Consider the following 161992-nt stretch of genomic DNA (forward strand, 5'->3'; position numbering starts at 1 on the left):
GACCGAACAGTTTGATGCCAAAGCGTTCCTGAAAACCGTCACCAGCCAGCCCGGCGTTTATCGTATGTACGATGCCGCCGGGACGGTTATCTATGTCGGTAAAGCCAAGGATCTGAAAAAGCGGCTTTCCAGCTACTTCCGCAGCAACCTCGCGTCGCGTAAAACTGAAGCGCTGGTGGCGCTTATTCAGCAGATTGATGTGACGGTGACGCATACTGAAACCGAAGCGTTGTTGCTTGAGCATAACTACATCAAGCTGTACCAGCCGCGCTACAACGTGCTGTTACGCGATGATAAGTCTTACCCCTTTATCTTTCTTAGCGGTGATACCCACCCGCGCCTGGCGATGCATCGTGGGGCTAAGCATGCCAAAGGCGAATACTTCGGTCCATTCCCTAACGGCTATGCCGTGCGTGAAACGTTGGCACTGCTGCAGAAAATTTTCCCAATTCGTCAGTGCGAAAACAGTGTCTACCGCAACCGCTCGCGCCCTTGTCTGCAATATCAGATTGGCCGCTGTCTCGGTCCCTGCGTCGCCGGTCTGGTGAGCGAAGACGAGTACGCGCAGCAGGTTGACTACGTCCGCTTGTTCTTGTCCGGCAAAGATGATCAGGTGTTAACGCAATTGATCGCCCGGATGGAAAAGGCCAGTCAGAATCTGGAATTTGAAGAGGCCGCGCGTATTCGCGACCAAATTCAGGCCGTCCGTCGTGTCACCGAAAAACAGTTTGTTTCCAACACCGGGGATGACCTTGACGTTATCGGCGTGGCGTTTGATGCCGGGATGGCCTGCGTGCATGTTTTGTTTATCCGTCAGGGAAAAGTGCTGGGTAGCCGCAGCTATTTTCCTAAAGTACCGGGGGGAACGGAACTGGGCGAAGTGGTCGAGACCTTTGTCGGACAGTTTTATTTACAGGGCAGCCAGATGCGCACTTTGCCCGGTGAGATCCTGCTCGATTTTAATCTGAGCGATAAAACGCTGCTGGCCGATTCGTTGTCTGAGCTCGCTGGGCGGCGGATTAACGTCCAGACGAAGCCGCGTGGCGATCGCGCGCGCTACCTGAAGTTGGCGCGTACCAATGCTGCAACGGCGCTGACCACCAAACTGTCTCAGCAGTCCACCATTACACAACGTTTGACGGCGCTGGCATCGGTGCTGAAGCTACCGGCGGTTAAACGCATGGAGTGCTTCGACATCAGCCATACCATGGGCGAGCAGACGGTAGCCTCCTGCGTGGTTTTCGATGCTAATGGACCACTACGTGCTGAATACCGCCGCTATAATATTACCGGCATTACCCCCGGCGATGATTATGCAGCGATGAATCAGGTGCTGCGCCGCCGTTATGGCAAGGCGATTGAAGCAAGTAAGATCCCGGATGTTATTTTGATCGACGGTGGCAAAGGTCAACTGGGGCAGGCGAAAGCGGTATTTGCTGAATTGGATGTGCCCTGGGATAAAAGCCATCCGCTCCTGCTTGGCGTGGCAAAAGGGGCGGATCGTAAAGCTGGCCTGGAAACGTTGTTCTTTGAACCGGAAGGTGAGGGGTTCAGCTTGCCGCCAGATTCGCCTGCGCTGCACGTGATTCAACATATTCGCGATGAATCACACGATCACGCTATCAGCGGACACCGTAAAAAACGGGCGAAGGTGAAAAGCACCAGTACCCTGGAAACCATTGAGGGCGTTGGACCAAAACGTCGACAGATGCTGCTAAAGTACATGGGCGGTTTGCAAGGGCTTCGTAACGCAAGTGTCGAAGAAATTGCAAAAGTGCCGGGTATTTCGCAAGGTCTGGCAGAAAAGATCTTCTACTCGTTGAAACATTAGGCCCTCTGTAGCAACATAGGGGTAATTTCACTGACAACAGATAGTTATCCGTCATATGCAATTTAATATCCCTACATTGCTCACGCTGTTTCGCGTCATTCTGATCCCATTCTTTGTATTGGCGTTTTATCTGCCATTTACCTGGGCTCCCTTTGTTAGTGCGCTGATCTTCTGTATCGCGGCGGTTACCGACTGGTTTGACGGATTTCTGGCACGCCGCTGGAACCAAAGTACGCGTTTTGGTGCCTTCCTCGATCCGGTCGCCGATAAAGTGCTGGTGGCTATCGCCATGGTGCTGGTAGCGGAGCACTACCACAGCTGGTGGGTAACATTACCTGCTGCGACGATGATCGCCCGTGAAATTATCATTTCAGCACTGCGCGAATGGATGGCCGAGCTGGGGAAACGCAACAGCGTAGCCGTGTCATGGATCGGTAAAGTCAAAACCGCCTCACAAATGGCGGCTCTGGCGTGGTTACTGTGGCGGCCAAATATCTGGGTTGAATACGCCGGGATCGCGCTTTTCTTCGTTGCTGCGATACTGACATTGTGGTCAATGTTCCAGTATTTGAGAGCTGCACGTGGAGATTTGCTTGATCAGTGATCGTTTCGACGCAAATTTCAGCAAACGATCGAAAGTGGTGAAAAATATCGTTGACTCAGTGCGTCAGGTAAGTAGAATGCAACGCATCGAACGGCAGCACAGATTGCCAGACGATAGTAAAATCAAGTGATTAACAAAGTTACTTGGTGATGCGGGAATAGCTCAGTTGGTAGAGCACGACCTTGCCAAGGTCGGGGTCGCGAGTTCGAGTCTCGTTTCCCGCTCCAAATTTAAAACATCGGCAATATGCGGGTGTTGGCTGAAAAGCCTGAAGATTTCGGCGCGTTAGCAAAGCGGTTATGTAGCGGATTGCAAATCCGTCTAGTCCGGTTCGACTCCGGAACGCGCCTCCAATTTCTTCCCGAGCCCGGATGGTGAAATCGGTAGACACAAGGGATTTAAAATCCCTCGGCTGTAAGGCTGTGTGGGTTCAAGTCCCACTCCGGGCACCATGGGAAAGAAAAGAATAATCAAAGCAATAAGCAGTGTCGTGAAACCACCTACGGGTGGTTTTTTTGTTTTTGTAATTTGCTTTGATCATTGCGTAGTCATTCAGATTCCTCATACAGAGAGGGCATTACTGCCTCACCGCAAACGTAACAACAAAATGCTCTTTTGCTTTCAGAACGAGAAAAGGGAATTGGAAATCAAAGTCGGGAAATTTGCCGCCACCACACTGTATGTAAAGATATGGCAGCGGTTGACTGGCGAATGTTTGAAGTGTGAGTCTTGAATGACTGCCACTCGCGGCGGGTTGTACTTACCCAGTATGATGAATCAGAGATGTTTAATCTGACACCAGCCAGAACTCAGCCTCTTCAAACATTTCCTGAACGGTTCGGCTTATCTGTTCTTTCTCGTGCTTACTGGCATCTGTGTTGATCCCCGGTAGTGTCATCATCGGTTTAACTCGAACATCCGCATCCGGGAAGAGTCGGTGAACCCTCTTACTCAACTCACCTAAAATAATCTCCTTTGCACCCGGTAAACCCTCAAAATTTCTTTTGTCATAAACGAGTTCCACAAACATTGCACACTGCCTTTCTGGTGGATGAATATACAGTGTTTATACTGTGTTTTTATCCACTATTCAAGAGGGCGTTAACGTGGGCATCCCTTCAGTTGCGACTGATATGTGCAATGGTCGCTGAAGTCCGGATTGAGCGATGACGGGCTCACCCGAATCCATACCTGACCAACCTGAAGAACGGCAATGTGTGATGACCGCTCCGTGAAAGAGTACGAGAAAGACCGTTTTCAATATTGCTCAATGAGGGGGATATCCTTATATTTGATTGAGTTGTATTGTTTTAACCCCTTATTCTACTGACATCGAGCAACGCTTGATTCATTAAAATATTCTGAGTAAACGGTATGAAGAAACCAAGCGACCATAAAAATGATCGCCTTCCGAAGCCAAGAACGAACTTTTCTGATCCCGATGTGAGAAAACGTGTCGTTGAAGGGTTGAATGATTCTGCAGCAAACGATTTTATTGCCCTTATTAATTGGCTGAGAATGGGTAAAAACGTAGGCGAGGCCATCCCTTTGGCGAAATGTCACAGCCTTCGTAATACGATTTCCAGGCTTGAAGCCCTAAAATGTGGTGTAAAAACCGATTGGAAAGACGTGCTCAAACTGATGGAGCGTACAATACAAAATAGCCACCAAGTTAAAGAGATTGCGTCTGATCCATCGCAAATTTCCACTGGAATTATCAAAAATATGCATGAGATAAGCCAGAGTATAGCATCAGGGAGCGCAACGCCTGAAATGCTGGCAAGGCTTCATAAAATGCATCAGATCACCTCCAGTCTGAAAGGAAGTGAAGATCTGACAAACAGTATTAACATGCTAATAGAAAGCACGCAGGATGCTTTGCGTGGCTATACGAGTCAAAAAGCAAAACCTAAGGTCAGGAAACCCATTAAGCAAAATTATGCCCAACGTGAAGATATGATACTCCGCAGCGAGTGTGAGCCTTTAATTGGCTTGAATGACATTTTCATGATAGCAAATCGCCTTATTTCTATGTCAACTCGATTGGGTTGCTCTCCTGTGACCTTGGCAAAACGAGTAGATGCTTTGAAAGGTGTAATTAACCCTGAAATTATGCCCGAATTGCTCGATCTCCTTCAGCAGGATGTCGAGTTGATGGCCCAGACTGTTCCGCTCCAGGTCAAAGATGATAATAGCCGTAGTGATGGTGGAAAACTTGTTGGATTGACGGGGATAGTCGAAGGCGGATCTTCTATAGGTGTTGAAGCTCAGCGAATAATCACAGCAGAGCTTAAAAGGCTTCCCCCGCTGACCAATGCTCAGCGAATATCTTTTGACACAGCGCGTGCAAGCTTGGCCTTAGAATGTGACACATTCAAGGTTATTGAAGAGATCAGGCGTATTGCAGCTTGCTTTAAATGGAGGCCGTTGGCTGTTGCTGCCTATGTTGCACACAAATCTCTTGGAATCAGGGCTGATATTGCTGGAGACGTGATTACCCTACTAGCGCAAGATGAGGCACTTTTAGAAAGTGCTAAATGCCCGTACTCATCCGGCCAACCGCAATCCAGTTGAGGTAGCGCTTGCGACATGCTTTACGTTCTCCGTTTGGTATCAGTAAAACCTCGCCTTGGTGTTCGGCTTGTGTGGATTCAAGTCCCATTCTAATTGAATAATTAAATCAATAAGCCGTGTCGTGAAACCACCTACGGGTGGTTTTGTTGTGCCTGTAATTTGTTGACCCGCATCGGCTCTTTTCTAAGGGCAAGGTTTCAATAGGCATCTACCTGCGAATCGGTGCACCCATCATAAATCCTCCGCGGGCCGGGTTATTACTGAACCCATCTCGGGCGGGATTGTAACTCTGGTTCTGAAAACGGTTAAACATAATGGGATCGCCAATGCCATCCTGAATCGCAAAAGACCGATGGATTTTGTTGTGGGACCTGAGCGTGAAACCGAAATCCTCCGTTCCTCCAACGATGATGACGCTGTTGCCGGTAGACAGCGCCGCACTTAATTCACGCTCTCTTGCGGCCTGGTCCTGTAAGGTGCTGGCAATAGCACAGAATGACGTCATCAACAGTACGGTGAAGGCTAAGTATGAACGTACCCGTGGCCGTTTCATGATGAATACCTGATAAAAATGTGGCTATTCAAGTATAGCGTTTGGCAGCGTTGGTACCCGACGTAGGTATGATTAATTTTACCGCTGTGTCTGTGAAAATAATGATTATCCAGCCAGTCAGCACCGCTGAATTCCCCCCTATAATGAAAGCAGGTAACAGGTGATAGCTCCTGTTTGCAGACCCTACTGATGCAGGAGACGATCATGAGAGGCTTACTCTCTTTGACGATGATGTCTGCAACGTTACTCGTTTTTAGCGCGATAGCGTATCCAGTAGCAGTGAGCGTTGCTGTGGAGTCTGTGCCGTCGCAAGACCCCATCAGTCGTTATCAACAAAGGTTTGATCAAATACAATCCTATCAGGTTGTTATGCGTTCCTCGTCCACGACAGAGGCGAGCAAAATTATTCGCTATAGCTATAAAAAACCCGGCTATGTACGAATGGACTTCACCCAACCGCATGCTGGTGCGGTACTGACCTATAACCCCGATAGTGGGAAGGTGACGTTGTGGCCATTTGGGCTAGGAACGTTGCCTGTTTTGACGCTGTCGCCCACTAATTCACTGATTCAGGATGAGCGCGGTCATCGTGTGGACCGGTCTGACATCGGCGTTTTGCTGGGGAATATTCGCCGTCTGCAGCGTGAGGGAACCACCACCACCCTTGGCGTGGAGAATCTATCCGGGCGCTTGGTCACCTATGTCTCGGTGGTGGGGCCGAAGGCAATGGTTGTTGATGGTGTTCATCGCTATGACCTTTGGTTAGATAACTATTATGGGCTGCCTGCCAAAGTGATGAGCTACACGCTGGAGGGAAAACTGCTGGAAACGGTGCTTATGGACTCACAGATCGTTAACGTCCGTTTTCCTGCCAATTTCTTCACGCCTTGAAGGAGCCAGCGTAATGGCCGAATATCAGTTTTCTACCGTCTGGCGGGTTGAGGCGTCACTGCAGGAGGTCTGGGAGGTGTTCTCGCATCCGGACCAGTGGCCAGAGTGGTGGGTAAGTCTGGAGCGAGTCACCGAAATTAAGAAAGGTGATGGGCTGGGTATCGGCGCGTTGCACCGTTATACCTGGAAAGGGGCGCTGCCGTATCGTTTAACCTTTGATATTAATGTACTGAATATTCAGCCGTGTTCTCTGCTCGAAGGAGAAGCCTGCGGTGAGGTTGAAGGTCGTGGAGTATGGTCTTTTGTCGAATTAGGTAAGGAGACACTCGTCAGATACGACTGGAACATTCGCACCACGCTTCGCTGGATGAACTATCTTGCCCCGCTGGCAGCCCCCGTATTTCGCTGGAATCACGATACGGTTATGCGCGAGGGCGCAAGAGGACTTGCCCGCAAATTAGGCGCTCCTGTGTATATGTTTTAATTTAATGGCGAGCCAGGTAAAGGGACTCGCATATTTTATGCATTCTTTGCCTTTTTTCTTATTGCGCCTGTACTCTTGTGGTCGAAAGTGGCTTAATCGGTTCTCTTTTCATTCACAGTTAACAGGTCTGTTATTGATGAATAATCCCCATCGACTCGCCTTTTTACGTCAGCGTCTGTCTGCTGTGATGATCGCCTACGCTCGCCGTGGCTCAACTCTCATAATATGGACAGACAGCAATGCAACGTCGCCAGTTTCTTAAAAATAGCGTACTCCTTTCTGCCGCCGGATTCGTCGGCCCTTCGATAGTTAGCCAGACAGTACAAGCCGCAGAGCCGTTAGCAGCGCCGGTGGCGCGTCGACGTTTTGTGTTATCACAAACCTATCAGCTCAATCCACCTCAGGGATCGCGTGGCGTGGTGAAACTGTGGATACCGCTGCCGGTAGACACCGCGTTTCAGCAGATGACGAACCTTGTCTTTACCGGCAACTATAAGCAGGCGTACGTCACCACTAATAACACCTACGGCGCCAAAACGCTGTTTGCCAGTTGGCCCGATTCGCAGGGTGAGTTGCTGATAAAGGTCGATATTGAGATTGAAACGACCGACTGGGAACCGCTGAAACATGACGCGCTAAAAACCTGGCAAGCGCCGGCGCAGATTATTTACCCGCTGGATGTCAAACCGTATCTGCTGCCGACCGCGCATACGCCCATCGATGGCCTGGTTCAGGAAACCGCGCGTAAAATTACCGGGACGGAGCAGGACCCACTGAAAAAAGCACGCCTTATTTATGAGTGGGTGAGTCGCTATATGGAGCGTGATAATGACGTGATTGGCTGCGGGACAGGCGATGTCGCAGAGATCCTGAAAAGCGGCAAGCTTAAGGGAAAATGTACCGACATGAGTTCCGTTTTTGTGGCACTGGCTCGGGCTAGCGGCATTCCTGCGCGTGAACTGTTTGGCATCCGCCTGGGGAAAGCCACTAAGCTGGAACGCTATTCGAAAAGCGCGTTTGGCAAAGCCGACAGCGCAGGGGTTGCCGATGTTAGTGGTGGACAGCACTGTCGTGCTGAGTTCTACCTGGCCGGCTACGGCTGGTTGCCGTGCGACCCGGCAGACGTGACCAAAATGCGTTTGGCAGAGAAAAAAAACCATCAGGATGCCGATGTCCAGGCCGTCAACGCTTACCTGTTTGGTAACTGGGAAATGAACTGGGTGGGTTTCAACTACGGACGCGATTTTGAACTGTATCCGGCAACCGAGCAGGGTGCGATGAACAACTTTGGTTACCCTTATGCTGAAGTGGACGGCGATCCGATCAATTTCTATGACCCTAAAGCGTTCTCTTACCGCTATGTCGCAACAGAACAACGCTAAGGGGGCGGGATTAACCCTGCTGACGGCCGCTGCGGCGGCTGTCACCGCCGGTCTGTGCTGCGTCGGGCCGCTGTTATATCTGCTGTTTGGTATTTCCGCGGCGGGCTTTGCGGTATTCACCCAGGCTGAATTTTTACGTATCCCCCTGATGGTGCTGACGTTAGGGTTATTATTACGCGTCTTCTGGCGACTCTATTTTTCTAAACGGCTGTGGTGCACCGGGCGGTTAACCTTGACGCAGATGCGCGTTCTATACTGGTTCGCCGTGGCGCTGATTTTGCCGGTGTTATTCTACCCCACGCTGGTGGCCTGGTTTTATGAGGTGTTTGAATGAAAAAAGTAATGCTGCTGGGATGGTTATTACTGCCGTTATGGGTACAGGCCGCCAATCAAAAAGTGGTGCTGGATATCCAAAATATGACCTGCTCGCTGTGCGTTATTTCGGTGAACCAGGCGCTGCGCGAAACCGACGGCGTGATCAAAGCCAAATCTTCGCTTAAGACTCGACAGGCCGAAGCCATCGTGCCCCACGGTTTTTCTACTGATACGCTGCTGAACGCGGTGGCGAAAACTGGATACACGGCCACGCTAAACCGTATTGAGCAACAGTAAGCCGTTTATGCCTATTGGTATCAGTTATTCTGCCAGCCATGTAAGATACTCACAGGCAAGAATTATTGACTAAGGAAAAGCGTTATGAAAACGGGACCGTTAAACGAGAGCGAGCTGGAATGGCTGGATGATGTACTGACCAAGTACAATACCGATAAGGCGATTCTGGATGTCTCAGAGCTGGACGGCTTGCTGACGGCAGTGCTCAGTTCACCTTTTGAAATTGAGCCAGAGCAGTGGCTGGTCGCGATATGGGGCGGCGCGCAGTATGTCCCTCGCTGGTCATCCGAAAAAGAAATGGCGCGTTTTATGAACCTGGCGTTTCAGCACATGGCGGATACCGCCGATCGTCTGGATGAATTCCCGGAGCAGTTTGAACCGTTGTTTGGCCTGCGCGAAATTGAAGGCCATGAGCTGACGATTGTGGAAGAGTGGTGCTTTGGCTATATGCGCGGTGTGGCGTTGTCTGACTGGTCCACATTACCGGATTCGTTAAAACCCGCGCTTGAGGCGATTGCGCTGCACGGGACGGAAGAAAACTTCGAGGTGGTGGAAAAACTGACCCCAGAGGCGTTTGAAGAGAGCGTTGAGGCTATCCGTCTGGCGGCGCTGGATCTACACGCGTATTGGATGGCGCACCCGCAGGAAGCCCCGGCGAAGGTACCGGTTAAAGTCGATGCCAAGGTAGGACGTAACGATCCGTGCCCGTGCGGCAGCGGTAAAAAATATAAGCAGTGCTGTCTGCACTAAGACAATGGGGGCATTAAGCCCCCTTTTTTTTAACCCACTTCTGGCAGCAGTCCTGCTGCAATTGAAAACTGCACCGCTATCACCACAATCCCGCAAATAAACACCAGTGCCAGTGCCGGAGCGCCGCCGGCAACGCGATACGTCGCCTGAGGATTGTGTTTTCTGCTCTGCCAGACCAGCATCGACGGGATCAGCAGCGCCAGCACCGCGAGGGCCACGCCTGCGTATCCCAGTGCCATGACAAACCCGCGCGGGTAGAAGAGGGCGAAGGCCAACGGCGGCAGGAATGTCACTATGCCGGTCTGCAGTCTTCCGGCTGCAGTATTACGGCGCTGGAAGAGGTCAGCCAGATAATCAAATAAGCCCAGCGCCACACCCAGGAAGGAGGTCGCCAGTGCGAGGTCGGCAAACAGATGCACTGCCAGCTCAACGTGCGGTGAGGCCACCACTTCACGTAACGCCTGTAATAAACCGTTTAAGCCCGCATGATCGGCGAGCAGCCCCATAAAGGTTGATGAGTTGATACTGCCGAGTGTGGCCAACTGCCAGAAAATATAGGCGACCAGCGGGATGGCGCTACCGGTAATAAACACCCAGCGTAATTTACGGATATTGCCGTTCATATAGCTGACAATGCTGGGAACGCTGCCGTGAAAACCGAATGAAGTGAAGATAACCGGAATGGCAGAAAGCGCCAGACCCTGCTGCAGCGGTAGCGTGAGGAGATTGACTTTATGGACGTGCGGCATCAGCAACGCCAGCATAACGACCAGAAAAATAATTTTGGCGCTGAACAGCAGGCGGTTGAACAGATCAACCAATGAAGTGCCTACACATACCACCCCCCCGGCAACAAAGGTGAACAGTAATACGCCCATCGTTGGGGATATGCTGGTGCCGGTCCAATCACTGATGCTCGAGGCCAAAAGTTCACCCGCACCGCTGATGTACGCCGCTGTGAGCGCATACATCAAAAACATCATGCTAAAGCCGGTGATCCACTGTCCGTAGCGACCGAGATAGCGTTTTGCCAGCGTGCCGAGTCCGGTGTCTGCCGGGACATGCTGATACACTTCGAGCAGCAACAGCGCGGTGTAGCACATCAGTGCCCATAGACCAACTAACAACACCAGCGTGACGCTAAATCCCACGCCCGCCGCAGCCAATGGCATCGCCAGCATACCGGCGCCAATCGTGGTTCCCGCCACGATAAAAACACTACCCAGAGTTCTATTCTTCACGCTTTCCTCTGTCCCAGAGATAGTCAACAGTTGTATCTGCGGCGCAGAGTAAAGCATAACGCTATTTTCGTCAAATGACCGTTACAATACGTGTATAATTATATTTACACTTGGTGGGTGGTTAAGATGTATTCCAGATGACATTTTTCTGCGTTAGCGCAAAGCAGCATAAAGCCGTTCACATTAGGCTATGGGCTTTATTGAGGAGAATGTATGGAATCTATTCACGGCCACGAAGTACTCAACATGATGATTGAGTCTGGCGAACAGTATTCAAATGCCAGCCTTGAAGCGGCGATTACAGCACGTTTTGGCGAGCAGGCACGTTTTCATACCTGTTCTGCTGAGGGCATGACGGCAGCTGAGCTGGTGGCGTTCTTAGCAGCGAAGGGGAAGTTTATTGCCAGAGACGACGGCTTCTCTACGCACGAAAGTAAGATCTGCCGCCATTAATATTCCTGGCTAACGGTAGTATAGCGCCACCGTTAGCCAACAGAATTAATTCTGTGTATCAAGCGTGGCCAGTTCTCTGTCGATGAAATAAAGACCTTCACCGCTTTTGCCTGCCAGCGTTAATTTATCAATAACCGATTTAAATAATTTCTCTTCTTCGTGCTGCTCGGCAACATACCATTGCAGGAAATTAAAGGTCGGATAATCCTGATGGGTCATTGCCGCATGCGCCAGTTCATTAATTTTCTGGGTGATCAGCTGTTCGTGTTCATAGGTAACGCGGAACAGTTCATCCAGTGACGCGTATTCAGCAAACGGTGATGGCACGGTATTAATGCACGGCAAGCTGCCGGTGTCGGTCAGGTAGTCAAACAGACGCTGCATATGCGTCATCTCTTCCTGTGCATGGCGACGCAGGAACGCGGCGGCGCCTTCAAAGCTGTGATAGCTGCACCACGCACTCATCTGTTGGTAGAGCAGAGATGAATATAATTCAAGATTCATTTGCTCATTCAGTTGGTCGATCATTTCTGTTTTCAGCATGGTTCTGCTCCACGAACGGTAATTATATATTGATGTGGCATCACTATAATTTGTTATTTATTTATTTGCAAAAGGTAAAATAATAATTTTAATTATTAAAAATGCGAATGGGAATAAAACGCATTAACGATATTAGATCGTAAAAATAAACCCGGCGTAATAAAAGACCAGCAGCAATATGCTGGTCTGCATATTAGTAATTAAAAGAGGGGGATTGTGGGACGGCGACGCCGTGGCACTGCCAGGCGAGCGTGATGGTGGTATTCATGCACAAGGAACCGGCATAAACGCTGCAGGTGGCAACCGGTTGGCCAAACGCCACCGCGCTGGCGTATCCCATCCGCTGACATTCCTTTGTCGCCGTACCCTGGGCAACATAATCGTCGGTACGAGCCGTCTGCAGCATGGCCTGGTTGTAAGTCAAGCGCACTACACCGGTGATAGGGCTGGCTTCGCTGACCTGTGCCTGTTTAGTGATAGTGCATCCCGTCAGCACGAGCGGCAATAGGGTTAGGATTAGGGTCTTCATGATATCGCTCTGAAAGTTCGGTGATAGGCTATCCTTGCATACACTGCGGCCTGACAATGGCCTGAATAACTTAACGATCACCTGCAAGTAATCACAACGGCGTCTTCGGCATGAGGCAAATCGGTTGTTTCAAAGGAAAAATGTGAGCACATCATTACTTTTTAAAACTAAATTTCATTAAATTTGAAAGTGAGTTTGCAAAATAGTAATGTGGCCTGAATGTTATGACTCATGGCGGAACCCCCGCGACGTATTCAGGAGAAGACACAATGAAAATTGCATTGATGATGGAAAACAGCCAGGCAAGCAAAAACGCGATCATTCATAACGAGCTTAAAGCCGTTGCTGATGAGAAAGGTTTCCCGGTGTTTAACGTTGGTATGAGCGATGAAAATGACCATCATCTGACCTATATTCATCTTGGTATTATGGCCAGCATTCTGCTCAATTCTAAAGCTGTCGATTTTGTCGTCACCGGTTGCGGTACGGGTCAGGGCGCCATGATGTCGCTGAATATCCATCCGGGCGTCGTGTGCGGCTATTGCCTCGACCCGGCAGATGCGTTCCTGTTCGCACAAATCAACAACGGTAATGCGCTCTCTCTGGCGTTTGCGAAAGGTTTCGGTTGGGGCGCCGAGCTGAACGTACGCTATATGTTCGAAAAAGCCTTCACGGGGCGTAACGGCGAGGGTTATCCGCCGGAGCGTAAAGAGCCACAGGTGCGTAACGCCGGTATTCTGAATCAGGTTAAAGCGGCGGTCGTCAAAGAAAACTATCTTGATACTCTGCGCGCTATCGATCCCGAATTGGTGAAAACGGCTGTATCCGGCCCGCGTTTCCAGCAGTGCTTCTTTGAAAACTGCCAGGACAAAGCGATTGAAGCGTTTGTCCGTGAAATCATTGGCTAAATGTTGTTGGCCCGGCGGCGCACGCTGTCCGGGCTTATCGGTTCTTGTTTGACACCGCACAGCCTGCGTCGCGAGTGAGTCGCAACGTATCCACCATGCCGATCAGGCAAATAATAGCAGTTACCACAAAGGCCAGACGGAAGCTAATGCCGGGCACATGGCTCAGCGCCAGCCACTTGCTGACTTCATCACCCATTCTGATGCCAATTGCCGCCAGCGAAATCCCTAACCCTACCGCTAATTGCGTGGCCGTGCTGAACAGCGTATTGGCGTAGCTCATCTGCGAAGCGGGAACATCAGCGAAGGCCAGCGTGCTGACACCGGTAAACTGGATCGAGCGGAACACGCCGCCCAGATACAGCACCAGTAAAATCACCCACACTGGCGTTTGCGGGGTAATCAACGCGCAGGCCAGTAGCGCCAGTACGTTCAGCGTACCGTTAATCAACAGCAGCTTTTTAAAGCCCAGCCAGCGAATCAACGGCGTGGTCGCAGGTTTGATCGTCAGATTGCCGACAAACACCGCCAGCACTAATGAGCCGGCATGAAAGGCGTTCATGCCAAAGCCGACCTGAAACATCAACGGCAGCAAAAAGGGTACCGCGCTGATAGACGCACGAAACAGCGACCCGCCGTACATCGTGACGCGAAACGTCGGGACCTGCAGGGCATCGAGACGAATCATCGGCCAGGCAGCATGGCGAAAATGGCGCAAAGCGAACAGAAAGGTGACGACCCCAAGCGTAAGTAGGCCAGCAGTTAGCCAGCCTTGAGGCTGTTGTGCGCCCAATAACTCCATGGCATACACCAGACTAACCATGGCAACCGAGGTGGCAATAAAGCCGGGGATGTCGAAGGGGCGGCGTTCATCATCATGGATATCGGGGATGAAGCGTAACGCCAGGGCTATCGCCAGTAATCCCAACGGGACATTAATAAAGAAGATCCAGCGCCAGTTGGCATAGCTAGTGATAAACCCGCCGAGCGGGGGACCGATGATAGGGGCGACTAATGCCGGCCAGGTCAGGGTGGCAATGGCAGTGATTAACTGGTGCTTTGGCGTGGTGCGCAGCACCGCGAGGCGACCAACCGGCACCATCAGTGCACCGCCCACTCCCTGTAGGATACGCATCGCTACAAAGCTTTCGAGGCTGGTGGATAACCCGCACAGCACTGAGGCGAGGGTAAAGATGGCCAGCGCCAGACTAAACACCTTACGCGCGCCGAAGCGGTCGGCAATCCAGCCGCTGGCAGGGATCAGAATCGCCAGGGTGATCAGATAAGCGCTGATGCCAATGTTGAGATCGACCGCCTCAACGCCAAAGCTTTTTGCCATATCGGGTAGGGCGGTGGCGATGACCGTGCCATCGATAAACTCCATAAAAAAAGCCCCGGCAACGAGCAAGGCCGCCGGGGAGAGGCCACGTTTATTCTCAACCGCTACATCGTTACTCATGTTGTGCTTGCCATCTCAAATGAAATTCACGGGTTCTTTTTATTTTCAGTGCAGCTGTACTCTCCGCACTGCTATCGTTTCGCACGCTGAATGGGTACTATGACAACCTTTCTATAAGGAGCTCATTATGTCCCAAACACTGAATGCCGATCAGGAACTGCTCTCGGACGTTGTTGCCTGCCAGCTGGTTATTAAGCAAATTCTGGATGTTATTGATGTCATTGCCCCGGTCGAAGTGCGGGAAAAAATGTCCAGCCAACTGAAAAGCATCGATTTTTCCAGTCATCCCGCAGGTGGCGATCCGGTTACGATGCGCGCTATTCAAAAAGCCGTTGCGTTGATCGAACTGAAGTTCACGCCGCAAAGTGAGTCTCACTAAAATAAACCGTTGTTTCAGGTTTTAGAAAGGTTTTTTTGCGCCTCTTGGATACAGAGGCGCAGACAGGGTAGTGCCGAGTATCAGTGATGCTGGTGGTTAACGACGTTTAGCAGATGCTTATCCGTTTGCGCCATACACAGTCCGGCGCGTTTGGCGCTACGAACCTCATCAAGAATCGTTTGCAACAGCACACCATCCTGCTGCTGCTCTTTTTCCAGATCGTGAAGAAAATCAACGGTTGGCGCATCGTTCAATGCTTCTGCTTCATTTGTTAAGCGTGACAGTGTGTTGGCTCGCTGTTGATATTCATCCAGCGTTTTTTGAAATAAGTCTTCAAGAGATGTCAACTCATCGCCTGGCACGTCGATGGCTTTGACAATGGGGTTGGCACCCGCGCTTTTCATAAAATTAAACACGCGCATCATTTGCGTGACGTTGCTCTGTGCCTGCGTACGCAGAAACGTTGCGGTGCCGGTCAGACTGTGCTCGTAGCACCATTCACTAAGGTGAAGGTAGAGGTTTGAAGCATAAAACTCAAGATTCATTTGGGTGTTGAGTTTGTGAACAATTCCAACTGCAGCCATATCAATATCCTTATTTCCAGAAAGGAAAATGTACGTTACTCACGTCAGTACAACGGGCTGCCGTTGCACTTTACATCTACGTACACGTAATACTGTTAGCAGAATAAATCCGTTCTGCCGGTCCTTTATATGATCACTGAGGCAATTCTATGCCGATCGAAAATAAGCATAGCGCCTGCTCACGCATAAGAAAATCCTTAAATCTTCGTATTTATGTTTTTTTACATATTGTTATAAGAATATTCTTGCTCTTAATATTTTGATGTATAGCGGGAGTGAATGTAACGAACTGATTTTAAAGTTGTTAAAGTTAAATAAAGATAATGAAATGGCGTTTCATATCACAAAATTAAATTTTCCGACAAGGTATCCTCGGTGCGAGTTCTCAATATTTGACGTTTTTTTTGCGCCTGATCAATTTTACTGAATTGCATTAATCAAATGACATTAATAATTCGACATTTATGGTTTGATTGATGTGGATAAATCGAGGAGTTAAGTATGAAAAAGGTCGCGGTGCTGCTGGCACCCGGTTTTGAAGAGGCTGAAGCCATTGTCACCATCGATATTCTTCGCCGTCTGCATATTGACGTTGAGACGCTGGCCTGCGCCGAGTCCCGTGCGGTAGTGAGCTATCACGATATTCCGATGGTCACTGACAGCACCCTGGCTACCCGCCTGGAGACGATGTATGACGCCGTCGTGTTACCCGGTGGGCCGCAGGGCAGCGTGAATCTTGCCGCCAGCGATGCGGTTGTCCAGTTTATTGCACGTCATGATGCCGCCGGAAAACTGATTTGTCCGGTGTGCTCGGCCGCCGCCCGGGTTCTGGGAGGCAACGGCCTGCTGAAGGGCCGTCGCTACGTGTGCTCAGGGGATTTGTGGCAAAACGTCACGGAGGGTGAATACATCGACGCGCCGGTAGTCGAAGATGGCAATCTGATCAGCGGCAAAGGCTTAGGTCATATTTTTGATTTTGCTTTTGCCGTTTCTGCTCGTCTGCTGGAAGATGATGCCCCAGTTCGCGACCATGCCGAACATATTTATTACCCCTGGTAATCATTGCGTTCCCGAATGTGTGCATTCGGGAACAAGGATTCACTGACTGATGTTATGGATTAATCTGCTGCGCCTCATTTTCCCCACCAAAAAAACCGCGTTTTTTTATGTCATTTCCCACTGAATTTATGTACGCAATTACTGTAATTCTGTGGTGTGATGCCGCTCTCTTATGGAGAATCAATTTCCCGCTACAACTACTCTCAGCACTGGCATTGATCTTATCAATAAAAGGTAATGCCTTGTTTTACGTCCGAATTACAAAAAATCGTCTGATTTTACCCTACATAAAAGAACGTTAAAGCTGGAGTTAACCATGCACAAATTCACTAAAGCGCTGGCGGCCATCGGTTTGGCTGCCGTTATGTCACAATCCGCTATCGCTGAATCCATGAAGCTCGGTTTCCTGGTCAAGCAGCCGGAAGAACCCTGGTTCCAGACTGAATGGAAATTTGCGGATAAAGCCGGTAAAGACCTTGGTTTTGAAGTGATTAAGATTGCCGTCCCGGATGGTGAGAAAACCCTGAATGCCATCGACAGCCTTGCGGCAAGTGGCGCGAAAGGCTTTGTTATTTGTACGCCGGATCCCAAGCTCGGGCCTGCGATTATGGCAAAGGCGCGTGGCTATGACATGAAAGTGATCGCCGTCGATGACCAGTTTGCCAACGCCAAAGGTAAGCCGATGGACACCGTGCCGCTGGTGATGATGGCGGCCACTAAAATTGGTGAGCGTCAGGGCGAGGAATTGTACAAAGAAATGCAAAAACGCGGCTGGGATGTGAAATCTTCTGCCGTGATGGCGATAACCGCCAACGAACTTGATACCGCGCGTCGTCGTACGTCCGGTTCAATGGACGCGCTCAAAGCGGCCGGCTTCCCGGAAAAACAGATCTATCAGGTTCCGACCAAATCTAACGATATCCCCGGCGCATTCGACGCCGCGAACTCCATGCTGGTTCAGCATCCTGAAGTTAAACACTGGTTGATTGTCGGCATGAATGACAACACCGTGCTGGGTGGCGTGCGTGCGACCGAAGGGCAGGGCTTTAAAGCACCAAACGTGATTGGTATCGGCATCAACGGCGTCGATGCGATTAGCGAACTGTCTAAAGGTGAAGCGACCGGCTTCTACGGCTCACTGCTGCCAAGCCCGGACGTACACGGCTATAAATCCAGTGAAATGCTTTACAACTGGGTGACCAAAGGGGCAGAGCCGCCGGCATTTACTGAAGTGACCGATGTGGTGCTGATCACCCGCGATAACTTCAAAGAAGAGCTGGCGAAAAAAGGGTTAGGCGGCAAGTAATACGTCATGCCGGATAAGACAAAATGTCTCTTATCCGGCCAACACATTACGCCCTCAGTAGGCCGGATAAGGCAACGCCGCTATCCGGCAACAGATTAGATTCACGGAGACGTTATGCAACAGTCTACCCCGTATCTCTCATTTCGCGGCATTGGCAAAACCTTCCCTGGCGTTAAGGCGCTGACGGATATTAGCTTTGACTGCTATGCCGGTCAGGTGCATGCACTGATGGGTGAAAATGGCGCCGGGAAATCAACATTATTAAAAATTCTCAGCGGTAACTATGCGCCAACGACGGGTTCTTTGGTGATCCGCGGCGAGGAGGTTTCGTTTGCGGACACCACCACCGCGCTGAACGCCGGTGTCGCCATTATTTACCAGGAACTGCATCTGGTGCCGGAAATGACCGTCGCCGAGAATATTTACTTAGGCCAACTGCCCCACAAGGGTGGGATTGTGAACCGCTCGCTGCTGAACTACGAAGCCGGTTTACAGCTAAAACATTTGGGGATGGATATCGATCCGGCCACGCCGTTGAAATATCTCTCCATTGGCCAGTGGCAAATGGTGGAAATTGCCAAAGCGCTGGCGCGTAACGCCAAAATCATCGCATTTGACGAGCCGACCAGCTCGCTTTCCGCCAGAGAGATAGAGAATCTGTTCCGCGTTATTCGCGAACTGCGCAACGAAGGGCGCATCATTCTGTATGTCTCGCACCGTATGGAAGAGATCTTCGCCCTCAGCGATGCGATTACCGTGTTTAAAGATGGGCAGTACGTTAAGACATTTACCGATATGCAGCAGGTCGATCACGAGGCGCTGGTGCAGGCTATGGTGGGGCGTGACCTCGGCGATATCTACGGCTGGAAATCTCGACCGTATGGCACAGAACGCCTGCGCTTGCATGAGGTTAAAGCGCCAGGCGTGCGTACGCCGATCAGTTTATCGGTGCGCAGTGGTGAAATCGTTGGGCTGTTTGGTCTGGTCGGGGCCGGGCGTAGCGAACTGATGAAAGGGCTGTTTGGCGGAACACGAATCACCGAAGGTCAGGTGTTTATTGATGAAAAGCCGATTGATATCCGTAAACCCAGCCACGCGATTGAGGCCGGCATGATGCTGTGCCCGGAAGACCGCAAAGCCGAAGGAATTATTCCGGTCCATTCGGTTCGTAACAACATCAATATTAGCGCCCGGCGTAAACATGTTCTGGGCGGATGCCTGATTAACAACGGTTGGGAAGAGACTAACGCTGACCACCATATCCGCTCACTCAATATTAAAACGCCGGGAGCAGAGCAGCTGATCATGAACCTCTCTGGTGGTAACCAGCAGAAGGCGATTCTCGGCCGCTGGTTATCGGAAGATATGAAGGTGATTTTGCTCGATGAACCGACGCGCGGCATCGATGTGGGCGCGAAGCATGAAATTTATAACGTTATTTATGCCCTGGCGGCGCGCGGTGTTGCCGTGCTGTTTGCCTCCAGTGACTTGCCGGAAGTTCTTGGCGTCGCCGACCGTATTGTGGTGATGAGAGAAGGTGAAATTGCCGGTGTGTTGCTCCACGAACAGGCGGATGAGCGTCAGGCGTTGAGCCTTGCTATGCCTAAAGTCAGCCAGGCTGTAGCCTGAATAAGGAGAGTATGATGTCTTCCGTTTCTACATCGGGTTCTGGCGCAACCAAATCAGCGCTTAATCTTGGCAGAATTTGGGATCAGTACGGGATGCTGGTGGTGTTCGCCGTGCTGTTTCTGGTGTGCGCCCTCTTTGTGCCGAACTTTGCCTCCTTTATTAATATGAAGGGGCTGGGCCTGGCGGTTTCCATGTCGGGAATGGTCGCGTGTGGGATGCTGTTTTGCCTGGCCTCCGGCGACTTTGACCTCTCCGTTGCGTCTGTAATTGCCTGTGCCGGGGTTACCACCGCGGTGGTCATCAACATGACCGAAAGTCTGTGGATAGGCGTCGCCGCCGGGTTGCTGCTGGGGGTTCTTTGCGGCCTGGTGAACGGCTTCGTGATTGCCCGTTTAAAAATAAACGCGCTGATTACCACGCTAGCGACCATGCAGATTGTGCGCGGTCTGGCCTACATTATCTCTGACGGTAAAGCGGTTGGAATCGAAGATGAGCGCTTCTTCGCCCTCGGCTATGCGAACTGGCTGGGTCTGCCTGCGCCTATTTGGTTAACCGTTGGATGCTTCATTATTTTTGGCTTACTGCTGAATAAAACCACCTTTGGGCGTAACACGCTGGCTATTGGCGGTAATGAAGAAGCGGCGCGTCTGGCAGGTGTTCCGGTAGTCCGTACGAAGATTATTATCTTCATTCTTTCCGGCCTGGTATCGGCCGTTGCGGGGATTATCCTGGCATCGCGTATGACCAGCGGTCAGCCAATGACGTCTATTGGCTATGAATTGATAGTGATTTCAGCTTGCGTGCTGGGGGGCGTTTCGCTGAAAGGTGGCATCGGAAAAATCTCATATGTGGTAGCCGGGGTGCTGATCCTCGGGACGGTTGAAAACGCGATGAACCTGCTGAACATTTCTCCGTTTGCCCAGTACGTTGTCCGTGGCCTAATCCTGCTGGCGGCGGTGATCTTCGACCGCTACAAGCAAAAAGCGAAGCGTACTATTTGATGATTTAACGGCCAACTTTTTAGTTTAGCTTCTCCCAATCGCCAGCCGCTATACCGGCTGGCGATTGTTTTTGCAAATGGCGAGCCTGGTCACACTGTCTATACTTATACCCGTCATACCTCAAGCTGCATAAAGATAAGGAGGAGCACCGGGTGACAGTATCGCGAACCGTACCCCCTGAACTATCCGCAAACTGTGCTTATTTTTTTGATCTCGACGGAACATTAGCTGAGATAAAACCGCATCCCGATCAGGTCACCGTCCCGCAGACGATCCTGCAATTACTACATCGCCTGGCGACGCACAATGCGGGAGCACTGGCATTGATTTCAGGGCGCTCAATGACTGAGCTTGACGCACTCACTCATCCCATTCGTTTTCCGCTTGCCGGCGTGCACGGGGCTGAGCGCCGCGACATCAAGGGTCACACCCACATTGTCCGTCTTCCTCAGGACGTCGAACACGACATTAGCGTGCTATTGCATGCTGCACTGGCGAACATGCCCGGTACGACGTTAGAAACAAAAGGCATGGCGTTTGCTTTGCATTATCGACAGGCCCCACAGCATGAGGCGGCGCTGCTGGCGCTGGCTGAACGCATCACGCGCCGATGGCCCCAGCTCGCCCTGCAGCCCGGAAAATGTGTGGTTGAGATAAAACCAAAGGGGACGAACAAAGGGGAAGCGATTGCTGCATTTATGCAGGAAGCCCCTTTTGCCGGGCGCACCCCTGTTTTTGTTGGTGATGATTTAACCGATGAGGCGGGTTTCGCTGTGGTAAACCGCGCTGACGGCATTTCCGTGAAGGTGGGGAGCGGCGCGACCCAGGCGATGTGGCGTCTGGCGGGCGTAACAGATGTCTGGCGCTGGCTGGAGCAGATCAACTGTCCGCAGCAAGACCAAAAAGCAACGAATGACAGGAGAGATGGCCATGAGTCGTTTAGTCGTAGTCTCTAATCGAATTGCCTCACCGGATGACAAAGGCAGTGCTGGCGGCCTGGCGGTCGGTGTGCTGGGGGCATTGAAAACGGCGGGGGGGCTGTGGTTTGGCTGGAGCGGTGAGACGGGTAATGAAGACCAACCACTAAAAAAAGTCACCCGCGGCAATATCACCTGGGCATCGTTTAATCTGAGTGAGCAGGATTACGAAGAGTATTACTGCCAGTTTTCGAATGCCGTTTTATGGCCTGCTTTCCACTATCGCCTGGATCTGGTGCAATTTCAGCGCCCGGCTTGGGAAGGCTATCAGCGGGTCAATACATTATTGGCTGAGAAACTGCGGCCCTTACTGAATGAAGACGACATCATCTGGGTTCATGATTATCATTTATTACCGTTTGCCAGCGAGCTGCGGAAACGCGGCGTGAACAATCGTATCGGTTTTTTCCTGCATATTCCGTTCCCGACGCCGGAGATATTCAACGCATTGCCCCCGCATGATGTACTGCTTGAGCAACTGTGCGATTTTGACTTACTGGGGTTCCAGACCGAAAACGACCGTCAGGCGTTTCTTGATGCGCTAAGTGCACAAACCCGAGTCACCTCGCGGGGCGACAATCATCATCAGGCATGGAAAAAGGCGTTCCGTACCCAGGTTTATCCTATCGGCATTGAACCCGATGAAATTGCCCGCCAGGCGGCGGGGCCATTGCCGCCGAAAATGGCGCAGCTCAAGGCCGAGCTAAAAAATGTGCAGAATATCTTTTCGGTTGAGCGACTGGACTATTCCAAAGGCTTGCCGGAGCGTTTTCAGGCCTACGAGGCCCTTTTGGAGCATTACCCTCAGCACCACGGTAAAATTCGCTATACCCAAATCGCGCCGACGTCGCGTGAAGAAGTGCAGGCCTATCAGGATATTCGCCACCAGTTGGAGACTGAAGCCGGGCGCATCAATGGCAAGTATGGGCAGCTGGGCTGGACGCCGCTTTATTATCTGAATCAGTATTTTGATCGTAAATTGCTGATGAAAATTTTCCGCTACTCGGATGTTGGGTTAGTGACGCCACTGCGCGATGGCATGAATCTGGTCGCTAAGGAGTTTGTGGCAGCGCAAGATCCCGCCAATCCTGGCGTGCTGGTGCTCTCACAATTTGCCGGGGCAGCACATGAACTGACCTCGGCGTTGATCGTTAATCCCTATGACAGAGATGATGTTGCGGGTGCATTAAACCGCGCGCTAACCATGCCGCTTGCTGAGCGTATTTCCCGCCACGCTGAGATGCTGGACATTATCGTTAAAAACGATATCGACAACTGGCAGGCTCACTTTATCCGCGATTTAAAAAAGATCACGCCACGTCATGCTGAAAGCCAACCGCATGACACCGTAGCTGACTTTCCTAAATTGGCCTGACGACGAGGATACGGTCATTAATCGCCTGCCAGCGGCACCAACAGCACATCGACCTGGCTGGCGCTGACCACGCTTTTCGCCGAGCAGGATGCTCGCGAAAAGAAGCTGTGATTATGGTTGCCATAAATGACGAGATCGACGGCGTGTTTGCGACAGATATCCAGTATATGTTCGTTGAGTGCCCCATAGGTAATAAAGGTATGCTCAATGGGGTACTGCGCCTGCTGGGTGAGTTTATCGATAAAATTCAGCGTCTCTTCTTGCATTACCTCACGCAGGTCTTCCAGCATGGGGGCCGCAAACTGGTTATACAGTTCGGGATCGGAGACCAGGGTGACCAGGCTAATGCGCGCATTGACAGGGCGCGCAATAGAAACGGCTTTTGCTAACAACTGGTGACTTTCGGGGGTGGCGGCAACAGCGACAAGAATGTGCATGTAGCTCATAACTCGCTCCTTAAATACAAGAATTATGAGAGGACTTTTAGCGTTACTCTCGCTTCTTTCATACTGCAATTTTTCATACTGTAATAGTGTGAATGTCATCATGATTATTCATTAATTATTCTTATAAATAGAATAATCAGATCACAAAAGCTGAAAATCTGTTCAATCAATTTAAGTGAAATTCTCGGCTAATGAAAACAATATGTTAATAAAAAACAAACATAAATTAACATTTTGCATATCGTTACCTGACGGTATTAGTTAATGAGGTTAAATATTTAACTCATTGTTTATAAAGATATAAAGTGAGGAAGCAGTTTATTGTAAATCTGTGATCTCGCTCGTTATTTCGCGCGGTGATATTAACTGTCGTAAACAAAAGACTATTCGCTTTTATTGCAAGAATATTCGGGTGTACGGAATCGATAGAGTGAGTTATTGGCTATAAAATAACCAAAATAAAAGCTGTGCTGATGGATTTATGTTAAACGTTTAGCTGGTTTATGTGATCTGCGTCACATATTCTTTAAATTCGCAGCAGGGTTCCGTTGTATGTGTAACTGGCGGCGGGTAGAGTTGCGTCGAATTAGGAAAAATCTTAGGCATTTGTAAGAATTGATGTGAGCTTGTAAGGAACGCGGCCTTCTTAAAAAGGGATGTTTACACAACGCGTAAGCCGTAACGCTGCTATGTATTTGACCTTTTGCTTTTTTTTTACCGGGCCTTCCCGGCGACATCACGGGGTGCGGTTACGCCGCATAAAAATAATGTTGGTTATTATGGATGCAAATAATGCATACATCCGAGTTGCTCAAACACATTTATGACATAAATTTGTCATATTTATTGCTTGCACAGCGTCTAATCGTTCAGGACAAGGCTTCCGCGATGTTTCGCCTTGGTATCAGCGAAGATATGGCGGACACATTGGGAACCTTAACCCTTCCTCAAATGGTCAAATTGGCGGAAACAAACCAACTGGTCTGCCATTTCCGTTTCGACGATCATCAAACAGTTACTCGCCTGACGCAAGACTCTCGTGTCGACGATCTTCAGCAAATTCACACAGGTATCATGCTTTCAACGCGTCTGTTAAGCGACATCAATGATGCGGCGCGTAAGAAAAGGGCGTGATGATGAGCGAAAAAAGCATCGTTCAGGAAGCACGTGATATCCAGTTAGCCATGGAATTAATCACACTGGGCGCCCGTTTGCAAATGCTGGAAAGCGAAACGCAACTCAGCCGTGGCCGCCTTATCAAGCTGTATAAAGAATTACGCGGTAGCCCTCCGCCGAAAGGGATGCTTCCTTTTTCTACCGATTGGTTTATGACGTGGGAGCAAAATATCCATGCTTCTATGTTCTGCAACGCATGGCAATTTTTGCTCAAAACGGGCCTGTGTAGCGGTGTCGATGCCGTCATTAAAGCGTATCGCCTGTATCTTGAGCAGTGCCCACAGCCAGCTGAAGGGCCGTTGTTGGCGTTAACCCGCGCATGGACACTGGTCCGTTTTGTTGACAGCGGGTTGCTGGAACTGTCTACCTGCAACTGCTGCGGCGGTAATTTTATTACTCACGCGCACCAACCCGTGGGCAGCTTTGCCTGCAGTTTATGCCAGCCGCCATCACGTGCCGTAAAAAGACGTAAACTTTCCCAGAATGCTGCCGATATTATTCCACAACTGCTGGATGAACAGATCGAACAAGCTGTTTAACTGATACGGTGTGGATAGACACTCCAGCAGCGGTAAGCCATTACCGCTGCTTTTTTTTGTCCCGACCTTTGAGTTAACTGCTCGACTGCGCATCCTGTCATAGTCAATTGCGAAAGGATGATATCGTGCTGATCTTAATAGGTTACCTGGTTGTTATTGGTACAGTTTTCGGCGGCTATATGATGACCGGCGGACACCTTGGGGCACTCTATCAACCGGCTGAGCTGGTGATCATTGGTGGCGCGGGTATCGGGGCATTCATTGTCGGTAATAACGGCAAAGCCATTAAGGGGACGATGAAAGCGATCCCGTTGCTCTTTCGTCGCTCAAAATACACCAAAGCCATGTATATGGATCTGCTGGCGCTGTTGTATCGCCTGATGGCCAAGTCGCGTCAGCAGGGTATGTTCTCGCTTGAGCGCGACATCGAAAACCCCAAAGAAAGTGAAATTTTTGCCAGCTACCCGCGCATTATCGCGGATGCCGTAATGCTTGATTTTATTGTCGATTATTTGCGTCTGATTATCAGCGGCAATATGAATACGTTTGAAATTGAAGCGTTGATGGACGAAGAAATTGAAACGCATGAAAGTGAGTCGGAAGTCCCAGCTAACAGCCTGGCGATGGTCGGCGACTCATTACCGGCTTTCGGTATCGTCGCGGCGGTGATGGGGGTAGTACATGCGCTGGCCTCGGCCGACCGTCCGGCGGCTGAACTGGGGGCGCTTATCGCACATGCTATGGTGGGGACCTTCCTCGGGATTTTACTGGCCTATGGTTTTATTTCACCGCTCGCCAGCGTGTTGCGTCAGAAAAGTGCCGAAACGACCAAAATGATGCAGTGCGTGAAGATCACGCTGCTGTCCAACCTGAACGGCTACGCTCCACCGATTGCCGTCGAATTTGGTCGTAAGACACTGTATTCCAGCGAACGTCCGTCGTTTATCGAACTGGAAGAACATGTTCGTGCGGTGAGAAATCCAACGGCACAGCAGACGACTGAGGAAGCATGAAAAATCAGGCCCATCCCATTATCGTCGTCAAGCGACGAAAACATAAAGGTCACGGTGGTGGGGCGCATGGTTCATGGAAAATTGCCTACGCCGACTTTATGACTGCGATGATGGCGTTCTTTCTGGTGATGTGGCTCATTTCCATCTCCAGTCCGAAAGAACTGATCCAGATTGCCGAATACTTCCGTACGCCTCTGGCCACCGCGGTAACCGGTGGAAATCGTATTTCAAACAGCCAAAGCCCGATACCTGGTGGGGGGGATGATTACACCCAACAGCAAGGGGAAGTGAACCGGCAGCCGAATATTGATGAGCTGAGAAAGCGCATGGAACAAAGCCGCCTGAGCAAATTACGTGGCGACCTGGACCAGCTTATTGAGTCCGATCCGAAGCTACGCGCGCTGCGCCCGCATTTGAAAATCGACCTGGTGCAGGAAGGGCTGCGTATTCAGATTATTGATAGTCAGAACCGCCCGATGTTTAAGACCGGCAGTGCCGAGGTTGAACCTTACATGCGCGATATCCTGCGGGCGATTGCGCCGGTTTTGAATGGTATCCCCAACCGCGTTAGTTTGTCCGGTCATACGGATGATTTTCCATACGCCAACGGTGAGAAAGGCTACAGCAACTGGGAACTGTCTGCTGATCGCGCAAACGCCTCACGCCGTGAACTGGTCAGTGGTGGTCTGGACACGGGGAAAGTATTACGGGTGGTAGGTATGGCCGCCACGATGCGTCTGAGCGATCGCGGTCCTGAGGACGCCATCAACCGCCGTATAAGTCTGCTGGTGCTGAATAAGCAGGCGGAAGAGGCCATTTTGCATGAAAACGCTGAAAGCCAGAATGAGCCGGTAAGTGTCTTACAACCGCCAGCGGTCGTTCCGCCGGCAAGCGTTCCCACATCGCCACCAGCCAATCCGAGGTGATAGCGTGAGCATGGATATTAGCGATTTTTATCAGACCTTTTTTGATGAAGCTGACGAACTGTTGGCTGACATGGAGCAGCACCTGCTTGATTTGGTCCCTGAATCTCCGGATTCCGAACAACTGAATGCCATTTTTCGTGCGGCGCACTCGATTAAAGGCGGGGCGGGCACCTTCGGCTTTACTATTTTGCAGGAAACGACCCATTTAATGGAGAACCTGCTGGATGAAGCGCGGCGTGGCGAGATGCAGCTCAATGCCGACATTATCAACCTGTTTTTGGAAACAAAAGATATTATGCAAGAACAGCTCGACGCCTATAAAAGCTCAGAAGAGCCGGATGCCGCCAGCTTTGAGTATATTTGTCATGCGCTACGACAGTTAGCGCTCGAAGCAAAAGGTGAAACCGCACCCGCGGTCGTCAACACTGCAAAATTGAGTGTTGTTGACGGCACGGCGATACAGGAAGAGACGATGGCGCAGGAAACTGTTGCTGCTGAAGAGGTTAAAAAACGGATCGTTCTGTCACGTCTGAAAGCTGGAGAAGTGGATTTACTGGAAGAAGAGTTGGGGAACCTGGCGACCTTAACGGATGTGGTCAAAAGCAGCGATACGCTGTCGGCTACGATTGACGGTGACCTCGCGGAAGATGACATCATCGCGGTACTTTGTTTTGTTATCGAAGCCGACCAGATTGAGTTTACTCCCGTTGTGGCTGCCCCCGTTGAGTCGGTGACCGTGATGGATGAATCGCTGCCGGTTGCCGTTGTTCCGGTGGTTAAAGCCGCCGTCAGCGAACCGCCGCAGGGGCGCGTTGAGCGTGAAAAACCCGCGCGTGCCAGTGAATCTACCAGCATCCGCGTGGCGGTTGAGAAGGTCGATCAGTTGATTAACCTGGTCGGCGAACTGGTGATCACGCAGTCGATGCTGGCCCAGCGTTCGAATGAACTGGATCCGGTAAACCATGGCGATCTCATCACCAGCATGGGTCAGTTACAACGTAACGCCCGTGATTTGCAAGAATCGGTGATGTCGATTCGTATGATGCCAATGGAGTATGTCTTCAGCCGCTTCCCGCGTCTGGTTCGTGACCTGGCGGGCAAGTTGGGCAAGCAGGTTGAGCTGACGCAAATTGGTAGCTCCACCGAACTCGATAAGAGCCTGATTGAACGCATTATCGATCCGCTGACCCACCTGGTGCGTAACAGCCTGGACCACGGTATCGAATTGCCGGAAAAACGCCTTGAATCCGGGAAAAATCCAGTCGGTAACCTGACGCTGTCTGCTGAACACCAGGGCGGGAACATCTGCATCGAAGTCACCGATGATGGCGCGGGCCTCAACCGTGAGCGCATCCTGGCCAAAGCCATCTCACAGGGCATGCCGATCCATGAAAACATGAGCGATGACGAAGTCGGCATGCTGATTTTCGCGCCGGGATTCTCGACCGCCGAGCAGGTGACGGATGTCTCTGGTCGCGGTGTCGGGATGGATGTGGTGAAGCGTAACATTCAGGAAATGGGCGGGCATGTTGAGATCCAGTCGAAGCAGGGCCAGGGCACAACCATCCGAATTTTGCTGCCGCTGACGCTGGCGATTCTGGACGGCATGTCCGTGCGCGTGGCGGATGAGGTGTTTATTCTGCCACTGAATGCGGTGATGGAATCGCTGCAACCCCGTGAAGAAGATCTGCACCCGCTGGCCGGGGGAGAACGCGTGCTTGAAGTGCGTGGTGAATATTTGCCGCTGGTTGAATTGTGGAAAGTCTTCGAGGTTGACGGCGCAAAAACCGAAGCAACTCAGGGCATCGTGGTGATTTTACAAAGTGCGGGACGTCGCTATGCGCTGCTGGTCGATCAGCTTATTGGCCAACACCAGGTGGTGGTGAAAAACCTGGAAAGCAATTACCGCAAAGTGCCAGGCATTTCTGCCGCAACAATCCTTGGCGACGGTAGCGTCGCGCTGATTGTCGATGTCTCTGCATTGCAGGGGTTAAACCGCGAACAACGTGTGGCGATCACCGCCGCCTGATTGATTGAGTGAGAAAGGGAATAATATGACCGGTATGAGTAATGTAACTAAACTGGCCGGCGAACCGTCAGGTCAGGAATTCCTCGTGTTTACGCTAGGGGATGAAGAGTACGGTATCGATATTCTGAAAGTGCAGGAAATTCGTGGTTATGATCAGGTCACGCGTATCGCTAATACACCGTCTTTTATTAAAGGGGTGACCAACCTGCGCGGTGTGATTGTGCCTATCGTTGACCTGCGCGTGAAGTTCAGCCAGAGCGACGTTGACTATAACGAGAACACCGTGGTGATTGTGCTGAATCTGGGTCAACGCGTGGTGGGGATCGTGGTGGATGGTGTGTCGGATGTGTTGTCGCTGACGACCGATCAGATTCGTCCGGCACCAGAATTTGCGGTTACGCTGTCAACGGAATACCTGACGGGGCTGGGCGCACTGGGCGATCGGATGCTGATTTTGGTTAATATCGAGAAGTTGCTGAACAGCGATGAAATGGCATTGCTGGATATTGCTGCAAGTCACGTCGCCTAACCGCCTCCGGCCTACAACGATCGTCGTTGTAGGCCGGATATGCATATCGCCATCCGGCTCCCTCAACCGCTACGCTTCCTGCTCAACCAGTTCAGGTTCTTCTTCCAGTAACCCTTCATTCCGCGCAAGCATTGCGGTGGCAATCCCGTTGCCTAACACGTTAATCGCCGAGCGCCCCATATCGAGGAAGTGGTCGATACCCATCAGTAACAGAATGCCTGCAACCGGAATATTAAAACTGGGAATTGTTGCTGCCAGCACCACCAGCGCCGAACGCGGCACGCCGGCAATCCCTTTTGAGGCTAACATCAGCGTTAGCATCAGCACGGTGATTTCGGCGAAAGAAAGGTGAATATTATAGGCCTGCGCAATAAACATTGATGCAAAGGAGCAGTACACCATTGAGCCGACCAGGTTAAACGAGTAACCGATGGGTAGCACAAACGACACGATGTTGCGTGAGCAGCCAAATTTCGTCAGTTGCTCGAGCGTTTTGGGATACGCGGCTTCAGAGCTACTGGTGGTGAAGGCCACCAGCACTGGATCTTTCAGCATGCTGACCAGACGAAATACCTCTTTTTTCAACACCACGTAGCCGACCGCGAGCAGCACCAGGCAGGTCAGCACAATCGCCAGGTAATAGCCGCCGATGAATGAGGCATAGTTGAGCAGAATTCCCAGTCCCTGGGTGGCGATGACGGAGGAGATAGCGGCAAAAATTGCCAGCGGAGCCACGTACATTACATACCCGGTTACCTTCAACATAATGTGGGAAACCACATCCAGTGCGGCAACCAGCGGTGCGTTAAATTTCTCACCGAGTGAGGCCCCGCCAATACCGAAGAACATCGAGAACACCACGATTTGCAGGATCTCATTATTGGCCATGGCTTCGGCAATGCTGGTCGGGATCGTGTGAGTGAGAAAACCTTTCAGGCTCATGCCGCTAACGGCGAGGCCTGTATCGGTAGCTTCCAGTGGAATGGCCAGGTTCAGCCCGCTCCCCGGTTGTTCAAGGGAGACGACAAAAAGGCCCACCAAAATAGACAGCACGGAGGAACTGATAAACCAGAGCATGGCTTTGCCCCCGACGCGACCAATGGTGGATGTCTCTCCCAGTCGCATAATGCCGACGGTTAGCGTACTGAAGACTAACGGCGCAATGACCATTTTAATGAGCCGCAAGAAAATGTCGGTGAGCAGCGTAATATTATCAGCCCAGGCGGTTACTACGCCCGGTGAGGCCCAGGAGTGGATCACCGCGCCTGACAGGATGCCCGCCAGCATAAAGACCACGATGAACAACGTGAGTTTGTTTGCATTTGCCACTAAAAATCCCTCTGTGATGATGTAATAGTTATTCCCCTGCTACACATTTTTTGTACTTATTAAGTGGTAGCAAAGCATTCATCATATAAATCAAAGTCAGGATCGGTACAACTTTTTTTAATTTTTTATCCATTTTGTTGTGGTGTTTGAGCATCTGCGTTTTCACGCCTCTTTTTCCTGCAGGATTTCCTTTTTGCAAACGTAAAGTTATTCGGGCGGGTGCCGATAATGTTGATAACTCGTTTTCAGGAAGGTGCCTTATGTTTAACCGTATCCGCGTTGTCACAATGCTGATGATGGTGCTGGGGGTTTTCGCACTGCTACAGCTTGTTTCCGGTGGTCTGTTGTTTTCCTCATTGCAGCAGAATCAGCAAAGTTTTGTTATTTCTAACGATTTACGTCAGCAGCAAAGTGAACTCACCTCAACATGGGACTTAATGCTGCAAACGCGCATTAACCTGAGCCGATCCTCTGCGCGCATGATGATGGATGCTTCTAACCAACAGAGCAGTGCGAAGAACGATCTGTTGAAGAATGCGAAAGGTACGTTGGCGCAGGCAGAAGCACATTACACAAAATTCAAAAGCATCACGCCATTACCGGAGATGGCAGAAGCCAGTGGTAACGTTGATGAGAAATATCAGCAGTATCACGCAGCGTTAACGGAGCTGGTGCAGTTTCTCGAAACCGGCAACATGGATGCGTACTTCGCACAGCCGACCCAGGGCATGCAAAATGCCCTGGGTGAGGCGCTCGGGAAATATGCCAGCGTCAGTGAAAAACTCTATCTGCAGGCGTTTGATGAAAGCGCGCGGGATTACCAGTTTGCCCAATGGCAGCTCGGCGTTCTGGCCGTGGTGCTGGTGCTGATCCTGGTGGTGGTGTGGTACGGCATCCGTCATACCTTGCTTAACCCTCTGGCCCGCGTTATTGCCCATATTCGCGAAATAGCCAGTGGCAACTTAACCACGTCATTGACCGTTAGCGGGCGCAATGAAATTGGTGAGTTGGCCAGCACGGTTGATCATATGCAGCGATCGCTTATTGAAACGGTGACCCTGGTGCGGGAAGGTTCCGATGCGATCTATTCCGGCACCAGCGAAATTGCCAGCGGTAATACCGACCTTTCGTCGCGCACCGAGCAGCAGGCTTCTGCGTTGGAAGAGACGGCGGCCAGCATGGAACAACTAACGGCGACGGTGAAGCAAAATGCGGACAACGCCCGTCAGGCTTCGCAACTGGCGAAAAGCGCTTCCGATACCGCACAGCATGGCGGCAAGGTAGTCGATGGCGTGGTAAACACCATGCACGAAATCGCGGATAGCTCGAAGAAAATTGCTGACATCATCAGCGTAATCGACGGCATTGCCTTCCAGACCAATATTCTTGCGCTGAACGCGGCGGTTGAGGCCGCACGCGCCGGTGAACAGGGCCGTGGTTTCGCCGTGGTGGCGGGAGAAGTGCGTAATCTGGCAAGCCGCAGCGCGCAGGCGGCGAAAGAGATCAAAGCCCTGATCGAAGACTCCGTTTCTCGGGTCGATACCGGCTCGGTATTGGTAGAGAGTGCCGGGGAAACCATGAATGACATCGTCAATGCGGTAACCCGTGTCACCGACATCATGGGAGAAATCGCCTCAGCGTCTGACGAACAAAGCCGTGGTATCGACCAGGTTGCGCTCGCCGTGTCCGAGATGGACCGTGTGACGCAGCAGAACGCCTCGCTGGTGCAGGAGTCGGCTGCTGCTGCTGCCGCACTCGAAGAACAGGCCAGCCGTCTGACCCAGTCGGTATCGGCTTTCCGCCTGGCTGCACGCCCACTGTCGGCTAAATCTCGCGATGTACGGCCATCTTCAACAGCGGCCCCTGCGTCATATCCGCGCCAGCAAAGTACTGAACCCGACAGCAATTGGGAAACATTTTAACCGGGAGCTAACACCGGATAGTAAGTCGAGCAGGCAGAGACTCTTTCTGCCTGCATCGTGTTTTTAAGCATGAAGAGCAAACCGTAACACAACACGAATTGGCGCAGCGCAGGCTGTGCCCGTTGTATCCTGAATGTGATTGAGAAGGCGCTATGACATCATCTCTGCCCTCCGGGCAAACGTCATTATTGTTACAGATGACACAGCGCCTCGCGCTGTCTGACGCGCATTTTCGTCGGATATGTCAATTAATCTACCAGCGCGCGGGTATCGTGCTGGCCGACCACAAGCGGGACATGGTGTATAACCGCCTGGTGCGTCGCTTGCGTACCCTGGAGTTGGACGACTTTGGTCGCTATCTCAGCATGCTGGAAGCCAACCAGAACAGCGCTGAGTGGCAGGCGTTTATCAACTCCCTGACCACCAACCTGACCGCTTTTTTCCGCGAAGGACATCATTTTCCGGTGCTGACTGACCACGCGCGTCGACGCAGCGGCGAATACCGTGTCTGGAGCGCCGCGGCCTCTACCGGTGAAGAACCCTACAGTATCGCGATCACGCTGGCAGATACGTTGGGTATGGCACCTGGACGCTGGCGCGTTTTTGCCAGCGATATTGATACCGAAGTGCTGGAAAAAGCCAGAAACGGCATTTACCGCCTCGATGAACTGAAAACGTTGTCGCCACAACAGTTACAGCGTTATTTCATGCGTGGTACCGGACCGCATGAAGGACTGGTGCGTGTGCGTCAGGAACTGGCGAGCCATGTTGAATTCTCCAGCGTGAATTTACTGGATAAAAAATACAACGTGCCCGGCCCGTTCGACGCCATATTTTGTCGTAACGTCATGATCTATTTTGATAAAACGACGCAGCAGGACATTTTGCACCGTTTTGTTCCACTCCTGAAGCCGGATGGGCTGTTGTTTGCCGGTCACTCAGAAAACTTTAGCAACCTCGTGCGCGAGTTTAGCCTGCGCGGACAAACGGTGTATGCGCATGCGCCGGGTAAGGATAAATCATGAGTAAAATCAGGGTTTTGTCGGTCGACGATTCCGCATTGATGCGTCAAATCATGACTGAAATTATTAACAGCCACAGCGATATGGAGATGGTCGCGACGGCACCCGATCCGCTGGTTGCGCGGGATTTGATCAAAAAATTTAATCCTGATGTCCTGACGCTGGATGTGGAAATGCCACGCATGGACGGCCTCGATTTTCTTGAGAAGTTGATGCGTTTACGTCCGATGCCGGTGGTGATGGTCTCTTCTCTGACCGGAAAAGGCTCTGAAGTCACGCTGCGGGCGCTGGAGTTGGGGGCGATTGATTTCGTCACCAAACCGCAACTGGGGATCCGCGAAGGGATGCTGGCCTACAGCGAGATGATTGCCGAGAAAGTGCGTACGGCATCCCGCGCGCGTCTGGCGGCGCATAAACCAATTGCCGCGCCGAAGACGCTGAAAGCGGTGCCGTTACTCAGTTCTGAAAAACTGATCGCTATTGGCGCGTCGACCGGGGGAACGGAGGCGATACGCCATGTGCTACAGCCGCTACCGCTTTCCAGTCCGGCGGTCATCATCACCCAACATATGCCTCCAGGTTTTACTCGCTCATTTGCCGAGCGCCTGAACAAACTGTGTCAGATCAGCGTGAAAGAGGCGGAAGACGGCGAACGTGTATTGCCGGGACATGCGTATATCGCCCCTGGTGACAAACATATGGAGTTGGCTCGCAGCGGGGCTAACTATGTGATCAAAATTCATGATGGGCCGCCGGTTAACCGGCATCGGCCTTCTGTGGATGTGCTGTTTCATTCGGTGGCAAAACAGGCGGGGCGCAACGCCGTGGGCGTGATCCTCACGGGCATGGGCAACGATGGTGCCGCCGGAATGTTAGCGATGCACCAGGCAGGCGCCTGGACCATTGCGCAAAACGAAGCAAGTTGTGTGGTGTTCGGCATGCCGCGCGAGGCCATCAATATGGGTGGTGTGAGCGAAGTGGTCGATCTTAGCCAGGTAAGCCAGCAGATGCTGGCGAAAATCAGTGCCGGACAGGCAATACGTATTTAATGAGGAGCAGTATTTTATGGCGGATAAAGAGCTGAGATTTCTGGTTGTGGATGACTTTTCCACCATGCGTCGCATCGTGCGCAACCTGTTAAAGGAGCTGGGATTCAACAATGTTGAAGAAGCCGAAGACGGTGTGGATGCCCTGAATAAGCTGCAGGCAGGGGGGTTTGGTTTTGTCATTTCTGACTGGAACATGCCAAACATGGACGGACTGGAATTGCTGAAAACCATTCGTGCCGACGGCGGTATGTCTTCTCTGCCGGTGCTGATGGTGACCGCGGAGGCGAAGAAAGAGAACATTATTGCCGCCGCGCAAGCCGGTGCCAGTGGTTACGTGGTGAAGCCTTTCACGGCGGCGACGTTGGAAGAGAAACTCAATAAAATCTTTGAGAAACTGGGCATGTGAGGGTGTGATGATGATGATGCAACCACAAATTAAACCTGTTGATGAACATTCAGCAGGGGATATCATCGCGCGCATCGGTAGTCTGACCCGAATGCTGCGCGACAGCCTGCGTGAACTGGGGCTGGATCAGGCCATTGCTGAAGCGGCGGAAGCGATCCCGGATGCGCGCGATCGTCTGGATTACGTTGTGCAGATGACCGCACAGGCAGCAGAGCGTGCGCTGAACAGCGTAGAAGCCTCGCAGCCACACCAGGACGCAATGGAAAAAGGGGCCAAAACCCTGAGTAAACGCTGGGACGAATGGTTCGAGAATCCGATTGAACTGTCTGATGCCCGTGAACTGGTGACCGACACCCGTCAGTTCCTCGGTGATGTCCCTGGACACACCAGTTTTACCAATGCTCAGCTGCTCGACATTATGATGGCGCAGGATTTCCAGGACCTTACCGGCCAGGTTATCAAGCGCATGATGGACGTTATTCAGGAAATTGAGCGCCAGCTGTTAATGGTGCTGCTGGAGAACATCCCTGAGCAGGGCGCCCGTCCAAAACGTGAAAACGAAAGTTTGCTGAACGGCCCGCAGGTTGACACCTCGAAAGCCGGCGTTGTGGCAAGTCAGGATCAGGTTGACGACCTGCTGGACAGTCTCGGGTTCTGATTCGTGCAGACCGGATGTAGGGGCAACCGCTTCTCTTCCGGTCTGCATACTCTCTACCGTCTGTAGGGGTTAACGTCATAAACCCCGTCTTTTTTACCGCTTACTCTCGCCATTGCTGTGTCGCTGTTCTGGCATCATTCTCGCCTGTGTCTCTATCCAGGGTCTGATGCGTGGCAGAAGAAAGCGACGACGACAAAACAGAAGCCCCCACACCCCACCGACTTGAAAAAGCGCGGGAAGATGGGCAGATCCCCCGTTCCAAAGAGCTGACCTCACTGCTTATTTTGCTGGTGGGCGTGTGCATTATCTGGATCGGCGGGGAGTCGCTGGCCCGCAGATTGGCGGGTATGCTGTCGGCCGGGCTACGTTTTGACCACAGTATGGTCAACGACCCTAATCTGATCCTCAGCCAAATCATTCTGCTGATTAAAGACGCCATGATTGCGCTGTTACCGCTGATTACTGGCGTGGTGCTGGTGGCATTGATCTCGCCGGTGATGTTGGGCGGTTTGATCTTCAGCGGTAAATCGCTGCAACCCAAATTTTCGAAGCTGAATCCGCTGCCGGGTATCAAGCGCATGTTTTCTGCGCAAACCGGTGCTGAACTGCTGAAAGCCATCCTGAAATCTACGCTGGTTGGCAGCGTGGCTGGATTCTATCTCTGGCACACGTGGCCGGAGATGATGCGGTTGATGGCCGAATCGCCGATTACCGCAATGGGCAACGCCCTTGATTTAGTTGGCATGTGTGCGCTGCTGGTGGTGCTCGGGGTGATCCCGATGGTGGGGTTTGACGTTTTTTTCCAAATTTACAGCCATGTGAAAAAGCTGCGCATGTCACGCCAGGATATTCGCGATGAATATAAACAAAGCGAAGGTGACCCGCACGTTAAAGGCAAAATTCGCCAGATGCAGCGTGCGGTAGCGCAGCGACGCATGATGGCGGATGTGCCGAAAGCCGACGTCATTGTGACTAACCCCACACACTATTCGGTCGCCTTGCAATATGACGAAAACAAAATGAGTGCGCCACGCGTCGTCGCCAAAGGGGCGGGGCTGGTCGCGTTGCGTATTCGCGAAATTGGCGCGGAACATCGAGTCCCAACCTTAGAAGCACCACCGCTGGCCCGTGCGTTATATCGCCATGCTGAGATTGGTCAGCAAATACCCGGCCAGCTGTATGCTGCCGTCGCAGAAGTGCTGGCGTGGGTATGGCAATTAAAACGCTGGCGTCTGGCGGGCGGCAAGCCGCCACCGCAACCTGGAAACCTTCCGGTGCCTGAAGCACTGGATTTTATGAACGAGAAGAATACTGATGGCTAATCTGGTCGCGATGCTGCGCCTGCCCGGCAACCTGAAATCCACACAATGGCAGATTCTTGCCGGGCCGATCCTCATCCTGCTTATCTTGTCGATGATGGTGCTGCCGCTGCCAGCGTTCATCCTTGATTTACTGTTTACCTTTAATATTGCGTTGTCGATCATGGTGTTGCTGGTGGCGATGTTCACCCAGCGCACGCTCGAATTCGCTGCCTTCCCGACCATTTTGCTGTTCACCACATTATTACGCCTGGCGCTGAACGTTGCCTCGACGCGTATTATTTTGATGGAAGGGCATACCGGTTCGGCGGCGGCGGGGAAGGTGGTTGAAGCGTTTGGTCACTTCCTGGTGGGCGGTAACTTTGCCATCGGTATCGTGGTTTTTGTCATTCTTGTCATTATCAACTTTATGGTTATCACCAAAGGTGCCGGTCGTATTGCCGAAGTTGGCGCACGCTTTGTGCTGGACGGTATGCCCGGTAAACAGATGGCGATTGACGCCGATCTCAATGCCGGACTGATTGGGGAAGATGAAGCCAAAAAACGTCGTTCAGAAGTGACCCAGGAAGCTGATTTTTACGGCTCTATGGACGGTGCGAGTAAATTCGTTCGCGGGGACGCCGTTGCCGGTATTCTGATCATGGTGATTAACGTGGTCGGCGGCCTGCTGGTAGGCGTATTACAACACGGTATGAGTATGGGCAGTGCGGCTGAAAGCTACACCTTGCTGACCATCGGTGACGGTCTGGTCGCCCAAATCCCGGCGCTGGTTATCTCCACCGCGGCGGGCGTTATCGTGACGCGCGTCAGTACCGATCAGGATGTCGGCGAACAGATGGTCACCCAGCTGTTCAGTAACCCCAGCGTGATGGTGCTCAGTGCGGCGGTGCTCGGTTTACTGGGCCTGGTACCAGGCATGCCAAACCTGGTATTTCTGATGTTTACCGCAGCGCTATTGGGTTTGGCCTGGTGGTTGCGCGGTCGCGAGACAAAAGCCCCTGCGGAACCTCAGTCGATCAAAATGCCGGAAAATAATGCGGTGGTGGAAGCGACCTGGAACGATGTCCAACTGGAAGACTCGCTGGGAATGGAAGTGGGGTATCGCCTGATCCCAATGGTGGATTTTCAGCAAGATGGCGAGTTGCTGGGACGAATTCGCAGTATTCGTAAGAAATTTGCCCAGGATATGGGCTTCCTGCCGCCGGTGGTGCACATCCGCGACAATATGGATCTGCAGCCTGCGCGCTATCGCATCCTGATGAAAGGGGTAGAAATTGGCAGCGGGGATGCCTATCCGGGACGCTGGCTGGCCATCAACCCTGGTACGGCAGCGGGATCGCTGCCGGGTGAGAAAACGGTTGATCCGGCTTTTGGTCTGGACGCTATCTGGATTGAAAGTGCGCTAAAAGAACAGGCGCAAATCCAGGGCTTCACGGTGGTGGAAGCCAGTACCGTCGTCGCCACGCATCTGAATCACCTGATTGGCCAGTTTGCCGCCGAACTGTTTGGACGTCAGGAGGCGCAACAATTGCTGGACCGCGTGTCGCAGGAAATGCCGAAACTGACTGAGGATCTGGTGCCTGGCGTGGTGACGCTGACCACGCTACATAAAGTGTTGCAGAATTTATTGGATGAAAAAGTGCCGATTCGCGATATGCGCACCATCCTCGAAACGCTGGCTGAGCATGCGCCGCTGCAAAACGATCCGCATGAACTCACTGCCGTGGTCCGCGTGGCGTTGGGAAGGGCGATTACCCAGCAATGGTTCCCGGGGAACGACGAAGTTCAGGTTATTGGCCTGGATACGCCGCTTGAGCGCTTGCTGCTGCAGGCCTTACAAGGGGGCGGCGGCCTGGAGCCGGGGCTGGCAGACCGGCTGTTGGCGCAAACTCAGGAAGCGTTATCGCGCCAGGAAATGTTGGGCGCGCCGCCGGTGCTGTTGGTTAATCATGCATTGAGGCCTCTGCTGGCGCGTTTTTTACGCCGCAGCATACCGCAGCTGGTGGTGTTGTCGAACATGGAGCTTTCCGATAACCGCCATATCCGCATGACCGCGACCATCGGAGGTAAATAATGCGTAAGTTTCTGTGGCTGTTATTGTTTCCTCTGGCAGTGCAGGCCGCCGGAGAAGGCGCCTGGCAGGCTAGTGGCATGGGCATTACGTTAAATCACCGCGGGCAGTCTGCCTCGTCTGCGCCTTTGGTTCCCGGCCAGCCCGTCTCGGGGTTGATGACGCTGGTAGCCTGGCGCTATGAGCTGAATAGCCCTACGCCTGCGGGGCTGCGGGTACGTTTATGTTCGCAGTCGCGCTGCGTTGAGCTGGACGGGCAAAGCGGCACCACTCACGGATTTAATAACGTACCTGCCGTGGAGCCGATGCATTTTGTCTGGGAGGTGCCCGGCGGCGGTCGCCTGATCCCGGCCTTACAGGTGCAAAGTAATCAGGTCATCGTCAACTACCGTTAATTCTCTCTTCTTCATCGCAGCTGGCAGATGAAACTGCTGGCTGTCTCGCACTTTTTGACCCGCTACTTTGATTTAAAAGAAACGCTGTTTTATAAAATAGGTGACTTACGTTGCCGGACTCTTTGTGCTGTTGCCATTTCGCGATTATCCCTGGCAGAAATAAAAAGGTTTCCCTTGCGGTTAACTTTTACTGTGGCCGTGTAAGGACGTCCTGCGTCGAAGTGAGGATTGCGGGGCCTCCCAATAATGTGCAGGGGTAACGGCAATGAGAACACGTAAAATTGGGTTGGTTAATTATTTTGCCTATGGGGCAGGTGACTTTTTAGGCGCAGGGACCACGGCGCTGACCGCCGCATGGTTGCTCTATTTCTACACCACTTTTTGTGGCCTGACGCCTATTGAGGCGACGTTTATTTTTGCAACGGCCAGGGTGCTGGATGCGGTGGTTAGCCCATTAATGGGCTTTTTAACGGATAATTTTGGATCGACCTGGCTTGGTAAACGCTTTGGCCGACGTAAGTTTTTTATTCTGCTGGGGATTCCCTGTGTCTTTAGCTACTCCCTGATGTGGGTCGGCGACATGGGATTCTGGTACTACCTGCTGACCTACCTGGTGTTTGATGTGGTTTACACCATGATTCTGGTGCCCTATGAAACGCTGGTACCGGAAATGACCGATGATTTTAAACAGAAAACCAAGTTTTCTGGCGCGCGTATTTCTATGGCCCAGATGTCAGCCATACTGGCCTCGTTCTTACCTGGCGTACTGTTGACGCTGTTTGGTAAACACAATCCTGTTTCATTTTTCTATGCCAGCCTGGTGTTTTCGGTGCTGTGCGCGCTGATGCTGACCTTTGTGTGGTTTTTTACCTGGGAACGCCCGCGTGAAGAATGGACCGAAGCGGCACTTCGCGCTGAAGAAGAGAAGAAAAGCCTGACCTTTCGTCAGAGCATGAGTCGTCTTTTCACTGAGCTAAGTTCGACGCTGCGCATCCGCATTTTCCGTCAACATTTGGGCATGTATCTTGGTGGTTATATCGCGCAGGACGTGTTCAACGCGGTCTTTACCTACTATGTGGTGTTTGTGTTGATGCAGGAAGCCTCTATGGCGTCGAACCTGCTGGGCACCATGGCTATCTTCCAGTTTATTGCGGTTATCGCCATGATCCCGCTGTGCATTCGCTTTGGACCGGCCCCGTCTTACCGGATGGTGGTGGTGCTGTTTGGCCTGAGTTCTCTCTCTTATGCGGTGTTGTATTACGCCGGGCTGAGTGATGTGTACGCCTTATTGCTGCTGGTTTCCGCCGTTGCGGGCCTGGGACGTGGTGGCATCAATTATGTTCCGTGGAATACCTACACCTATATCGCCGATGTCGACGAGGTGATCACCGGTCAGCGTCGGGAAGGGATCTTTGCCGGCATCATGACTTTAACGCGCAAAGCCTCGCAGGCGGGGGCCGTCATGCTGGTCGGCATTGTTATGCAGTTATCGGGTTTTGTCTCCGGGCAGAGTGAACAACCTGCTGCGGTTAGCCATACCATTCTGTTCATTCTGAGTTGCGGTACGTTGATTGTACTGGCGTTGGGATTCCTGGTGTCTCTGCGTTTCAAACTGAATCTGCAAACACATAGTACCTTGCGTGAAGAGACTGCAAAAATGCGTGAGTCCGGGCGCCCCGTGCCAGAAGGGCTTACCCCTGAAGGACGTGCAACGGTAGAGATGCTGTCAGGCATGCCGTATGAATCACTTTGGGGTAACAACAATATTGGTTACCTGAATCGTAATAAACCTGCTGCGCCATCACTGCAACATGGCTCAGCATTGAATTCGACATTGCACAGAGGTTAAGTAAATGATTGTTTATCCGGTTAAACACAGCCCGTTGTTACGTCAGCCTGAACATTTTATTGCCAGAGATGAGTTAAAAACGCTTATCAAGAAGGTGACGCATAATCTGGTCAATATTCATGATGAGAGCGGTGAGTTCTTGCTGCGACTGGACGACGGACGCGTTATTGACACCAAAGGGTGGGCTGGATGGGAGTGGACGCACGGCGTCGGCCTGTACGGGATGTACCAGTATTACCAGCAAACCGGTGATGAAACGATGCGCGATATCATCGATGGCTGGTTTGCCGACCGCTTTGCAGAAGGCGCGACGACTAAAAACGTCAATACCATGGCGCCGTTTCTGACGCTGGCGTATCGCTATGAAGAAACGCGCAATCCGGCGTATCTGCCGTGGCTTGATTCCTGGGCTGAGTGGGCGATGCACGACATGCCGCGTACCGATTTTGGTGGTATGCAGCACATCACGCTGGCGGAAGAGAATCATCAGCAGATGTGGGACGATACGTTGATGATGACGGTGTTACCGCTGGCGAAGATTGGCAAACTGCTCAACCGCCCCGAGTACGTTGAAGAGGCGACGTATCAGTTCCTGTTACATGTGCAAAACCTGATGGATAAAGAAACCGGTCTGTGGTTCCACGGCTGGAGCTATGAGGGAAATCATAACTTTGCCAACGCCCGCTGGGCGCGCGGTAACAGCTGGCTAACTATTGTTATTCCGGAGTTCCTCGAACTGGTCGATTTACCGGAGAATAATGCCGTTCGTCGCTATCTGGTACAGGTATTGAATGCGCAAATTGCGGCCCTGGCGAAGTGTCAGGATGAGAGTGGTCTGTGGCACACGTTGCTGGACGATCCGCATTCTTACCTTGAAGCGTCAGCCACCGCCGGATTTGCTTATGGGATTTTGAAAGCGGTGCGTAAGCGTTATGTCGGGCAGGAATATGCGGCGGTAGCAGAACTCGCCATCAAAGGCATTGTGCAGCATATCTCACCAGAAGGGGAGCTGCTGCAAACCTCATTTGGTACCGGAATGGGGCACAATCTCGAGTTCTATCGCAACATTCCGCTGACCTCCATGCCTTACGGCCAGGCGATGGCGATGCTGTGTCTCACCGAATACTTGCGTAAGTATTTTTAATATCGGTGTCCGACGGCGCTGTCGCTGTCGGCGCTGTTTGTTGAGTTACCTCTGTTTGTGCGGCGTTGTCCTGCGGCACAAACAGATGATCCATAATTTGTCGCATAACCGGCGCGGCGGTAATGCCGTCGCTGCCGCCGTTTTCCAGAATCAACGCCACGGCGACTTTCGGGTTTTTGTAGGGTGCAAATGCGGTGTAGAACACGTGGTCACGCAGGCGGATGGGGATCATCTTCGCATTGTAAGTCTGGTTTTCTTTCAGGCTGAAAACCTGTGAGGTTCCGCTTTTCGCCGCAATTCCGTAAGGTGCAGTATGGAAAAATTTATAACCTGTCCCGTTCGGCGCATTGGCCATGCCAAACATCGCCTCGCGTACCAGTCCCCAATAGGGCGAGGAGGGAGAGGCAATCTGTGACGGTACCGTGGCGGCATGATAAGGCGTAACAGATTTACCACTCTCTTCAGCCTGCAACAGGTGAGGGGCAATCACTTTCCCATTGTTAATCAGTGCCACCATTGCTTTCACCATCTGGATTGGCGTGGCAATCCAGTATCCCTGACCGATACCAACCGAAATGGTGTCTCCCTGATACCAGGCTTTTTTATGCACCCGTTGTTTCCAGTCGCGGCTCGGTAACAGCCCGTTGTACTCTTCATCAAGATCAATGCCGGTGGGTTTACCGTAACCAAACTGGCTAAGCATGCTGTTGATTCGGTCAATGCCCATCATATACGCCACCTGATAGAAGAACGTATCAGCGGACTCTTCAATTGCTTTGGTCACGTCCAACATGCCATGACCGGTTTTTTTCCAGTCGCGATAATGTCGCTCAGTGCCGGGCAATGTCCATGTTGGCGCGCCAAAGAAGCTGGTCTGCGGGGTGATAACGCCATTGAGCAATGCTGACATCGCCATGTACGGCTTGACCGTGGAGGCGGGAGGGTACAAACCTTGCGTGACGCGGTTAATCAACGGCAGGTCTTTATCCTGCAGCAGCGTGTTGTAGTCCTGGTAGCTGATACCTTTGACGAACGGATTCGGATCATAGCTGGGGTTAGAGACCATCGCCAGCACCGAGCCATCGTGCGGATCTTCAACCAGTACTGCGGCGCGCTGACCGACCAGCAGGCTCTCTATATATTCCTGTAAGTGTAAATCCAGCGTCAGGTGGATGTCCTTTCCGGCAACAGGCGGTACATCTTTTATCAGGCGTACGATGCGTCCGTGGTTATCGACTTCGACTTCTTGATAACCCGTTTTGCCGTGCAGATCGTTTTCGTAATAGTGTTCGATCCCCTGCTTGCCAATGTTGTGATCGGCGGCGTAGTTTTCTGCCAGCCCCTTTTTATCCAACGCTTTCAGGTCGCTGTCATTGATTTTAGAGACATAGCCGAGCACATGCGCCAACTCTGCGCCATACGGATATTGGCGATCTTCATAGCTATTGATGGTGACGCCGCTGAAATGAAACTGATTAACCGAGAAACGGGCGATCTCCACGTCGGTCAGCGCATTTTTGAGCACCACCGGGCGATAGCGACTACTGGATTTCAGATCGTGGCGAAACTGGTCAATCTCATCAGGGGTCAGGTCAACAATAGGCGTTAGCTGCTTTAGCAAGGCATCCATATCGTTGATTTTATAAGGAGTGACAGAAATATCGTACCAGGTGACGTTGCGCACCAGCGGGATACCGTTGCGATCGTAAATGATGCCGCGCGTTGGGGCAACCGGCAGCATTTTGATGTCATTGGCATTTGAGCGGGTGGTGTAATACTGATGCTCGCGAATTTGTAAGTTGTAGAGGTTATAAATCAGGATGCCAAAACAGATGACCACCAGGCCAAAGGCCACTATTACCCGTCGCTGAAAGAGTTTCTCTTCCGCCTCAAAATCTCTGAATGTCATGGACCCACACCTGATTAATTCGCCGCCTAATGATACGGAGGTGTAAATGGGATAACAGGTAAAAGATGTTCCATCCCTCTACGGAAATGTGTCATTCCTTGTGAGTTGTAACAAATTACAGTGAACGTAGCCGTTTCTCGTAGGCCTGATGGCGCTTCGCTTATCAGACCTACGAGGGCGGTCATTCGGGAAAATAAAAAAGCCCGCGACATAGCGCGGGCTTTCACATCACTCGTGGTGATTACATACGTTCTACGGTTTCGATACCCAGCGTATCCAGACCCAGCTTCAGCGTTTTCGCCGTCAACTGTGCCAGCTTCAGGCGGCTGTTACGAATCTCTTCGCTCTCGGCGCTGAGGATTGGGCAATGTTCGTAGAAACCAGAGAACAAACCGGCAAGATCGTACAGATAGGCGCACATCACGTGCGGTGTACCTTCACGTGCAACGACGGTGAGCGTTTCTTCAAACTGCAGCAGACGCGCCGCCAGTTGGGCTTCACGATCTTCACTGATGATGACCTTCGCGCTGGCCAGCGCACTTTCGTCGATATCTGCCTTACGGAACACGGACAGTACGCGGGTGTAGGCATACTGCATGTACGGTGCGGTATTGCCTTCGAAGGCCAGCATATTATCCCAGTCGAAGATGTAATCCGTGGTACGGTTTTTCGACAGATCTGCATACTTCACGGCGCCGATACCGACCGCATTCGCCAGTTTTTCCAGCTCGTCGGCAGGCATGTCCGGGTTCTTCTCTGCCACCAGACGACGTGCACGCTCCAGCGCTTCATCTAACAGATCGGCCAGTTTAACCGTGCCACCCGCGCGGGTCTTGAACGGTTTACCGTCTTTGCCGAGCATCATGCCGAACATGTGGTGTTCCAGCGGTACGGAATCCGGCACGTAACCGGCTTTACGCACGATGGTCCATGCCTGCATTAAATGCTGATGCTGGCGGGAGTCGATGTAATACAGCACGCGATCGGCATGCAGTGTTTCGTAACGGTACTTGGCGCAGGCGATATCAGTGGTAGTGTACAGATAACCACCATCTTTCTTCTGGATGATAACGCCCATCGGTTCGCCTTCCTTGTTTTTATACTCATCAAGGAATACGACAGTCGCGCCTTCGCTTTCAACGGCCAGGCCTTTGGCTTTGAGATCCGCAACAATGCCTGGCAGCATCGGGTTGTACAGGCTTTCACCCATCACGTCGTCGCGGGTCAGCGTCACGTTCAGACGATCGTAGGTTAACTGGTTCTGCGACATGGTAATGTCGACCAGTTTGCGCCACATTTCGCGGAAGTAAGCATCACCACCCTGCAACTTCACCACGTAGCTACGTGCGCGCTCGGCGAATTCTTCATCTTCGTCGTAATGTTTTTTCGCGTCACGATAGAAACCTTCAAGGTCAGCCAGCGCCATTTCACCCGCGTTTTCCTGCTGCTGCTTTTCCAGCCACGCGATGAGCATACCGAACTGGGTTCCCCAGTCGCCAACGTGGTTTGCGCGGATGACTTTATGGCCGAGAAACTCCAGCGTACGGACAGCCGCATCACCGATGATGGTGGAACGCAGGTGGCCTACGTGCATCTCTTTCGCCACGTTTGGCGCAGAGTAGTCAACAACAACGGTTTGCTTTTCTGGCTGTGCAACGCCCAGACGATCGGAGGCCAGCGCCTGCTGCACGTGCTGCGCCAGGAATGCTGGATCGAGGAAAATATTGATAAAGCCCGGGCCCGCAATTTCAACCTTGCTGGCAATCCCGTTGAGATCCAGATGAGTCAGCACCTGCTCTGCCAGTTGTCGCGGCGCCATACCCAGTTTTTTAGCGACTGCCATCATGCCGTTGGCCTGATAGTCGCCGAACTGTACTTTTGCTGACTGACGAACCTGAGGTTCGCAATCTGCAGGCGCACCTGCAGCAATCATGGCCTGACGGACTTTTTCTGAGAGAAGAGCCTGAATATTCACCGGAATACCTTACATTTATGAAGCGCTTTACTATACACCGCGCCAGATTAAGAATTTAGGCCGGGAGTATACTGCAAATGCCCGTTGCCGTCAGCATTGTGCGTGCCGCGCGCGGCCTAAAATAGACGCAGGGCAATGACGCATAATCATTCATTTTTTCCCTGAAAAAATCAGCGGTTGGATGGTACTGCGCAACAGAGTAAATTAGCGACTTTGAACATGGATATGAGCTTTCAATATGGCGAACTGGCAAACCGTTGCAGAACTGCATGATATTTCCGCAGATTTAGGGCATTTCACTCAGGCGTTAACTGAACTTTCCACCCGTCTGGGTTTGAATATTGCTCCGCTTGAAGCCGATCACATCTCTCTGCGCTGTCATCAAAACACCACCGCAGAGCGCTGGCGTCACGGGTTTGAACAGTGCGGCCAGCTGTTGTCGGAAAATATCATCAATGGCAGACCGATTTGCCTGTTCAAACTGGATGAGCCGGTGTGCGTGGCGCACTGGCAGTTTTCTATTGTGGAGTTGCCGTGGCCGGGTGAAAAACGCTACCCACATGAGGGTTGGGAGCATATTGAGATTGTTCTGCCGGGCGAGCCGGAAACGTTGAATGCGCGAGCGCTGGCGTTACTTTCTGATGAAGGATTGAGTCAGCCGGGTATCTTTGTGAAAACCAGTTCACCACAAGGCGAGCGTGAGCGGTTACTGAACCCGACGCTGGCGGTCAGCGACGGCAGCGTGACTATCAAGTTTCATCCATGGTCAATTGAAACGATTGTGGCAAGCGAGCAACAGGAGTAACCATGGCACTGCTGGAAATCTGCTGTTACAGCATGGAGTGTGCGCTGACGGCACAAAAAAATGGCGCGGATCGTATTGAACTGTGTTCGGCACCCAAAGAAGGGGGCTTAACCCCATCACTGGGTGTATTACGTACCGTTCGTCAGCATATTGATATTCCCGTCTATCCGATTATCCGCCCGCGCGGCGGGGATTTTTGCTATACCGACGGTGAATTCGCCGCCATGCTGGATGATATCGCCATGGTCAGAGATCTCGGATTCTCCGGGCTGGTAACCGGGTTATTAGATGTTGATGGCAACGTCGATATGTCGCGCATGGAAAAAATTATGCGGACAGCCGGTACGCTAAATGTCACGTTTCATCGGGCCTTTGATATGTGTGCCAACCCCTTAAATGCGCTGAAAAGTTTATCTGATTTGGGTGTCGCCCGAGTGCTGACTTCCGGGCAAAAATCAGATGCTGCGCAAGGTTTAACAAAAATAATGGAACTTATTGCACTGCCCGGTGCTCCAATCATTATGGCCGGAGCGGGGGTTCGCGCTGCGAATTTGTCTCTATTCCTCGACGCCGGTGTGCAGGAAGTCCACAGTTCTGCCGGAGTATGGCTGGCTTCTCCCATGCGTTATCGCAATGCGGGGTTGTCGATGTCTTCGGATGCGCAAGCGGATGAATATTCCCGCTATGCGGTAGACGGGGCGGCGGTTGCTGAAATGAAAGCGATTATTGCGCACCATCGGGCCAGCTGATTTTTACCGTTGCATCATGTCGCCCAATATGATGCTTGCTCGTACCAGGCCCCTGCAATTACAGGGGCCTTTTTTTATCCTTTTATGCCTGATGGCGGCGATGCCTTATCAGGCCTACGGGAGTTGTAGGCCCGGTAAGCGTAGCGCCACCGGGCAATCCATCACGGCTTACGCGCAATCAAGACCGCGCGCAGCGGGGCAGGGTACCCTTCTACCGTTTTACTGCTGTCGTTCGGGTCGAGGAAATCAGCCAGCGATTCGGTAATCATCCACTCGGTACGGCGCTGTTCTTCGGTAGTGGTCACACACACGTCGGCAATGCGGACATCAACAAAACCGCACTTCTCCAGCCAGTTTTTCAACGCCAGAGCAGACGGAATAAAGTAGACGTTGCGCATTTGTGCGTAGCGGTCACCCGGCACCAGCACGGTATTTTCGTCCCCTTCAACCACCAGCGTTTCCAGTACCAGTTCACCGTCTTGTACCAGTTGATCTTTCAACTGCCAGAGATGTTCCAGCGGAGAACGACGGTGATAGAGCACGCCCATTGAGAAAACGGTATCAAACGCGTTCAACGCCGGAAGCTGTTCAATACCCAGCGGCAGCAGATGCGCGCGCTGGTCGTTGCCCAGCAGTTTTCGCACCGCTTCGAACTGACACAGGAATAACTGGGTCGGATCAATCCCAACGGCCAGGTGCGCGCCTGCACCGATCATGCGCCACATGTGATACCCGCTGCCGCAGCCGACATCCAGGATCGTCCGTCCGGTCAGGTCGGATAAATGCGGCAGAACGCGATCCCATTTCCAGTCAGAACGCCATTCGGTGTCGATATTGACGCCATACAGTGAGTATGGCCCTTTACGCCACGGCATCAAATTGCGCATTAATGTATCAATGCGTTTAAGCTGACCGTCGCTGAGCGGCTCTTCGCTTTCAGCGGTGACACTGTGCAGCAAGTCCAGACGGTGCGGTGTCAGTTCGGGCAAAAACTCTACCGCGTTCGACCACTGCTTAAACAGGCCATGCTGATCGCGCTGCCAGCTCGCAATTTGCGCCGGGAGCGTTTCCAGCCAATGAGAAAGATGATTTTTGGCAATCAGCTGATAAAAGTTACCAAAGTCGATCATGCCGCAACCTCAGCTTTTAGTGCCACCAGAGAACCAAAGTTAAAGCACTGGAACCACAGTTCGCTGTGTTCAAAACCAGCCTGATGCAGGCGCGCTTTATGGGTTTCGACCGAGTCGGTCAGCATGACGTTTTCCAGCATGCTGCGCTTTTGGCTGATTTCCAGTTCGCTGTAGCCATTTGCCCGCTTGAAATCGTGGTGCATGTTGAACAACAGCTCACCCACTTTTGCATCTTCGAAACTGAATTTCTCCGACAGCACCAGCGCGCCGCCAGGATTCAGCCCCTGATAAATCTTATCCAACAATGCCTGGCGCTCCGCTGGCTCAAGGAATTGCAGGGTAAAATTCAGCACCACCATTGAGGCGTTTTCAATAGTAATGTTGCGAATATCCCCTTCGACAACTTCGACCGGAATAGGGGCTTTATAGGCGTCAATATGACGGCGGCAGCGTTCAACCATGGCCGGGGAGTTGTCGACGGCAATAATTTTACAATTGTCATGCTGAATACTGCGACGCACCGAGAGCGTCGCGGCGCCCAATGAACAGCCCAGATCGTAGACCTGCGTGTTGGGTTGCACGAAACGTTCGGCCAGCATACCAATCATCGAAATGATGTTGGAGTAGCCGGGAACGGAGCGCTGGATCATATCCGGGAAGACTTCAGCTACCCGTTCATCAAAGGTCCAGTCACCCAGACTGGCGATAGGCGCAGAAAAAAGCGTGTCGCGGTGAGACATAACGTAAAAATCCGGGAAAAATAAAGTGGCGTATTGTGCGCTAATGCAGGGAGAAAACCAACTCCCAGGGCATATACCAGAGATTCGCCAGCACCATTAGCACCAGCGAGCACCAGGTGGCGCTCATGCCGGAACGACGCCAGCGGAACAGACGGTGGTGGAATCCGTAATAATGCATCAGCCGACCAGCAATTAACATCAGCCCGCAAATATGCACCATCCACGTTTCCGCGCCGTTCATTTCCATAAATAACAGCAACACTAATGCGACGGGGATATATTCCACCGCATTACCGTGAATGCGAATCGCACTTTGTAGTTCGCTAAAACCGCCGTCGCCATAAGCCACGCGATACTGCATACGCAGGCGGACAACGTCAAAGGAGAACTTAATCAACAATAACGCACCCAGTACGGCATATAGCGCGCTTACCATACAAACTCCCTTTTAAAATGGCTGCTGGCATTGACTATGATAGGTGGCATTTTCAGAAAAGAGAAGATTGCTGTGGAATAGACGGTGCTGATCCGATCTCTGGCAGAGCGCTGCGTAAATCTGCCCATAGCGTATCTACAAGCTCCGGGGCCTGCGCGATGTCTGGCGTATGTAAAAACAGATAGGGTGTGGTGGTCTGCTTCCAGAGAGACAGTTTGGCCAGCCATACGTTAAATAACGTTCGGTTTTGCTCCATATTATCGCTGCCGATAAAGCGCACCATGGGATTGTTCGCGGTAACCACTGCATGGACCGGAACTTTCGGTTTTTTGCGCTGCGCATCGCGAATCGCTTCACTGTGAGGAACCGCGGCGTGTACCGGCCGACTATCTAAAATTACCCGATTGACCCCTCGCTCGTGTAAGCCACGATTGAACCATTTCTCGTCTTCACCTTTGGTAAAAAATTCAGGATGGCGAACTTCCACCCCGTAGGTAAACGATGCGGGTAACGCATCGAGAAACGCCCACAGAGCAGGGAGATCGCGAGGAGAAAAGGTGGCGGGTAGCTGCAACCAATATTGCCCGATTCGCGCTTCCAGCGGTGACATGCGGGTGAAAAATTCTTGCACCAAATCATCACAGTTTCGCAATGCAGCTTGATGCGAAATGGTCGCCGGAAACTTAAAGCAGAAGCGAAAGTCATCGGTAGTCTGCGCCTGCCAGCGCGTAACAATCTCGGCTTTTGGCAGCGCGTAGAGTGTGGTATTGCCCTCAACACAGTTAAAGTAGCGGGCATACTCTTCAAGGCTGGTGATCCCCAGGCGCACCCACTTCGGATGCGACCACTGCGGCAGGCCGATATAGATCATAACGCTTGCAGGATCTCGTCCACGCTGCGCACGCGTGCAATGCGCGGGAAGATATGCGTCATGCTGCCCTGATGCTGATCGGCACTGGCTGCGCTACAGGCATTTTCGGCAATCACCAGGTTAAAACCCAGTTCCCAGGCATTACGCGCCGTTGACTCAACGCCGATGTTGGTGGAGATCCCGCATAACACGATAGTGTCAACGCCCCGGCGGCGCAGTTGGAGTTCGAGGTCGGTGCCGTAAAAGGCACCCCACTGGCGTTTGATCACTTCGATGTCACTGGCGTTTTTGCCCAGCGCTGTCGGATAGTCCCACCAGTTTGCAGGGAGTGCTTTAGCCGGTGCCTGGGCATCTACCGGCTGTTTCAGGGCTTCTGCGTAGTCGTCAGACCAGCCAACGCGAACCATCACTACCGGTGAACCGTGAGCTCGGAATTGTGCCGCAAGGCGTGCGGCGTGGGTTACCACGTCGCTTGCCGAATGGGGGCCGCCGGCGAAGGGTAAGATCCCTTCCTGTAGATCAATAACGACAAGGGCGGTGGTTTTAGCGTTCAGTTCCAGCATGGTGACTCCAGTCAAAAAAGAATTCCGTTACACCTTAATCGCGATTGTGTGTGAAAGGGGCGACAATTTTTGTTATTTTTTGTGAGATTACGCAATACCCGCGTAGGAAACACGCGTACAGTCAGTACCGGACTTATCGTGCGGCAGAATTTCCAGTATAATAGCCGCCTTTTTTCATTCAGTTGTGACATTCAGCTAAAGCTGCGACTTCGTCATCTGCAAGGCAGGTGACAATCCGCCTGCGGCAAAGTTAAGGGATATCTCATGCGTACAGAATATTGCGGACAGCTACGTCTGTCCCACGAGGGGCAGCAGGTGACTCTGTGTGGTTGGGTCAACCGTCGTCGTGATCTTGGTAGCCTGATCTTCATCGATATGCGCGACCGCGAAGGTATCGTGCAGGTATTTTTCGATCCGGACCGTGCGGACGCGTTAAAGCTGGCCTCCGAACTGCGTAATGAGTTCTGCATCCAGGTTACGGGCACCGTGCGTGCGCGTGACGCGAAAAACGTCAACGCCGATATGGCGACCGGCGAAATTGAAGTACTGGCGTCCGATCTGACCATCATCAACCGTTCAGACTCGCTGCCGCTGGACTCTAACCACGTTAACACCGAAGAAGCACGTCTGAAGTATCGCTATCTGGATCTGCGTCGTCCGGAAATGGCGCAGCGTCTGAAAACCCGTGCCAAAATCACCAGCCTGGTGCGTCGTTTTATGGACGATCACGGCTTCCTCGACATCGAAACGCCGATGCTGACCAAAGCGACTCCGGAAGGCGCACGTGACTATCTGGTGCCTTCCCGCGTCCATAAAGGCAAATTCTACGCCCTGCCGCAGTCTCCACAGCTGTTCAAGCAGCTGCTGATGATGTCTGGCTTTGATCGTTACTATCAGATCGTAAAATGCTTCCGTGACGAAGACTTACGTGCTGACCGTCAACCTGAATTTACCCAGATCGATGTTGAGACCTCCTTCATGACCGCACCGCAGGTGCGCGAAGTGATGGAAGCGTTAGTGCGTAATCTGTGGCTGGAAGTAAAAGGTGTGGATCTGGGTGATTTCCCGATCATGACCTTTGCGGAAGCCGAACGTCGCTACGGCTCTGATAAACCGGACCTGCGTAACCCGATGGAGCTGGTTGACGTTGCTGACCTGCTGAAGTCCGTTGATTTCGCCGTCTTCTCCGGCCCGGCTAACGATGCCAAAGGTCGCGTGGCTGCGCTGCGTGTACCGGGTGGAGCAAGCTTAAGCCGTAAGCAGATCGACGATTACGGTAATTTCATCAAGATCTACGGCGCGAAAGGCCTAGCTTACATTAAGGTCACCGAACGTGCGAAAGGTCTGGAAGGGGTAACCAGCCCAGTTGCTAAGTTCCTGAATGCCGATATCGTTGACGCGATTCTTGAGCGCACCGGCGCACAAGATGGCGACATGATTTTCTTCGGCGCAGACAACAAGAAAGTGGTTGCTGACTCAATGGGCGCACTGCGTCTGAAACTGGGTAAAGATCTGAGCCTGACCGACGAAACCAAATGGGCGCCGCTGTGGGTTATCGACTTCCCAATGTTTGAAGACGACGGTGAAGGTGGCCTGACCGCGATGCACCATCCGTTTACCGCGCCGAAAGACATGACGGCCGCTGAGCTGAAAGCCGCGCCGGAAGAGGCCGTTGCCAATGCGTACGATATGGTCATCAACGGTTACGAAGTGGGCGGCGGTTCCGTGCGTATCCATAACGGCGACATGCAGCAAACCGTGTTTGGTATTCTGGGTATCAACGAGCAAGAACAGCGTGAGAAGTTCGGCTTCCTGCTGGACGCGCTGAAATACGGTACTCCGCCGCACGCGGGCCTGGCGTTTGGTCTGGATCGTCTGACCATGCTGCTGACCGGTACCGATAACATTCGTGACGTTATTGCCTTCCCGAAAACCACGGCTGCCGCGTGCCTGATGACCGAAGCGCCAAGTTTTGCCAACGACGCTGCCCTGGCGGAACTGAGCATTCAGGTTGTGAAGAAGGCCGAGAATAACTGATATGACATACAAACAGCCTGTCTCGGTGTTAGTCGTGATTTATGCAAAGGACACCGGAAGAGTGCTGATGTTACAGCGACGCGACGATCCTGATTTCTGGCAGTCGGTCACCGGCAGCCTTGAAGAGGGTGAAACCGCGTCGCAAGCCGCCATGCGCGAAGTAAAGGAAGAGGTCACCATTGACGTTGCCCGCGAGCAACTGACCTTAATTGACTGTCAGCGCACGGTGGAGTTCGAGATTTTTAGCCATTTACGACATCGCTACGCACCGGGAATCGAACGGAATACGGAATCCTGGTTTTGCCTGGCACTCCCCTCGGAACGAGAGATCGTGTTCACTGAACATCTGACCTATCGTTGGGTTGATGCGGCGGAAGCTGCACAGTTAACCAAATCGTGGAGTAACCGGCAGGCGATTGAAGAATTTGTAATTAACGTCGCCTGAGAAGGCGCGCTTTTTGGAGATATTATTTATGGCAGGTCATAGTAAATGGGCCAACACCAGACACCGTAAAGCAGCGCAGGATTCCAAGCGCGGCAAGATCTTCACCAAAATCATTCGCGAGCTGGTTACGGCCGCTAAGCTTGGTGGTGGCGATCCGGACGCGAACCCGCGTCTGCGTGCGGCTGTCGATAAAGCGCTGTCCAACAACATGACGCGTGACACCCTGAACCGTGCCATCGCGCGCGGTGTGGGCGGTGACGAAGACGCAAACATGGAAACCATCATTTATGAAGGTTACGGTCCTGGCGGGACAGCGGTCATGATTGAATGCCTGTCTGACAACCGTAACCGTACTGTTGCGGAAGTGCGCCATGCGTTCACTAAAACCGGTGGTAACCTGGGCACTGACGGTTCAGTTGCGTACCTGTTTAGCAAAAAAGGCGTTATCTCCTTTGAGCAAGGCGACGAAGACACCATCATGGAAGCCGCGTTGGAAGCCGGTGCTGAAGACGTTGTGACCTATGATGACGGTGCGATTGACGTCTACACCGCATGGGAAGAGATGGGTAAAGTGCGTGATGCACTGGAAGCCGCTGGTCTGAAAGCGGACAGCGCTGAAGTTACGATGATCCCGTCCACCAAAGCGGACATGGATGCAGAAACAGCACCGAAGCTGATGCGTCTGATCGATATGCTGGAAGACTGCGATGACGTGCAGGAAGTTTACCACAACGGCGAAATCTCCGATGAGGTTGCTGCTACGTTAGAATGACGTGGTTGAGCGGTAAAATAACAGGAGATGCGTGATGTCCATTATTCTCGGCATTGACCCGGGCTCGCGCATCACCGGCTATGGCGTGATCCGCCAGGTCGGTCGACAGTTGACCTATCTGGGCAGTGGATGTATTCGTACCAAAGTAGATGATTTACCGTCGCGCCTGAAGCTAATTTATGCCGGCGTGTCGGAAATCATTACCCAGTTTCAGCCAGACTACTTTGCCATTGAGCAAGTATTTATGGCAAAAAACGCCGATTCGGCGCTTAAGCTGGGGCAGGCGCGCGGCGTGGCGATTGTTGCTGCCGTAAACCAGGACCTTCCGGTGTTTGAATATGCGGCACGTCAGGTGAAGCAAACCGTCGTCGGGATAGGCAGTGCGGAGAAAAGTCAGGTGCAGCACATGGTGCGCACATTGCTAAAACTCCCGGCAAATCCCCAGGCCGATGCCGCGGATGCGTTGGCCATCGCCATTACCCACTGCCACGTCAGTCAGAACGCCATGCAAATGAGCGATACCCGGCTGAATTTAGCGCGTGGTCGACTACGTTAATGACAAATGAGGCTGGATATCTATCCAGCCTTTTTTTATGATAGCGCATTACCTTTTTAGCCCTTAACGCAGGAGCGTCACGTGATAGGCAGACTCAGAGGCATCATTCTCGAAAAACAACCCCCGTTGGTTCTTCTGGAAACGGGTGGCGTAGGCTATGAAGTGCATATGCCGATGACCTGTTTTTACGAGCTGCCGGAAGCCGGGCAGGAAGCGATTGTTTTCACCCATTTTGTGGTGCGTGAAGATGCGCAGCTGCTGTACGGGTTTAACAACAAGCAGGAACGCACGCTGTTTAAAGAGCTGATTAAAACCAACGGCGTTGGACCGAAGCTGGCGCTTGCGATCCTCTCCGGCATGTCGGCGCAGCAGTTCGTTAACGCGGTTGAACGCGAAGAGCTCGGGGCGCTGGTGAAACTGCCGGGTATCGGTAAGAAAACCGCTGAACGCCTGATTGTTGAAATGAAAGACCGCTTTAAAGGCTTACATGGCGATCTGTTCACACCGGCGGCGGATCTGGTGCTGACGTCACCTGCGGGTCCGGTAACGGATGACGCCGAACAGGAAGCGGTTGCTGCGCTGGTGGCGCTGGGCTATAAACCACAGGAAGCCAGCCGCATGGTGAGCAAAATAGCCCGCCCTGATGCCAGCAGTGAAACCCTGATTCGTGAAGCGCTCCGCGCTGCATTGTGAGGTAAAGGATGATTGAAGCAGACCGCCTGATTTCAGCTGCCAGCACGATACCTGAAGACATTGTGGATCGTGCGATCCGCCCCAAGTTGCTCGATGAGTATATCGGTCAGCCTCAGGTCCGTTCGCAAATGGAGATTTTTATCCAGGCGGCGAAGTTGCGCGGTGATGCCCTCGACCACCTGCTGATCTTTGGTCCTCCGGGTCTTGGAAAAACCACGCTTGCCAATATTGTCGCCAATGAAATGGGCGTAAACCTGCGTACCACCTCCGGCCCGGTGCTGGAAAAAGCGGGCGATTTGGCGGCAATGCTGACGAACCTCGAGCCGCACGACGTGCTGTTTATCGATGAGATCCATCGCTTATCGCCGGTCGTGGAAGAGGTATTGTATCCGGCGATGGAAGACTATCAGCTGGATATCATGATCGGCGAAGGGCCTGCTGCACGCTCGATCAAGATTGACCTGCCGCCGTTTACGCTGATTGGCGCGACAACCCGTGCCGGGTCGTTAACCTCTCCGCTGCGTGACCGTTTTGGTATCGTGCAGCGACTGGAGTTTTATCAGGTTGCCGATCTTCAGCATATTGTAGGGCGCAGTGCGCGTTATATGGGGCTGGAGATGAGCGAGGAGGGCGCGCTGGAAGTTGCTCGCCGCGCGCGCGGAACGCCGCGTATTGCCAACCGTCTGCTGCGTCGCGTGCGTGACTTCGCCGAGGTGAAGCATGATGGCACCATCTCGGCAGACATTGCCGCCCAGGCGCTGGATATGCTCAATGTGGACGCTGAAGGGTTCGATTACATGGACCGTAAGCTGTTGCTGGCGGTGATCGATAAATTCTTCGGTGGGCCGGTGGGGCTGGATAACCTGGCCGCCGCTATTGGTGAAGAGCGTGAAACGATTGAGGACGTGCTGGAGCCATATTTGATCCAGCAGGGCTTCCTGCAGCGTACGCCGCGCGGACGTATGGCGACGGTGCGCGCCTGGAACCATTTCGGTATTACGCCGCCGCAAATGCCTTAAGTTTTTTATGCCGGATGGCAGCTTGCCTAATCCAGCCTGCCTGTGAACGTAGGCCTGATACGCGAAGCGCCATCAGGCAACACACTCTTAGCTCGCTTGCTTTTTCATCATGCTGAAAATAAACATCAGCGCGGCACACAGCACCACGGAGGGCCCTGCTGGCGTATCATAGAACGCTGAGAACGTCAGGCCGCCCGTCACCGCTATCATCCCCACGCCCACGGCAACACCGGCCATCTGCTCAGGCGTACGCGCAAAACGGCGTGCGGTGGCAGCAGGAATAATCAGCAGCGACGTAATAATGAGCGCGCCGACAAACTTCATCGCCACACCAATTGTTAACGCAGTGACCAGCATCAGCAGCAGCTTCACGCGTTGCAGCTTCACGCCATCGACAAAGGCGAGATCCGGGCTGATGGTCATTGACAGCAGGTTGCGCCATTGCCAGAAGAGAATGGCTAGCACAATGACAACACCAATGGCGATGGAGATCAGATCTTCCGGCGTCACGGCAAGCAGGTCACCGAACAGATAGGCCATCAAATCCACACGGATATTCGACATCAGGCTGACGACCACCAGGCCCAGTGACAGAGCGCTGTGCGCCATAATGCCGAGCAAGGTGTCTATGGCGAGGTGAGGGCGCTTCTCCAGCCACACCAGACCCGCTGCCAGCATCAGAGTGACTGCGATAACCGCATAGAACGGGTTTACATCTAACAGCAGACCAAAGGCCACACCCAGCAGTGACGCGTGCGCCAGCGTGTCGCCAAAATAAGACATCCGACGCCAGACCACAAACGATCCCAGCGGGCCAGCGGCGCAGGCCAGCATGATCCCGGCTAACCAACCGGGTAATAACAATTCAATCATGAGTGACCATTTCCCCGGCGTAATACGATACGACCCTGTAAATCATGGCGATGATTATGATTGTGACGGTAAATTCCGAGTTGCTCGGCACCGCGTTGCCCGAACATAGAGATAAATTCCGGGTGCATAGAGACCACTTCCGGCGTGCCGGAGCAGCAAATATGGTGGTTGAGGCACAGCACTTCGTCGGTCTTCGCCATCACCAGATGCAAATCATGCGAGACCATCAGTACGGCGCAATCGAGTTCACGGCGAAGCTGGTCGATAAGGTCATACAATGCGACCTGACCATTGACATCCACACCCTGAGTGGGTTCATCCAGCACCAGCAGCTGTGGTTTATTCAGCAATGCGCGAGCCAGCAGGACGCGCTGCGTTTCCCCGCCGGACAGTTTTTGCATCGGCGCATCCATCAGATGTCCGGCCTGAACGCGCTTGAGCGCCGGGAGAATATCGTCCTTCTTTGTATCCGGACGTAAGCGCAAAAAGCGGCTGACCGTCAGGGGCAGCGTGGTATCGAGATACAGTTTTTGCGGGACATAGCCAATCCGCAGCTGTCCGTTACGCTTGATAACGCCTGCATCTGCTGCTACCAGCCCGAGGACAACGCGCACCAGCGTAGACTTCCCGGCACCGTTCGGACCAAGAAGCGTTAAAATTTTGCCGGGCCGTAGTTCAAGCGAAACGTCAGAAAGGACGCGGCGTTGACCATAAGAGACCGAGACATTTTCCAGTGAAACCAAAGTCGTCATATCAATTTTAGTCTTGCAGAAGTTATAGAATGTTATAATATCACATTTCTTACATTCATTACGATGATTGGTCGCATTATGTTACATAAAAATACGCTTCTTTTCGCAGCATTATCCGCTGCTCTTTGGGGGAGTGCAACACAGGCAGCAAATGCCGCCGTCGTTGCCTCGCTTAAGCCGTTAGGGTTTATCGCTTCAGCGATTGCTGATGGGGTTACGGATACCGAGGTTCTCCTGCCTGATGGCGCATCCGAACATGATTACTCATTGCGTCCGTCAGACGTAAAACGCTTACAGGGCGCGGACTTAGTTGTTTGGATTGGCCCCGAAATGGAAGCGTTTATGGAAAAATCTGTCAAGAATATTCCTAACGCGAAACAGGTAACGATTGCGCAACTCAATGACGTGAAGCCGTTGCTCATGAAAGGGGGCGACGATGATGATGACGATCATGGACACAATGACGCCCACGGTGAAAAAAGTGACGAACATCACCATCATGGCGACTACAACATGCATCTTTGGCTTTCCCCAGAGATAGCGCGGGCCTCAGCGGTTGCAATCCATGAAAAATTAGTGGAACTTATGCCGCAAAGTCGAGCCAAACTTGACGCCAACCTGAAGGATTTTGAGGCACAATTAGCCGCAACCGATAAGCAGGTAGGTAACGAGCTCGCACCGCTCAAGGGGAAAGGGTATTTCGTTTTTCATGACGCCTACGGCTACTACGAAAAACATTACGGACTAACACCGCTTGGTCACTTTACCGTGAACCCTGAGATTCAACCTGGTGCGCAGCGTTTACATGAAATAAGAACACAGTTGGTTGAGCAAAAAGCAACCTGCGTTTTTGCTGAGCCACAGTTCAGGCCAGCGGTCGTTGAAGCCGTTGCGAGAGGGACATCCGTTCGAATGGGAACGTTGGATCCCCTCGGAACAAACATCAAACTGGGTAAAACAAGCTATTCTGCGTTTCTGAACCAATTAGCCAACCAGTATGCGAGCTGCCTGAAAGGAGATTAATGAGGAAGTGAATACGTGCAACAGATAGCCCGCTCTGTCGCTCTGGCATTTAATAATCTGCCCCGACCCCATCGCGTTATGCTGGGGTCGCTGACCGTTCTTACATTGGCCGTCGCCGTTTGGCGGCCTTACGTTTACCATCCCGATGCTGCACCGATTGTCAAAACCATCGAACTTGAAAAAAGCGAGATTCGTTCTCTGTTGCCTGAGGCCAGTGAACCTATCGATCAGGCTGCTCAGGAAGATGAAGCGATTCCTCAGGATGAACTGGATGACAAAACCTCCGGTGAGGTGGGCGTTCACGAATATGTTGTCTCGACCGGTGATACGCTGAGCAGCATCCTGAACCAGTATGGTATCGATATGGGCGATATCAGCCAGCTTGCCGCCTCGGACAAAGAGTTGCGTAACCTGAAGATTGGCCAACAGCTTTCCTGGACGCTGACCTCTGACGGAGATTTGCAGCGCCTGACCTGGGAAGTTTCTCGCCGTGAAACCCGCACGTACGATCGTACTGCGACGGGCTTCAAAATGAGCAGTGAAATGCAGCAGGGCGACTGGGTTAACAGCCGTATCAAGGGCACCGTCGGCGGCAGTTTCGTCGCCAGCGCCAAAGAGGCCGGGCTGACCAGTTCTGAAATCAGTGCGGTGATTAAGGCTATGCAGTGGCAGATGGACTTCCGCAAACTGAAAAAAGGCGATGAATTCTCGGTGCTGATGTCTCGCGAGATGTTGGACGGCAAGCGTGAGCAAAGCCAACTGCTGGGCGTTCGTTTGCGCTCTGAAGGTAAAGACTATTATGCGATTCGTGCCGAAGACGGTAAGTTCTATGACCGTAACGGTACCGGGTTGGCGAAAGGGTTTATGCGTTTCCCGACAGCGAAACAGTTCCGCATCTCGTCTAACTTTAATCCGCGTCGCCTGAATCCGGTAACCGGACGTGTGGCACCGCACAAAGGCGTCGACTTCGCGATGCCGCAGGGTACGCCGGTACTGTCGGTAGGTGATGGTGAAGTCGTTGTTGCGAAGCGCAGCGGCGCTGCAGGCTACTATGTCGCGGTGCGTCATGGTCGTACCTACACCACCCGCTACATGCACCTGCGTAAACTGTTAGTCAAACCAGGACAAAAAGTAAAACGCGGCGATCGTATTGCGCTGTCAGGTAACACCGGGCGTTCAACTGGACCACACTTGCATTATGAAGTCTGGGTTAACCAGCAGGCCGTGAACCCGTTAACGGCGAAGCTGCCGCGTACAGAAGGGCTGACCGGCTCGGATCGTACCGAGTACCTGGCGCAGGTGAAAGAGGTTCTGCCTCAGTTGCGCTTCGATTAATCAGCATACTGACAAAGCCGGTACGCGATGCGTGCCGGCTTTTTTATTTTGTACGGAGCACGACGCGCCGCTACACTATCAACAGATTTATTTTTCGCGGTACCAGACACTGGAAGAGCATGGAAACGAAAAAAAAGAATATTGAATATATCCCTGAATTTCATAAATCATTCCGCCATCCGCGCTACTGGGGTGCCTGGCTGGGTGTGGCGGCGATAGCAGGGATTGCGTTAACGCCTGCATCGTTTCGCGATCCTGTGCTGGCGAAGCTGGGACGTCTTGCCGGAAGGTTGGGGAAAAGTTCGCGCCGCAGAGCGCTGATTAATTTATCCCTGTGTTTTCCAGAGCGCAGTGAAGCCGAGCGCGAAGCCATCGTCGATGAGATGTTTGCAACGGCTCCGCAGGCGATGGTGATGATGGCAGAGCTTGCCCTGCGTGGCCCGGAGAAAATCCAAAACCGGGTTGACTGGCAAGGTCTGGAGATCATAGAAGAGATGCGCCGCAACGAGGAAAAGGTCATTTTTCTCGTCCCGCACGGTTGGGGTGTCGACATTCCAGCCATGCTGATGGCCTCGCAGGGCCAGAAAATGGCCGCGATGTTCCATAACCAGGGTAATCCTGTTTTTGATTACGTCTGGAACACGGTACGCCGTCGTTTTGGTGGCCGTTTGCATGCGCGTAATGATGGCATCAAACCCTTTATTCAGTCCGTGCGTCAGGGCTATTGGGGATACTATTTGCCGGATCAGGATCATGGTCCCGAGCACAGCGAATTTGTTGATTTTTTTGCCACCTACAAAGCAACATTGCCGGCGATTGGTCGCCTGATGAAGGTTTGCCATGCGCGGGTTGTGCCGCTGTTCCCGGTGTATGACGGAAAAACACATCGCCTGACGATTCAGGTCCGCCCGCCGATGGATGACATCCTGACCGCAGATGACCACACCATTGCCAGACGCATGAATGAAGAGGTGGAGATTTTTGTCGCGCCGCACCTCGAGCAGTACACCTGGATTTTAAAACTGCTGAAAACCCGCAAACCCGGTGAGATTGAGCCGTATAAACGTAAAGATCTCTACCCGAAGAAATAAAAAGAAGAAATAAAAAAAGCCTCTCACTTGAGAGGCTTTCTGTATCAGGTACCACCTGTAGGCCTGATGATCAAAGCAACATCAGGCATTGAGCGAGGTTATTATTCTACGGTCAGAATACGCGTGGTGTTGGTGGAGCCAATGGTGCTCATGACGTCGCCCTGGGTGACAATCACCAGATCGCCAGAAACCAGATAGCCTTTATCACGCAGCAGGTTCACCGCTTCGCTGGCGGCAACCACACCGTCGGTTTCGCTGTCAAAGTGAACCGGAGTAACGCCGCGGTACAGGGAGGTCAGGTTCAGCGTACGCTCATGACGCGACATGGCGAAAATCGGCAGGCCGGAGCTGATACGGGACGTCATCAGCGCGGTACGACCGGATTCTGTCATCGCGATGATGGCGGTGACCCCTTTCAGGTGGTTCGCTGCATACATTGCGGACATGGCAATCGCTTCTTCAACGTTATCAAACTGCACGTCGAGGCGGTGTTTGGAGACATTAATGCTCGGGATTTTTTCCGCGCCCAGGCAGACACGCGCCATGGCGGCAACGGTTTCAGCCGGATACTGGCCTGCGGCGGTTTCTGCTGACAGCATAACGGCGTCGGTGCCGTCGAGTACGGCGTTCGCCACGTCCATCACTTCTGCACGGGTCGGCATCGGGTTGGTGATCATCGACTCCATCATCTGCGTGGCGGTAATGACCGCACGGTTCAGCTGACGCGCACGACGGATCAGGGCTTTCTGAATACCGACCAGCTCCGGATCGCCAATTTCAACGCCCAGGTCGCCACGAGCAACCATCACGACGTCAGAGGCCAGGATGATGTCATCCATTGCATTCTGGTCGCACACGGCTTCTGCACGCTCCACCTTGGCAACAATTTTCGCATCGCAGCCTGCATCGCGCGCCAGACGGCGGGCATAGTTCAGATCTTCGCCGCAGCGCGGGAAGGAGACGGCCAGATAGTCAACGCTGATTTGCGCCGCGGTGATGATGTCAGCTTTGTCTTTTTCGGTCAGTGCTTCTGCAGAGAGACCGCCGCCCAGTTTGTTGATGCCTTTGTTATTGGAAAGCGGGCCACCGACGGTCACTTCGGTGAAGACCTTCATGCCCTGAACTTCCAGTACTTTGAGCTGTACGCGACCGTCATCTAGCAGCAGGATGTCGCCCGGCACTACGTCAGCAGGTAGGCCTTTATAATCAATACCGACTTTTTCATTATCGCCTTCGCCTTTACCCAGGTTGGCATCTAACAGGAACTTGTCGCCAATATTGAGGAATACTTTGCCTTCTTTGAAGGTTGATACGCGGATTTTAGGTCCCTGTAGGTCACCCAAAATAGCGACATGACGTCCCAGTTTGGCGGCAATTTCACGGACTTTATCCGCCCGCAGTTTGTGATCTTCTGGAGAGCCGTGCGAAAAGTTCATACGTACAACGTTTGCGCCCGCGGCGATAATTTTTTCAAGGTTGTTATCGCGGTCAGTTGCTGGGCCTAACGTGGTAACGATTTTGGTTCTGCGAAGCCTTCTGGACATGTAATACTCCGTTGACTGAAACAACTAGGTGTTGCGTGTGAACATTGATCCGGCCGTTCTGAAACATAACGGTAGAAATGAACGACCCGGATGATAAAAGGGTAGAACATCGTTATTGCTTTTAGCGGTCATCACTCTTGATGAGTAATTCTTTATCAAAACGCGATTCCTTGAGCGCTTCCTTGACACGCTTCAAGTTATCTCTAAATTTTGCACCACGGCGCAAAGTAAATCCCGTAGCCAGCACATCTATCACGGTCAGTTGAGCAAGTCGAGAGACCATAGGCATATAAATGTCAGTATCTTCCGGTACATCCAGGGTAATTGCCAGCGTGGCTTCACGCGCCAGCGGCGTTCCGGGGGAAGTAAGGGCGATCACCATGGCATCGTTTTCCCGCGCCAGCTGCGCCAGTTCAACCAGACTCTTTGTTCTGCCGGTATGTGAAATAAGGACAATGACGTCGTCATCGCTACAATTCATACAGCTCATACGTTGCAGTACAATATCGTCGGAATAGATAACCGGTACGTTAAAGCGGAAAAATTTATTCATGGCGTCGTGCGCCACGGCAGCGGACGAACCCAGACCGAAAAAGGCGATTTTCTTTGCTTGGGTTAATAAATCTACCGCCCGATTGACCGCCGCGTTATCCAGCGACTGACGGACGTGGTCCAGGCTTGCCATGGCAGATTCGAAGATTTTCCCGGTGTAGGACTCGACGCTATCATCCTCATCGACATTACGATTAACATACGGGGTACCATTAGCCAGACTTTGTGCCAAATGCAGTTTAAAATCAGGGAAGCCTCGTGTGTCCATGCTGCGACAGAAGCGATTCACGGTCGGCTCACTGACGTTGGCTTCCAGAGCCAGCGTGGCAATACTTGAATGGATAGCCCTGTCAGGTGAGGTCAGAATAACATCGGCGACCTTACGTTCTGACTTGCTCAGATGTTCCAGTTTTAACTGGATTTTTTCCAGCATATTCATGATGTGAGTAGACTCATCGGCCATGGGCAAAAACGATTTCAGCGATATGGGGAAATCGAGCGGTAACTCTGGTAGATATTACCCCTGTGAACCCACATTCGGGGCAAAATGGACAGAAAAGTTGTTGTTTTTTTTCAATACATGATCGGAGTCGGGTTTTCTTACGTCTTCATGGTCACGTAAAAAAGCGACTTTTTTATCCATTTTGCGGCGGTAAACGTCAATAACGCCGCTGTTCACAGTAACAGCACGGCTGGATAAGCGTTTACGGTTCACGGAATCACGTAAAAGCAGTACAGTGCACTGTAATAAAATTACATTCAGTGTCGGGCATGAATACCCGACACTCAACTGAGGAGAATGACATGGCGGTAACGCAAACAGCCCAGGCATGTGACCTGGTCATTTTCGGCGCGAAGGGCGACCTTGCACGTCGAAAATTGCTGCCTTCCCTGTATCAGCTGGAAAAAGCCGGCCAGATTAACCCGGACACCCGCATTATTGGAGTTGGCCGCGCTGACTGGGACAAAGCAGCCTATACCAAGGTTGTACGCGAAGCGCTCGAAACTTTCATGAAAGAAAAAATCGATGAAAGTTTGTGGGAAACCCTCAGTGGTCGTCTGGAGTTTTGTAACCTGGACGTCAATGATACCGCTGCCTTTAGCCGTCTGGGCGACATGCTGGATCAAAAAGCACGTACCACGATTAACTACTTTGCCATGCCGCCAAGCACGTTTGGCGCGATCTGCAAAGGCTTAGGGGAAGCGAAATTGAACGCTAAACCGGCGCGCGTGGTGATGGAAAAGCCGCTGGGAACGTCGCTGGCAACTTCCCGCGAAATTAACGACCAGGTCGGTCAATATTTTGAAGAATGTCAGGTTTACCGTATTGACCACTATCTGGGCAAAGAAACGGTACTAAACCTGCTGGCACTGCGCTTTGCCAACTCCCTGTTTGTGAACAACTGGGATAACCGCACCATCGATCACGTCGAAATTACCGTGGCGGAAGAGGTGGGTATCGAAGGCCGTTGGGGTTATTTTGACCAGGCCGGTCAGATGCGCGACATGATCCAGAACCACCTGCTGCAGATTCTGTGCATGATCGCCATGTCGCCGCCGTCTGATCTGAGCGCCGACAGCATCCGTGATGAGAAAGTGAAGGTCCTGAAATCACTGCGCCGTATCGATCGTACGAACGTGCGTGAAAAAACGGTGCGTGGTCAGTACACCACCGGTTTTGCGCAAGGTAAAAAAGTACCGGGGTACCTGGAAGAAGAGGGTGCGAACAAGAGCAGCAACACCGAAACCTTTGTCGCTATCCGTGTGGATATCGACAACTGGCGCTGGGCGGGCGTGCCGTTTTACCTGCGTACCGGTAAGCGTCTGCCGACCAAGTGCTCTGAAGTGGTGGTGTACTTCAAAACGCCTGAACTTAACCTGTTTAAAGAATCCTGGCAGGATCTGCCGCAGAACAAGCTGACCATCCGTTTGCAGCCGGACGAAGGTGTCGATATCCAGGTGCTTAACAAAGTGCCGGGTCTGGACCACAAGCATAATCTGCAGATAACCAAGCTGGATCTGAGCTATTCCGAAACCTTCAATCAAACGCACCTGGCAGATGCCTACGAGCGCTTGCTGTTGGAAACTATGCGCGGCATTCAGGCGCTGTTCGTGCGCCGTGATGAAGTCGAAGAAGCATGGAAGTGGGTGGACTCCATCACCGAAGCCTGGGCGATGGACAACGACGCACCGAAGCCGTATCAGGCTGGGACCTGGGGACCGGTTGCCTCGGTGGCCATGATCACCCGTGACGGTCGTTCCTGGAACGAATTCGAGTAAAATTCCATCTAGCCATTAGGTGTTATTTTACCGGTAACATGATCTAACACAGATTGTAGAATAATTTTTGCACTTTTAAGCCTCGCGTGGATTCACCCGCGGGGCTTTTTTTATTACACTGCCTGAAACGATTTTGCCCCTGAGCTACGGCCAGCAAGCTATTCAGCATGGTGTTACCTTGCTGAAACGCATTGTTAATCCTGATGCTCTGACAGATAAATTTTAGGAGCCTCTATGAATCCGAATTTGTTACGCGTAACACAACGCATCGTTGAACGTTCTCAAAAGACGCGTTCTGCCTACCTCGCCCGTATCGAACAGGCCAAGACGAACACCGTTCATCGTTCGCAGCTGGCGTGCGGGAATCTGGCCCACGGTTTTGCCGCCTGTCAGCCAGAAGATAAAGCATCTCTGAAAAGCATGCTGCGTAACAATATCGCGATCATTACCTCCTATAACGACATGCTTTCTGCGCATCAGCCGTATGAGCATTATCCGGATATCATTCGCAAAGCCTTGCATGCAGCCAATGCGGTAGGCCAGGTTGCGGGTGGCGTGCCGGCGATGTGTGATGGCGTCACTCAGGGACAGGACGGGATGGAGCTTTCCCTGCTGAGCCGCGAAGTGATTGCAATGTCGGCGGCTATTGGCTTGTCTCACAACATGTTCGATGGCGCGCTGTTCCTCGGCGTGTGTGACAAAATTGTCCCGGGGCTGGTGATGGCGGCGCTGTCGTTTGGTCATCTGCCGTCCATCTTTATCCCTTCAGGCCCGATGGCGAGTGGTCTGGCGAACAAAGAAAAAGTCCGTATCCGCCAGCTCTATGCCGAAGGCAAAGTTGACCGTATGGCGCTTCTGGAATCCGAAGCCGCGTCTTATCACGCGCCGGGAACCTGTACTTTCTACGGTACAGCAAACACCAACCAGATGGTGGTGGAGTTTATGGGCATGCAGTTGCCGGGCTCCTCTTTCGTGCATCCTGATGCCCCCCTGCGTGAAGCGCTGACCGCGGCGGCGGCGCGTCAGGTCACACGCCTGACCGGTAACGGCAACGAGTGGATGCCTATCGGTAAAATGATTGATGAAAAAGTGGTGGTGAACGGTATTGTGGCCCTGCTGGCGACCGGGGGGTCCACCAACCATACGATGCACCTGGTGGCGATGGCGCGCGCGGCAGGCATTCTCATCAACTGGGATGACTTCTCCGATCTGTCCGATATCGTGCCGCTGATGGCGCGTCTGTACCCTAACGGTCCGGCCGATATTAACCACTTCCAGGCCGCGGGCGGTGTACCGGTGTTGATGCGTGAGCTGCTCAATGCGGGTCTGCTGCATGAAGATGTCAACACCGTCGCGGGCTTTGGCTTGTCGCGTTATACCCAGGAACCGTGGCTAAACAACGGCGAACTGGACTGGCGAGAAGGGGCTGAGAAGTCGCTGGATAGCAGCGTGATTGCTACCTTTGACCAGCCGTTCTCGCATCATGGCGGCACCAAAGTGCTGAGCGGCAACCTGGGGCGCGCGGTGATGAAAACGTCCGCGGTACCGGTTGAAAACCAGATCATTGAAGCCCCGGCAATTGTCTTTGAGAGTCAGCATGATGTGTTACCGGCCTTTGATGCGGGCCTGCTTGACCGTGACTGCGTGGTGGTCGTTCGCCATCAGGGGCCAAAAGCGAACGGTATGCCAGAATTACATAAACTCATGCCGCCTCTTGGTGTATTATTGGACCGTTGTTTCAAAATTGCGTTAGTTACCGATGGACGACTTTCAGGTGCTTCAGGTAAAGTGCCTTCAGCAATCCATGTAACACCGGAAGCTTATGATGGCGGGCTACTGGCAAAAGTACGCGATGGCGACATCATTCGAGTGAATGGACAGACAGGTGAATTGACGCTGCTGGTCGATGAAGAGGAACTTGCCTCTCGTCAGCCCCACATTCCTGACCTCAGCGCATCGCGGTTAGGAACAGGGCGTGAGATGTTCAGTGCGTTGCGCGAAAAGCTGTCCGGTGCGGAGCAGGGCGCAACCTGTATCGATTTTTAAGACTCATTTTGTAATCAGGCGAGAGAAGAAACTCTGATGAAAAACTGGAAGACAAGTGCAGAAGCAATCCTGACCACTGGCCCGGTTGTACCGGTTATCGTGGTGAATAAACTGGAACACGCGGTGCCGATGGCAAAAGCGCTGGTTGCAGGGGGTGTTCGTGTTCTGGAAGTGACCTTACGTACCGCATGTGCGATGGACGCCATTCGTGCTATCGCCAAAGAAGTGCCGGATGCGATCGTCGGTGCAGGTACCGTACTGAACCCGCAGCAGCTCGCGGAAGTGACGGAAGCTGGTGCGCAGTTTGCTATTAGCCCAGGACTGACCGAGCCTCTGCTGAAAGCGGCAACCGAAGGGACGATTCCTCTGATCCCAGGCATCAGCACCGTTTCTGAACTGATGCTGGGCATGGATTACGGCTTGAAAGAATTCAAATTCTTCCCGGCTGAAGCGAACGGCGGGACAAAAGCGCTGCAGGCGATTGCGGGTCCGTTCTCCCAGGTGCGTTTCTGCCCAACCGGCGGTATTTCTCCGGCCAACTACCGTGACTATCTGGCGCTGAAAAGCGTACTGTGTATCGGCGGCTCCTGGCTGGTTCCGGCGGATGCGCTGGAAGCGGGTGACTACGATCGCATTACCAAACTGGCTCGCGAAGCGGTAGAAGGCGCGAAGCAGTAAATCGTTAAATGCCCGATGGTGCGACTGGAACGCACCATCGGGTTTGTTCACGCCGGAAAATCCCCCTGCTGGCGCGCGACCAGCGTCAGGATTGAGTACAGCGCCACCGCTTGCTGATGCTGATTGAAAATCTCCACTGACCATTCCACTACGCCTGTGGCCTTCTCTTCAGCGCTGCGCTGGCGTTTCACCGTTTTACGTTTGCAGGTCAGGCGTACCTGGATAGTATCGCCCGGTTTTACCGGCTCGATAAAGCGCAGGTTTTCCATGCCGTAGTTGGCGATAACCGGGCCGACGCCCGCGTCAACAAACAGCCCGGCGGCGGCAGAAATCAGGAAGTAACCGTGCACCACGCGCTCGCCAAAAATCGATTCTGCGGCGGCAATTTTGTCCATGTGAGCGTAGAAGTGATCGCCGCTCAGGCAGGCAAAGTTGACGATATCCGCTTCGGTCAGCGTGCGGCGCGGGGTCAGCAGGCTGTCGCCCGGCTGGATCTCTTCAAAATATTTGCGGAACGGGTGGACGCGGTCTTCCGCCACCTGCGCGCCGCGCACCCATTGCTGGCCGATGGCGGCAAGCATCGTCGGGCTGCCCTGAATCGCGGTGCGCTGCATGTAGTGTTTTACCGCCCGCAGGCCGCCGAGTTCTTCGCCGCCACCCGCGCGTCCCGGGCCGCCGTGTACCAGCTGCGGCAGAGGGGAACCGTGGCCGGTAGATTCGACGGAAGATTCTTCGTTCAGCACCTGAATACGACCGTGGGCGCGGGCAGCACCGAGAATAAACGCACGCGCCAGTGCGCCATCTGCCGTCACTAACGTTCCCGCCAGGCTACCTTCACCGGCGCGCGCCAGCTGCATCGCGTGCTCGCTATTCTGATACGGCATCAGCGTCGCCACCGGGCCAAATGCTTCAATCGCGTGAACCGCCGCCACTTCATCCGGCTGCGCGCAGAACAGCAGCGTCGGTGGGAAGAATGCCCCGGCAGCGTTGAGATCGGCTTTGCCACCCAGCAGCACGTCACATCCGGCTTCCAGCAGGCGGTTGACGTTATCCTGCACGTCCTGACGCTGTTCGCTATTGACCAGCGCGCCCATCTTCACACCTTCCTGCGCCGGGTCGCCGACCACCACTTTTTGCAGACGGGCAATCAACGCCTCGCTCACCGCTTTCACCTGCGCCTGCGGCACGATAATCCGGCGAATAGCGGTACATTTTTGCCCGGCTTTGGTGGTCATCTCGCGCACCACTTCACGGATAAACAGCGCAAATTCCGGCTGTTCCGGCGTCACATCGTCACCCAGCACGCAGCAGTTCAGCGAGTCCGCTTCCATGGTGAAGGGAATAGATTTCGCCACCAGATTCGGATGCACGCGCAGCTGTTGCCCGGTTTTTGCTGAGCCGGTAAAAGTCACCACGTCCTGATGATCAAGCTGGTCGAGCAGGTCGCCCGCGCCGCCGCAAATCAGGCTGATCGCGCCGTCCGGCACCAGCCCGCTATCGACAATCGCTTTGACCATCGCCTGGGTTAACTGCGCGGTGGCGGTGGCTGGTTTGATGATCGCGGGCATCCCGGCAAGCCAGGTGGGGGCCAGCTTTTCTAACATGCCCCAGCAGGGGAAGTTAAAGGCGTTGATATGCACCGCCACGCCGGATTTGGAGGTCAGCACGTGACGCGCGGCAAAGCCACCTTGTTTGGACAGCGGGATCAGCTCATCTTCCGGCCACAGGGTATCGTCCGGCAGTTCACGGCTGCCCAGTCCGGCATAGGTGAAGAGGGTGCCGATACCGCCTTCAATATCCACCCAGCTATCCGCACGCGTCGCGCCGGTCTCGGCGGAGATGGCATAGAAATCGGCTTTCAGCTCCAGCAGATGTTTCGCCACCGCTTTTAACATTGCGCTGCGTTCAATAAAGGTCATCGCCTGTAACGCTTTACCGCCGTGCTCGATGGCGAAGCGGCGCGCCTGCGCCATATCCAGCCCCTCGCTTGTGACTTCCCACAGCGCTTCGCCGCTGATGGCGTGATGAATGGTGCGGGTGCGGCCCCGGCCGGTCTGCCAGGCACCGGATAAATAGCTGGCTAACTGCTGCATGGTTATTCTCCAGATGTGTTACGCAATCTCGCTATAAATAGTTATTTTCTGAATCATAAAATGCAAGCCTGATTTTAATAATTTGTTAACAATGCGATCGAGGACACTATCCATGATAGTGATGCAAGCCTGTTTATAAACGGATTACTAAAACCCTTTGCGGTACTCATCACAAAATGCACAAACAAAATTTGTGGTTTTATTTAACTAAGATGTAACTTTTATAAAACAAAGTGATTCGCAAATATTAATTTATTGAATTTATCGGAATCATAAGGTGATGACGTGACAGAAGAACATAGCTTTGACCAGCGCATCGCGCAGGATACCGCCATCGAACCACAGGACTGGATGCCGGATGCCTACCGCAAAACGCTGATTCGCCAGATTGGTCAGCATGCGCATTCGGAAATTGTTGGCATGCTGCCGGAAGGTAACTGGGTAACTCGCGCCCCAACGCTTCGCCGCAAAGCGATTCTGCTGGCGAAAGTGCAGGATGAAGCCGGACATGGCCTGTACCTCTACAGCGCCGCCGAAACCCTCGGCTGCGCCCGTGAAGATCTGTATCAGAAGATGCTCGACGGGCAGATGAAGTACTCCTCTATTTTTAACTATCCAACCCTGACCTGGGCCGATATCGGCGTCATCGGCTGGCTGGTTGATGGCGCGGCGATCGTCAATCAGGTGGCTTTGTGTCGCACCTCCTACGGCCCGTATGCCAGGGCGATGGTCAAAATCTGCAAAGAAGAGAGCTTCCACCAGCGTCAGGGTTTTGAAGCCTGCATGGCGCTTGCCGCGGGCAGCGAAGAACAGCGTCAAATGTTGCAAGACGCCATCAACCGCTTCTGGTGGCCAGCGCTGATGATGTTCGGCCCGAGCGATGACAATTCGCCGAACAGCGCCCGCAGCATGGCGTGGAAAATCAAACTGCATTCCAACGACGAACTGCGTCAGCGCTTTGTCGACAACACCGTGCCGCAGGTGGAAATCCTCGGCATGCAGGTGCCGGACGCTGACCTGCAACTCGACGCAGCCACCGGTCACTATCGCTACGGCGAAATTGACTGGCAGGAACTTAACGAAGTCATCAACGGGCGTGGCATCTGTAACCACGAACGTCTGGGCGCAAAACGTAAAGCCTGGGAAGAGGGGGCATGGGTGCGCGAAGCCGCGCTGGCGCATGCCGAAAAACAGCAGGCCCGCAGCGCCGCCTAAGGAGAAAAAAGATGAGCAAAACATACTGGCCGTTATACGAAGTGTTTGTCCGCAGCAAACAAGGTTTGTCTCACCGCCACGTCGGTAGCCTGCACGCCGCCGATGACCAGATGGCGCTGGAAAACGCCCGTGATGCCTACACCCGCCGCAGCGAAGGCTGTTCGATTTGGGTGGTGAAGGCGAGCGAAATCGTCGCCTCGCAGCCGGAAGAACGCGGTGCGTTTTTCGACCCGGCAGAGAGCAAAGTTTACCGTCACCCGACGTTCTACACCGTGCCGGACGGCATGGAACATATGTGAGGCAACGACGATGAATAACCTGAATCCCGTTGCCACCTATGTCCTGCGTCTGGGCGATAACGGCCTGGTGCTGGCCCAGCGTTTAGGCGCGTGGTGCGGTCATACGCCGGAGCTGGAGATTGACCTGGCGCTGGCCAATATTGGGCTCGACCTGCTGGGTCAGGCGCGTAATTTCTTAAGCTATGCCGCCGAACTCAACGGCAGCGGCGATGAAGACACGCTGGCCTTTGGTCGCGATGAACGCCAGTTCCGCAATCTGTTGTTGGTCGAACAGCCGAACGGCAACTTTGCCGACACCATCGCCCGTCAGTTTTTTATCGACGTCTGGCACGTGGCGCTGTTCAGCCGCCTTATTAACAGCCGCGACGCGCAGCTTGCCGCTATCGCCGCCAAAGGGCTGAAAGAAGTGCGCTATCACCAGCGTTTTAGCCGCGGCTGGCTGGAGCGTTTGGGTAACGGCACCGAACACTCGGCAAATCTGATGCAGCAAGCGGTGGACAACCTGTGGCGCTTCACCGGCGAGCTGTTCCAGGCCGATGAGCTGGAGATCGAATTAATTGCGCAGGGGATCGCCGTCGATCCGCGTGAGCTACAGGCTGAATGGCAGGCGACGGTACACACCGCGCTGCTCGATTCTGGTTTGCAGATCCCGCAAGAAGCAGCGTTCCGCAGCGGCGGGAAACAGGGGCTGCACAGTGAACATCTGGGGCCAATGCTGGCAGAGATGCAGTACTTGCAACGTGCTTACCCCGGTCAGCACTGGTAAACGGAGGTCGCTATGCAACGTCTTGCCACCATCGCGCCCGCTGAGGTGCATACCGTTTGGGGATTGCTAAGCGCCATCCCCGACCCGGAAGTGCCGGTGCTGACCATTACCGACCTCGGTATGGTCCGCAGTGTGGAACGTCACGGCGACGGCTGGGTGATTGGCTTCACGCCAACCTATTCCGGCTGCCCGGCAACCGAACATCTGTTAGGTGAAATTCGCGCGGTGATGACCGAGCACGGCTACACCCCGGTACACATTGTGTTGCAGCTTGACCCACCGTGGACCACCGACTGGATGAGCCCGGACGCCCGCGAACGCCTGCGGCAGTACGGCATCAGCCCGCCGCAGGCCCATGCCTGTCACGCCGACGAAATGCCGAAGGATGTGCTCTGTCCACGCTGCGGTAGCACCCACAGCTCGCTGATTAGCGAATTCGGTTCCACGGCCTGCAAAGCGCTGTATCGCTGCGAAAGCTGCCGTGAACCCTTTGATTACTTTAAATGTATTTGAGGTCGCGATGACAACATTTCATTCGCTTACCGTGGCAAATGTTGAGCCGGAAACCCGCGATGCGGTAACCATCACCTTTGCCATTCCCGACGCGCTGCGTAGCGCCTACGCCTTCCGTCCGGGCCAGCATCTGACGCTGAAAACCCGTCTTGGTGGCGAAGAACTGCGTCGCTGCTACTCCATTTGTCGCAGTCGCTCACCGGCAGAAATCAGCGTGGCGGTGAAAGCCATCGACGGTGGCCGTTTTTCACGTTTCGCCCAGAGCGATATCCAGCAGGGTATGGCATTTGAGGTGATGGTACCGCAGGGCCACTTTGGCTATCAGCCGCAGGCTGAACGGCAGGCCGAATATCTGGCAATTGCCGCCGGATCCGGCATCACGCCGATGATGGCGATTATCGAGGCTACTCTGACTATTGAACCTGATAGCCGCTTCACCCTGATTTACGGCAACCGCAGCAGCCACAGCATGATGTTCCGCCAGGCGCTGGCTGACCTGAAAGACCGCTATCCGCAGCGTTTACAGGTGATTCATCTGTTCAGCCAGGAGTCGATGGACAGCGACCTGCTACAGGGCCGCATCGACGGCGACAAACTGCGCGCGCTGTCTGAGCATCTGCTCGATTTCAGCCGCTTTGACGACGCTTTTATCTGCGGCCCGTCGGCGATGATGGACGACGCTGAAACCACGCTGCGTGCGCTGGGAATGCCGGAAAAAGCCATTCACCTTGAGCGCTTCAATACGCCGGGGACCAGCGTTAAACGCGCCACCGGCGTACAGGCAGAAGGGCGCACGGTGACGTTGCGTCAGGACGGTCGTGAGCGTCTGATTTCACTGACTGCCGATGACGACAGCATTCTCGATGCCGCGCTGCGTCAGGGGGCCGACCTGCCGTTCGCTTGCAAAGGCGGCGTCTGCGCTACCTGCAAATGCAAAGTGGTGCGCGGCGAAGTGGCGATGGCAGCTAACTACAGCCTCGAAGCCGACGAACTGGCGGTGGGCTATGTGCTGAGCTGTCAGGCGCTGCCAACCAGCGGCGATGTGGTGGTCGACTTTGATGCGCGGGGGATGGCATGAGCGAACTCCTTATTACCCGTCACGACCGCGTTTTACAGCTGACGCTGAACCGTCCGCAGGCGCGTAATGCGCTGAATAACGCGTTGCTGACTCAGCTTGCCGAGGCGCTGGAAAGTGCGGCGGGGGACTCAAGCGTTAGTGTCTGCGTGATAAGCGGCAATCCGCGCTACTTTGCCGCCGGTGCCGATCTTAACGAAATGGCGGAAAAAGATTTGCCCGCCACCTTTGATGATATTCGCCCGCGCTTATGGGCGCGTATCGATGCCTTCAATAAGCCGCTGATTGCGGTAGTCAACGGCTACGCGCTGGGCGCGGGCTGCGAACTGGCGCTGCTGTGCGACCTGGTGATTGCCGGGGATAACGCCCGCTTTGGTCTGCCGGAGATCACCCTCGGCACCATGCCGGGGGCCGGTGGGACTCAGCGCCTGATTCGTAGCGTCGGAAAAGCGCTGGCCAGCCGCATGGTGCTCAGCGGTGAAAGCATTGATGCTCAGCGGGCACAGCAGGCGGGGCTGGTCAGCGATATCCACCCAGCCAACCTTTCTGACGAATACGCACTGAAGCTGGCGGCGACGATTGCCCGCCACTCGCCGCTGGCGCTGCGTGCCGCCAAACAGTCGTTACGTCTGGCGCAGGAGGTCAGTTTGCAGGCCGGACTAACCCAGGAGCGCCAGCTGTTTACCGTGCTGAGCGCCACCGAAGACCGTCGCGAAGGCATCAATGCCTTTTTAGAAAAACGCACCCCAGCCTTCAAAGGACGTTAACCGTGGACGCATTCATTATTAGCGATATCGACCAGGGCGTGATGACCATCACCCTGAACCGCCCGGACCGACTCAACAGCTTTAACGACGCCATGCACCAGCAGTTGTCCGAATGCCTGAAGCAGGCTGAACGCGACGAGACCATTCGCTGCCTGCTGATTACCGGTGCCGGGCGCGGTTTTTGCGCCGGACAGGATCTGAACGACCGTAACGTTGACCCAAGCGGCCCCGCGCCGGATTTAGGCATGTCGGTGGAGCGTTTTTATAACCCGCTGGTGCGTCGCTTAGCCGCGCTGCCCAAGCCGGTGATTTGTGCGGTCAACGGCGTAGCGGCAGGTGCCGGTGCCACGCTGGCGCTGGGCTGCGATATCGTGCTGGCGGCGCGTTCTGCGAAATTTGTGATGGCTTTCAGCAAGCTAGGTCTGGTACCGGACTGCGGCGGTAGCTGGGTATTACCGCGCGTCACTACCCGCGCCCGCGCGATGGGATTGATGCTGCTGGGCGACAGCTTGAGCGCAGAACAAGCCGCGCAGTGGGGTATTATCTGGCAACTGGTGGATGACGCAGAGCTGAAAGACACCAGCCTGACGCTGGCGCGCCATCTGGCTTCCCAGCCCACCTACGGTTTAGGGCTTATCAAGAAAGCGTTGCAGCTGGCGGAAACCAACTCCCTGGATGACCAGCTCGACGTTGAGCGCGATTTCCAGCGCCTTGCCGGGCGCAGCGACGACTATCGCGAGGGCGTCAGCGCCTTCCTCGGCAAACGTCCTCCACAGTTCAGCGGGAAATAAGCCATGACGCAAACACTCCACACCGTCGCCGTGATTGGCGGTGGCACCATGGGCGCGGGCATTGTTGAAGTGGCTGCCAGCGCCGGGCATTCGGTGCTGCTGTATGACATTTCCGCCGACGCGATTACTCGCGCCATCGACGGTATTGCCCAGCGTCTGGATTCCCGCATCAGTCGCGGGAAAATCAGCGCCGAGCAAGCACAGATGCTGCTGGCTAGTATTACTCCGGCAACTGAACTGAATCAGCTTGCGGATGCGCAACTGGTGATTGAAGCGGCGTCCGAGCGTCTGGAGATCAAACAGGCGCTGTTCAGCCAGCTGGCGGAGATCTGCTCCCCGTCGACGCTGCTGACCAGCAATACCTCGTCGATTTCCATTACCACCATTGCCGCTGGCATTAAGCACCCCGAGCGCGTAGCCGGGCTGCATTTCTTTAACCCGGCACCGGTGATGAAGCTGGTCGAAGTGGTCAGCGGTCTGGCGACCTCAGCCGAAGTGGTTGAGCAACTGTGCCAGTGCGTGAGCGCCTGGGGCAAACAGCCGGTGCGCTGCCGTTCAACGCCGGGCTTTATCGTCAACCGCGTGGCGCGGCCGTTTTACGCCGAAGCCTGGCGGGCGCTGGAAGAGCAGGTGGCGGCGCCTGAAGTGATTGACGCCGCATTGCGCGACGGCGGCGGGTTCCCGATGGGGCCGCTGGCGCTGACCGATCTTATTGGCCAGGACGTCAATTTTGCGGTGACCTGTTCGGTGTTTAACGCTTTCTGGCAGGACCGACGTTTTCTGCCGTCGCTGCTGCAACAGGAGCTGGCCATTGCCGGGCGTCTGGGTAAGAAAAGCGGTCACGGTGTTTATCGCTGGCCTGTTGAAGCACAGCCGGAACTGGCGCTGGCTGTGGTGTCAGCGCACTGTGCTGCGGAAAATATCAAGCGTGACGTTGTCACTGAATTAGACGATGTGCTGCTACTGGAAACCACGGGTGAAACCGCGCTGGCCTTAAGTGTGCAGCACAAACGCCCGGTGGTGGTGTACGACTACGCGGCGGGCGACACGGTGGTGCTGGCAAGTGCTGCCACCAATCCACAAGCCGCCACCGATAAAGCGGTTTATTTCTTCCAGCAGCAGGGCAAAAAGGTGCTGCACATCGCCGATTACCCCGGCCTGCTGGTGTGGCGCACGGTGGCGATGCTGGCGAATGAAGCGCTGGACGCGCTGCAAAAAGGCGTTGCCAGCGCCGAGGATATCGATACCGCCATGCGTCTGGGCGTTAATTACCCGCACGGCCCGATTGGCTGGGGCGAAACGCTGGGCTGGGGGCGCGTCCTGCGTCTGCTGGAGAACCTGCAACAGCATTACGGCGAAGAACGCTATCGCCCGAGTGCGCTGCTGCGCGAAAAAGCGCTACTGGAGATGCGTCATGAGTAATGAAGCCTGGCGCAACGCCCGCGCCATGTATGAGAACGACACCTGTGCCAAAACGCTGGGTATCAAGATTATCGAAATGGACGAAGGCTACGCGCAGATGACCATGGCGGTATCACCGAACATGTTGAACGGTCATCAAACCTGCCACGGTGGACAACTATTTTCGCTGGCAGATACCGCATTCGCCTACGCCTGCAACAGTCAGGGGCTGGCGGCGGTGGCGTCTGCTGCCAGTATCGATTTCCTGCGTCCGGCCTTTGTTGGTGAACTGCTGACCGCCACCGCGCGGGTCAAGCAGCAGGGCAAGCTGACCGGCGTCTATGACATTGAAATTATCAACCAGCAGCAAAAGATTGTGGCCCTGTTTCGCGGCAAATCGCACCGCATCGGCGGCACTATTACAGGAGAAGTCTAATGCGTGACGCATTTATTTGTGACGGCATTCGTACCCCGATTGGTCGCTACGGCGGCGCGCTGGCCGGCGTTCGCGCCGACGATCTGGCTGCCATTCCGCTGCGGGAATTACTCAACCGGAATCCGAAGTTGGATGCCAGCGCCATCGACGATGTGATCTTCGGCTGCGCCAATCAGGCGGGGGAAGATAACCGTAACGTGGCGCATATGGCGACGCTGCTGGCGGGTTATCCGCACTCTGTGGCGGGCACCACCATCAACCGATTGTGTGGTTCCGGGCTGGACGCGATTGGCTTTGCCGCTCGGGCGATTAAAGCCGGTGATGCGGATCTGCTGATTGCCGGTGGCGTGGAATCCATGTCCCGCGCGCCGTTTGTGATGGGCAAAGCCACCTCGCCGTTTCAGCGTCAGGCGGAGATGTTTGACACCACCATCGGCTGGCGTTTTGTGAACCCGCTCATGCAGCAACAATTTGGAACTGACAGCATGCCGGAAACGGCGGAGAATGTAGCTGAATTGTTAAATATCAGCCGCGAAGACCAGGACGCCTTTGCTTATCGCAGCCAGCAGCGCACGGCACAAGCTCAGCGCGACGGCATTCTGGCGCAGGAAATTGTGCCAGTGCAGATTATCGGCAAGAAGGGCGCGGTCAGCGCGGTGCGTGATGATGAACATCCGCGTGCGGAAACCACCCTCGAACAACTCTCTTCACTGAAAACCCCGTTCCGTAAAGGCGGCGTAATTACCGCCGGGAACGCCTCCGGCGTGAACGACGGTGCGGCGGCGATGATTATTGCCAGCGCAGAACAGGCAAAGGTACAGGGGCTGACGCCGCGAGCACGCATCGTAGCGATGGCGACGGCGGGTGTGGAGCCGAAGTTTATGGGGCTGGGGCCGGTGCCGGCAGTGCGTAAAGTGCTGGAGCGTGCCGGGCTGAATATTAACGATATGGATGTGATTGAGTTGAACGAAGCCTTTGCCGCTCAGGCGCTGGGCGTGATGCGTCAGCTCGGTCTGGCAGATGATGCTGAACACGTGAATCCCAACGGTGGCGCCATCGCCTTAGGCCACCCGTTGGGAATGAGCGGCGTGCGCTTAGCGCTGGCGGCAACGCTGGAACTGGAACGACGCAATGGACGCTATGCGCTGTGTACGATGTGTATTGGCGTGGGCCAGGGCATTGCCCTGATCCTCGAGCGAGTGTGAGCTAATTGACCTGCGGATACCCTACAAAATGACAACAACAACATTAGATCCGATTGAAACTGCATCGCGTGATGAATTACAGGCTCTGCAAACCGAACGTCTGAAGTGGACGTTAAAACACGCCTATGAAAATGTGCCGATGTATCGCCGTAAGTTCGATGCGGCGGGGGTTCATCCGGATGATTTCCGTGAGCTGAGTGACCTAAGCAAGTTTCCTTGCACTACCAAGCAGGACCTGCGTGATAACTATCCGTTCGACACCTTCGCGGTGCCGATGGAGCAGGTGGTGCGTATCCATGCGTCGTCTGGCACCACCGGCAAACCGACCGTCGTCGGCTATACGCAAAACGACATCGACACCTGGGCCAATATTGTTGCGCGCTCTCTGCGTGCGGCGGGCGGCACGGCGAAAGACAAAATCCACGTCGCCTACGGCTATGGCCTGTTTACCGGCGGCCTGGGCGCGCATTACGGCGCGGAACGTTTAGGGGCCACGGTGATCCCGATGTCCGGCGGACAAACTGAGAAACAGGCGCAGCTGATTCGTGATTTCAAGCCTGACATGATCATGGTGACGCCGTCTTACTGCCTGAACCTGATTGAAGAACTCGAACGCCAGATGGGCGGCGACGCGCGCGGCTGCTCGCTGCGTACCGGCGTGTTTGGCGCCGAGCCGTGGACGGCGGGGATGCGCGCAGAAATTGAACGTCGCCTCGGCATTACCGCGCTGGATATTTACGGCTTGTCCGAAGTGATGGGGCCGGGCGTGGCGATGGAGTGCATTGAAACCGGCGATGGCCCGACTATCTGGGAAGACCATTTCTTCCCAGAAGTGGTCAACCCGGAAGACGGCACGCCGCTGGCCGACGGTGAGCATGGTGAATTACTGTTCACCACCCTGACCAAAGAAGCGTTGCCGGTGATCCGCTACCGCACCCGCGACCTGACGCGCCTGCTGCCGGGCACCGCCCGCACCATGCGCCGGATGGATCGCATCAGCGGGCGCAGCGATGACATGCTGATTATTCGCGGCGTTAACGTCTTCCCGTCGCAGCTGGAAGAAGAGATCCTCAAGATTGAGCATCTGGCGCCGCATTATCAGCTGGAAGTGGATCGTCGCGGGCATCTTGATTCACTTTCCGTGCGCGTGGAGCTAAAAGAGAGCGGTCTGGCGCTGGACCATGAGCAGCGCTGTCAGATTTGCCACCATCTGCGTCACCGTATTAAGTCGATGGTTGGAATTTCTACCGACGTCAGCATCGTTAACTGCGGCAGCATTCCACGCTCCGAAGGCAAAGCGTGCCGGGTGTTTGATTTGCGTAAAGTCGCAGCAAACGGTTAAGACCCGTAGGCCTGATACGCGCAGCGCCATCAGGCGAAAGCGCACAGATTGCCGGATGGCGGCGTTGCCTTATCCGGCCTACCAATTCCCGCCGTTTCGCGGAATTATTCCTGTGCTATGATTCAAAAAGGATATAAATAACAACAGAATGAATCATATGGACAAACTCGACAGCTTTATTCAGCAGGCGGTGGCCGCGATGCCCATTAGCGGCACCTCGCTTATCGCCTCGTTATACGGTGACTGCTTATCCCAGCGTGGCGGCGAAGTGTGGCTCGGCAGCGTGGCGGCATTGCTTGAAGGACTCGGCTTTGGTGAACGCTTTGTGCGCACCGCGCTGTTTCGCCTTAATAAAGAAGAGTGGCTGGACGTGGTGCGCATTGGCCGGCGCAGCTTCTACCGGCTGAGCGATAAAGGGTTACGCCTGACACGACGCGCCGAAAGCAAAATTTATCGCGCCAGTGCCCCGGAATGGGACGGCACCTGGCTGTTGTTACTTTCTGAAGGGCTAGAAAAAAATACCCTTAATGAAGTCAAAAAGCAGCTGATTTGGCAGGGGTTCGGCGTCCTTGCGCCAAGCCTGCTGGCCTCGCCGTCGCAAAAGCTGGCGGATGTGCAGTCGCTACTACACGAAGCGGGTGTGGCGGAAAATGTGATTGTATTTGAAGCACATTCACCGCTGGCCATTTCTCGCGCTGCGCTGCGTGAGCGTGTGGAAGAGTGCTGGCAACTGACCGAACAGAACGCCATGTACGAGGCGTTTATCACATTGTTCCGCCCGCTGTTGCCGCTGCTGCGTGACGCCGATGCGGGTGAGCTGACGCCGGAACGCTGCTTCCAGATCCGTCTGCTGCTGATCCATTTCTATCGTCGGGTGGTACTGAAAGATCCGCTGTTACCAGAGGAACTGCTGCCCGCCCACTGGCTGGGTCAGACCGCACGCCAGTTGTGTATCAATATCTATCAACGCGTCGCGCCCGGTGCTCAGGCTTTTGTCAGTGAAAAAGGCGAAAGTTCAGTGGGCGAACTGCCCGCGCCGGGGCCGCTCTATTATCAACGCTTTGGTGGATTAGCCGAGGCGTAACAGGAGAAGCCATGCCGATTTACCAGATGGACGGAATGATCCCCGTCGTACCTAACGAAAGCTATGTTCATCCAACCGCCGTACTGATTGGCGATGTGATCCTCGGCAAAGGGGTTTACGTGGGTCCTAACGCTAGCCTGCGCGGCGATTTTGGTCGTATCGTGGTGAAAGATGGCGCGAATATTCAAGATAACTGCGTAATGCACGGTTTCCCGGGGCAGGACACTGTGGTGGAAGAAGACGGGCATATCGGCCACGGTGCCATTCTGCACGGTTGCGTAATTGGCCGTAATGCGCTGGTCGGTATGAGCGCGGTGATTATCGATGGGGCGACCATTGGTGAAAACAGTATTGTCGGTGCGTCGGCGTTTGTGAAAGCCCGGGCTGAGATGCCCGCCAACCATCTGATTGTCGGTAGTCCGGCAAAAGCGATTCGCACCCTAACCGAGCAAGAACTGACGTGGAAGAAGCAGGGCACCCGTGAATATCAGGTACTGGTGGAACGCTGTCAGCACACGCTTTCTGAAGTGCAACCGCTGACCGAAGCGGAGCCCGACCGTAAGCGGCTGGAGTTTGATGAAGATCTGAAGCCGAAATCAGCGAGTTAGCTCGGGGCAAGCGGGCGTCGGGTTACCGGCGTTGTCATCGGGGTGACAACGCCGGGCACAATGTTCTTATCAGAACTGATAGCTGGCGGTGACGCTGACGTTACGCGGTTCACCATAGACGATAGAGCCGTCAATGTTGGTGTCGTAAGTCTTATCGAACAGGTTGTTCAGGTTGCCCTGCAGGGAGAAGTTTTTTGTCACCTGGTAACGGGTGAATAAATCTACCAATGCGTAGCTACCCTGTTCGGCTCGGAACGTCCCGTACGGCGTCACGGTATCGCTGTAAACGCGATTCTGCCAGTTAACACCACCGCCGACGGTCAGCTCCGGTATCGCTGGCAGACGATAACGGGTGAACAGTTTCACCGTAGTACGTGGCAGGTTTGGGTTCACCGCCTTGCCTTCGTTATCTTCGGCAACGTAGCGCGTTGCGCCAAACGTCATCTGCCAGTTATCGGTGATTGCACCGTTCACTTCGAATTCAACCCCTTTGCTGACTGTACCATTGCTCGACTTATAGGCCGTTTCGCCATTGCTGCCGGCAATTGGCGTACCGGTAGACTGTGCCAGGTTATCCTGCTCGATACGGAATACCGCAAGGGTGGTGGTCAGGCGACTGTTCATCCAGTCCGACTTTAACCCCATCTCATAGTTGTTACCGGTGATCGGAGAGAGGTATTTACCCGAGCTGTCACGTTTGTTCTGTGGCTGGAAAATAGAGGTATAGCTGGCGTAGGTTGACCAGTTATCATCAATGTCATACACCAGACCGGCATACGGTGTGGTGTGATTTTTTTCCATGCTGTAGGTCAGGGTGTCGATACGCCAGTTGGTATAACGTGCGCCGAGGATCAAGTGCAGCGGGTCGGCCAGCGAAACACGCGTCGCCGCGTAGAGCGATTTCATGTGGGTGGTATCGTCCTGGGCCAGCGATTGTGGACGCCAGTTAGTCTCAGGAATATTACCGTCGAAGTTATTGAAATTCCCCACTTCGTTCGGATACACGTTATCCCAGGCATTGACATAACGGTTGTTTTGTTTGCTGTAGCTGCCGCCGAGCATCAGGTTATGTTGACGACCAAACAGGTCGTAGCCACCGTCGGCGAACAGATCAACCGCATCGATCTTACGCTTGCCGCTGTTCCACCCCGTACCGCCGACGTTGTCGAAGCCAGGTCCATAATTAGCATAAGGGCCGACCAGCATACCGGTGTTTTTGTCGACATAGGCATCGATGTACATTGTTTTGCTGTCGAACTTAACCTCAGAGTGGGTAGCGTTCAGGGTTGTCTGCCAGGTATCGGCAAAACGCTGTTTCAGCGTGACAAAGACTTTGTTGATGTCTTTGTCATTGTAGGCCCAGTCCGGAGCCGTGCTGCGCGAACGGTCATAGCTGTTTTTGCTGCCGTCGGTATTCCAGCGCGGCAGGCCACCCCAGGTTGGGCTGTTAACGTCAATACGCTGGTATTCATAACCGGCAGACAGGCTGGTGGTGTCACCCAGATCCGCATCGACAATCCCGGAGAAGAACATTTTTTCGCTGTTGTAGCGGTCAAGCCAGGAGTCGTTATTCTGATATCCGGCGACGATGCGGGCGCGCACATTGCCATCTTCGGTTAACGGACTCTGTAAATCAGTGACATAGCGCTGTTTATTCCAGCTGCCGTATTCTGCCGACACATTACCGGTGAACTCGCGGCTGGTGGCGTGTTTACGAATCATGTTAATGGAGGCTGAAGGATTGCCCGTTCCGGTCATCAAACCGTTCGCTCCGCGCACCACTTCTACGCGTTCAAACAAGGCGGTGTCGGAAAGTGCATCGCCGAGGTTCCAGCGGGATTCAAAATAGGTCGGGATCCCGTCGACCATATAGTTATCAATCTCAAAACCGCGGGAAAAATAGCTGTTACGATCGGAGTCAGCCTGGCTTTTACTGATACCGAGCGTGTTGTCCATCACATCACCGAGAGTCTGTAACTGCTGATCTTCCATGCGCTGCTGGCTAACGATAGTGACCGACTGAGGTATATCGCGCTGGGTCATCTGCATTTTGGTGCCTGCTGTCGTCGACTTCACGCTGTAATCCTGTTCTTCGCCGGATGCCGAGTCTGCGGTGGCTGAACCATCAACGATCACCGTATCTTCGTTGGCGGCGAAGCCTGAAGCGGGAATAAAAGCCATGGCAATACAGACAGCAAGCAAGGAAGGGGCGAGTGCGGGTTGACGCTGAGAATCCCGGTTGTATGTTGTGAAAGACATCAATAAGTCCTTGATAATTATTAATATTAAGTTCTAATCACCGTTGCGGGTGATGAACCCTTTTGTTGTTAACTATTAAATTTGTATGCAAATGCAAATGCAAATGCGAAATATACGCATTCATATTCAACGTGTAAACAGATGCTACAGAGATAAATGAAATATTGTTTCAGTACTATGTCTGAGCAATAGCGGCGGTAAATGGTTATAAGAACAGCGGAGAGGGAGCTTTTTGCTTAAAAAATCGGGGGTTAAAGTTGAAAGAGCGTGAGTAACTCGCTCATACTCTATACTCGCAGAGTCGCTCGGCGTAGCATGGCACAACGCATGGGCTGTTAATGAAAAAGGAAAACGTCGTGGCAGAAGAAACTATATTCAGCAAAATTATTCGTCGTGAAATTCCCTCAGACATCGTGTATCAGGACGAACTGGTAACCGCGTTTCGTGATATTTCACCTCAGGCACCCACGCATATCCTGATCATTCCCAACGTTCTGATCCCAACCGTTAACGATGTAACGGCAGAACATGAACAGGCGCTGGGCCGAATGATCACCGTGGCGGCCAAAATCGCCGAGCAGGAAGGTATTGCCGAAGATGGCTACCGTTTGATCATGAATACCAATCGCCACGGTGGACAAGAGGTGTATCACATCCACATGCATCTGCTAGGGGGCCGTGTGTTGGGGCCAATGCTTGCACATAAAGGTCTATGATAATGACCAGAGGATGCATCGCGCTGACGCTGGGCTTACTGTTGCTGGCTGGCTGTCGTTCACACCCCGAAATTCCGGTCAGTGATGAACAGTCTCTGGTGATGGAATCAACAATACTGGCCGCGGGTATAACAGCAGAACAACCTGCGTTAACCACGTCTGATATTCAGCCTTCGGCATCCTCACGACTCTATAACGAAAGGCAAGAACCCGTCACCGTTCATTATCGGTTTTACTGGTATGACGCCAGAGGGCTGGAAATGCACCCTCTGGAGGCGCCACGTAGCGTTACGATTCCGGCACGTTCGTCGGTGACATTGTATGGCAGCGCCAATTTTCTGGGGGCGCACAAGGTTAGACTTTATCTTTATTTGTAAGAGGTGAATCTTGATGATCAAATTGAATCGCTACGCCGTGGTTGCTGCGCTGGCGATATTTCTCTCTGGCTGTGTGGCGCAACGTGAGCCTGCACCGGTAGATGAAGTAAAACCGGTACCGGAACAGCCCGCGCAGCCGCAACAGCCTGTGCCAGTTGTACCTACAGTGCCGACCATTCCGCAGCAGCCGGGTCCGATTGAACATGAGGATCAAACGGCGCAGCCCGCTCCGCGAGTACGTCATTATGACTGGAACGGGGCGATGCAGCCGATGGTGGGCAAAATGCTGCAGGCGGATGGCGTAAAAGCCGGGGGCGTTCTGCTGGTCGACAGCGTGAACAACCGCACTAACGGTTCACTTAATGCAGGGGAAGCCACCGAGACGCTGCGCAATGCGCTGGCGAATAACGGGAAATTTACCCTGGTTTCGGCGCAGCAACTGGCGATAGCGAAGCAGCAACTCGGTTTATCACCGCACGACAGCTTAGGCACGCGCAGCAAAGCGATTGGCATTGCCCGTAACGTCGGTGCCCAGTATGTGCTGTATTCCAGCGCATCCGGTAACGTCAATACGCCATCACTGCAAATGCAATTAATGCTGGTACAAACGGGTGAGATAATCTGGTCAGGTAAAGGTGCCGTTCAGCAACAATAAGCCATTGACGCGCGATGAGGTGTTGTCGCGCTATTTCCCGCAGTATCGTCCCGTCGCAGCTGGTAAGCTTGGCTTGAGCGGCGGGAGCTGCGTCATTGAACATCATTCCCATCGCCTCGTACTGCGCCGTCATCACGATCCTGACGCGCCAGAGTCGCATTTTTTACGCCACTATCATGCGCTAAAACGCCTGCCGGACAGTCTGGCTCCTGAACCTCGTTTTTATACGCGCGGGTGGATGGCCATCGACTATTTTCACGGTAGAGTCGATTCCAGATTACCGGAAGCCGACGAACTCGCGCGCTTACTGTATCATCTTCACCAACAACCCCATTTTGGCTGGCGAGTGAGTCTGCTGCCGTTGCTGGAACAGTACTGGCAGTGTTGTGATCCGACGCGTCGCACATCGCGCTGGTTACGTGTGCTAAAGCGTCTGAGAAAACGACGGGAACCTCATCCCTTGCGTTTGGGGCCTTTGCATATGGATGTCCACGGCGACAACATTGTGCATACGGTGTCAGGTCTGCGGTTGATTGACTGGGAGTATGCCGGGGACGGCGATATCGCCCTCGAGCTGGCAGCAGTGTGGGTCGCTGACGAGTCGCAACATCGCGAGTTGGTCAACGCCTATGCCCGCCATGCGCATATTGACCCAAACGTTCTGTGGCGGCAGATCAGACAGTGGCAACCCTGGATACTGATGCTGAAGGCGGGGTGGTTTGAGTATCGCTGGCAACAGACAGGCGATCGACAATTTATCAGGCTGGCCGATGACACCTGGCGGCAGCTAACCATGAAAGGATAAGGAGAGCAGTGTGGGTCCAGTAATGTTGGATGTTGAAGGGTATGAGCTGGACGCGGAAGAGCGAGAGATTTTGGCGCACCCGTTGGTGGGTGGTTTAATCCTCTTTACCCGTAATTACCACGACCCGGAACAGTTACGTGAATTAGTGCGTCAGATTCGCGCGGCGTCACGTAATCATCTGGTGGTGGCGGTGGATCAAGAAGGCGGGCGCGTGCAGCGTTTTCGCGAAGGTTTTACCCGCCTGCCAGCGGCACAATCCTTTGCCGCACTGCACGGTCTGGAAGAGGGTGGAAAGCTGGCTGAAAACGCCGGATGGCTGATGGCCAGCGAGATGATTGCGATGGACATTGATATCAGTTTTGCCCCCGTTTTGGATGTCGGCCATATCAGTGCCGCGATTGGCGAGCGTTCGTATCATGCCGATCCGCTAAAAGCGCTGGCGATGGCGACGCGCTTTATCGACGGTATGCACGCGGCAGGCATGAAAACCACCGGGAAGCATTTCCCTGGACATGGGGCAGTGACGGCGGATTCACACAAAGAAACGCCCACCGATCCGCGACCGGAAGCTGAAATTCGCGCTAACGATATGTCGGTGTTCCAGGCGCTTATTACGGAAAACAAACTCGACGCGATTATGCCTGCGCACGTGATTTATAGCGAAGTAGACTCCCGCCCGGCGAGTGGTTCACCGCATTGGCTAAAAACGGTCCTGCGTCAGGAGCTTGGTTTTGACGGTGTGATTTTCTCTGACGATCTGTCGATGGAAGGTGCGGCAATCATGGGGAGCTATGCAGAGCGAGGCCAGGCATCGCTGGATGCAGGTTGCGATATGATCCTGGTCTGCAATAATCGTAAAGGGGCAGTCAGTGTGTTAGATAATCTGTCGCCGATCAATGCAGAGCGTGTTACACGTTTGTATCATAAAGGTTCATTTTCGCGTCAGGAACTGATGGACTCGGATCGCTGGAAAACAATCAGCGCCCAGCTCAACCAGCTTCATGAACGCTGGCAGGAAGAGAAAGCAGGTCATTAACGCAAGTTTGCGAGGATGCGATGATTATCTATTTACACGGTTTTGACTCTAACAGTCCGGGCAACCACGAGAAAGTGTTGCAATTACAGTTTATTGACCCGGATGTCAGGCTGATTAGCTACAGTACACGGCATCCTAAACATGATATGCAGCATCTGCTGAAAGAAGTAGATAAAATGTTGCAGCTTAATGTCGACGACCGACCGCTGATTTGCGGTGTGGGTCTGGGCGGCTACTGGGCAGAAAGGATTGGTTTTCTGTGTGATATTCGCCAGGTGGTGTTTAACCCTAACTTGTTCCCGAATGAGAACATGGAAGGAAAAATCGACAGGCCGGAAGAGTACGCTGACATCGCCACAAAATGTGTGACCAATTTCCGTGAGAAGAATCGCGACCGGTGTCTGGTCATTCTGTCACGGCATGATGAAGCGCTGAACAGCCAGCGTGCTTCCGAAGAGCTGCATCACTACTATGAAATTGTATGGGACGAAGATCAGACCCATAAATTTAAAAATATCTCCCCACATTTGCAGCGAATCAAAGCCTTTAAGACGTTAGGTTAGTCACTCACCCACGTTTAACAAAGCCAGCCTGCGGGCTGGTTTTTTTATCTTTAAAATTCCAGTTGTCTATCTTTTCAGCATCAAAACTTGATGCACATCAAATTTGGTATGACCAATGCACCGTTCGTGTTATTCTCAGTCTCGAAGGACATTTTCATTATCGTAACGTGTTGTTAATTAAAGGCTATGCCTATAACGTTTAATTAACAATTGGTTAATAAAATTTAAGGGGGTCACGTTGACTACACCATTGAAAAGGATCGTGATTGTCGGCGGCGGTGCTGGCGGACTGGAAATGGCGACGCAGCTCGGTAAAAAGCTGGGGCGCAAGAAGAAGGCCAAAATCACGCTGGTAGACAGAAATCACAGCCATCTATGGAAACCGTTGCTGCACGAAGTGGCAACCGGATCGCTGGATGAGGGTGTTGATGCACTGAGCTATCTGGCGCATGCCCGTAACCACGGCTTTGAATTCCAGCTGGGTTCGGTTATGGATATCGATCGTGAAGCGAAGACTATTACTATCGCTGAGCTGCGCGATGAGAAAGGTGAACTGCTGGTTCCTGAGCGCAAAGTGGCGTATGACACGCTGGTAATGGCGTTGGGTAGTACCTCCAATGATTTCAACACGCCGGGCGTCAAAGATCATTGCATCTTCCTTGATAACCCGCATCAGGCTCGCCGTTTCCATCAGGAAATGCTGAACCTGTTCCTGAAATATTCGGCGAATTTGGGCGCTAACGGCAAAGTGAATATCGCTATTGTCGGTGGTGGTGCGACGGGCGTTGAGCTGTCGGCTGAACTGCATAATGCGGTGAAACAGCTGCACAGCTACGGCTACAAAGGGTTAACCAACGAAGCGCTGAACGTGACGCTGGTGGAAGCCGGTGAGCGTATTCTGCCTGCGTTGCCGCCACGTATTTCCAGCGCGGCTCATAATGAGCTGACCAAGCTGGGCGTGCGTGTGCTGACGCAGACGATGGTGACCAGCGCTGATGAAGGCGGTCTGCACACCAAAGACGGCGAGTATATTGAAGCCGATCTGATGGTCTGGGCGGCAGGTATCAAAGCGCCAGACTTTATGAAGGATATTGGCGGTCTGGAAACGAACCGAATTAATCAGCTGGTGGTTGAACCGACTCTGCAGACGTCGCGCGACCCTGACGTGTACGCGATTGGTGACTGTGCCTCCTGCGCACGTCCGGAAGGGGGCTTTGTCCCGCCGCGGGCCCAGGCTGCACACCAGATGGCATCGTGCGCAATGAGCAACATTCTGGCGCAGATGAACGGCAAGCCGCTGAAGGCGTATCAGTATAAAGATCACGGCTCGCTGGTTTCACTGTCTAACTTCTCTACCGTTGGTAGCCTGATGGGCAACCTGACGCGCGGTTCGATGATGGTGGAAGGGCGTATTGCTCGCTTTGTCTACATTTCGCTGTACCGTATGCACCAGATTGCGCTGCACGGTTATTTCAAAACCGGCCTGATGATGCTGGTGGGTAGCATCAACCGTGTAATTCGCCCGCGCCTGAAACTGCACTAATATCGATGTGTGATGCCGGATGACGCTGTTCATCCGGCCCCTTCCTTAAGAGTTCTCTGAATCCTGCTGCTTTGCTTCCTTGTTCCGCTATTTTCATCCGTAATCTGATTGGCATTTTTCATCTCCTGTTGCAAAGTTGTTGCTAATAGCAAAAAAGGAGGAAGTCCCGTGAATAAATCAATGTTGGCGGGTATAGGGATTGGCGTAGCTGCTGCGCTGGGTGTGGCAGCGGTGGCCAGTCTTAACGTGTTTGAGCGTGGCCCACAATATGCACATGTTGTCTCTGCGACCCCGATTAAAGAAACGGTAAAAACGCCGCGTCAGGAATGCCGTAACGTGACAGTTACCCACCGTAAGCCGGTGCAGGATGAAAATCGTATTGCGGGTTCAGTGCTGGGTGCTGTTGCGGGTGGGGTTATCGGTCATCAGTTTGGTGGCGGACGCGGTAAAGATATTGCCACCGTTGCAGGGGCATTAGGTGGCGGTTATGCCGGTAACCAGATCCAGGGTTCGATGCAGGAAAACGATACCTACACCAGTACGCAGCAGCGCTGTAAAACAGTGTATGACAAATCGGAAAAAATGCTGGGTTACGACGTGACCTACAAAATTGGCGATCAGCAGGGCAAAATCCGCATGGATAAAGACCCTGGCTCGCAAATCCCACTGGATAACAACGGCCAGTTGGTGCTGAATAACAACGCGTAAAATAGTCTTGCTCTGTGCATTAATTAGCCCCCCATTCGCTCAGGATGGGGGCTTTTTTTATCAGATGGTTAATGCGGAGTTCAGGCCAGAGGCGCGGTTTCTTCTTTCAGCAGTTCAGGCCACAGACGCAGCGTGGTCCGGGATATCTGCATCAGTTTCTCAAAAGTTGCCCCTTCGCGGGCGCTGATCGACATACCTTGTAAAATACAGTTCAGAAATTCGGCCAGTTTCTGCGGATCGCAGTGTGCCGGAATTTCGCCATGTTGCTGGCGCTGGCGAAGAAACTGGGTCAGCGTTTGCTCCTGCATGGCATGGCGGGATTTCACCGTGTGCGCAATATCGCGGGAAGAGGCGGCAAGCGTTGCGGAGGTATTAATCATAAAACATCCTGCCGGGGTGTCTTTGCTAGTGAAGCAGGTGGCGATTGCCGTGAAGTAGTCTTCCAGCGCACAGGTGAGGCTTTTTTCTTCGCAAAAGAGTTGGGCTTCGTGCTTTGCAGCGAAGCAGGTGATGTAGCGGTCCAGCACGGCACGAAATAACCCTTCCTTATTGGTGAATTCCGCGTACAGCGTGGGCGCTTTGGCACCGGTTGCTTCCACGAGATCGGCGAGCGAGGTCGCTTCATATCCGTGCTGCCAGAAGAGTGTCATGGCCTTATCAAGCGCGGCTTCCCTGTCGAACACTTTTGGTCGGCCACGGCTTTTTTTTGCACAACCTGTCGTTTCAGTTGTCATGGTGCCGTCGTACCTGGTTGGGTTTATTGAACAATCATTATAAAAATATTTGCCCACACTCTCCAGTGTATTCACGATAAAAATAATTTGTTTCTATTGATATGAAAAATAAGACCTTTGCATTTTATATAACGATCGTTATAAAAAACATTGACGTGTGACCTGGATCACATCTATGATTTCCCTATCGATCGTTAAGTTAATCTTTTCGACAGACATTCATCTGCATAAGGTCACTATTATGAAAAACGTAAAAACGCTGCTGCTTGCTACGGTTCTGAGCTCACTTTCATTTGCCAGCTTTGCCGCTGTAGAAGTTCAGGCCACGCCTGAAGGCCAACAGAAGGTAGGGATTATCTCTGCGAATGCGGGGACTAACTTAGGTTCTCTGGAAGATCAACTGGCGCAGAAAGCAGATGAAATGGGGGCGAAATCGTTCCGTATTACCTCTGTGACCGGTCCTAACACTCTTCATGGTACAGCGGTAATCTACAAATAAGTTTTAACCCATCGCAATGCCACTGCGAGTTAACTAAAAAAACCCCCGCGGAATAACATCCAGCGGGGGTTTTTTATGGGCAACTGTTTACAGTGACTGCTGACTGACGTCGTGATGACGCGTTACGTCTACCGGCATCCCGGAACGCAGTTCCATAGCGTGTTCCATGACGGAGGCATCCGTTTGTGCTGCATTCTTAAACGTCTTCATCGACGCGTTCAGTACGATCGGCAGCACCTGCGGATCGTCATCAATATTTTCCGACAGCGGCTGATGCACTTCTACGAGGCGCACGCCGTTGGGTTCAACAGAGGCTTTGATTGGCGTGTTGATAATATTGACCTTGGTACCTGGCGTAACCTGACGGAATAAGGTTTCAATATCACCGTCGCGCAGGCGAATACAGCCAGAGCTGACGCGCATACCGATACCAAAATCAGCGTTGGTACCGTGAAGTAAATAGACTCCACCGTAAGCCGCCAGGCGGATGGCATGATGGCCCATCGGGTTTTCCGGACCCGCAGGGACGACGGCAGGCAGGTCGATACCATTGGCTTTGTAACGGGCGCGGATATTGGCCGTTGGGGTCCAGGTCGGGTTGGCACGTTTATCAGAGATACTGGTTACCATGGTGGGAGTCAGGGTATCTCCGCCCAGTTGACCAATACCAATCGGATACACGGTCACCGAATTTTTACCTGGGTGATAATAGTACAGACGCAACTCAGCAAGATTAATCACAATCCCTTCGCGCGGGGCATCCGGTAGCAGGGTTTGCAGCGGAATGGTTAATACGCTACCGGCTCTTGGCACGAAAGGGTCGACGCCAGGGTTAGCCTGTAGCAGCGCTAAAAAACCCACATTGTACTTTTTCGCAATGGCTTCCAGTGAACCGCCGTTATCTTCGACAACATGTACGGTATTTTCACCCACCAGTCTGCTTCCTGGCGGAGGCAGCGGCCAGGTGTTCGCCTGGGCCGGAAGCGCCAGCGCAAGAGACGCGGCAAGCGTAAAATACGTCAGCCAGCGAGAGAATTGCTTATTGTTTAACATTGCCATAAGTCCATTGTTTTTACGTGGTTTTTATCATGTAAAAGTAAACAGGAATTATGGCGGTTTGCAGTGTCGGGAAGTGCAGGGAAGTGCAAAGAGTTTGTAAATTCAACCGGCCGGGTGAGTATGGTGAACTGCACCCGGCCTGATGGCTATGCTACGGCGTTTTCTTCCAGTTGGCGCATAAACTGACGCACCCACTCCATACGCGTTTTACGGTCAGCAAGGTCCTGAATAAACTTCAGGCGCGTGGGACCGTCCAGGCGGAAGTGCTGTGGTTGTTTTTGCAGCAAACCGATCAGCCACACTGGGTTGACGTGGTTTTTCTCTGCAAATTCAATGGTACCGCCTTTTTCATTACCCTCGAGCTTTCTGATTCCCAGCTTTTGCGCCTGCTGGCGCAGACGGGCAATATCCAGCAGCGTGCGGGCAGGATCGGGCAGCAGGCCAAAGCGGTCGATTAGCTCGACCTTGATCTCTTCCAGTTCATTTTCACCCTTTGCACTGGCAATGCGTTTATAGAATGACAGTCGCGTGTTCACATCGGGAATGAAATCATCCGGCAACAGCGACGGCATGCGCAGTTCCACTTCGGTTTGTTGACTGGTGAGATCTTCCAGCGACGGTTCACGCCCTTCTTTGAGCGCATCCACCGCGTTCTCCAGCAGCTCCATATACAGCGAGAAACCGATGGTTTCCATTGAGCCGCTCTGGTCTTCACCCAGCAGTTCGCCTGCCCCGCGAATCTCGAGGTCGTGGGTCGCCAGCGCAAAACCTGCACCCAAATCTTCCAGTGAGGCAATGGCTTCGAGGCGTTTTTGTGCGTCGGTGGTCATGGCTTTCGGGTGCGGTGTCAGCAGCCAGGCGTAGGCCTGGTGATGCGAGCGTCCCACGCGACCACGTAGCTGATGCAGCTGCGCCAGACCGAAGTGGTCCGCACGTTCGATGATAATCGTGTTGGCAGTCGGAATGTCGATCCCGGTTTCAATAATGGTGGTACACACCAATACGTTAAATCGCTGGTGGTGGAAATCGTTCATCACGCGTTCCAGCTCGCGCTCGCGCATCTGTCCATGCCCGATGGCAATACGCGCTTCCGGCACCAGTTCTGCCAGCCTGTCGGCAGTTTTCTGGATGTTCTCAACGTCGTTGAACAGATAATAGACCTGACCACCACGCAGCACTTCACGCAGAATGGCTTCGCGTACCACCAGATTGTCATACTCGCGTACAAAGGTTTTGACCGCCAGACGGCGGGCGGGCGGCGTGGCAATGATCGACAGATCGCGCATACCGCTCATCGCCATATTCAGCGTGCGAGGGATCGGCGTTGCGGTTAGCGTCAGAATATCCACGTCAGCGCGCATCGCTTTGATTCGCTCTTTATGCCGCACGCCGAAGCGGTGCTCTTCATCGACGATCAGCAGACCTAAATCTTTTAGCTTCACATCGCTTTGTAGCAGTTTGTGGGTACCGATAAGAATATCGATTTTACCTTCAGCGACCTGCTCCAGGATCTGCGCTTGCTCTTTGGCGCTACGAAAACGCGACAACATCTCAATGCGTACCGGCCAGTTGGCAAAGCGGTCACGGAAGTTGTCGAAGTGCTGCTGAGCAAGCAGGGTGGTCGGTACCAGTACGGCGACCTGTTTGTGGTTCTCGACGGCGAGGAAGGCGGCGCGCATCGCTACTTCGGTTTTACCGAAGCCAACGTCGCCGCAGACCAGACGGTCCATCGCCAGCGGCTGGCACATATCGCTGAGTACCGCGTTAATGGCCTGCGCCTGATCGGGCGTGGTTTCAAACGGGAAGCTGTCGCAAAACAGCTGATACTGTTCGCGGTCATGCTTAAAGGCAAAGCCTTCTTTCGCCGCACGCTGGGCGTAGATATCCAGCAGCTCTGCGGCCACATCGCGCACTTTTTCGGCGGCTTTCTGCCGCGCCCGCGACCAGGCGTCGCCGCCGAGTTTATGCAGTGGCGCATTTTCTTCTGCGCCACCGGCGTAACGACTGATTAAATGTAATGACGACACCGGTACGTACAGTTTGGCGTCGTTGGCGTAGGTGAGCATCAGGTATTCAGCGGTGATACCGCCTGCTTCTAATGTGGTCATGCCGGCGTAGCGCCCCACGCCGTGCTCCAGATGCACCACCGGCTGACCGGGGTGCAACTCCGCCAGGTTGCGGATTAAGGTATCGGGGTTGATGGTGCGACGCGAATCCTGACGACGGCGCGCCACGCGCTCGCCGAGGAGATCGCTTTCGCAGATCAGCGCCAGATTACGTTTGCTATCAATAAACCCGTGTTCCGCCGAGCCAATCATCAGATAACGACCTGCATCGACCGCTTCATCGAGGCGCAAAATGCGCTTCGGCGCAATCTTGATACGGGCGAGCAGTTCACCGAGAGCTTCGCGACGGCCTTCACTTTCTACCGAGAAAATCACCGGACCGGTAAAGGCTTCAAGGAACTTACGTAATGCGTCCAACGGCGCTTTTTGCTGCGCCTGGACGGCCAGGTCTGGCAGCTTCTGGAACCCGAGGTTGGTATTCGCCGCTTTTTTCGGCAGGCTCTCGGTTTTCAGCTGAACGCGGGGCCAGCGTTTAAGTTCAGAGAACAGCTCATCCACCCGCAGCCACAGTGATTCCGGCGGCAGAAGTGGACGCATCGGGTCAACGCCCCGATTCTCAAAGCGCGACAGCGTGTCGGCCTGAAAGCGCTCGGCGCTGGTTTCTAGATCGCCGGTATTCACCAGCAGCGTATTGGCCGGGAAGTAGCTGAATAACGGCGGCAACGGCTCGCTGAAAAACAGCGGCTGCCAGTATTCGATCCCGGCAGGAAGCGTACCTTTACTGACCTGCTGATAAATATGTTCCGCGTCGCGTTTTACCTCAAAGGTGTCGCGCCACTGGCTGCGAAACAGTTCGATAGCCGTTTTATCGGTGGGGAATTCGTGCGCGGGCAGCAGATTAATGGCGTCGACTTCTTCCAGCGTGCGCTGGGTATCGGTATCAAACAGACGCAAGCTGTCAATTTCATCATCAAAAAAATCAAGACGATAGGGAAACTCGCTGCCCATCGGGAATAGATCTAGCAGTGCACCGCGCGTGGCATATTCACCGTGTTCCATAACTTGATCAACGTGGCGATAACCGGCACTTTCCAGCTGTTCACGCAGCGCGTCACGCGATAAACGCTGACCTTTTTTCATCACCAGCGCGTGACCGTGCAGATAGCTGTGCGGACACACGCGTTGCATCAGCGTGTTGACCGGTACGATCAGCACGCCGCGCTGCATGGACGGCAGTTGATATAGTGTGGAGAGCCGCGAGGAGATGATTTCCTGATGCGGTGAAAAACTGTCGTACGGGAGCGTTTCCCAGTCCGCGAGGTTCATCACCATCTGGTCAGTAAACTGGCGAATTTCGTCATGCAGGCGCAGGGCATTTTGCATGTCAGGTGCGATGAGTACCACGGGGCCGGCGTGGTGTTCGGCAATGTCTGCCACCAGCGTGGCACAGGCGGCACCGGTAAGTTCACCTAACTGGCGCTGATCGCCAGCTTTCGCCGGGAGCGTGTAACGATGTTGTTCAGGCATTAGGTTGTCAGGATCTCGTTTAGATATACGTCTGATAAGCAATGTTCGTATTATCCGCAAACGTTTCTCATAAGCAAATTGATTCGCCCCCTGATGGGGGCAAAAAGCGCGTTAAGGTTAGCGCGAGGCGGCCGATAAAGAGGGTGGGGAAAACAGCAGGTCGGCAACGGTTTTTTGTGAAATTTTGCGTACCAGCAGGCCAAACAAAGTACACAGCAGCAAACAGACAAACGGATAAATCAGCAGCAGGGCCAGTTCTGCATGCGCAGACCATTTAGCATGATTGATGACGGGAATCAGCGTTAAGCTGAACAGTTCGACCAAAATTCGGTGGGTTGTGTAGATGGCGATTGTGTTAGAGCCGATCACGCTTAATGGGCTGGCCGCACGCATACCGAAGCGTTGCTCGAACTGATAAAACAGCTTCATGATCAACACAATGGAAACCAATGAAAGCAGCAGCGAAACGTTGGCCAGCCATGCGATGACCGCCAGAATCATCGTCAACGAGAACAGGATCGGGTGGCGGCGCAGCGGAACCTCTTTAATCCCTGCCATCAGCGTGCTGCCAAACCATGCCCCGAGACTGTAATACGCCAGATTACGTATCACGCTATTCATTCCCCACCACGGCGTCGGAAAAAAATTGACCGCCACACTGAGCAATACGAACAGAGCCAGCAGCGGCAGCGCCCAGCGGCTGAAAAGTTTGCACAGAATGAAGTAGACGATCAGCGCATACAGATACCATAAACTGGTGCTGGCGGTCAGCATGCCCCAGGAAAAGTCGCCGACGGAACCGGCATACGCGGCGTTGGCGGCCTGGCTCAGATCGCGCTCTGGTGCCAGCCAGTGATTGAGCATGGTGAGTGCCAGCCATTGCACCATTCCCCACAGCAGCAGTACCCAGGCAATATTCCAGATCCGTTTATCTACGCAGGTCGTCCAGCCCACGCCATCGATGTATCGACGGATCAGATATCCCGAAATAAAGAAAAACACCGGCATGCGAAACGGAGCCAGGTAAAGATTGAGGTAAATCCAGCACTTGGTCAGCAGTTCTGACAGCGGATGCTGAAAACTGGTGAGATGGGGGTAAAAGGTAATCACAGAATGGTAAATGACCACCAGGCAAATACATAACCCTTTGATTTGGTTAATCCATAGCTCTTTTTTTATCATTACGTCGACGTATCCGTAGTGTTAAACATGACCTGCTATCCTGCGGATGGCAGGCGTCGCTGTAATGCGTAACCGTCTGCATTTTTGTTTTTTCAGATAAAGATCAGGTATTAGGCCTGATGAGCAGGTGGTTCACTTTAGCGAATTGATTTGTTTATGCTTTTCAGAATAATGCTGACGAACACTTACGGTTCAGTCATTTACCCATTCCGCTTTCGCTTATATACTCGTGACTTTGCTAACAGCAACCAGACGGATTTCATGTATCAACCTGTCGCTCTATTCATCGGCCTGCGTTATATGCGTGGGCGTGCAGCAGATCGCTTCGGTCGTTTTGTTTCCTGGCTTTCCACCATTGGCATTACTCTTGGGGTAATGGCGCTGGTCACGGTATTGTCGGTGATGAACGGTTTCGAGCGTGAGCTGCAAAATAATATTCTTGGCCTGATGCCTCAGGCCATTCTCTCGTCAGAGCAGGGTTCTCTGAACCCGCAACAGCTGCCGGAAAACGCGGTGAAGCTGAGCGGTGTCAATCGTATTGCCCCGCTGACAACCGGTGATGTGGTTCTGCAAAGCGCGCGCAGCGTAGCGGTTGGCGTGATGCTGGGCATCGACCCGACGCAAAAAGATCCGCTTACGCCGTATTTGGTCAATGTGAAGCAAACCGATCTCGAGCCGGGTAAGTATAATGTCATCCTTGGCGAGCAGCTTGCCGGTCAGTTGGGCGTGAGTCGTGGCGATCAAATCCGCGTTATGGTGCCGTCAGCCAGCCAGTTCACGCCGATGGGACGTCTGCCAAGCCAGCGTCTGTTTACGGTAATTGGCACCTTTGCCGCCAACAGTGAAGTCGATGGCTATCAGATGTTGACCAATATTCAGGATGCGTCACGCCTGATGCGCTACCCGGCGGGCAATATTACCGGCTGGCGTTTGTGGCTGAATGAACCGCTGAAGGTCGACACGTTGAGCCAGCAAACGCTGCCGCAAGGCACCAAATGGCAGGACTGGCGTGAGCGCAAAGGGGAATTATTCCAGGCTGTGCGGATGGAAAAAAACATGATGGGGCTGCTGTTGAGCCTGATCGTGGCGGTCGCGGCGTTTAACATTATTACCTCGTTGGGCCTGATGGTCATGGAGAAGCAAGGCGAAGTGGCGATTTTACAAACCCAGGGACTTACGCCGCGGCAAATCATGATGGTGTTTATGGTGCAGGGGGCCAGCGCCGGGATTATTGGCGCGCTACTGGGTGCCGCGTTGGGGGCATTACTTGCCAGCCAACTGAACAACCTGATGCCGATCATTGGGGCATTACTGGATGGCGCTGCGCTGCCGGTTGCCATTGAGCCGTTACAGGTTGTCGTCATTGCGCTGGTGGCCATGGCCATTGCGCTGCTGTCTACGCTTTATCCTTCCTGGCGCGCCGCCGCCACTCAACCCGCTGAGGCTTTACGTTATGAATAAGATCCTGTTGCAATGCGACAACCTGTGCAAACGCTATCAGGAAGGCACCGTGCAAACTGATGTGCTGCACGATGTCAGCTTTAGCGTTGGCGAGGGTGAAACGGTGGCGATTGTCGGCAGCTCTGGATCCGGTAAGAGTACGTTGCTGCATCTGCTGGGCGGACTGGATACGCCAACGTCGGGCGACGTTATTTTTAGCGGACAGCCGATGAGTAAACTCTCTTCGACGGCAAAAGCGGAACTGCGTAATCAAAAGCTCGGCTTTATTTACCAGTTTCACCATCTGCTGCCGGACTTTACCGCGCTGGAAAACGTGGCGATGCCGCTACTTATAGGCAAGAAAAAACCGGCTGAAATTACCGAGCGTGCACGAAATATGCTGAAAGCGGTAGGGTTGGATCATCGTGCCAGCCATCGCCCGTCTGAGCTGTCGGGCGGTGAGCGCCAGCGCGTGGCGATTGCCCGTGCGCTGGTCAATAACCCACGTCTGGTGCTGGCGGATGAACCCACCGGTAACCTTGATGCGCGCAACGCTGACAGTATTTTCGAGCTTCTGGGTGAGCTGAATCGCTCTCAGGGGACGGCATTTTTGGTGGTGACCCACGATCTGCAGTTGGCGAAGCGCATGAGCCGCCAGCTTGAAATGCGCGATGGTCGCCTGACGGCCGAACTGAGCCTGATGGGAGCTGAGTAATGGCAGCGCCTTTATCGTTATTGATTGGCTTACGCTTTAGCCGTGGTCGGCGGCGTGGGGGCATGGTCTCGCTGATCTCTGTGATTTCTACCATCGGTATCGCGTTGGGTGTGGCGGTCTTGATTGTCGGTTTGAGCGCGATGAACGGATTTGAGCGCGAGTTGAACAACCGCATTCTGGCCGTTGTCCCGCACGGCGAGATTGAAGCGGTTAACCAGCCCTGGAACAACTGGCAGGAAGCGCTGGATAAAGTACAGAAAGTGCCGGGCATTGCCGCTGCGGCGCCCTATATCAACTTTACCGGGCTGGTGGAAAGTGGCGCAAATTTACGCGCGGTGCAGGTGAAAGGTGTCGATCCCAAACAGGAACAACGTTTGAGTGCGCTGCCTACGTTTGTACAGAACCATGCCTGGGATAATTTCAAAGCCGGTGAGCAGCAGATAATCATAGGGAAAGGGATTGCTGATGCGCTGAAGGTGAAGCAGGGTGACTGGGTGTCAATCATGATCCCTAACGCCAGTGCCGATCACAAGCTGATGCAACCCAAGCGCGTACGGTTACACGTCATCGGTATTTTGCAGTTGAGCGGTCAGCTTGACCACAGCTTTGCAATGATCCCAATGGAAGATGCGCAGCAGTATCTGGATATGGGGTCCAGCGTGTCGGGTATTGCGCTGAAGGTTAACGACGTCTTCAATGCAAATAAGCTGGTCAGAGATGCCGGTGAAGTGACCAATAATTACGTTTACATTAAAAGCTGGATTGGTACTTACGGCTATATGTATCGTGATATTCAGATGATCCGCGCCATTATGTACCTGGCGATGGTGCTGGTGATTGGTGTCGCCTGTTTTAATATTGTTTCGACGTTAGTGATGGCGGTAAAAGACAAGAGCGGCGATATTGCGGTATTAAGAACATTGGGCGCGAAAGACGGGCTGATCCGTGCCATTTTTGTCTGGTATGGCTTGCTGGCAGGACTGTTTGGTAGCCTGATTGGCGTCGTGATTGGCATCGTCGTTTCGCTGCAACTGACGCCGATTATTAACGGTATTGAGGCGGTTATTGGCCATCAGTTCCTGTCCGGTGATATCTATTTTATTGACTTCTTGCCATCGGAATTACACTGGCTGGACGTTATTTACGTGCTGGTTACAGCATTATTGCTGAGTCTGTTGGCGAGTTGGTATCCGGCGCGTCGCGCCAGTAATATTGATCCTGCGAGAGTGCTAAGCGGCCAGTAACAATAAAAAGGAGCGGTGATGTACTACGGGTTTGATATTGGCGGGACAAAAATTGCGTTAGGCGTCTTCGATAATCAACGTCGTTTGCAATGGGAAAAACGTGTTCCTACGCCGCGCGATAGCTATGATGCTTTCCTCGATGCGGTGTGCGACCTGGTGACGGAGGCCGACCAGCGATTTGGCGTTAAAGGTTCAGTGGGAATTGGTATTCCCGGTATGCCAGAAACCGAAGACGGTACGTTGTATGCCGCTAACGTTCCTGCTGCCAGTGGAAAACCGCTGCGTACCGACCTCAGCGCGCGGCTGGACCGCGATGTGCGTCTGGACAACGATGCTAACTGTTTTGCCCTCTCCGAAGCCTGGGATGATGAATTCACCCAGTACCCGTTAGTGATGGGGTTAATCCTCGGCACGGGGGTTGGCGGCGGCCTGGTGCTGAACGGCAAATCCATCACCGGACGCAGCTATATTACCGGTGAGTTTGGTCACATACGCCTGCCGGTAGATGCGTTAACGCTAATGGGATTTGACTTCCCGCTGCGTCGCTGTGGATGCGGTCAGTTAGGCTGCATCGAGAGCTACCTTTCCGGTGGCGGATTTGCCTGGCTGTATCAGCATTACACCCATCAACCGCTGGACGCCCGTGAAATTATCGCGCTCTGGGAGCAGGGTGATGAACAGGCGCTTGCCCACGTCGAACGCTATCTCGATTTGCTGGCGGTGTGTCTGGGGAATATTCTGACTATCGTTGATCCGGATTTAGTGGTCATTGGCGGTGGTTTGTCGAATTTTACCGCGATAACGGCGCAACTGGCAGACCGTTTGCCACGCCATTTATTGCCGGTTGCCCGCGTGCCGCGTATTGAACGGGCACGCCATGGTGATGCGGGTGGAATGCGTGGAGCTGCTTTCCTACATCTTACCGATTAATACAAAGAGGTTGTTATGCTGTCGCGTCGGGGTCATCGGTTAAGCCGTTTTCGTAAAAATAAACGCCATATGCGCGATCGCCTGCGTCAACGGATCTTTTTCAGAGACAGAGTGGTGCCTGAATTGATGGAAAAACCAAGAGTATTAGTCCTGACGGGGGCGGGGATCTCCGCCGAATCGGGTATTCGTACCTTCCGCGCTGCGGATGGTCTCTGGGAAGAACATCGGGTGGAAGACGTGGCGACTCCGGAAGGATTTTCGCGTAACCCCGGACTTGTGCAGTCGTTTTATAACGCACGTCGTCTTCAGCTACAACAGCCTGAAATCCAACCCAACGCGGCGCACATTGCGCTGGCAAAACTTGAAGCAGAGCTGGGCGACCGCTTTTTGCTGGTGACGCAGAATATCGATAACCTGCATGAGCGCGCCGGTAACCAGAACGTCATCCATATGCACGGTGAACTGCTCAAAGTGCGCTGTTCGCAAAGCGGACAGATCCTGGACTGGACAGGAGATGTGACCCCGGAAGATAAGTGCCATTGCTGCCAGTTTCCGGCACCGTTGCGCCCGCACGTTGTGTGGTTTGGCGAAATGCCCTTGGGGATGGATGAAATCTATATGGCGCTGGCGATGGCGGATGTGTTCATCGCGATCGGTACGTCCGGGCATGTTTATCCGGCGGCCGGATTTGTACACGAAGCGCGCCTGCACGGGGCGCATACGGTGGAACTTAACCTTGAGCCGAGCCAGGTAGGCAGCGAGTTCGAAGAAAAGTATTACGGTCCGGCAAGCCAGGTGGTGCCTGAGTTTGTTGAGAAGTTATTGAAAGGGCTGTGATTTTTTTTGCCGGATGGCGTAGGCCCGATAAGCGAAGCGCCATCGGGCAATGATTCGCCGGATGGCGACGCTGGCGCGTCTTATCCGGCCTACGGGACGGCAATTAGCGTCCTGCTTTCAGCTTCTGATAGTACTCTTCATAAATTGTGCTAGCTGAGCCGACGTCGTTCTGCCATTCGCCTTTGTTGATGGTATCAGCATCAGGATAGAGCGTTTTATCATTGGCCACTTCCGGGCTGAGCAGTTTACGTGCCGCCAGGTTTGGCGTTGGGTAACCGATGGTTTCGGCCACTTCTTTTGCGACATCCGGGCGCAGCAGGAAGTTAATCAGCTTCAGCGCACCTTCTTTGTTTTTGGCGTTCGCCGGAATAGACAGACTGTCCATCCAGAAAATGCCGCCTTCTTTCGGCCACACGACTTCCAGCGGCGTGCCTGCCTGACGCGCGACGAATGCTGAGCCGTTCCACACCATACCGAGGTTGACTTCACCTTCCATATACGGGTTTGCCGGGTTGTCTGAGTTAAACGCCGCGACGTTAGGCATCAGTGTCTTCAGCTCGTTATACGCGGCTTCAATCTCTTTCGGGTCGGTGGTGTTACCGGAGTAGCCCAGCTTGCGCAGCGCTACCTGGAACACTTCACGCGCATCATCGGTTAACAGCAGGCTGCCTTTGTATTCCGGTTTCCACAGATCGGCCCAGCTGGTCACGGTTTTCGGATCAATGACATCGCTGTTGACGCCAATAGCCGTTGCTCCCCAGATATACGGAATGGAGTAGTCGTTATTTGGGTCAAACGGCTTGTTAAGCATGTCCGGATCGAGATTGTTGAAGTTGGTGAGCTTGGTCTTATCAATCTTCTGGATCATGCCTTCTTTGCGCATTTTATCCACGTAGTAGGTGGAGGGAACCACCAGATCGTAGGCGCCGTCTTTATACGTTTTGAGTTTGGCATACATGGTTTCGTTCGACTCGTAGGTCGAATAGATAACCTTAATACCGGTCTCTTTCGTGAACTGCTCCAGCAGTCCTGGCGGAACGTATTCGGTCCAGTTGTAGAAATAGAGCGTGTTGTTGTCGGAGGCTGTGGCGGTGTTCATACCCAGTGCCAGAGCACCCGCGGCGAGCAGGTGGCGTGACCATTGTTTCATCATTTAACGTCCCCTGAATAACATACCCGTCGTCTTTCAAGCCGCATTTTTGTTGGCTACGCTAGTTCACCCCAGTCACATAGTTATCTATGTGACTGGGGACTCACGAGCTTGCCGCCTCAATGCAACTCGAAATCCATAGGGTATGGGCCTGTTAGCGGCCTTTAGTTTTATCACGTGCAATAAGCTGGCTGGCGATAACCATGACCAGCGACAGAACCAACAAAATGGTGGCCAGCGCATTAACTTCTGGTGACACGCCGACTTTAACCATTGAGTAGATTTTTAACGGCAGAATTTCATAACCTGGTCCAGTGACGAACGATGAAACAACTACGTCATCCATCGACAGGGTAAAGCTCAGTAACCAGCCTGCAGCGACCGCTGGCATCGCCAGCGGCAGAATGATTTTGCGCAGAATGGTGACTTCGCTGGCGCCCAGGTCTTTTGCGGCTTCCAGCATACGCACATCGAATCCTTTCAGGCGTGAGTACACTGTCACCACCACAAAAGGCAAACAGAAGGTGATATGCGAGAACAGCAACGACCAGAACCCCAGTTGAATACCGATCAGCATAAACAGCACCAGCAGTGAAATCGCCATCACGATATCCGGCGACATCATCACCACGAACAGCATACCGCTGACAAACGGTTTACCGCGAAAACGGTAGCGGTAAAGCGCAACCGCCGTCAGTGAGCCGATCAGGGTGGCAAAGGTTGCGGATAATACGGCCATCGTCAGTGAATGCTGTGCCGCCTGCAGCAGGCTGTCGTTGTTCATCAGCAGGCCGTACCATTTAGTGGTAAAGCCTTGCCAGTTGATGCCAAAGCGCGAGCTGTTAAAGGAGTTCACAATCAAAATAATGATTGGAATGTACAGATACGCGTAGATGGCGGTCATGAAACCACCGCGAAGCAGTCGACCGATCATTCGAGTTCCACCTTTTTATTCAGCAAGCGGGAGGCGCGCCAGTAAACTAATAACATCAGTCCCATCACGATGGTCAGGGTAATGCTGGTGGCGGCACCAAACGGCCAGTCACGAATGTTCAGGAACTGAACTTTTATCACGTTACCAATCAGCAGGTTTTTCGCGCCGCCCATTAGATCAGACACGTAAAATAACCCCATGGCTGGCAGCATCACTAGCAGGCAACCGGCGATAATTCCCGGCATGGTCAGCGGAATGATGATGCGGGTGAAGGTCTGAAATTTGCTGGCACCCAGATCGCGCGCGGCTTCCAGTAGCGGCTTATCGAGTTTCTCAATGCTGGAATAAAGCGGCATAACCATAAACGGCAGCAGGATGTAAACGAGGCCGATAATGACCGCGCTGGGGGTGAACATAATGCGAATAGGGGTATCAATGACCCCGAGCCACAGCAGAAACTCGTTGAGATAGCCTTTGGTACTGAGGAAAATTTTGAGTCCATAGATGCGAATAAGCGAGTTGGTCCAGAACGGAACAATCAGCAGGAACAGCAGCAGTGGACGCACTTTTTCCGGCAGTTTTACCAAAAACCAGGCAAACGGATAGCCGAGCACCAGGCAGGCGAACGTGGCAATCAGCGCCATATTGAGGGAGTGAATCAACACCTCAAAGTAGAGCGGATCGAGCAGGCGAGCATAGTTTTCCAGCGTAAAGACCATTTTGACGAAATTCGCATCGTCACGGGTCAAAAAGCTGGTGCCAATGATCATCAGGTTGGGCAGGAAGACAAATAACACAAGCCAACCGACAATGGTGACGATCACCACACTCTGGAATTTACTTGTGTTCTTCATCAGCCAGTACGACCTCCCAACTTTCTACCCAGTTAATGGCCATTTTCTGGTCCAGAGAGTGATCGAAGTCAGGATCGTCTTCGTTGAAGAATTCGCTAACCATCACCATCTTGCCATTTTCCAGTTCGACAACCGACTCCAGCGTCATGCCTTTGTAGTTGCGTTCACGCACGTAGCCGATAAGTCCTTCGATGTGGTTGTCATCGTTGATCTCATCTACGCGCAGATCTTCCGGACGCAGCAAAACATGCAGTTTTTGTCCCGGCGTAACGGCGAAATTCACGTAGATGTTGCACTCTCGACCTTCAACGTTAGCACGAACGCGTTGTTCATCCAGACGTTCAATCACCGTCGCGTTGAACATATTGATCTCACCGATAAACCCGGCGACGAACAGATTTTTCGGCTCTTCGTAAATTTCTCGCGGCGTGCCGTCCTGCTCAATTTTGCCGTCACGCATCACCACGATACGGTCTGACATGGTCAGCGCTTCTTCTTGATCGTGAGTGACAAAGACAAAGGTGATACCGAGCTTACGCTGCAGCGCTTTCAGTTCGTTCTGCATCTGCTTGCGCAGTTTGTAGTCCAGCGCGGAGAGCGATTCATCTAACAATAGCAAACGAGGTTTGTTGACCACTGCACGGGCAATTGCCACACGCTGCTGCTGTCCACCGGAGAGTTGATGGGGTTTACGCTGGGCAAACTCTTCCAGTTGCACCATGCGCAAGGCTTCGGTGACGCGAGGTTGAATGTCGGCAGTCGGGGTCTTTTGCATGCGCAAACCGAAGGCCACATTCTCGAACACGGTCATGTGGGGGAATAACGCATAACTTTGGAATACGGTGTTCACATAGCGGTTTTCCGCAGGTACGTGAGTGATATCCTGGTTGTCCAGCATGATATGACCGGAATCAACCGTTTCAAGACCCGCAATCAGGCGAAGAACGGTTGTTTTACCGCAGCCAGAGGGGCCGAGCAGCGTGAGAAATTCGCCATTGTTGATGGTCAAATCCAGGTCGGAAATCACCTCTTTGCCATCGAAACTTTTGCGAATTCCCGCTAATTGCACCAGTGGAGAAAGCGAACGCGGTTGTTTATTCAATTTTTTACTCTGTCCCATGTAAACGCAACGGATGGCTGACCGCTGCGGGGTTTGTGGTTAACCACCTTGATGACTCTTAATGAGGGCGATTATTCTACGGCAAACCATTGTAATCGCCAATCCTTGTTGCGAATTACTGACTTACCCTTATAGTCAGAAGGGGTGTCAGAGACAAATATTCTCACTTGCGGGGATAAAAATGACCTGACGCAATATTTGTCTTTTCTTGCTTATTGATAATGTTGTCACGAAAAGTGAGGGTGACTGCATGGATAAACTACTTGAGCGTTTTTTACACTACGTGTCGCTGGACACTCAGTCCAAATCGGGTGTGCGGCAGGTACCCAGCACTGAGGGGCAGTGGAAGCTATTACAGCTGCTCAAACAACAGCTTGAAGAGATGGGGCTGGTTAACGTTTCATTAAGTGAGAAGGGAACACTGATGGCAACGTTACCCGCAAACGTTGCCGGTGATATTCCCGCGATTGGCTTTATTTCTCATGTCGATACCTCACCGGATTTCACGGGTAAAAACGTCAACCCGCAAATTGTTGAAAACTACCGTGGGGGCGATATTGCGTTAGGCATTGGTGACGAAGTTCTGTCGCCGGTGATGTTCCCGGTGTTACATCAACTTTTGGGACAAACGTTGATCACCACCGACGGTAAAACCCTGCTGGGTGCGGACGACAAAGCCGGAGTGGCGGAGATCATGACCGCGCTGGCTGTGTTGAAGCATAAAAACATTCCCCATGGCGATATTCGTGTGGCCTTTACGCCCGACGAAGAGGTGGGTAAAGGGGCGAAGCACTTTGACGTCGCCGCATTTGATGCGAAGTGGGCTTACACCGTTGATGGGGGGGGCGTGGGTGAACTGGAGTTTGAAAACTTCAACGCGGCGTCGGTCAATATCAAAATCGTTGGTAACAATGTGCACCCTGGTACCGCAAAAGGGGTGATGGTGAATGCGCTGTCGCTGGCTGCTCGTATCCACGCAGAGGTTCCGGCAGATGAAAGCCCGGAAACGACCGAAGGTTACGAAGGTTTTTACCATCTGGCGAGTATGAAAGGCACCGTTGACCGGGCGGACATGCACTACATTATCCGTGATTTTGACCGTAAACAGTTTGAAGCGCGCAAACGTAAAATTATGGAGATCGCCAAAAAGGTTGGCAAAGGGTTACACCCGGACTGCTATATCGAACTGGTGATTGAAGATAGCTATTACAATATGCGCGAGAAAGTGATTGAGCACCCCCACGTGCTGGATATTGCCCAGCAGGCGATGCGTGATTGCGACATTGAGCCTGTGCTGAAACCTATTCGTGGCGGCACTGACGGTGCGCAGCTGTCGTTTATGGGATTACCGTGCCCGAATCTGTTCACCGGCGGCTACAACTATCATGGTAAACATGAGTTTGTGACGCTGGAAGGAATGGAAAAAGCGGTGCAGGTGATCGTGCGTATTGCCGAATTGGCCGCGAAACAAAAATAAAGAGTGTGTAGAGGCCGGATGGTGGCTTGCGCCTTATCCGGCCTACAGATACCTCATTCCGTGGGCCGGATAAGCGAAGCGCCATCCGGCGCAGTCACTACTAATTTACCCTTCGAAGAACCAGTATCCGCTGTTAACCAGCGCGGCCAGCATGGCGAGGAAAGACGGATCTTCCAGCGCATCTTCAAAGTTCTCGGCTGTCAGCACAATATGGCTGGCCAGCGCCTCGAGGGCAGGGCGATGCGGTGAGTTAATTTTTTCACCGTTGACGTAAACCTCGTCGCCGACACGGATAACGCGTAATCCGCCCAGACGTACCAGCACATCCCCTTGTTTCAGCGCGTCGTAGATTTCGTCGGGCTGATAAGGTGGCTCCGGCGGGGCGACATCCAGCTCATGACGCGACTGGGAAATAAACTCACCAAACCACTGTTTGAAATGTTCAGGTTGATTAATCAGCCCCAGCATCATTTCACGCAGTTTATCCATTTCTTGTGGCAGAACATCCGCCGGATGGTCGCGCGGCGGCAGGTCCGGGTCGCTGTAATAGGTGCTGCCCAGCTCACGTTGCAGAACGTAATCGGCGAATCCGCTGATTAACTCCCGGGCGTTCGGGGCGCGGAAACCGACAGAATAGTTCATCGCGTTTTCCAGCGCGTAGCCTTCGTGCGGGAATCCTGGCGGGATATACAGAATATCACCCGGCTCCAGCTCCTCATCAATGATGGCCTCGAACGGATCAACCTGCAGCAGGTCCGGGTGTGGGCAGTGTTGTTTTAGCTGGAGTTTTTCGCCTACGCGCCAGCGACGACGACCGGTGCCTTGAATGATAAACACATCGTACTGATCCAGGTGCGGACCAACGCCGCCGCCGGGCACGGAAAAGGAGATCATCAGGTCATCAATACGCCAGTCCGGTAATTCGCGAAACGGACGCATCAGCGCGGCGGTCGGTTCGTGCCAGTGGTTGACGGCCTGGACCAGCAGCGACCAGTTGTTCTCGCCGAGATGGTCATAGCTTTCGAATGGACCGTGGCTCACCTGCCATTTACCGTCCTGATGGCTGACCAGTCGGCTGTCGACTTCACTTTCCATCGCCAGTCCGGCCAGTTCATCAGGGGAAAGCGGATCGATAAAGTTTGTAAAACCACGCTTTAAGACCACCGGGCGCTTTTGCCAGTGGCGTTCGAGAAAGTCGGGCCAGTTGAGGTTTAATTGGTATTCCATAATGCGCATCCGCAGACTGTTGGTTGCTCCGATTATAACGGATGCTTAACCGGATAAGTGATCCCGGTACATAAATATTACAAACAACTTACTCGTCTTTATGCCCCGGATGCTGACGGCCAAAAATGACCTCCATGCGCGCGCCGCCTAACAGGCTGTCGCCTGCGATAATTTGCCCGTCATACTGCTCGGTAATTTCGCGAGCTACCGCCAGCCCCACGCCTTGCCCGGGGCGTAAGGTATCCACACGCTGGCCGCGATCAAAAACCACTTCGCGCTTGGCTTGTGGAATGCCTGGACCGTCATCTTCCACCAGAATATGTAGGCGATCGTCGGACAGGTGAGCGGAGATCTCGACGAACTCCAGACAGTATTTACAGGCGTTATCCAGCACGTTACCCATGACCTCGACAAAATCATTTTGCTCGCCGACGAAACTGATTTCGGGTGAGATATCGAGACTAATAGTGACGCCTTTACGCTGATACACCTTATTGAGGGCGGAGGTTAGCTTATCCAGCAAAGGGGCAACCGGGTGCAGTTCGCGGCTGAGCAGGGCGTTACCACCGCGCATGCTGGCGCGATGCAGGTAGTAGCCAATTTGCTGGGAAATGCGGCTAATTTGTTCCAGCATCACGGGTTCGGCATCGGTTACGCTCATCTTTTCATTGCGCATCGAGCGTAGCGTGCTTTGCAATACCGCCAGCGGTGTTTTCAGGCTATGGGTGAGATCGGTTAAGGTCGTGCGGTATTTATCGTAACGCTCACGCTCACTTTTCAGCAGTCGGTTGAGGTTACGTACCAGGCTAGTTAGTTCCCGCGTGGTGGCGGGATTGAGCATCTCACGGTGATGCTCCTCAAGTTCTCGGACCTCACGCGCCAGTGACTCGATAGGCCGTAAACTCCACCAGGCGGCGACCCATAGCAGCGGGATCACGAGCAGCAAGTTGGCGACCAATACATAGATAAACCAGCTCCAGACCATATACGAGCGCTTGAGCTCAATGGGGATAGTGTCGACAACGACAATGGTAAGCTGAGGCATGCGGGCGGTCTCAGGGTAGACGTTTACCGCCACCGAATGGGTCATTTCGGCATCGTTATCATCTTCTCTGACTTCTTTAAGCTGCTGTTGCGCGGAGTGATCTTCGCGCAGTAACGTGCTGGTGGCATCGACATCGGCTTCTATTTCATGAAAACCATTCGTTTTTAACCAGTCCGGCTGAATACTGTGCGTCAGCCAGGGGACATCGCGTTGTGCCCACAGCAATTTGCCATTTTCATCGTAGATCAGCGACATGGTGGGGCTTTGCATATCGAGATGTTCAGGCAGTTCGACCTGGAGCTTGCCGTCTTCCCATTTCGCGAGGGTGTAAAACAAGTTACTTTCACCGCGCAGAAGACGAAATGTGGTCTTATCAAAGCTTACGCTGTAACCCACCAGCGCGACCATGCCATAGGCCAGTGAAAGCACAAGGACAACGCCAGCGGTCGCCAGCAAAAAGCGTACACGCAGCGATAACGGGAAAAAATGACGCAATAATTTGTTCATTAGCGCAGTTCGAAGAGGTAGCCCTGCCCACGTACAGTGGTGATCACGTCATCCGGATATTGCGCCTGAATTTTTTTGCGCAGACGTCCCATCAGTACATCGATGGTGTGGCTTTCACGCAGTTCTGCATCCGGATAAAGTTGTAGCATCAGTGAGTCTTTGCTGACCACTTTGCCGTTATTGCGGATCAGCGTTTCCATGATGGTGTATTCAAACGCGGTGAGTTTGATAACCTCATCATTCACTGATAATTCGCGGCGGGAAAGGTCAACCTGAAAAGGCGGCAGCGAGATAATTTGCGAGGCCAGGCCGCTATTGCGGCGCATCAGTGCCTGCATGCGGGCGACCACCTCTTCAATATGGAAAGGTTTTGTCACGTAGTCATCAGCCCCAGCGCTTAGCACTTCCACTTTATCCTGCCAGCCTTCTCGGGCGGTCAACACCAGAATGGGGAGCGAAACGTCATTGCTGCGCCAGCGGCGGATCAGTGACAAGCCATCTTCATCGGGCAGACCTAAGTCGACGATCGCAATATCTGGCAGATGTTCGTTAAGGTAATAATCTGCTTCCTTTGCATCCTCAGCATCATCAACCTGGTGGCCTGCATCCTGTAACTGAACCTTCAGGTGGTGACGTAATAAGGCATTATCCTCAACAACCAGTACGCGCATCTTCGTTTCTCCCTAAATTGACGGTATGAATAGTTTAACGCTGATTATGTGGATTGAAAGCAGCGCTATGAAATTAAATAACTTTTCTCATGCTCCCCTGCCCGTGGGGGCGCCCTGGGGGCAGTGCTGTTGGCATCTGATTGTTCAGCATGTTGACCTGATCCTGGTTCATGTCGCCAATCCACTTGGAGTAAACCTCGTACACCATGCGCGCATCTTCATGTCCCATCTGACTCGCTATGAATGACGGGTTCGCTCCGGCCATCAACGTCCAGCATGCGTAGGTATGCCGTGACTGATAAGGATTCCTTTCGCGGATATTTGCAAGTTTAGTGCCTCGCTTCCAGCCATAGGCAATCGAGTTCTTGGAGAAGTAACTGCCTTTTTTTGACGAATATGCTGTTGGTGAAAAAACGAAGCGAAGAGATTGCTGCTCAGTTTTTCCGATCTCCCGATGGTGAAATCGAATTTCTTGCTTCGGATTAGCGCCGGTGACTTCGTATTGTTCCTTCAGTGCATCCAGAGCAGGTTTAAGCAACGTTATCGTCCTTATTCCGGCATCTGTCTTAGGGGGAACAAATACTCGCTTATTCGTCAAACTTCTGGATACGTGGATTTCACCTTTTACCAAATCAATGTCTTCCCATGCCAGGGCGCATATCTCGCCCGGCCTCATCCCCGTATGAACGGCAACAATGATGATTAATGCCTGGCTACGGGGAAGGGCGGCTATCAGTGCCTGGTACTCATGAAGTAAAAGTGGGTCGGGATCATTTTTAGATAACTTGAGTCGCGACACTCCTTCATAAGGAGCATGCAATATAAACTGGCTTCGGTTTGCGAGCTTAAGCATTTCTGATAAAACTGCCATCTGTTTATTGACTGTTGAGGGCGCGCGGCCCTGCCTGGCCAGATTCGGCATTGCCGGGTTAATAATTGTCCCGGTTAATAACTCCTTTCGGTAATGCAAAATGTCGGCATGCTCAATATCTACCAGACGGGTATTTTCTCCGATTACACGCAGTAACGTATTTACGACCGAAGTAAGCGATAGCAGTGTTGCACCAGATACCTCTAAGGCTTTGGTGTCTGTAAAAAAATCACTCAGTTCTTTAAACGTGGTGATTTTTTTGGTTGTGATGAACTTCTTAAGCGCTTTGGATTCCGGGAAACGTTCTGCATAGTCGAACTTACCGAGCTGTATTTCACTTGTTATGAGCGCACGAAGATTTCCAGCTTTTTTGATGTTGCTGCTGTTCACCGTCCAGCCGCGAAGGACTTCGCGGCAACGTTTGCCGCGATAGGTAAATGTGATCCGTATTTTTCCATTATGCAGCTCAACGCCGGTTGGAAAGTCCATCATGCATCCTGTACTAATTGGTTAATCTTTGGATAGTTGTACCAAAGCAGACCTTTAGAATTGTCAGTTTCCCCGAGAGCTGTCAGATGTTTGAAATGCACGCCTTCGATCCACAAATTCAACCGATAACTTTTAATTTGTCTTTCCGACAATCCGGTCTTTTCTGTTAGTCGCGCTTCAACCATCCACTCTTCGCTGAAAATGAGTTGCGACATACATAACTCCGATGCCGCCAGCCACAACAGTACATGCTGCAGCTGGCTGTAAGTGAAAACCTAAAATCAGTTTTTTGTCAGGCGCTGCCAGATTGCAGATACGTATTTGACCTGATGCCGGGCGTCAGAAAGCGCATTGTGCATGTCGCCTTCAAAAGGGATGTCGAAGCGTGGGTTAATACCGACAGATTTACCCAGTTCAACCATGGTCCTTACGTCCCTGTCATTCCAGAACGGAACAGCGAAGGGAGTTTCTGTTAATGCATATGCGTGGCGGAGAATGACGTTATCAAACGAGCATCCATTACCCCACAGCTGAACAGTGTGACTACCGTTAGCAGCATTTTCAGCAATAAAGTCAGACAGTAGTTCAAGGGTTTCACGCAGCCCCATGGCCTCATCAACCAGAATTGCAGAGCGGGCTTCAGATGATTGTTTCAACCACCACTGAATTGTTGACGCATCCGGTTTCATGCCAAACGACATCGATGATTCAAGACTGACAACCTGGTAAAATTCGGCACCAGTGTTACCAGTTGAAGGATCAAAATATACGGCGCCGATAGAGACTACTGGTGCATCAGGACCGCTGCCCATAGTTTCCAAATCAACCATCAGGTGAGTATAAAAAGCGTTCAGGTGATCCGTATCTATATGGTGAAGGGGTTCATTATTCAGGGAAGCTGGATGCTCACCAGCCGCATCAGTGCTTTCAACTGGCCAAGCAGCTGCTTCGCCCTGAGGCACTTCAGCATTAGCTTTGATTTCGCTGTTGTCAGTTTTTTCCATCTGCACATCGTTGGTGGTTTCTTCGGTATTGGCTTGTTGTAATTGTTCATCGACGGCGCGCTGGCGTACCTGGTCTACGACAGAAAGCGCGACTGCCGGCTGGTTACCCATCAGACCATCGATGGAGAACACGCCGTTGCCCATGTTGGCGATTTCTGGTTGTTCGGCTAATGCCGTCTGTTCAGCTGTGACTTTCTCGTTAATCTCGTTTTCCCAGCTTTTTTCTGGCACGTGACCGGCTGCCGCCAGGGTTTCTTCAGTTGGGTGCTGGTGGTTGGTTTCAGTCAGGTTCTTATTGATGTAACGGCTCAGCAGTTCCGGGAAATGGTGAGCGTTTTCTTCTGCACTGCGAATAAGCGCGAAAATAGCTGCACGGGAATAATCCAGGATGCCAGCGCGTTTGCGCAGGGCGACGGACCACTCTTTGAACGGGCTTTCGTTTTTAGCAATGATCTCTTTTGCACGACGGAAAACGCCACCTGGGATATCGTAGATGTTGAAATCCATTGGAAGTGTGGCCAGCGCAATATCAATGTCCAGAGTGTCCAGCGAGTGGACAAGTTCCGGGTTGCGATCGGTCTTATTGCCACCACCAGCGTTGGTTCCGGAGTCAGTGCGCTGAATCTCCGACACACGATTGCCTTTACACCACTCTTTAATCAGCAGCCCACGGTCAATGTGCTCAGTATTGAACCAGGCCTTAAAGAACTGGATAACGGTGACCAGATCAACTCGCTTTCCATCAACCGGAAAAACGGTTTTCAGCGCTCTGACAACTTTCCAGATATCGATCTCTGGTGCTTTCCCGAATGGTTCTACATTCTCGGCGGCAAGCAGCAGGTTTTGCACATAGCTGTTGTCCACATCCAGCTCGAGTTCCTGAATAGTTTTCTTCTGCTCAGTATCAATATGGTAAGCATATTCTTCAGAAATAAACTGAGCTAAGAGGCGCTGGCGTAGCGGCAGAGTAGCAACGGTAATAAGCTCTGGCGTTACAGGAGGAGTGGATTGTTCATCACCCACAACTCGTGCCTTCTTATCATTAACCCACTCCTGAACTATAAGAGCCCGCGTTTCTGGTTCTGCAATCCATTCGGTAATAAATTGCTCAAATGAAGCAACGGTATAGACCTGCTCACGGTCGAAGACTTCTTTTACAGCGCTTGCCAGCTTCCACTCGACATGGGCAGAAAGCTCTTTCACCGCTGGCACACTCGCAACGGCCTGTAACAGGTTTTGCACATAGAGATCATTTTCGTCCAGTTCCATCTGTCCGATCTGGATGTGCCGCGCTTCACTGATTTCCTTCTCTTCACCGTCATTTAACAGGTGTGCAATCATCCGCTGAGACAGACGCAGGCGAGATATGGGGCGGAGCAATGCTGGCGCATCGCTGGTGAATACATTGGCACTGGAAGTTTCAGGTTTTTGCTGGCTGGAAGTCTCCTGATTTTCATCATCAGGCTTCTGTTTCAGTTGCCACGTCTGCTGGTCTTCTGCCAGTTCGTAACGATCGCACCATGTGTCATCAAGTGTGCTTTCCTCAGGAAGATCGTCAACAACAAACCAGTTGGTGCGGACTGGTAATTGATAATCGGCACCACGACCGACGGCAATACCATTGTCTTCGAGAATATTGAGGATTTCGCGTTCTGCACGGGAATCTGATTTCGCAGAGAACCAGCAAAACAGGTTTTTTGCCTCAGTTGCTTTCGCTTTGGCTTTAATAAGATACGCATACGTTAACATTGCGTTCGGGCTCCGTAGGATTGTAAGATACCCGGCAGCTGATGATCGCCGCCTAAGGTAGTGGTTATTGGTCAAAACTCGTTCCGGAAAGCTTTGGTCGGCTGACCGGGTACTTAACCCGCCTTGCGCGGGTTTTGTGCTTTATGGGGTAGGGGATTTTCCCTGCATCAGATGCGCGACGGGGACCCACTCCAGAGCATTCAGCACGGGCTCAAATGAATCAGGCGTGTGAGTAACGGCGCGAACGACGTCAGCCACGCTGGGGTTTGCTTTGCTAAGGTGGTATCCGCCACCAGCGCCACGCTGGCTGGTGACGATTTCACTGCTGCGCAGCTTCGAGAAAATCTGCTCGAGGTAAGACACAGACAGCTTTGATTCCTTGCTGATTGATGCGATGGAAACCGGACTGCCGTTGTAAATCCTGTTGAGGATGGCAACCACCTGAACAGATGCCACCACGCGTTTCATTCCAAACTCCATAGTCACTTCCTTACTGATGCTGGCAACAGCCATTGGTCAAACTCGTTATGAACGAACTGCAGTCTGTTGGTCGGCAGACGGGTTGCCCTTCTGGGCAAGCGTGTAGCAAATCAGTCGAATGATTACTTCAATGCGATTTAGATGTACGGCCTGACACCGCACTGGTTTACGTGCGAAATCGATCATGGATTTATCCTCTTGCGTTGCCCTTGTCGCCAGGCTGGCGGAACGTTGAACCTGCTGCGTGTTAATACTTGTCATCTCATCCGGTGATTCGTATGCCGCCGGCAGCTACTTCGTGGGCGTCCTGCCTCGATGACTGTCTTTGTGTTGGGAATAGTATTATCGATTGAATCGATACATGTCAAATTAAATCGATAATAATGAGTGTGAACAGCTCACCGATTAGTTTATCGGATTGATTTCGCGTGCTTTATGAAGGGTGCAGGAGTGGAGGGGTTACTCGTTACTGGGGATTATCTTTCGTTTTTTTAGGTAAGCAGTGGCTACATCATCTAGCTCTTGCAGACGCAGTTCGATCAACTTAATTATCTTTTCTCTCTCATCGTCAGTGGGCAAAAGCTCAAATTGCTCCAGTAGCTTTTGTTCCTGGGCCGACTGAGGTTGACGTTTTTTTCCTGATGTTATGGCAGGAATAGTGTCAGCTTCAGTTTCTTCAAGAAAAAACCAATAGAGTGGATAGCCTGTAGCGGACTGTAGCCTATCTAGGATGTCAGCTCTTGGAAGTATATTAGAGTTACACCAGCCATTTACTGACTGGGCTTTTACTCCCAGTCTGCGCGCAAGTTCCGATTGAGATATTCCAAGATCATGGATGGCTTTTTGTAATCGCTTTCCGAAGTTCATATTCCTAGCCCGCTCAAAAACATACATCCGATTATACAGATTTTATCTGTAGCTCAACCTATCGATATAATTTGACGATATCGAAATAATTTGATTTACTCGTTTCACGTTCACTACTCGAGACAAATCAATGAAGCTCACAACACAAAAGAAAATGTTAGCTATATGCAGTCAGGCAGAACTGGGGCGCCGTCTAAATCGGCGAGCTCAAACAGTTAATGGATGGTTCAAGAAAAAGGTACCCGGCGAGCTTGTTGTTCGTGTACAGGTGCTCATTGATGATGCGATACAGAGGGCGAATCTCTCGGGATTGTGCCGGCAGAAAGAAATTGCCGCTTAATATAACACTGCTAATTCAACCCACTACGTCGGGTTTTCTTTTTTTACTACTGACAGGAAATTAACAATTTGTGCTCTTAAATCGTTGATAATTTTTGCGTGTAGGGGTACTGTATAAAAACACAGTATATGCAATGAGGGCCATTATGAAAGTTGAATTAACCATTGATCGCATGAAAGAACTTCCTAAAGGCGCGGTACCAGCACTGGAGAAAGAATTGCTTAAGCGTCTGAATGATCACTATGACAATTGCAGGCTCACAATCCGCCGTGCCGGGTCAGATGGGTTAAGTGTTTTTGGTGGTGACAAGGACGACAAAAAGAAAATTGAATCAATCCTCCAGGATACCTGGGAAAGCGCTGACGACTGGTTTTATTAATTTTTTTGGGTGTTACTTTGATCCCGTTTGCATGGGGGAGTTTAAGTGAAAGAAAAAGTAGAATTGCCCAAAAAAGGCTACGCAGTCATCAGATGTCACGATGGAGTCATCGTTGCCAGACTGCAATCATTTCCAGAATGTGAGCGTGCCCTGATGTACCGGCGCGGCAGCATGGTGTCTTTCATGCCTCTTCAGGATGATGAAATTATTGGCACACCAACGTTGTTTACTCAGATGCTGGAAAGAGCTGGTTATCGCGTTACCCAGAAATCTGTTACACTCCCGTCGTAGGCCTGAACAACCTATACCTGCTGCGCCACAGGAGAAAAGCCCCATGGCGCAAGAACAATTCAAGCAATCACTCATACTGACGTTATCCAACGCCAGCGATTTTCTTTTTGCCTCATTCAGAGGTGCGTTATGAAGAAAAGCTGGTTTCAACATACTCAACTCACCACTGAGCAGGCTGACGAACTGGAAGCCCGCTATCACGCAAAGCAGATTAAGACAGAGCGTAGTCTGGATAATGACTTCATTCACTGGACGATCAGCGCGTTCTTGCCAGAAGTATCTAAGCCTCCGCGTCAGGACAGAACCTGGCAACAACGGATCTGGAGGTGAATGTGAAAGTCTATGATATCACCCCAATGGGCAAGCCCAGAATGACGCGCGCTGACAAATGGAAAAAGCGCCCCGAGGTTCTGCGTTACCGGGCTTTCTGTGATGAAGTTCGTCTGCAGGGTGTTGAGCTGCCGGAAAGCCGTTCGCATGTCACCTTCATTCTTCCGATGCCAGCGAGCTGGAGCAAAAAGAAACGGACTGAGTTCAACGGTAAACCACACCAGGCTAAACCTGATTTCGACAATATGATGAAAGCCCTGATGGATGCCATTTACGAAGATGACGCTCACATCTGGGATTCACGCGTCACTAAGTTATGGGGAGAGAAGGGACAAATAATTATCGGGGAGATTGCAGAATGAGGGCGCTGCTGAAGCCGGTGATTGCGCGTGAGCTTGGAATTGTGCTGCTCAAGCCGGGCAGTGAGCTGATGTCATTATTCAGTTGTGAACGTGTGCTGGTGGAAAGCCAGCCGGCAAGTATGGAACGGCTGCCTGCTGGCCGTGTTCCTGACGTTCGCCAGCCGCTGGCCAGTGACGAGTCCCTGTGGCCGTTCTTCCTGGATGAAAAAGTTATAAAGGCTGCTGGTGGTTTTAGTGGTCTTGATTACTGGCTTCTGCGTTATGGCGGTAGTTGCTGCCAGTGGCCACACAGTGATTACCATTATCACGAGTTAACCACTCTGCGTCATGAACCTGGATCGGTTCTCCTGTGTGGACATTGTGATAACCATTTGCGTGACCACCACAGCGAACAACTTGCAGAGCTGGCGAGACGTAATGTTATTAACTGGATTATCAACAGCATAATGGTAGCGCTGAATCTGGACCCTTCCAGAGAACTGTCGCTGGCGGAGCTTTGCTGGTGGGCTGTTCGTATGGGTGCTACCGACGCAATTCCCGAATCAGCAGCCAGTCGGTCGCTACGTATTCCTTCGAAAGAGCATCATTCAGTCATGCGTGAATGCGATATCGAACCGGGTGTAACCGCCACCAGCATCATTACAGCCAGAGCCAACGCAGTAACCGTGAACATGCCACCAGCGCAAGTTCCAGCGATTAAACCCGTAGTCGGTGTCCTGGTAGATCCCGAGTCCCCGCAAACCTATATGAAACGTCCGAAGAGGATCCGTTGGGCGAACCCCAGATATCTTGCATGGATTAAAACACAGCCCTGCGAATGCTGCGGCAAACCATCCGATGACCCACACCATTTAATTGGCTGGGGGCAGGGAGGGATGGCAACGAAGGCGCATGATATTTTCGCGATCCCCCTGTGTCGGCAGTGCCATACAGAACTACATAACGACCCGGTGAAGTTTGAGCGAAACCATTTACCTCAGCCGGTAATGATAATCAGAGTGCTGGACCGGGCTTATGGGCTCGGTGTTCTGGCGTAAGGAGATGTTTGATGCGTGATATGTATGAAGTGATGGATCGTTGGGGGGCCTGGGCTGCAGCTGACAGTAGCGGTGTGGACTGGCAACCAATTGCGGCTGGGTTTAAAGGATTATTTCCTCATGGTAAGAAATCTCGTCAACAGTGCGATGACGATGAAGGTATTATGATTGATGGATGCGTGGCTCGCTTACGCAAGTATAGGCCTGATGAGCATGAATTAATTATTGCTCACTTTGTGATCGGTGTTTCATTGCGCACTATTGCGAAGAAACGTAAGTGCTCAGATGGAACTATCAGGAAAGATCTACAGGCAGCACTGGGGTTTATAGAGGGAAGTTTTGCAATTGTTATCGAATAGAAAAGCAGGCCACTTGGCCTGCTTACTAGGGTTTACGCATTATGATTGTTTTCTAATAGTCTCTGAAAGAAACTATTTCGATCTGAGGATTTTTCTCTAGATTTTATCTTTTCAGATACAAAAAAATCCTTAATCGTTTTCGGTTGGTTTTTTTGGAAAGATTGTTTCATTTTCATAAGCTACCCTCATGTGTTCCCTTATGACCGAGAGAAGAAGTGATGGTTCAACTCTTGCTCAAAATAGTGTTTCCGTTTAACCCAAATGAATCCATCAGCTTTCGAAATTACTGCTACGTCAATTGGGCCGCCTACTGTCTCCGAGTCTTCTGATACTTTTCGTTTAAAAGCAGTAAGGTTAACGAGAGACTCTGCCATGTAAGCTAAATCTTGCTTAGGAAGAAACTTGATCATGTCGACCACCTTCCGCACGTAGTTTTCATGCATGAAATTCTGTATACGTTTATCACATTCAGCTACAGTGCTGTTAACCAAATCAAGTATAGCAGCTTGCGTCTCTTCTATTTTGTCATTTGGTATCACTTTAGTGATTGTTGAGTCAATACCTCCTAGCAGGTTAGCAATCGACTCTTGATATTCTTTATGAAGTTGTCCAAGTAACCCTTGATTGGCGCCTTGCATAAAGGCACCCACTTCTTCACTTTGGGCAAATGGAGTAACTCCACTTTCGCCACCAGATGAACATTTCCCTTCATTTTTGTATCGACGAACCTTATCATTAAAGTATCCACCTATATCAAATGAAAGTACTTTTGGGTAATAATCGTTCTCACCGTAGCCGGCAAAAACGATCCCAGTGATATTGCCAACATCATTAATTTTACAAATCATGGCAGCAAAAATGCTCGCCAGAACCTTGTAGAAATCTGGGGGAACATCAACTTCCGGGAGGCGTCCTAATTTATCGGCTACGATTCGAACACTAAGTCCATCACAAAATGCACGAGCGTCATCTAGGTCATCGCCAGAAAAACCTTCTAAAAAGTCCGTATCGGATAGATGTTCCAATAACTCCTGACAGTACTCAACGAATTCAGTAAAAAATAGCTGATGATCAAGAGGATTCCAGTAACTAGGCTCTTTTGGGTCTGCAAAAGTATCAAATAACAGATCGAAAACACCATCTGATAAGTATTGATAAAGGTTGTCTTCACGCATTCCTGGAGTGACTATATCATTTGATTTTTCTAAAAAATCAAAAAAATCACTAACATAGCCTTCAAGATTGGGAAAGTGATTATCGCCTAGTTTTTTTCGATAGGCTTTGATCACCAATTCCCAAGGCGCCGAACATAAATCACCAGCACCATATACCATAACACCGACTGGATGGTGTTTGGTGAGAGCAAAGAGTTTTTCAGCACCATTGTAGATTTTATGCTTACCCCCGCCTGATATTGTTACAGCAGAATCCGCAGCTAACGCAACAGCAGATTTATTGAAAACAGCAATTTCAGCAGTCATTTTCTCTTCTTTCTATAGGGTTTTTATAACAATACAAAAATGCTCACGCGTACGCAAAAACTATCGTAATCTGTTAAGAGTAAATTCTACGATACGGACTTAACTCCAGTTTAAGACTTGGTTTTCGGTGTTTTTTTTGCATGCAATGCAGGGAAACATAGCCTAATCGCCAGTATTGATTACATGTTTACTTTAACGGTGATGACCAGACAATACATATGAACATGAAATAATGTATATTTTTATGCATTTTTTATTGTGATGTAGGTTATTTATTCTTGATTCTCGTGTTGCTTTTTCTTTAAAAATAAAGAAAGCGTTCTAAGTCAGCATTGACCATTTTTAACCCGTGGTCATATGGCTAAGTTGGTTAGAGCCTGCGGCTCATAATCGTCCGGTCGCTGGTTCAAGTCCGGCAAGGGACACTAACGTCAACTTGGCTTAGGCCGACTTGTAATCAATAGGTCACAATGTCTAGCAGACCTGCGCTACAATGGCAGCGACGAGAAGCGAACAATTTGAATATAACGAGAACCCCGCCTGTGCGGGGTTTTTGCTTTCCGGCGATACGACAGGGGTATTCGCGAGGAGCATAGCACCAGTACCCCTGTCATATCGCCGATCTGAAATCGTTAACTCGAAAACAAGTTCTCACAATCCTTTTTCGTTTCTAACTCAGAGGAAAAATGATAGGGGGTCACTGCTAAACGTAGACATCAATATTTTTAGTATTATTCCCTGCAACGTTCGAACTTGATTTGTCACTTACCGTAGGTAATGCACCCGATGCCATTTGGTTTTTTTCTGCTTCTTGTTTTTGTAATTGAGCAATTTTTGCGTACATAGACTCGATTTGCCTTTGAATCATCTCCATCTGCTGTTTAAGCAGTTTTGCCTCATCTTCGGAGGTTACTTCATTTATTTTTGAACCCATGGCGCTGAGTTCTTTTGTCAACTCACCAATTTGTTTTTTCAGGTTTTGAATTTGTTGTGAAACAGAGTTGCCAGTACTTGAAGGTGCTTGTTTTACTGTGCTTTGCAGTATGTCCTGACCCAAAGTGCTAACTGTCATGCTCATGGTGGTTCCTCCGGCCTTACATTTATTACCCATTATCGTCATCTTTCGAAATTACTTTATAGCAAAGATTAAGTTGTGGCTTCCTGCACCACAGCATTATTTGTACTGCTCTATACTATCTGCTGAGTATCGCGGAGGAGCTTATGAAAGAAGGGTATTACTGGATTCAGCATGTCGGTGTTGTACAGGTAGCGTACTACACGAATGACACTGTTGATGACTTGGAAACGGGGAAAATAATCACAGGTGTTTGGCATCTGACCAGAGGCGATGACATTTGCCATAACGGTGAAGCAGAGGTGTTAGAAGGTCCTCTCTCTCCACCATTGTAAACAACCGTACTTACTTCGAGGCTGCCGCATGGCGGCCTTTTTCATTTCAGGCTCACGGGTATCACGTATTACGTGCTTTGTTGATAAATCCAGCCCGTGAAGCCTGATCCTTTCATCACACACAGCGCCATCCGAAAAATCGGAGGTGAGGCTATGACCAGAATGAGCACCATTTACAGCAGACTTTCATATGGAACAGGCACCACGCTGACCGGCTGCGGTGTATCAGCGAAGGCATATGCTGAAACAGCTAAAACAGCAAAAGAGGTGTCCTGGATGTTGGCCGACAGAATTGCAGGGTTAAGCCTGAGCGACTGGGCAATTATTGTCGGTATCGCATGCACTGTTATCACTTGTGCAGTGAACTGGTATTACAGGAAAAAGGAAAGGGAGGACCGGCTTAATGGTAATGTCACCAAAGCTGAAGAATAAACTGAGCGCAGCGGTCGTTGGTTTGATTCTTGCCGGGGCTTCCGCCCCCGTGATTCTCGATCAGTTTCTGGATGAGAAAGAGGGTAACAGCCTGACAGCATATCGCGACGGTGGCGGAATCTGGACTATTTGCCGTGGTGCCACGATGGTTGATGGTAAGCCAGTAGTTCAGGACATGAGGCTTTCTGCTGAGAAATGTGCCCAGGTAAACGCCATCGAACGCGACAAAGCGCTGGCGTGGGTTGAGCGAAATATCAAAATTCCGCTGAGTGAGCCGCAGAAAGCGGGTATCGCATCTTTTTGCCCTTATAACATCGGTCCCGCAAAATGCTTCCCATCTACGTTTTACAAGCGCATTAACGCTGGTGACCGTAAAGGAGCCTGTGAAGCGATCCGCTGGTGGATTAAAGACGGTGGCCGTGATTGTCGCCTGACTAAAGGCCAGAAAAATGGCTGTTATGGGCAGGTAGAACGGCGAGACCAGGAAAGCTCGCTGACGTGCTGGGGGATAGACCAGTGAACAGAAGTCTCGTTTTTGTTGGGATGGCAGCTATCATCCTCATCTCGGTGCTCTGTGTGCTGCTGGCCCGCAGTAATGCCGCGCTGGCCACGTCAGAGAGCGACAACCGGGTTTTGCGTAGCGACAACGCGCTACAGACGGCGGTGATAACTACTCAGGCCTTCAACTTCAACCGGTTTAACCAGATAGCAGAGAATACCAACCGCCTTAATTCGCTAATAGATGCCGGAACAGAGAAAACCATCATTGAATACCGGGAGATTTTACGACGTGAAAAAACCTGTGATTTGCCTGTTCCTGCTGATGTCGCTGGTGGGCTGCTCGAATACGCGCACCGTTTACGTGCCAATGCAATGCACCCCGATACCGGGGAGGCTGACACAGTCAGTGATAGCGCCGCTGCCGCCAGCTCAATAACGTACTGCCAGGCTGTGCTGTGGATTAACCCGCTACTGGCCACCATTGAGAAGGCAAACAATCAGCTTGCCGGAATACGTGAAATAGAAAATACCAGATCCTCGCCATAGAAGAGAAAGTTATTCCCATGTGAAGGTTGTCGTTTCTGGGTTGAAAGTTATAGTTGCTTGGCTCCAGTTATTTCCAGCAAGCATTTTCTCTATGCAATGTGTGGCGTAAAGATCATCGGGCGGATAGAAAGGAGTGTATTCGCTTTCTATGGTCAACTTGACGTCATGTATTGAAGCGATTGCGGTACGTCCTTCATTGTCAATGTTGCGGAAACAGGAAATTCTCGCTTCGTAAAACTTGTCCGGCAAACCTTCTAACATGCACCCAGTAGCCCACTGCAGAAGCTGCTCGGTTGAATATTCCTGTGGTACCTCTTGGGTGGTTTTTTGATTGATGAGCCTGTTGAGTGTTTTGAGAAAATTAAACATTTCATCTCCTTATGGTTATATTTGGAAACATATCATTTAACGAACCCAACTCATAGAGCATTCCAGCAGGCATTCACTGAGTGCCTGCTGTAATGTTAAACATTAAAATTTGTATTTATTTCTTATCGTTACAATCAGGGATCATTCTCAAAAGAGTGTTATCTTTCTGGACGTAGTGATGAAATAACGCTGCACCTGCATGCGCTGCGATTAAAAAGTATCCGACGTTTGCCAGTGTTTCGTGAATATCTTTAATAAGTGATTTTGTTTCCCCGTCAGGAGTAACGAAAGGTGCAATGTTAAAACTTAAGAAACTCCAGTCCTTCCCACCGTAAGCCATAATTGTAATACCTAATAATGGCAGAGCCAAAAAAGAAATGTACAGCAGGATATGCATTATTTTAGCCGCCATCATCTGCCAGGCTGGTGGGGGTGGAATGATGGCTGGGTCATGATACTTATGTTTAATAATTAATCGTATTATCATTAAAAACCAGACAAACACCCCAACATTATAATGTGTTTCTTTCATGAGAAGGTAGGTGTTGCTGCCTTTGGGAAACCAGCCACGAAGCTCCATAGTTGCATAGGTTATCGCTATTAATATCAGGGTTAGCCAGTGTAAGCGAATCTGAAGTTTTGAGAATTTGACCTTTATTCTTGCCTCAAACGGGGTGTTACATCGACCATAAATCATGAAGCTTAACAAATCCTTATTTTGTTGAGAGATTAAGAATTTGTTATTCCAGCGATCTTACTTGAATATTTTGATAATAATTATCATTTTTATTTCTTTCTGGTAATCCGTGATGTTACGGGGCAAGAACTGCGCAGATTCTCGCTATTTATGAGAACTTTTAATCAGCTACTGGTTCATTTTTACTTTCCGCTTATTACACAATTTGTATCCAACAAACAGGACTATGCCGATGCCAGCACGTGCTAAACGCCCATGCCGACACAAAGGGTGTGCGGCAATCACCAATGATCTCAGCGGATATTGTGACCAACACCGACAGCAGCATGCTGGTGACGGCTGGCGGAATTATCAGTCAGGAAAGAGTAGGCAAGAACGTGGATACGGGCGACTCTGGGAAATTAAACGAGCGCGTATCCTTCAGCGTGATAAATACCTGTGTCAGAAGGCGTACAGAACGATAAAACCCGCTACAAAGGGGATCTGGATGCCGTTGAGCAGGGGTTAAAACTCCTCAAAGAACGGCAAAAAATTGTCAAAGAGGCTATCCATTTTCCCGAATCAGTGACCTGCTGGTTATTGTGACGAAAAAATCATCAGCCGGAATAACAATAAGTTAATGACAGAAACCGCCTCCGGGCGGTTTTTTTATGGAGGTAGTATGCCGGTACTCATATCAGGCATTCTCAGAGATGGCGCGGGAAACCCCGTACAGGACTGCACTATTCAGCTGAGCGCTAAGAAAACCAGTCCGACCGTTGTTGTGGAGGTGACTTCATCCACTCTTACAGGAGCGGACGGTCACTACAGCATTGAGGCTGAGCCCGGTTATTACAGTGTGTCACTGTTGCGGGAAGGTTTTCCTCCCTCAGTGGCCGGTGACATTTATGTGGCCCCTAACGATACGCCGGATACCCTGAATGCGTTTCTCGATGCGCCGAAGGATGCGGACCTTCGTCCGGAGGTGATGAAACGCTTTGAGGAAATGGTAAACCGCGTTGTGGATTTGAGCGGTGCAACAGAGAAGGATCGGGAACGCGCTGAACAGGCCGCACAGTCAGCCGCACAGAGCAATGATAATGCAGCCGCATCTGAAAATGCCGCGCGTGAAAGCGCCCTCACGGCCACGCAGGCGGCAGAACAGGGTGATAACAGCGCGGCAGCTGCGGCCCTGAGTGAGCAGTATGCCAGAGAGTCCAGCAACAAGGCTGCTAAATCAGAAGCTGAAGCAGCAGCCAGTGCAGAATCGGCATCAGCAAGTGAAGCATCAGCCCTGCAGGCAGCCGAAACGGCTGAGAACCAGAAAGATGCAGCCACTGAGAGCGCCACCCGCGCAGAACAGGCCAGAAATGAGGCCCTGACGCTGCGCGATGAAGCTCAGGAAAATGCCCTGAATGCCCGGAACAGCGCACAGGCTGCTGCTTCCAGTGAGAAAGAAAGTGGACAGGCAAGGGATGAAGCACAGCTTCTTGCTGAACAGGCCAGAAGTGCAGCCTCAAAAGCCGCCGCTGATACTATTAAAGAGATACAGGAAAGTGAAGACCTCAGTGGTCCGCCAGGTCCGCCAGGTCCGCAGGGCCTGGCAGGTGCAAAAGGCGAAAAGGGTGACAAGGGAGACACCGGGCTAACGGGGGCAACAGGACCAACTGGCCCTGCAGGTCCGCAGGGCCTGGCAGGTGCAAAAGGCGAAAAGGGTGACAAGGGAGACACCGGGCTAACGGGGGCTACAGGACCAATTGGCCCTGCAGGTCCGCAGGGACCGACAGGTGCAAAAGGTGAAAAGGGTGACAAAGGAGATGCCGGGTTAACTGGTGCCAGAGGGGCTACTGGAGCAACTGGCCCGGCAGGCGCAAAAGGGGATAAGGGAGATAAAGGGGATACCGGGTTAACTGGACCGCAAGGACCTGCAGGCGCTAAGGGTGCAACAGGCGCTACGGGACCGCAAGGACCGCAGGGACCAGCAGGCGCACCAGCGGGTGCTCTTCATGCTGTAGGTACGTTTGCGCTGGCGTATATATCATCGCCCAGGCCTGTAAATCCTGGTGCCAGTTATGCAGGGAGTAGTTTACAAGCTTGCGGAATTCTCAGTAGCAGCGTGGGTAAATCATCGTTTTGTATCAAGGTTGGTATCAGTTCATATACTTTGCCAGGTACATGGCGTGCATGTGGCGTTGTATCCTCCTCATCTGATGGTTTAGTTTCAGGTAATTTTGAATATTACGCTGGTCTTTTTCAGCGAATTTCATAACAGGAGATTGTATGAACATTAAGGACATTCAGGCTCCTGAGTGGGCGAATAAAGAACATACAGCGATTAACTGTAAGGTTAAATTTGCAGAGTTTGATGAGTTTCTGCCGTTCACTGCATGTCAGAACGATAATGAGGAGCATGGCAGGCGAATTTACAGTGAACTTGAATCCGGAAAGTATGGTCCTGTCACCCCTTTTGTTGTGACTGACAAAATGGTGGATAATTCACGCAACCAGAAGCTGGCTGAAATCAGCAACTGGCGGGATGCACAGGAAAACGCAAATATTATTTTTGAACTGGATGGTCATCGCTGGGATGGCGGAAAAGCCTCACAAGAACGGCTTGCTCCAGTTGTGGCAGTTGCGGGTTCAGGGGGGCTGCCGGAAGGGTTCTTCTGGACCGATGCGGATAATCACGATATTCCGGTGAATGCGGCGTTCCTGAAGCAACTGGAAGCGGCAATGGTGCAGGCGGTGGTGATACAGGGTTTTAAAATCCACGAACGGCAGCGGCAAATGAAAGAAAAGGTGGTGATGCTGAAGAGTCTGGATGAGATAGCGCAGTACAGGGTTGGCTGGCCGGAGGGCGATGGATGAGTCAGTTCACTACCCCGGCAATCCTGGAAATGCTGGGACACTAACATTTCCTGAACAATGCTGCTTATCTGTTCCTTCCCATACTTGCTGGCGTCAGTGTTGATCGCCGGCAGTGTCATGAGCGGTTTTACCCGAACACCAGCATCGGGGGAAGAACGCTCCCTCATCATACTCAGCCCCCTTGAATGCTATCATGTTCACGATGTTTGTACATGTAGGGAGACATGTACTTGATTGAAATGGAGACATAAATCTCACTTATATAGTTTTGTACTATAGTATGATGTCAGTTTCTAATGGAAAGTATAAAGAAACATCTATTGTTGCCGATAATCTATTTTAATTGTATGTTCAACATTGTATATTGATAGTGGAATGTATGTTGTCACAAAGGGTTAGGATATATTAAGAGGTTTGTGTGATAAAGAACTACAAATTGACTACACTTAAGCCCTATGTGATATCAATCACATTTTCATTTTTGCTGTTTTTGTCGTTAACTGAGATTTCTACTTATTATATATATAAGGAGCGTATCGGTTCATATACAGAACGAGTATTGAATAGAAGTGTTAGTCTCATTCAACAGATTGATGAAATAAATGATGGTTATGAGATGTTTGATGCTTATAGTCCCTGTAGTGAACTACAGCTTCATGCTGTAAGAATCGCTCTATGGCCTTATGCACTTATAAAGGATATATCATTTATTTCTAATGGGGCAATTACTTGTACTGCGTTGTGGGGAAAGTTGCCAGCACCATTATTACTCAACATATACGATAGAAAAGTTGAAAAGGATAACTTGACGTGGTTTTTTGGCGTGTTGTTGGAAAATAATGTTAAAGCTGATTTACTAAGCAACCAAAAATTAGCTATAACGATTTCACCATTTGCTTTTAACAGATTTGCTACAGACCATGAAGAGAAAGGATTTTCAGCAATTGTCGGCAATAGAGATCATTCTCTTCATTTGTTTAGGTTTGGTGAACTGGTCGATCTGCTTGAGGAGGCTAAACATGATAAATCCTATCAGTTAGGACTTATTACTACGCAAAGTTGTAATGGAAAACATGACATCTGTGTCATGGGAGGAGTTAAATTTCCGTGGGTGAGTTTCGATAATTGGTTAATGATATTGTTGATTGCATTTACATCTATTGTAACAGGTGTTCTTTTAGGTGTTGTTTATAATCAAAAGGTTGCACGCAAACAATCATTAGTATCAAGATTAAAAAATGCCATAAGAAATGAATCATTATATCTTGTATATCAACCTATTTATAAAATAAAAACCGGTATGGTTATTGGTGTAGAGGCACTAATTAGATGGGATGACCATGATATTGGTAGCATTCCTCCTGATATTTTTATCCCTATTGCAGAGAGACATAATTTAATTCAAGATGTAAGTAATCTTGTATTTCGAATGGTAGTAAAAGAAGCTAGGTCCCTTTCTGAAAAATTTAATGTCTTTATAAGCATTAATGTTAGTTCACAAGACCTTTTGTCTGAATCTTTTCAAAGAAAAGTGTTTCAGATGATCGATGAATTAAATATAAAGCCCGGAATGATAATGATGGAATTAACAGAAAGACAGAGTGCGGATCTAAATTCACTCCAAAAGGTAATTTCTTTATTTAATGATAAAGGTATTTCAATAGCCATTGATGATTTCGGGACGGGCTATTCAAATTTAAACTGGCTGTCAAGTTTACAAATAGATGAAATTAAAATTGATAAATCAATTACAGACTCTATCGATGAATACTCTATAAGTAATAATTTATTATCAGGATTGGTAGAGATTTTTAAAGATATAACTCATAAGGTCGTATTCGAAGGTGTGGAAACATCAACTCAGGTTAATTATTTAACTGAAATGTTCCCTGAGTGCGGTGTACAGGGATGGTATTACTCAAAGCCGTTATCTATAGATAAATTGACAAAATTAGTCGAGGATGCCAATTTGCCTTAATAGTTATTACTTTATTTTCATTGTTTTCACATTCTATATAACACGCGTAACCGCGAGCTATATAAATTTAGCTGCAGAAGGATTTTGATATCTTGCCGCATTCAATCAGCTAGTTGGCTCAAAATTGTATGGAATGTTGCGTTCACCTTCTTCAGCGAGCAGGGCAAGATAGTCCTCTCGTGTCATTGACTGTGAAAAGCGTCCACACATAGAAACCTCCAGCCATATGTCAGACTAAAAGTATTGGGCAGTAAGAAAAAGTGGTGCGCACCGTTAAAGATTTAAACGGAGCTTGTAAAATAAATCGGAATGATTTCTTTGTGAATTGATGAATTCCGAAAGTGAAGGGGGCCTTAATCATTGTGTTCGAGAGCGATTAATAGACAACATTTGACGGACTTTTTCCCAGTAATTCCCCGAAGCTTCCCCTTTCAGAAAACAGACATAAAAAAACAGCCGTAACAGGCTGGTTATTAAAGGATTTTTGGTCGGCGCGAGAGGATTTGAACCTCCGCCCCCCCGACACCCCATGATGGCGAGTTACCGCTTAAGGGCTGCTATGTGCCAGAAGCGGACCTTGCAGAAGCTATGTCTCGTGAGGTCAAATATCAAAAAGCGTATTATCTGCTGTCATTAAATTTTATGCCTTTTTTGACCTCATATTTTTTAACATTTTATATGCCTTACCAACGAAGTATCATCCTGATGAATTTATTTTTTTCTTGCTGCGTGAACTTTGGATTAAACTCACAATCAAGAAACTCGCCCTCATCATCTCCAAACTCGTTCTCAAACCCGCAGACTATAAATTTATTGCTAAATTGTTCAAAAAGATAATCATGATAGCTAATGAAGAAGTTTGTAAAGTTAATGTTATAAAAACATTCAGACAAACGACCAGATTCCGCGTGACTCGCTCGGTTTGAAGTACCATCTTCATTAGCAAATACGCGTTCAAGATATTCCAATGCGCTTCGTTCAATCTTTTCAACCTCGGTTTTCGTAAGATCATCTCGACATTTAAAAGCACAAAACAAATAATAGTTAGGATTGGCAGAACTATATGATCGACTTGAAAGGTCATCCATGGTCAAACCTACCTTAGCAAATCCGATGTCTTTAATATCAGCTCCAAGATATAACCATTTTGTTAATGACTCGAAATTTTTTTTATCTCTTTCATGAAGCCACGCCATCTTATAATCTGCATTTGGATCAAGTTCTAAATCATATTCAACCTTTTGTTTTTTCATATTTTCCTCTTAAATTGATATAGAATCGGTATCAATAGGTGGTAAAATAGCCTAATGCTGAGATTTTCAAGACTACCCGACTGGTTACGATGCAACAGAACGACATCGACCGCAATTCAATTTTGAAAATAACCGGTCTGGCTGAAGGCAAGTTGGTCAGATCCGTTGATCTGTTTCCATTGATTAACACGCGGAAATGTTAGTAATGCCCCTTGGTGGTGAGAACAACAATTCCGTACTTCCGCTTCTCGCTCATATCTGCCGTTTAGTTACCGAGCATTACCGATTGTGTATCAGCAGTGGAGCAACACACCCGGATTGGACAAAATAACGGTTATGTCCAGGTGGCTCAGGGAATCACCTTAGTGGCGTGATTTGGGCTGGAACCGGTTTGGATTGGTAGCAATATAGCCGACTTTGGTTCCAGAACGCTGAAAATTGGTTTAATAGAAAGAATTACATGAACGTCCAGTCAGTCTTGGCTTACACGGGAACCAGCAGGCCGTTCTCGTATTTATAACCAATTATCTCCTGAGAGGCGGCTTCAGTAATATGGTCTGTAGGTTTTACCTGCCCACGGTGCCACTCCATAATAAATTCATGGTAGTCATCTGCGTCTTGCTGATTTAGCTCAAAATATTCAGGCCCCTGAATTCTACTAATCGCATCAGCATATTCAGCTTGGGTAATATTCCCGGAGCGCCACATTTTTAGTAAAATATTATGGCAAATGCTCCATGACGGTCTTTTATTATGATCGCTCAACATAGTTATGACCCGCCTGTATTTCCCTGACAGAACTTTATCGACTATTTCCTCTTTGAAATTGAATTTTATGCTTTTAACCTGTATGGATGCTGCGTTATTTTGCTCATGAATTAATACTGGCTCCATAACATCTACATTGGGGTTTTTACGAATGAATATAATATCGGCATTACTATGCGGCGAAAAATGACCAATCAGCTGTCTTTTTGTAGATAACAGTCCTGTTCCGACAGCCTTGCAATCCTGGAAAGGTTTTTTTGACCACCCTTCTGACCTTTCTGTGCACCACTGAAATGCTCGCAGGCCAGCCTTTTCATTACTGTTAAATTGCTCTACAAGGTAAGCCTCGAACACAAGCCCAGCAAAAGAGCTTGGTGTTTGATATGAACTGAATACATACCCCCTTTCAGTTAATGTTATTTGCCCGGTCTCTAAACCATCTGCAATTACTCTCTGTTTGTATTTGTCTTTAAGTATTTTTTTTCTAACTTCGAGAGATATACCAGGAGAGTTAATATCAAGTAGGCTGGCAGGGACGGAAGTTACCAACTCAATCATTTCTGGTCTATTTAATTCTTCATCTGTTATTGCAATTCTTTCCGTCATTTATATTCCTTGTATGGGCTTAATATTCCCATAAACCAATAAATAATTTATTATAAGGTGATATGACTGCACTAGGATTCTATCAAGTTAGATCCCTCCAAACCAGTCATGCTGGACAGAAACACCTGAACGTCCAAAGTGGCAAGAGGATTACGTAACGGCGGCGATTTGCCAGCAGTTCTGCGTCCGCACCGGCGCATCGAGGGCGGGTTATGCCAGCAGTTTTTCGACTGGCCGCGCAGCTGCGATGGCGCATCTGTCAGCAGGACGAAAAGTACTGAATGGTAGCGGCCAAACGGTACATAAAATGTCCGGGCGACACGGTATTACGGGACTTTTACAGTACTGGTTATGTGTAAAGATGCCAGCTGCGGGCCGTGTTCACCGGCGCATCGAGCGTAAAGTATGCCAGCAGATTTCAGGCTGGCCGCGTAGCTGCAGCTTGCGGAATGCCAGCCCTGGACAGAATCACTGCACCGTCCAGGCCGGTGCGGCTGAGGAACTACCTGCAGCGGTATGAACTGGCGCCCCTTCATGCCGTGGCCGGAGAGGCCTGGATGTCGCTTGTGTGCTAGGAGCGGTCATTTATACGTAGTAGCTCAATGACTACTTCGTACATAAAGCTGTCATTGGACTTTCTGACCTTACAAGGTAATCTGGCTTGCAAGGAAGCCGACCTTGCGGGGCCGGTATAACGCACTGTTATATGCCATAGGAGGACTAGTGGAAACGACAGACATTGTTCGAAAACTTTTTGACGGTGTTGTTCCTGAGAGAGCATCAGAGATTGAATCTATCGCTAACGATTATGATGCCCAGTTCCGACTGATTGCTGACCGCGAAGGATTTAACTTAGATGCTGGAGGGTTCTCCGCAATCCAGTACACCAGCAGATCAATGCGTCAAATGTGGCTTTTCGGTTATGCGGGAAGGCAGGCGTTACATTGTTATTCTTCGTTGATCGTATTCTTCAAATCATTCGGTACCACTCTCGACATAAACGAAATCAACAAGATTCCAGATCAGGCAGCAGAAGATGAAGCCTTCAAGTCGATACTTGATGCAGTGAAAGACCTGAGCACTGCATTTCATGAAGACGACTTTGAATGGCCAGTGGCTATTCCTGATCCTGAGAAGGGTAGGCCGTCAGATTCAGAGCGCGCTGCAGTATATGATCTCACGTGCATGGCTACGGCATATGTATTTTTACATGAACTGAAGCACGTAATTTTCTCAGCTGAAGGAAATGCACCGGAAGACCCGAAGGACGAAGAATATCTGTGTGATCAGTTCGCTAAAGATATGATGATATCCAAGATCGATCAGTACGCCGCAAGCAGTGGGTATCCCCCGGAAAAGGTTAGGATGAAGCGTATGATGGGGATCGCTCTAGCATCCGCATTTATCCTTTTCGCAACAGGAAGAAACCGCCTCGCGGGTTCAGAGACACATCCTCCCATTTACGGGCGTTGGTCGGCGACTGTGCAAGATGTCAATTTACCGGAAGATGACTGGTTCTGGCTGTATTTTTCCTCATTCGCCCTTGCGTTGCTGAAATATCATTCAATAACCATTCAGCCGAAGATCGTAAAGGATTATAAATCGCTATGCTTTGACCTAATCGCAGATCTTGAAAATGGCATATAACAAGGTAATCAAATTCGGTCGCCGGACGCTCATTCCTCGCGCCGTTTATTGCGGGAGTTACTGAGCGGCAGCTTCTGGCACAAAAATGAAATAGAATCTTCTATCATTGAATGACCGCTCTTTGTCTGAAGCAATCCACCGCCTGCGCGGTGGTGACCGTCTTCTTTTCGCTCATAGCGGACTTCAGCGGCAGTAAAAGCTTTATCATCGAGGTTTGCCAATAGTGGTAGCGCGTTGAATGTGCCGGCGAAAAACTTGGATTCTTGGCGAAAACTCTTCCCCAAAACTAAAATCAAAGTTTAGATAATCAATGAGTTGTAAAAGGTAGCCACTGGCTGTTTTTGAAAGTAGAAAGCATGATAATTTCAATTATATCAAATGGTAGCTATGAATTTGGCAATGTAATGCTGCGTCACATTGGTTGAGCTAACTGGGGCCCCTGATTTTTCACATTTCCAACGGCACGCGTCACCGCGTGTCGTATAAATTTATCAGCCGGTACGGCACCATCGGCCCGATGAATAAAGCAAGGCTGTTTCTTGTCGTCTTCCTTTTTCCATTCTTACCAGCCATCAGCTAAGCAAATTACACGGCCATGCTGCCAGAGTGGTTTAAACATTCTGCTGATGGTTGCAGTTTCAGAACGTGCATAAATTAGCGGCAGCTTAGACCACCATCGATTGTTAATTTTTGGGGGCAAATTTGGGGGCAAAAATCAGTTCGGGGCATGATTTGGGGCGATGAAATGACTCACATTGCCCGAAATTGTCCAAGGCGATTTTTCATTAACTGATTGATTTTATGGTAATTGACTGTAATTGCTAAATTTACAAAATCAATTTTATAGTCTAACGCTGATTATGTGGCTGTGGGGATAAACATTTAATAAACCGAGGGGAATGTCGGAAGGTGGCATGAACGCCACATCTGGCCTACGCGGGATAAATGTAGGCCAGATAAGCGTGAGCGCCATCTGGCGCAGGATTGATTACTTCAACTCATCAACCATGGTGATGGCGCGACCAATATAGTTGGCTGGCGTCATCGCTTTCAGGCGCTTTTTCTCGTCTTCTGGCAGGGCCAGTCCGTCGATAAACTGCTTCATGCCTTCGGCGTCAACGCGCTTGCCGCGGGTCAGCTCTTTCAGCTTCTCGTACGGTTTTTCAATGCCGTAACGACGCATAACGGTCTGAATCGGCTCGGCCAGCACTTCCCAGTTATGGTCCAGTTCATCCAGCAGATGATCGCGGTTTACTTCCAGTTTGCTCACACCCTTCAGTGTGGACTGATACGCGATCAACGCGTAGCCAATTCCCACGCCCAGGTTACGCAGAACGGTAGAATCCGTCAGGTCACGCTGCCAGCGGGAAACCGGCAGTTTGCTTGCCAGGTGCTGCAGTACCGCATTAGACAGGCCCAGGTTGCCTTCGGAGTTTTCGAAGTCGATAGGGTTAACCTTGTGCGGCATGGTGGAAGAACCAATTTCACCGGCAATGGTTTTCTGTTTGAAGTGGTTCAGCGCCACATAGCCCCAGACGTCGCGGTCAAAATCGATCAGGATGGTGTTAAAACGCGCGACGCAATCGAACAGCTCAGCAATGTAGTCGTGCGGCTCAATCTGCGTGGTGTACGGGTTCCACTGAATACCCAGCGAAGTGACGAATTCTTCACTGAACTGATGCCAGTCAACTTCCGGATAAGCGGCGATGTGGGCATTATAGTTACCGACGGCACCGTTGATTTTACCGAGAATTTCTACCTGGTTTAGCTGGCGATACTGGCGCTCCATACGGTATGCCACGTTAGCCATTTCTTTGCCCAACGTAGAGGGTGTTGCCGGCTGGCCGTGCGTACGGGAGAGTAGGGGAATGTCACGATACTGCACGGACAGGTCTTTTACCGCATCGATAAGCTTGCGCCAGTATGGCAGGATCACTTCATCGCGGGCGGTTTTCAGCATCAGCGCATGAGACAGGTTGTTGATATCTTCTGAGGTACAGGCGAAGTGGATAAACTCGGAAACAGCGTGTAGTTCCGGGATATCAGCGACTTTTTCTTTCAGGAAATACTCAACGGCCTTCACATCGTGGTTGGTCGTGCGTTCAATGGTTTTGATGCGCGCGGCATCTTCTTCATTGAAGTTAGCGACGATCGTATCAAGGAAACCGATTGCGTCGGCAGCAAAAGCAGGAACTTCCTTGATCGCTGCGTGCGCGGCCAGTTTTTGCAGCCAGCGTACTTCAACCTGTACACGGAATTTCAGCAAACCGTATTCGCTGAAAATCCCGCGCAGCGCGCTGACTTTATCGCCGTAGCGTCCATCGACAGGGGAAACGGCGGTCAGTGAGGATAATTCCATAGATCACAACTCCGGGGTTAAATGAGCAAGAATTTGTTTTGCCTGAGTGGTCAGGCGATTACGAGAAAACATGAGTTGCAGACGACCGCCACCGACCTGGTGCCAGAGTACGGCAGCACGAATGCCAGCCAGAAGCGACGCACGGACTTTGGCCTGAACCTGCGGGCTCTGGAGGATTGCTGGGGATCCCGTGACCTGAATACGTGGGCCGAGCGGGCTGATGACGTCAACATAAATGCCCGCCATTGCGCTCATTAACGTTTCTGACTGCAAATCGAAATGGTCTAGCTGGCGCTGCAGGCCATTAATACGGTCCCCCAGCGTGTCCATTGCGCCCTTGGCGGCTGACAGCTTGCGCTCCAGCACCATCAGGCTCAGGGTATAGCGGGTGAGTTCCGCGTTCAGTCCCTGACGACTGCTGGCGTTCAGTACACCGAGCAGCGTTTCAAGGCCCAGACGCAGATTGGCTTCACTGCCACCAAACACGCCCAGCGTAGAATTGGGATTCATATCAATAACACTGTTGAGTGAAACGTGTAGTGCATCGGCATCACAGTGCCCCTGGTGTGCCAGTTGTTGCACCAGGCGAGCCGACTGGCAAATGCCTGCCAGAGCGAGGGTGATGTCATAATAATTCTTTGCCACGTTCACTGCTTCCTTGTATTAGATATGTAGATAAATTATACCGGCAGAGGCAGGCGCTGCTCGATAATTCCGCCACCGAGGCACACTTCGCCGCAGTAAAAGACGGCCGACTGACCTGGCGTCACCGCCGCAACCGGCTCGTCAAAAATCACTTCAATACGTTCGTCATCCAGCGCCTTAACGGTGCACGGAATATCGGTCTGACGATAGCGGGTTTTCACCGTACAGCGCATTGTGCCGGAGAAGGGTTCGCGATCGACCCAGTGCAGCTGTTGCGCGATCAGGCCAACGGACATCAGACGCGGGTGATCGTGACCCTGAGCGACAACCAGAATGTTGTTCTCAACGTCCTTATCGACCACATACCATGGATCCTCGGTCCCTTCTTTGGTTCCGCCGATACCCAGACCTTTACGTTGGCCCAGAGTGTGATACATCAGCCCCTGGTGCTGGCCGATTTCTTCGCCATCCACGGTGATGATTTTTCCTGGCTGAGCCGGAAGGTAACGGCCAAGGAACTCGCGGAATTTACGTTCACCAATAAAGCAGATGCCGGTGGAGTCTTTTTTCTTCGCGGTAATCAGGCCCAGATCTTCGGCGATTTTGCGCACCTGTGGTTTTTCCAGTTCACCGACCGGGAACAAGCTTTGGGCGATCTGCTCGTGACCGAGCGTATAGAGGAAATAGCTTTGGTCTTTATTGCCGTCGAGTCCACGCAGCAGGCGGCTTTTGCCGTCGACGTCCGCGCGGCGCACGTAGTGACCGGTGGCGATGAAATCGGCACCTAAATCTTCAGCGGCAAATTCGAGGAAGGCTTTAAACTTAATTTCTTTGTTGCACAGAATATCCGGGTTTGGCGTACGACCCGCTTTGTACTCTTCAAGGAACAACTCAAAGACGTTGTCCCAGTATTCTGCGGCAAAGTTAACGGTATGCAGTTCAATGCCGAGTTTGTCGCAGACTGCCTGCGCATCTGCAAGATCGGCAGCAGCGGTACAGTATTCCTCACCGTCGTCCTCTTCCCAGTTCTTCATGAACAGGCCTTCAACCTGATAACCCTGTTGTTGCAACAGCCAGGCAGAAACGGAGGAATCGACACCGCCGGACATGCCGACGATCACTTTTTTTGGGCTTTCAGACATAGGAATACTCACGACATTGAACTTAAAGGCGGCATATTCTATCACGCAGCCCTTTACTTGACACCCTCTGTAAACGGCCAGTTAAATTCTCCGATCATTGCCAGCGGATACCGTTGCCCGCTCTGATAACAGCGAATGCTCTCAGCAACCAGCGGCGAACGCAGGTTCGGTGCAGATAAAATAGCTTCAGCGCTGACCCAACGACAGCAATCTATATCGTTGTCATGCGGCTCAGTAGCGCACATATTGGCAAGCTCAATAGAAAACAGAAAACGCAAGAACGGGGTTCTGTCCGGGGCTATCCATTGATGCATGCGAATAAAATGCTGCGGCTGCGCGGTGATGCCGGTTTCTTCCCACAGTTCGCGTGCAGCGGCTTGTACCAAGGTTTCGTCCGCTTCCAGATGCCCGGCAGGCTGGTTCCATAACGCTTTGCCGTTGATGGTTTCCTCAACGACTAAAAACTTATCCTCGGCATGTACAATGCAGGCGACGGTGACGTGCGGTTTGAACATGGTTCACCTCTTATTCTTCTTTAAAGCCTTCAGACACATCTGGCCAGCTGATCTCACCCGTGGCTTTATCGATACTGATATAGGCCACCGGAGGGGAGGTTTGTGGATCGGCGGCACCCCGGCAAAATTCGGTTTGGTGGTCTTCGCGCACGATGATTTCAATCGCGTTTTTCGCATTCCAGCTCTCATAAAAAACACATTGATAGTCATAACGCAAACTGAGAGTGGCGACCCGCGTGGCTGTATCTGTAGAGAGTGGATTGATGTCGTCGCGATAGCGGTCACCGCTGTTTAAAGGTTGCAGCTGTGATTTTTTCAACCAGCCGCGCACGCTATGACGATTGGCGGTGTAATAGACCACCTCAATAAAATCGTCTTTGGACTCTTCCTGAGCAGAAACCACGTCGCCGGGAACCAGGAATACGGAACTGTTGCGACACTGTGCATTTGGCATTGAATAGAATCCAGCGCGCGAGCTGCCGATGACCTGATAATGGTTGCTGGCGGCGGGGGGCATTTTTTCGCGTTGTGACATCGCTTTATTGGCCCATGTCTGGCAGGCAGGGCTAACAGGAAGCGGGTTAGCTAACGGCGTGAGTCCGTCGGCGGTAACCCAACCGGTAGCGAAAGTGCCGTTTGCGCCCCGATAGCGGACGTAACGAAAAGGTTCGTCTTTGGACAGCATGCCTGTGCTTTCATAACGCTGCGAACTTCTGAGTACCTCTACAGTGTCGCTATTGACCAAAAACGCCGGGAGCTGGCATCCGCTGGCCGGCGCAGAGTAGAAATGCAGACGAGAGTCAGCGCTGACGTTGGCAGTAGCGTAAAGATAATTTGCCTCTCCCGCCGCGATCCCGGCGAGCGTTTCACAGTTCTGTTTTGCATAACAAAATGGTGAAACTCCGCACAACATGAGCGCTGCAATGATCCGTTTATCCATATGCCGTGTTCTTCCCTGTTAATAGTTGCGTTAAAAATGGATGCTACGGCTGCAGCTCACGCCATTCGCCGTTGGCGAGATTATCCAGCGTGTAATCACCCATGGCATAGCGAATTAACCGCAGCGTGGGGAAACCCACATGCGCCGTCATGCGTCTCACCTGACGGTTACGCCCCTCATACAACGTGATTTTCAACCAACGGGTGGGAATGCTTTTGCGCTCGCGAATCGGTGGATTTCGCGGCCACAGCCAGTCAGGTTCGGCAACAACCTCAACGCCTGCCGGCAACGTTGGGCCATCATTGAGCGTCACGCCATTGCGCAGGGCATCCAGCGCCTCTGGCGTCGGCTCTCCTTCGACCTGTACGTAATAAATTTTTCCGGTGCGCTTACCCGGCTGCGTCAATCGGGCCTGTAATGCACCGTCATTGGTCAGTACCAACAGGCCTTCGCTATCCCTGTCCAGGCGCCCCGCAGCATAGACGCCCTGTACGGGAATAAAATCTTTTAACGTGCTGCGACCCGCTTCGTCAGTAAATTGTGGCAAAACATCGTAGGGTTTATTGAACAAAACCACGCGTTTTGGCTGGTTTTCTTTACGCTGTTTAGTGACTTGTCGTGAGCTGAATCGCTCAACCCGGTGATTTCTAAAAGAAGTTTTTTGCATGGTATTTTCAGATTATATCAATTGCCGCATTATAGCCTAAGAACGAGTGTCTTTCATGGCGGCGAACAATAGGGTAGTATTGACACGCTCATTACAAATCATTAACAAAAAGTTGCTCTAACGCATCCGTGTAGCAGGACGCAAATGCACATGCAGCGTGATGACAGACGAGCAGAACCAGAAGCGCTCGAAGGAGAGGTGAATGGAAAGCAAAGTAGTTGTTCCGGCGGAAGGTAAGAAGATCACCCTGCAAAACGGCAAACTCAACGTTCCTGAAAATCCGATTATCCCGTTCATTGAAGGCGACGGTATCGGCGTTGATGTAACCCCACCGATGATCAAAGTTGTCGATGCTGCTGTCGAGAAAGCCTATAAAGGCGAGCGTAAAATCTCCTGGATGGAAATCTACACCGGCGAGAAATCCACTCAGGTATACGGCCAGGACGTCTGGCTGCCTGCTGAAACCCTTGATCTGATTCGTGACTACCGTGTTGCTATTAAAGGCCCACTGACTACCCCAGTTGGCGGCGGTATTCGCTCACTGAACGTTGCACTGCGTCAGGAACTTGACCTGTACGTGTGCCTGCGTCCGGTTCGTTACTACCAGGGCACCCCAAGCCCGGTTAAACATCCTGAACTGACCGACATGGTCATCTTCCGTGAAAACTCTGAAGACATCTACGCTGGTATCGAGTGGAAAGCCGACTCTGCTGATGCAGAGAAAGTGATTAAATTCCTGCGTGAAGAGATGGGCGTGAAGAAAATTCGCTTCCCGGAACATTGCGGTATCGGTATCAAACCGTGTTCCGAAGACGGGACAAAACGTCTGGTGCGTGCGGCGATTGAATACGCCATCGCTAACGATCGTGATTCTGTTACCCTGGTACATAAAGGTAACATCATGAAGTTCACCGAAGGCGCGTTCAAAGACTGGGGTTACCAGTTAGCGCGTGAAGAGTTTGGTGGTGAACTGATCGACGGCGGCCCGTGGGTGAAAATCAAGAACCCGAAAACCGGGAAAGAGATCGTTGTTAAGGACGTTATCGCCGATGCGTTCCTGCAGCAGATCCTGCTGCGTCCGGCAGAGTATGATGTTATTGCCTGTATGAACCTGAACGGTGACTACATCTCTGATGCCCTGGCAGCGCAGGTTGGCGGTATCGGTATCGCGCCGGGTGCAAACATCGGTGACGAATGTGCACTGTTCGAAGCCACCCACGGTACTGCACCGAAGTATGCGGGTCAGGATAAAGTGAACCCTGGTTCTATCATTCTGTCTGCTGAAATGATGCTGCGCCACATGGGTTGGACCGAAGCGGCTGACTTAATTGTTAAAGGTATGGAAGGCGCGATCAACGCGAAAACCGTAACCTATGACTTTGAACGTCTGATGGACGGCGCTAAGCTGCTGAAATGTTCAGAGTTTGGTGACGCGATCATCGAAAACATGTAATGCCGTAATTTGTTAAATTTATTAACGGGAGCGTAACGCTCCCGTTATTTTTTGTTAGGCTGCTAACGGTTATCAAAATTTTATCAAAATAAGTTATCAAAACCCCCTTGGGAGTTTGGAGTAGGCTGGTCGGTCAGATGGCAGTTCTATTGCCAGGTCCCCATTTGACATTCCTCAGCTTTTTATTATTTCTGGTAGACGCTCGTTAATATCTAGCTTCATTCTGTGCCAGGAGCAGACGTTGCTTACATCGTGCTATATTTGTTTGTGAAGAAGATCCGGTCAAATAATTAATTAGTCAATTTGGGGATTGTTATGTTTTATCATGTGTAGCATGTTGCTACTGCAGACAATAATCTATTTTTAGCAAATATTTAAATCTCTGTAATAAGGACATAAGGTCGATGGACATAAAAAAAGTGGGTGGTGCTGGACTTCACGCAAGTGAGCTCAGAGCAATCAGTAAAATGGAGCAGCACTTCCAAAGCAGCTGGCACGGATTTGCGGGATTGGTTGCTTCGGATGCGCAAGGCGCAATGGAAATTGATTGCCTTATCATTACCCATGACCGTTTGCTTTTAGTTGAGCTCAAAGAATGGAATGGGGTAATCGAATATGACAACGGGATGTGGATCCAGAATGGTCAAAATCGTGGAAAAAGCCCTTTTGCCATCAAACGAGAACATGCTCTGCGCCTACAAAAATTACTTGATAGAGAGTTGTCGCACAACCTCGGTTATTGGCTCACAGTGGAAGCTCATGTAGTACTTTGTGGAAGCGCTACTCCAGACAATCTCCCTCAGATAGAAAGGCCTTTTGTACACTCACTCGATGAATTTCTTGCTATTCGGTCTCCAGAAAAGTATGACAATCTAGTCGCAAATAAAAAACTGGCCGGATTCTTCAACAATGGAAAAGCAAGACCAAACTCCGAAAAGTCTTTGCAGGTCATCTACAGATTTATCGAAGGACCAAAGATTCGGAAAAAAGAGCTTGTTGTTGGCAACTTTCAGGCGCACACAAACAAGTCTTGGTTTGCTCACCGGAACTCAATCTACAAAGAATATTTGGCTCAAGATAAAACAATGCCATCAGCGAAAGGATTGATCCGTCGCTGGGACTTTAATCAGTTGGGTACCATACATGCCTTACAGGCTACTTGGTCCGATATTGCTCTGCGCGAAAATCGGATAGGGAAATTTATTCGTGATAACAGCAATATGCGAGATTATCTGCTTAGGTATGTCAACGATGTTTCAGCAGATGACATCACAGAGGATTTTTGTGAGTTGTATGAGTTACCTCGAAATACAGAGCGTTTGGATGAGGTTATAGCAAGTGATTCTGCATCATGGTCTAAAGAGCAACGGATTGATAGGGTTCGAGCTCTACTAGCCCCTTTTGGTGACTTACATGCATTGAATATTGCTCACCGCGATGTAGACCCACACAACCTCTGGTATGCCAACAACCACGGTAGTATTTTGGCATCAGGTTTCGGTGCTGCGTTTTTTCCTGAAACAGGAACAGTGGCCGAACATCGAAAATTACTGCAAAGTTCACCAGTCGCACTGCCTGAAGATGCTATGTCTGAAGGCGAAATCATTGACGCTTTTCGTATCGATGTATTCCTGCTGGCATCTGTCGCTTATCAGATTTGTTTTAATCAAAAGCTTGAGCAAGTGGATGGTGTTCCCGAATGGACTCTTCCTGTAAACGATCCTTTCGATGGACTATTGAACTCTTGGTTTGAAAAAGCCTTATCTTGGGATGCCTCAGAACGTTTTGACGGCGCCCACAGCATGCTAGGAGAATTCAACTCCCTTACCGGAACATGTCCTGAAGAAGATAAAGAATCACAACAGATCTTTGAGCAGTTACTGCATAGTCCACACCGACGGCAAGAACTAACACCATACTTAATACTCCAGAATTTCCCACCATCCCCAGAGCAACTACAGCAAGCCTTCGAGGCTCTAGCCAGCGTAAGCAGTAAGAAATCATTCTTGGCTCATAAAGACAATCGGGAAATTCTAGTAAAGTTATGGGATAATGTTCAGATCTCTCAAAACCAGCCAGGCTCCAATCGTCGAGTATTGCAGTTTCTAAAACGATTGGAAAAGTTCCAAGAAGCAACTCTCGCAACTCCAAAAGTAATAGACTTTGGTCTAATGAATCCCCAAGGCTTATTTGTAGTCACAGAATATGTGGAGGGTGAAACCTGGTCACATTACTTGCTCGATTTAACTTTGTCTCAAGAAGAGAAGAGGGAGCTTGCAATTAATCTTATTAGTACTGTAATGGATTTCCACGAAAAAAGATTTGCCCATGGAGATTTGCATCCAGAGAATATTCTTGTGAAAGACAGCAATGCTGAACTGATCATGCTTGTAGATGTGGTTGATTACGGTAGTGAAACTGAGGCATTTAATACAGATTATGGTCCAGTAAACCCAGCCATTACTGATGCATATGGGAGAGACCGTTATGCTGTATTCAAGATTGTTGAGGAACTTTTCTCGGGAGACTTGCCAACACAAGTTCAAGAAGAACTCATTAGAGCTCGGGACAATCAAACACAAATTCCAATCGCCCTTGCTCCATTGCTCAATTCGCTGCATGAAGCTCTAGAACCAGAAGAATCAGAAGAACCAGAGGTTGAAGAAAAAGAGCCGATATTGTTGAGTTGGAGGGGTAACCTTCCGAGTGCTCCCACACTTTTGGATCCAATCGACGGCGGTTATTATTTCAACTGCAAATGGATTGATAGTCGAGTTAGTAATTCAAGTAATGAACTTGCTTGCTTTATTACAGGTAATACCGCTTATCTAAAAATTAACGTGGATGTTGAAGCACGTATCATTACCAAAGTCCGGTATACAACCTCCATTCCGCTAAGTGATGTTGTCAGCGCTCAACGACGTTCTGTTGGAAAAGTATCACAACTTATTGCTCTGAAGAATGGCCCTGTGGATGAAAGATGCTCTTTGGTGGATGAAATCCTAAGCATGGAAGCTGTCATCGATGCTATTATTGAGCGCTTTAATCTATCTGTAGACGTTTCAGACAGTCCTTTAACAGATGAAGAGCGCAAGGAATTATCTCCAGAGAGATTATGGAAGACATTAGCTGATTCAGAAGGGCAACTTCGTCAAACCTTCCAAATTGAATCGAATGCAGAGGATAAAGTGAGCGATAGTGGGTATCCAATGTACCCATATTCGTGTCTCGATGGACGGGACCTGCAGATAGATGTAGATGAGACCTACTACATCTATCAACCTAAGTCCGATGAAAAGCTTGGAGAACTCGTCGTCAACGAGACGAGCAGCAGTTTTGTAGCTATACAACCTGTCAACAATTGGGCCAATAAGCAGTTCACGCCTGGTAAGTCGTTTCAACTTGAATCCATTCGTAGCAAATCGTCAAGAGATCTTAGACTCAAGGCTTTGAACCGAGTTATGACTAAAAAATCGGTCATACCCAACTTGATTGACTACTTTGATGCCAGACAATCTCCTGCACTCAGGGAAATGACAGAGCGTCCATCCATCCAGAAGCTGCGAGAGTTATATGATGTACCTGGCCAGGAAACAAATAGCAAGCAACTCGAGGCATTTCAATTTTTGGTAGGACAAGGTCCTGTTGGAGTGCTTCAAGGTCCCCCTGGTACAGGGAAGACGACTTTCGTCAGTAAATTCATCCATTATCTGTTTGAGCATGCTGGTGCGAACAACATACTCCTGGTAGGACAGCAGCACTCTGCGGTCGATAATGTCGCAATAAAAGCCCGTGAACTATGTGCTGACAAAGGCCTGGAACTGGATACTATTCGAATCGGTAGTGAATCACTAATCGATGATCGTATGCTGCCAACACATAGCCGAGCTTTGCAACAAAAAATCCGTCACAAATTTCACAGGGAATATGACATACGAGTTAATGCTCTGTCCTCAAGACTGCAGCTACCACATGAACTTATTCAAGATGCAACACGAATGCACCGCAACCTAGCTCCCTTGCTAGCACAATTAGGACAGTTCCAACGTCAGCGAGAAAAACTTGTACGCACTGGTGGAGATTCCAATGAGATCCATGTAAACCAGTTAACGGAATTAATGCATCAGCGAAATCAGACGTTAGAAACAATTGAAACTATAATCCGACAACAATTCAACGGGGCGTTTGGCGAGTTGCCAACTGATAGTGAGCTTCTACTGGACAAGCTACTACAGATATTAGCTCAAAGTCATGGAGTGAATAATCCCGTTAAGGTAGACCGCCTACATCGATTGCTATCCTTAAGCCAAGAATGGCTTGATGTATTGCGCTCTGGAGAAGCTGGCTATGAACGTTTTATGTTAAAAACAAAACAATTAGCTTGCGGCACTCTAGTGGGGGTTGGACGTCGCAGTTTAGAGCTGGAGCAGACCCAATTTGATTGGGTTATTGTCGATGAAGCTGGTCGCGCCCAAGCCAGTGAGCTGATGGTAGCATTGCAAAGTGCGAAACGCGTTCTATTAGTGGGCGACCATAAACAATTACCTCCGTTTTATCAGAATGGGCATATAAAGCACGCAAGCAAACTACTTGATGTAAACAAAGAAGCTTTTCGAGAATCCGATTTCGAGCGAGCATTCAAGGCATGTGGTGGAGTAACACTGGATACACAATATCGGATGATTGAACCCATTGGTGACCTAGTCTCAGCATGTTTTTATGCCGACGATATCGGCAAATTACACACTGGGCGAGGACCAGTAAAATACTGGTACGACGAATTACCTTTCCCATGGAATAAAGGTGTTAGCTGGATAGATACCACCTCTGAACGGGGTGAGAAAGAGGCTAAACCAGGCTACATCAACCAACATGAAATAGATCTGTTATTACAGTCATTACGCGTTCTCGTTGAGACAGATGCTGTGGAACATCTGCAAAGAACGGTCACCAATGAACAACCTTATCCAATTGGAATTATTACCATGTACAGGGCGCAGAAAAATGAAATTGATACTCAACTCAATCAAGCTGAATGGATGGGACCGCTGCGCCATTTGATCCGAATTGATACCGTTGATTCCTACCAGGGTCAAGAAAACAAGATCATAATCCTTAGTTTAGTGCGAGATAATTCCGACGCTCTGCAGGGTTTCTTAAGGGATGCCCCCCGAATCAACGTAGCTATTTCTCGTGCTCAGGAGCGCTTAGTTATTCTTGGAGCAAGCAAAATGTGGCGTAAAGACAACAATGACTCTGCATTGGGCTCAGTGTATGAATACATCGCAGAGCAAGCAATACAACACAATAGCCATTACCAGATGATTACGACTCTTGAATTCAATAAGGAAGCCACACCACTATGATCCCGCTTTCGACAGAAACTAAAGCTCGTGTAGGGAATCGCATTACCATCCTTATTCCTGCTAGAAAATACATCATGAACTTAGCCTGGACTGAAGAAAAGCCGATGCCTGCTATTGAGCTATTTGCTTGTCGACTGCTCATACTCTTTGAACGAATGTTACCTCTCGAGTTACGTGAGTTCTTCGGACTTTCAGAACGCGAAGAGGAAGAATTACTAAATTCATTAGAAGATAAACGCCTAGCTACATTGGATCACCAGGGTTATCTAGTCCCGAGTCCACTGTTAAAGGGCCAAGTCGGCGATGGTGATGGTGTACCAATGTTGGTTAAATATAATGAGCAGACAGAACATGTGGTACTTGACGCTTTTGCTTTGTCTGTCCGTAAAGAACAAAGATTGAGTCGATTGATGTTTGGTTTGCCGGAACTTGCAATGCCTGAATCCCTAAAAGAATTAGGAATGGATAAAATCATTGAAGAGTTCAGTCGACAATTCCGCAGTTATCTTGAAATAACTCGCAACAACGAGCATGAACGTCAACGAACTCAACTTTATAAAGTGATGGGCTGCAGTTCAAGTGAAGTGCTACAGTTAGCAGTTGATATTGAATTCACCTATCTGCAGGCTAAGGGTGAACCAAAACAGTTTATTTGCTCTGTTGAACGGCTAGGGCCAAACCAAAGTCGCCCCCTCAATAGTAAGCTAGAAGCCCATATCGCAGATTTTCTAGGATCAAATTACATAGAAGAAAAAGGCACTGATGCGGAAACATACTGCCAACTAGCCGACGATCATATACTTAAGCCTTTCGTAAATGGCTACCGGGTAGATTATTCTGGTTGGATGCATGCTAGAGATGAAAGCAAGACTGGTTATGGCTCACCAGATACTCGAGGTGTTTTTGGGCCCATATATCTAGTTGAAAATCGACGTGATGCATTGCAATGGATTCGAAAAACTCTACACGAGCATAATGACGTTACTGAGCTAAAAGCACTATGGATGCCGAGTAACGTTCCATTGTGGGGAGCTAATTCGGAGGACATAGAGCACTTTGTACAAGGTCTAAAAAATATTCTTGAGCAAAGAGACAACGATGCAAAAGTATCCCTAATCCATCAAGGAAAAAAATGGGATGTTAGCCAGTACTTGATAAATATTTTCCCATATGGATTATCCACTCCACTAGAGCTGGATAGACTTGAATTGTTTGTTATTCCTGGTATTTTCGGTCTTATACAGTATCATGGTCAACCTAATAGTGATAGCGGAGTTAGTCTGCCCATTGGCTACATGACCAAAGATCCGGAACGAATTAAGTCTCTAGAGTTATTATTCCAATCTAGAATCGGAGACCTCAGCAAATTGAATAGTACATGGGGCTCTTCCGGAGAGTCCAAATCGCCAGCAAGCGAACGAGATCTTCTACCACAAAACTGGCTAACTAGGACTACCACCAGACCTATTCTTAGCCTGAATCGCTAACATCAAAGTCAGTTACCATAACTGGTAGCTGGCGTTTTAGTGATGTAATTAATGGACTGGTTTTCGGAGTAATTATTATATCGCCAGCCCCTTTTGATCAAAACCTCTCAATATAAGTTATGCCTTACTGACTTCCGCTCCTCGTTCAGAGCGGACTTTCATGTGTGGTGAGAAATTCAAGGTGGCGTTGAGACGCTTAAAGTTTCACAACGCTACTTTGCTCCATCCTTTACCTCGATCATCATGATAACGATCGGTTTGTTGTTGTGTTTTATGACCAAGTAGTTTTTGTGTGTCTAACCCCTGTTCTTTGTACAGACGTTCAGATAAAGACCTTTGTTCATGGAATGTTGCGGGCGAACCATCACCCCAGTCGATTCCTGCCAAATCCCTCGCTTTACTGAAATTCATCGTCAATGTGTTAGATTTAACCTGTGCCCCGCGTTCAGCCTGTGAAGTCGTACGGAAAAAATGTACAAGGTATGGGCTGACTGCATAGTCACGGCAGCGGGCTACTACATCGCGTAAACTCCAGTTAATCGCATTGAGGTGAAGAGAAAGAGGAATTGCGATTTTGCTCCCGGTCTTTTCCTGAATGACATGGAGATGATCATCCCAAATATCGCTGAATTTCATTTTAGATATATCCCCCAAACGTTGACCGGTAACCAGCGCTAACAACATTGCATTTCCCATGTAACGATGACTGGTGTCTGCGATATCGAATATTTTTTGCCATTCTTCTAGGCTGAGGCGTTGACGGGTAATTTTCCTTCTGGGTTGCTTCGTCGCAAGAGCAGGGTTATACCCAGGCGGAACTTCGCCATAATGCTGTGCTTCCTTAAACACATCGATCAATACAGACCTTACGACTTGGGCCATTCTCGGCTGTCCCGCAGAGATATACTCTTCAAGCAATTGTGCTATATCTCTGACATCAACGGTCGAGATCAACTTCATTCCTGCTCGTTCCCTGAGCAAGGATACTGGTTTGGCTTTTTGCTTATAGGTATTGAGTCTTATATCACCACTTTTGAGCCTGTCATCCTGGATCGCTTGATAGCGATCTAACCAGGTTGACGTTGTGATCGCTTTTCCTTTGCTGGTTGCGATCCTGTCACTGATGGCCAGAATCTGCCGGGTTCTTTGTTCAGCCAGGCGCGTATTGGCTTCAGTGGCAATAGCGATAGCTTCAGCTTCGTTTGTTCCCAAAGCATGGAATTTCCCTGTTATTGGATGCTTATACCGCCAATAGACTTTATTTACCTTCCGACTATAAAGTGGATATAAGTTAGGGACCGAAACATTATTTTTACGCGGTCTGGCTGCCATCACTCAAAATCCGTTGCAAAATTAATGAGTCATTTTTCTTAATTACTGGCGTTACCAGCTCTCCAACTAACTCGGCATCCTCACGCACTCGCCATAACCGACCTTGTTTCATGGCCGGTGGGCAAAATAAATTCTGCTTAGCATAACGACGCAATGTGGACACACTTGGAGGATTACTTCTGTATTTTTCAGAGGCCCATTCTTCAAGAGTTAACATTTGAAGCATATGCGATCACCTTGTTACTTCACTAACTGTTCAGTCTCTGCATATCGACCCTGCAAGGTCGGTTAGTTTCTCCACAAAACAGAGAAGAGCATCAGTGGCCACAACTATCAGGATGGATCGGGTTATGACCCCGTCATCCGGGAATACTTTTCTCTGTTTTGTAAAAAGGGCGGTACCAGAAAGGACTAAGGAAAAAACTGGTACCGCCAAAGCAATGGGAGTTGTGGCGGGATTGCCACTCAGGCGTATGGTCAACCTGACAATCCGGTGTCCTCAACTCGGGAAAGCGTAACACGGCCATACTTACCGCCGCGCCATTTCGCGGATTACCACAACGCTGAGAGCACTTAGCCAGTTAAGGCACCACATTTGTTGCGGAGCCATAAATGCTCTCATCGTTGCATCCTGGTCTCTTCCCAGGCGTCAAACCGAATCGCCACGCTGGTTAGGCGCCCTATACGTACCCTCATTGGCTTGCACATTCCGGCTACCTGACTTGTTCGCCGAGATAGGGGAGGTTTGCCCCTTTAGCGTTGCCAGACCGCTAACGACGCATGTGCCATACGCCGTGTTACAACCAAAGTTTCTTTGGCGTTTCGCCTGTTCGTTTGTCTGTGGGGAAAGATAATATGAAATTGCGCAATATGCAAGTGCGCATATTGCGAGATATGCAATTTACAGAGTAAAAAAAAGCCACCTATTGGTGGCTGATGAAGAGTATGCTGGCTTAATTGTGTCGCTTTAGGGTTTGCGACTGACTGATTAAGACCTTTCCAAAGACCATGAATCGGTGTTCATTTTCGCTGGTGATTCCCCATTCACGATAAATCTGGTTATCAGAAATTACCAACAGTTTGTCTGGGATCATTTGCAGTCGTTTAACGTATATTTTGTCGTCAAAACCAAAGACATAGATACCATCACCATCGAACTGATTGATGCTGACATCAACGAAGATCAAATCTCCAGGCTCAATGGTTGGACACATACTGTCCCCACGAACGTTGATGACTTTAATGTGATTGGCAGGCCGGCCGCCAAACATCGATAAAGCATTATCAGTTCTGTATTCGATAGCATGAATCACATCAATGACATCACCACCTTGGATAAGGCCATTTCCCGCACTGGCACTGACATCCAGCAATTCAATACGGAATACATCCTTCACCTGCTCATCACCCTCACTAACACTGTTTTTACATACAGTATTATTTTTGAGCTCAGAGGTAAAGAGATCAGCAATTTCAACATCTAAGCTCTTGGCTATATTGCCCAGGGCTTGCTCGGTAAATTGCTTCTGCTTACCTGTTTCAAGGCGTGAGATATTTGCCGAATCCACACCAATGGCTTCAGCTAGGTCGGCAATTTTCATGTTCTTCGCTTGGCGAAGTTGTCTAACTCGGTTTCCTATGCTCATGCGTTTATTACATTTCTTTATTGCGAGTTAAGCAAATCAACTTGCGCAATTTACTTGCGCAAAATAACATGCGAATGGCGCAACAATTGGAGGGTGTATGCAATCACCATTACGAAATGTGCGTAAGGCGCATGGTTTTACATTACAGCATGTAGCTGAGTGTGTTCATGTCAATCAGGCGACGTTAAGCCGCATTGAGAGACTGGAGCAGGTCCCATCTATCGATCTCGCGGAACGTCTCGCCAATTTTTTTAAGGGGGAAATTAGCGAAATGCAGATTCTCTACCCAGCTCGTTTTCAATCTAGCCAAAACCAGAGTGAGCTGAAACCACAAGAACAGGAGGTGAGCCGTGGGTAAACATCACTGGAAAGTAGAAAAACAGCCTGAGTGGTATGTGAAGGCTGTCAGGAAAACTATCGCGGCGCTGCCAGGGGGATATGCAGAAGCTGCTGACTGGCTGGATGTAACAGAGAACGCGCTCTTTAATCGCCTCCGCGCAGATGGCGATCAGATCTTCCCACTTGGTTGGGCAATGGTTTTACAACGTGCTGGTGGTACTCACCATATTGCTGATGCTGTAGCGCAATCTGCGAATGGTGTCTTTGTATCACTTCCGGAAGTTGAGGAAGTGGAGAACGCTGATATCAACCAGCGTCTGCTGGAAGCCATCGAGCAGGTTGGAAGCTACTCAAAGCAAATACGTTTAGCAATCGAAGATGGGGTGGTGGAACTTCATGAACGGATAGCCATCAACGATGAGCTTTTCCGGGCTATTACGAAGCTGCAGGAACACGCCACGCTGGTATACAAGATTTTTTGTGCCCCAGAAAGTAATGACGCCCACGAGTGTGCAGCTCTGGGCGCCGTGGCGTGTCGTGACTGTGGAGAAACTAACGCATGAACAGTTTAACGGCAAATAACTTTGTGTCGCGACAGCTGGCGTCAGTGGTTTATGAGCGCCTGCCGTTACGGCATGAATGCAGATTATCAAATGGCCAGGTCATTAGTAACCACAGAGGACACGGCCAGGCTGTGGGCCAGAATCATCTGCATGACCGCATCAATGACGCTGCGGCGCGTGCCGGTCTCGTCAATCTATTACTGAAGCTGGTTACTTCGGGAAAATGGTTGTCAGTGGCCGCATTCTGACTGGCACAGCGAGCACGTAACAACAATGCGCCACGCTCCTGGGGCGATCCGCTTGTGCTGGCATTGTGATAATCAGCTGCGCGATCAGTTCACGGAACGGCTGGAATCAACGGCAACGGATAACTGTGCCCGCTGGGTGCTGTCTGTTGTTCTCCGGGATCTCGGTTTTGGTGATAACCATGTCGTTACGCTACCGGAGCTGTGCTGGTGGCTGGTTCGTTATGAACTGGCTGATGTTCTGCCGGAAAGCGCAGCCTGTAAGGCCCTGAGAATGCCAGAGCCAGTAGTCCAATCGGTAACCCGTGAAAGTGACCTGGTTCCCTCGGTCCCGGCCACCAGCATTGTCCATGACAAAGTGAAAAAGGTGCTCGCGCTTAAGGTTGACCCGGAATCACCGGAGTCTTTTATGCTGCGCCCCAAACGCCGTCGATGGGTTAACGAGAAGTACACGCGCTGGGTTAAGACACAGCCGTGTGCATGTTGTGGAAAGCCCGCCGATGATCCTCATCACCTGATAGGCCACGGTCAGGGGGGGGTGGGTACAAAAGCGCATGACCTCTTTGTGTTGCCTTTGTGCAGAAAGCATCACAACGAGCTACATGCGGACACCGTGGCATTTGAAGAAAAGTATGGCTCCCAACTGGAGCTGATATTTCGTTTTATCGATCGTGCGTTGGCAATTGCGTGCTGGCGTAAGTGGGGAAGAATAATGCGTGATATACAGAAGGTTTTAGATTTATGGGGAGCCTGGGCTGCGAGTGATTCACATCGCATTGACTACTCCTCAATTGCAGCTGGCTTTAAAGGTCTATTGCCTTATACAAACAAAGCTCGCCCTCAATGTTGTGATGATGACGGACTGATTATTGAAAGTTGCTTGGCCAGGCTTCGTAAGAGGAGTCATTACGATTATGAACTGTTAGTGGCTCATTACGTTCTCAGAGTGTCCAAGAGGGGTATGGCGAAGCGACATAAGAAATGTGAAAAACAGATCCGGATAGAAATGCAATTAGCGGAAGGATTCGTCGAGGGATGTTTGTCTATGCTGGATCTTCGGCTGGAGATGGATCCGATTGTTTGCGTAGAAAACCATAAAAAAAGCACTAGTGCGGTCCGCATTTTTTGATGTAAGGTGTTAAGAGTAGCTGTTACGCAGCTGTTCTTAATCATTGAAAACAATTGCTTACTAGCGAATGTGAGATATTGGTAAAGGTCGCGTTGTTGTATGGCGGGTATGACGGAGCGTCATTCCTGATTCTGGCATTCAGAATAAGCGTTCATATCAACATTCTGGATGCAAAAGCAATGCGTTGAGTCTTTTATATTTTGCCCCTGTTATCAGATAGGGGCCTCAGTACGCGATGATCTTTAGGCTAAATAAATAGCAGTATAGTCATTGTAATAGTACTGCATAAGCTCTTAAGACCAGTCAGCCAGTCGCTGAGATAGACAGTCTGATTCATGTAAACTCTCCTTGTTCTGAAGCTCTGCTTTATGATTACCAAAAGTATAGGCGGCATTTCAATTCATGAGAGATAAACATTCGCTGCCGAAGGACCACGAAGGCCATTTATTCGACAAAACTCAACGCGTAACCCGGGAATGAGTGCTTCTGAATCGCGGAGGCTTAGTGCTGAAATGTGAAGCTGTACGTCTATGCGGCCATCGGAGGGGGTGATAAGACCTTTACCGCTTTTGCAGTCAAAGGTTTTGACAATTCCTGTCATTTTACGGGACAAACAAATTCCTTAATGGTGAAAACACGGTGCACTATACACGTGCTTAAAAATAACGCCAGAAATACTTCCTGGCTGTAAGGGGACCTGGACGGCTAAAATAAACATTGATTAATATGTATGCCCATGCGTTAATGATTACGTCGGTTTGAAGAACAGACGTGTACAAGGCAGTTTATTAAAGCAGTTCTCATTTCAGGTATTATATATTTATCCCTTCTTTGAGTCTCTCCACTAAGCACGAAGTAGTTTCTGTAATAAAACCATCTATGCCGAAAGGCTCAAATTAAGGAATAAATATATGTCTAATAAAATGACTGGTTTAGTAAAATGGTTTAATGCTGATAAGGGTTTCGGATTTATTTCTCCCGTTGATGGCAGCAAAGATGTGTTTGTTCATTTCTCTGCTATCCAGAGTGATAATTATCGCACCCTGTTTGAAGGACAAAAAGTAACCTTCTCTATTGAGAATGGTGCTAAAGGTCCGGTTGCTGCTAACGTAGTTACTACAGAGTAAAAATCCAAAAAATTGTCTCTATGCGATAACGAAGAAGGCTAATGCCTGAGTGGTCATATTGACAGAAATAATGGATGTATTGTTGGGTCAGTTGAATCGAATTCATACTGATCCGGCATTTCATGATAACGGTGAGCATATCTCCTGCAGGAGAAAGTACGCTGATCGTTGTTGTGACGTGCAACTCTGCTGCTCGAATAGTCGAACCACAGAAGCGCTAGCTACCGGCCTTACGAAACATGCGTAAGGGAGCGACTTTTCCGAAAAAGTCACAATTGAAATTAATTAAATATGAAAACATATAAACCCGCATGCAGCGGGTTTTTTATTATCTTTAACAAGATAATCCCACACAATAGTTGTGGCTATTATGTGTGGCATGAAGACGTTAAAATTTATTTATTATGCAGCGTTGGGAGTTGTCTGGAATACTTTATTGCAATGAGGACAGATTAAAAGAGCACCTTTTTGTACTCTCGAAAAACTGTGTTCAGAATGTTGGGTGCAGTTTGGGCAGGTGCATTTGACAAGATAATTACGACGTGATTTAGAGTCTTTACGTTCTGACATAGGCTTTTTCCTGAGTTAATGAACGTTTACATTACACTAATTTGTCGAAAATATCTTTAATTTATTGTTTGATTGATACAGATATCAGTTATTGGATTGAGATTGTATCCGTAAAATCGCCCTTTGGGCGTGTTTGTGAAAGCCTCTCTAAGTGTAGGTAATAGCGTCTGGGAGGATGTTGCAATGCGCCTGGATTGTGATGATTTGTACGCTGAGAACTCAGACAACATACCTTGATTTTACTAACATAAAAGACTTTTTCTGACCCGCTTACTTGAGCGGGTTTTTTATTTCAGGCACCGGGATTCAACTCCAAGCATATTTTTTCCAAAAGAGCCCGGATGCCTGCTCCCCTTCAGTTACACACAGCGCCATCCGAACAATCGGAGGTGAGGCTATGACCAGAATGAGCACTATATACAGCAGACTCTCATATGGAACAGGAACCACGCTGACCGGTTGCGGTGTATCAGCAAAGGCATACGCCGAAACAGCTAAAACAGCAAAAGAGGTGTCCTGGATGTTGGCCGACAGAATTGCAGGATTAAGCCTGAGTGACTGGGCAATCATTGTCGGTATCGCATGTACCGTTATCACCTGTGCAGTGAACTGGTATTTCCGCTGGAAAGAACGGGAGGATCGGCGTAATGGCTATGTCACCAAAGCCGAAGAATAAACTGAGCGCTACAGTTATTGGTTTAATTCTATCCGGAGCTTCCGCGACATTTATTCTTGATCAGTTTCTGGATGAGAAAGAAGGCAACAGCCTGACGGCATACAGGGATGGTTCAGGTATCTGGACAATTTGCCGTGGTGCCACGATGGTTGATGGTAAGCCAGTCGTGCAGGGCATGAGGCTGTCTGCTGAGAAATGCGCCCAGGTAAACGCCATTGAACGCGATAAGGCGCTGGCTTGGGTTGAGCGAAATATCAAGGTACCGCTGACCGAACCACAGAAAGCTGGGATCGCATCTTTCTGCCCATATAACATCGGTCCAGGAAAATGTTTCCCGTCAACGTTCTATAAGCGAATTAATGCTGGCGATCGTAAAGGTGCATGTGAATCGATTCGCTGGTGGATTAAAGACGGTGGCCGCGATTGTCGCCTGACCAAAGGCCAGAAGAATGGCTGCTACGGGCAGGTAGAACGGAGGGACCAGGAAAGCGTGCTGGCGTGCTGGGGGATAGACCAGTGAACAGAACCCTGATTTTTGTTGGGATTGTAGCGGTGACTATTATCGCGGTTCTCAGTGTATTACTGGCGCGCAGTAGCACAGCGCTGGAAAAGACTCAGAGTGATAACCGGGTTTTGCGCAGTGATAACGCGCTGCAAGCGACGGTAATAACCACTCAGGCTTTCAACTTCAACCGGTTTAATCAGGTTGCGGAAAACGCCAGTCGCTTAAATTCGCTCATTGAGGCGGGTATCGAAAAGACCGTCATCGAATACCGGGAGATCCTTCGATATGAAAAAAACTGTGATCTACCTGTTCCTGCTGATGTCGCTGGCGGGCTGCTCAACTACGCGAACCGTTTACGTGCCAGCTCAATGTACTCCGATTCCGGGGACGCTGACGCAACCGGTGATAGTCCCGTTGCCTCCCGCGCGCTGACGTACTGCCAGGCCGTACTCTGGATTAAACCTCTTCTTGCAGCAATAGAGAAGGCAAACAACCAACTTGCAGGGATTAGAGAAATTGAAGAGATAAAAAGGCAGAGGCCGGTTGGAAGCGATGCGGGGAATTAGAAAGCATAAAAATAAACGCTTCCTAGCACGTCATGTAAATTAAGTGTAAGTTTTTTTTCTTAATTTCTCATTAATTAATGACATGGATGTGTTTGCACAAAATAATAACCGCCTCGTTAATTTTTATGGTTTTTTTTAACTATACTATAACCACAGCGACTTGCTGGAGACTAAATTGGAGTTCCCTATGAGATTTTACCCAATGAACGTATCTCCTGATCAATCTAAGAGCAAGGATAGAAAAGATAATGATGAGGAAAAAAATAAAACTAAAAAAACACAAAAGTAAGTATAGTGCTTTGTTGTTTTTTTATTTTTTTTGAGGTGGTTTTATGACAGACCGTCCTGATGTAGTTGATCCGCTGCCTGAAGATTCCCCCTTCCCTGGAGAAGACAAACCAACATATCCAGATGATGGAGAAACCTCAGATCCAGATAATCCCGGAATTGACAGGGATTCTCCTAAATAATACGTATCATAATAAACCGTCGTAATCTAGGCGGTTTATTATGTGGTGAGAATGCGATGAAATCTTGTGTAAATGAATCTTAAATATTTGAGCTGTAAAGTTCTATTTTCGATGTTTGAGTATGTTACGGTACAAATGGCTCGGTATGAGCCATTTGTTGTTTAACGTCGACCTAACAAAAAACCGATTATAAATGCGGTGGTCGCGGCTACAGCGACGCACGTTATTGGATTGGACTCTATCTGGCTCTTGATGTTATCTGTACTGGCTCGCATAGCATCGTTTGCTTTGGATGCGTATTTTCTTGCCGTATCATTAAATTTATGTTCAGGTGACTCCAGAGCTTCACCATAACTTTCCTCTAGCTCACCATGAATAACTTGGCTTTTATTTTTGTTTGTACCAAACATAAACTAAATCTCCAATAATTAGGGATCTATAAAGTATAGCAGTTAGAATAAATACACATGCAAATCGCTGATAATGACTTGACATATATTAAAATGTTCTAATGATTTTATTTAGTATAGATTCAAGAACTATGGGAATATGTTGTGTGATATCTAACCTATAATCAAAGGGAATCGATTCCTAAAATTACTGGCATAATAGTTATGACTGTTTTTTTGCGTAGTACTGTAACAGGAAAAATCTTGACACAAGATGAATGGTTACATTCGTTAAATGAGTGGGAAGATGAAGGCGGTTCATATTCTCATGCTGATGAATTTATTGAGGTTGTAAAGGACAGAAAAGGAGACTGGGTTGTGAAAAATCCCGATAATTATTCCAGCTCCTAATGTAATGAAGGTGCTGTTACAATTACGGTGAAATAGAAAATAATCTTAATAGCTAATCTTTGGCCTAATTCAGGGTATGACTGGTATTGCTGTAGTCATGCATGACTATGATAAATCGATATAATGTCAAATATACGAGAATAGTTGGTTGATAAATGAACTGGTTATGATACGGTAAACCATACTCATTTAAAGGTTAACCATCATGTCATATTTTGATAACGCAATGCGTCGCGTTGGCCTTGTAGCCAGCATGACTGTTATGTGTCCGATATGTGGGCATAATTCGACACAGTCGACCACGAAAGTACGACAGCAACAGGCGTTGCTTTGTCCTAAATGTAAATCGCTATTTGTCATTCACAACAAGTAGTTCGCGAGAGAAATAAACTCAAGCCTCGCAATTGCGGGGCTTTTTTATGCATATTGCACGCGTACATCAAAGAGATGTATTTCAGTTGGTGGGCCAGGGAAAACCGTGTACTCCTGGAGGTTCTGCCGTGCGACAAACTCACTCGTGAAAGGAATTGAAAATTAACGACACTCACCTGAGGCTGATTGCCCGGAAGGGCAGATGTCTGAATTTGCTGGTGTTATACCCCAATAGGATCCTGCTGGGCCTGCACATCCAGACAGTAGAAGAGTTGAAATTAAAGCGCAATATTTCACGATACTGTTTCTTATAAATGAATAAATGCCGTTTTAAACTCTATCTATAACTATCTGATTACGTTTATATCATCAGAGGGTGCTGGATGGAAACTAAGAGTGAAGAAGGTACTCCCTAACAGACTGCCAGTCACTGGGCTAGGGGTAATGGCACAGAGTTTGGCGCATTTTGTTCATGTACTTTGATAATCATTATCATTTTCGGGTCCTTTCTGGCAATCAGAGCTGTTACGGGGCGGCGACCTCGCGGGTTTTCGCTATTTTTTAAAATTTTCCGTTTTAAGGCTTTTCCGTTCTTCTTCGCCTTAAATTATTTTTTTTATTTAAAACTCCCCCTAAAAAGAAAGCAAACGACAGGTGCTGAAAACGGGCTTTTTGGCCTCTGTCGTTTCCTTT

The 161992-nt window shown here is 51.0% G+C and carries 163 protein-coding genes, 3 tRNA genes and 6 pseudogenes (2 of these 172 cut by a window edge); 112 read left to right on the forward strand and 60 right to left on the reverse strand.

Annotation, left to right across the window (positions count from 1 at the left end; translation table 11 throughout):
• On the forward strand, positions 1-2 hold a 2-nt sliver of the coding sequence (uvrY, locus tag M2374_RS03035) for a UvrY/SirA/GacA family response regulator transcription factor (RefSeq protein WP_096757490.1). It extends 655 nt beyond the left edge of the window; only 2 of the gene's 657 nt are visible here; the start codon falls outside the window, past its left edge; only part of the stop codon is in view: it crosses the left edge, with 2 bases visible at positions 1-2.
• Positions 1-1831, forward strand: the 3' portion of a protein-coding gene (uvrC, locus tag M2374_RS03040; protein WP_096757489.1) for an excinuclease ABC subunit UvrC. It extends 2 nt beyond the left edge of the window; the window shows 1831 of its 1833 coding nt (coding positions 3-1833); its start codon straddles the left edge of the window (only 1 of its three bases is visible, at position 1); it ends in the stop codon at positions 1829-1831. The genes uvrY and uvrC overlap by 4 nt, the downstream gene beginning before the upstream one ends.
• A gap of 55 nt (positions 1832-1886) precedes the next feature.
• Entirely contained in the window at positions 1887-2435 is a 549-nt protein-coding gene (gene pgsA / locus M2374_RS03045; protein WP_096757488.1) for a CDP-diacylglycerol--glycerol-3-phosphate 3-phosphatidyltransferase, read from the forward strand.
• 151 nt (positions 2436-2586) lie between these two features.
• Positions 2587-2662 (forward strand) — tRNA-Gly (locus M2374_RS03050).
• A gap of 52 nt (positions 2663-2714) precedes the next feature.
• Positions 2715-2788 (forward strand) — tRNA-Cys (locus tag M2374_RS03055).
• A 12-nt stretch (positions 2789-2800) separates the two neighbouring features.
• A tRNA-Leu gene (locus M2374_RS03060) sits at positions 2801-2887 on the forward strand.
• 335 nt (positions 2888-3222) lie between these two features.
• On the opposite strand, the gene M2374_RS03065 is transcribed toward M2374_RS03060, so the two are convergent.
• Positions 3223-3465 carry a DinI family protein gene (locus M2374_RS03065; protein ID WP_096757486.1) on the reverse strand — a complete coding sequence of 81 codons (243 nt, stop codon included), beginning with the start codon at positions 3463-3465 and terminating at the stop codon, positions 3223-3225.
• Positions 3466-3809: 344 nt separating this feature from the next.
• Between M2374_RS03065 and M2374_RS03070 the strand changes: the two genes are divergently transcribed.
• The 8 genes from M2374_RS03070 to M2374_RS03105 all read left to right on the forward strand — a co-directional run bounded on the left by M2374_RS03070 (position 3810) and on the right by M2374_RS03105 (position 9681).
• Positions 3810-5009, forward strand: a complete 1200-nt coding sequence (locus M2374_RS03070) for a hypothetical protein (RefSeq protein ID WP_181688263.1) — start codon at positions 3810-3812, stop codon at positions 5007-5009.
• A 377-nt stretch (positions 5010-5386) separates the two neighbouring features.
• Positions 5387-5575, forward strand: a complete 189-nt coding sequence (locus tag M2374_RS03075) for a hypothetical protein (RefSeq protein ID WP_170973037.1) — start codon at positions 5387-5389, stop codon at positions 5573-5575.
• Positions 5576-5931: 356 nt separating this feature from the next.
• Complete coding sequence (locus tag M2374_RS03080) at positions 5932-6453, forward strand: DUF1571 domain-containing protein (protein WP_249418285.1); 522 nt, start codon at positions 5932-5934, stop codon at positions 6451-6453.
• Between the two features lie 13 nt (positions 6454-6466).
• Positions 6467-6937: an SRPBCC family protein gene (locus M2374_RS03085; protein ID WP_115258807.1), complete on the forward strand. Its 471-nt coding sequence runs from the start codon at positions 6467-6469 to the stop codon at positions 6935-6937.
• Positions 6938-7176: 239 nt separating this feature from the next.
• Positions 7177-8319: a transglutaminase-like domain-containing protein gene (locus M2374_RS03090; RefSeq protein WP_181688262.1), complete on the forward strand. Its 1143-nt coding sequence runs from the start codon at positions 7177-7179 to the stop codon at positions 8317-8319.
• A complete protein-coding gene (locus M2374_RS03095) occupies positions 8297-8653 on the forward strand; it encodes a mercuric transporter MerT family protein (RefSeq protein WP_137399679.1) in 357 nt (118 codons plus the stop codon). Before M2374_RS03090 ends, M2374_RS03095 begins: the two co-directional genes overlap by 23 nt.
• The gene (locus M2374_RS03100; protein WP_096757480.1) at positions 8650-8931 is read left to right on the forward strand and encodes a heavy-metal-associated domain-containing protein; all 282 of its coding nucleotides are present in this window, start codon (positions 8650-8652) and stop codon (positions 8929-8931) included. Before M2374_RS03095 ends, M2374_RS03100 begins: the two co-directional genes overlap by 4 nt.
• A gap of 84 nt (positions 8932-9015) precedes the next feature.
• Positions 9016-9681: a YecA family protein gene (locus M2374_RS03105; protein WP_096757479.1), complete on the forward strand. Its 666-nt coding sequence runs from the start codon at positions 9016-9018 to the stop codon at positions 9679-9681.
• A 29-nt stretch (positions 9682-9710) separates the two neighbouring features.
• Here the strand turns inward: M2374_RS03105 and tyrP are convergent, their stop codons facing one another.
• A complete protein-coding gene (gene tyrP, locus M2374_RS03110; protein ID WP_115258804.1) occupies positions 9711-10922 on the reverse strand; it encodes a tyrosine transporter TyrP in 1212 nt (403 codons plus the stop codon).
• A gap of 213 nt (positions 10923-11135) precedes the next feature.
• Between tyrP and M2374_RS03115 the strand changes: the two genes are divergently transcribed.
• Complete coding sequence (locus tag M2374_RS03115; RefSeq protein ID WP_096757478.1) at positions 11136-11375, forward strand: YecH family metal-binding protein; 240 nt, start codon at positions 11136-11138, stop codon at positions 11373-11375.
• 45 nt (positions 11376-11420) lie between these two features.
• On the opposite strand, the gene ftnA is transcribed toward M2374_RS03115, so the two are convergent.
• On the reverse strand, positions 11421-11918 hold the full coding sequence (gene ftnA, locus M2374_RS03120; RefSeq protein ID WP_096757477.1) for a non-heme ferritin: 498 nt from the start codon (positions 11916-11918) through the stop codon (positions 11421-11423).
• Between the two features lie 193 nt (positions 11919-12111).
• Entirely contained in the window at positions 12112-12447 is a 336-nt protein-coding gene (locus tag M2374_RS03125; RefSeq protein ID WP_117341916.1) for a YecR-like lipofamily protein, read from the reverse strand.
• A 269-nt stretch (positions 12448-12716) separates the two neighbouring features.
• Here M2374_RS03125 and M2374_RS03130 point away from each other — a divergent pair, with 269 nt between their 5' ends.
• Complete coding sequence (locus tag M2374_RS03130; protein WP_115258802.1) at positions 12717-13355, forward strand: RpiB/LacA/LacB family sugar-phosphate isomerase; 639 nt, start codon at positions 12717-12719, stop codon at positions 13353-13355.
• A 34-nt stretch (positions 13356-13389) separates the two neighbouring features.
• Here the strand turns inward: M2374_RS03130 and M2374_RS03135 are convergent, their stop codons facing one another.
• Positions 13390-14811, reverse strand: coding sequence for an MFS transporter (locus tag M2374_RS03135; RefSeq protein WP_181688261.1), 1422 nt, complete (start codon positions 14809-14811; stop codon positions 13390-13392).
• A gap of 127 nt (positions 14812-14938) precedes the next feature.
• Between M2374_RS03135 and M2374_RS03140 the strand changes: the two genes are divergently transcribed.
• A complete protein-coding gene (locus M2374_RS03140) occupies positions 14939-15190 on the forward strand; it encodes a DUF2766 family protein (protein ID WP_096757473.1) in 252 nt (83 codons plus the stop codon).
• Positions 15191-15270: 80 nt separating this feature from the next.
• Here M2374_RS03140 and M2374_RS03145 read toward each other — a convergent pair whose 3' ends face one another.
• Positions 15271-15774 carry a non-heme ferritin-like protein gene (locus M2374_RS03145; protein ID WP_115258800.1) on the reverse strand — a complete coding sequence of 168 codons (504 nt, stop codon included), beginning with the start codon at positions 15772-15774 and terminating at the stop codon, positions 15271-15273.
• Between the two features lie 501 nt (positions 15775-16275).
• On the opposite strand from M2374_RS03145, the gene M2374_RS03150 reads away from it, so the two are divergent.
• From M2374_RS03150 to otsA, 6 genes are all read left to right on the forward strand, one after another.
• On the forward strand, positions 16276-16833 hold the full coding sequence (locus M2374_RS03150) for a DJ-1/PfpI family protein (RefSeq protein WP_181688260.1): 558 nt from the start codon (positions 16276-16278) through the stop codon (positions 16831-16833).
• Between the two features lie 316 nt (positions 16834-17149).
• Positions 17150-18139 carry an arabinose ABC transporter substrate-binding protein gene (locus M2374_RS03155; protein WP_115258798.1) on the forward strand — a complete coding sequence of 330 codons (990 nt, stop codon included), beginning with the start codon at positions 17150-17152 and terminating at the stop codon, positions 18137-18139.
• A gap of 114 nt (positions 18140-18253) precedes the next feature.
• Positions 18254-19768, forward strand: coding sequence for an L-arabinose ABC transporter ATP-binding protein AraG (gene araG / locus M2374_RS03160; RefSeq protein WP_115258797.1), 1515 nt, complete (start codon positions 18254-18256; stop codon positions 19766-19768).
• Positions 19769-19782: 14 nt separating this feature from the next.
• Positions 19783-20769: an L-arabinose ABC transporter permease AraH gene (gene araH, locus M2374_RS03165; protein WP_096757468.1), complete on the forward strand. Its 987-nt coding sequence runs from the start codon at positions 19783-19785 to the stop codon at positions 20767-20769.
• A gap of 152 nt (positions 20770-20921) precedes the next feature.
• Positions 20922-21725, forward strand: a complete 804-nt coding sequence (gene otsB, locus M2374_RS03170; RefSeq protein WP_117341920.1) for a trehalose-phosphatase — start codon at positions 20922-20924, stop codon at positions 21723-21725.
• On the forward strand, positions 21700-23121 hold the full coding sequence (gene otsA / locus M2374_RS03175; protein WP_181688259.1) for an alpha,alpha-trehalose-phosphate synthase: 1422 nt from the start codon (positions 21700-21702) through the stop codon (positions 23119-23121). The genes otsB and otsA overlap by 26 nt, the downstream gene beginning before the upstream one ends.
• A 17-nt stretch (positions 23122-23138) precedes the next feature.
• On the opposite strand, the gene uspC is transcribed toward otsA, so the two are convergent.
• Positions 23139-23567, reverse strand: a complete 429-nt coding sequence (uspC, locus tag M2374_RS03180; protein WP_096757465.1) for a universal stress protein UspC — start codon at positions 23565-23567, stop codon at positions 23139-23141.
• 792 nt (positions 23568-24359) lie between these two features.
• Between uspC and flhD the strand changes: the two genes are divergently transcribed.
• From flhD to cheW, 6 genes are all read left to right on the forward strand, one after another.
• Positions 24360-24701, forward strand: coding sequence for a flagellar transcriptional regulator FlhD (gene flhD / locus M2374_RS03185; protein ID WP_181539765.1), 342 nt, complete (start codon positions 24360-24362; stop codon positions 24699-24701).
• Positions 24702-24703: 2 nt separating this feature from the next.
• Complete coding sequence (gene flhC / locus M2374_RS03190; RefSeq protein ID WP_161959006.1) at positions 24704-25282, forward strand: flagellar transcriptional regulator FlhC; 579 nt, start codon at positions 24704-24706, stop codon at positions 25280-25282.
• 125 nt (positions 25283-25407) lie between these two features.
• A complete protein-coding gene (gene motA, locus M2374_RS03195; RefSeq protein WP_096757462.1) occupies positions 25408-26295 on the forward strand; it encodes a flagellar motor stator protein MotA in 888 nt (295 codons plus the stop codon).
• Positions 26292-27221, forward strand: a complete 930-nt coding sequence (gene motB, locus M2374_RS03200; RefSeq protein WP_115258793.1) for a flagellar motor protein MotB — start codon at positions 26292-26294, stop codon at positions 27219-27221. Before motA ends, motB begins: the two co-directional genes overlap by 4 nt.
• Positions 27222-27225: 4 nt before the next feature.
• Entirely contained in the window at positions 27226-29250 is a 2025-nt protein-coding gene (cheA, locus tag M2374_RS03205; RefSeq protein ID WP_146716583.1) for a chemotaxis protein CheA, read from the forward strand.
• A gap of 25 nt (positions 29251-29275) precedes the next feature.
• Positions 29276-29779, forward strand: coding sequence for a chemotaxis protein CheW (cheW, locus tag M2374_RS03210; protein ID WP_115258791.1), 504 nt, complete (start codon positions 29276-29278; stop codon positions 29777-29779).
• Positions 29780-29848: 69 nt separating this feature from the next.
• On the opposite strand, the gene M2374_RS03215 is transcribed toward cheW, so the two are convergent.
• Positions 29849-31108, reverse strand: coding sequence for a dicarboxylate/amino acid:cation symporter (locus M2374_RS03215; RefSeq protein WP_115258790.1), 1260 nt, complete (start codon positions 31106-31108; stop codon positions 29849-29851).
• Between the two features lie 260 nt (positions 31109-31368).
• Between M2374_RS03215 and tar the strand changes: the two genes are divergently transcribed.
• From tar to M2374_RS03265, 10 genes are all read left to right on the forward strand, one after another.
• A complete protein-coding gene (gene tar, locus M2374_RS03220; protein ID WP_135912218.1) occupies positions 31369-33030 on the forward strand; it encodes a methyl-accepting chemotaxis protein II in 1662 nt (553 codons plus the stop codon).
• A gap of 152 nt (positions 33031-33182) precedes the next feature.
• Positions 33183-34055: a protein-glutamate O-methyltransferase CheR gene (gene cheR, locus M2374_RS03225; protein WP_181595546.1), complete on the forward strand. Its 873-nt coding sequence runs from the start codon at positions 33183-33185 to the stop codon at positions 34053-34055.
• A complete protein-coding gene (gene cheB / locus M2374_RS03230) occupies positions 34052-35101 on the forward strand; it encodes a protein-glutamate methylesterase/protein glutamine deamidase (protein WP_115258787.1) in 1050 nt (349 codons plus the stop codon). Before cheR ends, cheB begins: the two co-directional genes overlap by 4 nt.
• A 16-nt stretch (positions 35102-35117) precedes the next feature.
• Positions 35118-35507: a chemotaxis response regulator CheY gene (cheY, locus tag M2374_RS03235; protein WP_045444172.1), complete on the forward strand. Its 390-nt coding sequence runs from the start codon at positions 35118-35120 to the stop codon at positions 35505-35507.
• 13 nt (positions 35508-35520) lie between these two features.
• On the forward strand, positions 35521-36165 hold the full coding sequence (cheZ, locus tag M2374_RS03240) for a protein phosphatase CheZ (protein WP_096759429.1): 645 nt from the start codon (positions 35521-35523) through the stop codon (positions 36163-36165).
• Between the two features lie 170 nt (positions 36166-36335).
• Complete coding sequence (gene flhB, locus M2374_RS03245; protein WP_181625235.1) at positions 36336-37487, forward strand: flagellar biosynthesis protein FlhB; 1152 nt, start codon at positions 36336-36338, stop codon at positions 37485-37487.
• Positions 37480-39558, forward strand: a complete 2079-nt coding sequence (gene flhA / locus M2374_RS03250; RefSeq protein ID WP_115258785.1) for a flagellar biosynthesis protein FlhA — start codon at positions 37480-37482, stop codon at positions 39556-39558. Before flhB ends, flhA begins: the two co-directional genes overlap by 8 nt.
• On the forward strand, positions 39558-39950 hold the full coding sequence (flhe, locus tag M2374_RS03255) for a flagellar protein FlhE (protein WP_181688258.1): 393 nt from the start codon (positions 39558-39560) through the stop codon (positions 39948-39950). Before flhA ends, flhe begins: the two co-directional genes overlap by 1 nt.
• A 265-nt stretch (positions 39951-40215) precedes the next feature.
• The gene (locus tag M2374_RS03260; protein WP_181688257.1) at positions 40216-41799 is read left to right on the forward strand and encodes an MFS transporter; all 1584 of its coding nucleotides are present in this window, start codon (positions 40216-40218) and stop codon (positions 41797-41799) included.
• A 4-nt stretch (positions 41800-41803) separates the two neighbouring features.
• Positions 41804-42943: a glycoside hydrolase family 105 protein gene (locus tag M2374_RS03265; RefSeq protein ID WP_117341926.1), complete on the forward strand. Its 1140-nt coding sequence runs from the start codon at positions 41804-41806 to the stop codon at positions 42941-42943.
• Here the strand turns inward: M2374_RS03265 and mrdA are convergent.
• A complete protein-coding gene (gene mrdA, locus M2374_RS03270) occupies positions 42915-44852 on the reverse strand; it encodes a penicillin-binding protein 2 (protein ID WP_181517304.1) in 1938 nt (645 codons plus the stop codon). The two genes, M2374_RS03265 and mrdA, sit on opposite strands and share 29 nt — an antisense overlap.
• A gap of 241 nt (positions 44853-45093) precedes the next feature.
• The gene (argS, locus tag M2374_RS03275) at positions 45094-46827 is read right to left on the reverse strand and encodes an arginine--tRNA ligase (protein ID WP_115258780.1); all 1734 of its coding nucleotides are present in this window, start codon (positions 46825-46827) and stop codon (positions 45094-45096) included.
• Between the two features lie 238 nt (positions 46828-47065).
• On the opposite strand from argS, the gene M2374_RS03280 reads away from it, so the two are divergent.
• The gene (locus M2374_RS03280) at positions 47066-47632 is read left to right on the forward strand and encodes a VOC family protein (RefSeq protein WP_259153897.1); all 567 of its coding nucleotides are present in this window, start codon (positions 47066-47068) and stop codon (positions 47630-47632) included.
• A gap of 2 nt (positions 47633-47634) precedes the next feature.
• Positions 47635-48381 (forward strand): copper homeostasis protein CutC, encoded by a 747-nt coding sequence (gene cutC, locus M2374_RS03285; RefSeq protein WP_181688256.1) that lies wholly within the window; start codon positions 47635-47637, stop codon positions 48379-48381.
• Positions 48382-48542: 161 nt separating this feature from the next.
• Here the strand turns inward: cutC and cmoB are convergent, their stop codons facing one another.
• From cmoB to M2374_RS03310, 5 genes are read right to left on the reverse strand one after another with little or no spacing between them, the layout of a single operon-like run.
• Complete coding sequence (cmoB, locus tag M2374_RS03290; protein WP_115258776.1) at positions 48543-49511, reverse strand: tRNA 5-methoxyuridine(34)/uridine 5-oxyacetic acid(34) synthase CmoB; 969 nt, start codon at positions 49509-49511, stop codon at positions 48543-48545.
• Entirely contained in the window at positions 49508-50251 is a 744-nt protein-coding gene (cmoA, locus tag M2374_RS03295; protein ID WP_096757441.1) for a carboxy-S-adenosyl-L-methionine synthase CmoA, read from the reverse strand. Before cmoA ends, cmoB begins: the two co-directional genes overlap by 4 nt.
• A 40-nt stretch (positions 50252-50291) precedes the next feature.
• Complete coding sequence (locus M2374_RS03300; RefSeq protein WP_096757440.1) at positions 50292-50687, reverse strand: MAPEG family protein; 396 nt, start codon at positions 50685-50687, stop codon at positions 50292-50294.
• A 52-nt stretch (positions 50688-50739) separates the two neighbouring features.
• The gene (locus M2374_RS03305) at positions 50740-51558 is read right to left on the reverse strand and encodes a DUF72 domain-containing protein (RefSeq protein ID WP_146716589.1); all 819 of its coding nucleotides are present in this window, start codon (positions 51556-51558) and stop codon (positions 50740-50742) included.
• Positions 51555-52121 (reverse strand): hydrolase, encoded by a 567-nt coding sequence (locus M2374_RS03310; RefSeq protein WP_181219524.1) that lies wholly within the window; start codon positions 52119-52121, stop codon positions 51555-51557. Before M2374_RS03310 ends, M2374_RS03305 begins: the two co-directional genes overlap by 4 nt.
• A gap of 264 nt (positions 52122-52385) precedes the next feature.
• Between M2374_RS03310 and aspS the strand changes: the two genes are divergently transcribed.
• From aspS to ruvB, 6 genes are all read left to right on the forward strand, one after another.
• Positions 52386-54158 carry an aspartate--tRNA ligase gene (gene aspS / locus M2374_RS03315; RefSeq protein WP_096757437.1) on the forward strand — a complete coding sequence of 591 codons (1773 nt, stop codon included), beginning with the start codon at positions 52386-52388 and terminating at the stop codon, positions 54156-54158.
• Position 54159: 1 nt separating this feature from the next.
• On the forward strand, positions 54160-54603 hold the full coding sequence (nudB, locus tag M2374_RS03320) for a dihydroneopterin triphosphate diphosphatase (RefSeq protein WP_096757436.1): 444 nt from the start codon (positions 54160-54162) through the stop codon (positions 54601-54603).
• A 28-nt stretch (positions 54604-54631) separates the two neighbouring features.
• Entirely contained in the window at positions 54632-55375 is a 744-nt protein-coding gene (locus M2374_RS03325; protein WP_096757435.1) for a YebC/PmpR family DNA-binding transcriptional regulator, read from the forward strand.
• Positions 55376-55409: 34 nt separating this feature from the next.
• Positions 55410-55931 carry a crossover junction endodeoxyribonuclease RuvC gene (gene ruvC, locus M2374_RS03330; protein ID WP_045444124.1) on the forward strand — a complete coding sequence of 174 codons (522 nt, stop codon included), beginning with the start codon at positions 55410-55412 and terminating at the stop codon, positions 55929-55931.
• A gap of 81 nt (positions 55932-56012) precedes the next feature.
• Positions 56013-56624 carry a Holliday junction branch migration protein RuvA gene (ruvA, locus tag M2374_RS03335; protein WP_096757434.1) on the forward strand — a complete coding sequence of 204 codons (612 nt, stop codon included), beginning with the start codon at positions 56013-56015 and terminating at the stop codon, positions 56622-56624.
• An 8-nt stretch (positions 56625-56632) separates the two neighbouring features.
• A complete protein-coding gene (gene ruvB, locus M2374_RS03340; RefSeq protein WP_115258769.1) occupies positions 56633-57643 on the forward strand; it encodes a Holliday junction branch migration DNA helicase RuvB in 1011 nt (336 codons plus the stop codon).
• 87 nt (positions 57644-57730) lie between these two features.
• Here ruvB and znuB read toward each other — a convergent pair whose 3' ends face one another.
• On the reverse strand, positions 57731-58516 hold the full coding sequence (gene znuB, locus M2374_RS03345; protein ID WP_135912208.1) for a zinc ABC transporter permease subunit ZnuB: 786 nt from the start codon (positions 58514-58516) through the stop codon (positions 57731-57733).
• Positions 58513-59268 carry a zinc ABC transporter ATP-binding protein ZnuC gene (znuC, locus tag M2374_RS03350; protein WP_096757431.1) on the reverse strand — a complete coding sequence of 252 codons (756 nt, stop codon included), beginning with the start codon at positions 59266-59268 and terminating at the stop codon, positions 58513-58515. The genes znuB and znuC overlap by 4 nt, the downstream gene beginning before the upstream one ends.
• A 78-nt stretch (positions 59269-59346) precedes the next feature.
• Here znuC and znuA point away from each other — a divergent pair, with 78 nt between their 5' ends.
• The 3 genes from znuA (at position 59347) to lpxM (ending at position 62717) form a co-directional block, all read left to right on the forward strand.
• Positions 59347-60291, forward strand: coding sequence for a zinc ABC transporter substrate-binding protein ZnuA (gene znuA, locus M2374_RS03355; RefSeq protein ID WP_135912207.1), 945 nt, complete (start codon positions 59347-59349; stop codon positions 60289-60291).
• A 15-nt stretch (positions 60292-60306) separates the two neighbouring features.
• Positions 60307-61626 carry a murein DD-endopeptidase MepM gene (gene mepM, locus M2374_RS03360; protein WP_096757429.1) on the forward strand — a complete coding sequence of 440 codons (1320 nt, stop codon included), beginning with the start codon at positions 60307-60309 and terminating at the stop codon, positions 61624-61626.
• 119 nt (positions 61627-61745) lie between these two features.
• Positions 61746-62717 (forward strand): lauroyl-Kdo(2)-lipid IV(A) myristoyltransferase, encoded by a 972-nt coding sequence (gene lpxM / locus M2374_RS03365; protein ID WP_115258765.1) that lies wholly within the window; start codon positions 61746-61748, stop codon positions 62715-62717.
• Between the two features lie 101 nt (positions 62718-62818).
• Here lpxM and pyk read toward each other — a convergent pair whose 3' ends face one another.
• Entirely contained in the window at positions 62819-64261 is a 1443-nt protein-coding gene (pyk, locus tag M2374_RS03370) for a pyruvate kinase (RefSeq protein WP_181688255.1), read from the reverse strand.
• Positions 64262-64382: 121 nt separating this feature from the next.
• On the reverse strand, positions 64383-65252 hold the full coding sequence (locus tag M2374_RS03375) for a MurR/RpiR family transcriptional regulator (RefSeq protein WP_096759428.1): 870 nt from the start codon (positions 65250-65252) through the stop codon (positions 64383-64385).
• Between the two features lie 365 nt (positions 65253-65617).
• Between M2374_RS03375 and zwf the strand changes: the two genes are divergently transcribed.
• The 3 genes from zwf (at position 65618) to kdgA (ending at position 69817) form a co-directional block, all read left to right on the forward strand.
• Complete coding sequence (gene zwf / locus M2374_RS03380; protein ID WP_096757426.1) at positions 65618-67093, forward strand: glucose-6-phosphate dehydrogenase; 1476 nt, start codon at positions 65618-65620, stop codon at positions 67091-67093.
• A 234-nt stretch (positions 67094-67327) separates the two neighbouring features.
• Positions 67328-69139: a phosphogluconate dehydratase gene (gene edd, locus M2374_RS03385; protein ID WP_181688254.1), complete on the forward strand. Its 1812-nt coding sequence runs from the start codon at positions 67328-67330 to the stop codon at positions 69137-69139.
• A gap of 36 nt (positions 69140-69175) precedes the next feature.
• Positions 69176-69817: a bifunctional 4-hydroxy-2-oxoglutarate aldolase/2-dehydro-3-deoxy-phosphogluconate aldolase gene (gene kdgA, locus M2374_RS03390; protein ID WP_003034901.1), complete on the forward strand. Its 642-nt coding sequence runs from the start codon at positions 69176-69178 to the stop codon at positions 69815-69817.
• Positions 69818-69864: 47 nt separating this feature from the next.
• Here the strand turns inward: kdgA and paaZ are convergent, their stop codons facing one another.
• Positions 69865-71910, reverse strand: coding sequence for a phenylacetic acid degradation bifunctional protein PaaZ (paaZ, locus tag M2374_RS03395; RefSeq protein WP_181539758.1), 2046 nt, complete (start codon positions 71908-71910; stop codon positions 69865-69867).
• A 285-nt stretch (positions 71911-72195) separates the two neighbouring features.
• On the opposite strand from paaZ, the gene paaA reads away from it, so the two are divergent.
• The 13 genes from paaA to paaY all read left to right on the forward strand — a co-directional run bounded on the left by paaA (position 72196) and on the right by paaY (position 83412).
• Positions 72196-73125 (forward strand): 1,2-phenylacetyl-CoA epoxidase subunit PaaA, encoded by a 930-nt coding sequence (paaA, locus tag M2374_RS03400; protein WP_174361013.1) that lies wholly within the window; start codon positions 72196-72198, stop codon positions 73123-73125.
• A gap of 11 nt (positions 73126-73136) precedes the next feature.
• Positions 73137-73424, forward strand: coding sequence for a 1,2-phenylacetyl-CoA epoxidase subunit PaaB (paaB, locus tag M2374_RS03405; RefSeq protein ID WP_062773507.1), 288 nt, complete (start codon positions 73137-73139; stop codon positions 73422-73424).
• Between the two features lie 10 nt (positions 73425-73434).
• Entirely contained in the window at positions 73435-74190 is a 756-nt protein-coding gene (gene paaC / locus M2374_RS03410) for a 1,2-phenylacetyl-CoA epoxidase subunit PaaC (RefSeq protein ID WP_181688252.1), read from the forward strand.
• A 12-nt stretch (positions 74191-74202) separates the two neighbouring features.
• Entirely contained in the window at positions 74203-74703 is a 501-nt protein-coding gene (gene paaD, locus M2374_RS03415; RefSeq protein ID WP_181688251.1) for a 1,2-phenylacetyl-CoA epoxidase subunit PaaD, read from the forward strand.
• Between the two features lie 7 nt (positions 74704-74710).
• Positions 74711-75781 (forward strand): 1,2-phenylacetyl-CoA epoxidase subunit PaaE, encoded by a 1071-nt coding sequence (gene paaE / locus M2374_RS03420; protein WP_181688250.1) that lies wholly within the window; start codon positions 74711-74713, stop codon positions 75779-75781.
• Positions 75778-76545, forward strand: coding sequence for a 2,3-dehydroadipyl-CoA hydratase PaaF (gene paaF, locus M2374_RS03425; protein WP_181688249.1), 768 nt, complete (start codon positions 75778-75780; stop codon positions 76543-76545). The genes paaE and paaF overlap by 4 nt, the downstream gene beginning before the upstream one ends.
• 2 nt (positions 76546-76547) lie before the next feature.
• Positions 76548-77336 carry a 2-(1,2-epoxy-1,2-dihydrophenyl)acetyl-CoA isomerase PaaG gene (gene paaG, locus M2374_RS03430; protein WP_181688248.1) on the forward strand — a complete coding sequence of 263 codons (789 nt, stop codon included), beginning with the start codon at positions 76548-76550 and terminating at the stop codon, positions 77334-77336.
• 3 nt (positions 77337-77339) lie between these two features.
• On the forward strand, positions 77340-78758 hold the full coding sequence (locus M2374_RS03435) for a 3-hydroxyacyl-CoA dehydrogenase (protein WP_181688247.1): 1419 nt from the start codon (positions 77340-77342) through the stop codon (positions 78756-78758).
• Positions 78751-79173: a hydroxyphenylacetyl-CoA thioesterase PaaI gene (gene paaI, locus M2374_RS03440; protein ID WP_062773526.1), complete on the forward strand. Its 423-nt coding sequence runs from the start codon at positions 78751-78753 to the stop codon at positions 79171-79173. The genes M2374_RS03435 and paaI overlap by 8 nt, the downstream gene beginning before the upstream one ends.
• Positions 79173-80378 (forward strand): 3-oxoadipyl-CoA thiolase, encoded by a 1206-nt coding sequence (gene pcaF, locus M2374_RS03445; RefSeq protein ID WP_181688246.1) that lies wholly within the window; start codon positions 79173-79175, stop codon positions 80376-80378. Before paaI ends, pcaF begins: the two co-directional genes overlap by 1 nt.
• A gap of 28 nt (positions 80379-80406) precedes the next feature.
• Positions 80407-81720 carry a phenylacetate--CoA ligase PaaK gene (paaK, locus tag M2374_RS03450; protein WP_181631312.1) on the forward strand — a complete coding sequence of 438 codons (1314 nt, stop codon included), beginning with the start codon at positions 80407-80409 and terminating at the stop codon, positions 81718-81720.
• Between the two features lie 157 nt (positions 81721-81877).
• On the forward strand, positions 81878-82804 hold the full coding sequence (gene paaX, locus M2374_RS03455; protein ID WP_181688245.1) for a phenylacetic acid degradation operon negative regulatory protein PaaX: 927 nt from the start codon (positions 81878-81880) through the stop codon (positions 82802-82804).
• An 11-nt stretch (positions 82805-82815) separates the two neighbouring features.
• The gene (gene paaY / locus M2374_RS03460; RefSeq protein WP_137399362.1) at positions 82816-83412 is read left to right on the forward strand and encodes a phenylacetic acid degradation protein PaaY; all 597 of its coding nucleotides are present in this window, start codon (positions 82816-82818) and stop codon (positions 83410-83412) included.
• 69 nt (positions 83413-83481) lie between these two features.
• On the opposite strand, the gene fhuE is transcribed toward paaY, so the two are convergent.
• Positions 83482-85671, reverse strand: coding sequence for a ferric-rhodotorulic acid/ferric-coprogen receptor FhuE (gene fhuE, locus M2374_RS03465; protein ID WP_137362904.1), 2190 nt, complete (start codon positions 85669-85671; stop codon positions 83482-83484).
• Between the two features lie 356 nt (positions 85672-86027).
• Here fhuE and hinT point away from each other — a divergent pair, with 356 nt between their 5' ends.
• The 8 genes from hinT (at position 86028) to M2374_RS03505 (ending at position 92074) form a co-directional block, all read left to right on the forward strand.
• Positions 86028-86387, forward strand: coding sequence for a purine nucleoside phosphoramidase (gene hinT / locus M2374_RS03470; protein ID WP_096759427.1), 360 nt, complete (start codon positions 86028-86030; stop codon positions 86385-86387).
• Positions 86388-86389: 2 nt separating this feature from the next.
• The gene (locus M2374_RS03475; protein WP_096757423.1) at positions 86390-86764 is read left to right on the forward strand and encodes a YcfL family protein; all 375 of its coding nucleotides are present in this window, start codon (positions 86390-86392) and stop codon (positions 86762-86764) included.
• Between the two features lie 13 nt (positions 86765-86777).
• Positions 86778-87419, forward strand: coding sequence for a penicillin-binding protein activator LpoB (gene lpoB, locus M2374_RS03480; RefSeq protein ID WP_096757422.1), 642 nt, complete (start codon positions 86778-86780; stop codon positions 87417-87419).
• The gene (gene thiK / locus M2374_RS03485) at positions 87400-88224 is read left to right on the forward strand and encodes a thiamine kinase (protein WP_181625251.1); all 825 of its coding nucleotides are present in this window, start codon (positions 87400-87402) and stop codon (positions 88222-88224) included. The genes lpoB and thiK overlap by 20 nt, the downstream gene beginning before the upstream one ends.
• Before the next feature lie 10 nt (positions 88225-88234).
• Positions 88235-89260, forward strand: coding sequence for a beta-N-acetylhexosaminidase (nagZ, locus tag M2374_RS03490; protein ID WP_096757420.1), 1026 nt, complete (start codon positions 88235-88237; stop codon positions 89258-89260).
• A 20-nt stretch (positions 89261-89280) separates the two neighbouring features.
• A complete protein-coding gene (gene ycfP, locus M2374_RS03495; protein ID WP_096757419.1) occupies positions 89281-89823 on the forward strand; it encodes an alpha/beta hydrolase YcfP in 543 nt (180 codons plus the stop codon).
• Between the two features lie 238 nt (positions 89824-90061).
• Positions 90062-91366 carry an NADH-quinone dehydrogenase gene (gene ndh / locus M2374_RS03500; protein WP_117341953.1) on the forward strand — a complete coding sequence of 435 codons (1305 nt, stop codon included), beginning with the start codon at positions 90062-90064 and terminating at the stop codon, positions 91364-91366.
• A 168-nt stretch (positions 91367-91534) separates the two neighbouring features.
• Entirely contained in the window at positions 91535-92074 is a 540-nt protein-coding gene (locus tag M2374_RS03505; protein WP_096757417.1) for a glycine zipper 2TM domain-containing protein, read from the forward strand.
• An 80-nt stretch (positions 92075-92154) separates the two neighbouring features.
• On the opposite strand, the gene comR is transcribed toward M2374_RS03505, so the two are convergent.
• Entirely contained in the window at positions 92155-92808 is a 654-nt protein-coding gene (comR, locus tag M2374_RS03510) for a TetR family copper-responsive transcriptional repressor ComR (protein WP_153879771.1), read from the reverse strand.
• Positions 92809-93049: 241 nt separating this feature from the next.
• Here comR and bhsA point away from each other — a divergent pair, with 241 nt between their 5' ends.
• Positions 93050-93307, forward strand: coding sequence for a multiple stress resistance protein BhsA (gene bhsA, locus M2374_RS03515; protein WP_096759426.1), 258 nt, complete (start codon positions 93050-93052; stop codon positions 93305-93307).
• 87 nt (positions 93308-93394) lie between these two features.
• Here bhsA and M2374_RS03520 read toward each other — a convergent pair whose 3' ends face one another.
• From M2374_RS03520 to M2374_RS03530, 3 genes are all read right to left on the reverse strand, one after another.
• On the reverse strand, positions 93395-94360 hold the full coding sequence (locus tag M2374_RS03520; RefSeq protein ID WP_096757415.1) for a L,D-transpeptidase family protein: 966 nt from the start codon (positions 94358-94360) through the stop codon (positions 93395-93397).
• Positions 94361-94512: 152 nt separating this feature from the next.
• Complete coding sequence (gene mfd, locus M2374_RS03525) at positions 94513-97959, reverse strand: transcription-repair coupling factor (protein WP_115258743.1); 3447 nt, start codon at positions 97957-97959, stop codon at positions 94513-94515.
• A 117-nt stretch (positions 97960-98076) separates the two neighbouring features.
• Entirely contained in the window at positions 98077-99141 is a 1065-nt protein-coding gene (locus M2374_RS03530; protein ID WP_181688244.1) for an acyltransferase family protein, read from the reverse strand.
• A gap of 261 nt (positions 99142-99402) precedes the next feature.
• Here M2374_RS03530 and lolC point away from each other — a divergent pair, with 261 nt between their 5' ends.
• Genes lolC through cobB form a run of 5 tightly spaced genes read left to right on the forward strand, consistent with a single transcriptional unit; the run spans position 99403 to position 104307 of the window.
• The gene (gene lolC / locus M2374_RS03535) at positions 99403-100602 is read left to right on the forward strand and encodes a lipoprotein-releasing ABC transporter permease subunit LolC (protein ID WP_153879773.1); all 1200 of its coding nucleotides are present in this window, start codon (positions 99403-99405) and stop codon (positions 100600-100602) included.
• A complete protein-coding gene (gene lolD / locus M2374_RS03540; protein ID WP_115258741.1) occupies positions 100595-101296 on the forward strand; it encodes a lipoprotein-releasing ABC transporter ATP-binding protein LolD in 702 nt (233 codons plus the stop codon). Before lolC ends, lolD begins: the two co-directional genes overlap by 8 nt.
• Positions 101296-102540 carry a lipoprotein-releasing ABC transporter permease subunit LolE gene (gene lolE, locus M2374_RS03545; protein WP_181688243.1) on the forward strand — a complete coding sequence of 415 codons (1245 nt, stop codon included), beginning with the start codon at positions 101296-101298 and terminating at the stop codon, positions 102538-102540. The genes lolD and lolE overlap by 1 nt, the downstream gene beginning before the upstream one ends.
• 18 nt (positions 102541-102558) lie before the next feature.
• Complete coding sequence (gene nagK / locus M2374_RS03550; protein ID WP_096757410.1) at positions 102559-103470, forward strand: N-acetylglucosamine kinase; 912 nt, start codon at positions 102559-102561, stop codon at positions 103468-103470.
• 15 nt (positions 103471-103485) lie between these two features.
• Positions 103486-104307 carry a Sir2 family NAD+-dependent deacetylase gene (cobB, locus tag M2374_RS03555; RefSeq protein WP_181219562.1) on the forward strand — a complete coding sequence of 274 codons (822 nt, stop codon included), beginning with the start codon at positions 103486-103488 and terminating at the stop codon, positions 104305-104307.
• Between the two features lie 103 nt (positions 104308-104410).
• On the opposite strand, the gene potD is transcribed toward cobB, so the two are convergent.
• The 4 genes from potD to potA all read right to left on the reverse strand — a co-directional run bounded on the left by potD (position 104411) and on the right by potA (position 108365).
• On the reverse strand, positions 104411-105457 hold the full coding sequence (potD, locus tag M2374_RS03560; RefSeq protein WP_181689134.1) for a spermidine/putrescine ABC transporter substrate-binding protein PotD: 1047 nt from the start codon (positions 105455-105457) through the stop codon (positions 104411-104413).
• Between the two features lie 154 nt (positions 105458-105611).
• Positions 105612-106391, reverse strand: a complete 780-nt coding sequence (gene potC, locus M2374_RS03565) for a spermidine/putrescine ABC transporter permease PotC (RefSeq protein ID WP_003030794.1) — start codon at positions 106389-106391, stop codon at positions 105612-105614.
• Positions 106388-107245, reverse strand: a complete 858-nt coding sequence (gene potB, locus M2374_RS03570; protein ID WP_096757407.1) for a spermidine/putrescine ABC transporter permease PotB — start codon at positions 107243-107245, stop codon at positions 106388-106390. The genes potC and potB overlap by 4 nt, the downstream gene beginning before the upstream one ends.
• On the reverse strand, positions 107229-108365 hold the full coding sequence (gene potA / locus M2374_RS03575; protein WP_096757406.1) for a spermidine/putrescine ABC transporter ATP-binding protein PotA: 1137 nt from the start codon (positions 108363-108365) through the stop codon (positions 107229-107231). The genes potB and potA overlap by 17 nt, the downstream gene beginning before the upstream one ends.
• A gap of 250 nt (positions 108366-108615) precedes the next feature.
• On the opposite strand from potA, the gene pepT reads away from it, so the two are divergent.
• Positions 108616-109842 (forward strand): peptidase T, encoded by a 1227-nt coding sequence (gene pepT, locus M2374_RS03580; RefSeq protein ID WP_137363083.1) that lies wholly within the window; start codon positions 108616-108618, stop codon positions 109840-109842.
• Positions 109843-109947: 105 nt separating this feature from the next.
• On the opposite strand, the gene roxA is transcribed toward pepT, so the two are convergent.
• The 9 genes from roxA to M2374_RS03625 form a co-directional block, all read right to left on the reverse strand.
• On the reverse strand, positions 109948-111069 hold the full coding sequence (roxA, locus tag M2374_RS03585) for a [50S ribosomal protein L16]-arginine 3-hydroxylase (RefSeq protein WP_096757404.1): 1122 nt from the start codon (positions 111067-111069) through the stop codon (positions 109948-109950).
• An 88-nt stretch (positions 111070-111157) separates the two neighbouring features.
• Complete coding sequence (gene phoQ, locus M2374_RS03590; protein WP_135912189.1) at positions 111158-112621, reverse strand: two-component system sensor histidine kinase PhoQ; 1464 nt, start codon at positions 112619-112621, stop codon at positions 111158-111160.
• A complete protein-coding gene (phoP, locus tag M2374_RS03595) occupies positions 112621-113292 on the reverse strand; it encodes a two-component system response regulator PhoP (RefSeq protein ID WP_096757402.1) in 672 nt (223 codons plus the stop codon). Before phoP ends, phoQ begins: the two co-directional genes overlap by 1 nt.
• A 73-nt stretch (positions 113293-113365) precedes the next feature.
• Complete coding sequence (locus M2374_RS03600) at positions 113366-114652, reverse strand: site-specific integrase (RefSeq protein WP_057064235.1); 1287 nt, start codon at positions 114650-114652, stop codon at positions 113366-113368.
• Complete coding sequence (xisR, locus tag M2374_RS03605) at positions 114652-114867, reverse strand: excisionase family protein (protein WP_032943036.1); 216 nt, start codon at positions 114865-114867, stop codon at positions 114652-114654. Before xisR ends, M2374_RS03600 begins: the two co-directional genes overlap by 1 nt.
• Positions 114868-114933: 66 nt before the next feature.
• On the reverse strand, positions 114934-117405 hold the full coding sequence (locus M2374_RS03610; RefSeq protein WP_259153915.1) for an exonuclease: 2472 nt from the start codon (positions 117403-117405) through the stop codon (positions 114934-114936).
• A 141-nt stretch (positions 117406-117546) separates the two neighbouring features.
• Positions 117547-117885 (reverse strand): Rrf2 family transcriptional regulator, encoded by a 339-nt coding sequence (locus M2374_RS03615; RefSeq protein ID WP_229235735.1) that lies wholly within the window; start codon positions 117883-117885, stop codon positions 117547-117549.
• Positions 117886-117930: 45 nt separating this feature from the next.
• On the reverse strand, positions 117931-118146 hold the full coding sequence (locus M2374_RS03620; RefSeq protein ID WP_259153936.1) for a hypothetical protein: 216 nt from the start codon (positions 118144-118146) through the stop codon (positions 117931-117933).
• A gap of 198 nt (positions 118147-118344) precedes the next feature.
• On the reverse strand, positions 118345-118752 hold the full coding sequence (locus M2374_RS03625) for a helix-turn-helix domain-containing protein (protein ID WP_137352016.1): 408 nt from the start codon (positions 118750-118752) through the stop codon (positions 118345-118347).
• 485 nt (positions 118753-119237) lie between these two features.
• On the opposite strand from M2374_RS03625, the gene M2374_RS03630 reads away from it, so the two are divergent.
• The 6 genes from M2374_RS03630 (at position 119238) to M2374_RS03655 (ending at position 121850) form a co-directional block, all read left to right on the forward strand.
• On the forward strand, positions 119238-119471 hold the full coding sequence (locus M2374_RS03630) for a DinI family protein (protein WP_016236996.1): 234 nt from the start codon (positions 119238-119240) through the stop codon (positions 119469-119471).
• A 45-nt stretch (positions 119472-119516) separates the two neighbouring features.
• The gene (locus M2374_RS03635) at positions 119517-119762 is read left to right on the forward strand and encodes a hypothetical protein (RefSeq protein ID WP_075553025.1); all 246 of its coding nucleotides are present in this window, start codon (positions 119517-119519) and stop codon (positions 119760-119762) included.
• 129 nt (positions 119763-119891) lie between these two features.
• Positions 119892-120092: a hypothetical protein gene (locus M2374_RS03640; protein ID WP_047357957.1), complete on the forward strand. Its 201-nt coding sequence runs from the start codon at positions 119892-119894 to the stop codon at positions 120090-120092.
• A gap of 2 nt (positions 120093-120094) precedes the next feature.
• Entirely contained in the window at positions 120095-120454 is a 360-nt protein-coding gene (locus M2374_RS03645) for a RusA family crossover junction endodeoxyribonuclease (RefSeq protein WP_137352517.1), read from the forward strand.
• The gene (locus M2374_RS03650) at positions 120451-121491 is read left to right on the forward strand and encodes a DUF968 domain-containing protein (protein ID WP_075847137.1); all 1041 of its coding nucleotides are present in this window, start codon (positions 120451-120453) and stop codon (positions 121489-121491) included. The genes M2374_RS03645 and M2374_RS03650 overlap by 4 nt, the downstream gene beginning before the upstream one ends.
• 11 nt (positions 121492-121502) lie before the next feature.
• Positions 121503-121850, forward strand: a complete 348-nt coding sequence (locus M2374_RS03655) for an antiterminator Q family protein (protein ID WP_075847139.1) — start codon at positions 121503-121505, stop codon at positions 121848-121850.
• Positions 121851-122047: 197 nt separating this feature from the next.
• Here M2374_RS03655 and M2374_RS03660 read toward each other — a convergent pair whose 3' ends face one another.
• Both M2374_RS03660 and M2374_RS03665 read right to left on the reverse strand, forming a co-directional pair.
• The gene (locus tag M2374_RS03660) at positions 122048-123331 is read right to left on the reverse strand and encodes a hypothetical protein (RefSeq protein WP_075847141.1); all 1284 of its coding nucleotides are present in this window, start codon (positions 123329-123331) and stop codon (positions 122048-122050) included.
• A 703-nt stretch (positions 123332-124034) separates the two neighbouring features.
• The gene (locus M2374_RS03665; protein WP_016152722.1) at positions 124035-124409 is read right to left on the reverse strand and encodes a FlxA-like family protein; all 375 of its coding nucleotides are present in this window, start codon (positions 124407-124409) and stop codon (positions 124035-124037) included.
• Positions 124410-124552: 143 nt separating this feature from the next.
• Here M2374_RS03665 and M2374_RS03670 point away from each other — a divergent pair, with 143 nt between their 5' ends.
• From M2374_RS03670 to M2374_RS03685, 4 genes are all read left to right on the forward strand, one after another.
• Complete coding sequence (locus M2374_RS03670) at positions 124553-124741, forward strand: hypothetical protein (protein ID WP_049268779.1); 189 nt, start codon at positions 124553-124555, stop codon at positions 124739-124741.
• A gap of 153 nt (positions 124742-124894) precedes the next feature.
• Positions 124895-125173: a phage holin gene (locus M2374_RS03675; RefSeq protein ID WP_003832349.1), complete on the forward strand. Its 279-nt coding sequence runs from the start codon at positions 124895-124897 to the stop codon at positions 125171-125173.
• Positions 125145-125693 carry a lysozyme gene (locus M2374_RS03680; protein WP_137352519.1) on the forward strand — a complete coding sequence of 183 codons (549 nt, stop codon included), beginning with the start codon at positions 125145-125147 and terminating at the stop codon, positions 125691-125693. Before M2374_RS03675 ends, M2374_RS03680 begins: the two co-directional genes overlap by 29 nt.
• A gap of 23 nt (positions 125694-125716) precedes the next feature.
• Positions 125717-126220, forward strand: coding sequence for a hypothetical protein (locus M2374_RS03685; protein ID WP_181689133.1), 504 nt, complete (start codon positions 125717-125719; stop codon positions 126218-126220).
• 9 nt (positions 126221-126229) lie between these two features.
• On the opposite strand, the gene M2374_RS03690 is transcribed toward M2374_RS03685, so the two are convergent.
• The gene (locus M2374_RS03690) at positions 126230-126589 is read right to left on the reverse strand and encodes a hypothetical protein (RefSeq protein WP_081304356.1); all 360 of its coding nucleotides are present in this window, start codon (positions 126587-126589) and stop codon (positions 126230-126232) included.
• A gap of 115 nt (positions 126590-126704) precedes the next feature.
• Positions 126705-127286, reverse strand: coding sequence for a cytochrome b (locus tag M2374_RS03695; protein ID WP_259153918.1), 582 nt, complete (start codon positions 127284-127286; stop codon positions 126705-126707).
• Positions 127287-127518: 232 nt separating this feature from the next.
• Between M2374_RS03695 and M2374_RS03700 the strand changes: the two are divergent.
• The 4 genes and pseudogenes from M2374_RS03700 to M2374_RS03715 all read left to right on the forward strand — a co-directional run.
• Positions 127519-127743 (forward strand): annotated as a pseudogene (locus tag M2374_RS03700) (HNH endonuclease); the annotation flags it as partial.
• Positions 127725-127871: a hypothetical protein gene (locus tag M2374_RS03705; protein ID WP_259153938.1), complete on the forward strand. Its 147-nt coding sequence runs from the start codon at positions 127725-127727 to the stop codon at positions 127869-127871. The pseudogene M2374_RS03700 and the gene M2374_RS03705, both read left to right, overlap by 19 nt.
• 76 nt (positions 127872-127947) lie before the next feature.
• A complete protein-coding gene (locus M2374_RS03710; RefSeq protein WP_259153919.1) occupies positions 127948-129534 on the forward strand; it encodes a prophage tail fiber N-terminal domain-containing protein in 1587 nt (528 codons plus the stop codon).
• An 11-nt stretch (positions 129535-129545) separates the two neighbouring features.
• Complete coding sequence (locus M2374_RS03715) at positions 129546-130133, forward strand: DUF4376 domain-containing protein (RefSeq protein ID WP_117341962.1); 588 nt, start codon at positions 129546-129548, stop codon at positions 130131-130133.
• Between the two features lie 26 nt (positions 130134-130159).
• Here M2374_RS03715 and M2374_RS03720 read toward each other — a convergent pair.
• Positions 130160-130291 (reverse strand): annotated as a pseudogene (locus tag M2374_RS03720) (DinI family protein); the annotation flags it as partial.
• Between the two features lie 260 nt (positions 130292-130551).
• On the opposite strand from M2374_RS03720, the gene M2374_RS03725 reads away from it, so the two are divergent.
• The gene (locus M2374_RS03725; protein ID WP_016152749.1) at positions 130552-132111 is read left to right on the forward strand and encodes an EAL domain-containing protein; all 1560 of its coding nucleotides are present in this window, start codon (positions 130552-130554) and stop codon (positions 132109-132111) included.
• A gap of 114 nt (positions 132112-132225) precedes the next feature.
• Here the strand turns inward: M2374_RS03725 and M2374_RS03730 are convergent.
• The 3 genes and pseudogenes from M2374_RS03730 to M2374_RS03740 all read right to left on the reverse strand — a co-directional run.
• Positions 132226-132321 (reverse strand): annotated as a pseudogene (locus M2374_RS03730) (SOS response-associated peptidase); the annotation flags it as partial.
• 473 nt (positions 132322-132794) lie between these two features.
• Positions 132795-133364 carry a hypothetical protein gene (locus tag M2374_RS03735; protein WP_181688237.1) on the reverse strand — a complete coding sequence of 190 codons (570 nt, stop codon included), beginning with the start codon at positions 133362-133364 and terminating at the stop codon, positions 132795-132797.
• A 483-nt stretch (positions 133365-133847) separates the two neighbouring features.
• A complete protein-coding gene (locus tag M2374_RS03740; protein WP_181688236.1) occupies positions 133848-134738 on the reverse strand; it encodes a hypothetical protein in 891 nt (296 codons plus the stop codon).
• Between the two features lie 723 nt (positions 134739-135461).
• On the opposite strand from M2374_RS03740, the gene M2374_RS03745 reads away from it, so the two are divergent.
• Positions 135462-136385 carry a phage exclusion protein Lit family protein gene (locus M2374_RS03745; RefSeq protein WP_249418282.1) on the forward strand — a complete coding sequence of 308 codons (924 nt, stop codon included), beginning with the start codon at positions 135462-135464 and terminating at the stop codon, positions 136383-136385.
• Positions 136386-136797: 412 nt separating this feature from the next.
• Here M2374_RS03745 and M2374_RS03750 read toward each other — a convergent pair.
• The 7 genes and pseudogenes from M2374_RS03750 to rluE all read right to left on the reverse strand — a co-directional run.
• Positions 136798-137061, reverse strand: a pseudogene (locus M2374_RS03750) (SOS response-associated peptidase family protein); the annotation flags it as partial.
• A 312-nt stretch (positions 137062-137373) separates the two neighbouring features.
• Positions 137374-138744 (reverse strand): adenylosuccinate lyase, encoded by a 1371-nt coding sequence (gene purB / locus M2374_RS03755; RefSeq protein ID WP_181688234.1) that lies wholly within the window; start codon positions 138742-138744, stop codon positions 137374-137376.
• 3 nt (positions 138745-138747) lie between these two features.
• Positions 138748-139389, reverse strand: coding sequence for a high frequency lysogenization protein HflD (hflD, locus tag M2374_RS03760; protein WP_117343114.1), 642 nt, complete (start codon positions 139387-139389; stop codon positions 138748-138750).
• A 35-nt stretch (positions 139390-139424) separates the two neighbouring features.
• The gene (gene mnmA, locus M2374_RS03765; RefSeq protein ID WP_181688233.1) at positions 139425-140531 is read right to left on the reverse strand and encodes a tRNA 2-thiouridine(34) synthase MnmA; all 1107 of its coding nucleotides are present in this window, start codon (positions 140529-140531) and stop codon (positions 139425-139427) included.
• Between the two features lie 53 nt (positions 140532-140584).
• Positions 140585-141046, reverse strand: coding sequence for an NUDIX hydrolase (locus tag M2374_RS03770; protein WP_117342947.1), 462 nt, complete (start codon positions 141044-141046; stop codon positions 140585-140587).
• A 10-nt stretch (positions 141047-141056) separates the two neighbouring features.
• The gene (locus tag M2374_RS03775; RefSeq protein ID WP_181688232.1) at positions 141057-141986 is read right to left on the reverse strand and encodes a hypothetical protein; all 930 of its coding nucleotides are present in this window, start codon (positions 141984-141986) and stop codon (positions 141057-141059) included.
• 43 nt (positions 141987-142029) lie between these two features.
• Positions 142030-142653 (reverse strand): 23S rRNA pseudouridine(2457) synthase RluE, encoded by a 624-nt coding sequence (gene rluE, locus M2374_RS03780; RefSeq protein WP_096757397.1) that lies wholly within the window; start codon positions 142651-142653, stop codon positions 142030-142032.
• A gap of 202 nt (positions 142654-142855) precedes the next feature.
• Between rluE and icd the strand changes: the two genes are divergently transcribed.
• The 3 genes from icd (at position 142856) to M2374_RS03795 (ending at position 150959) form a co-directional block, all read left to right on the forward strand.
• A complete protein-coding gene (gene icd / locus M2374_RS03785; RefSeq protein ID WP_181595521.1) occupies positions 142856-144106 on the forward strand; it encodes an NADP-dependent isocitrate dehydrogenase in 1251 nt (416 codons plus the stop codon).
• A gap of 404 nt (positions 144107-144510) precedes the next feature.
• Complete coding sequence (locus tag M2374_RS03790; RefSeq protein ID WP_213135405.1) at positions 144511-149472, forward strand: AAA domain-containing protein; 4962 nt, start codon at positions 144511-144513, stop codon at positions 149470-149472.
• Positions 149469-150959 (forward strand): hypothetical protein, encoded by a 1491-nt coding sequence (locus M2374_RS03795; protein WP_213135406.1) that lies wholly within the window; start codon positions 149469-149471, stop codon positions 150957-150959. Before M2374_RS03790 ends, M2374_RS03795 begins: the two co-directional genes overlap by 4 nt.
• Positions 150960-151163: 204 nt before the next feature.
• Here the strand turns inward: M2374_RS03795 and M2374_RS03800 are convergent, their stop codons facing one another.
• The 4 genes and pseudogenes from M2374_RS03800 to M2374_RS03815 form a co-directional block, all read right to left on the reverse strand.
• The gene (locus tag M2374_RS03800) at positions 151164-152291 is read right to left on the reverse strand and encodes a site-specific integrase (RefSeq protein ID WP_259153924.1); all 1128 of its coding nucleotides are present in this window, start codon (positions 152289-152291) and stop codon (positions 151164-151166) included.
• Entirely contained in the window at positions 152272-152517 is a 246-nt protein-coding gene (locus tag M2374_RS03805; protein WP_185655105.1) for an excisionase, read from the reverse strand. The genes M2374_RS03800 and M2374_RS03805 overlap by 20 nt, the downstream gene beginning before the upstream one ends.
• A 30-nt stretch (positions 152518-152547) precedes the next feature.
• Positions 152548-152733, reverse strand: a pseudogene (locus M2374_RS03810) (hypothetical protein); the annotation flags it as partial.
• A 511-nt stretch (positions 152734-153244) separates the two neighbouring features.
• Positions 153245-153937 carry a helix-turn-helix transcriptional regulator gene (locus tag M2374_RS03815; protein WP_181638118.1) on the reverse strand — a complete coding sequence of 231 codons (693 nt, stop codon included), beginning with the start codon at positions 153935-153937 and terminating at the stop codon, positions 153245-153247.
• 97 nt (positions 153938-154034) lie between these two features.
• On the opposite strand from M2374_RS03815, the gene M2374_RS03820 reads away from it, so the two are divergent.
• The 5 genes and pseudogenes from M2374_RS03820 to M2374_RS03840 all read left to right on the forward strand — a co-directional run bounded on the left by M2374_RS03820 (position 154035) and on the right by M2374_RS03840 (position 156213).
• Positions 154035-154295, forward strand: a complete 261-nt coding sequence (locus M2374_RS03820; RefSeq protein WP_181638117.1) for a helix-turn-helix transcriptional regulator — start codon at positions 154035-154037, stop codon at positions 154293-154295.
• Positions 154288-154839: a protein YmfL gene (ymfL, locus tag M2374_RS03825; RefSeq protein WP_185655106.1), complete on the forward strand. Its 552-nt coding sequence runs from the start codon at positions 154288-154290 to the stop codon at positions 154837-154839. The genes M2374_RS03820 and ymfL overlap by 8 nt, the downstream gene beginning before the upstream one ends.
• Positions 154836-155087 (forward strand): hypothetical protein, encoded by a 252-nt coding sequence (locus M2374_RS03830; RefSeq protein ID WP_259153940.1) that lies wholly within the window; start codon positions 154836-154838, stop codon positions 155085-155087. The genes ymfL and M2374_RS03830 overlap by 4 nt, the downstream gene beginning before the upstream one ends.
• Positions 155044-155769, forward strand: a pseudogene (locus M2374_RS03835) (DUF968 domain-containing protein); the annotation flags it as partial. The gene M2374_RS03830 and the pseudogene M2374_RS03835, both read left to right, overlap by 44 nt.
• A 27-nt stretch (positions 155770-155796) precedes the next feature.
• Entirely contained in the window at positions 155797-156213 is a 417-nt protein-coding gene (locus M2374_RS03840; protein ID WP_181625440.1) for an antiterminator Q family protein, read from the forward strand.
• Positions 156214-156613: 400 nt separating this feature from the next.
• Here M2374_RS03840 and cspF read toward each other — a convergent pair whose 3' ends face one another.
• Positions 156614-156826 (reverse strand): cold shock-like protein CspF, encoded by a 213-nt coding sequence (gene cspF / locus M2374_RS03845; RefSeq protein ID WP_075261945.1) that lies wholly within the window; start codon positions 156824-156826, stop codon positions 156614-156616.
• Positions 156827-157124: 298 nt separating this feature from the next.
• On the opposite strand from cspF, the gene cspA reads away from it, so the two are divergent.
• Positions 157125-157340, forward strand: coding sequence for an RNA chaperone/antiterminator CspA (cspA, locus tag M2374_RS03850; protein WP_048216579.1), 216 nt, complete (start codon positions 157125-157127; stop codon positions 157338-157340).
• Between the two features lie 402 nt (positions 157341-157742).
• Here cspA and M2374_RS03855 read toward each other — a convergent pair whose 3' ends face one another.
• On the reverse strand, positions 157743-157910 hold the full coding sequence (locus tag M2374_RS03855) for a YnfU family zinc-binding protein (RefSeq protein WP_220131369.1): 168 nt from the start codon (positions 157908-157910) through the stop codon (positions 157743-157745).
• Positions 157911-158307: 397 nt separating this feature from the next.
• Between M2374_RS03855 and M2374_RS03860 the strand changes: the two genes are divergently transcribed.
• The 4 genes from M2374_RS03860 (at position 158308) to M2374_RS03875 (ending at position 160127) form a co-directional block, all read left to right on the forward strand.
• Entirely contained in the window at positions 158308-158586 is a 279-nt protein-coding gene (locus tag M2374_RS03860) for a phage holin (protein WP_181625439.1), read from the forward strand.
• Positions 158558-159106, forward strand: coding sequence for a lysozyme (locus tag M2374_RS03865; RefSeq protein WP_181625438.1), 549 nt, complete (start codon positions 158558-158560; stop codon positions 159104-159106). Before M2374_RS03860 ends, M2374_RS03865 begins: the two co-directional genes overlap by 29 nt.
• Positions 159103-159657 carry a hypothetical protein gene (locus M2374_RS03870; protein ID WP_259153927.1) on the forward strand — a complete coding sequence of 185 codons (555 nt, stop codon included), beginning with the start codon at positions 159103-159105 and terminating at the stop codon, positions 159655-159657. Before M2374_RS03865 ends, M2374_RS03870 begins: the two co-directional genes overlap by 4 nt.
• A 332-nt stretch (positions 159658-159989) precedes the next feature.
• The gene (locus M2374_RS03875; protein WP_181638116.1) at positions 159990-160127 is read left to right on the forward strand and encodes a hypothetical protein; all 138 of its coding nucleotides are present in this window, start codon (positions 159990-159992) and stop codon (positions 160125-160127) included.
• A 161-nt stretch (positions 160128-160288) separates the two neighbouring features.
• On the opposite strand, the gene M2374_RS03880 is transcribed toward M2374_RS03875, so the two are convergent.
• On the reverse strand, positions 160289-160537 hold the full coding sequence (locus M2374_RS03880) for a CsbD family protein (protein ID WP_181638115.1): 249 nt from the start codon (positions 160535-160537) through the stop codon (positions 160289-160291).
• A 243-nt stretch (positions 160538-160780) separates the two neighbouring features.
• Between M2374_RS03880 and M2374_RS03885 the strand changes: the two genes are divergently transcribed.
• Both M2374_RS03885 and M2374_RS03890 read left to right on the forward strand, forming a co-directional pair.
• Positions 160781-160927 carry a hypothetical protein gene (locus M2374_RS03885; RefSeq protein WP_181625434.1) on the forward strand — a complete coding sequence of 49 codons (147 nt, stop codon included), beginning with the start codon at positions 160781-160783 and terminating at the stop codon, positions 160925-160927.
• 205 nt (positions 160928-161132) lie between these two features.
• Entirely contained in the window at positions 161133-161300 is a 168-nt protein-coding gene (locus tag M2374_RS03890; protein ID WP_219816768.1) for a YnfU family zinc-binding protein, read from the forward strand.
• Positions 161301-161992: the final 692 nt, after the last annotated feature.

The organism is Citrobacter sp. JUb117, from assembly GCF_024809055.1.
In the GTDB taxonomy this organism is placed as follows: Bacteria; Pseudomonadota; Gammaproteobacteria; order Enterobacterales; family Enterobacteriaceae; genus Citrobacter; species Citrobacter gillenii.

Excerpts from the sequence above, each read along its gene's own strand:
- M2374_RS03615 (WP_229235735.1), bottom strand. The coding sequence starts at position 117,885 with ATGGAGTTTGGAATGAAACGCGTGGTGGCATCTGTTCAGGTGGTTGCC.
- pyk (WP_181688255.1), bottom strand. The coding sequence starts at position 64,261 with ATGTCCAGAAGGCTTCGCAGAACCAAAATCGTTACCACGTTAGGCCCA.
- lolC (WP_153879773.1), top strand. The coding sequence starts at position 99,403 with ATGTATCAACCTGTCGCTCTATTCATCGGCCTGCGTTATATGCGTGGG.
- M2374_RS03740 (WP_181688236.1), bottom strand. The coding sequence starts at position 134,738 with ATGACGGAAAGAATTGCAATAACAGATGAAGAATTAAATAGACCAGAA.
- M2374_RS03685 (WP_181689133.1), top strand. The coding sequence starts at position 125,717 with ATGGCAGCTATCATCCTCATCTCGGTGCTCTGTGTGCTGCTGGCCCGC.
- paaC (WP_181688252.1), top strand. The coding sequence starts at position 73,435 with ATGAATAACCTGAATCCCGTTGCCACCTATGTCCTGCGTCTGGGCGAT.
- xisR (WP_032943036.1), bottom strand. The coding sequence starts at position 114,867 with ATGTCGCAACTCATTTTCAGCGAAGAGTGGATGGTTGAAGCGCGACTA.
- M2374_RS03670 (WP_049268779.1), top strand. The coding sequence starts at position 124,553 with ATGAAAGAAGGGTATTACTGGATTCAGCATGTCGGTGTTGTACAGGTA.
- paaE (WP_181688250.1), top strand. The coding sequence starts at position 74,711 with ATGACAACATTTCATTCGCTTACCGTGGCAAATGTTGAGCCGGAAACC.
- M2374_RS03880 (WP_181638115.1), bottom strand. The coding sequence starts at position 160,537 with ATGTTTGGTACAAACAAAAATAAAAGCCAAGTTATTCATGGTGAGCTA.
- pgsA (WP_096757488.1), top strand. The coding sequence starts at position 1,887 with ATGCAATTTAATATCCCTACATTGCTCACGCTGTTTCGCGTCATTCTG.
- M2374_RS03815 (WP_181638118.1), bottom strand. The coding sequence starts at position 153,937 with ATGAGCATAGGAAACCGAGTTAGACAACTTCGCCAAGCGAAGAACATG.
- lpxM (WP_115258765.1), top strand. The coding sequence starts at position 61,746 with ATGGAAACGAAAAAAAAGAATATTGAATATATCCCTGAATTTCATAAA.
- cmoA (WP_096757441.1), bottom strand. The coding sequence starts at position 50,251 with ATGTCTCACCGCGACACGCTTTTTTCTGCGCCTATCGCCAGTCTGGGT.
- nagK (WP_096757410.1), top strand. The coding sequence starts at position 102,559 with ATGTACTACGGGTTTGATATTGGCGGGACAAAAATTGCGTTAGGCGTC.
- M2374_RS03125 (WP_117341916.1), bottom strand. The coding sequence starts at position 12,447 with ATGAAGACCCTAATCCTAACCCTATTGCCGCTCGTGCTGACGGGATGC.
- paaF (WP_181688249.1), top strand. The coding sequence starts at position 75,778 with ATGAGCGAACTCCTTATTACCCGTCACGACCGCGTTTTACAGCTGACG.
- paaX (WP_181688245.1), top strand. The coding sequence starts at position 81,878 with ATGGACAAACTCGACAGCTTTATTCAGCAGGCGGTGGCCGCGATGCCC.
- M2374_RS03640 (WP_047357957.1), top strand. The coding sequence starts at position 119,892 with ATGAAGAAAAGCTGGTTTCAACATACTCAACTCACCACTGAGCAGGCT.
- M2374_RS03135 (WP_181688261.1), bottom strand. The coding sequence starts at position 14,811 with ATGAGTAACGATGTAGCGGTTGAGAATAAACGTGGCCTCTCCCCGGCG.
- M2374_RS03660 (WP_075847141.1), bottom strand. The coding sequence starts at position 123,331 with ATGACTGCTGAAATTGCTGTTTTCAATAAATCTGCTGTTGCGTTAGCT.
- lolD (WP_115258741.1), top strand. The coding sequence starts at position 100,595 with ATGAATAAGATCCTGTTGCAATGCGACAACCTGTGCAAACGCTATCAG.
- cobB (WP_181219562.1), top strand. The coding sequence starts at position 103,486 with ATGCTGTCGCGTCGGGGTCATCGGTTAAGCCGTTTTCGTAAAAATAAA.
- araH (WP_096757468.1), top strand. The coding sequence starts at position 19,783 with ATGTCTTCCGTTTCTACATCGGGTTCTGGCGCAACCAAATCAGCGCTT.
- mnmA (WP_181688233.1), bottom strand. The coding sequence starts at position 140,531 with ATGTCTGAAAGCCCAAAAAAAGTGATCGTCGGCATGTCCGGCGGTGTC.
- cheB (WP_115258787.1), top strand. The coding sequence starts at position 34,052 with ATGAGTAAAATCAGGGTTTTGTCGGTCGACGATTCCGCATTGATGCGT.
- M2374_RS03095 (WP_137399679.1), top strand. The coding sequence starts at position 8,297 with ATGTCGCAACAGAACAACGCTAAGGGGGCGGGATTAACCCTGCTGACG.
- ycfP (WP_096757419.1), top strand. The coding sequence starts at position 89,281 with ATGATTATCTATTTACACGGTTTTGACTCTAACAGTCCGGGCAACCAC.
- paaK (WP_181631312.1), top strand. The coding sequence starts at position 80,407 with ATGACAACAACAACATTAGATCCGATTGAAACTGCATCGCGTGATGAA.
- paaI (WP_062773526.1), top strand. The coding sequence starts at position 78,751 with ATGAGTAATGAAGCCTGGCGCAACGCCCGCGCCATGTATGAGAACGAC.
- flhC (WP_161959006.1), top strand. The coding sequence starts at position 24,704 with ATGAGCGAAAAAAGCATCGTTCAGGAAGCACGTGATATCCAGTTAGCC.
- M2374_RS03155 (WP_115258798.1), top strand. The coding sequence starts at position 17,150 with ATGCACAAATTCACTAAAGCGCTGGCGGCCATCGGTTTGGCTGCCGTT.
- M2374_RS03710 (WP_259153919.1), top strand. The coding sequence starts at position 127,948 with ATGCCGGTACTCATATCAGGCATTCTCAGAGATGGCGCGGGAAACCCC.
- M2374_RS03775 (WP_181688232.1), bottom strand. The coding sequence starts at position 141,986 with ATGGATAAACGGATCATTGCAGCGCTCATGTTGTGCGGAGTTTCACCA.
- M2374_RS03610 (WP_259153915.1), bottom strand. The coding sequence starts at position 117,405 with ATGTTAACGTATGCGTATCTTATTAAAGCCAAAGCGAAAGCAACTGAG.
- comR (WP_153879771.1), bottom strand. The coding sequence starts at position 92,808 with ATGACAACTGAAACGACAGGTTGTGCAAAAAAAAGCCGTGGCCGACCA.
- M2374_RS03520 (WP_096757415.1), bottom strand. The coding sequence starts at position 94,360 with ATGTTAAACAATAAGCAATTCTCTCGCTGGCTGACGTATTTTACGCTT.
- potD (WP_181689134.1), bottom strand. The coding sequence starts at position 105,457 with ATGAAACAATGGTCACGCCACCTGCTCGCCGCGGGTGCTCTGGCACTG.
- M2374_RS03375 (WP_096759428.1), bottom strand. The coding sequence starts at position 65,252 with ATGAATATGCTGGAAAAAATCCAGTTAAAACTGGAACATCTGAGCAAG.
- bhsA (WP_096759426.1), top strand. The coding sequence starts at position 93,050 with ATGAAAAACGTAAAAACGCTGCTGCTTGCTACGGTTCTGAGCTCACTT.
- M2374_RS03805 (WP_185655105.1), bottom strand. The coding sequence starts at position 152,517 with ATGCTTCAAATGTTAACTCTTGAAGAATGGGCCTCTGAAAAATACAGA.
- M2374_RS03300 (WP_096757440.1), bottom strand. The coding sequence starts at position 50,687 with ATGGTAAGCGCGCTATATGCCGTACTGGGTGCGTTATTGTTGATTAAG.
- flhA (WP_115258785.1), top strand. The coding sequence starts at position 37,480 with ATGGCTAATCTGGTCGCGATGCTGCGCCTGCCCGGCAACCTGAAATCC.
- paaD (WP_181688251.1), top strand. The coding sequence starts at position 74,203 with ATGCAACGTCTTGCCACCATCGCGCCCGCTGAGGTGCATACCGTTTGG.
- M2374_RS03070 (WP_181688263.1), top strand. The coding sequence starts at position 3,810 with ATGAAGAAACCAAGCGACCATAAAAATGATCGCCTTCCGAAGCCAAGA.
- M2374_RS03090 (WP_181688262.1), top strand. The coding sequence starts at position 7,177 with ATGCAACGTCGCCAGTTTCTTAAAAATAGCGTACTCCTTTCTGCCGCC.
- M2374_RS03325 (WP_096757435.1), top strand. The coding sequence starts at position 54,632 with ATGGCAGGTCATAGTAAATGGGCCAACACCAGACACCGTAAAGCAGCG.
- ruvB (WP_115258769.1), top strand. The coding sequence starts at position 56,633 with ATGATTGAAGCAGACCGCCTGATTTCAGCTGCCAGCACGATACCTGAA.
- flhe (WP_181688258.1), top strand. The coding sequence starts at position 39,558 with ATGCGTAAGTTTCTGTGGCTGTTATTGTTTCCTCTGGCAGTGCAGGCC.
- nudB (WP_096757436.1), top strand. The coding sequence starts at position 54,160 with ATGACATACAAACAGCCTGTCTCGGTGTTAGTCGTGATTTATGCAAAG.
- M2374_RS03130 (WP_115258802.1), top strand. The coding sequence starts at position 12,717 with ATGAAAATTGCATTGATGATGGAAAACAGCCAGGCAAGCAAAAACGCG.
- ftnA (WP_096757477.1), bottom strand. The coding sequence starts at position 11,918 with ATGCTGAAAACAGAAATGATCGACCAACTGAATGAGCAAATGAATCTT.
- M2374_RS03530 (WP_181688244.1), bottom strand. The coding sequence starts at position 99,141 with ATGATAAAAAAAGAGCTATGGATTAACCAAATCAAAGGGTTATGTATT.
- paaZ (WP_181539758.1), bottom strand. The coding sequence starts at position 71,910 with ATGCAGCAGTTAGCCAGCTATTTATCCGGTGCCTGGCAGACCGGCCGG.
- phoQ (WP_135912189.1), bottom strand. The coding sequence starts at position 112,621 with ATGAACAAATTATTGCGTCATTTTTTCCCGTTATCGCTGCGTGTACGC.
- M2374_RS03600 (WP_057064235.1), bottom strand. The coding sequence starts at position 114,652 with ATGGACTTTCCAACCGGCGTTGAGCTGCATAATGGAAAAATACGGATC.
- M2374_RS03855 (WP_220131369.1), bottom strand. The coding sequence starts at position 157,910 with ATGTCAGAACGTAAAGACTCTAAATCACGTCGTAATTATCTTGTCAAA.
- cheR (WP_181595546.1), top strand. The coding sequence starts at position 33,183 with ATGACATCATCTCTGCCCTCCGGGCAAACGTCATTATTGTTACAGATG.
- M2374_RS03630 (WP_016236996.1), top strand. The coding sequence starts at position 119,238 with ATGAAAGTTGAATTAACCATTGATCGCATGAAAGAACTTCCTAAAGGC.
- cheW (WP_115258791.1), top strand. The coding sequence starts at position 29,276 with ATGACCGGTATGAGTAATGTAACTAAACTGGCCGGCGAACCGTCAGGT.
- cmoB (WP_115258776.1), bottom strand. The coding sequence starts at position 49,511 with ATGATCGACTTTGGTAACTTTTATCAGCTGATTGCCAAAAATCATCTT.
- rluE (WP_096757397.1), bottom strand. The coding sequence starts at position 142,653 with ATGCAAAAAACTTCTTTTAGAAATCACCGGGTTGAGCGATTCAGCTCA.
- lolE (WP_181688243.1), top strand. The coding sequence starts at position 101,296 with ATGGCAGCGCCTTTATCGTTATTGATTGGCTTACGCTTTAGCCGTGGT.
- M2374_RS03105 (WP_096757479.1), top strand. The coding sequence starts at position 9,016 with ATGAAAACGGGACCGTTAAACGAGAGCGAGCTGGAATGGCTGGATGAT.
- M2374_RS03115 (WP_096757478.1), top strand. The coding sequence starts at position 11,136 with ATGGAATCTATTCACGGCCACGAAGTACTCAACATGATGATTGAGTCT.
- potB (WP_096757407.1), bottom strand. The coding sequence starts at position 107,245 with ATGAAGAACACAAGTAAATTCCAGAGTGTGGTGATCGTCACCATTGTC.
- M2374_RS03085 (WP_115258807.1), top strand. The coding sequence starts at position 6,467 with ATGGCCGAATATCAGTTTTCTACCGTCTGGCGGGTTGAGGCGTCACTG.
- M2374_RS03650 (WP_075847137.1), top strand. The coding sequence starts at position 120,451 with ATGAGGGCGCTGCTGAAGCCGGTGATTGCGCGTGAGCTTGGAATTGTG.
- fhuE (WP_137362904.1), bottom strand. The coding sequence starts at position 85,671 with ATGTCTTTCACAACATACAACCGGGATTCTCAGCGTCAACCCGCACTC.
- M2374_RS03770 (WP_117342947.1), bottom strand. The coding sequence starts at position 141,046 with ATGTTCAAACCGCACGTCACCGTCGCCTGCATTGTACATGCCGAGGAT.
- znuB (WP_135912208.1), bottom strand. The coding sequence starts at position 58,516 with ATGATTGAATTGTTATTACCCGGTTGGTTAGCCGGGATCATGCTGGCC.
- M2374_RS03830 (WP_259153940.1), top strand. The coding sequence starts at position 154,836 with ATGAACAGTTTAACGGCAAATAACTTTGTGTCGCGACAGCTGGCGTCA.
- M2374_RS03735 (WP_181688237.1), bottom strand. The coding sequence starts at position 133,364 with ATGAAAAAACAAAAGGTTGAATATGATTTAGAACTTGATCCAAATGCA.
- paaB (WP_062773507.1), top strand. The coding sequence starts at position 73,137 with ATGAGCAAAACATACTGGCCGTTATACGAAGTGTTTGTCCGCAGCAAA.
- M2374_RS03655 (WP_075847139.1), top strand. The coding sequence starts at position 121,503 with ATGCGTGATATGTATGAAGTGATGGATCGTTGGGGGGCCTGGGCTGCA.
- otsA (WP_181688259.1), top strand. The coding sequence starts at position 21,700 with ATGAGTCGTTTAGTCGTAGTCTCTAATCGAATTGCCTCACCGGATGAC.
- paaY (WP_137399362.1), top strand. The coding sequence starts at position 82,816 with ATGCCGATTTACCAGATGGACGGAATGATCCCCGTCGTACCTAACGAA.
- lpoB (WP_096757422.1), top strand. The coding sequence starts at position 86,778 with ATGATCAAATTGAATCGCTACGCCGTGGTTGCTGCGCTGGCGATATTT.
- uspC (WP_096757465.1), bottom strand. The coding sequence starts at position 23,567 with ATGAGCTACATGCACATTCTTGTCGCTGTTGCCGCCACCCCCGAAAGT.
- M2374_RS03260 (WP_181688257.1), top strand. The coding sequence starts at position 40,216 with ATGAGAACACGTAAAATTGGGTTGGTTAATTATTTTGCCTATGGGGCA.
- znuA (WP_135912207.1), top strand. The coding sequence starts at position 59,347 with ATGTTACATAAAAATACGCTTCTTTTCGCAGCATTATCCGCTGCTCTT.
- potA (WP_096757406.1), bottom strand. The coding sequence starts at position 108,365 with ATGGGACAGAGTAAAAAATTGAATAAACAACCGCGTTCGCTTTCTCCA.
- M2374_RS03890 (WP_219816768.1), top strand. The coding sequence starts at position 161,133 with ATGTCATATTTTGATAACGCAATGCGTCGCGTTGGCCTTGTAGCCAGC.
- M2374_RS03715 (WP_117341962.1), top strand. The coding sequence starts at position 129,546 with ATGAACATTAAGGACATTCAGGCTCCTGAGTGGGCGAATAAAGAACAT.
- motB (WP_115258793.1), top strand. The coding sequence starts at position 26,292 with ATGAAAAATCAGGCCCATCCCATTATCGTCGTCAAGCGACGAAAACAT.
- phoP (WP_096757402.1), bottom strand. The coding sequence starts at position 113,292 with ATGCGCGTACTGGTTGTTGAGGATAATGCCTTATTACGTCACCACCTG.
- M2374_RS03080 (WP_249418285.1), top strand. The coding sequence starts at position 5,932 with ATGCGTTCCTCGTCCACGACAGAGGCGAGCAAAATTATTCGCTATAGC.
- M2374_RS03695 (WP_259153918.1), bottom strand. The coding sequence starts at position 127,286 with ATGATTTATGGTCGATGTAACACCCCGTTTGAGGCAAGAATAAAGGTC.
- cheZ (WP_096759429.1), top strand. The coding sequence starts at position 35,521 with ATGATGCAACCACAAATTAAACCTGTTGATGAACATTCAGCAGGGGAT.
- kdgA (WP_003034901.1), top strand. The coding sequence starts at position 69,176 with ATGAAAAACTGGAAGACAAGTGCAGAAGCAATCCTGACCACTGGCCCG.
- potC (WP_003030794.1), bottom strand. The coding sequence starts at position 106,391 with ATGATCGGTCGACTGCTTCGCGGTGGTTTCATGACCGCCATCTACGCG.
- M2374_RS03150 (WP_181688260.1), top strand. The coding sequence starts at position 16,276 with ATGAAAAAGGTCGCGGTGCTGCTGGCACCCGGTTTTGAAGAGGCTGAA.
- M2374_RS03800 (WP_259153924.1), bottom strand. The coding sequence starts at position 152,291 with ATGGCAGCCAGACCGCGTAAAAATAATGTTTCGGTCCCTAACTTATAT.
- pepT (WP_137363083.1), top strand. The coding sequence starts at position 108,616 with ATGGATAAACTACTTGAGCGTTTTTTACACTACGTGTCGCTGGACACT.
- edd (WP_181688254.1), top strand. The coding sequence starts at position 67,328 with ATGAATCCGAATTTGTTACGCGTAACACAACGCATCGTTGAACGTTCT.
- mrdA (WP_181517304.1), bottom strand. The coding sequence starts at position 44,852 with ATGACATTCAGAGATTTTGAGGCGGAAGAGAAACTCTTTCAGCGACGG.
- M2374_RS03860 (WP_181625439.1), top strand. The coding sequence starts at position 158,308 with ATGACCAGAATGAGCACTATATACAGCAGACTCTCATATGGAACAGGA.
- aspS (WP_096757437.1), top strand. The coding sequence starts at position 52,386 with ATGCGTACAGAATATTGCGGACAGCTACGTCTGTCCCACGAGGGGCAG.
- M2374_RS03100 (WP_096757480.1), top strand. The coding sequence starts at position 8,650 with ATGAAAAAAGTAATGCTGCTGGGATGGTTATTACTGCCGTTATGGGTA.
- M2374_RS03065 (WP_096757486.1), bottom strand. The coding sequence starts at position 3,465 with ATGTTTGTGGAACTCGTTTATGACAAAAGAAATTTTGAGGGTTTACCG.
- mfd (WP_115258743.1), bottom strand. The coding sequence starts at position 97,959 with ATGCCTGAACAACATCGTTACACGCTCCCGGCGAAAGCTGGCGATCAG.
- M2374_RS03280 (WP_259153897.1), top strand. The coding sequence starts at position 47,066 with ATGGCGAACTGGCAAACCGTTGCAGAACTGCATGATATTTCCGCAGAT.
- tar (WP_135912218.1), top strand. The coding sequence starts at position 31,369 with ATGTTTAACCGTATCCGCGTTGTCACAATGCTGATGATGGTGCTGGGG.
- M2374_RS03475 (WP_096757423.1), top strand. The coding sequence starts at position 86,390 with ATGACCAGAGGATGCATCGCGCTGACGCTGGGCTTACTGTTGCTGGCT.
- M2374_RS03265 (WP_117341926.1), top strand. The coding sequence starts at position 41,804 with ATGATTGTTTATCCGGTTAAACACAGCCCGTTGTTACGTCAGCCTGAA.
- M2374_RS03310 (WP_181219524.1), bottom strand. The coding sequence starts at position 52,121 with ATGCTGGAACTGAACGCTAAAACCACCGCCCTTGTCGTTATTGATCTA.
- cspA (WP_048216579.1), top strand. The coding sequence starts at position 157,125 with ATGTCTAATAAAATGACTGGTTTAGTAAAATGGTTTAATGCTGATAAG.
- cutC (WP_181688256.1), top strand. The coding sequence starts at position 47,635 with ATGGCACTGCTGGAAATCTGCTGTTACAGCATGGAGTGTGCGCTGACG.
- M2374_RS03840 (WP_181625440.1), top strand. The coding sequence starts at position 155,797 with ATGCGTGATATACAGAAGGTTTTAGATTTATGGGGAGCCTGGGCTGCG.
- M2374_RS03435 (WP_181688247.1), top strand. The coding sequence starts at position 77,340 with ATGACGCAAACACTCCACACCGTCGCCGTGATTGGCGGTGGCACCATG.
- M2374_RS03690 (WP_081304356.1), bottom strand. The coding sequence starts at position 126,589 with ATGTTTAATTTTCTCAAAACACTCAACAGGCTCATCAATCAAAAAACC.
- purB (WP_181688234.1), bottom strand. The coding sequence starts at position 138,744 with ATGGAATTATCCTCACTGACCGCCGTTTCCCCTGTCGATGGACGCTAC.
- M2374_RS03875 (WP_181638116.1), top strand. The coding sequence starts at position 159,990 with ATGACAGACCGTCCTGATGTAGTTGATCCGCTGCCTGAAGATTCCCCC.
- pcaF (WP_181688246.1), top strand. The coding sequence starts at position 79,173 with ATGCGTGACGCATTTATTTGTGACGGCATTCGTACCCCGATTGGTCGC.
- M2374_RS03680 (WP_137352519.1), top strand. The coding sequence starts at position 125,145 with ATGGTAATGTCACCAAAGCTGAAGAATAAACTGAGCGCAGCGGTCGTT.
- znuC (WP_096757431.1), bottom strand. The coding sequence starts at position 59,268 with ATGACGACTTTGGTTTCACTGGAAAATGTCTCGGTCTCTTATGGTCAA.
- M2374_RS03145 (WP_115258800.1), bottom strand. The coding sequence starts at position 15,774 with ATGGCTGCAGTTGGAATTGTTCACAAACTCAACACCCAAATGAATCTT.
- M2374_RS03790 (WP_213135405.1), top strand. The coding sequence starts at position 144,511 with ATGGACATAAAAAAAGTGGGTGGTGCTGGACTTCACGCAAGTGAGCTC.
- M2374_RS03795 (WP_213135406.1), top strand. The coding sequence starts at position 149,469 with ATGATCCCGCTTTCGACAGAAACTAAAGCTCGTGTAGGGAATCGCATT.
- roxA (WP_096757404.1), bottom strand. The coding sequence starts at position 111,069 with ATGGAATACCAATTAAACCTCAACTGGCCCGACTTTCTCGAACGCCAC.
- M2374_RS03665 (WP_016152722.1), bottom strand. The coding sequence starts at position 124,409 with ATGAGCATGACAGTTAGCACTTTGGGTCAGGACATACTGCAAAGCACA.
- zwf (WP_096757426.1), top strand. The coding sequence starts at position 65,618 with ATGGCGGTAACGCAAACAGCCCAGGCATGTGACCTGGTCATTTTCGGC.
- M2374_RS03620 (WP_259153936.1), bottom strand. The coding sequence starts at position 118,146 with ATGACAAGTATTAACACGCAGCAGGTTCAACGTTCCGCCAGCCTGGCG.
- M2374_RS03305 (WP_146716589.1), bottom strand. The coding sequence starts at position 51,558 with ATGATCTATATCGGCCTGCCGCAGTGGTCGCATCCGAAGTGGGTGCGC.
- M2374_RS03820 (WP_181638117.1), top strand. The coding sequence starts at position 154,035 with ATGCAATCACCATTACGAAATGTGCGTAAGGCGCATGGTTTTACATTA.
- cheY (WP_045444172.1), top strand. The coding sequence starts at position 35,118 with ATGGCGGATAAAGAGCTGAGATTTCTGGTTGTGGATGACTTTTCCACC.
- araG (WP_115258797.1), top strand. The coding sequence starts at position 18,254 with ATGCAACAGTCTACCCCGTATCTCTCATTTCGCGGCATTGGCAAAACC.
- M2374_RS03675 (WP_003832349.1), top strand. The coding sequence starts at position 124,895 with ATGACCAGAATGAGCACCATTTACAGCAGACTTTCATATGGAACAGGC.
- M2374_RS03625 (WP_137352016.1), bottom strand. The coding sequence starts at position 118,752 with ATGAACTTCGGAAAGCGATTACAAAAAGCCATCCATGATCTTGGAATA.
- M2374_RS03865 (WP_181625438.1), top strand. The coding sequence starts at position 158,558 with ATGGCTATGTCACCAAAGCCGAAGAATAAACTGAGCGCTACAGTTATT.
- icd (WP_181595521.1), top strand. The coding sequence starts at position 142,856 with ATGGAAAGCAAAGTAGTTGTTCCGGCGGAAGGTAAGAAGATCACCCTG.
- ruvC (WP_045444124.1), top strand. The coding sequence starts at position 55,410 with ATGTCCATTATTCTCGGCATTGACCCGGGCTCGCGCATCACCGGCTAT.
- flhD (WP_181539765.1), top strand. The coding sequence starts at position 24,360 with ATGCATACATCCGAGTTGCTCAAACACATTTATGACATAAATTTGTCA.
- M2374_RS03140 (WP_096757473.1), top strand. The coding sequence starts at position 14,939 with ATGTCCCAAACACTGAATGCCGATCAGGAACTGCTCTCGGACGTTGTT.